194 protein-coding genes and 1 pseudogene are annotated in these 223,881 nt (G+C 62.2%); 88 read left to right on the forward strand and 107 right to left on the reverse strand.

The features are described 5' to 3' along the window. Positions 1 to 205, forward strand: a 205-nt coding sequence (locus tag QD408_RS07495; protein WP_414138858.1) for an aminotransferase class I/II-fold pyridoxal phosphate-dependent enzyme, incomplete at its 5' end; no start/stop codon positions are given. 35 nt (positions 206 to 240) lie between these two features. Here the strand turns inward: QD408_RS07495 and QD408_RS07500 are convergent. Further along, a complete protein-coding gene (locus QD408_RS07500) occupies positions 241 to 459 on the reverse strand; it encodes a hypothetical protein (RefSeq protein WP_414138859.1) in 219 nt (72 codons plus the stop codon). A gap of 91 nt (positions 460 to 550) precedes the next feature. Between QD408_RS07500 and QD408_RS07505 the strand changes: the two genes are divergently transcribed. Then, on the forward strand, positions 551 to 1,108 hold the full coding sequence (locus QD408_RS07505) for a threonine transporter RhtB (RefSeq protein WP_088684273.1): 558 nt from the start codon (positions 551 to 553) through the stop codon (positions 1,106 to 1,108). Between the two features lie 37 nt (positions 1,109 to 1,145). On the opposite strand, the gene QD408_RS07510 is transcribed toward QD408_RS07505, so the two are convergent. Further along, complete coding sequence (locus QD408_RS07510; RefSeq protein WP_414139011.1) at positions 1,146 to 2,039, reverse strand: LysR substrate-binding domain-containing protein; 894 nt, start codon at positions 2,037 to 2,039, stop codon at positions 1,146 to 1,148. A 393-nt stretch (positions 2,040 to 2,432) separates the two neighbouring features. Here QD408_RS07510 and QD408_RS07515 point away from each other — a divergent pair, with 393 nt between their 5' ends. From QD408_RS07515 to QD408_RS07540, 6 genes are all read left to right on the forward strand, one after another. Then, positions 2,433 to 3,482, forward strand: a complete 1,050-nt coding sequence (locus QD408_RS07515) for an ABC transporter substrate-binding protein (RefSeq protein ID WP_414138860.1) — start codon at positions 2,433 to 2,435, stop codon at positions 3,480 to 3,482. Positions 3,483 to 3,574: 92 nt separating this feature from the next. Continuing rightward, positions 3,575 to 4,648 carry an ABC transporter ATP-binding protein gene (locus QD408_RS07520; protein ID WP_414138861.1) on the forward strand — a complete coding sequence of 358 codons (1,074 nt, stop codon included), beginning with the start codon at positions 3,575 to 3,577 and terminating at the stop codon, positions 4,646 to 4,648. After that, positions 4,645 to 5,814 (forward strand): ABC transporter permease, encoded by a 1,170-nt coding sequence (locus QD408_RS07525; RefSeq protein ID WP_414138862.1) that lies wholly within the window; start codon positions 4,645 to 4,647, stop codon positions 5,812 to 5,814. The genes QD408_RS07520 and QD408_RS07525 overlap by 4 nt, the downstream gene beginning before the upstream one ends. A 4-nt stretch (positions 5,815 to 5,818) precedes the next feature. Next, positions 5,819 to 6,601: an ABC transporter permease gene (locus QD408_RS07530; RefSeq protein ID WP_210191812.1), complete on the forward strand. Its 783-nt coding sequence runs from the start codon at positions 5,819 to 5,821 to the stop codon at positions 6,599 to 6,601. Between the two features lie 78 nt (positions 6,602 to 6,679). After that, complete coding sequence (locus QD408_RS07535) at positions 6,680 to 7,960, forward strand: 4-aminobutyrate--2-oxoglutarate transaminase (protein ID WP_414138863.1); 1,281 nt, start codon at positions 6,680 to 6,682, stop codon at positions 7,958 to 7,960. Between the two features lie 65 nt (positions 7,961 to 8,025). Next, entirely contained in the window at positions 8,026 to 9,507 is a 1,482-nt protein-coding gene (locus tag QD408_RS07540; RefSeq protein WP_414138864.1) for an NAD-dependent succinate-semialdehyde dehydrogenase, read from the forward strand. 419 nt (positions 9,508 to 9,926) lie between these two features. Here the strand turns inward: QD408_RS07540 and QD408_RS07545 are convergent, their stop codons facing one another. Then, complete coding sequence (locus tag QD408_RS07545; RefSeq protein WP_088684265.1) at positions 9,927 to 10,337, reverse strand: DUF5086 family protein; 411 nt, start codon at positions 10,335 to 10,337, stop codon at positions 9,927 to 9,929. Between the two features lie 421 nt (positions 10,338 to 10,758). On the opposite strand from QD408_RS07545, the gene QD408_RS07550 reads away from it, so the two are divergent. After that, the gene (locus QD408_RS07550) at positions 10,759 to 11,946 is read left to right on the forward strand and encodes a hypothetical protein (protein WP_414138865.1); all 1,188 of its coding nucleotides are present in this window, start codon (positions 10,759 to 10,761) and stop codon (positions 11,944 to 11,946) included. Positions 11,947 to 12,101: 155 nt separating this feature from the next. Here QD408_RS07550 and QD408_RS07555 read toward each other — a convergent pair whose 3' ends face one another. From QD408_RS07555 to QD408_RS07570, 4 genes are all read right to left on the reverse strand, one after another. Beyond that, the gene (locus QD408_RS07555; protein WP_210191811.1) at positions 12,102 to 12,365 is read right to left on the reverse strand and encodes a hypothetical protein; all 264 of its coding nucleotides are present in this window, start codon (positions 12,363 to 12,365) and stop codon (positions 12,102 to 12,104) included. 56 nt (positions 12,366 to 12,421) lie between these two features. Continuing rightward, positions 12,422 to 12,784 (reverse strand): hypothetical protein, encoded by a 363-nt coding sequence (locus QD408_RS07560; RefSeq protein WP_414138866.1) that lies wholly within the window; start codon positions 12,782 to 12,784, stop codon positions 12,422 to 12,424. 105 nt (positions 12,785 to 12,889) lie between these two features. Beyond that, a complete protein-coding gene (locus QD408_RS07565; protein WP_414138867.1) occupies positions 12,890 to 15,073 on the reverse strand; it encodes a DUF1217 domain-containing protein in 2,184 nt (727 codons plus the stop codon). Positions 15,074 to 15,344: 271 nt separating this feature from the next. After that, positions 15,345 to 15,992: a TetR/AcrR family transcriptional regulator gene (locus QD408_RS07570; protein WP_414138868.1), complete on the reverse strand. Its 648-nt coding sequence runs from the start codon at positions 15,990 to 15,992 to the stop codon at positions 15,345 to 15,347. 162 nt (positions 15,993 to 16,154) lie between these two features. On the opposite strand from QD408_RS07570, the gene QD408_RS07575 reads away from it, so the two are divergent. From QD408_RS07575 to QD408_RS07625, 11 genes are all read left to right on the forward strand, one after another. Beyond that, positions 16,155 to 17,015 (forward strand): EF-hand domain-containing protein, encoded by an 861-nt coding sequence (locus tag QD408_RS07575; protein ID WP_414138869.1) that lies wholly within the window; start codon positions 16,155 to 16,157, stop codon positions 17,013 to 17,015. Positions 17,016 to 17,334: 319 nt separating this feature from the next. Further along, the gene (locus tag QD408_RS07580; protein WP_414138870.1) at positions 17,335 to 18,627 is read left to right on the forward strand and encodes a flagellar hook protein FlgE; all 1,293 of its coding nucleotides are present in this window, start codon (positions 17,335 to 17,337) and stop codon (positions 18,625 to 18,627) included. 13 nt (positions 18,628 to 18,640) lie between these two features. Beyond that, a complete protein-coding gene (flgK, locus tag QD408_RS07585; protein WP_414138871.1) occupies positions 18,641 to 20,101 on the forward strand; it encodes a flagellar hook-associated protein FlgK in 1,461 nt (486 codons plus the stop codon). A gap of 2 nt (positions 20,102 to 20,103) precedes the next feature. After that, positions 20,104 to 21,150 carry a flagellar hook-associated family protein gene (locus tag QD408_RS07590; RefSeq protein ID WP_414138872.1) on the forward strand — a complete coding sequence of 349 codons (1,047 nt, stop codon included), beginning with the start codon at positions 20,104 to 20,106 and terminating at the stop codon, positions 21,148 to 21,150. A 10-nt stretch (positions 21,151 to 21,160) separates the two neighbouring features. Continuing rightward, positions 21,161 to 21,535 carry a hypothetical protein gene (locus QD408_RS07595; RefSeq protein ID WP_414138873.1) on the forward strand — a complete coding sequence of 125 codons (375 nt, stop codon included), beginning with the start codon at positions 21,161 to 21,163 and terminating at the stop codon, positions 21,533 to 21,535. 153 nt (positions 21,536 to 21,688) lie between these two features. Then, the gene (locus QD408_RS07600) at positions 21,689 to 22,582 is read left to right on the forward strand and encodes a DUF6502 family protein (protein WP_414138874.1); all 894 of its coding nucleotides are present in this window, start codon (positions 21,689 to 21,691) and stop codon (positions 22,580 to 22,582) included. Then, on the forward strand, positions 22,579 to 23,679 hold the full coding sequence (locus QD408_RS07605; RefSeq protein WP_414138875.1) for a DUF5666 domain-containing protein: 1,101 nt from the start codon (positions 22,579 to 22,581) through the stop codon (positions 23,677 to 23,679). The genes QD408_RS07600 and QD408_RS07605 overlap by 4 nt, the downstream gene beginning before the upstream one ends. 255 nt (positions 23,680 to 23,934) lie before the next feature. Beyond that, positions 23,935 to 24,183, forward strand: coding sequence for a hypothetical protein (locus QD408_RS07610; protein ID WP_088684300.1), 249 nt, complete (start codon positions 23,935 to 23,937; stop codon positions 24,181 to 24,183). Positions 24,184 to 24,284: 101 nt separating this feature from the next. After that, a complete protein-coding gene (locus QD408_RS07615) occupies positions 24,285 to 24,443 on the forward strand; it encodes a hypothetical protein (RefSeq protein ID WP_414139016.1) in 159 nt (52 codons plus the stop codon). A 345-nt stretch (positions 24,444 to 24,788) separates the two neighbouring features. Then, entirely contained in the window at positions 24,789 to 26,606 is a 1,818-nt protein-coding gene (locus QD408_RS07620; protein ID WP_414138876.1) for a methyl-accepting chemotaxis protein, read from the forward strand. Positions 26,607 to 26,753: 147 nt separating this feature from the next. Continuing rightward, on the forward strand, positions 26,754 to 27,164 hold the full coding sequence (locus tag QD408_RS07625; RefSeq protein WP_088684253.1) for a DUF4112 domain-containing protein: 411 nt from the start codon (positions 26,754 to 26,756) through the stop codon (positions 27,162 to 27,164). Here the strand turns inward: QD408_RS07625 and QD408_RS07630 are convergent. From QD408_RS07630 to QD408_RS07655, 6 genes are all read right to left on the reverse strand, one after another. Then, positions 27,161 to 28,198: a Gfo/Idh/MocA family protein gene (locus QD408_RS07630; protein WP_414138877.1), complete on the reverse strand. Its 1,038-nt coding sequence runs from the start codon at positions 28,196 to 28,198 to the stop codon at positions 27,161 to 27,163. The two genes, QD408_RS07625 and QD408_RS07630, sit on opposite strands and share 4 nt — an antisense overlap. A 27-nt stretch (positions 28,199 to 28,225) precedes the next feature. Further along, positions 28,226 to 29,011, reverse strand: a complete 786-nt coding sequence (locus QD408_RS07635; protein WP_414138878.1) for a ThuA domain-containing protein — start codon at positions 29,009 to 29,011, stop codon at positions 28,226 to 28,228. 61 nt (positions 29,012 to 29,072) lie between these two features. After that, positions 29,073 to 30,098 carry an ABC transporter ATP-binding protein gene (locus tag QD408_RS07640; protein WP_414138879.1) on the reverse strand — a complete coding sequence of 342 codons (1,026 nt, stop codon included), beginning with the start codon at positions 30,096 to 30,098 and terminating at the stop codon, positions 29,073 to 29,075. A gap of 11 nt (positions 30,099 to 30,109) precedes the next feature. Beyond that, positions 30,110 to 30,940: a carbohydrate ABC transporter permease gene (locus QD408_RS07645; RefSeq protein ID WP_414138880.1), complete on the reverse strand. Its 831-nt coding sequence runs from the start codon at positions 30,938 to 30,940 to the stop codon at positions 30,110 to 30,112. Then, a complete protein-coding gene (locus QD408_RS07650; protein ID WP_414138881.1) occupies positions 30,940 to 31,926 on the reverse strand; it encodes a carbohydrate ABC transporter permease in 987 nt (328 codons plus the stop codon). Before QD408_RS07650 ends, QD408_RS07645 begins: the two co-directional genes overlap by 1 nt. Before the next feature lie 68 nt (positions 31,927 to 31,994). Then, entirely contained in the window at positions 31,995 to 33,257 is a 1,263-nt protein-coding gene (locus QD408_RS07655; RefSeq protein ID WP_414138882.1) for an ABC transporter substrate-binding protein, read from the reverse strand. A 268-nt stretch (positions 33,258 to 33,525) separates the two neighbouring features. Between QD408_RS07655 and QD408_RS07660 the strand changes: the two genes are divergently transcribed. Next, positions 33,526 to 34,539: a substrate-binding domain-containing protein gene (locus QD408_RS07660; RefSeq protein ID WP_414139012.1), complete on the forward strand. Its 1,014-nt coding sequence runs from the start codon at positions 33,526 to 33,528 to the stop codon at positions 34,537 to 34,539. A gap of 45 nt (positions 34,540 to 34,584) precedes the next feature. Here QD408_RS07660 and repC read toward each other — a convergent pair whose 3' ends face one another. From repC to QD408_RS07690, 6 genes are all read right to left on the reverse strand, one after another. Further along, positions 34,585 to 35,877, reverse strand: a complete 1,293-nt coding sequence (repC, locus tag QD408_RS07665) for a plasmid replication protein RepC (RefSeq protein WP_414138883.1) — start codon at positions 35,875 to 35,877, stop codon at positions 34,585 to 34,587. Between the two features lie 154 nt (positions 35,878 to 36,031). Beyond that, the gene (repB, locus tag QD408_RS07670; RefSeq protein ID WP_414138884.1) at positions 36,032 to 37,033 is read right to left on the reverse strand and encodes a plasmid partitioning protein RepB; all 1,002 of its coding nucleotides are present in this window, start codon (positions 37,031 to 37,033) and stop codon (positions 36,032 to 36,034) included. Between the two features lies 1 nt (position 37,034). Continuing rightward, positions 37,035 to 38,228: a plasmid partitioning protein RepA gene (gene repA / locus QD408_RS07675; protein ID WP_414138885.1), complete on the reverse strand. Its 1,194-nt coding sequence runs from the start codon at positions 38,226 to 38,228 to the stop codon at positions 37,035 to 37,037. Positions 38,229 to 38,555: 327 nt separating this feature from the next. Then, positions 38,556 to 39,581, reverse strand: a complete 1,026-nt coding sequence (locus QD408_RS07680) for an ABC transporter permease (RefSeq protein WP_414138886.1) — start codon at positions 39,579 to 39,581, stop codon at positions 38,556 to 38,558. A gap of 43 nt (positions 39,582 to 39,624) precedes the next feature. Further along, on the reverse strand, positions 39,625 to 41,166 hold the full coding sequence (locus tag QD408_RS07685) for a sugar ABC transporter ATP-binding protein (protein WP_414138887.1): 1,542 nt from the start codon (positions 41,164 to 41,166) through the stop codon (positions 39,625 to 39,627). A 75-nt stretch (positions 41,167 to 41,241) separates the two neighbouring features. Beyond that, on the reverse strand, positions 41,242 to 42,204 hold the full coding sequence (locus tag QD408_RS07690; protein WP_414138888.1) for a sugar-binding protein: 963 nt from the start codon (positions 42,202 to 42,204) through the stop codon (positions 41,242 to 41,244). A gap of 325 nt (positions 42,205 to 42,529) precedes the next feature. Here QD408_RS07690 and QD408_RS07695 point away from each other — a divergent pair, with 325 nt between their 5' ends. Continuing rightward, on the forward strand, positions 42,530 to 43,633 hold the full coding sequence (locus tag QD408_RS07695; protein ID WP_414138889.1) for a LacI family DNA-binding transcriptional regulator: 1,104 nt from the start codon (positions 42,530 to 42,532) through the stop codon (positions 43,631 to 43,633). A 120-nt stretch (positions 43,634 to 43,753) separates the two neighbouring features. Here QD408_RS07695 and QD408_RS07700 read toward each other — a convergent pair whose 3' ends face one another. Next, a complete protein-coding gene (locus tag QD408_RS07700) occupies positions 43,754 to 44,506 on the reverse strand; it encodes an SDR family oxidoreductase (protein ID WP_414138890.1) in 753 nt (250 codons plus the stop codon). Positions 44,507 to 44,842: 336 nt separating this feature from the next. Here QD408_RS07700 and QD408_RS07705 point away from each other — a divergent pair, with 336 nt between their 5' ends. From QD408_RS07705 to QD408_RS07735, 7 genes are all read left to right on the forward strand, one after another. Beyond that, the gene (locus tag QD408_RS07705) at positions 44,843 to 47,680 is read left to right on the forward strand and encodes an MASE1 domain-containing protein (RefSeq protein ID WP_414139013.1); all 2,838 of its coding nucleotides are present in this window, start codon (positions 44,843 to 44,845) and stop codon (positions 47,678 to 47,680) included. Then, entirely contained in the window at positions 47,677 to 48,318 is a 642-nt protein-coding gene (locus QD408_RS07710; RefSeq protein ID WP_414138891.1) for a response regulator transcription factor, read from the forward strand. The genes QD408_RS07705 and QD408_RS07710 overlap by 4 nt, the downstream gene beginning before the upstream one ends. Positions 48,319 to 48,320: 2 nt before the next feature. Continuing rightward, on the forward strand, positions 48,321 to 48,698 hold the full coding sequence (locus tag QD408_RS07715) for a response regulator (protein ID WP_088684236.1): 378 nt from the start codon (positions 48,321 to 48,323) through the stop codon (positions 48,696 to 48,698). A gap of 1 nt (position 48,699) precedes the next feature. Then, a complete protein-coding gene (locus QD408_RS07720; protein WP_414138892.1) occupies positions 48,700 to 49,380 on the forward strand; it encodes a response regulator transcription factor in 681 nt (226 codons plus the stop codon). Positions 49,381 to 49,586: 206 nt separating this feature from the next. Beyond that, positions 49,587 to 49,940: an ArsR/SmtB family transcription factor gene (locus QD408_RS07725; protein ID WP_414138893.1), complete on the forward strand. Its 354-nt coding sequence runs from the start codon at positions 49,587 to 49,589 to the stop codon at positions 49,938 to 49,940. Positions 49,941 to 50,254: 314 nt separating this feature from the next. Continuing rightward, a complete protein-coding gene (locus QD408_RS07730) occupies positions 50,255 to 50,920 on the forward strand; it encodes a nitroreductase (protein ID WP_088684297.1) in 666 nt (221 codons plus the stop codon). A gap of 27 nt (positions 50,921 to 50,947) precedes the next feature. Beyond that, positions 50,948 to 51,520: an NADPH-dependent FMN reductase gene (locus QD408_RS07735; RefSeq protein WP_414138894.1), complete on the forward strand. Its 573-nt coding sequence runs from the start codon at positions 50,948 to 50,950 to the stop codon at positions 51,518 to 51,520. Between the two features lie 57 nt (positions 51,521 to 51,577). On the opposite strand, the gene QD408_RS07740 is transcribed toward QD408_RS07735, so the two are convergent. From QD408_RS07740 to QD408_RS07765, 6 genes are all read right to left on the reverse strand, one after another. Further along, complete coding sequence (locus QD408_RS07740; RefSeq protein WP_088684296.1) at positions 51,578 to 52,765, reverse strand: galactarate dehydratase; 1,188 nt, start codon at positions 52,763 to 52,765, stop codon at positions 51,578 to 51,580. Between the two features lie 12 nt (positions 52,766 to 52,777). Then, the gene (locus QD408_RS07745) at positions 52,778 to 53,989 is read right to left on the reverse strand and encodes a mandelate racemase/muconate lactonizing enzyme family protein (protein ID WP_414138895.1); all 1,212 of its coding nucleotides are present in this window, start codon (positions 53,987 to 53,989) and stop codon (positions 52,778 to 52,780) included. Further along, positions 53,986 to 55,707 carry an ABC transporter ATP-binding protein gene (locus QD408_RS07750; protein ID WP_414138896.1) on the reverse strand — a complete coding sequence of 574 codons (1,722 nt, stop codon included), beginning with the start codon at positions 55,705 to 55,707 and terminating at the stop codon, positions 53,986 to 53,988. The genes QD408_RS07745 and QD408_RS07750 overlap by 4 nt, the downstream gene beginning before the upstream one ends. Positions 55,708 to 55,714: 7 nt before the next feature. Continuing rightward, a complete protein-coding gene (locus QD408_RS07755) occupies positions 55,715 to 56,836 on the reverse strand; it encodes an ABC transporter permease (RefSeq protein ID WP_414138897.1) in 1,122 nt (373 codons plus the stop codon). A gap of 9 nt (positions 56,837 to 56,845) precedes the next feature. After that, positions 56,846 to 57,832, reverse strand: a complete 987-nt coding sequence (locus QD408_RS07760) for an ABC transporter permease (RefSeq protein WP_088684229.1) — start codon at positions 57,830 to 57,832, stop codon at positions 56,846 to 56,848. Between the two features lie 118 nt (positions 57,833 to 57,950). Further along, positions 57,951 to 59,888 carry an ABC transporter substrate-binding protein gene (locus QD408_RS07765; protein ID WP_414138898.1) on the reverse strand — a complete coding sequence of 646 codons (1,938 nt, stop codon included), beginning with the start codon at positions 59,886 to 59,888 and terminating at the stop codon, positions 57,951 to 57,953. Between the two features lie 360 nt (positions 59,889 to 60,248). Here QD408_RS07765 and QD408_RS07770 point away from each other — a divergent pair, with 360 nt between their 5' ends. From QD408_RS07770 to QD408_RS07810, 9 genes are all read left to right on the forward strand, one after another. Next, positions 60,249 to 60,962 carry a FadR/GntR family transcriptional regulator gene (locus QD408_RS07770; protein WP_088684227.1) on the forward strand — a complete coding sequence of 238 codons (714 nt, stop codon included), beginning with the start codon at positions 60,249 to 60,251 and terminating at the stop codon, positions 60,960 to 60,962. A 21-nt stretch (positions 60,963 to 60,983) separates the two neighbouring features. Continuing rightward, complete coding sequence (locus QD408_RS07775) at positions 60,984 to 61,814, forward strand: NAD-dependent epimerase/dehydratase family protein (protein WP_414139014.1); 831 nt, start codon at positions 60,984 to 60,986, stop codon at positions 61,812 to 61,814. Beyond that, on the forward strand, positions 61,811 to 62,686 hold the full coding sequence (locus QD408_RS07780; RefSeq protein WP_414138899.1) for an SMP-30/gluconolactonase/LRE family protein: 876 nt from the start codon (positions 61,811 to 61,813) through the stop codon (positions 62,684 to 62,686). Before QD408_RS07775 ends, QD408_RS07780 begins: the two co-directional genes overlap by 4 nt. 35 nt (positions 62,687 to 62,721) lie before the next feature. Further along, a complete protein-coding gene (locus tag QD408_RS07785; RefSeq protein WP_414138900.1) occupies positions 62,722 to 63,675 on the forward strand; it encodes a dihydrodipicolinate synthase family protein in 954 nt (317 codons plus the stop codon). A 70-nt stretch (positions 63,676 to 63,745) separates the two neighbouring features. Further along, positions 63,746 to 65,332, forward strand: a complete 1,587-nt coding sequence (locus QD408_RS07790; protein ID WP_414138901.1) for an ABC transporter substrate-binding protein — start codon at positions 63,746 to 63,748, stop codon at positions 65,330 to 65,332. A gap of 5 nt (positions 65,333 to 65,337) precedes the next feature. Continuing rightward, positions 65,338 to 66,435, forward strand: coding sequence for an ABC transporter permease (locus QD408_RS07795; RefSeq protein WP_414138902.1), 1,098 nt, complete (start codon positions 65,338 to 65,340; stop codon positions 66,433 to 66,435). A 4-nt stretch (positions 66,436 to 66,439) separates the two neighbouring features. Further along, complete coding sequence (locus tag QD408_RS07800) at positions 66,440 to 67,375, forward strand: ABC transporter permease (protein ID WP_414138903.1); 936 nt, start codon at positions 66,440 to 66,442, stop codon at positions 67,373 to 67,375. Continuing rightward, positions 67,372 to 68,226: an ABC transporter ATP-binding protein gene (locus QD408_RS07805; RefSeq protein ID WP_414138904.1), complete on the forward strand. Its 855-nt coding sequence runs from the start codon at positions 67,372 to 67,374 to the stop codon at positions 68,224 to 68,226. The genes QD408_RS07800 and QD408_RS07805 overlap by 4 nt, the downstream gene beginning before the upstream one ends. Next, complete coding sequence (locus QD408_RS07810) at positions 68,223 to 68,966, forward strand: ABC transporter ATP-binding protein (protein ID WP_414138905.1); 744 nt, start codon at positions 68,223 to 68,225, stop codon at positions 68,964 to 68,966. Before QD408_RS07805 ends, QD408_RS07810 begins: the two co-directional genes overlap by 4 nt. A gap of 67 nt (positions 68,967 to 69,033) precedes the next feature. Here the strand turns inward: QD408_RS07810 and QD408_RS07815 are convergent, their stop codons facing one another. Next, positions 69,034 to 70,362: an alkyl sulfatase dimerization domain-containing protein gene (locus QD408_RS07815; RefSeq protein ID WP_414138906.1), complete on the reverse strand. Its 1,329-nt coding sequence runs from the start codon at positions 70,360 to 70,362 to the stop codon at positions 69,034 to 69,036. A gap of 148 nt (positions 70,363 to 70,510) precedes the next feature. Between QD408_RS07815 and QD408_RS07820 the strand changes: the two genes are divergently transcribed. From QD408_RS07820 to QD408_RS07830, 3 genes are all read left to right on the forward strand, one after another. Further along, a complete protein-coding gene (locus tag QD408_RS07820) occupies positions 70,511 to 71,410 on the forward strand; it encodes a LysR family transcriptional regulator (RefSeq protein WP_414138907.1) in 900 nt (299 codons plus the stop codon). Between the two features lie 177 nt (positions 71,411 to 71,587). Beyond that, positions 71,588 to 72,505 (forward strand): DMT family transporter, encoded by a 918-nt coding sequence (locus QD408_RS07825; protein ID WP_414138908.1) that lies wholly within the window; start codon positions 71,588 to 71,590, stop codon positions 72,503 to 72,505. Positions 72,506 to 72,821: 316 nt separating this feature from the next. Next, positions 72,822 to 73,814, forward strand: coding sequence for a DUF4105 domain-containing protein (locus QD408_RS07830; RefSeq protein ID WP_414138909.1), 993 nt, complete (start codon positions 72,822 to 72,824; stop codon positions 73,812 to 73,814). A gap of 69 nt (positions 73,815 to 73,883) precedes the next feature. On the opposite strand, the gene QD408_RS07835 is transcribed toward QD408_RS07830, so the two are convergent. Next, positions 73,884 to 75,131 (reverse strand): DUF763 domain-containing protein, encoded by a 1,248-nt coding sequence (locus tag QD408_RS07835; RefSeq protein ID WP_414138910.1) that lies wholly within the window; start codon positions 75,129 to 75,131, stop codon positions 73,884 to 73,886. A 100-nt stretch (positions 75,132 to 75,231) separates the two neighbouring features. Between QD408_RS07835 and QD408_RS07840 the strand changes: the two genes are divergently transcribed. Then, positions 75,232 to 76,752, forward strand: coding sequence for a phospholipase D-like domain-containing protein (locus tag QD408_RS07840; RefSeq protein ID WP_414138911.1), 1,521 nt, complete (start codon positions 75,232 to 75,234; stop codon positions 76,750 to 76,752). Here the strand turns inward: QD408_RS07840 and QD408_RS07845 are convergent. Next, complete coding sequence (locus QD408_RS07845) at positions 76,699 to 77,658, reverse strand: lysylphosphatidylglycerol synthase domain-containing protein (RefSeq protein WP_414138912.1); 960 nt, start codon at positions 77,656 to 77,658, stop codon at positions 76,699 to 76,701. The two genes, QD408_RS07840 and QD408_RS07845, sit on opposite strands and share 54 nt — an antisense overlap. 135 nt (positions 77,659 to 77,793) lie before the next feature. Between QD408_RS07845 and QD408_RS07850 the strand changes: the two genes are divergently transcribed. Then, positions 77,794 to 78,522: an endonuclease/exonuclease/phosphatase family protein gene (locus tag QD408_RS07850; RefSeq protein WP_414138913.1), complete on the forward strand. Its 729-nt coding sequence runs from the start codon at positions 77,794 to 77,796 to the stop codon at positions 78,520 to 78,522. A 109-nt stretch (positions 78,523 to 78,631) separates the two neighbouring features. Here the strand turns inward: QD408_RS07850 and QD408_RS07855 are convergent, their stop codons facing one another. Next, positions 78,632 to 79,378, reverse strand: coding sequence for an SDR family oxidoreductase (locus QD408_RS07855; RefSeq protein ID WP_414138914.1), 747 nt, complete (start codon positions 79,376 to 79,378; stop codon positions 78,632 to 78,634). A gap of 63 nt (positions 79,379 to 79,441) precedes the next feature. Between QD408_RS07855 and QD408_RS07860 the strand changes: the two genes are divergently transcribed. The 3 genes and pseudogenes from QD408_RS07860 to QD408_RS07870 all read left to right on the forward strand — a co-directional run bounded on the left by QD408_RS07860 (position 79,442) and on the right by QD408_RS07870 (position 83,282). Continuing rightward, positions 79,442 to 80,425, forward strand: coding sequence for a LysR substrate-binding domain-containing protein (locus QD408_RS07860; RefSeq protein ID WP_414138915.1), 984 nt, complete (start codon positions 79,442 to 79,444; stop codon positions 80,423 to 80,425). 35 nt (positions 80,426 to 80,460) lie between these two features. Beyond that, positions 80,461 to 80,625: pseudogene (locus tag QD408_RS07865) on the forward strand (EEP domain-containing protein); the annotation flags it as partial. Between the two features lie 149 nt (positions 80,626 to 80,774). Continuing rightward, entirely contained in the window at positions 80,775 to 83,282 is a 2,508-nt protein-coding gene (locus QD408_RS07870) for a methyl-accepting chemotaxis protein (RefSeq protein ID WP_414138916.1), read from the forward strand. Positions 83,283 to 83,307: 25 nt separating this feature from the next. Here QD408_RS07870 and QD408_RS07875 read toward each other — a convergent pair whose 3' ends face one another. From QD408_RS07875 to QD408_RS07900, 6 genes are all read right to left on the reverse strand, one after another. Then, entirely contained in the window at positions 83,308 to 83,559 is a 252-nt protein-coding gene (locus tag QD408_RS07875) for a hypothetical protein (RefSeq protein ID WP_414138917.1), read from the reverse strand. 61 nt (positions 83,560 to 83,620) lie between these two features. Continuing rightward, positions 83,621 to 85,519, reverse strand: coding sequence for a potassium transporter Kup (locus QD408_RS07880; RefSeq protein ID WP_414138918.1), 1,899 nt, complete (start codon positions 85,517 to 85,519; stop codon positions 83,621 to 83,623). A 190-nt stretch (positions 85,520 to 85,709) separates the two neighbouring features. Continuing rightward, entirely contained in the window at positions 85,710 to 86,216 is a 507-nt protein-coding gene (locus QD408_RS07885; RefSeq protein WP_414138919.1) for a hypothetical protein, read from the reverse strand. Positions 86,217 to 86,305: 89 nt separating this feature from the next. Beyond that, entirely contained in the window at positions 86,306 to 87,442 is a 1,137-nt protein-coding gene (locus QD408_RS07890) for an NAD(P)/FAD-dependent oxidoreductase (protein WP_414138920.1), read from the reverse strand. A 61-nt stretch (positions 87,443 to 87,503) separates the two neighbouring features. Further along, positions 87,504 to 89,024, reverse strand: a complete 1,521-nt coding sequence (locus tag QD408_RS07895; protein WP_414138921.1) for an amino acid ABC transporter permease/ATP-binding protein — start codon at positions 89,022 to 89,024, stop codon at positions 87,504 to 87,506. Between the two features lie 80 nt (positions 89,025 to 89,104). Then, positions 89,105 to 89,932, reverse strand: coding sequence for an ABC transporter substrate-binding protein (locus QD408_RS07900; protein WP_414138922.1), 828 nt, complete (start codon positions 89,930 to 89,932; stop codon positions 89,105 to 89,107). Between the two features lie 175 nt (positions 89,933 to 90,107). On the opposite strand from QD408_RS07900, the gene QD408_RS07905 reads away from it, so the two are divergent. Both QD408_RS07905 and QD408_RS07910 read left to right on the forward strand, forming a co-directional pair. Then, on the forward strand, positions 90,108 to 91,214 hold the full coding sequence (locus QD408_RS07905) for a LacI family DNA-binding transcriptional regulator (RefSeq protein ID WP_414138923.1): 1,107 nt from the start codon (positions 90,108 to 90,110) through the stop codon (positions 91,212 to 91,214). A gap of 214 nt (positions 91,215 to 91,428) precedes the next feature. Further along, the gene (locus QD408_RS07910; RefSeq protein WP_414138924.1) at positions 91,429 to 92,367 is read left to right on the forward strand and encodes a sialate O-acetylesterase; all 939 of its coding nucleotides are present in this window, start codon (positions 91,429 to 91,431) and stop codon (positions 92,365 to 92,367) included. 60 nt (positions 92,368 to 92,427) lie between these two features. On the opposite strand, the gene QD408_RS07915 is transcribed toward QD408_RS07910, so the two are convergent. The 9 genes from QD408_RS07915 to treZ form a co-directional block, all read right to left on the reverse strand. Beyond that, entirely contained in the window at positions 92,428 to 92,688 is a 261-nt protein-coding gene (locus QD408_RS07915; protein WP_414138925.1) for a hypothetical protein, read from the reverse strand. Between the two features lie 101 nt (positions 92,689 to 92,789). Beyond that, positions 92,790 to 93,020, reverse strand: coding sequence for a hypothetical protein (locus QD408_RS07920; protein ID WP_088684291.1), 231 nt, complete (start codon positions 93,018 to 93,020; stop codon positions 92,790 to 92,792). Between the two features lie 273 nt (positions 93,021 to 93,293). Further along, positions 93,294 to 93,542, reverse strand: a complete 249-nt coding sequence (locus QD408_RS07925) for a hypothetical protein (RefSeq protein ID WP_088684202.1) — start codon at positions 93,540 to 93,542, stop codon at positions 93,294 to 93,296. 67 nt (positions 93,543 to 93,609) lie between these two features. Beyond that, positions 93,610 to 94,017, reverse strand: a complete 408-nt coding sequence (locus QD408_RS07930) for a hypothetical protein (RefSeq protein ID WP_414138926.1) — start codon at positions 94,015 to 94,017, stop codon at positions 93,610 to 93,612. Positions 94,018 to 94,051: 34 nt separating this feature from the next. Next, positions 94,052 to 94,336 carry a hypothetical protein gene (locus QD408_RS07935; protein ID WP_414138927.1) on the reverse strand — a complete coding sequence of 95 codons (285 nt, stop codon included), beginning with the start codon at positions 94,334 to 94,336 and terminating at the stop codon, positions 94,052 to 94,054. Between the two features lie 184 nt (positions 94,337 to 94,520). Then, positions 94,521 to 94,682, reverse strand: a complete 162-nt coding sequence (locus QD408_RS07940) for a hypothetical protein (protein ID WP_414138928.1) — start codon at positions 94,680 to 94,682, stop codon at positions 94,521 to 94,523. Between the two features lie 162 nt (positions 94,683 to 94,844). Further along, the gene (locus tag QD408_RS07945) at positions 94,845 to 95,045 is read right to left on the reverse strand and encodes a hypothetical protein (protein ID WP_414138929.1); all 201 of its coding nucleotides are present in this window, start codon (positions 95,043 to 95,045) and stop codon (positions 94,845 to 94,847) included. 17 nt (positions 95,046 to 95,062) lie between these two features. Continuing rightward, positions 95,063 to 96,964: a 4-alpha-glucanotransferase gene (gene malQ, locus QD408_RS07950; RefSeq protein WP_414138930.1), complete on the reverse strand. Its 1,902-nt coding sequence runs from the start codon at positions 96,962 to 96,964 to the stop codon at positions 95,063 to 95,065. A gap of 14 nt (positions 96,965 to 96,978) precedes the next feature. Continuing rightward, positions 96,979 to 98,754: a malto-oligosyltrehalose trehalohydrolase gene (gene treZ / locus QD408_RS07955; RefSeq protein ID WP_414138931.1), complete on the reverse strand. Its 1,776-nt coding sequence runs from the start codon at positions 98,752 to 98,754 to the stop codon at positions 96,979 to 96,981. Positions 98,755 to 98,916: 162 nt separating this feature from the next. Here treZ and QD408_RS07960 point away from each other — a divergent pair, with 162 nt between their 5' ends. Then, complete coding sequence (locus QD408_RS07960) at positions 98,917 to 99,144, forward strand: hypothetical protein (RefSeq protein ID WP_414138932.1); 228 nt, start codon at positions 98,917 to 98,919, stop codon at positions 99,142 to 99,144. A 73-nt stretch (positions 99,145 to 99,217) separates the two neighbouring features. Here the strand turns inward: QD408_RS07960 and QD408_RS07965 are convergent, their stop codons facing one another. Together QD408_RS07965 and QD408_RS07970 are read right to left on the reverse strand one after the other, a co-directional pair. Next, the gene (locus QD408_RS07965; RefSeq protein WP_414138933.1) at positions 99,218 to 100,894 is read right to left on the reverse strand and encodes a response regulator; all 1,677 of its coding nucleotides are present in this window, start codon (positions 100,892 to 100,894) and stop codon (positions 99,218 to 99,220) included. A gap of 10 nt (positions 100,895 to 100,904) precedes the next feature. After that, positions 100,905 to 107,207: a HAMP domain-containing protein gene (locus QD408_RS07970; protein WP_414138934.1), complete on the reverse strand. Its 6,303-nt coding sequence runs from the start codon at positions 107,205 to 107,207 to the stop codon at positions 100,905 to 100,907. A gap of 169 nt (positions 107,208 to 107,376) precedes the next feature. Here QD408_RS07970 and QD408_RS07975 point away from each other — a divergent pair, with 169 nt between their 5' ends. The 5 genes from QD408_RS07975 (at position 107,377) to QD408_RS07995 (ending at position 111,120) form a co-directional block, all read left to right on the forward strand. After that, a complete protein-coding gene (locus QD408_RS07975) occupies positions 107,377 to 107,829 on the forward strand; it encodes a hypothetical protein (RefSeq protein ID WP_414138935.1) in 453 nt (150 codons plus the stop codon). A 27-nt stretch (positions 107,830 to 107,856) separates the two neighbouring features. Then, entirely contained in the window at positions 107,857 to 108,138 is a 282-nt protein-coding gene (locus QD408_RS07980) for a hypothetical protein (protein WP_414138936.1), read from the forward strand. A gap of 161 nt (positions 108,139 to 108,299) precedes the next feature. Continuing rightward, positions 108,300 to 109,325 (forward strand): ABC transporter substrate-binding protein, encoded by a 1,026-nt coding sequence (locus tag QD408_RS07985; RefSeq protein WP_414138937.1) that lies wholly within the window; start codon positions 108,300 to 108,302, stop codon positions 109,323 to 109,325. Beyond that, positions 109,322 to 110,362: a FecCD family ABC transporter permease gene (locus QD408_RS07990; protein ID WP_414138938.1), complete on the forward strand. Its 1,041-nt coding sequence runs from the start codon at positions 109,322 to 109,324 to the stop codon at positions 110,360 to 110,362. The genes QD408_RS07985 and QD408_RS07990 overlap by 4 nt, the downstream gene beginning before the upstream one ends. Continuing rightward, on the forward strand, positions 110,359 to 111,120 hold the full coding sequence (locus tag QD408_RS07995) for an ABC transporter ATP-binding protein (protein ID WP_414138939.1): 762 nt from the start codon (positions 110,359 to 110,361) through the stop codon (positions 111,118 to 111,120). Before QD408_RS07990 ends, QD408_RS07995 begins: the two co-directional genes overlap by 4 nt. A 119-nt stretch (positions 111,121 to 111,239) precedes the next feature. Here QD408_RS07995 and QD408_RS08000 read toward each other — a convergent pair whose 3' ends face one another. After that, on the reverse strand, positions 111,240 to 112,031 hold the full coding sequence (locus QD408_RS08000; RefSeq protein ID WP_414138940.1) for a hypothetical protein: 792 nt from the start codon (positions 112,029 to 112,031) through the stop codon (positions 111,240 to 111,242). Positions 112,032 to 112,158: 127 nt separating this feature from the next. Continuing rightward, on the reverse strand, positions 112,159 to 112,626 hold the full coding sequence (locus tag QD408_RS08005; protein WP_088684289.1) for an Lrp/AsnC family transcriptional regulator: 468 nt from the start codon (positions 112,624 to 112,626) through the stop codon (positions 112,159 to 112,161). Between the two features lie 155 nt (positions 112,627 to 112,781). On the opposite strand from QD408_RS08005, the gene QD408_RS08010 reads away from it, so the two are divergent. After that, the gene (locus QD408_RS08010; RefSeq protein ID WP_414138941.1) at positions 112,782 to 113,960 is read left to right on the forward strand and encodes an amino acid aminotransferase; all 1,179 of its coding nucleotides are present in this window, start codon (positions 112,782 to 112,784) and stop codon (positions 113,958 to 113,960) included. 25 nt (positions 113,961 to 113,985) lie between these two features. After that, the gene (locus QD408_RS08015; RefSeq protein ID WP_414138942.1) at positions 113,986 to 115,614 is read left to right on the forward strand and encodes a thiamine pyrophosphate-dependent enzyme; all 1,629 of its coding nucleotides are present in this window, start codon (positions 113,986 to 113,988) and stop codon (positions 115,612 to 115,614) included. Between the two features lie 22 nt (positions 115,615 to 115,636). On the opposite strand, the gene glgB is transcribed toward QD408_RS08015, so the two are convergent. From glgB to QD408_RS08030, 3 genes are read right to left on the reverse strand one after another with little or no spacing between them, the layout of a single operon-like run. Beyond that, positions 115,637 to 117,835: a 1,4-alpha-glucan branching protein GlgB gene (glgB, locus tag QD408_RS08020; protein WP_414138943.1), complete on the reverse strand. Its 2,199-nt coding sequence runs from the start codon at positions 117,833 to 117,835 to the stop codon at positions 115,637 to 115,639. After that, the gene (gene treS, locus QD408_RS08025) at positions 117,832 to 121,113 is read right to left on the reverse strand and encodes a maltose alpha-D-glucosyltransferase (protein WP_414138944.1); all 3,282 of its coding nucleotides are present in this window, start codon (positions 121,111 to 121,113) and stop codon (positions 117,832 to 117,834) included. Before treS ends, glgB begins: the two co-directional genes overlap by 4 nt. Continuing rightward, positions 121,114 to 124,341 carry an alpha-1,4-glucan--maltose-1-phosphate maltosyltransferase gene (locus QD408_RS08030; protein ID WP_414138945.1) on the reverse strand — a complete coding sequence of 1,076 codons (3,228 nt, stop codon included), beginning with the start codon at positions 124,339 to 124,341 and terminating at the stop codon, positions 121,114 to 121,116. It lies immediately after the preceding gene. A 248-nt stretch (positions 124,342 to 124,589) separates the two neighbouring features. On the opposite strand from QD408_RS08030, the gene QD408_RS08035 reads away from it, so the two are divergent. The 3 genes from QD408_RS08035 to QD408_RS08045 all read left to right on the forward strand — a co-directional run bounded on the left by QD408_RS08035 (position 124,590) and on the right by QD408_RS08045 (position 126,688). Beyond that, the gene (locus QD408_RS08035; protein ID WP_088684183.1) at positions 124,590 to 124,952 is read left to right on the forward strand and encodes a hypothetical protein; all 363 of its coding nucleotides are present in this window, start codon (positions 124,590 to 124,592) and stop codon (positions 124,950 to 124,952) included. Positions 124,953 to 125,022: 70 nt separating this feature from the next. Then, positions 125,023 to 125,904 (forward strand): MBL fold metallo-hydrolase, encoded by an 882-nt coding sequence (locus QD408_RS08040; RefSeq protein ID WP_414138946.1) that lies wholly within the window; start codon positions 125,023 to 125,025, stop codon positions 125,902 to 125,904. Positions 125,905 to 125,914: 10 nt separating this feature from the next. Further along, on the forward strand, positions 125,915 to 126,688 hold the full coding sequence (locus QD408_RS08045; RefSeq protein WP_414138947.1) for a phosphotransferase enzyme family protein: 774 nt from the start codon (positions 125,915 to 125,917) through the stop codon (positions 126,686 to 126,688). 104 nt (positions 126,689 to 126,792) lie between these two features. Here the strand turns inward: QD408_RS08045 and QD408_RS08050 are convergent, their stop codons facing one another. From QD408_RS08050 to QD408_RS08060, 3 genes are all read right to left on the reverse strand, one after another. Beyond that, positions 126,793 to 127,839, reverse strand: a complete 1,047-nt coding sequence (locus QD408_RS08050; RefSeq protein ID WP_088684180.1) for a magnesium and cobalt transport protein CorA — start codon at positions 127,837 to 127,839, stop codon at positions 126,793 to 126,795. A 114-nt stretch (positions 127,840 to 127,953) separates the two neighbouring features. Further along, the gene (locus QD408_RS08055) at positions 127,954 to 128,142 is read right to left on the reverse strand and encodes a DUF1778 domain-containing protein (protein WP_414138948.1); all 189 of its coding nucleotides are present in this window, start codon (positions 128,140 to 128,142) and stop codon (positions 127,954 to 127,956) included. A 133-nt stretch (positions 128,143 to 128,275) separates the two neighbouring features. Next, positions 128,276 to 128,983: a DUF4272 domain-containing protein gene (locus QD408_RS08060; RefSeq protein WP_088684178.1), complete on the reverse strand. Its 708-nt coding sequence runs from the start codon at positions 128,981 to 128,983 to the stop codon at positions 128,276 to 128,278. Between the two features lie 201 nt (positions 128,984 to 129,184). Between QD408_RS08060 and QD408_RS08065 the strand changes: the two genes are divergently transcribed. Then, positions 129,185 to 131,065, forward strand: a complete 1,881-nt coding sequence (locus QD408_RS08065) for a methyl-accepting chemotaxis protein (RefSeq protein WP_414138949.1) — start codon at positions 129,185 to 129,187, stop codon at positions 131,063 to 131,065. 60 nt (positions 131,066 to 131,125) lie between these two features. Here QD408_RS08065 and QD408_RS08070 read toward each other — a convergent pair whose 3' ends face one another. The 5 genes from QD408_RS08070 to QD408_RS08090 form a co-directional block, all read right to left on the reverse strand. Next, a complete protein-coding gene (locus QD408_RS08070; protein ID WP_414138950.1) occupies positions 131,126 to 132,577 on the reverse strand; it encodes an NCS1 family nucleobase:cation symporter-1 in 1,452 nt (483 codons plus the stop codon). Positions 132,578 to 132,718: 141 nt separating this feature from the next. Beyond that, entirely contained in the window at positions 132,719 to 133,873 is a 1,155-nt protein-coding gene (locus tag QD408_RS08075) for an alpha/beta hydrolase (protein ID WP_414138951.1), read from the reverse strand. 181 nt (positions 133,874 to 134,054) lie between these two features. Then, positions 134,055 to 137,126, reverse strand: coding sequence for an efflux RND transporter permease subunit (locus QD408_RS08080; RefSeq protein WP_414138952.1), 3,072 nt, complete (start codon positions 137,124 to 137,126; stop codon positions 134,055 to 134,057). Continuing rightward, on the reverse strand, positions 137,123 to 138,208 hold the full coding sequence (locus tag QD408_RS08085) for an efflux RND transporter periplasmic adaptor subunit (protein WP_414138953.1): 1,086 nt from the start codon (positions 138,206 to 138,208) through the stop codon (positions 137,123 to 137,125). The genes QD408_RS08080 and QD408_RS08085 overlap by 4 nt, the downstream gene beginning before the upstream one ends. Further along, positions 138,205 to 139,278, reverse strand: a complete 1,074-nt coding sequence (locus tag QD408_RS08090; protein ID WP_414138954.1) for an efflux RND transporter periplasmic adaptor subunit — start codon at positions 139,276 to 139,278, stop codon at positions 138,205 to 138,207. Before QD408_RS08090 ends, QD408_RS08085 begins: the two co-directional genes overlap by 4 nt. Positions 139,279 to 139,389: 111 nt before the next feature. On the opposite strand from QD408_RS08090, the gene QD408_RS08095 reads away from it, so the two are divergent. Then, on the forward strand, positions 139,390 to 140,022 hold the full coding sequence (locus QD408_RS08095) for a TetR/AcrR family transcriptional regulator (protein WP_414138955.1): 633 nt from the start codon (positions 139,390 to 139,392) through the stop codon (positions 140,020 to 140,022). A gap of 266 nt (positions 140,023 to 140,288) precedes the next feature. Beyond that, positions 140,289 to 141,329 carry a LacI family DNA-binding transcriptional regulator gene (locus QD408_RS08100; protein WP_414138956.1) on the forward strand — a complete coding sequence of 347 codons (1,041 nt, stop codon included), beginning with the start codon at positions 140,289 to 140,291 and terminating at the stop codon, positions 141,327 to 141,329. A 23-nt stretch (positions 141,330 to 141,352) separates the two neighbouring features. Here the strand turns inward: QD408_RS08100 and QD408_RS08105 are convergent, their stop codons facing one another. Beyond that, the gene (locus QD408_RS08105) at positions 141,353 to 141,739 is read right to left on the reverse strand and encodes an ectoine synthase (protein WP_414138957.1); all 387 of its coding nucleotides are present in this window, start codon (positions 141,737 to 141,739) and stop codon (positions 141,353 to 141,355) included. Positions 141,740 to 141,899: 160 nt separating this feature from the next. On the opposite strand from QD408_RS08105, the gene QD408_RS08110 reads away from it, so the two are divergent. Beyond that, positions 141,900 to 142,778 carry a LysR substrate-binding domain-containing protein gene (locus QD408_RS08110; protein ID WP_414138958.1) on the forward strand — a complete coding sequence of 293 codons (879 nt, stop codon included), beginning with the start codon at positions 141,900 to 141,902 and terminating at the stop codon, positions 142,776 to 142,778. 100 nt (positions 142,779 to 142,878) lie between these two features. On the opposite strand, the gene QD408_RS08115 is transcribed toward QD408_RS08110, so the two are convergent. The 7 genes from QD408_RS08115 to QD408_RS08145 all read right to left on the reverse strand — a co-directional run bounded on the left by QD408_RS08115 (position 142,879) and on the right by QD408_RS08145 (position 153,501). Further along, complete coding sequence (locus tag QD408_RS08115; protein ID WP_414138959.1) at positions 142,879 to 144,801, reverse strand: methyl-accepting chemotaxis protein; 1,923 nt, start codon at positions 144,799 to 144,801, stop codon at positions 142,879 to 142,881. Between the two features lie 574 nt (positions 144,802 to 145,375). After that, entirely contained in the window at positions 145,376 to 146,422 is a 1,047-nt protein-coding gene (locus QD408_RS08120) for a carbohydrate ABC transporter permease (protein ID WP_088684166.1), read from the reverse strand. Position 146,423: 1 nt separating this feature from the next. Then, positions 146,424 to 147,410 carry a carbohydrate ABC transporter permease gene (locus QD408_RS08125; protein ID WP_414138960.1) on the reverse strand — a complete coding sequence of 329 codons (987 nt, stop codon included), beginning with the start codon at positions 147,408 to 147,410 and terminating at the stop codon, positions 146,424 to 146,426. Between the two features lie 2 nt (positions 147,411 to 147,412). Further along, on the reverse strand, positions 147,413 to 148,519 hold the full coding sequence (locus tag QD408_RS08130; protein WP_414138961.1) for an ABC transporter ATP-binding protein: 1,107 nt from the start codon (positions 148,517 to 148,519) through the stop codon (positions 147,413 to 147,415). Further along, on the reverse strand, positions 148,507 to 149,871 hold the full coding sequence (locus tag QD408_RS08135; RefSeq protein WP_414138962.1) for a glycoside hydrolase family 28 protein: 1,365 nt from the start codon (positions 149,869 to 149,871) through the stop codon (positions 148,507 to 148,509). Before QD408_RS08135 ends, QD408_RS08130 begins: the two co-directional genes overlap by 13 nt. Further along, entirely contained in the window at positions 149,868 to 150,962 is a 1,095-nt protein-coding gene (locus QD408_RS08140; RefSeq protein ID WP_414138963.1) for a glycoside hydrolase family 88/105 protein, read from the reverse strand. The genes QD408_RS08135 and QD408_RS08140 overlap by 4 nt, the downstream gene beginning before the upstream one ends. A 16-nt stretch (positions 150,963 to 150,978) precedes the next feature. After that, positions 150,979 to 153,501: a hypothetical protein gene (locus tag QD408_RS08145; protein ID WP_414138964.1), complete on the reverse strand. Its 2,523-nt coding sequence runs from the start codon at positions 153,499 to 153,501 to the stop codon at positions 150,979 to 150,981. A gap of 191 nt (positions 153,502 to 153,692) precedes the next feature. Between QD408_RS08145 and QD408_RS08150 the strand changes: the two genes are divergently transcribed. After that, complete coding sequence (locus QD408_RS08150; RefSeq protein WP_414138965.1) at positions 153,693 to 154,979, forward strand: ABC transporter substrate-binding protein; 1,287 nt, start codon at positions 153,693 to 153,695, stop codon at positions 154,977 to 154,979. A gap of 171 nt (positions 154,980 to 155,150) precedes the next feature. Further along, complete coding sequence (locus QD408_RS08155) at positions 155,151 to 156,512, forward strand: MFS transporter (protein WP_414138966.1); 1,362 nt, start codon at positions 155,151 to 155,153, stop codon at positions 156,510 to 156,512. Positions 156,513 to 156,643: 131 nt separating this feature from the next. Here the strand turns inward: QD408_RS08155 and QD408_RS08160 are convergent, their stop codons facing one another. The 6 genes from QD408_RS08160 to QD408_RS08185 form a co-directional block, all read right to left on the reverse strand. Further along, positions 156,644 to 158,788, reverse strand: coding sequence for a methyl-accepting chemotaxis protein (locus QD408_RS08160; RefSeq protein WP_414138967.1), 2,145 nt, complete (start codon positions 158,786 to 158,788; stop codon positions 156,644 to 156,646). 16 nt (positions 158,789 to 158,804) lie between these two features. Next, positions 158,805 to 159,734: a substrate-binding domain-containing protein gene (locus QD408_RS08165; protein WP_414138968.1), complete on the reverse strand. Its 930-nt coding sequence runs from the start codon at positions 159,732 to 159,734 to the stop codon at positions 158,805 to 158,807. Positions 159,735 to 159,934: 200 nt separating this feature from the next. After that, positions 159,935 to 160,819, reverse strand: a complete 885-nt coding sequence (locus QD408_RS08170; RefSeq protein ID WP_414138969.1) for a carbohydrate ABC transporter permease — start codon at positions 160,817 to 160,819, stop codon at positions 159,935 to 159,937. Beyond that, complete coding sequence (locus QD408_RS08175; RefSeq protein ID WP_414138970.1) at positions 160,809 to 161,735, reverse strand: carbohydrate ABC transporter permease; 927 nt, start codon at positions 161,733 to 161,735, stop codon at positions 160,809 to 160,811. The genes QD408_RS08170 and QD408_RS08175 overlap by 11 nt, the downstream gene beginning before the upstream one ends. Before the next feature lie 69 nt (positions 161,736 to 161,804). Continuing rightward, a complete protein-coding gene (locus QD408_RS08180; RefSeq protein WP_414138971.1) occupies positions 161,805 to 163,025 on the reverse strand; it encodes an ABC transporter substrate-binding protein in 1,221 nt (406 codons plus the stop codon). 48 nt (positions 163,026 to 163,073) lie between these two features. Beyond that, positions 163,074 to 164,393, reverse strand: coding sequence for an alpha-L-fucosidase (locus QD408_RS08185; protein WP_414138972.1), 1,320 nt, complete (start codon positions 164,391 to 164,393; stop codon positions 163,074 to 163,076). A gap of 206 nt (positions 164,394 to 164,599) precedes the next feature. Here QD408_RS08185 and QD408_RS08190 point away from each other — a divergent pair, with 206 nt between their 5' ends. Then, positions 164,600 to 165,607 (forward strand): LacI family DNA-binding transcriptional regulator, encoded by a 1,008-nt coding sequence (locus tag QD408_RS08190; RefSeq protein ID WP_414138973.1) that lies wholly within the window; start codon positions 164,600 to 164,602, stop codon positions 165,605 to 165,607. A gap of 10 nt (positions 165,608 to 165,617) precedes the next feature. Here QD408_RS08190 and QD408_RS08195 read toward each other — a convergent pair whose 3' ends face one another. Next, positions 165,618 to 165,803, reverse strand: a complete 186-nt coding sequence (locus QD408_RS08195; protein WP_414138974.1) for a hypothetical protein — start codon at positions 165,801 to 165,803, stop codon at positions 165,618 to 165,620. Positions 165,804 to 166,019: 216 nt separating this feature from the next. Here QD408_RS08195 and QD408_RS08200 point away from each other — a divergent pair, with 216 nt between their 5' ends. From QD408_RS08200 to QD408_RS08215, 4 genes are all read left to right on the forward strand, one after another. Continuing rightward, positions 166,020 to 166,748, forward strand: coding sequence for a FadR/GntR family transcriptional regulator (locus QD408_RS08200; protein WP_088684287.1), 729 nt, complete (start codon positions 166,020 to 166,022; stop codon positions 166,746 to 166,748). A 274-nt stretch (positions 166,749 to 167,022) separates the two neighbouring features. Next, positions 167,023 to 168,036, forward strand: coding sequence for an ABC transporter substrate-binding protein (locus tag QD408_RS08205; RefSeq protein WP_414138975.1), 1,014 nt, complete (start codon positions 167,023 to 167,025; stop codon positions 168,034 to 168,036). A gap of 94 nt (positions 168,037 to 168,130) precedes the next feature. Continuing rightward, entirely contained in the window at positions 168,131 to 168,949 is an 819-nt protein-coding gene (locus QD408_RS08210; RefSeq protein ID WP_414138976.1) for an ABC transporter ATP-binding protein, read from the forward strand. Positions 168,950 to 168,961: 12 nt separating this feature from the next. Beyond that, positions 168,962 to 169,843, forward strand: coding sequence for an ABC transporter permease (locus tag QD408_RS08215; RefSeq protein ID WP_414138977.1), 882 nt, complete (start codon positions 168,962 to 168,964; stop codon positions 169,841 to 169,843). A gap of 192 nt (positions 169,844 to 170,035) precedes the next feature. Here the strand turns inward: QD408_RS08215 and QD408_RS08220 are convergent, their stop codons facing one another. Beyond that, entirely contained in the window at positions 170,036 to 171,436 is a 1,401-nt protein-coding gene (locus tag QD408_RS08220) for a sensor histidine kinase (protein WP_414138978.1), read from the reverse strand. Further along, on the reverse strand, positions 171,426 to 172,094 hold the full coding sequence (locus QD408_RS08225; protein ID WP_088684148.1) for a response regulator: 669 nt from the start codon (positions 172,092 to 172,094) through the stop codon (positions 171,426 to 171,428). The genes QD408_RS08220 and QD408_RS08225 overlap by 11 nt, the downstream gene beginning before the upstream one ends. Positions 172,095 to 172,275: 181 nt before the next feature. On the opposite strand from QD408_RS08225, the gene QD408_RS08230 reads away from it, so the two are divergent. Both QD408_RS08230 and QD408_RS08235 read left to right on the forward strand, forming a co-directional pair. After that, a complete protein-coding gene (locus tag QD408_RS08230; RefSeq protein ID WP_414138979.1) occupies positions 172,276 to 172,854 on the forward strand; it encodes an isochorismatase family protein in 579 nt (192 codons plus the stop codon). Continuing rightward, the gene (locus QD408_RS08235) at positions 172,851 to 173,861 is read left to right on the forward strand and encodes a GlxA family transcriptional regulator (protein WP_414138980.1); all 1,011 of its coding nucleotides are present in this window, start codon (positions 172,851 to 172,853) and stop codon (positions 173,859 to 173,861) included. The genes QD408_RS08230 and QD408_RS08235 overlap by 4 nt, the downstream gene beginning before the upstream one ends. Here QD408_RS08235 and QD408_RS08240 read toward each other — a convergent pair. Both QD408_RS08240 and QD408_RS08245 read right to left on the reverse strand, forming a co-directional pair. Continuing rightward, the gene (locus tag QD408_RS08240) at positions 173,856 to 174,698 is read right to left on the reverse strand and encodes a carbohydrate-binding protein (RefSeq protein WP_414138981.1); all 843 of its coding nucleotides are present in this window, start codon (positions 174,696 to 174,698) and stop codon (positions 173,856 to 173,858) included. The genes QD408_RS08235 and QD408_RS08240 overlap by 6 nt on opposite strands. A gap of 11 nt (positions 174,699 to 174,709) precedes the next feature. Then, on the reverse strand, positions 174,710 to 176,500 hold the full coding sequence (locus tag QD408_RS08245) for a heparinase II/III family protein (RefSeq protein WP_414138982.1): 1,791 nt from the start codon (positions 176,498 to 176,500) through the stop codon (positions 174,710 to 174,712). 224 nt (positions 176,501 to 176,724) lie between these two features. Here QD408_RS08245 and QD408_RS08250 point away from each other — a divergent pair, with 224 nt between their 5' ends. The 7 genes from QD408_RS08250 to QD408_RS08280 all read left to right on the forward strand — a co-directional run bounded on the left by QD408_RS08250 (position 176,725) and on the right by QD408_RS08280 (position 184,815). Next, positions 176,725 to 177,705, forward strand: coding sequence for a carbohydrate ABC transporter permease (locus tag QD408_RS08250; RefSeq protein WP_184467648.1), 981 nt, complete (start codon positions 176,725 to 176,727; stop codon positions 177,703 to 177,705). Next, positions 177,702 to 178,538, forward strand: a complete 837-nt coding sequence (locus tag QD408_RS08255) for a carbohydrate ABC transporter permease (protein WP_088684143.1) — start codon at positions 177,702 to 177,704, stop codon at positions 178,536 to 178,538. The genes QD408_RS08250 and QD408_RS08255 overlap by 4 nt, the downstream gene beginning before the upstream one ends. A gap of 4 nt (positions 178,539 to 178,542) precedes the next feature. Next, positions 178,543 to 179,715, forward strand: coding sequence for a glycoside hydrolase family 88 protein (locus tag QD408_RS08260; RefSeq protein ID WP_414138983.1), 1,173 nt, complete (start codon positions 178,543 to 178,545; stop codon positions 179,713 to 179,715). Positions 179,716 to 179,730: 15 nt separating this feature from the next. Further along, positions 179,731 to 180,840 (forward strand): ABC transporter ATP-binding protein, encoded by a 1,110-nt coding sequence (locus QD408_RS08265; protein WP_088684141.1) that lies wholly within the window; start codon positions 179,731 to 179,733, stop codon positions 180,838 to 180,840. A gap of 20 nt (positions 180,841 to 180,860) precedes the next feature. Further along, on the forward strand, positions 180,861 to 181,574 hold the full coding sequence (locus tag QD408_RS08270) for a DUF624 domain-containing protein (protein WP_414138984.1): 714 nt from the start codon (positions 180,861 to 180,863) through the stop codon (positions 181,572 to 181,574). Positions 181,575 to 181,614: 40 nt separating this feature from the next. After that, a complete protein-coding gene (locus QD408_RS08275) occupies positions 181,615 to 182,889 on the forward strand; it encodes an ABC transporter substrate-binding protein (RefSeq protein ID WP_414138985.1) in 1,275 nt (424 codons plus the stop codon). Positions 182,890 to 182,964: 75 nt separating this feature from the next. Then, complete coding sequence (locus tag QD408_RS08280; protein WP_414138986.1) at positions 182,965 to 184,815, forward strand: DUF2264 domain-containing protein; 1,851 nt, start codon at positions 182,965 to 182,967, stop codon at positions 184,813 to 184,815. Between the two features lie 38 nt (positions 184,816 to 184,853). Here QD408_RS08280 and QD408_RS08285 read toward each other — a convergent pair whose 3' ends face one another. The 8 genes from QD408_RS08285 to QD408_RS08320 all read right to left on the reverse strand — a co-directional run bounded on the left by QD408_RS08285 (position 184,854) and on the right by QD408_RS08320 (position 190,146). Then, positions 184,854 to 185,285: a plasmid maintenance toxin (PemK-like) gene (locus tag QD408_RS08285; RefSeq protein WP_414138987.1), complete on the reverse strand. Its 432-nt coding sequence runs from the start codon at positions 185,283 to 185,285 to the stop codon at positions 184,854 to 184,856. Then, a complete protein-coding gene (locus QD408_RS08290) occupies positions 185,272 to 185,550 on the reverse strand; it encodes a type II toxin-antitoxin system Phd/YefM family antitoxin (protein WP_414138988.1) in 279 nt (92 codons plus the stop codon). Before QD408_RS08290 ends, QD408_RS08285 begins: the two co-directional genes overlap by 14 nt. A 104-nt stretch (positions 185,551 to 185,654) precedes the next feature. Beyond that, entirely contained in the window at positions 185,655 to 188,033 is a 2,379-nt protein-coding gene (locus QD408_RS08295; RefSeq protein WP_414138989.1) for a PAS-domain containing protein, read from the reverse strand. 158 nt (positions 188,034 to 188,191) lie between these two features. Further along, positions 188,192 to 188,611 (reverse strand): metal-dependent phosphohydrolase, encoded by a 420-nt coding sequence (locus QD408_RS08300; protein WP_414138990.1) that lies wholly within the window; start codon positions 188,609 to 188,611, stop codon positions 188,192 to 188,194. Positions 188,612 to 188,616: 5 nt separating this feature from the next. Next, a complete protein-coding gene (locus QD408_RS08305) occupies positions 188,617 to 188,943 on the reverse strand; it encodes a DUF2934 domain-containing protein (RefSeq protein WP_414138991.1) in 327 nt (108 codons plus the stop codon). A gap of 12 nt (positions 188,944 to 188,955) precedes the next feature. After that, positions 188,956 to 189,288, reverse strand: coding sequence for a four-helix bundle copper-binding protein (locus QD408_RS08310; RefSeq protein ID WP_414138992.1), 333 nt, complete (start codon positions 189,286 to 189,288; stop codon positions 188,956 to 188,958). Between the two features lie 15 nt (positions 189,289 to 189,303). Next, a complete protein-coding gene (locus tag QD408_RS08315) occupies positions 189,304 to 189,657 on the reverse strand; it encodes a hypothetical protein (protein WP_414138993.1) in 354 nt (117 codons plus the stop codon). A 198-nt stretch (positions 189,658 to 189,855) separates the two neighbouring features. Next, positions 189,856 to 190,146 carry a hypothetical protein gene (locus QD408_RS08320; RefSeq protein ID WP_088684132.1) on the reverse strand — a complete coding sequence of 97 codons (291 nt, stop codon included), beginning with the start codon at positions 190,144 to 190,146 and terminating at the stop codon, positions 189,856 to 189,858. Positions 190,147 to 190,515: 369 nt separating this feature from the next. Between QD408_RS08320 and groL the strand changes: the two genes are divergently transcribed. Then, positions 190,516 to 192,144, forward strand: coding sequence for a chaperonin GroEL (gene groL / locus QD408_RS08325; RefSeq protein WP_088684131.1), 1,629 nt, complete (start codon positions 190,516 to 190,518; stop codon positions 192,142 to 192,144). 159 nt (positions 192,145 to 192,303) lie between these two features. On the opposite strand, the gene QD408_RS08330 is transcribed toward groL, so the two are convergent. From QD408_RS08330 to QD408_RS08340, 3 genes are read right to left on the reverse strand one after another with little or no spacing between them, the layout of a single operon-like run. After that, positions 192,304 to 192,582, reverse strand: coding sequence for a DUF6522 family protein (locus tag QD408_RS08330; protein WP_414139015.1), 279 nt, complete (start codon positions 192,580 to 192,582; stop codon positions 192,304 to 192,306). 17 nt (positions 192,583 to 192,599) lie between these two features. Then, positions 192,600 to 193,730: an HPP family protein gene (locus QD408_RS08335; protein WP_414138994.1), complete on the reverse strand. Its 1,131-nt coding sequence runs from the start codon at positions 193,728 to 193,730 to the stop codon at positions 192,600 to 192,602. 55 nt (positions 193,731 to 193,785) lie between these two features. Next, the gene (locus tag QD408_RS08340; RefSeq protein WP_088684129.1) at positions 193,786 to 194,691 is read right to left on the reverse strand and encodes a LysR substrate-binding domain-containing protein; all 906 of its coding nucleotides are present in this window, start codon (positions 194,689 to 194,691) and stop codon (positions 193,786 to 193,788) included. A gap of 256 nt (positions 194,692 to 194,947) precedes the next feature. Here QD408_RS08340 and QD408_RS08345 point away from each other — a divergent pair, with 256 nt between their 5' ends. Continuing rightward, positions 194,948 to 195,259, forward strand: coding sequence for a hypothetical protein (locus QD408_RS08345; RefSeq protein ID WP_414138995.1), 312 nt, complete (start codon positions 194,948 to 194,950; stop codon positions 195,257 to 195,259). Positions 195,260 to 195,484: 225 nt separating this feature from the next. Beyond that, the gene (locus QD408_RS08350) at positions 195,485 to 195,685 is read left to right on the forward strand and encodes a hypothetical protein (protein ID WP_088684127.1); all 201 of its coding nucleotides are present in this window, start codon (positions 195,485 to 195,487) and stop codon (positions 195,683 to 195,685) included. Positions 195,686 to 195,713: 28 nt separating this feature from the next. On the opposite strand, the gene QD408_RS08355 is transcribed toward QD408_RS08350, so the two are convergent. The 3 genes from QD408_RS08355 to QD408_RS08365 all read right to left on the reverse strand — a co-directional run bounded on the left by QD408_RS08355 (position 195,714) and on the right by QD408_RS08365 (position 202,497). Beyond that, complete coding sequence (locus tag QD408_RS08355) at positions 195,714 to 198,242, reverse strand: methyl-accepting chemotaxis protein (protein ID WP_414138996.1); 2,529 nt, start codon at positions 198,240 to 198,242, stop codon at positions 195,714 to 195,716. A gap of 312 nt (positions 198,243 to 198,554) precedes the next feature. After that, positions 198,555 to 202,262, reverse strand: coding sequence for a trifunctional transcriptional regulator/proline dehydrogenase/L-glutamate gamma-semialdehyde dehydrogenase (gene putA, locus QD408_RS08360; RefSeq protein ID WP_414138997.1), 3,708 nt, complete (start codon positions 202,260 to 202,262; stop codon positions 198,555 to 198,557). A gap of 28 nt (positions 202,263 to 202,290) precedes the next feature. Beyond that, a complete protein-coding gene (locus QD408_RS08365; protein ID WP_088684123.1) occupies positions 202,291 to 202,497 on the reverse strand; it encodes a hypothetical protein in 207 nt (68 codons plus the stop codon). Between the two features lie 171 nt (positions 202,498 to 202,668). Between QD408_RS08365 and QD408_RS08370 the strand changes: the two genes are divergently transcribed. The 3 genes from QD408_RS08370 (at position 202,669) to QD408_RS08380 (ending at position 206,637) form a co-directional block, all read left to right on the forward strand. After that, positions 202,669 to 203,163: an Lrp/AsnC family transcriptional regulator gene (locus tag QD408_RS08370; protein WP_414138998.1), complete on the forward strand. Its 495-nt coding sequence runs from the start codon at positions 202,669 to 202,671 to the stop codon at positions 203,161 to 203,163. Positions 203,164 to 203,331: 168 nt separating this feature from the next. Beyond that, on the forward strand, positions 203,332 to 204,255 hold the full coding sequence (locus QD408_RS08375; RefSeq protein ID WP_414138999.1) for a DMT family transporter: 924 nt from the start codon (positions 203,332 to 203,334) through the stop codon (positions 204,253 to 204,255). Between the two features lie 729 nt (positions 204,256 to 204,984). Then, positions 204,985 to 206,637 (forward strand): acyltransferase, encoded by a 1,653-nt coding sequence (locus QD408_RS08380; RefSeq protein ID WP_414139000.1) that lies wholly within the window; start codon positions 204,985 to 204,987, stop codon positions 206,635 to 206,637. Here QD408_RS08380 and QD408_RS08385 read toward each other — a convergent pair whose 3' ends face one another. Beyond that, the gene (locus tag QD408_RS08385; RefSeq protein ID WP_414139001.1) at positions 206,638 to 207,525 is read right to left on the reverse strand and encodes a LysR substrate-binding domain-containing protein; all 888 of its coding nucleotides are present in this window, start codon (positions 207,523 to 207,525) and stop codon (positions 206,638 to 206,640) included. Positions 207,526 to 207,636: 111 nt separating this feature from the next. Here QD408_RS08385 and QD408_RS08390 point away from each other — a divergent pair, with 111 nt between their 5' ends. The 3 genes from QD408_RS08390 to QD408_RS08400 are packed head-to-tail and all read left to right on the forward strand — an operon-like array spanning position 207,637 to position 211,290. Continuing rightward, a complete protein-coding gene (locus QD408_RS08390; protein WP_414139002.1) occupies positions 207,637 to 208,890 on the forward strand; it encodes an aromatic ring-hydroxylating oxygenase subunit alpha in 1,254 nt (417 codons plus the stop codon). After that, complete coding sequence (locus QD408_RS08395; protein ID WP_414139003.1) at positions 208,880 to 209,968, forward strand: FAD-binding oxidoreductase; 1,089 nt, start codon at positions 208,880 to 208,882, stop codon at positions 209,966 to 209,968. Before QD408_RS08390 ends, QD408_RS08395 begins: the two co-directional genes overlap by 11 nt. A gap of 41 nt (positions 209,969 to 210,009) precedes the next feature. Beyond that, a complete protein-coding gene (locus QD408_RS08400; RefSeq protein ID WP_414139004.1) occupies positions 210,010 to 211,290 on the forward strand; it encodes a M24 family metallopeptidase in 1,281 nt (426 codons plus the stop codon). Between the two features lie 12 nt (positions 211,291 to 211,302). On the opposite strand, the gene QD408_RS08405 is transcribed toward QD408_RS08400, so the two are convergent. The 13 genes from QD408_RS08405 to QD408_RS08465 form a co-directional block, all read right to left on the reverse strand. After that, entirely contained in the window at positions 211,303 to 212,316 is a 1,014-nt protein-coding gene (locus QD408_RS08405) for a GlxA family transcriptional regulator (protein ID WP_088684110.1), read from the reverse strand. Between the two features lie 29 nt (positions 212,317 to 212,345). Then, entirely contained in the window at positions 212,346 to 213,344 is a 999-nt protein-coding gene (locus QD408_RS08410; protein WP_088684109.1) for a 4-hydroxyproline epimerase, read from the reverse strand. A gap of 15 nt (positions 213,345 to 213,359) precedes the next feature. Beyond that, entirely contained in the window at positions 213,360 to 214,211 is an 852-nt protein-coding gene (locus tag QD408_RS08415) for an ABC transporter permease (RefSeq protein ID WP_088684108.1), read from the reverse strand. Continuing rightward, positions 214,208 to 215,056, reverse strand: a complete 849-nt coding sequence (locus QD408_RS08420) for an ABC transporter permease (RefSeq protein ID WP_088684107.1) — start codon at positions 215,054 to 215,056, stop codon at positions 214,208 to 214,210. Before QD408_RS08420 ends, QD408_RS08415 begins: the two co-directional genes overlap by 4 nt. A 20-nt stretch (positions 215,057 to 215,076) precedes the next feature. Beyond that, positions 215,077 to 216,168 (reverse strand): quaternary amine ABC transporter ATP-binding protein, encoded by a 1,092-nt coding sequence (locus tag QD408_RS08425; protein ID WP_088684106.1) that lies wholly within the window; start codon positions 216,166 to 216,168, stop codon positions 215,077 to 215,079. Between the two features lie 87 nt (positions 216,169 to 216,255). Beyond that, a complete protein-coding gene (locus tag QD408_RS08430) occupies positions 216,256 to 217,107 on the reverse strand; it encodes a glycine betaine ABC transporter substrate-binding protein (RefSeq protein WP_414139005.1) in 852 nt (283 codons plus the stop codon). A 72-nt stretch (positions 217,108 to 217,179) separates the two neighbouring features. Beyond that, complete coding sequence (locus QD408_RS08435; protein ID WP_414139006.1) at positions 217,180 to 218,526, reverse strand: NAD(P)/FAD-dependent oxidoreductase; 1,347 nt, start codon at positions 218,524 to 218,526, stop codon at positions 217,180 to 217,182. Continuing rightward, positions 218,523 to 220,040 (reverse strand): aldehyde dehydrogenase, encoded by a 1,518-nt coding sequence (locus tag QD408_RS08440; RefSeq protein ID WP_088684103.1) that lies wholly within the window; start codon positions 220,038 to 220,040, stop codon positions 218,523 to 218,525. The genes QD408_RS08435 and QD408_RS08440 overlap by 4 nt, the downstream gene beginning before the upstream one ends. After that, positions 220,033 to 220,944 (reverse strand): dihydrodipicolinate synthase family protein, encoded by a 912-nt coding sequence (locus tag QD408_RS08445; RefSeq protein WP_414139007.1) that lies wholly within the window; start codon positions 220,942 to 220,944, stop codon positions 220,033 to 220,035. Before QD408_RS08445 ends, QD408_RS08440 begins: the two co-directional genes overlap by 8 nt. After that, on the reverse strand, positions 220,941 to 221,657 hold the full coding sequence (locus QD408_RS08450) for a GntR family transcriptional regulator (RefSeq protein ID WP_088684101.1): 717 nt from the start codon (positions 221,655 to 221,657) through the stop codon (positions 220,941 to 220,943). Before QD408_RS08450 ends, QD408_RS08445 begins: the two co-directional genes overlap by 4 nt. Before the next feature lie 287 nt (positions 221,658 to 221,944). After that, on the reverse strand, positions 221,945 to 222,517 hold the full coding sequence (gfa, locus tag QD408_RS08455; protein ID WP_414139008.1) for an S-(hydroxymethyl)glutathione synthase: 573 nt from the start codon (positions 222,515 to 222,517) through the stop codon (positions 221,945 to 221,947). A 55-nt stretch (positions 222,518 to 222,572) separates the two neighbouring features. After that, complete coding sequence (fghA, locus tag QD408_RS08460) at positions 222,573 to 223,409, reverse strand: S-formylglutathione hydrolase (protein ID WP_414139009.1); 837 nt, start codon at positions 223,407 to 223,409, stop codon at positions 222,573 to 222,575. A gap of 2 nt (positions 223,410 to 223,411) precedes the next feature. Further along, positions 223,412 to 223,881, reverse strand: a 470-nt coding sequence (locus tag QD408_RS08465; RefSeq protein ID WP_414139010.1) for a zinc-binding dehydrogenase, incomplete at its 5' end; no start/stop codon positions are given.

Raw genomic sequence — 223,881 nt, forward strand, 5'->3', positions numbered from 1 at the left:
CAAGTGCAAGTGGTGGATCTCCGATCTGCTGCTCGACAATTGCGGCGTCTACGTCCAGCCGATCAACTATCCCACCGTGCCGAAGAAGACCGAGCGGCTGCGCATCACCCCGACGCCGCTGCATTCCGACGCCGATATCGCCCATCTCGTCGACGCCCTGCATTCGCTCTGGTCGCGCTGCGCGCTGGCAAGGATGGTGGCCTGAGAATACGTGCCGCGACCTTGATGAAAATAACCGGACTACTCCGCTTCCAGCAGAAGAGCCGTGGCGAGATAGCCCATGCTTATCGTGCTCGCGAAGAGATAGATGAACAGGCCCTGAGCGATATAGTTCTGAAACTCCCCAGGCACGGAGCCGAAGGGTAAAAAGCCGTTCTGCCAAATCAGAAAACCCACGGCGCATCCAATTGCAAAGCCCGTGGCCAATCGAGTGAGCATGAAGCTGATCATGCGAGGCATTGGGAAACCTCAAGTTTGACTGAGGTAAACGGCAAGCAACCGAGAATGTTCCGGCCGCAAATGATCTTTATCGACCGAAGGATTTAGAACGGTGCATCTTCTCCCTTTTGCAGCGAGTGTTTTCACGCTTCTCATTTTGCCGGGACCAACCAATGCGATACTGGCGATCGCATCTCAGGGGCTGACCTCCAGGCGGGCGATCATGCTTCTTGCAACGGTCGTCTTCGCCTATCTTGCGATTGTTCTTTCGGTCTCAGGTCTGGCCGCTCCCATTCTCCGTGATCATCCCGCGGTTTCGCAGGCCGTCAAACTTGCTTCGGCGACTTGGGTTTTCTACCTCGCGCTCCGGCTCTGGGGTGTCGGAGCGAGCCCTGTCGTGGTCGTAAGAGTACGACAGCTGGCCGTGACCACCCTGTTGAATCCCAAGGGGTTCATAATCGGGCTGACGATAATCCCTCCCGCGCAGCAGGCATCGTCGATAGCCATTGTCGCCGTTCTCGCATCCATGGTGCTTCTGGCCTCCTCCATCTGGCTGTCGATGGGCAGGATCGTGCTGGGAGGTGGAAAGCAGTTACCCTTGTTTGCCCGGCGCTGCAGCTCCGCAACTCTCTTCATATTCTCCGCCGCGCTAACCGTCAGCGCATTTTGACGGGATGAAACGCGCGAGGGGCTGCCCTGTGCCTGGCTTATCCCGCAGCACCTCCACTCGGCGAATGGCCGCCCGTCGTTGCGGTTATCGCCTGCTGTATCCACGTTCGGAAGCGCGCCTGTGTCACCTCGTTCCAGCGTTCACGCGCTCCGACGAAATAATAGCCGCCGAGGCGGACGTCGGTTTCGAGCAGTTCGACGAGCCGGCCGGCGCGAAGATCGTCTGCGGCGATCAGGCGTGTGGCCAGCGCGACCCCCTGGCCCGTGACGGCCGCGTCCACAGTGAGATTGGCTGACCACAATCGCGGTCCGTTCAAGACGACTTCATGTTGGAAGCCAGCCTTGCGGAACCACTGTCGCCATTGATCGCGGCTTTCCTCGTGAATGAGCGGCTGGCGGACCAAATCGTCAAGGGTGCGGATGGGCGCATTCCTGCTGATCCAATCGGGGCTCGCGACGGGGAACATCCGGGGCCTTTCCAGCAGGATCCAGCGGACATTTCCTCTTGGTTCCTCCGAATAGCGGATGTCGACATCGGCCTCATAGCGGCTGAAATCCGGCTCGAGGTCGGTGGCGCGCATGACGAAGTCGATGCCGGGCAAGGCGAGCTGGAGCTGGTTGAAGCGCGGGGTCAGCCAGCGTGTTGCGAGGCCGGGGACGCACCAGACGCGCAGGACGGTACGGCTGATGGCGGGCCGCAGTTCGGCGGTCGATTTGGCGATGAGGTCGAAGGCCGTCCCCACAGTCTCGGCAAAAAGCCTGCCTTCCACCGTCAGCCTGATGCCGCGCGGGCCGGCATCGACAAGCCGCGTGCCGAGCCAGGCTTCGAGATTTCGGACATGCCGGGATATGACCGTATGGCTGAGATTGAGATCGTCGGCGGCCTTGCGCATCGAGCCCAATCGGCTGACCGCTTCGAAGGCGCGGACCATGGACAAGGGCGGCAAACGCCCACGCGGCGGATCGCCATCCAGCTCGGTTGCTTCTGATTTCCCTCTGCGCAAGCGTATCCCCCACTGAAATGGGCTGTGATCGAACCAAAGTCAGACTGCTGTGCACAGTCCGTTATGCCACAGAACGCGAACGGCCTGTGTAATGAAGAGTGGCGCACCGTGGTGCATATAATGCACCACTCATTCCTCGAATGGAATCCGGATTTTTCGATCATAAGCAGGTGGATTCCGGGCAGGGCCGGTTTGAAGACCGGCGGCGGCTGGTCTGGAGTGGTGCATCCACGGTCCCACCGCGGTCAAGAAAAAGCGCCTTCTCGCCTGCCGGGACATAGGACAGCATTGCCGCATCACTAAACAAACAGGGGAAGAAGAATGAACCTCAACAAAACCTCGACGATTGCAGCCTTGGGCCTGTTGTCGCTGACGCTTGCGGCCGCGCCGGGCGCGGCCAGGGATCTCACCGTGGCGTCCTGGGGCGGGAATTTTCAGGATGCCCAGCGGGAGATCTACTTCAAGCCTTTCTCCCAACAGGCCGGCAAGCCGCTCCTGGATGAAGGATGGGATGGCGGCATCGGTGTTCTCCAGGCGAAGGTCAAGGCAGGCAGCCCTTCCTGGGATGTCGTGGAGGTCGAAGCGGATGAACTGGCGCTCGGCTGCGCCGACGGGCTTTTCGAAAAGGTGGACTGGAACAAGCTTGGCGGCAAGGATGCATTCCTGCCTTCGGCCGTCAGTGATTGCGGCGTGGGCGCCATCGTCTGGTCGACGGCGATCGCCTATGACGGCGCCAAGATTGCCGATGGTCCCAAGTCGTGGGCCGATTTTTGGGACGTGACGAAATTTCCCGGCAAGCGCGCCCTTCGCAAGGGGCCGAAATACACGCTCGAATTCGCGCTGATGGCCGATGGCGTTCCGGCCGACAAGGTTTACGACGTCCTGGCGACGCCGGAGGGCGTCGATCGTGCCTTCGCTAAACTCGATGCCCTCAAGCCGAACCTCGTCTGGTGGACATCGGGCGCTCAGCCGCTGCAACTGCTTGCTTCCGGCGAAGTCGCCATGACCAGCGCCTATAACGGCCGCATCACCGGCATCAACCGCTCCGAAGGCAGGGCGTTCAAGGTCGTCTGGCCCGGCAGCATCTACGCGGTGGACAGCTGGGTCGTGCTGAAGGGTGCTGAAAACAAGGACGCGGCCTTCGACTTCGTGGCCTTCGCCAGCAAGCCGGAAAACCAGGCGAAACTGCCGCAATATATTGCCTACGGCCTCACGAACAAGGCAGCGGACAAGGACCTGCCACCGGAACAGCTTGCGGACCTGCCGACCGCGGCCGCCAATATGGAGGGAGCGCTCAGCCTCGATACGGACTTCTGGATCGACAATTCGGAAGCCCTGACGAAGAGGTTCGATGCGTGGCTGGCTCAGTAGCAACGCTATCTTCTCCCCACGGATCGCTCCAAGGAGCCATTCGTGGGGTTCCCGCATCCCTTGAGAACCGACGACCCGAACGGAGGGCCATCGTGGCTACGCCGCGCATACGCTTTGACAGAATCTCCAAATCCTTTGGCACATTTCAGGTCGTCAAGGACCTGTCGCTCGATATCGACAAGGGCGAATTCGTCAGCCTGCTGGGACCCTCGGGCTCGGGCAAGACGACTTTGCTGATGATGCTTGCGGGATTTGAAAATCCGACCAGCGGCGGCATCTTTCTCGATGATCGCCGTATCGACCACCTGCCGCCGCACCGGCGCGAAATGGGCGTCGTCTTCCAGAACTACGCCCTCTTTCCCCACATGTCGATCGCCGACAACATCGCCTTTCCGCTGAAGATGCGCGGCATCGGACGCAGCGAGATCGAGGAGCGGGTGATGCGCGCGCTCGACATGGTGCAACTGTCGGCAATGAGCGGCCGAAAGCCGGCCCAGCTTTCCGGCGGTCAGCAGCAGCGTGTGGCGCTTGCCCGTGCGCTGGTATTCGAGCCCACCGTGGTGCTGATGGACGAACCGCTCGGGGCGCTCGACAAACACCTGCGCGAACAGATGCAGCTCGACATCCGCGACCTTCACAAACGCCTGGAACTGACCGTGGTGTTCGTAACCCACGATCAGTCAGAGGCGCTGACCATGTCGGACCGGATTGCGGTCTTCAACCATGGCAAAATCGAACAGATCGGCTCGCCGCGCGAGATTTACGACCGCCCGCGAACGCGCGTCGTCGCCGAATTCATAGGGGAAACCAATCTCATAGAAGGAACGGTCAAGGCGACCGACCCGACGGGGACGGCAGTCGAGATCGTTGACGGGCGGCACGTGGTCGTATCGGGCGGCCGCTCCCTCTCTGTCGGAAGCCGCGTCCACATTTCTGTCCGTCCCGAGCGTATTTCTCTGGCGGCACGGGGACAAGGCTCGCCAGCCAATGCCCTGCCGACAAAGATACTCGACAGCGTATACCAGGGCGATCACCTCAGGGTGCAGCTCGACGAGAATGCCTTCCGCTTCGTGGTTCGAACCGACAGGCGATCGGCGGAGTGGCCGCCGGGAGCCGACGTGGTGGCGCATTTCTCGCCGGACGACTGCTGGGTGATTGCCGCATGAGCGCTTTCCGTCAACGTCTCGGCACCTTTGCCCTCGTGCTTCCGCTCGCCTTGTTTTTGAGCGTCTTCTTTATCTGGCCGCTCCTGACCGTGCTGGGCCAAGCAGTGTCAGATCCGGTCGTCAGCCAGAACCTGCCGCGCACGACAGCCGCTGTTTCCAGCTGGGACCGTATCTCCGCGCCTTCGGACACCATGCAGGCCGCGCTTGTCGACGATCTGAAACTGATCGAGGACGACCAGAGCCTCGGCGAGGTGGTGAGACGGTTGAACAGTGCCCAGCCGGGCTTCCGCACGCTGATGAGGAAGACCGTAACGGCCGTGAGAGACGGCACGCAGCCGCTCGTCCTTGGAGAGGTCGATCCGCGATGGAACGACACAGCGTTCTGGCGGGCCATTGCCGACGCCATCAGCCCTTATACAGATCGCAATCTTCTTGCCGCCGTCGATCTTCAACATGATGCCGCAGGGGCGATCGTGGCGATGCCGGCCGAGGAGTCGGCCAATCAGGCTATACTTCTGAGAACCTTCGCCGTGGCTGCCGTCGTGACCTTGGCGACCGGCCTCATCGGGCTGCCATACGCGATGCTGGCCGCCGCCTCGAACGGCTGGCGACGCCAGCTTCTCCTGGCCGCGGTGCTGCTGCCGCTGTGGACGTCGCTTCTGGTGCGCACCGCGGCCTGGTATATTCTTCTTCAGGACAAGGGCCTCATCAACTCGGTGCTGATGTCGCTCGGCCTCGTCAGCGGCCCCTTGCCGTTGCTCTTCAACAGGACGGGGGTCATCATCGCCATGACGCACGTATTGCTGCCTTTCATGGTTCTGCCGATCTACAGCGTTCTCATCGCCATCCCGCGAAATCTCATGCCGGCGGCCGCTTCCCTCGGCGCGAGGCCGATCAGAGCCTTCCTGCATATTCTGCTGCCTTTGACGCTGCGCGGCATCGCCTCCGGCAGCCTGCTCGTTTTCATGGCCGCGCTCGGCTACTACATCACGCCCGCGCTCATCGGCGGACCGAAGGACCAAATGATCAGTTCGGTCATTGCCTTCTACGCCACCGGCTCCGCCAATTGGGGCATGGCAGGGGCGCTCGGCATCGTGCTGCTCGCCGTCACGATCGTGCTTTACGGCATCTATGGGCGGCTTTCCATGAAGACGACGGGGGCATGAGATGATGGCGCGCTTATTCAAATTCGCGTTCGGCGCGGCAGCGGTCGTTTTTCTGCTGGCTCCGCTTTTGGCGATCCTTCCGATCGCATTTACGTCAAGCAGTTTCCTCGCCTATCCCATTCCGGCCTTCTCGACCCGCTGGTTTGCGGAGCTTGCAAATACCGAGGCCTGGCGGCGATCGATCGTCAACAGCTTGCTGATCGGCACGGGAACCACGCTGCTGTCGACGGTGCTCGGCATGTTGGCGGCGCTCGCATTACGCAGGCGCATCGTCTTCGGTTCGGCATTGCGAACGATCTTCCTCCTGCCCATGGTCGTTCCGGCGGTCGTACTCGGCGTCGGCCTCCAGATCCTGTTTGCCCGGCTCGGATTTGCGAATACCTTTGCAGCCGTCATCGTGGCCCACACCGTTGTCGCCGTGCCCTTCGTGCTGGTGAGCATCACCGCATCGCTCGAAGGCATCGATTATCGGGTCGAGCGCGCAGCGGCGAGCCTCGGCGCGTCGCCCCGGCGGGTTTTCTGGAAAATAACGCTGCCGCTTGCCGTGCCGGGCGTGCTGTCGGGCGCGGTGCTCGCCTTTGCCACATCGCTGGACGAGGTCGTGCTGACGCTTTTCGTTGCCGGACCGAACCAGTTGACACTCGCGCGTCAGATGTTCTCCTCTATCCGCGAGAACATCAGCCCGGCCATCGTCGCCGCCGCATTCCTGTTCATCGTGGGAACGGTCCTTCTTGGCGGCCTGCTGGCCGCCGTACACAAGCGGGCCCGCCTCGTGGCCGCAGGCTGAGATCCCGATCCCCTTTGGGGACGACCGCACAAGCAACCAAGACAAAACACGTCAGAAAATGAACATCAGGAGGATATCGTGAGCTCCACCTCGCTTACCGATCGTAAGAATACAGCCATCGCTCGTGGGGTTGGCATGACAACCCAGATCTATGCAGAGCGCGCCGAGAATGCCGAAATCTGGGACAAGGAGGGCCGCCGCTACATCGATTTCGCCGCCGGTATCGCCGTTCTCAACACCGGGCACCGCCATCCCCGCGTCATCGCGGCGGTCAAGGAGCAGCTCGAGCATTTCACCCATACCTGCCATCAGGTCGTGCCCTACGAGAGCTATGTGCATCTCGCCGAACGGCTGAACGCGCTGGTGCCGGGCGATTTCCAGAAGAAGACGGTCTTCATCACCACGGGCGCCGAAGCGGTCGAGAACGCCGTCAAGATCGCGCGTGCGGCGACCGGCCGCTCGGCCGTCATCGCCTTCGGCGGCGGCTTCCATGGCCGCACCTTCATGGGCATGGCGCTGACCGGCAAGGTCGTGCCCTACAAGGTCGGCTTCGGCGCGATGCCCGGCGATGTGTTCCATGTTCCTTTCCCGGTCGAGCTGCACGGCGTCTCCGTCGATCAGTCGCTTGCGGCGCTGAAGAAACTCTTCGCCGCCGATGTCGACCCACAGCGCGTCGCAGCCATCATCCTCGAACCGGTGCAGGGCGAAGGTGGCTTCTACCCGGCGCCTGCCGCCTTCATGAAGGCGCTGCGCGAACTTTGCGACCAGCACGGCATCCTCTTGATCGCCGACGAGGTGCAGACCGGTTTTGCCCGTACCGGCAGAATGTTCGCGATGGATCACCATGAGATCGCCGCCGACCTGACGACGATGGCGAAAAGCCTTGCCGGCGGCTTCCCGCTCGCCGCCGTCACCGGCCGCGCCGAAATCATGGACGCGCCGGGAGCGGGCGGGCTCGGCGGCACATATGGCGGCAACCCGCTCGGCATCGCCGCCGCCCATGCCGTCCTCGACGTCATCGCGGACGAAGATCTCTGCAACCGCGCCAACCAGCTCGGGGCACGATTGAAGCAGCAGCTGGAATCCCTGCGTGAGAAGGTGCCGGAGATTGCCGATATCCGTGGGCCGGGATTCATGAACGCCGTCGAGTTCAACGACCGGACGACCGGATTGCCGAGTGCGGAATTCGCCAACCGGGTGCGGCTGACGGCGCTCGACAAGGGCCTGATCCTGCTCACCTGCGGCATCCACGGCAACGTCATCCGCTTCCTCGCGCCGATCACCATTCAGGACGAGGTCCTCGGCGAAGCGCTCGACATTCTCGAAGCCTCGATGCTGGAAGCAAGCGCCGCGCGCTAAGGCGCAGCGGAACCGCATTTCAATGGCTGCCGCCAGCCGGCAGCCACACTCCCAGGAGATATGACATGGCTTTCACCGCCGCACTGACCAGGCACGTTCCCTTTTCCTCGCCCTTGCTGCGCGATGCCGGCTATATCGACGGCGTCTGGACATCGGGCGATGCCGAAAAGACCTTCGACGTGCTGAACCCCGCAACCGGCGAGCTGCTCGCCTCGCTGCCGGATATGGGCGCTGCCGAGACGAAGAGGGCAATCGATGCGGCTTATGCCGCCCAGCCGGCCTGGGCTGCCCGCCCGGCCAAGGAGCGCAGCGTCATCCTGCGCAAATGGTTCGACCTGATGGTCGCCAACTCAGACGAGCTCGCCGCCATCCTGACGGCCGAAATGGGCAAGCCGTTCCCGGAAGCGCGCGGCGAGATCCTTTATGCCGCCGCCTATATCGAATGGTATGCGGAAGAGGCCAAGCGCATCTACGGCGAGACGATCCCCGCGCCGTCCAACGACAAACGCATGATCGTCATCAAGCAGCCGGTCGGCGTCGTCGGCACGATTACGCCGTGGAATTTCCCGGCGGCGATGATCGCCCGCAAGATCGCTCCCGCACTTGCCGTCGGCTGCACCGTGGTATCGAAGCCCGCCGAACAGACGCCGCTGACGGCGATCGCGCTTGCCGTGCTCGCCGAGGAGGCAGGCGTTCCCGCCGGCGTCTTTAACATCATCGTCGGCGTCGACGGCCCGGCGATCGGCCGCGAGCTCTGCGGCAACGAAAAGGTGCGCAAGATCAGCTTCACCGGCTCGACCGAGGTCGGCCGCATCCTGATGCGGCAATGCGCCGACCAGATCAAGAAAGTGAGCCTGGAGCTCGGCGGCAACGCGCCATTCATTGTCTTCGACGATGCCGATCTCGACGCCGCCGTCGAGGGCGCGATCGCTTCGAAATATCGCAATGCCGGCCAGACCTGCGTCTGCGCCAACCGGCTCTATGTCCAGTCGAACGTCTATGACGCCTTCGCGGCCAAGCTTGCCGCAAAGGTCGCCGAGATGCTGGTCGGCGACGGCTTCGAGGCCGGCGTCGTGATCGGGCCGCTGATCGACGAGCAGGGCCTTGCCAAGGTGGAAGACCATGTCAGCGACGCGCTCGCCAAGGGCGCCAAGGTGCTGACCGGCGGCAAGCGCCTCGACGGCGCCGGCACCTTCTTTGCGCCGACGGTTCTGACCGGGGTTGCCCCCGGCATGAAGGTGGCGCGCGAGGAAACCTTCGGGCCGGTGGCCCCTCTCTTCCGTTTCGAAACGGTGGAGGATGTCGTCGCCCAGGCCAACGACACGGAATTCGGCCTCGCCGCCTATTTCTTTGCCGGCGACCTGAAGAAGGTCTGGCGGGTGGCGGAAGCGCTCGAATACGGCATGATCGGCATCAATACCGGCCTGATGTCGTCCGAGACGGCGCCCTTCGGCGGCATCAAGCAATCCGGCCTCGGCCGCGAGGGCTCGCGCCACGGAGCCGACGATTATCTGGAACTGAAATATCTCTGCATCGGCGGTGTATGAACGGGGCGTGATCGTCGGACGCCCCACGACGCGCGGAGCCGTCTGATGTCGGCTGTTCATCTTGGAGTGGTGACGCGAGGGCACCACTGAATGGGAAATAAAACGCCTGCACACATCCAAATGAACAGGGCAGCATTTAACGGCATCACCAAGGAGGAAAGTGATGTCCGACACCAATGATCATGCTGCCGGCTTTATGCGAAAATCGGCTCGTGAGGGAATTCGAAGCCTGATCGAGCGTGAAAGGCCAGAAACGATCGCTGCCTTTATCGGGGAACTAATCATGGCTGCGGGCGATGTTATTGTATCCAATGAGAAATCGTCAAATTCGGCCCAGGAGAATCACTGGAGTTCCATAAGCTATCTTATGCCATTTTTGCACCAAAAGATTGTATTTCGCTACCCAAAGGCGTTGCCTCTCACTGGGAGCCGCCTCTCTTCACGCAACTCAAAATATCCGTGCCGCAAATCGGCGTTGCGGCGCGGATTGCCGGATCGTCGAGCCATCGACGATAGCTTCCAAGAAACTCCACGTCCTTATAGGCGTAGGTCTTCGCCTTCCGTTTGATCCGGCTGGCGTCCAAGGCTTGCGGCGTAACGACCAAATGATGGGCCAGTTCCTTGAAGACCCAAGGCTCTGTGCCCTTTTCCTTCTCGATAACACGCACGTGAAAATACGGATCGTCGGGCCGCCCGGTGGTTTTGTACACATCCGCCCATCGCACCGTTTTTGCCGACACCGACAGGATAATCGTCTCCGTTTGCTGTTGGGCATGCACCGGGGCACCCATCAGCGCGGCAACCAGGGTCAAGCTGCTGAACATACGCATAGATCTTTCCCTGCTCCTGCTGCGTACCGATTGCGAAGAACATGGACGCATCTTGTTTCTTCCAGCGCGACATAAGCGCGACCTGCTTCGATTTTCAATCCTCAGGCGAAAGGTTATTAACGCCGCTTAAACCAGATCCATGGGGAAGAGCGGCCCGGCACAGTCCAAACGGATGCGGGGTGATTGATTCCGAATTGGAATTCTATATGCAAAAGGTTGCAAGATTCGCGGAGATATACGAATGAGATGCCGCCCTCCCCGCGGCCGTATGATCACACTTCTTCAGCCCGAACTTTCCCCCGCAATCAAGCCAACAGATGATGCCGCAGCACACGGTCCTTGAACGTGTCGCCTCGCAGCCTCTTCGACCGGAGAGCGACAGACCTGCCTCTCCATTCATTTTCTCCATAAGGACCTTTCGATGAAACATATACGCAATCTCCACCTGATGACGGCAAGCGCTGCTTTCCTGACGCTTGCCGGCCCGGCCTTCGCCCTTGACGGCGCCGACATGATGAAGAAGTTCAATGCGGCCACCAGCGCCGGCGGCACGGTCATCACCTTCGAGAAGGCCGAAGTCGACGGCGACACGGTCAAGGCATCGGGCGTCAAGGTCGGATTTGCAAGTGTGCCCGGCAACACGCTCGATATCGGCGACGTCACCTTCGAGGGCGTGAAGGAGACCGACGGCGGCGGCTACTACGCCAAATCGGTCGCCTTCCCCGACGTCGACATGAAGCAGGAAGAGGGGCATTTTACCGCGAAGGACATCCTGATCCAGGGTCTCACCATCCCCGCCAATGCCGGCGGCGCGACGCTGGACGACATGATGCTCTATGAGGTCGTCAGCACCGGCCCGATCGCTCTTAACGTCAAGGGCAAGGACATCGTCTCGATCGAAAGCACCGAGTCCGACCTCGGCCGCGAGGATAGCGGCTTCACCTATGACGCCAACGTCACTGGCCTGAAGATCGATCTCTCGCAGGTCGAGGATGCCGCTTCGAAAGACGCGATCGAGAAGCTGGGCCTGACGACGCTCGACGGCGCCGTCACGATGAAGGGCAGCTGGGAAGTCGAAAGCGGCAAGATCGCGGTCGACGAATATGCCTTCGATTTCGAGAATGTCGGCCGGCTGAACATCGCCGTCGATTTCTCCGGCTACACGCTCGAATTCATCAAGGCGCTGCAGGAAGCGGTGAAGACCGCCGAAGCCAACCCGAACAAGGAAGAGGCAAACCAGGCGATGGGCCTCGCCATGATGGGCATGATGCAGCAGCTGACGTTCAACAGCGCCGAGCTGCGCTTCGACGACGCCTCCATCACCAAGAAGGCGCTCGACTATGCCGGTTCGCAGCAGGGCGCGACGGGAGACGAGCTGGCGCAGTCGCTGAAGGGCCTCGTGCCTGTCATGCTGGCCCAGCTCAAAATGCCGGAACTGCAGAACCAGATCTCGGCCGCCGTCAACACCTATCTCGACGGCCCGAAGAGCCTGACGATCAGCGCCGCGCCTGAAAAGCCGGTGCCCTTCCCGATGATCGTGGGCGCGGCCATGGGTGCGCCGAATACCATTCCGTCCGTGCTCGGCGTCAAGGTGACGGCGAACGACTGAGAAAGCTGCTTTTACAGCGCCGCGTGTCTTTCGGACGCGCGGCGCTCAGTTTTTGGACAAGATCTCCTCCGTCATGCTTGGCCTTGTGCCGAGCATCTGCCTAGGCAATTCCTTGACTGAAAAGCATTGGCTCGACCACGGACTGAACGTCGCTTCTATCGCGCGTTGGGAAGCCGCGTCTCTCCGGCAACGAGCAGGTCGCCGCAGGCGGTGCAATAGAGCTCGTCATGCCAGCCATAATGGGGATCGGTGCAAATCCGGTGTTCCAGCTCCGGAACGCTTTCATAGCCGCGCGTGCGCAGCGCGTGGACGAGCGCTGCGAAGACCGACCCGGCCTCAGGCCAGTCGGCAATGTGCGGCGAGGAGGAATAACGGTTGCCCGCTTGTAACTCCGCCTCGAAAACGGGCTGAAGGTGCATGCAAAAATGCGCTGTCTTCATCTCTTACGACCCGTCACTGCGTCGAAGCCGTCGCCTCAGCGGAAGCGCAGGACGCCATAGTCCTTTTCATCGACGTCGAAAGTTGCCCCGCTCGCCTCGCAGGTCTTCTCGAGGCCATATAGCTGAACGAGACCTTTTATGGCGTCATGCTGCTCGCGGTAGTCCTCGGATGCGCGCAATTCCTCGAGCGTTCGGCCGCTCCAGGCAATGACTTTTTTCACCGCCTCCTCGTCGACCTTCCAATGGGCGCATGGATTGCCGCGATGATAATCGGCTTCCGCCATCGCCGATGCCGCCCAGAGAGCGCGCGATTCCATGTCTGAGCCGAATGCCGTCGCAAGACCGGTAGTCGTCAGGAAGAATAGGGCAAGCAGGGCTTTACCTGTGTCAATGCTCATGCGCCCTCACCTCCGATGCATCGAGGGTGCTATGGCACGACTCCGGAGTTCATACAACTCAATGCGCCTGCCACTACCTTAGGCGGTACGCCGTCAATCAGCCCCTCACCCGCTTTTCAATTGCGCCACGGCCAGCAGCGTGTCGGCGCTGATCGAGGCCGAGCCGGTCAGGATGGAAAGCGCCGTCGAGGTGGTGCCGGTGCCGTTCGCCACATCGTACATGGCGGTAAAGCGCTTGATCAGATCCTCGACCTTGTCAGGGTCGGAAAGATCCTTGATGTCGATGAAATTCTCGATCATCTCGGCCTGCTTGTCGACGTCCATGTTCGAGACGTAGCTGGAGAGATTGAAGCTCGTGGTGAAGAACTCGAAGAGCGCGCTGTCGCCCAGAATGTCGTAGGCGCTCGAAATCTCGGGTGCCTTGCGTCCGAAGTAGAGCGCCAGGCGCACGCCGGTATTGCTGTCGCCCTGGTCGTCTTCGAGCGTCAGGCGGACATAGGCGTCGATCGTCTCCAGCACGTCGCCGCGCTGCTGCACCGCCCCGGTGGGATCGGCCGAGATATTGCCGTCCTGATCAAAATTGAACGCGCCCACGAGCTCCGCGTAGCGATTGTCGTCAAGCTTGTTGACATAGCTGTCCTCGTCGTCGAGATCGGAGGAAAACATCTTCTCCAACTGGTCCGACGTGACGTCCTCAGGATCCAGGCCCTTGGCTTCAAGCGCAAAGGCGACCAGCCGGTCGTCGGCGAGAAATTCGCTGACAGAGGTGATCGTCGCCATCTGATCGCGGAAATAGGTGATCTCCTCGTCCGCGGCGTCGGTCGCCTCGGTCAGTTCCTCGCCTTCGAGATATCGGATCTTGTTCTGCTTGTAATAGGCGGCATAGTCGTCGACGACGGATTCCGACATGGCCTGCAGGGGAACGGTCACGTCGCCTTCGCTGTCGAAATTGAATGCCTTGCGAAAGGCGACGAGCCGATCATCATCGAGGCTGTTGACATAGCTTTTCGAGTCCAAGGGATCGCTTTCGAGAATTTTCCGGACTTCGCTTTTCGAAACCTCGCCGGAGTCTATGCCAAAGGCGCGCAGCGCCATTTCCCACATTTCCGGAAGATCGTCGTTGTCGTCATCGTCGTCATCGGCGTTCGACACCAGGAAATCGTCGATCGAGGTGACGCTGGCGATGCGCGTCGTATAGTTGTCGACCGCATCTTCCGTGTCGGTGTTGGCGATCAGCGCCTGGTAGTTTTCATCGAAGGCCGCCGTGGTCGCGGCCGTCTGCTCCGACGTCTGGGCCGTGTCGCCGTCGGCAAGCGCGCCGTCCTCGTCGAAATTGAAGGCGTCGTGCAGGTCGGACAAGCCGATCGCCTCGGCGAGGTCGGCGCTTTTCAGGGCCGCGGAGATGAAGTTATCGGTTTCGCTGTCGGAAAGACCGTAAGCCGTTCTGAGATAGGACACCAGCTTGTCGTCGCTCATCAACTGGTCGACGGAGGTGATGTTTCCGATCTCAGCAGCGAAATAAGTGTCATAAGCCTCCCCGGTCTCGGTGGAAGCGATCGTCGACGAGGCCACCGCATAGGCGCTCGTCACCAGCGAGAGCTGGTCTTCCGACATCACCTCGCCGTCGACCGAGCCGTCCTCGCTGAAATTGAAGGCCTTCGCCAGGCTGAGATAGACATCGTCGTCGAGCTGGCTGACGAAGCTGTCGGCATCGTCGAGATCGCTCGTCAGAACATCCTTCAGAAAGCTGGTCGACGTGTATTCGGTGCTGAGGCCGAAGGCCGTCAGCACATAGTTCTTCAGCCGCGAACTCGACAGAAGATCGTCGACCGAGGTGATCGACGAGATATTCTCCTCGAAGTAGTCGGTCTCATCCTCGATATTCTCGGCCTCGGTATCGAAGGACTCCTCGTAAGCGTCGAGCAGGCTGTCGCGCTGCACGTCCGATTGCGCCGTCTTCGTTTCGCCGGAGAATTTGAAGGCTGCGGCGAACTCGGCATAGCGGCCGTCGCTCAAGCTGTTGGCAAAGCTCGATGAATCGCTGAGGTCACTCTCCAGCACCTTCTTCATGAAGGCCTTGGCATAGGTCATGTCCTCAAGGCCATAGGCCTTCATCGCGTAGGAATAAAGCTTGTAATCACCCATGAACTCATCGACGGTCGTGACCTTGCCGATGTTTTCCTTGTAATAGGCACTGTCGCGGGCAACCGTGGCCTGGGACGCGACGCTGGCGAGACTGGCATTCAGATTCCGCGCGACCGCGAGATAGCTTACATAGGTGGAAACCAACGTCTGTCCCTTCCAATAGGCACGGCAGTACCGCGCGAAAGCCTGCCGGCAGCCACGGGTGAGCTTCTGATCTTTGCTGGGATATCGTCGCCGGTAATGGCGAAGCACAGCCACGTACATGCGGCCGAATCGACTTAATGGAACTCTATGGTTCTATAAATCATTCAATCGCGAATTGGAAGCTTGAAATGGAGGGTTGCCCCTCACCCTAGCCTTTGCCGGGTCGAGCAGCGGGATGACGCGGCAATTGCTGCCGCACCGCTTGACCGTTTCAAGCGGCCCCCACGCCGGCGGCGAAGATCGCGATACAGTGGCGAAGGTGGGCAAGCATCAGGGCCCGGTAGGGCCAGGCCTGCACGCGGCCTTCCGGCGGGCCCATGCCGCCGAAGATCATGTCCATCAGCATGCGCGCGCCGCTTTCCGGATCATCCAGCGACACCCTGCCTTCCGCCCGGCGATCGCTCAGCCAGTCGGCCAGATGCTGCCGGCTGGCGAGTATGCCTTCGCGCTGGAGAATGTCGATAAGCTCGGGAAACTGCGCGGCTTCGCGAAAGACGAGCTGCAGGAAACCGGCGCGTTCCGCATCCATCTCCTCGTCCATGTCGATCATGAAGATCCGTTCGAGGCTCTCGGCGATCGAGATCTCTTCGGCGGGCCTCGGCAGGTCGAGCATCAGCCGCCGATGCGCGCCGACGACGGCGGCAAACAGCTCTTCCTTGCTCTGAAACAGCTTGTAGAGCGTCTGCTTGGAAACACCCGCCTCCGAAGCGACGACCGCGGTCGTGCTTCCGGCATAACCGTATTTTACGAAAACGCGGCGGGCGACTTCGACGATATGGGTACGCTTGTCTTCATCGCTGGAGACTTTCGGCCGGCCTCTTTTGCGCGGCTCATCTGCGGGCTCGTCGACGATACCCATGACGATCAGACCGCTTTGCCGAAGCGCATGCCGACGATCCTGAAAAGCAGCCTGTTATTTCTGAGGGATGATTTTTTCGGTTGTGGCATTAGCGATTTCGATTTAGAGAACTCATAAGTTCTGTAATGCGTTGCATCCCCACCCTCTAGCGATGGAGCGCTTATGACGACCATTTCGGCCGCCGCGTCAGTCTCTTCCTATTCCTATAGCAAGAGCTCGACATCCGCATCCCAGGACATGCTATCCTGTAGTACGGTTTCAGCGAAAAAATCAACCACAAGCGGGCAGCTCGACGAAGACACGTCCAGCAGCGCCGACAAACTGATGGCTCAGCTGATGACGCTGGCGATGAACCGCTTCGACCAATCCGGCTCCGCCGGCGAAGGGGATGGCGGCGAAGGCATGGACGTCTCCGAGCTGGACACCGACGGCGACGGCTATGTGAGCAAGGCCGAGTTCGTCGCGGCCCGGGCGTCCGATGTCAGCGAGGATCAGGCCGGAACGCTGTTCGACAGCTTCGACAGCGAAGGCGCGGGATCATTGTCGGTCGATGAACTCGCCGAGGCCATGTCCGCCCAGCGGCCGGAGCGCCCCGATGGGCCGCCGCCGGGCGACGATGACCAGCTGGCATCCATGCTTTCCGAGCTCGATACCGACGGCGACGGGCTCGTCAGCAAGGCCGAATTCGTCGCAGGCAGGCCGACCGACGTCAGCGAGGACCAGGCCGGAACGCTGTTCGACGGCTTCGACAGCGAGGGCGCCGGTTCGCTGTCGGTCGATGCGCTTGTTGAGGCCATGTCCGCCCAGCAGTCGGAACGTCCCCACGGGCCGCCGCCGTCCGAGGACGAAGACCAGTTCACCTCCCTGCTTTCCGATCTCGATACGAATGGAGATGGAGTGGTGAGCCTGGAGGAATTCATGGCCGGCAAGCCTGACGATGTCAGCGAAAGCCAGGCGAGCCAGCTCTTCGATCTGCTCGACACCTCAGGCACCGGCTCATTGTCCACGCAGTCCGCGGCCTGACGCCGGCAAGACATCGTCGCCGTTGCGGTTTCTGGAGGAACTGCAATGGCGACGGTCTGAAGCGGCCCGGCAGTTGCGCCGGCAGAGCCTTCGGCCGGGCCGCTTCTTATGATTCGAATGGTGCGCGGTATCGGGCGCACGATGTCACACGCTCGGATGAACCGACGCGCCGAGAGCCATCACGGGGTCAGTCCAGACAATCAGATCATCGACCGGTGCCGGCCTTCGCCCGGCGCCCGGCGATGTCTTGCGCCCGCAATCCGGGCCCTGGAAGCCTGTCGTCACATGGCATGTTCCCAAACCTTTGAAGGATCGAGCCATGAGCATTTTTGGAAGCATGAAAACCGCCGTCTCCGGCATGAGCGCGCAGGCAAACCGGCTGAGCACGGTGTCCGACAACATCGCCAATGCCAACACCACCGGCTACAAGGCCGTTTCCACCTCCTTTTCGTCGCTGGTCCTGCCCTCTTCCTCCGGCAATTACAATTCCGGCGGCGTCCAGACATCCGTGCGCCAGGCGATTTCTGAGCAGGGCGACATTTCCTATACGACCTCGGCCTATGATCTCGCGATCTCCGGAGACGGGTTCTTCATCGTCGAAAGCGCCGACGGCACGCCGGTGCTCACCCGGGCCGGCGATTTCTCGGTCGATAGCGACGGCAACCTCGTCAACAGCGCCGGCTACACGCTGATGGGATATTCCTATGATTCAGGCGTGCCGGCGGTCGTCGTCAACGGCTTCGACGGGCTGGTGCCGGTCAACGTATCCCAATCGGGCCTGAGCGCGATTGCTTCGACCAACGCCTATTTCAGCGGCAACCTGAATTCCGAGGCGACCGTCGTCACCGATACGACGACGCTGCCGAGCGCCAACACGTCAGGCGTCACCGACGATACGCAGAAGATGTCGCTGGTCGCCTATGACAGCCTCGGCGCCACCGTCCAGTACGACTATTACTTCACCAAGACTGATGTCACGACCGATGCGAGCGGCGCGGTCACCGGCAGCACCTGGGAAGTCGCGGTCTATCGCAATGCCGATGCCGCGACCGGCGGCACGACCTCCTTCCCCTACTCCTCCAGCGCGGTCAGCGTCGCCACACTCTCCTTCGACGCCGACGGCCAGCTGACGTCCGCGACCGACACCGACATCGTCGATCCGGTCACGGCAAAGACGATCACCATGGACTATTCCGAATTCACCCAGCTCGCCTCCGATTTCTCGGCGACGGGCTCGGCCGACGGCCAGGCTGCAAGCGCGGTGAGCTCGGTCTCGATCGGCACGGACGGCGTGGTGTCGGTCTCCTATGCCAACGGCACGACGAAGGCGCTCTACCAGATCCCTCTCGCGACGGTCGCAAGCCCCGACAATCTGACCCTGCTCAGCGGCAATGTCTACACCGCCAACGGCATGTCCGGCGTCACCGTCACCGGCTTTCCGCAGACGAACGGGCTCGGCTCCATCCAGTCCGGCGCGCTCGAAAGCTCGAATGTCGATCTCGCCGGCGAATTGACGGAGATGATCGAGGCGCAGCGCAGCTACACCGCCAATTCGAAGGTGTTCCAGACCGGCTCCGACATCATGGATGTCCTCGTCAATCTGAAGCGATAGAAGGAACGCCCGGATGTCGCTCACGTCAGCCTTGAACAGCGTGCAGAGTATTTTCAACAATACCGGCCAGCAGAGCAGCGTCGTCTCGACCAACATCGCCAATGTCGGAAACTCCGACTATGTCAGGCGGGAGGCGTCGATCACGACGTCTCTTTCCGGCGCCCAGGTCGTCAGCATCAGCCGGGCGCAGGAAACTGCGCTGCTCGCCCAGTACCTGCAATCCAACGCCAAGGACAGCGCCCAGCAGACGCTGGTGACCGGCCTCGAAAGCCTGCAGTCGCTGATGGGCGGCAATGACTACGAGACGTCGCCGAGCACCTATCTCGCGGCTTTCCAGGAGGCGCTCCAAACCTACGCGACGTCGCCGAGCAATACGACTGCGGCGCAATCGGCCGTCACCGCCGCGCAGGATCTCGCCAATTCGCTGAATACGGCCAGCGACGGCGTCCAGTCGATCAGGGCCGAGGCCGATGCGGAGATCGCCACACAGGTCTCCTCGCTGAATACGCTGCTGTCGCAGTTCGAGACGGCGAACAATGCCGTCAAGCTCGCGACAGCGACCGGCGCCGATACGTCCTCGGCGCTCGACGAACGGGAGAAGCTCCTGAAGCAGATCTCCTCGATCATCGGCGTCACCTCCGTCGTGCGCAATAATAACGACATGGCGCTCTACACCTCGGATGGCACCGTGCTGTTCGAGACCGTGCCCCGCACCGTCACCTTCTCCGCGACGACGACTTACGTCGCGGGAACCGAGGGGAATTCCATCTATATCGACGGCGTGGCTCTCGACACCGGCGAGGGATCGACGACGAGCGCCTCCGGCAGCCTGCAGGCGCTGCTGCAGCTGCGCGACGAGATCGCCCCGACCTTCCAGAACCAGCTCGACGAGATTGCCAAATCGCTCGTCCAGGTGTTCTCGGAAAGCGACGGCAGCACGAGCGCGCCGGGGCTCTTCGTCTGGACGACGGCGTCGGGGACGACAGGCGGAACCCCTGCCGCTTCCGACGACGTAACAGGGATCGCCGGCAGCATTTCCGTCAATACAACAGTCGTCACCAGCGAAGGCGGCGACGCGACGAAGCTGCGCGACGGAACGATCAGCGGCATTGCCGATCTCAACACCTCGGGCGACAGCGGCTTCTCGGACAATCTCGACGCCCTCTATCAGGCATTGACGGAGCAGCGTTCCTTCTCCGCCGACGCCGGCCTCTCCACGACGCAGAGCCTGACGGACTATGCCAGCGCCTCGATCGGCTGGCTCGAACAATATCGCAGCGATGCGACATCGGCTTCCGAAAACACGGCCGCGGCGCTGTCGCGTTCCGACGAAGCCTATTCCAACGAAACGGGCGTCAACCTCGACGAGGAGCTGACGCTGCTTCTCGACATCGAACAATCCTACAAGGCGGCGACAAAGATCCTGAACGTCATCGACGAGATGTTCCAGTCGCTCCTCGACATAGCGAGCTAATCATGAAAGCCTCTTTTGTCTCATCATCGGCGATGCAGAGCGTTCTCAGGCTCACCATCAGCCAGTCGCAAAACAAGCTGCAGCAGGCTTCGACCGAAGCGACGACGGGAACCTACGCCGATATCGGCGTCTCCCTCGGCGCCGGCGCCGCAAAGTCGATCAATCTCACCAGCGCCATCGCCCAGGCGGACTCGTTCAAGACGAGCAATTCCGTCGTCGCGCTGCGCATGGAAGCATCGCAGACCGCTCTTTCGAACCTCAAGGATGCCGGCGACAGCCTTGTCACCAACCTGACCGCGCTCCAGGCAAGCCAGGATACGACGAGCATCGCCGTTGCCCTGCAATCGGCCGGCTCCACCATTTCGCAGCTGATCTCGACGGCAAACACATCGGTCAATGGCGAATACCTGTTCGGCGGAACGAACCTCGACAGCCAGCCCCTGACCGATCAATCCACGGCGGTCTCGGATACGATCGTCTCAGCGCTCAACGATTACGCGACCGGCCTCGGCAAGGACGTCAGCGAACTGACGGGCGAGGAAATCGGCAGCTTCATCACCGATACGGTCGAGCCGATGTTCTCCGAAAGCAGCTGGACGGACGCTTCGAGCGGCTGGTCGACCGCATCGAGCACCGACATGACGAGCCGGATCAGCGGATCGGAAACCATCACTTCGTCGACCAATGCCAATTCCGAAGGCATGCGTTACCTCGCACTTGCCTCCGTCGTCGTCTCCGCCCTGTTCGGCCAGGATCTCAGCTCAGACGCGCAGAGCACCGTCGCCTCCAAGGCGATCGGCTATGCCGCGCAGGCGACCTCCGGCATCGTGACGCAGCAAAGCCAGCTCGGCCTTTCGCAGGAGCGGCTCGAAAAGGCGAACGACGCCCTCGACGCTCAATCGACCCTGCTCCAGGGAAAGCTCGTCGATCTCCAGGGCGTGGATACCTACGAGGCTTCGACCCTCGTCAACCAGCTGCAGACGCAGTTGGAAACGGCTTACACGCTCGTCTCGAAACTCCAGAGCCTCAGCCTGGTCAACTATCTCTGAGGGATTGAAAATGCGCGAACTCAAGCGGTTGCAGATACCGGCCCTGACGCGGGACCCCGGCACGACCTGTTCCGAAATCGTGGCGGAGGCGGCCTTTGCGCTCGCCTCCGGCATCATCGATACGATCCCCTTCATCGGCAGCAAACTCGATGACGGGCAGACGCGGGCCTGGCCGCGATCCGGCGTCTTTACGGATGACGGCGTCGAAATGACGGGCACCCCTCCTGAAATATTCGAGCTTTGCGAGCTCCTGGCAGGCCATATCGAGCGGGGCGCGGCATTCGACGTCTTCGAGGTTTTCCACAAGATTGCGCGGATCGACCGGCTGATCGACTGGAGCCAGGGGGCGGTGCTGTCGCCCGAGCCGCATCCGGTAACGCATTGACAGACGGGGCGAAATAACTTTCCAATGGCGGCACGATCGCGGCAGCGCCGTGAGGGATTAGGGCATAGGCTGGTCTCGCATATGGCTTGTCCGTTGCGGCATTCCGGACTTTGCCATAGGGAGAATGAGGGCGGCTATCGAAGTCTGCCGGCAATGGTCTTTGAGAGACCGAGTGTGTTCTTGATGTCGAAGCCGCGCGCGAAGCTACCCTTCTCCGAAGAGACCCTGCAGGCCATGCTCATCCGCGTGCTGCGCCCGCTGGTCAAGCTCGCGCTTGCCTCCGGCTTCAACTTCACCGCCTTTTCGGCCATTCTTCGCCGTCTCTATATCGAGGTCGCCGAGAAGGAATTCGCGCTGCCGAACAAGCAACAGACGGACAGCCGCATCTCGCTTCTGACTGGCGTCCACCGCAAGGACGTCAACCGGCTGCGCGGGCAGGAGATTTCGGAATCGCTGCTGACCGTCGGTGTTTCGCAGACGAGCCGCATCCTTGCCCGATGGCTGGCCGACCCGCTCTATTGCGATGCCGAGGACAGGCCGAGCGCCCTGCCCCGCACGACAAGCGACGGCAGCCCGTCCTTCGAGAGCCTGGTGAGCGACATTACCAAGGACGTCCATTCCCGCTCCATCCTGGACGACTGGCTGGACCGAGGCATCGTCGTTCTCGATGAGGAGGGCCGGGTCCGGCTCGACCTCTCATCGATCGTCCCGAATGCCGGCGACGATGCCCGCCGGCATTATTTCACCCGCAACCTTCGCGACCACGTGCAGGCGGCCGTCACCAATCTGATGAACGACCCTCCGCCATATTTCGAGCGCGCGGTTCATTATGACGGCATATCTCCGGCGCTCGCCGCCCGGCTCGACGCGCTCGCGCGCGAGGAAAGCATGGCGCTGCTCCTGAAGCTCAACAAGGTCGCCCATCAGGCGATCAAGGACGATCCCGGCGGCAACAGCCGCTGGATCGCCGGGCTCTATGTCATGACCGAAGAGGTTGAGACGGATTCCCAAGCAGACGCTGCTTCCAAGACGGAGGCGGAGGAATGAACCCGCCGATGATCTCGAGAAGGCAGTTTCTGCTGGCCGGCATAGCGCTTCAGATCCTGAAGCCGGGATCTGCCGCCGCGCAGTCGACCGGCGCTTACGACCATGGGATCGGCGGGTCCGGCACCTCCATCCAGGGCGGCGGGGAGAATGAAGACCACGGTATCGGCGGCACCGGCATCGTCGGCACCATCCAGGGCTTTGGCAGCATCATCGTCAACGGCATCCACATACCGTTCAGCGCGACGACGCCGGTCGAGATCGACGGGCGTCGTGTTCCCGCAAGCGCGATGAAGGTCGGCCATGTCGCCCGCGTGCTGCTGACAGGAAAGCGCGCCGCCCGCATCACGATCGTCAGCGAGGTCCAGGGCCGCATCGACAGGGTGGGCAAGACCAGCTTGACCATATTGGCGCAGACGATCGACACGACCGGCGTCGCGACAAAGGGGCTCAGAAAGGGCAAGCACGTCGCCGTCTTCGGCATCCGCAAACCTGACGGCACGATCGTCGCTCGGCGCATCGAGCCCCGCTCCGTTTCCGATGGCGCCCATGTCCGCGGCGTCCCGGTGAAGAGCGGCAAGAGCCTGATGATCGGCCGGCTTTCCTTTGGAAGCACCCATGGATATCTCGCCAACAAACAGACGCTGGTGCGTCTGAAGGCGGTTGCCGACCGACTGATCATTACGCGCATCGAGGCCGAAGCCGTGGTGCCGGGCCTCAAATACGGCGTCGTCAACGTCGAGACCTTCCGGCCCACGGACAGGAGCGGGCAAGGCTCTGGAACCGGAGGCGCCTCGCCTTCCGGCTCGATGCCGCCGTCTCCCGATGGTCATGGCTTCTTCGATGTCTCGGTCCGCGATTCAAGCAGGATGACGGGTTTTCAGGGCGGACGCGTTCCTGATGGATTTGGTTCGCGACCGCCGCGAGGACTGCCGGACCGGCCGACGCCGAATGGTTCGCCCTTCGGTCGAGGTGGACCGGGTGGACCGGAGGGCAGCTTTCCGCCTCCGGACGGGGCTAGCCCGCCACCACCGCCGAGCGCCCCGCCTCCCGGATCACCGTCTCCCGGGTCACCGCCGCCGGCTCCGCCTCCGCGCTGAAACCGCGATCACAAGCGTTGACAAATGGGAAAATTTCCCATTTATTGCTCCTGCGACCCCTGCTTCGGGTGATTCCAGGAAGGGTTTGCCGATTGGCTAACGGGTTCCGCCCCATACCCGCTAGCCAATCGTTTGATTTTCAATCGTTCTGAGACCGTCAAACCCATGTTCCTGAGTAATTACAGCAATGGCCCGTCCCTCAGCTTCGATGGCGCCATCCAAACCAAGCCGTCATCGCGCAAAAGGAAGCAGGAATTGTTTTTGCTGGAACGTGAAACCGACATGCCGGTGGAAATGGACGAACCGGTCGTCGTCGCAACCTGGGAAAACCGCGCCCAGATCATCGACATCATGGGCAGCGCACGCACCATGAGCCAGGAATTTCAGGATCTCTGGAACACCAGCGGCGGAACGGGCCGGCTCAGCCAGGGCGATACCGACAGGCTGGTCGAACTGCTGCGGGAGATCGGCAATCTCAACGACATGCTGCTGCGATTGGCCTGATAGGCGCCGTCGGCAATTTACAAACCCCGTCCGCCCGGATTTAGGTTCCTGCTTCCAATGCGCCGTGGATTAAAACTCCTCGGCAAAGCCAATTCAGCGTCATGACGAACGAGCCACGCGATCACCGCTTCATCGGCGATTTGCTCAAAATCTCCGAAACAATGTTGGTATCGAAAAAATCAAAGCTCGACGCCCTCATGCGCCTGCCGGCCCTCCTTGAGGACGGCCTCAAGGTCAATATCCGCCCCGCTTTGCTGTGAAAGCCTGGCGTAGAAAGATGATGCCGGCTCATGACCGGCCTCGCGTAGATCACGCACCCTTGCGCTTCGGACCGAAAGCTGAGGTTCAGCCATACTCATCTCCTTTGCAATCAGATATAGCGCCCTCGCCGCATGCCATACGATGGCAATTGGTGGCTTGATACCACAAACGGCTTCGAGAATTCACCAACCACCCCAATTTTGGACGATTATCCGCAAGCTGGGAAAACCTGCCGAGCTCTGACATCAGAAGAATTAACCATATCTCAGCGTTCTTCCGAAATAATGCTCTACGTAAATCAGGCCTCTCAACACGCAGGCGCCACAAATTATTTGGAGTCGACCTTGTCTTTTACTATTGCCCGTAGCCTGGTGGCGTTCGGCGTCGCCGTTTCAGCAGGTCTTTTCATCTCGATCGGATTGCAGCAATCGGCGCTCGAACGGCTGAAGGTCAACGGCCCGGTCTACGAGCAGGTCGTCTACGGCAAGGATCTCATCGCCGATATTCTGCCGCCGCCGCTCTTCGTGGTCGAATCCTACATGCTCTCCTTCGAAGCCAGCAAGTTTCCCGAACTCAGCGAAACCAACCTGGCGAAGATCGCAAATCTGAAGGCCGCTTACGACGACCGTCGCGCCTATTGGAAAACCACCCGGCTGCCGCAGGCTTTGAAGGACGAACTCGAAAACGACGTGCTGGCCAAGGGTGACGCATTCTGGGACGTGATGAACCGCGAGATCATCCCGGCGCTGAATGCAAAGGATGAAGACAAGGCGCACGGTGCAATCGAGCAATTGCGCGTCGCCTTCCATGCGCACCAGGATGCCGTGGAGAAACTCGTCGCCAATTCCGACGCCTTCCTGAAGGGCGAGGAAAAGAACGCAGCCTCGGAAATCGTGACTTGGACGATCTATGCGGGTGCGGCCGGCTTCGGCTCCTTCGCGCTGCTGCTGGTGGGGCTCCATCTCCTGCGCCGCCGCGCAATCGTGCCGCTCGACGGTATGAAGGCCTATATGGGCAATCTCGCCGAGGGCGATTTTTCGACCGAAGTTCCCTATGCCAACCGTTCCGACGAAATCGGCGCCATGTCCAAGGCGGTCGCGGTCTTCCGCCGCAATGCGCTGGAACGCCAGGACGCGCAGAAGCGTGAAACGGCGCTTCGCAATGCCGAATTCGAGCGCGAGCGCAGCCAGATGGCCGAAAAGGCGGCCGAGGAGCAGACACGCGAAACCGTTATCGACGAGCTGACATACGGCCTGGACCAGCTGTCGCACGGCAATCTCGATTGCCGGATCACGACACCCTTTGCCACCGCCTACGAGACCCTGCGCGCGAAGTTCAACGACAGCATGAACGCGCTTTCCGCCTCGATGGCCGAGATCGCCAATACCTCCCGGCAGGTCGGCAGTTCCTCGACCGGCATCACCAATGCGGCCGATAGCCTCGCCTCGCGCACCGAGCAGCAGGCAGCGATGCTCGAAGAGGCCACCGCTGCGCTGAAGGAGATGAACGCCAAGACCAAGGACGCCTCGCGCCATGCCGGCAGGGCGACCGGAATGATGGCCGAGACCCGTAGCAGCGCCGAACATTCGGCCGCCGTCGTTCGCGATGCGATCGCCGCCATGGAGAGGATCGAAGGCTCGTCCGCCCAGATCGGCGAAATCGTCAACGTCATCGATGAAATCGCCTTCCAGACCAATCTCCTGGCACTGAATGCCGGTGTTGAAGCCGCCCGCGCCGGCGAGGCCGGCAAGGGTTTTGCAGTCGTCGCACAGGAAGTCCGCGAACTCGCCCTGCGCTCGGCCAATGCCGCCAAGGAAATCCGGGCGCTGATATCAACCTCCTCGACCCAGGTGTCCACCGGGGTGGAGCTCGTCAACCGCACCGGCAAGGCGCTTCTGGAGATCGAAGGCCAGGTCGAACAGGTGTCCAGCCTCATCGCCCGCATCGTTTCCGTCTCCTCCGAGCAGGCCGTAGCGATCGGCGAGATCAATGCCTCCGTCAGCGCGCTCGATGAGGTCACCCAACGCAACGCCGCCATGGCCGTGGAAACCGTCTCCGCCTGCCGCGCGCTCGGCGGTCAGACGCAGACGCTGGAAGGGGTGGTCGGCCGTTTTCAGATCGATGCGCCGGTCAGCGGATCAAAATCGCAAAGAGCTGCCTGATGGCGGTTGCGGCGTGACGGATTCACGCCGCGGACGAACCTTATCGGGCTTGCGGCGTTTCACGGCAATGGAAATCATGATCGTGACACCCGCACCATCGCTGCACCAGCCTCTCGCGGCAATGATCTCCGAAGCCGCGGGGATTTGATGCCGACTTCCGCCAACACGAAACGCCTCACGTCGATCGAGCGCGAAAGAATCCAGCGCGCCGTCCGCATCGCCCGGCTGATGGACACGGCGGTCAGGCTGCCCGTCGTCGGCGTGCGGATCGGCGCGGATTCCGTGCTCGGCCTCCTTCCCGCCGTCGGCGACGTCGCCACCTCGCTCATCGGTCTCTACATCCTCAATGAAGCGCGGCGTCTCGGCGTTCCCAACCACAAGCTCGCGCGCATGGCGGTCAATCTCGGCATCGATGCGGCCGGCGGGACGGTTCCGCTGATCGGCGATGTCTTCGACGTCTATTTCAAGTCCCATCGCCGCAACGTCGGCATCATCCTCGAACACTTCGGCATCAGCGAAGACGAATTGGACCGGCGCGCAGCTAGAGGCTCCGTCTAGAGCTCGGTCAAGGCGCCGGCCGTCTTTACCGCGTGATCAAGAACGAATTGCAGCTTGGCGGCGTGGCCGAAACCCGGCTCATCCGGCTGCCTTGCTCGCACGGCGTTTGCAAATCGCTGGAAATTGGTGATGACCGGTTCGACCTCGATCTTGCGCCAGATTGCCTTGTCGGCGTCGGCGCCTTCGCAGGTCCTGAGTGTCGAACCTTCAGGCGTATGCACCACCTCCAGCGCGCCCTTATCTCCATGCAGGCGCAGGCGCAATTCGTTCAGATGGCCGGTCGCCCAGCGCGTGGCATGGATGACGCCAGCCGCACCGTTTTCGAGCTCGGCCATCATCAGGAAACTGTCATTCGCATCGAGCTCGTATTCCCCGATCCGGTTCCCAGGGCTTTTGTCGAAAACCTTGAGATGCGACGCCGCCGCCTTGACGTCGCTGCCGGCGGCAAAGACCGCGAAGTCGAGAATGTGGATACCGACATCGCCCAGCACGCCATTGGAACCGTGCTTCGTCGACAGGCGCCAAAGCCATTGCGACTCTTTGGTCCAATCGCCCCAGGCCTTGGAGACCAGCCAGCTTTGCAGATACGAGGCTTCGAAATGGCGGATCGCACCGAGACGGCCGTCCAGCACCATTTTTCGCGCGGCCTGAAGCGGTGCCACGTTGCGATAGGTCAGGTTCACCATCGTGACCTTGCCGGATGCCGCCGCGGCGTCGGCCATCTCCTTGGCCTCGCGATAGTTGACCGCAAGCGGCTTCTCGCAGAGGACATGCTTGCCGGCGCCGAGTATCTTCATCGTTGTGGAATAGTGCGCGCGATCCGGCGTGACATTGGTCACGGCGTCAAACTCCCCCCACGCAAGGGCGTCATCGAGCGATGTGAAGGTGAGCGGGATGCCATGCCTGAGCGCGAAGGCCCGCAGCCGGACCTCGTCCGTATCGACGGCGGCAACAATTTTGACGCCGGCGATTTCCGAGAAATTCATGGCATGGGTATTTGCCCATCCTCCGGTTCCGAGAATGATCAAGCGCATTTCTGTCCTCATGGTCGTTTATCGAATTCAGCGGTAACCGGCTTCGCCGGCCTGGTGCAGTTTCGGGCCGCGTTCGACGATCGGCTCCAATGCCTTTTCTACCGGCACATTTGGAGCGTCGGTAATACCAGTCAACGATCCCTCGGGGTTATAGGCCCACTTGACGCCGTTGATCAGCACCTTCTGCACCGTGGCGTCGTGATAGGTCGGATAGGTCTCGTGGCCGGGGCGGAAATAGAAGATGTTGCCGGCGCCGCGCCGCCACGTCAGGCCCGAACGGAACACTTCCCCGCCCTGGAACCAGGAGATGAACACCGTTTCGAGCGGCTCCGGCACCGAAAACTGCTCGCCATACATTTCCTCGTTCTCAAGCTCGAAATGTTCGCCGATGCCGGCGGCGATCGGATGGCGTGGGTTGATGGTCCACAGCCGCTCGCGCTCGCCCGCCTCGCGCCATTTCAGCGCGCAGGGTGTACCCATCAGCCGCTTGAAGATCTTCGAGAAATGGCCGGAATGCAAAACGAGAAGGCCCATGCCCTCCCAGACGCGCTTGGCGACGCGCTCGACGACGACATCGGACACGGCGCCGTGATCCTTATGGCCCCACCAGGTCAAGACGTCGGTTTCGGCAAGGCGGGCCTCGCTCAGCCCATGCTCCGGCTCCTGCAGCGTCGCGGTGGTCGCGGAGATGGCGGGATCGCCATTCAGCGCCTTGGCGATCGTCGTGTGCATGCCTTCGGGATAGATGCCCCGGACGATCTCATTGATATTTTCGTGGATGTTTTCACCCCAGACGATGGTGCGAATGGTCACGTCGTTCACTCCTGGCAGTTGGATGGATCGGGTCTTGTGAGGAATATCGATCTTGGGAAGATCAGGCGGCCTGCATCGTTGTCCGCTCCAGCGCCCGGCCGGACCCGTCGAAACGGTGGACATGGCCGGCAAGCGGCGCAAGGCCAAGCGCCTGCCCCGGCTCGTGACGGGAGACGCCCGTCTCCCGCACGATGAGCGGCTCATCCGCCCCGATGTCCACATAGACGAAGCTGTCGGAGCCGAGGATTTCCGAATGGATGACCGTGCCGCTCCAAACCGGCGCTTCGGCCGTGATGCGAACATGCTCCGCGCGCACGCCGATCGTATGGCTGTCATAGGGCTGCGCCAGCCCGCCGGACAGGAAATTCATTTTCGGCGAACCGATGAAGCCGGCGACGAAGACCGAATTCGGGCTTTCGTAAAGTTCCAGCGGCGTGCCGATCTGCTCGACGACGCCGTCTCTCAGCACGCAGATCCGATCGGCCAGCGTCATGGCCTCGACCTGATCATGCGTCACATAGATCATCGTCGTGCCGTGCATGCTGCGATGAAGCTTCGCGATCTCAAGCCGCGTCGCGACGCGAAGCGCCGCATCGAGGTTGGAAAGCGGCTCGTCGAAGAGAAAGACCTTGGGATCGCGCACGATCGCCCGGCCGATGGCGACGCGCTGACGCTGACCGCCGGAAAGCTGTCGTGGCAGACGGTCCAGGTAGGGCGAGAGCTGCAGCATGCCGGCAGCCTGTTCGACGCGCCGGCGGCATTCGTCTCTGTTGCTCCCGGAAAGCTTCATGCCGAAAGCCATGTTGTCGAACACCGTCATGTGCGGGTAGAGCGCATAGGACTGGAACACCATGGCGATCCCTCTCTTGGACGGGGCATGCCGGTTTACCATCTCATTGTCGAAAGAGAGGGTTCCCGAGGTGATGTCCTCGAGCCCGGAGATGAGCCGCAGCAGCGTGGACTTGCCGCATCCCGAAGGCCCGACGAACACCATGAACTCGCCTCGGCGGATGTCCATCGTTACGCCCTTGATCACCTCGAAGGCGCCGAAGCTCTTGCGGATATTTTCCAATCGGATTTCAGCCATGTCCTACTCCCTCAACCCTTGACGCCGCCGGCGGTCAGCCCCGAAATGATCCGGCGCTGGAATATCAAAACAAGCACAACGACCGGCACGGTGACGATCACCGACGCCGCCATGATGTTGCCCCAGGGGATTTCGAATTCGCTGTTGCCTGACAGCAGGGCGATGGCGACCGGGACGGTTCGCTGCGTATCGGACGATGTGAACGTCAGCGCGAAAAGGAACTCGTTCCAGGCGGTGATGAAGGCGAGCAGCCCGGTCGTCACCAGCGCCGGCCACATCAGCGGCATGAACACCTGGGTGACGATGACCCATGGCGAGGCGCCGTCGACGATCGCCGCCTCCTCGATCTCGATCGGCAATTCCCGCATGAAGGTGGTCAGCACCCAGACGGTGAAGGGGAGCGTGAAGATCATGTAGGAGAAGATCAGCGCGAAGGGCGTGTTGAAGATGCCGATCCAGCGGATGAGTTCGAAGAGGCCGGCAAGAACGGCAATCTGCGGGAACATCGACACCGAGAGGATCGTCAGCATCAACAGCGCCCGTCCGCGAAAGTGCACCCGAGCCAAAGCGAACGAAGCGGTGATCGAAAGCAGTAGCGATGCCGATACCACGACGCAGGCGATCATCGCGGAATTCGCAAGACTGCGGACGAAACCGCCCTGCCCCATCACCGAGGCATAGTTGCCGAAGGAGATCGAGGTCGGCCAATAATCGACTTTGAAAAGGGCCGTGCCAGTCTTCAGGCTGGTGAGGATCGCATAGTAGAATGGAAACACCGCAATGATGACGATGATCGTGACGAGCAGGTAGAAGAGCGTATTCTTGGTGATCGAAAGCAGCATCAGCGTTCCTCCCCGCCGAGCCTGACGCGGCCGAGCCAGATATAAAGGACGGTGACGGAAGCGATGATGAGGAAAAGCACCGTCGAGGCGGTAGCGCCGTAGGCGAACTTGTCGAAGTCGAACAGGTTTTCCCGCGCCATCACCGACATGGTCTTCGTCTGCGCATTGTTGGGCGTCAGAACATAGATCAGGTCGAAGATGCGCATCGCATCCAGCATCCGGAAGATCACGGCAACCATGATGGCAGGCCGGATCAGCGGCAGCGTCAGGCGCCAGAAAACCTTGACCGGATTGACGCCGTCGATCCTGGCCGCTTCATAAATATCTCCCGGCACCATCTGAAGTCCGGCAAGGATCAGAAGCGCCATGAAGGGCGTCGTCTTCCAGACGTCGACGATCAGCACGGCGATCATCGCCGTTTCCGGATTGGCGGTCCAGGCGATCTTCTCGCTGATCAGGCCAAGGCCGAGCAGGACATCATTCAGAATGCCGAACTGGTCGTTGAGCATCCAGGCCCACATCTTGGCCGAGACGATGGTCGGGATCGCCCAGGGAATGAGGATTGCCGCCCGGACGATGCCACGCCCGACGAATTGGGCGTTCAGCACCAACGCGACGATCAAGCCGAGCACAGTCTCGATCGTGACCGAAAGGAGAGTGAATTTGGCCGTGTTCCAGACGGCATTCCACCAGACCGGATCGGCCAGCAGGCCGCGATAGACGGTCTTTCCGCTCTTCAGCGTCACCCACGACAGATAATTGGCAAAGCCGACGAACTCAGCATTGCCAAGGTCGTTGAGCGACGCATTCGTAAAGCTGAAATAGATCGTTCTGAACAGCGGCCAGCCGGCGACGATAGCCAGGATCAACAGCGTCGGCGCCAGGAACACCCAGGCCGATCGGATGCGCTCGGATCGCAGCTCCGTAGAGGCCCTGAAACGGGAAACCCTAGGTTCAACTGCTTGTGGAACTGCGATTTCAGTCATGAAAGCCTAGCCCCTGTTTAGCCCTCCGGAGACTGGACCGACGACCTCCCGGCCGCCGGTCCCGTTCATCACCAGGCGTCGCCCTTGAGGGTCGTCAGGTCGGCTTCGAGGAGCTCGAGGTTCTCGGCGGCCAAGCCGCTGCCGGACAGCGTATTGTGCACTGCCGTCCAGAACTTCGAGGACACTTCGTTGTATTTCACCTTGGCGGTTGCCGAAGGACGCGGCACCGCATCCTGGAAAATGGGTTTCCAGTTGGGCATGAAGGGCTGCGCGGCGGCGACATCCTTGTCGTCATAAAGGTCCGTCAGTGTCGGCAGATTGGACAGCTCGATGGCGCGGGCCTTTTGAACGTCCTTCGACGCCAGGAATTTTACGAGCGCGATGGCTGCTTCCTGCTTTTCCGAATATTTCGACACCGCCAGGTTCCAGCCGCCGAGCGTCGAGGACGGCTTGTCGCCGGCGGCCGCGACCGGCAGCGTCATCACGTCGAACTTGCCCTTCACGGCGCTGTCGGCGCCGTTGCCGAGGGAATAGGCATAGGGCCAGTTGCGCATGAAGACGGCGTTTCCGGTCTGCCAGACGCCGCGCGATTCTTCTTCCTGATAGGCGAGCACGCCGGGCGGGGAGATCGTGCCGATCCAGCCTTTGGCGCGTTCAAGCGCTGCCGCCGCCTTTTCGTTGTTGATCGAGATCGTCCCGTCCGGCTCGACGATTTGGCCGCCGCCCGACGACTTCACCCATTCCAGTGCGTTGCAGGTCAGCCCCTCGTAGGAATTGCCCTGGAAGACGTAGCCCCAAAGGTCCTTCTGGCCGGCCTGGCGTTCCTTATCCTGGACCTCCTTGGCGGTTGCAGCCATCTCGTCCCAGGTCTTCGGCGGCTGCTTGCCGTATTTCTCGAGTAGGTCCTTTCGATAAAACAGCGCCGGAGCATCGGTAAACAACGGCAGCGCCACGAGCCGGCCGTTGACGGTCTGCGAGGCGATGATCGACGGGAAGAACTGGCCGGCCACGTCCTTGGTGGCTTCCTTCAGATCAATGAACTGGTCGGCGAGCTGCGGCGCCCAGATGACATCGGTCTGATAAACGTCGATGTCCTTGTTTCCTGCGGCAAGCCACAAGCGATATTGCGAGAACTGCTCGCTGCTCGATGACGGCATGGTGACGAGCTTCACCTGATTGCCGGTCTCCTTCTCGAAAATTGCGAGCTGCTTGTTCAGGAATTCGACGTTTTTCCCCGTGGTGTTCGCAGCAAACGAAATTTCGGCGGCATGGATGGGGCCAGCGGCGATAGCGAGGCCAAGCGCGGACAAGGCCAGAGCAAACTTTTTCATAATCTCCTCCCAGAAATTGAAATCGATTTGGCACACGGACCATTGCAGAAGGCTTCGGCGACGTCAAGATACCAAAACGGCTTCCGATGGTTGTACTTGCATGATAAAAATGCCTGAAATGCACGGTTAAAGGCATAAATTCCGGAGCAACAAATGATATTTCAAAGCCACACAATTGAAAACGTTTTCAATTTTCGCCGAATTGGCACTTGGCCGTTGCGCATCGCCAACGCATCGTCCATTGATTTCCGGGACAAAGAAGACACCGATGAAACTTCGTGAATTTGCAAAGCAGCTTGGGCTTTCTCCGACCACGGTCAGCCGCGCGCTCAGCGGCTATCCGGAGGTGAGCGAAACCACGCGTGCCCGGGTTGCAAGCGAAGCAATGCGGCTCGGCTATCGCCCCGATATCAATGCCGTGCGGCTAAAGACCGGGCGGGCCGGAGCGATAGGCGTCATGATGGGGCGCTCGGGAGAAATTCATTTCGCTGAATTCGTGTCGGGCATGGCGCAACGCCTGGAAACGACCGATACGGATATTCTCATCACACCGATTACCGCGCACAATGACGACGACGAGATACAGGCCTACCGGCGCCTAGTCGAAAGCCGCCGGGTGGACGCCGTGATCATTCATTCGCCTCGCCCCAGAGACCCGCGGATCGAGATGCTGAATGGCTTGGGCGTGCCTTTTCTGGTCCACGGCCGCTCGGAGACCGAGCATGTGCATGCGTGGCTCGATATCGACAATGAAAATGCCGTGCGCCGAACCACCGAGCACCTGCTCGATCTCGGGCACCGGCGCATTGCGATGATCAATGGCCTGCGAGGCAAGACCTATTCGATCCATCGCGAACAGGGTTTTCGGCTAGCCCATCAGGAGCGCGGGCTCACCGCAGATCCCAACCTCATGGCCTGCGACAAATTCTCCGACGAGAGCGGCTTTCGCCATGCCCGCTCTTTTCTGGAGAGCACCAATGCGCCGACCGCCATCGTTGCCGGTTCGACGATGACAGCGCTTGGTGTCTACCGCGCCGTCCGTTCGCTCGGAATGACGGTGGGGCAGGATGTTTCCGTCATCGCCCATGACGACGTCTTTCCCTATCTGACGGCCGAGAATATGGTCCCGTCGCTCTCGACCACGCGATCCTCCATGCGCGCCGCGGGCACACGCTGCGCCGAACTGACACTACAGCTCATCGCCGGCCGCCCCGCAGACGAGATCCACGAATTATGGCCGGTCGAACTGATCCTGCGGGAAAGTACCGCGCCGCCGCGCTGATGAGAGCAACCTCCCGATGCACGACTGTGTAGCCGCTGAAGTCCATCAGCCGGCATCGCGCCGCACTCCGCCATTTGCACGCACCAGCGCCATCAGCATCGGACCGATGGCAAATTCGCCTCTCTCGGTCCTTCGGGTGAGATCGCGGAGATAACCGCCGGGCGAATTGATGTGTCCGCCCCTTTCCAGAATGCAGGCGATCACCGTCGCCGCGTTTTCCGGCCCCATGCCGGCGCAGGCTTCCTCATAGGCCGAGGGGCTGACGCCGAGCATAGAGCGGACGACGACCGCAGCCGACATCAGGTCGCGCCAATTGCCGATCGTTCCGCCTGGCCCATAATCGAGAATTTGCGGGCAGGCCTGGAGAACGAGGCCGAGCGGGAAGGATTTCAGCGTATGACCCGCCATCGCATCTGCCGCGCCGGATTTCCTGCCGGTCGATGCCGGATGTTTCAATCTTTGCTCGTCCTGCGGCCCGGCGATCGGGTCGTTATCGGCCGCCGGCTTCGCGCCCTGCTTCGGTTCGAAGCTTGGTTCAAGTTCAGATGTGGAGTTGGGGTTTGAATTCTGTTTGTGGCGCTCAGTTTGAGACTCATTGGCGTCTATTTTTCTTAATTTTATATGTCTTTCCAGCAGGTTGACGGCTTCGTCGCGCAGCAGGCCCATCTCGTCGAGCAGTGAAGCCAATTCCTCGGCCCCTGCCACACGCGGAATCCTGCGCACGAGATCGCGAAACATCAGCGACATCTGCTCCCAGTCGCCCGGTACGGTTTCATCGAGCGCTGCCGAGATCAGCTTGGAGATATCCCGCCGGCAGAGAGTGAGACGTTCCCTGGTCGCCCGGATGAGCTCCCGGTCGGCAACCACCTCGGCGGCCAGACCTTCAATCTCGACCGCGCGGGCGAGCAGTGGCGCGACGCTGAAGCCGAAAGCCTCACCAATCTCCCCTGCCCTGTCTCGGCGCGCATAGCGCTTTCCGTTCGGGCTGTCCTTGCGCAGGATCAGACCGGCCTCGACCAGCACGGCAAGATGCCGCCGCAGTGTCGCCGGCGTCATTCCCCGGGCACGAAGCGAAAGCTGCGCGTTCGAAGGAAAGACGATCAGGCCCTTCTCCTCGGAAATCTCGTCATCGGGATAGAAGGTCAAAAGCGCATCGAGCACCGTCAACGCCCGATCGGTCACGCCGAGCACCGGGCGCGCCTCGCAGATCGCCCTGAACAGCTTCCACTTGCTGCGTCTCATTCCCGGCTCGATGGTCTCGGCCAGTTGCTGGCTTGCCAGCATGCCAAGCGACATCGGCCGCCGCCCAAAGGGCGTCGTCACATATCCACTCTCCATTGCCTTCACCTTCGTTCAGGCAAAAGAAAACCGTCCACCACTTTGGTGCCTAAGAACGCTTGACTGTGATTCGTGGAAATGCGATTCTCGATGTGCTTAAGATCTGAGAAGGGCTTCCACGACGGCGTCGTTGGGGGCCTTTTTCTTTTGCGCGCTACGCTCCTCTGTGCTTTTTGAACTCCTGGAACAGGCCCTGCAGCCGCTCCTGGACGAATTGATCGAAACCGGGCGCGGTCTTGCTGTCGAAGACGAAGGTGGCGCCGGACGCTGTTTTCTTGACTGTCACCGGCACGCCGCTGACCTCGGATTTGACCGCGGCCGGCTTTGGTGCCGCAGCCTTCTTCGCTGCCAGAACGAATGCCCGGTGAAACCGCTCGTCGCTCGAAATCCTGCGCGCGTCGTCCGCGGACAACTCCGCGGTGATCTTGTCGGCATCGGCATTTTCCAGCCGCTCGCCCAGTTCCAGCCATCGCCGCCGGCCGATATCAGGCGCAGCACCGATGGCATTGATGAGCGCCAAGGGCACCTGCCGTATCACGATCAGCATCCTCGACAGCGCCGCCTTGTCGACGCTCAGCGCCGCCATGATGACGTCGCGGCCGAAGCCGCGTTCCTCTAGCCGCGACGCGAAGAGGGCGCGCTCGACATAGGAGAGATTGGTCCGGGCGCTGTTTTCCTGGCCCTGGCTGACGACCAGCTGGCCATCTGTCAGATCGCGGACGACCGCGCGCACCCTGATGCCGATCTCTCTCGTGGCCGCCAGGCGACGATGGCCATAGGCGACCTGATAGCGGCCCTTGGCTTCCGGATGCGGACGCACGAGGATCGGGACCTGCTGCCCATGCTCGCGGATCTGCTCGACCAGCTCGGCGAGTTCAGCCGCGTCGATCGCCAGGCGGTCGCTGACGAAAGAACCGTCGATCAGGCCGGGATCGAGTTCGACGATCATCTGGCCGGCGGCAAGCTGCCGTTCCAGCTCGCTGGCGCGTTCCATCTTTTCGGTGATGTTGCCGAGCGTCTTGGTGATGCCGCCGACCGGCCCGCCGCTGCGCTCCTGCGGCACGAAGCCGGCAATCGGACGATTGTCGCGTGGCGCGACCGCTTCGGCCCTTGCCGGGTTCGGTGCGGAAATTTCGATGAGGTTCTTGCGCGCCATCCTATCTCCTTCCCCAGGTGGAGCGAATATGCGCTTCGATCTCACCATTCACGAGGTTCAGCGACTCCAGCGCCCGATCATAGGTTCCGCGCGTAAACTGCGACCGCTCGACCTCGTAGAGGGTCTGCTTGGTGACGCCAGCGTCGGAGACGGCCGTCGATTTCACCATGGCGTTGTGGAGCATGCGATTGCCGAAGATCGCCCGCATGAAGCCGGTCATCTGGCTTTGCGGCCCGTCATTCGGTTCGAACCGCGTCACGAGATAGCGCATCCAGTCATAGCTGGTGCGCCCGCCGGCCTTCTCGACGACGGACATGAGTTCGCTCGTCATCGTCAGGAACTGCGACATCGACATGACGTCGAGCATCTGCGGATGGACTGTGATCAGCACCGAGGTCGCCGCGCAGAGCGCCGACATCGTCAGGAAGCCGAGCTGGGGCGGGCAGTCGATGACGACGACGTCGTAGAGGCTTTCGATATCGGTCAGCACCTCGCCGATGCGGGCGAAGAACATGGTCTCCGCCGTGCCCGACGTCATGGCCTTCGGCGTCTCATGCTCGAATTCCATCAGTTCGAGATTGCCGGGGATGAGATGCAGGTTCGGCGTATAGGTGGCGCGCACGATATCGGCGATCGGGCGCGGATTGTCATAGCGGATTGCGCCGTAGATCGTTTCGCCCTCGCCGACGTCGAATTCCGGCTGATGGCCGAACAGCGCGGACAAGGAGGCCTGCGGGTCGAGGTCGACGGCAAGCACGCGGTAGCCCCGCAGCGCCATGAATTGCGCAAAATGGGCCGCGGTCGTGGTCTTGCCCGAGCCGCCCTTGAAATTCATCACGGAGACGATCTGGAGCTTTTCGCCCGGCCTGCGGAACGGAACATATTTCGGCGTTCCGTTCCGTTCGTCGAGGACGCGGCGGATCCGGTCCATGTCCATTGCGCTGTAGAGCCTGCGGCCATTCGGCAGCGGATCGGGCCCATGGCCGTCGGCCGCAACCTGCCTGAGATAACCTTCGCCGATGCCGATGAAAGCCGCGGCCTCCGCCGGAGAAAATGTCCTGATCGTCTTTTGCGACAGCGGGGGAAAGATTTTGGCCTGATGCTGCTGAAGCTGATAGGACAACTCCTTCGCATCCGTTGCCAGAAGCGACGGAAGGTGCTCTTGATCATCTTGAAGAGCAAGACTCGGCTGCATGATCTCTTTCCCACGTAACTGCGCAATTTTGAACGAAAGCGCTTCAGTTGCGCAGTTACTATATGCCGCGATTCGTGACTGAATTACAAATGCTTAACCAGAACCACGCATCAAGCCCCGGCAAAGGGGGCCGAAACCAAGCGATTTGGCCACTGGACGGGGCTGATTCGCATTGCCCGAAATGCCGAACAGGCAAGGGCCCTCATTTTGTTATACATATGAAATTCATTGGATTTTGCGACGCCGCTCGGCTGAGCAGCCAGCCCGAGCAATTCTCGCTATACCCGTCTAACCTCGACGAGCAGCCGCAAATAGCCACCGGCTGTCCTAGTCGCGGTTTGCAACCATCGGCAAGCTTCCCTCGTTTGGAAGACGGGAATCGACCTGTCGGGCGGCGGACACAAGGCGTCTCTTTGCACGGATCGCATGCCATTGTTGATCTATCAGGACGCCGATGAGGATCACGCCGCCCATGACCGCGAAGTTCAGCGACGACGGAATGCCGAGCAGGTTCACAAGATTTTGCAGCTCTTGCAACAGGACTGTGCCGAGCACGACGCCGACGAGCGACCCCTCACCGCCACGTAGCGAAAATCCACCGAGCACGGCGGCGGCAATCGCATAGAGTTCGTAGAATTGACCATGGCTCGCGGGCGAGATCGAGCGCGTGTACATGGCGAAATAGATCGCCGAGAGCGCCGTAAGCAATCCGCAGATGACATAGGCGCTCATAACCAATCGATCGGTCCGAATACCGGAATAGCGAGCAGCCTCTTCGTTTTTTCCGACCGCGTAGAGATAACGCCCGAAGACGGAACGATGCAGCACCAGCCACATGGCGACGGCAATAATGATCAAAGCAATGAAGGTGACGGGAATGCCATAGAACCGCCCGGCTGTTAGAAATTCGAGTTCTGGGAAACTCTGCCCGAAGGCAAACCCCGCCGTTCCGTCGGCAGTATAGAAGCGCGCTGCCCCCCGATAGATCAAGAGGCCGCAGAGGGTCACGACAAAGGGCTGCAAGTTGAGCCGGGTGATAAGCCAGCCGTGCACGGCGCCTATGACTGCGCCAAGCAGGAGAATGAGCGGCAGCGCCAGCGCCCAGGGCATATATTGTACCGCAACGAAATCGACGAACAACACGCCGAGAAGCGCCACGAGCGAGCCCACCGAAAGCTCGATACCGCCGGTAATGATGACAAAGGCCTGCCCCATCGACAGGATGCCAAACAGCCCGATCAGGTTGGCGGTGTTCGCAAGGTTGATCGGCAGCAAGAAGCGCGGATTGATGATGGCAACGACGATGCCGACGACGACGATCAAAAGCAGCAGTCCAAGATCTTTTTTGATCATTCGAGATTCCATCCCCGATATCGGTTTCTCATGGCCGCAGCCGCTATTTTACGCTTTTGCCGACAGCAAGCAAAAGGACACTTTCCTGACTGAATTCGTCCTCTTTCAGAATGCCGGCGATCTGGCCCTCGTGCATGACGGCAATGCGGTCAGAAACGCCAATCACCTCCTCCATGTCGCTGGAGATCATCAGGATGGCGACATCGGCATCGGCAAGCGCTCGCATCAGGCCGTAGATTTCATTTTTCGCGCCGACATCGATGCCGCGCGTCGGCTCGTCGAAGATCATCACCCTCGGACTCATCGACAACCATTTGGCCAAAACCACCTTCTGTTGGTTGCCACCGGACAGGGTGCCGGTTCGCGTCGACACGGAAGGCGCCTTGATACCGAGGCGAACACGCTGCTTTTCAGCGGCTGCAGTCTCCCGCTCAGCCGAAAGCATGAAACCGCGGGAAATCCTCGGAAGATCGGCGAGAGTTATATTCTGAGCGATGGGGAGGTCAAGAATGATGCCATTGCGCTTGCGATCCTCCGGCACCAGGAAGATGCCGCGAGCGACGGCGTCCCGAGCAGAACTGATGTCGATTCGGCGTCCGTCCTGCAGAATGGCTCCGCCGTAACTCCGGTCGATTCCGAAGAGTATCCTTGCAAGCTCGGTGCGGCCTGACCCAACGAGGCCTGCAAGCCCCAGGATTTCTCCGTATCTGATTTCCAGCTCAACCGGACGGCCGGGATAAGCACCGGTGCGCACGCCGCTGACCTTCAATGCGACCGCGCCCGGTGAGCGCTGCGGTTTTGCGGTCCGGGCCGCGAGCAGCCGGCCGATCATCAGCTTGACCATCTGGTCGTGGCCGATGTCTTTCCTGGCGAGCGTGCCCACAAGCGTGCCATCGCGCAATACGACCACCCGGTCCGCAACCCGCTCGACCTCGTGGAGACGGTGCGAGATGAAGATTACACTGATACCATCCGCCTTCAGCAACTTGATGATGTTCAGGAGCCGCTCGGTTTCGGCCAGCGGCAGGCTGGAGGTGGGTTCGTCGAAAATGACAAGCCTCGCCTTGATGGACAGCGCCTTGGCAATTTCCACCATCTGCTGCTCGGCAAGGGAAAGTGAGGCTACAGGTGTGTCTGCGGAAAAATTTGCCCCTACGCGCTTTAGGAGTGGGGTCACCAACTCTCGAAGTCGAGCGCGATCGACAAACTTGAAAGGTCCCGCCTTCAACGGCTCACGGCCTAGGAGGATATTGGCGGCAACGTCGAGATTGTCAAAAAGGTTGAGTTCTTGATGCACAAAGGCGATGCCCGATGCAATGCTCGATTCCACAGTGAGATGGCGATGTTCTGCGCCGTCGAGCAGGATCACGCCCCGATCCGGAGCGATCACGCCGCCGAGGATTTTCATCAGCGTCGACTTTCCGGCTCCGTTCTCGCCGACCAAGCCGATGACCTCTCCCGGCGCGATGTCGAGCGACAACCCCTCAAGCGCTACGACGCCTGGATAAGTCTTGCCAACGCCGGAAAGCGAAAGGAACGGCGTTGCAGGCGGGTTCGGTGACGGGATGTCTGAGTTCTGGTTCATCGCCTGTCCATGACTGCTGGTGCTGCGGCATGAAACGTCTTTTGCGGCGGGGAGCACTCCCGCCGCAAAAGAGGATTACTTTCCAGCCATGGCCTTCAGGTTCGCGGCATATTTATCAACGTCATCCTTGCCGATGACTACTGTCGGAATGATGATCAAGCCGTTGCTGGGAACGCCTGATTTGTCGCCCTTGAGGTAGGCGGCCATCAACTTCATCCCCTGATATGCCCATTCGAACGGCTGCTGCACCACGGTTGCCGCGACCGTGCCTTCCTTGACGCCGCCGAGCGTGATCGGATCGTCGTCAAAGCCGACGACCGTGATCTGCCCAAGCTTTCCGGCGTCGCGCAGTGCCTCATAGATGCGTGGCGTGTTATAAGAATAGAAGCCGACCATGCAGGTCACGTCCGGGCTGGCCACCAGTGCATCTTCGACATTCTTTTTTGCGCGCGTCTGATCGATATCGTCGCCGCGCACATCTGTCAGCTCGATCTTCGTGCCCTTAAGCCCGTCCTTCATGCCCTGGATGCGTTCCTTGGCATTATCGGCGCCGAGGAGCCCAACAAAACCGATGCACTTGCCGCCATCCGGCATTGCCTTCTTCGCGATTTCGGCCGCCTGCAGACCCGCGTCGATGTTGGATGAACCAATATAGGCGACACGGTTGGTCTGCGGCGCATCGCTATCGGTCGTGAAGAGAGCTGTCTGTGAGCCGATCTTGTTCAAGCCCTCAGTCTGAGTCTTGGGATCGACCGCGGAAACCATGATTCCCTTGACGCCAGCACTAACCAGGTCTTCCATCAGGCGCTGCTGGATGGCTACCGACGCCTGTTCAGGGTATTTCAGCTCCAGTTGGTAGTCAGGCAATTCGGTCTGGGCCTTCTTCACGCCCGCTTCCGCGGCTTTCCAGAAGTCAGACGCTCCGTTGACAACGAAGGCAAGAGTCGGCTTGTCGGCGGCATCGGCTACTGCAATTGGCGCCGCAGTCAGTATCAGCCCGGCAAGGAACAAGGCTGCATTCCGTTTCAGCTGTTTCATGGCATACCTCCCGAGGGGCCGCACTCGCGCGAACCCGTTTGCGATACACGGCCGGCCGAATGCGCGCCCCCTCCTAGGGCCGTCGCAACGCGACAAGTGGCATTGGTTCCGATCGCCCCCTGACGGTATACAAGAATCTTAATTAGTAAATAGTATTATCAATACGCATCAAAACATTTCATCACGGAGCTGTCAGAGTGAAGTTTTCCGCCGCCATTTGTCTTTCAATGTAGGCATTAACGCGATTGCCAGCACTTTCGGACGAATGCTAATATTAATTAGCTAAGAAGCTGTTTCTGCCAAAAAACTGAGATTGTTCCCGCGAATGCGAAAGACTAAGACCCAAACGAAGCCTGCAATGGACAAGCCCGCCCGCGTGACGATGATGGACATCGCCGCGGCGGCCGGCTGCTCACAGGCGGCTGTCTCCTTCGTGCTCAACGACACGCCCGGCACCCGCATCTCACAGCAGACTCGTGACCGAGTGTTGGAGGCCGCTCGAGCGCTGGGTTACATGGGAACAAGCTATACCATGAAGGCCTCTTATTCGGGACTCGACAACGTCATCGGTTTCGCCGTGGATCAACTCGCCACCAGCCCGGAAGCAATCGTCGCAATCGAGGGGGCCCGGCAAGCTTCTTGGAACACGGGCAACGTGTTGCTGGTTACCCAGACGCTGGGTGATCCAGTCATGGAGCCCAAAGCAATCAGAGCTTTGACGAGCGGGGGCATATCCGCGCTCATATACATGACAATCTATACCAGGGAGATCCAGCTCCCTTCTTATGTCTGTGAGCTTAAGATCCCGATAGTATTGTTGAATTGCTACACAGCTGATCATGCCTTTCCAGCCGTGGTGCCAAGTGAAATCGCGGGGGGGCAGAGCTCCACCCGGCATCTGATCATGCACGGCCACCATCGCATCGGCACGATCACCGGTGAGATTTGGATGCAGGCTGCGCAAGACCGCCTGACGGGATATCGCCGTGCACTTGCGACCGCCGATATACCCTTCGATCCGGAATTAGTCATCGAAGGCGACTGGTCGGCCGGCGCCGGCTACGCCGCGACGATGAAATTGCTTGCGCTGAAAGAACCGCCGACCGCCATCTTCTGCCAGAACGACCGCACTGCCGTGGGATGCTACGAAGCGCTCAAAGATGCTGGGCTCCGCATTCCCCAGGACATGTCGGTCGTCGGTTACGACGACGAGGAAATTTCGCGACATCTCGTACCGGCGCTGACCACTTCGGTCCTTCCGCACCTCGCCATGGGTCAGTGGGCGATTGAACATCTCAACCTGCAGACCATTCCCGGCAAGCGCTATCCAATTACGAAGCTGGAATGCTCGCTCGTCGATCGTCATTCCGTCGCTGCGCCGAGAACCAAGGCGCGGCACATCTTCAATGGCGCGCACGCGCCGCGATAGGGACGAGACGCCCGGAGTGCGCGGCACGGGCTGGATGCCTGTCATGGACGACATCATGCTCCGCCATCAGAACCGAAAGTTTGGTACAACCAAGCCAATCACCAAGTTTCAAGGAGGCCGCTAAGCCGCCATCGATCGATAGAGCCAATCGGAGAGCGTCTGGCCCGCCACGCGCGCCCCGAAATGCGGCAGCAATACGTCGCCGGTCAGTTCGACCCCGAAATACGGGGTGAAGGGATCGGTTATCACCTGTCGCTGGTCTTCGTTCGCCGCGAGGTAGATCCGGGCGATTTCGTCGATGCCGAACTGTTCGGGGCCGCCGATCTCGATGATATTGCCCAAGGGATCTCCGGCTGCCAGTTCCGCCAGGAATGTCGCGACTTCCCGAGCTGCGACCGGCCTCATCGAGGCCGGGGGCAAGCGGAAGACGTTACCTTCGGCGCCGATGTCGATCACGCCGTTGATGAATTCGTAGAACTGCGTCGAGCGGAGGATCGTGTAAGGCCGGCTCGAAGCCCGGATGAGATTTTCCTGCACTGCTTTGGCGCGGAAATAATCGCTTTCCACGAGGCGCGGCGTGCCGACGACGGAGAGCGCGAGGTAGTGCCGGACGCCAGCCTGCGCCGCAGCCGCGAGCAGGTTCTTCGTCGAAGCCTTGAAAAAATCGAGCGCCGAATTGTCGCCGAAGGATGCGGCATTGGTCACGTCGACGACGGCTTCAGCGCCTGTCATTGCCGCTTCGAGGCCCTTGCCGGTCATCGTATCGACGCCGAGCGACAGAGATGCGGCCGTGACGTCGTGGCCCGAGCGCCGCAGATCCGCAGTCAGTTGCGTTCCGATGAGGCCGCTTGCTCCCGCTACCGTGATTTTCATCTCAGTCTCCTCTGTTGCATCGTCCGCATACCCGCGCGGACAGAGAATGACCGGAACGCCGGACGCCTTCCATCATGCTTGGGGTCGGAGGTCCGAGACGCAGGGCATAGCGGAGCCAGCCCAAGGTCTAGGATGCCTGATCGGAAAGACGGAAGAGCCCGCCAGCGGCCGAGAAATCCGGCTACATCCCGCGCAATGCATGGGTTTCCATGAGTTGCGGTTGTGGTGCGCCAGGATTACGGTTCCAACATGAGCGCGCCGGCCCCAAAATGGAAAACAACTGCTGCAGGAAACACTGACGATCCCCCGGCTTTGCCCGCCCGGCCGGAGCGGTTGATAGAGAGGGTCTGGTCGCACCGCCCGCCATTCCTGCGTCTGGCGCTTTTCTTCCTCGCCTATGTGCTCGCCTGCGGCTTCGCCCAGTCGCTCGCGATCGTGCCGGGAACCGGCATTTCCATCTGGCCTCCGGGCGGGCTGTTCATCGCGACCCTCGTCCTCGCTTCCCGGCCCAGCTGGCCATGGTGGATACTGGCGGGCTGCCTAGGCGAGATGTTCAGCAATGTCCTGTGGTTCCACAGCCCGCAAGCCGCGGCCTTCCTGATCTATGTCGGCAACGCTCTCGAAGCGATGGTCGCGGCGTGGCTCGTCAACCGGACTTTGAAGCCCCCGGTTCGGCTCGAAACACTGCAGGAAGTGACCGCATTCATCGTCATCAGCGCCGGAGTTGCGCCGGCCGTCAGCGCGACCATCGGAAGCGCCACGCTTGCCTGGTTCAGCATCCAGTCGCAATCCTTCCTGACGGCCTGGCCCTTATGGTGGATCGGAGACGCGACCGGTGTGCTGATCGTGGCGCCGCTGGCGCTGGTCCTCTTCCACAGCTGGCGCGGCAAGACCCAGCTTTCGACCGGGCAATGGGTGGAGGCGGCCGTCCTGGCGCTGATCTTCCTCGGCGTCGCAGCCCTTTCGCTGAGCGGCTACCTTCCCTTCGCCTATATCATCATGCCGCCTCTTCTCTGGGCCGCGGTCCGCTTCGAATTCAAGGGAGCGGCGGTGTCGCTCGCTCTCCTCGCCCTGATCACCGCGGTCTTCACGATAACCGGCGCCAGCCAATTCGCCGGCGATCCGGAGGCCCAGAAACACAATCAGGTCATGCTGCAGCTTTTCCTGGCGATCTCGGCCTTCTCAGCGCTGATCGTCGCCGCCATATCGCGTCAGCATCAACTGGCGGTGCTTTCCCTGCGCCAGAGCGTGGAAGCGCTCAGCGAAAGGGAACGCGAACTCTCGCAGCTCGTGGACATGGTCCCGGTTCAGATCAGGCGCCTGACGCCGAAAGGCGAGCCGGTCTTCTTCAACAAGCGCCTGATCGACTTTTTCGGTCTCGACGTCGGCGATATGGATCAGCCGGGCACGAGCCGGCTCTCATCGGTCATTCACACGCTCGTTCATCCCGACGACGCGCCGCGGCTGCTCGAGACGGTCCACCGCGCACTCGCCAGCGGCGATCCCTTCTCGATCAAATACCGCATGCGCCGTTTCGACGGAGCCTATCGCTGGGTCGACGGCCGCGCCGAGCCGCTGCAGGATCAAAACGGCGCGATCGTGCAATGGTACGTGATATCGGTCGACATCGATGACGAGATGCGCGCGCAGGAGGCGTTGCGCAACCGGGAACACGAGCTCTCCCAACTGGTGGACATGGTCCCGAGCCTGCTCTGGCGGCTCAGTCCGGACGGCGCTCCAACCTTCTTCAACAAGCGCCTGATCGATTTTCTCGGCCTCGACGTCGCCGAGATGGAGAAACCGGGCATGAGTCGGCTGTCGGCCCTGATCGACGTCGCCGTTCATCCCGACGACGCGCGGAGCCTTGCCGAGGCGCTCAACCATTCCCTCGTCACCGGCGAACGTTTCTCGAAGCAATATCGCCTGCGGCGCGCCGATGGCGTCTACCGCTGGGTGAAGGGCAGCGCCGAGCCGCTGCGTGACGAAAACGGTGAGATCGTCCAGTGGTACGGCCTCTCGCATGACATAGACGACCAACTGCGCGTCGAGGAAGCGCTGCGAGAGCGGGAACGCTCTCTCTGGCAGATCGTCGAAACGCTGCCTGTCATGATCGATTGTGCGGCCCCGGACGGGGAGCCGGTCTATCGCAATCCCCAGCTTCGCGACTTTCTCGGATACAAACTCGAAGAGCTTGACGGAACCGGCAAGTCGCGGCTGGCCGGCACGCTCGACGCCGGCGTTCATCCCGACGATCTCGCCGACGTCAAGGAGAAATACGCCCATTCGCTCGCCACCGGCGAACCCTATGCGCGCAGGCATCGCCTGCGGCGGTTCGACGGCGACTATCGCTGGGTCGAGACGCGGGCCGCACCGATGCGCGATGGCGAGGGCGCGATCGTGCAATGGAACGTCATATGTCTCGATATCGACGGCGAGGTTCAGGCGCAGGAAGAGCTGCGCCTGACGCAGGAGGGGCTTGCCCGGGCGGGCCAGGCGGCGAGCCTCGCCGAACTTTCCGCTTCCATCGCGCATGAGGTGAACCAACCCCTGGCCGCCGTCGTGGCGAATTCCCATGCCTGCCAGCGCTGGCTGATGGCCGATCCGCCGAACATGGAGCGGGCGCAGAGAACGGTCGAGCGCATCATCCGGGACGCCAATTCGGCCGCCGAGGTCGTCAGCCGCATTCGCGCCTTGTTCAAACAATCCGCCGACAGGAGGGTTCAGACGACGCTTTCCAGCATCATCGACGAAGTGCGCAGCCTGATGGCCGACGAGGCCTGGCGGCGGCGCGTTCGCATCGACGTCGAAATCGACGGCAGCCTGCCGTCCGTCGCGATCGATCGTATCCAGATCCAGCAGGTTTTGATCAATCTCATCCGCAACGGCATCGAGGCCCTGGACGCCGCGGCAAGCGACAGGGTGGTCGCGATACGCTCGCACCATGTCGGCAATGCCGTCCAGACCGAGGTCCGCGATTTGGGCCAGGGTATCGAACTTCCCGAGAAGATGTTCGATCCCTTCTTCAGCACGAAGGAAAACGGCATGGGCATGGGGCTTGCGATCTGCCGCTCCATCGTCGAACTGCACGGCGGAAGATTATGGGCGGAGAAGAACGAACCGCGCGGGGCGGCGTTGATCTTTACATTGCCCATTGAAACGAAGGCGGCACCATGACGGCCGACGACCATATCGTCTTCATCGTCGACGACGATGAACGTATCCGCGAAGCGCTCGGCGAGCTGCTGGCCTCGCACGGCATACGCGCCATCGCCTTCGAGTCCGCCTGCGACTATGTGAAAGCAGACAAGCCGGATCAGCCTGCCTGCCTCATCCTCGATATCGAGCTGCCCGATATCAACGGCCTCGAATTGCAGAGGCAGATCGCCGACGCCGATCATCCGCCGATCGTCTTCATCACCGGACATGGCGATATCCCCTCTTCCGTGCGCGCCATCAAGCGCGGCGCAGTGGATTTCCTGACGAAGCCGTTCAACGACGCGGATCTCATGGCAGCGATCCATGCGGCGATCGCCCAGGATCGGGAAAAGAGAGCCGGGCGCGCCGAACTCGACATGCTGAGACAACATTATCTCGACCTGACGCCGCGCGAGCGCGAGGTGCTGCCGCTCGTCGTCAGCGGCCTTCTCAACAAGCAGGCGGCAGCGGAACTGGGGATCAGCGAAGTCACGCTGCAGATCCACAGAAGAAACGTGATGCAGAAGATGGCGGCGGCATCGCTCGCCGATCTCGTGCGCATCGCGGAGAAACTGGAAATACCGATAACCCACTCGCGCCGGGTGGGAGGGAATTGAACATGAACGAAACAAGACATGTCGTGGCAATTGTCGATGACGATCCAAGGCTCCTCGAATCGATGGGCGACCTTCTGGAATCGGCGGGCTATGTCGCCCGCAGCTTCTCGTCGGCGGGCTCGCTGCTCGTCGCCGGGCTGTCCGATCTGGACCTGCTCATCACCGATATCGGAATGCCCGGCATCGACGGCTTCGAACTTCGCGATCTCGTCAGGAAATCACGTCCGGAGCTGCCGGTCTTCCTGATCACGGGCCGCCACGAGATCGCCGATCAGGGCCGCGCTCAGGGCGCCGGCGGATTTTTCCGCAAGCCATTCGATGCCCAGGCCCTGCTGGCAGCCATCGCCAATGCCTTGCACAAATCGAGAGATGGAGGGTGACATGAGAGTTGACCAGCCGTTCGTTCGTAGATCGGCGCAACACGGATATGAAGAGGATCAGCCGCTCGTCATGATCGTGGACGACGACGCATCCATTCGCGAGGCCCTGTCGGAACTGATCCTGTCGGCGGGTTTCCAGCCGGTCAGCTTTGCCTCGACCCGCGAACTGCTCGACGCGGATATATTGGACAGGCCCGGCTGCCTGATCCTCGATGTGCGCATGCCGGGAGCAAGCGGTCTCCACCTGCAGAGCCATCTGGCCGAAAACGGCATCGCCAAGCCGATCATCTTCCTCACCGGGCATGGCGATATCCCGATGACCGTCCAGGCGATGAAAGCCGGCGCCGTGGACTTCCTCACGAAGCCGGCGCGGGACCAGACCCTGCTCGATGCCGTGACAGCAGCCATCGCCATGGACGGCGAACGGCGGGCGGAAGCGGCAATCGCCAATCGCAATATCGAACGGCTGGAGACGCTGACGCAGCGCGAGCGCGAGGTTCTCCATGAAGTGGCGCGTGGGCGCCTCAACAAGCAGATCGCCTTCGATCTCGGCATCAGCGAGGTGACGGTCAAGCTGCATCGCAGCAACGTCATGCACAAGATGGAGGCCGGCTCCATCGGCGAATTGATCCGGGCATGGGAAACCCTGCCCGCACAAATGCGCCAAATCGGCTCGCGCTAGCGCCAGCCGGGGCCTTTCAGAGGCGGGATAGCCGCCGCGAACATGCCCATTGCTGTCCACATTTTGCGCGTCCTATCCGATTCGCGCCAAAAACGACCGTGCGGCGCCGTCAATGGGTTTCGGCCTCGCCCGCATGCGGTATCTCTAAATTAAAGCCCGGGGATATGACTGTTGCCCGGCTTTGGTTCCCTAAAGGAGATCTCGCCTTGAACAATCTGTCCCCACCCGCGCCTTCCCCTGGTGCCAACGCCTTCGACAGCGAAGCAAATCTCTTGTCCGCCATGGGCAATGCCAAGCGGCTTCACATTCTGCATCTGCTGGCCGAAGGGGAAATGTCCGTGTCCATCCTGGCCGACGAGGTGGGATTGAGCCAATCTTCGACGTCCCAGCATCTGGCCATTCTTCGAGAACAGGAACTCGTGCAGACGCGAAGGGCCGCCCAGACGATCTACTATTCACTGCAATCCGATGCGGCCAAGGCTATTCTCGATACGCTCGCCGGTATCTTCGGACCGCAGCGTTATACCGCAGCAGAACGTTTCCGCGCCGTCGCCACCTGACGAAATCAGAAGAAGCCGATCCGGCCCTGCTGAGGATGACCTTGCAGGCAATCAGGATCGGCGCCGCGACGGCGAAGCGCAGGGCTATGGCGAAGAACGACGCCATTTCGAACGAGATGACCGCCGCCTGAGCGGCAAGCGCCAGGCCGAGGCCATGGCGCGGCAATCCCTTCGCCCACAGGCCCCTCGGATGTGTCGATCCCTGATGTACGTTTGATGTACGCCTCCTAGACCAGCGTGTGATTACGCCTCCATTGCGAATGGAGATAATGAACCGCATCGGGAACGGAACACCCGGCGGCATGGAGGCGATCATGGACGTATATGAGGCAGTGACAAGCCGGCGATCGGTGCGCGGATTCAAAGACAAGCCTGTGGCGATAGACGTGCTTGAGCGCGTGCTGTCCGCCGCTGCCTGGTCGCCGTCAGGATCGAACATCCAGCCGTGGAATACTTACGTGATGACCGGCGCGCCGCTGGCGGAGCTCAAGACATCAGCCGTCGAGCGCGTCGCCCATGGCGACGCCTGGGACAAGCGGCAGTACGAAATGTACCCGCCCGCTCTGAAGGCCCCCTACGGGGAGCGCCGGTCCGCCTTCGGCAAGGAGCGCTACAGCGCACTCGGCATTGCGCGCGAGGACTGGGAGGCACGCCAGCGGGCAGCGATCGCCAACTGGAACTGCTTCGGCGCGCCCGCCGCCCTGTTTTGCTACATCGACCGCGACCTGGGCCTGCCCCAATGGGCCGATGTCGGCATGTATCTGCAGACCGTCATGCTGCTGCTGCGCGCCGAAGGCCTGCACAGTTGCCCGCAGATGGCGTGGTCGCAAGTTCGCGAGACGGTCGCCGAGGCCCTGTCGCCGCCGGACGGGCTCATCCTCTTCTGCGGCATGTCTATCGGCTACGAGGACCCCGCGGTAAGCTATGCCCGTACAGGCCGTGCCCCGCTCGCCGAGACGGTCACGTTCCTCGGCGATTAATCAAGAGACCCGACACTGGAGAACGCCATGACCACGCATAAAGTAGGCTATCTCATCGGCAGCCTCGCCAAGGACTCGATCAACCGCAAGCTCGCCAAGGCGTTGGTGCGGCTCGCTCCGCCCGAACTTGAAATGTCGGAAATATCCTTCAAGGACCTGCCGCTCTACAGCTACGACTATGACGCCGACTACCCTCCGGCCGGCAAGGCATTCAAGGCGGCGATCGCGGCCGTCGACGCCGTGCTGTTCGTCACGCCCGAATACAACCGATCCATACCCGGCGGGCTGAAAAACGCGATCGACTGGGCAAGCCGCCCTTACGGCACCAACTCGTTCACGCGCAAGCCCTCGGCGGTGATCGGCACGTCGCCGGGGGCGATCGGCACCGCCGTCGCCCAGCAGAATTTGCGCAGCGTGCTCAGTTTCTGCAACTCTCCGCAGATGAACGCCCCGGAAGCCTACATCCAGTTCACACCGGGGCTGATCACCGATGACGGCGAGGTCACGAAAGACACCACCGCCGATTTCCTTCGCACGTTCATGCGGGACTTTTATGTCTTCATCACGAGGGTTCGCTCAGTGCTGCCGAAAGATGCATAGAAGGAACTGGCCGCTCCCATACGGCGGCGGCCAGGTCCCGTTTTTCGAGGTCACTCTCTAAGCGAAGGCGTAAGAGCCGTCCGGCCGCTTCGGCACGCGCCGCTGCCAGTGGATGTAGCCTTCCTCCTGCATTGCCTTCTCGTCCATTTCGACACCCCAGCCCGGCCGGTCGGGACGCAGTTCGAGATAGCCGTCCTTCGGCAGATAGGGATCGACGACGTAGCGGGTTTCTCCCTCCCGCTTTTCGATATCGAGGCCGCCATAGACATAGGCCTGCCCCTTCGGCAGCCGGTATTCGAGAATACGGAAATTCTGCGCGGCGGCCGAGAAATGAACGTTGACCGCGGTCGCAAGCGGCCCCATCGGGTTGTGCGGCGCCACGCCGACGAAGTAGGCTTCGGCGAGCGTCGCGATGCGGCGCATTTCGCTGATGCCGCCGACAACGCAGATGTCCGGCTGGATGAGGTCGGCGCCCTTCACCTGCAGCAGCCGCAGGAACTCGTTCCTGTTGTAGAGCGACTCGCCGGTGGCAAGCGTGCAGTTCAGTCCCTGCTTCAGGTCGCCCCAGGCCTCGATATTTTCCGGCCGCAACGGCTCTTCGAAGAACAGGGGATCGTAAGGCGCCAGCGCATTGCCGAGCTGGCGCGCGGCGATCGGCTCGAAAATCTTGGCATGGGCGTCGAAGGCGATCTCGTATTCGTCGCTCACCGTCTCGCGCAGCGAGCGGAAATAATCCGCCGACGCCTTGACGACGTTGCCCCAGCGGTTGGAGTGCATGTCGATCCGCCAGGGGCTGAGCTTGAAGGCGGTGAAGCCCCACCCTTCCTTCAGGCGGTCGAATTCGTCGCGGGCGGCCGGCGCATCGGGCGCGGTATAGACGCCGGCATAGACCTTGATGCGGTCGCGCACCTCGCCGCCGAGCAGCTTGTAGACGGGGACGTTCGCCGCCTTGGCTGCAAGATCCCACAGGCAATGGTCGAGCGCGGAGATTGCGGCGAGGCCGAGCGCGCCGGGCGGGAAGCGGCTCTGCTGGATCAGCAGGTTGACGAGATATTCGACGCGCGTCGGGTCCTGGCCCGATATAAATCCGTAGAGATAATCGAGCAGCGGCGGCAGCGCCTTGTCGGGGCCGTGATTGTAGCATTCGCCCCAGCCGGTTAGCCCGTCATCCGTATCGAGCGCGACGATCACACGGGGGCGGTCCTTGTCGCGGGTCATGAAAACCCGCATACGGTCGATCTTCATCATCCTGTCCTTCTAGCGATTGAAATAGCTGCGGCGCGCCACGCGCGTCTGCACGTAGACGTGCTCTTTGTCTGTTCCGGGGTTGTAGGCGCCGGCGGCCTGCGGCACCGACACATTGCCGCCGCTCGGGAAGCGCGCCACGAAAGCCTCGTCGATATCGCAGCCCAGTCCCGGACCGTCGGGAACGGCGATCAAGCCATCGACCTGTTGTGGATGCGGCACGATCGTCTGGCGACGGCCGTCCCAATCGTCGTCGAGGCGCTCGAGAATGAGCGCGTTCGGGATCGCCGCCAGCAGATGCAAGGCCGCATATTCCGCCACCGGCCCGAGCGAACCGGAATGCGGCGCCATCTGGATATGATGCGCCTCGGCCATGGCCGCGATCTTCTTCATCTGCGTGATGCCGCCCGCCCGGCCGGTATCCGGCTGGATCACGTCGACGAGCTCCCGTTCGATGAGTTCGCGCTCGCCGAAGATGGTGGCCGAGCGCTCGCCGGCAGCCAGCGGCACATGGGCGGCGTCGCGAATGCGCTTGTAGCCTTCGAGATTATCAGGCGCGATCGGGTCTTCCACCCACATCAGTTCATAGGGTTCGAGCGCCCGCACCAGCCGGCAGGCATCCGCCGGCGTCAGCCACGGCGGCCCATGCAGGTCGATGGCGATATCCATGTCATCACCGACGGCATCGCGGAGTGCTGCGACCTTGCGAACGGGATCGGCCACGCCGCCGCATTTGATCGCCTTGATGCCGCGTTCCTTGAGCGCAAGCGCGCGCTCGGGCGTGTTCGCATGCGAATAGATCGGAATCCTGTCGCGCACCTTGCCGCCGAGCAGCATCCAGACGGGCACGCCGAGCGCCTTGCCCTTGATGTCCCAGAGCGCCATGTCGATGCCGGTCATCGCGCCGCCGCCGACCGTGCCGAGCATGCCGTGCCCCATCATGGCGATATGCATCTTCTGCCACAGGCGCTCGGTATAGGCGGGATCTTCGCCGATGAGCAGCGGCGCAAGGTCATGGATCGCCGTCTGCACGACACGCGGCCAGCCCGAGCATTCGCCGATGCCGGTAATGCCCTCATCGGTATCGATCTTCAGAAACAGCCAGTTTCTGGTGCCTCCGAATTGCTTGGAGGCACCATCACCGGAGCGTTGGTCGGCCGCCCAATTCGAAGGATCTGGTTGGCCGACATGCATCAGAAAGGTGCGAATTCCGGTGATTTTCATCTCTGAGAGCTTCCGTTCTTCAAGTGCTCCGGCTCGACGTAGCGGAAGCGCCTGGAATGATCCCGGTCGCGCGGATCGGGGCGCGGGATCGCCGAAAGCAGCGCCTGGGTATAGGCGTGCTCGGGCGTGCTGCAAACCTTCTCCGCATCGCCGATTTCGACCAGCTGACCCTTGTACATGACGCCGACGCGGTCGCACATGTAGCGGATGACGCCGATGTCGTGGCTGATGAAGATATAGGCGAGACCGAGCTGATCCTGCAGGCGCATCAGAAGGTCGAGCACCTGCGAGCGCACGGAGACGTCGAGCGCCGAGGTCGCCTCGTCGGCAACGATGACGCGCGGATTGAGGGTGATGGCGCGTGCGATGCCGATGCGCTGGCGCTGGCCGCCGGAGAAAGCGTGCGGATAACGCTCGCGCGCCCTCGGATCGAGGCCGACCTGCTCCATCAGATGGCAGACCCGCTCGTCCAGGGCCTTCCCCTTGGCGATGCCGTTGACGAGCAACGGTTCGCCGATGATCTGGGAGACGGTCATGCGCGGGTTGAGCGAGCCGAAGGGGTCCTGGAACACCATGCGCAATTCGCGGCGCGCGGCGGCGAGCGTTTGACCTTTCGCCGTTGCGAGGTCGATGATGTCGCCGCCGGCGTTGCGATAGAGGATTTCGCCGGCGGAGGGATCGATCAGCCGCATGATCGAGCGGCCCATGGTCGTCTTGCCCGAGCCGCTCTCGCCGACGATGCCGAGCGTTTCACCCGGCAGAAGCGAGATCGACACGTCGTTCAGCGCTTTCACCTCGCCGAAATCCATTGAGACGTTGCGCAGTTCGAGGATCGGCGCTTTCGTCCTGTCGAGCGGCGGGCGCGCCAGGCGGATCTCGGCCTTCTGCTCCAGCTTCAGCACCGAGCCGATCAACATGCGGGTATAATCGTCCTGCGGCGCATGGAAGATCTGCTCGACCGGCCCGTATTCCTTCGCCACGCCATTGTGCATGACGAGCACATCGTCGGCGATCTGCGCCACCACGCCCATGTCATGGGTGATGAAGAGAACCGCCATGCCGTTGGCTTTCTGCAGCCGGGCGATCAGGTCGAGGATTTCGGCCTGCGTCGTGACGTCGAGCGCCGTCGTCGGCTCGTCGGCGATCAGCAACTGCGGCTTGCAGGCGAGCGCCATGGCGATCATCGCGCGCTGGCGCATGCCGCCCGAATATTGGAAGGCATAGCGATCCAGCGCCTTCTCCGGCGAGGGAATCTCGACCTGCTTCAGCAGCGAGATGGCTTCAGCGCGCGCTTCCGCCTTGCTCATCCTGGTGTGCAGGCGAAGCGCCTCGACAATCTGGTTGCCGACCGTGTGGATCGGCGACAGCGACGACATCGGCTCCTGGAAGATCATGGCGATGTCGCGGCCGCGGATCGCCCGGATCTGGCGCCCGCGCGGATTGAGGCTGGTGAGATCGGTCGAGCCGCCATTCGGAGTGTTGAGGACAATCGATCCGCCGGCGATGCGGCCGGGCGCATCGACGATCTGCAGGATCGAGCGTGCCGTCACCGATTTGCCCGAGCCGCTTTCGCCGACGACACAGAGCGTCTTGCCCGGTTCGATCGAGAAGGACAGGTCGCGGACCGCGCGGAAGACGCCGGTGCGCAGAGGGAATTCCACCGTGAGGTTCTTCACCTCGAGCAGCGGCTTGCCGGCAATGGGAATGATATCGGTCATGCCGGCCTCATTTGTTGTAGGGGTCGGCCGCATCGCGCAGGCCGTCGCCGAGAAGGTTGAGCGCCATGACGGCGACCACGACGGCGCAGCCCGGCATGAAGAGCCATGGCGCGGTCGCGATCGAGCGGATGTTCTGGGCCTCGCGCAGAAGCACGCCCCAGGAGATCGTCGGCGGCTGCAGCCCGAGCCCGAGGAAGGAGAGCGAGGTTTCGGCCAGGATCATCGCCGGCACCGCAAGGGTGATCGAGGCGATGATGTGGCTGGCGAAGCTCGGCAGCATGTGGCGGAAGATGATGCGTCTTTCACGAACGCCGTCGAGCCTCGCGGCTGCGACGAATTCCTCGGTGCGCAGCGACAGGAAGCGGCCGCGCACGACGCGGGCAAGCTGCGCCCAGCCAGTTAGCGACAGGATGATCGTGATCATCATATATTGCAGCGTCGCCGGCCAGTCCTGCGGCAGGGCCGCGGCCATGGCGAGCCAGATCGGGATCGTCGGCAGCGACAGCACGAAATCGATCAGCCGCTGCATGAAGAAATCGATGCGGCCGCCGTAATATCCCGAAATGCCGCCGAGCACGATGCCGAGCATCAGCGAGAAGAAGACACCGACGAGGCCGATCGACAGCGAGACCTGCGAGCCCTGCACCGTTCGGCTGAAGACATCGCGCCCGAGCCTGTCGGCCCCGAACAGCAGCAACGGCGTGCTCTTGTCAGGTGAAGCGAGGAGATGGATGTTCGTATTGAAGAGGCCAAGCACGGAATATTCATAGCCGCGCCCAAAGAGCTGCACGTCGATCCGCTTCGTGGTGTCTTCCTTGAAGATGGCGGCGAGCGTTTCCGGATCGCGGGTCAGCTTCATCGGATAATAATGCAGGCCGAAGGAAAAGCCGTTCTCGGTATCGATCAGATGCACTTTCTGCGGCGGGTGAAAGGTCGCCCGCGCATTCTGCAGGTTCGGATCGTTGATGGCGAAGAAGCCCGGAACCAGGGCGACGATGTACATCATCACGGTGACGACAAGCGCCACCATGGCCAGCCGGTGCCGGCGGAAAGCCCACCAGATGAGCTGCCATTGCGATGCGACGGCGGTGCGATCCGGCTGAACATTCGTCATGGTGATATCGGCCATGTCAGCCTCCTATTCCAGCCGGATGCGGGGATCGACCAGCGCCAGAAGAATGTCGCTGATCAGGGAGCCGATCAGCGTCAGCGCGCAGATCAGCAGGACGAAGGCGCCGGCGAGATACATGTCCTGCGCCATCAGCGCCTGCAGCAGCAGGGGTGCGGCCGTCGGCAGGTTGAGGACGATGGCGACGACGACCGAGCCGGAAATCAGGTTCGGAAGCAGCCAGGCGATCGTCGAGATGAACGGGTTGAGCGCGATCATCAAAGGATATTTCATCAGCAGGCGGAATTCCGAGAGCCCCTTCGCCCGTGCGGTGACCACGTAAGGCTTCGGCAATTCGTCCAGCATGTTCGCGCGCATGACGCGGATGAGGCTCGCTGTCGAGGAGACGGCGAGGATGATGACGGGAAGCCAGAGATGCGTGAGGAGATCGAGCGTCTTGGCAATACTCCAGGATGCCGTCTCATATTCCGGGGAAAAGAGCCCGCCGACATCCTGGCCGAACTCGACCGCCGCCACGTACATCAGCACCAGCGCCAGCAGGAAAGACGGAATGGACAGGCCGAAGAAGGTGAAAGCGGTGAAGAAGTAGTCGCCGATCGAATATTTCTTCACGGCGGAAAACACGCCGATCGGCAGCGCGATCGCCCAGGTGGCGATCAACGTCGAAAGGGCGAGAACCAGCGTCAGCGCCATGCGTTCCCAGATCAGGTCCGAGACCGGCTGCTGCCATTCGAAGGAAATGCCGAAATCGCCGCGCGAGAGAATGCCCCACATCCATTTGAAATATTGGACGAGCATCGGATCATCGAGACCGAAGCGCTCGCGCAATTGCGCCGCGGTGTTCTGGTCGACGATCTCGTTGGATGCGGCGAGCGTCGCGATATAGGTGGTGACATAATCGCCAGGCGGCAGCTGGATCAGCACGAAAGCCAGGAAGCTGACGGCAAAAAGCGATGGAATCATCCATAAAAAGCGTTTGGCGATGAACACCAGCATGAGGCGTCTCCCGACTTGGACGCCGCCCTCCGGCCCCTTCGGCTTTCACGGCCGGCAAGAGGGAGGGCGAACCTGAATGAAAGCGCCGTGCCATCAGGCACGGCGCTCGAGATCGAAATCAGCTCGTGAAGGTGAATTGCTGCGGCAGCGCAGGTCCGGGATTGGGCCAGGACCAGCTGTCCGGCTCCTTCTCGGGAACATTGCGCAGATTGTTGCGAATGATGCCGAAGCCGCCGACCGCAAGGCAAAGACCCACCGTCTCGAATTCCTCCGCCGCGATATCGAAGATCTGCTTCATGATCGCGCCGCGCTTGTCGAGATCGGCCGTCGAACGCGCCTCGTCGAACAGCTTCATCCGCTTCTTCTGGCTTTCCGGCGGCTCTTCGCCGCGCGCACCGTTGGAGGTGTACCAGAGCGTCCACGGAATGGCGTAACGCGATCCCTGCGGATGGAAGGCGAAGAAGTCGCGCGGGTCGAGCATCGGGTCGAGGCCGCCGGGGCCCGGCCACACCTGCGCATCATGGGCATTGTCGTCGCCGCGGGTATAATAGAGCGCCCGCTCGATCGTGTTGACCTTCATGTCGATGCCGATCTGGGCCCAATGCGTCTTGACCAGTTCCAGGGCATCGACGAGGTCGGGGTTGAGCGTCGGAATGACGTCGATCGAGAAGAACACTTTCTGGCCGTCCGGCCGAAGGCGGAAGCCGTCACCACCCTTCTTGTAGCCGGCCTCATCGAGCATCGCGCTCGCCTTGTCGGCGTCATATTCGGTGAATTGACGCGCATACTTCTCGTGATACCAGGGATGGGTCGGACGCGGCCCGGCCTGGTAGGGCTCGCTCTGCCCGAAATAGACGATATCGATGAGCTCCGGGCGATTGATGCCGATCGACAGCGCCTGCCGGAACGACTTGTCCGCAAACATCTTGCGCATGGCAGGATCTTTGTGGGTGATGTTGAAGTAGATCTGGCACTGTTGCGAGGCCGAAGGCACGAGCGTCAGCAGGCGATAATCGCCCTTCTGCATGTTCTGGGAGAGCGTCGGCTTGTTGGCGAGCACGCTGATGTGACGTTCCTGGATGTCGATCTTTCCGGAGATGACGTTCAGCATCAGCGATTCGACGTCCTGCGAGATGCTGAAGTTGATCTCATCGATGTAGGGAAGCTGATTGCCTGAGGTATCGACCTGCCAGAAATAGGGGTTCCGGGCCATGACGACGCGCGTCGCGCCACCGGCATAGGGCTCCTTGACGACCCATGGATCGAGCGTCGGCTTGTCGACATTGCCCCAGCGCGTCGGGATCTCGATGTCGCCGCAGCGGCTGCGGAACAGCTCCGTCCAGCTGGTGACGCCGGCCTTCTTCGCATCGTCGGCGATGTTGGGATTGTACTTCGGCAGGAACTGGCTGCAATAATGTTTCGGGAACAGCGTCGGATGCTGGCCGAGCGGCGTTGCGAGGTTTTCCAGGTAAAGCGCATTCGCCGCCGCGAAGGTGAACTTTACCGTATAATCGTCGATCTTTTCGACGGTCACGGGCTTGCCGGCAACGGCAAGCTGCGCCGGCGTCGCGCTGTAAAGCTCGGTGTTCTTGACGCAGTCCTCGATCGCGAAAACGACGTCGTCGGCCGTGAAGGGATGGCCGTCGGACCAGCGCACGCCTTCGATCAGATGGAAGGTGAACTGCGTCGCGTCGTCACTGACCTCCCAGCTCTCGGCGAGGTTCGGTTCCACGGCGGTAAATTCCAGGTTCCAGCGCACGAGGCTCTGATTGCCGACCATGCGCAGAATGCCGTTATGGTCGGATGAACCGCGCAGGCCGCGGCGCAACGTGCCGCCATAGGTGCCGACCTTCTCGAACGGCGTCACGACCATCGGCTTCTTCGGCAGACGCTCGGCAAGCGGCGGCAGCTTGCCGTCCTTGACGAGCTGCGCCAGCGCAGGCGCTTCGCTGCCGGCGGCAAAGGCGCGACCGGCGATGGACAGCGCTGCGGCGCCGGCCATGCCACCGAGAACGGCGCGGCGCGTGATACCGCGAGACAGAATTTCATTGGGCATCGATTCCTCCCCTTTTATGCCGGGACAGGCTTGTCCCGGCTGGTACGGCGGGCTTCCCGACCTGCCGTTTTCGCGCCCTCCTCGGCGCTGGACGAAACCATAGACACGTTCTCAAATGATTACAAGAGTTGACAGATAATTACAGATTCTATAGCCATGCATCATCGGGCAGGGCGCCAAGCCATTGGCAAGCCTGCCTTGGATAGGGAATGAAGACCAATCTGTCAGAAGCTGTATACAGGCCGCATCGCGCCTGGTGATGGCTCGGCGCACGGTCGCGAAGGCATATCCGGCTTCTGCTCGCCGGGCGAAGAGCCGATGGGGTGAATTTGCCACGTGGCGGCGGAGAAAAGGGCGATAATGACGTTTGCAGTCGATGCCGTTTCGAACCGGGGCGCAACGCGCTTCAGCGATATCATCTACGAGAAGATCGTAGGGATGATCGCCGACGGCAAGTTTCCCGTGAACGAGCGACTGCCATCGGAAACGAAGCTCGCCACCGATTTCGGCGCGTCGAGGCCCGTGGTCCGCGAGGCGCTGGAGCGGCTCAGAACCGACGGGCTCATCGTCTCGCGCAAGGGGTCGGGCTCCTATGTCCGGCAGCAGCCGGATTCGTCGATGCTGAAAATGGTTCCGGTCGGCTCGCTCGCCGATGTCCAGCGGTTCTTCGAATTCCGCGCCGGTCTCGAGGCCGAAGCTGCGGAGCTTGCCGCGCGAAACTGGCAGCCGGCCGACAAGGAGCGGATCGAGGCCGCACTTCTTGCGATCGAGCAATGTCTGCGTGACGGCGAACTCGGCGCCGAGGAAGACCAGGTGCTGCACGACGCGATTGCGATGGCGACGGGCAATCAGTTTCACATCACCGTGCGCGAGTGGTTCCGGCCGCATTTCGCCATCGGCCATTCGGTGACGCGAAGCCTGAGCCTGAAGCGCACGCCGGAGCAGATCCGCAGCGTCCAGGACGAGCATGCGGTGATCGTGGAAGCGATCTTCGCACGGCGGGAAACCGAAGCGCACGACGCGATGAAGAGACACATACTGAATGCGCGCGCCCGTATGTTCCAGGGTGTTTGAGCGATGATCGGAGGAAAGATGATGAGACGAGTTGCCGTGACGGGTGCTGCCGGACGTGTCGGGACGCTGCTGCGCCCGCTTCTTCGCCAGCATTTCGAGCATCTCAGCCTCATCGACATTCATGAGCCTGCGGAACTGGCCGAAAACGAAAGCTTCGTCCACGCCGATCTCTCGAAGCTCGACGAGGCAACGGCCGCTTTGCGTGGTGTCGACGGTGTCGTTCATCTTGCCGGCATCGCCAGCGGCGTGGACATGAATGCCATTTTGCAGGCCAATGTCCTCGGGACCTACAATCTCTACGAGGCCGCCCGGATCAACAGGGTGGAGAGGATGGTCTACGCCTCCAGCAACCATGCGACGGGTTTTTACCCGCGCGGCGAGGTCATATCGCCGCTCGATCCCATGCGGCCGGACAGCCCGTACGGGCTTTCCAAATGCTGGGGCGAGCTGGTGGCGGGACTTTATTACGACACGTCGGGCATCCGCTCCCTTTCCATCCGCATCGGCAATGCCGGCACCTATCCCAACAGCGAGCGCTCGATTGCCATCTGGATCAGCGCCCGGGATCTGGCGCAACTGGTGCGGATCGGCCTCACCCATCCGCAGATCGCCGCAACCGTCGTTTACGGCGTTTCCGATACCGACACGAAATGGTGGGACAACGATCTGGCGACGCGGCTCGGCTACCAGCCGCAGGACCGGCCGCGTGATCACGCCCGCATCGAGAACGGCGCGGAAGGACGGGTCGCCCTTGCATTCCAGGGCGGTGGCTTCTGCGAATTCAACCACGACGGCAGCATCCGCATGCGCGATGCCGAGGGCCTCGTCAAAGATCCGGAGACAGTCTCGTGACGGCACCCCGCATCATCGAACCGAAGATCCGGTCGGTCCTGCAGCAACCGCTGACGGTCGGTGAATCGCCGATATGGGACGAGACGACCGGCGCTCTCTGGCTCGTCGACATCCTGGCGCCGGCGCTCGTCCGGCTCTCGGCCGACGGCAAGATCGAGCGCTTCGACATGCCTTCGGCCATCGGCAGCGCCGGGCTTTGCCGCGACGGCCGGATCGTAGTGGCCCTCCAGACGGGCGTCCATCTCTTCGATCCCGTCTCCCGCCATCTCGAATTTTTGTGCGATCCTGTGGGACGCGAGATGATCGGCCGTCTCAATGACGGCAAGGTCGGGCCGGACGGCCACTTCTGGGTCGGATCGATCAGCGAGGCCAAGCCGCAGCTGAACGATGCGGCGCTCTACCGCATCGGCGCCGATGGCAGCACGCGCACGGTCGCGACTGGACTGACGAGTTCCAACGGCCTTGCCTGGTCGCCGGACGGCCGGCGGATGTATCACTCCGACAGCCGGCAATGCTTTCTGCAGGCCTTCGATTTCGATCCGGAGACAGGCGAGCTCGGCCAGGGACGCCGCCTGCGCAGCTTCACCGAGGAACAAGGGCGCCCGGACGGAGCGGCCACCGATCGCGACGGATTCTACTGGAGCGCCGGCGTCTCCGCAGGCCGCCTCAATCGGATATCGCCCGAAGGCGAAATCGTCGAAATCTACATTCTGCCGGTCGCAGCACCGACAATGCCGTGTTTCGGAGGGCCGGATTTCAGCACGCTCTACGTCACGAGCCTGTCGAGCGACCGCACCGGACGTTTCGAGGCGGGCACGGTCATCGCCTTCGATGTCGATGCGGAGGGGCTGCCGCCCTTCCGTTTCGGCTGACGATCAACTGGAAGAAAAGCGAACGGGGGAGAAAAATGAGCATCGCGATCATGCGCAAGGCGCTCACCGGCGTGTCGGGCGTTCCCGTCACGGCCTATGATGCCGGGGGCGAAGTCGAGCCCCGGATTACCGCTAGGGTTTATGAACGAGTGGCTGCGGCCGGCATTCACAACATCGTCGCGGCCGGCAATACCGGGGAATTCTATGCCCTGACGCCGCAGGAGATCCGGATCGTCCACGAGGCGGCAGTATCGGGTGTGGATGGCCGGGCGCCGGTGACGGCGGCGATCGGCCGGTCGCTGCGCGAGGCAATCGGCATGGCAAGGGATGCGGCCGCGATCGGCGCCTCCGCCGTCATGTCGCATCAGCCCGTCGATCCCTTCGCGGCACCTTCGGCCCAGATCGATTATTTCTGCAATCTCGCCGATGCATCCACCCTGCCGCTCGTCGCCTATGTCAGGGCCGAGGGTTTTGCCGTCGCCGAGATCGTCCGCCTCGCCAACCATGGCAATATAGCCGGCATCAAGTTCGCCACGACGGACCTGATGCTGCTGTCGAGGGCGATCCCGGCCGCCGATCCCAATGGCGCGCTCTTCGTCTGCGGCCTGGCGGAGAGCTGGGCACCGACATTCACCGCGGCCGGCGCGCGCGGCTTCACCTCGGGCCTCGTCAACGTCGCGCCGAAGCTTTCGCTTGCCGTCCACGCAGCGCTTGAAAAAGGCGATTTCGCTGCGGCGAGAGCCATCGTCGACAAGCTCGAACCCTTCGAGCGGATGCGCACCAAATTCCGCAACGGCGCGAACGTGACCGTCGTCAAAGAGGCCGTCACCTATTCCGGCCTCGATGTAGGCCCGGTGCGCGTGCCGGGATTGCCGCGGCTCGATCAGCAGGATCGCGAGGAGCTGCATGGTCTGCTTCGCGGCTGGAATGCCGAAGGCAATACCCAGGTCGATGCCGGCCGGGAGGAGTCCGTCAAGGCGGCCAGCTGAGCCGCATTCATTTCCACAGGCAACGAACAGGCGCGGGGATGGCCGCGCCACAGGATTGGGAGGTCTTGAGATGCTGAAACAGCTACTGACGACGATCGCAATGACAGGCGCGCTGATGGCGGCGCAGCCGAGCCTGGCGGCCTCGCCGCCCAACATGCTTGTCATCGGCACGAATCTGACCGGTATCCGGACGCTCGATCCGGCCCAGAACAATGCCCGCACGGTCTCCGAGCTGATCTCCAACATCTATGACAACCTCGTGCAGCTGTCGCCGGACGATCTCAAGACGCTGAAACCGATGCTTGCGACGAAATGGGAGGTCTCGCCCGATGGCAAGGTCATCACGCTGACCCTGCGCGACGACGCGGTCTTCCAGAGCGGCAACAAGGTGACCGCCGAGGATGCGGCCTGGTCGATCCAGCGCGTCATCAAGATGGGCCAGGTCGGCTCCACCGACGTCGCGCTCTGGGGCTTTACGGCCGACAACGTCGAAAAGCTCGTGCGCGCCAAGGACGAACACACGCTGGAGATCGAGCTGCCGCAGGCGGTCAATACCGACCTGGTGCTCTATTCGCTGGCGGGCTCCTCGATCGGCATCGTCGACAAGAGGACGGTGCTGTCGCATGAGGCGAACGGTGATTTCGGCGGCGCCTGGCTCTCGGCCAATTCCGCCGGCAGCGGCCCGTTCAGCCTCGCACAGTGGCGGCCGAACGATGTGGCGATCTTCAACGCGCAGCCGAAATATTGGGGCGGCAAGCCGGCCATGGCCCGCGTCGTCGCCCGCCATATCCCGGAATCCGGCAATCTCAGGCTCCAGCTCGAAGCAGGCGATGTCGATGTCGGCCAGTATGTCGCAAGCGGCGATCTCGATGCGCTCTCCGGCAACAAGGATATGGTGATCGAGAACGTGCCGGGTCTCGGCTTCTACTATATCGCCCTCAACCAGAAAGATCCGGACCTGCAGAAGCCGAAGGTCCGCGAGGCCTTCCAGCACGCCTTCGACTGGAAGGCGATCTCCGGCAATATCATGCGCTATACCGGTTTCCCCTGGCAGTCGATGATCCCGCGCGGCATGATCGGCGCGCCCGGTGAAACCGCCGTCCGCTACGATTACGATCCCGCCAAGGCCAAGCAGTTGCTGGCGGAGGCCGGATATCCGAACGGCCTGAAGAAGGTGCTCAACCCCTCGGGAGCCCCAACCCTGCCCTTTGCGGAAGCGCTGCAGGCGAGTGCACGCGCCGCCGGTTTCGATCTTGATCTCGTGCCCGGCGAATTCACGCCCGCCTTCCGCGAGCGCAAGTTCGAAGTGCTGCTCGGCAATTCCGGCGCCCGCCTGCCCGACCCCTTCGCCGTCGCCACGCAATATGCCTTCAACCCAGACAATAGCGACGAGGCACGCCTCGGCAGCTATTATCTCTGGCGCACCGGCATGAAGGTGGACGAGCTCAACACGCTCATCGACCAGTCGATGCGGGAGCGCGACACGGAAAAGCGCGCCGACATCTTCAAGAAGATGGACGGCATCTATGCCGGCATGGCTTCGCCGCTCGTCATCTTCTTCCAGCGAACCGACCCCTATGTCATGCGCGCCAACGTGAAGAATTATCACGGCCACACGACATGGTCGACACGCTGGCATGACGTGACCAAGGAGTAGAGCGCGTGGCGAGCGCCGATCTGACATCGAAGCAGGAGGCAAGCCGCCAGCCGGCGGGAAGCGGGTTCGCCGAGGCGGCCCCGCACCCGCTGCTGAGCCTGCTGCGGCGGCTGGCGGGACGTGCAGTGGCGGTCGTCACCACGCTGCTCGGCCTGCTCTTCCTGACCTTCTCGATGGGCCGGCTGCTGCCTGCCGACCCGGTGCTCGCAATCACCGGGGCGGAGGTTAGCAAGGAGGTTTACGACCGCGTCTATAACGAGCTGGGGCTCGGCCAGCCCATCTGGATGCAGTTCCTCTCCTATGTCGGGAAGATCGCCACGGGCGACCTCGGCATGTCGGCGACGACAGGCCAGCCGATCCTGACCGACCTGATGACGATTTTTCCGGCGACCATCGAGCTTGCCATCATCGCCATGATCATCGGGGCGATCGTCGGCATCCCCCTGGGGATCACCGCTGCGGTCAAGCGCGGGACGATCATCGACCACATCGCCCGCATCGTCGCGCTTGCCGGCCATTCCATTCCGATCTTCTGGACCGGCCTGATGGCGCTCTTCATCTTCTACGCCAAGCTGAAGCTCGTCGGCGCGTCGGGCCGGGTCGACGTCTTCTACGAAGGCCTCGTCACGCCGATGACCGGCTTTCTCTTGATCGATGCGGCGATCCAGGGCCAATGGGACGTGTTTCACAACGCGCTCGGCCACATCCTCCTGCCGGCGGCGATCCTCGGCTATTATTCCGTCGCCTATATCAGCCGCATGTCGCGAAGCTTCATGCTGGAGCAGCTCAGCCAGGAATACATCATCACCGCGCGGGCAAAGGGCCTCGGCACCCGCAAGGTCGTCTGGCGCCATGCCTTCAGGAACATCCGCGTGCAGCTCCTGACGATCCTGGCGCTGACCTTCGGCGGGCTGCTCGAAGGCGCGGTGCTGATCGAGACGGTTTTCGGCTGGCCGGGGCTCGGCCAATACCTCACTCGCGGGCTGCAGATGAACGACATGAACGTCGTGATGGGTTCGGTGCTGACGATCGGCGCCGTCTTCCTGACGATCAACATCCTGTCCGACGTCCTCTATCGCATCCTTGATCCGAGAACACGGTGACGCCATGACGATCTCCACCGAAGACGCAGACAGCACCCATGCCGCCGGCTTTCGCGGATGGCTGCTGGCGCCGGAGCCTCAGGGCTGGTTTCAATCCTCGGCGCAGCAGATCCATCAAGGCTGGCAGAAGTTCAGCCTGCACCCGCTCGGTCTTGCCGGCCTCGTCATCATCGTGCTGCTGATCGTGGTAGCAACCGCGGCCCCCTTGCTGACGAGCTACGACCCGATCGTCCAGGATATGGCCGGGCGGCTTGCGCCGCCTTCGGCGGAGCATTGGCTCGGCACCGATAATTTCGGCCGCGACGTCTTTGCGCGGGTGATCTACGGCGCGCGCACGACGCTCTATATCATCATGCTGGTGACGATCATCGTCGCGCCGCTCGGCCTGCTGATCGGCACCTTCTCCGGCTATTTCGGCGGCATCGTCGACGAAATCCTGATGCGCATCACCGATATCTTCCTCTCCTTCCCCGGGCTGGTGCTGGCGCTCGGTTTTGCCGCCGCCCTCGGCCCCGGCATCACCAATGCGATCATCGCCATTTCGCTGACGGCCTGGCCGCCGATCGCGCGGCTGGCGCGCGCCGAAACGCTCAGCCTGCGCAAGGCGGATTACATCGCCGCCGTGCGCCTGCAGGGCGCGACCTCGATCGCGATCATCACCCGCCACATCCTGCCGATGTGCATTCCCTCGGTGATCGTCCGCGTCACCCTCAACATGGCCGGCATCATCATCACCGCCGCCGGTCTGGGCTTCCTCGGCCTCGGCGCGCAGCCGCCATGGCCGGAATGGGGATCGATGGCAGCCAGCGGGCGCGAATTCATGCTCGACAGCCCATGGGTGATCGCCGCCCCCGGCATCGCCATCGCGCTGGTCAGCCTCGCTTTCAACCTCGTCGGCGATGCGCTTCGCGATGTCCTCGATCCCAGGGGGGCGGAATGACCGGGCTGATCGATATCCGCAACCTCGAAATCGCCTATGGCGGCGGCCACATGCGCGCGGTGCGCGGCGTGAGTTTTACGCTCGGGCAGGAAAAACTCGGGATCGTCGGCGAATCCGGATCGGGCAAATCCACCGTCGGCCGCGCCATCATGAAGCTCCTGCCGCCGAGGGCGCATGTCAGCGCCGAGCGGATGCGCTTTGGCGACCTCGACCTGCTCAAGGCGGACGAGAGAACGATGATGACGGTCCGGGGACGGCGGATCGGGCTCATCCTGCAGGATCCGAAATATTCGCTCAATCCGGTGATGCGGATCGGCGAACAGATCGCCGAAACCTATAGTCTCCACCATCCCAGGGAGAGCGCGAGGAAGGCTCATGGCCAGGCGCTCGAAATGCTCGAGGCGGTCAAGATCCGCGATCCCGAGCGTGTCGCCCGTCTCTATCCGCATGAAATATCGGGCGGGATGGGCCAGCGCGTGATGATCGCCATGATGCTGATCGCCGAACCCGAAGTGCTGATCGCCGACGAGCCGACATCGGCGCTCGACGTAACGGTGAGGCTCGAAATCCTGGCCCTGCTCGATGAACTGGTCCTGCGCCGCAATCTTGGCCTGATCTTCATCAGCCACGATCTGAACCTCATCCGCAATTTCTGCGACCGCGTCCTCATCATGTATGCCGGCCGCGTCGTGGAAGTGCTCGAGGCCCGCGATCTCGACAGGGCGAAACACCCTTATACGCAGGGGCTGCTGGCTTCCCTGCCGAAGATCGAAGATCCGCCAGCCCGGTTGCCGATCCTGAAGCGCGATCCCGCCTGGCTTGACGATTTTGCAGTGGAGCCGCCGCGATGATCAGGATCGACAATCTCACCATCCGTTTCGGACATGGGCAAAGGCCTGTCGTCAGAGACGTCAATCTCGCCGTCGAAAGCGGCACGGCCTTCGGTCTGGTCGGCGAATCCGGCTGCGGCAAATCAACGGTTCTACGGGCGCTTTCCGGCCTCAACGCCAGTTACGACGGCCGGATCGCGCTCAACGGCGATACGCTGGACCGGCAGCGCGGCCGGCCGTTCTTCCGCCGGGTGCAGATGGTGTTCCAGGACCCTTACGGATCGCTCCATCCCCGCAAGACCATCCGCTCGCAGCTGCAGGAGCCGCTGCGCAACCAGGGGCTGGACAGGAATTCCGTCGATGTGAACGCGGTGCTGAGATCGGTCGGCCTCGACCCGGCGCTGAGCTACCGGTTTCCGCATCAGCTCTCCGGCGGGCAGCGCCAGCGCGTGGCGATCGCCCGCGCCCTGATGCTGAACCCCGACGTCCTACTTCTCGACGAGCCGACATCGGCGCTCGATGTCTCGGTCCAGGCCGAGATCCTCAATCTGCTGCAGGACCTGCGCAAGGAGCGCGGCCTCACCTATCTCCTCGTCAGCCACGACCTCGCCGTCGTCTCCCACATGTGCAGCCGCGTCGCCATCATGGAAGCAGGGGAAATCGTCGAAGAGGTCGATATCGAGGCCCTGCGAAGAGGCGCGGTGGAGCATCCCTATTCGCAGCGCCTGCTGCGCGCGAGTCGGATGTATGGTCGGGCGTAGCTCTCCTGCGCTTCCCGCTGACAGAAAGCAGTTCGCAGTCCCGAACGTCGGCATCGCGGGCGCGCCGCTACTTGGAGCGGCTGGCTTCCACCCGGTTCTCCAGGCTTTGAGCCACGGTCAGATAGTAATTGCGGGACGTAGCATTCATCTGCCGTTCCCCAAGGCCTCTAAGCGCCTGTACCTTTAAATTTATGGCCTCGCTATTCTGCGGCTGCATCGCGAGGATGTAATCAGCCTGCTCGGCAGCCCACTGGAATTCCCCAGCCGAGAGCGATGCTTGCGCGCCTTCCAGCATTTTCTCCTTGCCGCCTGCGAGCGCGACGAGCTTTTCGGCCCGTTCCCTGTCGGTCAGCGGGAAGATATGCGTTGGGTTGCCGTCGAACCAACCCGCGTTTTGTGAGTAAATGCCGCGAACAGCCCAGGCTACGGTGCCATAGTATTCCTGCAGATATGGGTGTTGCGCGAGTCGCGCAGGCAATTTTACTTCCTGAACCAACTCGTCAGGGGTCTTGCCCTTGCTGATCCCCTCCATGGTTTTGTCATAGACGAACTTGATGCCGTCCCGATAAGCCGTGAGCGCATCCTTGACTTCCTCCACGCCGGCGAGCGTGCTCATGTGGCCGGGAACAATATATTCGGCATTCAGAGCGATCAGCTTGTCCAGACTCGCGATCCATTTGTCCGCCGGACGGGTAGGCAGCCCGCGAAGGGGCGCGATATTGGGGAATGCCTTCAGCAAGACGTCGCCGGCGATCAGCACCTTGCGGTCCGGCAGCCAGACCGAGATGTTTTCGTCAGCCTCACCAGGGATGAGGATCATTTCGATCGACACACCGGCGATTATCAGGCGTTCGTCTTCTCCGCTGAACGTTCGCGTGGGCGCCAAAAATCCCTCCCGTGTATGAGGCGTCGTCCTGCCATATTCCAGCTGTGTGCCGGCGTTGATGAACTGGGCGTCGGGCAGAGCGGTGCCGAATACATCGCCACCGTCACGTCGTCCACGCCCCATGTCTTGCGAGGCCGTGACCAGAAGCTTGTGGCTGTAGATTTCCGGGTTGTCGTCAGCTGCGAATATTGTTGCGCCTCCCGTGTGGTCGGGATGATTGTGAGTGTAGATGATCGCACGAACCGGATGAGCCATGCGGTCGCCGAAAGCCTCGACGATCGCCTTAGCGTCGACAGGATTGGCGGAAGTATCGACGATGATCGAGCCGCCGTCCACCTGGATCAGGGTGACGTTGCTGGCGGAATAACCGATGGCGGTATAGATGCCCTCGGCAACTTCTACGATACGCGCGTGGAATTCCTCAGAGTGTGCCGTCAGCTTTTCGCGTCCTGAGAAATCGTCGCCAGCGAAAGCTGGAGCCGTCATGCCAAAAATTGAGACAATAGCCATGACTGCTCCTACTTTACGTTTCCTTGCACTGGGCATCTTGCCTCCGAAGGGGCAGCGGCTCCGCCTCCCTCATGCTAAGTAGGCTCTCCGTTTTCGGTAGGATAGGCCACAATTTGACAAAGGGTCTTTCATAAACGATAGGCCTCTTATGGATTACAACGCTGTCAGCATGTTTGTCGCAGTCGCTCAGGTGGGCAGTCTTTCTGCCGCCGCCAAGCGGCTGAGTGTTCCTCTCCCAACGCTGAGCCGGAGAATTACGGAGCTTGAAAGTGACCTCAAGGTCCAGCTTCTAGAGCGCACCGCCCGCGGCTGTCGTGTCACCGAAGCAGGGTCTCGATTGTTTGAGCACGCAAGCGGCGGGATCGAGGCGCTACGGGAAGCTGAACGCTCTGTCATGAGCGATCAGGCTCGTTTGGTAGGGCGTCTTCGCCTGTCGCTTCCGCAGTCTTTCGAACCGTGGTGGGAACTGCTCGGTCTGTTCCAGCGCGCTCATCCGGACATTCAGATCAGCGTCTATTCAACAGAAAGACGTGTCGATCTCTTCGCCGATGGCGTTGACGTTGGGCTTCGGGTTGGCGCGATCGCCGACGACACCGTCGTTGCCCGGAAAATGCTCTCATTCCGCCATATCCTCGTTGCCAGCCCGCGACTTGTCGAAAGGCACGGCGCGTTGCGCCATCCGGCCGACCTCAGCAAATATCCTTGTGCCGCATGGGGTTCTACCCTCGATGCCCGCCCCGTCTGGACGCTCGGCGGCCACGCGCATAAGGTAGCGGCAACATTCACTGCGAACGACTATCTCCACTTGAGGACAAGAGCCCTCGCAGGGGACATCGCAACGGAACTGCCCTCCTTCCTTGCCGTCGAATATCTCAAAAGGGGCGACCTAGTGGAATTGCTCACTGAGCATCCGTTTGCCGATAGTCCTCTGAATCTCGTCTACAGACGGCAGCGACATCCATCCACGATCGTACGCGCCTACCTCGACTTCTGCTCGGCTCACCTGCGCGTCATCGAAGACAAATGCAAAGTCCCGTTCGCCTGTTGAATGCGATCACTCCTTTTCCGAGCCTCGGCGCTCTGCACAAAGCGCTGCTGACCGGCTGCCGCACCAAGCCGGACACTCGTGGCGTCTGTACACAAGTGAACACTTGACATCGACTGCTTTAAGGCCGAAGCCGCAGTCGGCCGCGCACGCGCGGCCATTTTCGCGAGGATTCGAGAAATGAAGACGAATGCGGCCGTCGGCAATGCCGGAAACCTGATTCTGACCGGCGTCGTGCTGATGCTGCTCGGCGATCTGCTGTTTGCGCTGAACGATGCGATGGGCAAGTGGCTGGTGGCGAGCTTTGCCGTCGGCCAGGTGTTGGTGATCCGCTCGATCGGCGCTTTCATCGTGCTCGGGCCAATGATCCTGCGGCAAGGGCCGATGGCCCTGTTCCGTGTCGAGCAGAAAGGTCTCCAGTTCATGCGGGTCGCCATGGCGACCGGCGATGTCGCCCTCTTCTACGCGGCCGTCGCCTATCTGCCGCTCGCCGACGTCATGACATTCTACATGGCCGGGCCGATCTACATTGCAGCGCTCTCGCATTTCTTCCTCGGCGAAAAGATCGGCTGGCGTCGCTGGCTCGCCGTTCTGGTCGGTTTCGCCGGCGTCGTCATCGCGCTGCGCCCGTCCACCGCGATGCTGTCGCTTCCCTCATTCTTCGGCCTTGCCGGCAGCTTCGCCTTCGCGCTGTCGCTTGTCATGAGCCGTTATCTCCGTTCGACCAGCGACACGACGCTCGTAACCTGGCAGACGATCGCCGCGCTTATCACCGGCATCGTGCTCAGCATCGGCCACTGGCAGTCGGCAACGCCTATCGATTGGTCCGGTATGCTGCTCCTTGGCGTCGTCGCCACCTGCGCGCATCTGCTCATCACCCGCTCGCTAAAGCTCGCGCCGGCCTCGCTGCTCGCCCCGCTGCAATATACCCTGCTGCTCTGGGCGATCGTGCTCGGCTACATCTTCTTCAACGATATCCCCGACACGCAGATCGTCGTCGGCGCCGCCATCATCGTCTTCGCCGGCCTCTTCATCTTCCACCGGAAGAATTTGAAGGAAACGGTTCCGGCGGAAGCCATCCCGCCGGACGGGCATTGAGAGACGAGCCGAGCCGGCATTCGACTGTCGTCCGCTCGTAAGATTCTTCTTGTTTTGTCCGATGCGGACCTGGACAAGCGTCCACAGTTCAAGACAGATTGTTCGCCATCTCGTCACGGGAGCCAGACCATCCCGAGCATCGATAATGCGCCTCCGGATAGGACGCCTTCTCGGTCCTCGCCAAATGTCTGGAACATCGAAATCATCGATTGACCTTCACCAAGGATAGGAAGGCGTCATGAATTTCAACAACAGCCAAAGTGCGTCAAGATCTGCGAGCCCCGGGCGGCGGCAAGCGCCCCTCCCCGTTCGGATAATGTTTCGGGCTGCAAGGGCCGTTTTCGGCGTAGCGTTTCTGCTGGCGACCATCTGGACCTCTCTCGCGCTATTCTACCGTCTGCCGGAATCCCCGCCGATCCGAGCGGTCGCGGCCGGCGTCCTCGCACTGGTCGGTGTTGCCGCGGTAATTTCCATGATCTGGAAGCCGCGCCTCGTCGTCATCCTTCCCTTCATCCTATGTTTTGCAGGCATCGCAGTGTGGTGGAACTCGATCAAGCCCCCGGTGACGGCCAACTGGGCGGGAGACGTCGCCAGGCAGGTGACAGGCACGGTCGACGGCAACATGCTCACGCTGACCAATGTCAGAAATTTTGCCTGGAAAACAGATGGCGGTTTTGTGGAAAAATGGGAGTCGCGAACCTACGACCTGAGCAAGCTCAGGGGCCTCGATTTGTTCATGTCCTATTGGGCAGGACCGGAGATGGCGCACATGATCCTGAGTTTTGGGTTCGATGACGGTCAATACCTGGCATGGTCGATCGAGGTGCGGAGAACGGCCGGGGGTAAATTCTCTCCGATCGGCGATCTCTTCAAAAGCAATCCCCTCGTCATCATCGCGGCCACCGAAAGCGACGTCATTCGTGTCCGATCCAACATACGCGGCGAGGACGTTCAGCTCTTTCGCATGCGCGTTCCGCCGGCCAACGCCGCACGGCTTCTCCTGCAATATGTGAGCGATGCGAACACGCTCGCCGAACACCCGCGCTTCTACAACTCCCTCACGACCAACTGCACTACGACTGCCGCCAAAATGATGCGGGCCGTTGGCGCTACATTTCCGTTCGATTGGCGGCTGATCGTGAACGGCTACCTTCCGGAATTCGCCTATGACCGGAAAGCGCTCGACATGAATCTGCCTTTTGAGGAACTGAAAGCGGCGGCGCATATCGCCGTGCGGGCAAAAGGTGCCGGCGCTTCCGAGGATTTTTCCAAAGCGATCCGTGAGGGTGTGCCTTCACCGCTCGATTGAACGGCACATCGGCCACGAAAGTTGGAATCGACGGCGCTCGAAAATCGCTGACACTTTCGCCACCATGGCCTAATCCTCACCCATCGGCGGCTCCCAGCCGAAGACGCTGCGGCCGCCGAAATCGGCGGATTGGCGGAATTCTCCGGCGATGATTTCCTTGAGGTCGGGGCCGGTGACGTAGCGTTCCATCTGGCGGGATTGTTCGTCCAGGCGCTTCAGCGCCTGCAGCTCTTCCTCGCGTCCGAGCCTGCCCTTCAGCACCGCCGATTTCATCACGCCGATCGTTTCGTCATAGACCTTGAGCGGCACCGGGAAGGGATGGCGGTCCTTGCCGCCGTGGGCGATCGAGAAGCGCGCCGGGTCGGAGAAACGGCAGGGCGCGCCGTGCACGACCTCCGCCACCATCGCCAGCGCCTTCACCGTGCGGGCGCCGACGCCGGGAACGAGCAGCAGTTCCTGGAAATCCGCCGGCCCGCGATCGGCGGCCGCAGCCAGGTTTCCGTGCAGGCGCCGCATGTTGACGTCGCTCTCGCGCACATCATGATGGGCGGGCATGATCAGATGCGGCAGCATCGGCTGTGCGGCAGGTTCCGGCGCCGGCTCTTCGGCGCGCAACAGCGCCGAAGCCTCGCGCACGATCCTATCGGGGCCGAGTGTGGCCAGAAGGTCGAGCTGGCCGCGCCGCGAACGCTCGGCGCGTTTGTCGGCAAGATTGACGATCTCGCCCTGGCTCCGGCCTTCGATTGCCGCATGCGGCGAGTCGACGAAACTTTCCAGCCCTTCGGAGAGCCAGTGATAGCGCCGGGCCTGCCGCCGGTCGCCGTTCATGCCCTGCTGCACCACCACCCAATGGCCGTCGTCGGCGACGATGAAGCCGTGGAGATAAAGGTCGAAACCATCTTGCAGGGCGGCGCTGTCGACCTTGGCGATGAGGCGGCTCGTCGTCGCCAGCCCCTCGCCGTCGAGGCCGACACGCTCGCCGATCGAGACGAGCTCCTGCGGGGTCTTGCGTGAATGCGTGCCGCGGCCGCCACAGACATGCAGGCCGAGTTCGCCGGCGCGCGGCTTCAGCCCGCGTTTCAGCGCACCGAGAACGCTGGTTGTAATGCCGGAGGAATGCCAGTCCATGCCCATGACCGCACCGAAGGACTGGAACCAGAAAGGATGGGCGAGCCTGCGCAGGAATTCGTCGCGGCCGTAGTGATGGACAATCGCCTCGGTAATCAGTGTTCCCAGCCGCGTCATCCGGTCGCCGAGCCAATGCGGCACGCGTCCCCCGTGAAGAGGAAGATCGGCGCTGCCTGCCCGCTGTGACATCTCGTTTCCTTATATCCTGCACCACGGGGCCGCTCGTCATGCCATCGGGAACCCTGTGAAATTCCAGGCGTTTGCTTTCAGTCAAACGACCGAGGCAAACATGACCGCATTTGAAACCATATCCAGTCAACCGTACCTGACCCGAACAAAAGCGCAACATCCAAGCGGCGAAAAAGAGGGAAGCACGGCATTGCGCCTCCAGGGACGCGCTGACAAAGCCGCCTTTCTGATCAACGGCAATAAATATTTCGCCGAAGTCTCGCGGGCGCTGCGGCAGGCGCAACATACCATCTGGATCGTCGGGTGGGATTTCAATCCCGACATTCTGCTGGAACCGGAAAAATCCGAAGAAACATTGGCCGACCTGCTACACGACCTGGCAGTTGCAAATCCTCAGCTCGAAATTCGCATCCTCATCTGGACGCTCGGGCCGATCTATTCGGAAAAATCCCTGCAGGTGCTTCGCAAGAAGAACTTCCCCAAGAACACCAGGATCGATCTGCGCTTCGATCTCCAGGTCGCCCTTCGTGGCTGCCACCACCAGAAACTCGTCTGCATCGACGACGCGGTCTCCTTCATCGGGGGCATAGACCTGACGTCGCGGCGATGGGATACGCGGCGCCACCGCGCCAGGGACAGGCTGCGGCGCGATCCCGAGGGCGTGTCCTACGATCCGCTGCATGACGTGCAGGCAATGGTCACGGGTGGCGCCGCCCGGCTGATCGGCGATATCGCCAGACGGCGCTGGGAAGCCGCCACCGGCGAAAAGCATCTGCCGCTTGCCGGGAGCATGCCCTTCGCCTGGCCGGACGACCTTTCGGTTTCGCTGCACGACATCCCAGTCGGTTTCGCCCTGACCGAGCCGGCGACCACCTGGCGCAGCGGCATCAGCGACGGCATCGCCTCGACCCTGGAGATCATTTCCCGCGCCCGGCGCCATCTCTATATCGAGGCGCAATATCTCGCCTCCTTTCGCGTCGCGGACGCCATTGCCGCACGATTGCAGGAGAAGGACGGGCCTGAGATCGTCGTCATCTGCACGCGCCGCTCTCACGGGCTGATCGAAAAGCTCGTCATGGGCAGCAACCGCGACCGAGTCATCCGCCGCCTCAAGCGCGCCGATCGCGCCAACCGCCTGCGGGTCTACTATCCCGTCGTGCCCGGGCCCAAAAAGGCCGAGCTGTCAGTACAGACGGACAGCGAGGTCGAGGTGCTCATCCATTCCAAATTGATGATCGCCGATGACGAGCTGGCGCGGATCGGTTCTTCCAATCTCAACAATCGCTCGGAAGGGCTTGATTCCGAATGCGATCTGCTGTTCGAGGCTGAAAACGGCGAGCATCGCCGCGCGATCGCGGAACTGCGCAATCGCCTGCTGGCCGAATATCTCGGAACGGCTCCCGAGACTTTTGCCGCCGCCTGTGCGCAAAGCGGCTCGATGATCGAGGCGATCGACGCGCTGAACGAGGGCGCTCGCGGCCTCAGGGAATTTACCGTCGAACTGTCGGGTAAAATCTCGCCGATCACGGGCACCGCGATCTTCGATCCGGCCCGGCCCTTCCTGCTCCTACACCGACTGGGCCTCGGCGCGCTCGCCCGCCTCTTCGCCCGCGCCGCGTGACCATCGGAAGATGAGCTCGCTGATGAGGAGAAGTGTCGCGCCGAGCGCCAGCGGGATGAAGAAATAGGCGCAGCGGAAGGCGATCAGCGCGCCGATCGACGCCTGCTGCGGCACGGCATAGGAGACGGTCGCTTCCAGCACGCCGAGACCGCCCGGAACATGCGTCGCGAGGATCGCCGAATTGGCGAGCACGTAAGCCGTGACCGAGCGGAAGAAGGCGACGTTGCCGAAGGTCGAGAGCATCTGGTGCAGGCAGGCCGACACCAGCATGAAATTGATCGTCCCGACGCCCACCTGCGCGACCGCGATCGGAAAGCGCGGCAGCTGAAACGACCAGCGCCACAGCCGCAGCTTGCCGCGGACGAAGAACGCCAAACCCGCATAGACGACCGGCACGATCAGCGCCAGCAGGCCGAAGATGCGGGCGCTTGCCGCATCGACGCGCAGCAAGCGCGCTGCATCGCCAGGATTGACGATCAGGGCAAGGCCGCCGAGCGTGACGAGCCCAAGCCCCACGGTGACGCCGCAAAACAGGATGATCTTCGCCACATCCTCCGTCGTCAGCCCCCAGCGTGAATAGTATCGATAGCGGAAGGCGCCGCTGCTCAGGCCCGCAAAGCCGATATTGTGGCCGAGCGAAAGGCTGATGAACGAGGCGAGCACGATCTTGCGATAGGGCAAGGATTTGCCGAGCGACCGGATTGCGAGCAGATCGAAACAGCTGAGGCAGAGATAGGATGCGGCTGCGAAGGCAAGCGCCGTGAAGAAGGTCGAAAGCGGGATGCTTCGAACCGATTGGACGATCTCATCCAGGCTATATTGCTGGAATATCCGGTAAAGAAGAAAGACCGCGAGACAAAGGGCGGCTACCAGCAATCCATTCAAGATTATCTTTTTCAGGCTCATCGATCATCCATTTCCGAAGTGCGAGCGGCAGGCTCGTCTTCTGGAACGATCAAACGAGTTCTGTGTTCCCAGGAGAGCCGCACCTTCGCGGCTCTCCTTTTCCATTCCCGGGGGAAACGTGCTTTCAGCGGACCTATGCGCAATAAACCGATTAAACTCCTGACCTATAACGTGCACAGCTGCATCGGCAGCGACCGGAAGCTCGATCCCGGCCGCATCGCTTCCGTCATCGCCGAAACGGAGGCCGATATCATCGCGCTTCAGGAGGTCGATGTCGGCAGGCGCAGGACCGGCGGCATCGACCAGGCCCATGTGATCGCCTCACTCCTGAAGATGCAGGCGCATTTCCATCCGGCGCTGTCGGTTGCCGAGGAGCAGTATGGCGATGCGATCATCACCGCCCTGCCGACCGGCGCGGTCAAATCAGGCCCCCTGCCCTCGATCGGCGAGACCCGGGGCGCGCTTTCCGTCGAAATTGCGGTCGGCGACAGAAAGCTCCTCGTCGTCAACACCCATCTCGGCCTTCGCGGGCGCGAGCGGATCAAGCAGATGACGACGCTGCTGAATTCCGGCTGGCTGCACGGCACGGCGGAAGCGCCCCTGCCGACCGTTCTCTGCGGCGATTTCAACGCCATTCCTTCGTCCGCGACCTACCGGCTCGTCGCGCGAACATTGAAAGATGCGCAGCTCGCCGGGCCGGGCGCGCCGAGAGCGACCTTTCCCTCCCGCTATCCACTGATGCGCCTCGACCACATCTTCGTCACCGACGATCTCGTCGTCGGCAGGGCAGCCGTGCTCCAAAACCGGCTGACACGCGTCGCCTCGGACCATCTTCCGCTGCTTGCGGAAATCGGCTTCGCCTGATCGCTCCGTCGCGCCGTATTCAACGAGAAAACGGACAATCCCCGCCAACATCTGGCTGCCGGGGTCAATGTTCGTGAGACGCGGACCGAAGGTGAGCTCAGATCCTCCGCTATACCCAGCGGCCGCCGCCATCCACATGCAATGCTTCTCCTGTCACGAAGCGGTTGGCCATCAGGAAGAGGATGGCCTGCGCGATATCGTCCGGCGCGCCGATGTTGCGGCTGGGCAGGATCGATGCGGTTTGTTCCAGCACCTGCCGCTTCGCGTCGCCCATCAGGCCATCGAGCAACGGAGTATCCACCCATCCCGGAGAAACCGCATTGACGCGCGTCGGCGACAACTCGATGGCGAGCGCACGCGCCGCGCTTTCGACAGCAGCAACGGCGGCGGCCACTACCGCGCCGCCGGCTGCGGGGCGCGAGGCGAACTGCCGGGAGGTCAAGGTAATCGAGCTTGCGGCATGCAAAAGGGGAAGAGCAATCTTGATCGCGAGCAGCGGCCCGATCAGGCGTTCATTCATGACCTGCAAGAGATCGGCCTCGGACTGATCCTTGAGCGGTTGCAGCTGCACCGTCCCGGCCGTGATCAGCAGGTGATCGATCCGATCGATGCCCGCAAATATATCCGGCCGCGGCGCGGCAATGTCCGAGACAATCTGGGTCGCGCCGCCGATCGCTTTAGCAGCCTCTCCGAGACGCTGCGAATTGCGGGATATCAGAAACAGGTTGGCGCCGGCATCTTTGGCTCGCCTGGCGGTCGCCAGACCGATGCCCGACGAGCCGCCGATGATGATGACATTTTGGCCCTGGAACGACTGAGGCTGGTTCTTGCCGGCTTGAATGACGTTAATTTGCAAGACTAGTTCTCCGGTTGGATTGTTGGCCAACCCAAATTCGCCGATCGGTATATTCTTCAGAAGATGGCAAACTTCGATATTATTTATCGTAAAAGACGATATAATGTGGATATGGATATGCTTTCAGCTATGCGCATCTTCACTCGTGTCGTCGAACGCGGCGGCCTCTCGACTGCCGCGCGGGATCTCGGCCTTGGCCAACCCACCGTCAGCGAACGTATCGAGAAACTGGAAAAGCATCTGGGCGCACGGTTGCTCTACCGGACGACCCGCTCGGTACAGACGACCGATGCCGGCGCGCGCTTCTACGACTATGCCAAGCGCGCCATCGAAGCCGCCGAGGAGGCAGAGGCTTCGGTCGCCGCGGCGGAGACATCGCTGACCGGAACGTTTCGGATCGCAGCCCCACATGGGCTTGGCGAGATGACATTGTCGAAGCTGCTCGTCGAATTCCAGACACGGCATCCGGCTCTGGCGATCGATGTGACCTTAAATGATCGTTTTGTCGATCCGACGACCGAAGGTGTGGATCTCTCCATCCGCATCGGTGAGATCGGCAGCGGCAATTTCATCGCTCGCCGACTGGGAACAATCCAGCGACTTCTACTGGCCTCTCCCGGCTATATCGAGCGGCAAGGGGCGCCGCGAAAACCTGCAGAGCTTGCGGCGCACCCTTTCATCCGCTTCGCCGGCTTTGCGGCGGATGAGCGGCTGCATCTGATCGGTCCGGATGGCGGGCGGATAGAAGTGCCCATCCGCACGACATGGCGCGTCAATCATTGGAGGCCGCTCATGGAGGCGGTGCTGGCGGACAGGGGAATAGGCGCATTGTTTGCCCCCGTATGCGGCCGGGAAATCGCGGAAGGAAGGCTGGTGCCGATCCTGCCATCCTATGAATTCAGGCAGATGGAAGTTCATGCCATCTATCCACCGGCGCCGCGCCCGGCTGCCAGAACGAAAGCGTTCCTCACATTACTCGATGAACAAGCAGTCGTGCTTCTGGGACAGGACGCAAGGCTGCTGTCATCCTCCATCAAACAAGAGTAAGTCCCGCATACGCTCCCAGATGGCGGATGGATTCATCTTCCGCGACCTATCGGCTCGCCGGGCCATGGACGCCGCGAGCGACCTTTCCCTCCCGCGATCCGCTGATGCGCCTCGACCACATCTTCGTCACCGACGATCTCGTCGTCGGCAGGGCAGCCGTGCTCCAAAACCGGCTGACACGGGTCGCCTCGGTGCGTCTGGACAGTTCGCCTCTCAGTAACCGGTGGAAAAACGACGTTGAGCCCCCATCAGAGCGACATTTGAAACGGATATTTCACGAATTTCATGCTACGAAATATTCATTCCATTGATGCTCGAGTGTTTGCGGAATCCAGGAGAGGAGGGGCTCATGTTCGGAAGGCTGTTATCGCGGGTTCGTATCCAGACGCAGGTGATGGTGTTCATTACCCCGTTCGTCTTGAGCATCATCGCCGTGGGCGCGACGGGTTTTTATGCATCGAGCCTGCTTCAGGGGCGGATGGATATTTCCAATTCCGTCCTGCAATCGCTCAGCGGCTTCCGCAACCTGTCGGCCGCAATGGCCGAATTTCTAGCCAATGCCACTCGGGAAAACCGGGATGGCGTCGCCCAAAAGCTTGCCGATCAACGGACCCTTCTGAAATCCGGCCTCGACAGGCTTGCTTCCGACCGCAGCGGCCAGCAGGAGCTGGAACAGGCGCTGTCCTCCATCGACGGAATTTCGGCCCGCATGGATACGCTGTGGCAGCTTCAGCAGAGCCGGGCAGCGTTGTTCGCCGATCTCCAGAAGGCGCAAAGCGCCGTCGTGTCGGCCCAGACGGATATCGTCGAGGGCACCAAGGTTCTCCAGCGCGCCGCCGACAGTCAGGAAGACGAAGCTCGCAATACACTCGGCGATGCACAGCGCATTTCCGAGTTCGCCTCCCTCGCCCAATCGTTGAACGACAAGGCGCAAGCCGCCGGCGCGATCACAGGCACCGATATGGAGGAGCTCGCCCGGCAGCAGCGCATCCTGGCCATGGCGCTTGCCGGCGAGGTGCCGGAAGCCAAGAAGACGATCGGCGATGCCATTGCCGCCTTGAAGCCGCTTGCCGAGGCCACCGATCAGACCGAAGAGCGCGCAGCCGGCCTCAAAAACGCGACGGGCCAGATGGTCGGCACATTGCCGGAATTGCAGGCGGTCGCGACGCGGCGGGTGAAGGCGGTGACGGACAAGGCGGCCGAGACCGCCAAGACGGTCGATCGCGCCAAGACCGGCCAGAGGGACGGCCAGAAGCTCACGACCTCGGCTTACGTGATCCAGATCGTCATGGCGAAGCTGACGCTCGCGCCCACCGACGCCAATCTCCAGAGGCTCTCGCAGGAAATCACCGCCGTCAGGAAGGGCCTGGACATGCTGGTTTCGAATGCGGGGGGCGTTGCGCAGTTCGACAACCTCAAGAAGAAACTTCTGCCGGCGCTGGACAAGATGCAAACATCGGCCGCCGATCTCGTCCGCATCAGCGCACAGCGCCAGGACGAATTCCGCGCCGCCGCCGCCGATGTGGACCGCATGTGGGCTCAATTGACGGCTTTCGCCGAAATGCAGCGGCAGAACGCGGCCGAGGAGCGGGCCGACGCCAATTCCATGTCCATGGGAACGACGATCCTCGGCGTCGTGATCGCAATTCTCGCCGGGATCGGGCTGACCGTCACGCTCAAGGGGCCGATCAACCAGATCACCTCGGCCATGCGGCGGCTCGCCGACGGCAAGCTCGAAACGGCGATCGTCGGCGAGAGCCGCGCCGATGAAATCGGCGACATGGCCCGTGCGCTCGGCGTCTTCAAGAACAATGCCATTGCCAAGGTCGAGATCGAGGAGCGCAGCGAGATCGAACGGACGAGGGCCGAGGAGGAAAGGCATCGCAACGACGAGGAGAAACGCTCAGTCGAACAGCAGATCGATTTTGCGGTGACGGCGCTGGCCGAGGGGCTCGGACGCCTGGCGCATGGCGATATTTCGCAGACGATCGCAACGCCCTTCTTCGGCCGTCTGGAGCAGCTCCGCAACGACTTCAACTCGTCCCTGCTGCGCCTCCAGGAAACGATCGACCAGATCCGCACCAACACCCGGATGATCGAGGGCAATGCCGGGCAGATGGACATTTCCGCCGGCAACCTTGCGAAGCGCACCGAACAACAGGCCGTCGCGCTCGAAGAGATCGCCGCAGCCATCGAGGAGATCACCACGACGGTCCGTTCGTCGGCGGCCTGCGCCGACGATGCCCGCCAGATCATCACGGACACGAAGCAGACGGCCGATTCCTCATCCGAGGTCGTCGCCAGCGCCATCAATGCAATGAGCAAGATCGAGGCGGCCTCCAACGAGATCGTGCAGATCATCGACGTCATCGACGATATCGCATTCCAGACGAACCTGCTCGCGCTCAATGCCGGCATCGAGGCCGCCCGCGCCGGCGAGGCCGGCAAAGGCTTTGCGGTCGTGGCTCAGGAAGTCCGCGATCTCGCCCAGCGCTCGGCAGACGCCGGCCAGCGGATCAAGCAGCTCATCGGCCGCTCGCGGGCGGAGATCACCAACGGCGCGCGCGTCGTGCGCGAAACGAGCGACGTCCTCGAAAGCATCTCCTCAAAGGTGGTCAGCGCATCCGAACAGATGGACGTCATCGCCCGCTCGAGCCGGGAACAGTACAACGCGCTGCATGAAGTGAACTCCTCCGTCAACCGGATGGACCAGATGACGCAGCAGAACGCGGCCATGGTCGAGGAAACGAGCGCGGCGACGAAGGAACTCGCAGACGAGACGAGGACGCTCCTGCAATTGATCGACCAGTTCCAGCTGGGTGAAACGGGCGCCTCTCGGCGCGCCAGCGCGGCATAAACGGCCGCCCGCGCTCGTGGCGGCGTCAGTGGCGGCTGTAAAGCGGCGGCGTCACGTCTTCGTCCGCAAGCTCGGGATAGAGCTGCCGGCGCGTGCGGGCGAGCACTTCGGCTTCCCGGCGGTTGCGCTCGAGGAGAACAGCCGTCACGTCCTTGTAGGACGCACCCTCCGCCGGGGCGATGCGAACGGTTCCGCCCTGCGAGAGGAAATCGCAAAACGACTGCACCGAGCGAAGGCGCGTCGTGATCTCGACGTAGCGGTCGTCATATGCAGCCATGCCTGCCTCCTTCTGGGAAAGGAAGAGTTCACGCACAGTTCGGCAACAAGATGGCGGCCGCTCAGATCACCATCTGTTCGCCGAGCTCGACGACGCGATTGCTCGGCAGCTGGAAATAATCGGACGGATCGATGGCGAAGCCGGCCATGGCGATGAACAGGCGATCCTGCCAGCGTGGAAGACCGGTATTGGGATCGCCGACCAGCTTGCGCCGCCCGACATAGAACGAGGTCGACATGATCTCGAACTGGAATCCAGCCTGCCGGCAGAGCGGCATGGCCGCCGACACGTTCTGATCCTCCATGAAGCCGAAATCCAGCTGGATCTTGCTGAAGCGGGGCGAGAGCCTCTCGATCGTCACGCGCTGCGTGTCGGGCACATAGGGCCGCGAGGCCGTCCTGATGTTCAAGATGACGTTCTGTTCGTGAAGGACCCTGTTGTGCTTGATGTTGTGCAGGAGGACGCCCGGCGCCATGTCGGGAACGCTCGACAGGAAGATCGCCGTTCCCGGGACATCGACGGGGCTGTGTTCCGACTTGCGTTCGATCGAGCGGATAAACTGGGTGAGCGGAATGTCGTTGCGTGCAGACTTATCCCGCACGAGAAGCGTTCCCTTCTTCCATGTCCACATCATGGCGATCAGCGCCGCGGCGATCAGTACCGGAACATAGCCGCCGTCATGGATCTTCAGGAGATTGGCGCTGAGGAAGATGCTCTCCAGCAGAAAGAGCGGAAGCAGCACGGCGAGGGCCGAGAGCACCGTCCAGCCCCAGACGGCGCGCAGGAACTGGAACGACAGGATGGTCGTCACCACCATCGCGCCTGTGACCGAGATGCCGTAGGCCGTTGCCAGCGATTCCGAGCTGCCGAACGAGAAGATCAGGGCGAGCACACCGATCAGCAGAACCATGTTGACCGCGGGAACATAGATCTGGCCGGTGTTCGAGGCGGAGGTGAAGCAGATTTCCAGCCGCGGCAGGAAGCCGAGATGGATGGCCTGGCGCGCCAGCGAGAAGGCGCCCGTGATCACCGCCTGGCTCGCAATGATGGTCGCGGCCGTCGCCAGAAGCACGGCGGGCAGCATCGCCCATTCCGGGAAGAGCAGGAAGAACGGATCGGATGCGGCAGCCGGGTTCTTGAGGACGAGAGCGCCCTGCCCGAGGTAGTTGAGGGCAAGCGATGGGAAGACCACCGCAAACCAGGCGACCTGGATCGGTTTGCGCCCGAAATGCCCGAGATCGGCATAGAGCGCCTCCGCGCCGGTAACGGTCAGGAACACCGCGCCGAGGATGACGAGGCCGACGAAGCCTGCGTGGGTGATGAAATCGAAGGCGTAGTAGGGATTGAGCGCGGCGAAAATGGACATGTCGTCGGCGATGTGAAGCAGGCCGGCTATGCCGATGACGACGAACCAGGCGAGCGTGATCGGCCCGAACAGCTTGGAAACGGCGGCGGTCCCCACCGATTGCACCAGAAATACCACGAGCATGATCGCTACTGCGATCGGAAGGACGTAGGGCGTGAATACGGGCGTCACCAGCTTCAGCCCTTCGAGCGCAGAAAGGACCGAAAGCGCCGGCGTGATCATCGCATCGCCGATGAAAAGGGCAGCGCCGATGATGCCCGCGAAGAAAAAGATCGTCGCGTGCCTTTTCGTCTTCTTCATGAGCAGAGCAAGCAGCGACAGCGTGCCACCCTCGCCGTCATTGTCGGCTCGGAGAAGGAAGAGCACGTATTTGAACGTGACGATGATCGTCAGCGTCCAGATCATCAGCGAGATCAGCCCGATCACCTCATGCGGCGCCGCGCCGTCATGGGCGAAGGGCCGAAGCGCCTCGCGGAAGGCGTAGAGCGGGCTGGTGCCGATATCGCCGTATACGACCCCGATCGCGCCGATCAGCAGGCCCGCGAATTGTCGCGACCCATTGTGGCTGCTGGCTTCGTGGGCTGTTGCACTCATCAGGCATCCTTCGGCTGTTGACCCAGACCAAGGATATGGTGCGGCCATCGCGATTTGAAACGGCATTTTAGCCTAATCGAGTTTCACCGGGATCCCCAGATTTTAGGCCTGACCGGCCTTAAATCCGAATCCCGGTTCAAATCAAGGGAAACAGAACATGATGTCGCTCGAAACCTCACACGTCGCGACATCACGCCTTCGCAAGCTTCCGGTTCAGGGCGGCGGCGACCAGGGGCAGCGCGGTGGTCGTCACGGTTCCCAGAGGCAGCCGCCTGACGCCGCGCGCGAGGACGAATGCCGCGGCCATTGCGCCCGCCAGCTTGAGCCATGGCCGATCGCCAAGCTGCGCATGAGCACTGGCATCGGCCCATCGGACGTTTTCCGAAACGACGGTCGCGGCCTGATCCCTGATCACATGCAGCCGAGCCCGAAGATTTTCGAGTTCTTCCCGCAACTCCCGCAGGCGGGCTTCCAGAACCGGTCCTTCGGAGACCTCGACGGTTTCCACGACATAGGCTTCGAACGGAATATCCCGGCCGAGCGTGGCGAGATAGGCGAGGTATTCGGCCTCGCTCGCAAAACCTTCGCGCCTGAGGAGATCAGGATTGATGTCGGCCTCTTCCCTGTTTGCCAGGGGAAGGCCGGCGTCGTCGAGTCGCTTGTCCGTGCCGCTGCCGGCGGGTTCGTCCTTGAACATGATGCGTCTCCCGTTGTTTCCTGTCGGCAGAACGTTCCATGGCTCTAATTGATCCACCCGCTCGGCGAACCACGCCGCCCGAAGTCGATTTATCCTTCCGGCGGGCTGAAGCGCTCGGGCCGAAAATCCGCCAGCAGCGGATGCCGGCGTCCGGTGGCGATCTCGTCGGCCAGCAGTTCGCCGGCAATCAGGCCGAGGGTGGCGCCGCTATGGCTGAAGGCGACGAAATAACCCCAGATCGACGGCAATTCGCCGAAAACGGGCTCGCCATCGCCCGGGATCGGCTTCGGGCCGACGCCATAATCTTCGATCTCGAGCACGGGGTTGCCTTCGAGAACTTTTGAAGCCTCGCGGAGCAGCCCGTCCAGCGTCGATTGCCTGACATCATAGCTGCCGTCCGGCTTGAACCCGACCTCTTCCTCGGACCAGGCGGAATCGAGCGCGAAACCGCCATTGGGTGTGGGCCGGATGGCGACGCGCGGCGTGTTGAGCACAGCTTTCAGCGGGTGGCGGACCGGCTTGGTCCTGACGAGAAGGGCGACGGGCGTCGCATCCTTGATCTCCTGGCCGGTCTCGGCCACGATTGCGGGAACGGCGGCGCCGGCGGCAAGCAGTATGGATTCGGCATCCCAGCGCCTGCCGTCCGCCGCGGTTACGCCGCAGACACGCGCGCCTTCGACCTCGACCGTTGCGCTCCCGGCATCGGTGACGATCTCGCCGCCGAGCGAGGTGAATTCCCTGGCAAGCACGTCGATCAGCGAGGGAAGATCGACCCAGCCTTCGCCAGGATTAAAGATCGCGCCTTGCGGCGTCACGGCGTCCGCGTCGATGCCCGGCGTCACCCCGGCAACATCCTCCGGCGCGAACCATTGCGCGTGATAACCGAGCGCGCACTCATGGTCGAACATCTCGGCGATCTCGTTGCCGGCGTCGTCCGCATCCCAGGTCAGGCCGCCGTCGAAGCGCAGCCAGGATGCATCGGGATATCTGGCGGCGAGCGTGCGGTAGCGGTCGATGCCGGCAAGACGCAGCCGGTGATAGGCGTCCGACCGTTTTCGCGCCGAATTGAGCCAGGCGAGCGACCGGCCGGAGGCGCCGTTGGCAAGCGGCCCGTCATTGACGAGCACCGTCGAAATCCCGAGCCGGGCGAGATGGACGGATGTCGAGACGCCGAAGATGCCGCCGCCGATGACGACGACCTTCGAAGGTTTGGGGGAAGCATTCATGTCGATAACCTTGTCTTCTACTCTTGCTTCATTCGGAAAAACCGGGCGGATACGTCACGCGTCAGAGGACTTCCGCGAGGAAGCGCCGCAGCCGCTCGCTTTTCGGATTGTCGAAAATCTCTCGCGGGGAGCCCGCTTCGACGATCCGGCCCTCGTCCATGAAGACGACCTGGTCGGCCACCCTGCGGGCAAATCCCATCTCGTGCGTTACGACGGCCATCGTCATGCCCTGGCGGCCGAGCGCGGCCATCAGGTCGAGAACGCCCTTCACCAGTTCGGGATCGAGCGCGCTCGTCACTTCGTCGAACAGGATGATCTCGGGATCCATGGCGAGAGCCCGGGCGATCGCGACACGCTGCTGCTGGCCGCCCGACAGGCCTGCCGGGCGATGATCCCGGCGCGCGGCGAGACCGACTTCGGCGAGGCGCGCCTCGGCGATGCGCCGCGCCTCCTGCCTCGGCATCTTCTTGATCTTCGTCAGCGACAGCATGACATTTTCGAGCGCGGTATGGTCCGGAAACAGGTTGAAGTGCTGGAACACCATGCCGACGCGCCGGCGCAGCTTCTCCGGCTTCATGGCGAGAATACTGTCGCCATCGAGCAAGATGTCGCCGCCCTTCGGCTCGACGAGCCTGTTCAGGCAGCGCAGCAGCGTCGACTTGCCCGAACCGGAAGGGCCGATGATGCAGGTGACGCTGCCCGAAGCGATATCGAGATCGATGCCTTTCAGCACGTCGAGTTCGCCATAAGCCATGCTGAGATTGCGGATGCCGAGCGCACCGCCCTTGAAACGCGGCGTATCGCCGGCAGCAGGGCCGGCGGCCGCCTGCAACTCGCCCACTTCGACCAATCCGCTCGCAGCCCCCGAGCCGCGTCCCTGTTTTCCGAGCCGCAGTCTCGTATCGATGAAATTGACGAGATGGGTCAGCGGCACGGTGATGACGAGGTAGAAGACACCCGCCAGCAGCAGCGGCGACAGATTGCCGGTCACGACGGCCTGGTCCTGCCCGACCCGGAAGATCTCCCGCTCGGAGGCGAGCAATCCCAGGAAATAGACCAGGCTCGAATCCTTGACGTTGCCAATGAACTGGTTGACCAGCGCCGGCAGGACGCGCCTGACGCCCTGCGGGATGACGATCAGGCGCATACCCTGCCCGTAACTCATGCTGAGCGCCCGGCAGGCCTCCATCTGGCCGCGCTCGACGCTCTGGATGCCCGAGCGGAAGATTTCGCCGATATAGGCGCCGGCAATCAGGCTGAGCGCGAGGATGCCGAGCGGGAACGGCGAAGGGCCGAAGATGTCGCGCCCGATCCGGGCAAAGCCCTGGCCGATGATCAGGATGGTGACGATTGCCGGCAAGCCGCGGAAAATATCGGTATAGATGCGCGCCGGCAGCCGCAGCCAGCGGGATTGTGAAATGCCCATTACGGCAAGCACCATGCCGATGACGACGCCGAGCACGGTCGAAGCGGCGGCGAGGATCAGCGTGTTCTTCAAACCGACGCTGATCATGCTCGGCAGCACTTCCGCCATCGCCTCCCAGTCCAGGAAGCTGCGGCGCAGATTTTCAAGCCAGTTCATCGAAATCCCCATCGAAGCCCTTGCCGGGCACGCCGGCGCGCAGCGTCAGCCGTCCGTTTCCAAGCGGACGGCCTGCCGCCTCACTTCTTGGGAAGATACTGGTCCGGCATCGGCGAACCGGGGAACCATTTTTCATAGAGCGTCTTCCAGGTGCCGTCCTGCATCGCGTCGTGCAGGGCGCCGTTCAGGACCGTGCGGAAGGCCTCATTGCCCTTCCTGATCACGAAGCCCGCCGGCGCGTCGAAGGACGGGATGTTGACGGCGACCTTCAGCGCGGGATAGCGCTCGCCATATTGCTTGGCCGCCTCGTAATCGAGGAAATGCGCGTCGATCGTTCCGTTGTTGAGCGCGGCGACGGCGGAATTGTTGTCGGGGAATTTCACCAGATCGGTCTCGGTGAAATTCTTCGCCGCATAGACTTCCTGCAGCGTTCCCTGCACGACGCCGAGACGCTTGCCCTTCAGCCCGTCCGCATCCTTGATCGCGGCATCCGACGTCAACACCGAGAGGTAGCCGGCGAGATAACCGTCGGAAAAATCGACCGTCTTCTTGCGGGCTTCGGTGGTGCCGATCGCCGCAACGGCAACGTCGAAGCGTCCGTTGGCGACCGATGGCAGCAGCGCCGAGAACTCCTGGCCCGTGAACGTCACCTTGTCCTTGGGGAAGCCGATGCGCGAGACGACATTGAGAAAGAACTCGATATCGAAACCGGTGAACTGGCCGTCCGCCGTCGCGAAGGTATAGGGCTTGGCGTCGCCCATCGTGCCGACGCTGATCGTCCCGGGCTCGATCAAATTGTAAGGGTTGTCGGCTGCAGCCGCAGACCCGGCTCCCATCGCCAGAAGACATATCAGAAGGCCGGCCCGCAAGGGAGCGGCGATGGCCGCGAAAGATTCAAAAGGCTTCATGTTCGTTCTCCGCTCTGAAGGGATGCTCTTGTCGGCATTCGGTGCGCCCTGCGCTGTCGCCAACGCGACAGAACTATGGACAAGATACCGGTCTCCTATAGAAAGAGACCGGTCTCACATCATATTTGATATCGGTCAATTGACCTGTCGTCAACGACTCTTGTACTGCTGCCCCATGGAAGATTCCGCTGCTCCGAAACGTTCCGTCACGGTCGCCGATGTCGCAAAGGCCGCGAAGGTGTCGAAGGCGACGGCCGCCCGCGTGCTCGGCGGCTATGGCGCCGTCAGCGATGCGATCAAGGAGCAGGTGATGGCGGCCGCGGCCGCACTCGAATACCGCCCGAACGAACTGGCCCGGAGCATGAGCACCGGAAGATCCGGCATCATCGGGGTCGTCGTCGGCGATATCGAGAACGCCTTTTTCAGCCTTGCCGTGCGCGGCATCAGCGATGCGGCCAAGCTCGCGGGCTTCAACGTCATCATCGCCAACTCGGGCGAACAGCTCGACGCGGAGAAATCGGCCGTAGACCTGCTGATCGGCAAACGCGTCGACGGGTTGATCGTCACGCCCGCCCGCTGCGATAGCATGGAACATCTCCAGCATGTCCGCCGCGCCGGCGTGCCGCTCGTGCTGTTCGACCGCAGCATTCCGGAACTCGACGTCGACGCTGTGACCGGAGACGATCGCGATGCAGCAATCACCGCGACCCGCCACCTCATAGGCCAGGGGCATCGCCGCCTCGCCTATGTCTCCGCCATGGAGGCCTTGGATGGCGGGCTCACCGATATCGCTCAGATCTCCAATTCCGCCGTGCGCGAACGCGTGGAAGGCTTCGTCAGCGTCCTGAGGGAAACGGCCCTGCCAAACCCGCTTCATTATGTCAGGCTCGGCGCCACCGACCAGCAGCAGACGGACGAGTTGACCAGACGCCTGCTCCAGGACGCGCCGCCGCCGATCGCGCTGCTGGCATCGGACAGCCTCGTCGGCCTGCGCATCTTCAAGTCGCTGCAATCGCTTGGGCTTTCGGTCCCGAACGACGTCTCGATGATTTCCTTCCTGGATGCCGACTGGACCAGCGTCACGGTTCCCCCGATCACCATCGTCGACCAGCGCGTCTACGAGATGGGCAAGCTCGCCGGCGAGCGCCTGGTCGCCCGGATCGAGCGAAAACCTCTCGCCGTCGAGCGTCTGCAGGTCGCGACGAGCCTGGTGATACGCAGCTCGGTCGCGACGATCGACCCTAACCCACATAGCAGTAGTATTTCTCACCCAACCGGATGATTGTAATCACTGGTCCGGACTATAGTTTAGAGCAGGTTTGCGGCGGCTCTGCATGAAATAGTCGCCGATTGGGGCGCGATCTTCGCGGCGAACTCTTTTTAGAGATCATGCCCGAGCAAGCAGATGTGGCTGATGTGAAGGACCTTCATGGCTGGAGCAGCCTTGATCGCCCGACAGGCTCGATGTCATCGGATGATGTTAAAAAGGTAACGACATGCGCTCAACAATAGCAGTTGGCCTGGCCGCCTTGATCGCCATCTACTTTCTCGGCGGCATGAGCGCGAGACATGAGATCTTTCCCTGGCCACAACTTTCCGCACTGAAGAAAATGGTCGGCGGAGAGAAGGCAGCGGCTCCAAGCCGTTATACGTTCGACGACAAGGAACGCCTCATCGGCGATGAGACGAAAACCGCTGTGACCTGCCCGGCTCAAACGGATCGAACTGCCGTCTTGCTCATTCTTGGCCAATCGAACGCGGCCAACTACGGTGGACAACGGCACCGGTCGGATTATGGCGCTCGCGTTGTAAACGCCTTCGACAAACGGTGCTTCATCGCGGCGTCGCCACTTCTTGGATCGACCAATACCAGGGGCGAGTACTGGACGCTTCTTGGGAACAAATTGATCGCATCGGGACGAAATGACAGCGTCATCCTCGCGCCTCTCGCATATTCCGGATCTGAGGTCGCACGATGGGCGGCAGGCGGCGATTTCAATCCTGTGCTGGTCGATACGATCAAACAGCTTCGGGATTCCGGTTATCGGATAACGAACGTCCTCTGGGTGCAAGGAGAGGCGGACCTCGTTATGGGCACCACTGCGGAGGCCTATCAGCAACGTTTCATGTCGATGGTCGACACATTGCGGCAGAACGGCGTCGAAGCACCCGTTTACATTTCGATCGCATCGAAATGCCTCGAACCGAGCAACGGCGGCTTCAAGGAGCATATTCCGGACAATGCGATAGTACGGGCGCAACTGGCCCTGTCAAAAGGCGGCCACGGCATCCGGGAGGGGGTAAATTCCGACGCGTTACTCGATGGAGACGACCGCTACGACGATTGCCATTTCGGGGGCACGGCCGGGGAGAAAGTGTCGCAGGCCTGGCTGAACCTTCTGCGTAGCGACAGCCGCCTGGAGACCTCGCGATAGTCTTGTCTCAAAAGGCTTTCACGCCTTCGCTCGCGAAGGAAGGCGCAACCTTGTCCCGCTCTAATCGTAGAGTTCGCCGTGGCCGATCTGCTCCTTTGCGGGCACATCTGCGATAGCGGGATCATCGGCCGGATCAGGGTCTTTCTTGTTGGCGTCATGTAGAGACCGCGCGGCCTCGACGAGCGCCAGCGAAATTTCCTCGGTTCCCCATCCGGCTTCATTCGCTTCTGCGATCAGTTGTCCCAAAGCATCGCGCGCTGCTGCGGCCGCCTCCTTGAAGCGCTGCGCGGGGGCTTCGGCTTTCGGCGCTGGAAAGATCATAGGCGTTCCCTCCATGGATCTGACTGTCATGGATGAACGCGGCGCGCCGGAAATGGATGCACCGTGCCTGCTGATTTAATATTCGGAAAGGCTCCAGAGCGTCAGATGACCGTCTGCAGCAGAAAGGGAGAGCGTTCCAGCGGCTGCTGGGCGAGAATCCTCAGCATCGCCGGGCCTTGTATGCCCGATGTCTTGCACGAGCGGCCATCGTGATAGACCACCGTCATCACCTGGCTGCGAATGTCGTAGCGAATCTGCGCGATCGTCCGGGTATGGACGGGAAAGATGAATTCGCTGGGCTGAGATTTCCGCCCTGATCTCTTCGTGCTCATCGCGATTGCCCCAACGAAACAATGACCGGCAAGAGGACCGGTGCTATACCCCGGCAGCGCGTCCTTCTCGACCGTCGTCCCACTTAATCGGTCAACTGCCGGAACGGCAGGTTCGGGCAATCGGCCAGATGGCCCCTCAGCCTGATCCGACAGTGCCTATGAAGCACATATTGCTGCTACGGTCGCGTGACATCAGCGTGACATGCAGATCGGGCATGAAAGCCTTTCCGAACCGGCCTCGTGAAACCCGGCCGGCGACGGCGGCGACAGCCTTTAATGCAATGTGCTCCTCAGCCCGTGCGTCCAGACGGTTTCCGGTAGGCATTTAGCCGTCTGTGCCAGCGATCGGATGGCCTCGTCCGCAGCGTAGACCATATCCTTCAGCCGTTCGATCTCATAATCGAGTTCGTAGAGTTCGGCCTCGTCGAGCTTTCCGCTCTGCAGCAGCAGCCTCGCCGTCTCGACCAGGCGTTCCGTGCGTCCAACGATATCAAGACCGCTTCGTATGATGATGTCCTGCATGGTTTTCCCCTCGCTTGGATGATGAAGCGTCGGGCATAATCGACAGGCTGACAATCCCAAAATCTTATCAGACGCGCTCCCGAAGCGCACTGTAAAGATCCCTCAACTCGTCCAGCGGCGAGGAGTAGCGCTGACGCGGCGCGAAAGCGCGGCGTCCCGCAAGGGCAAGCGCACCGGCGACGGCCACGGCGAGGAGGACCGTCGAAACCGGATAGAGCTTCACCGTCGCTTCGGTCTGACGCACGGCTTTACCGGCGCCCTCCTTGGCCGTGCGGGCGGCCTCCAGAACCTGCTGCTGGAGCGCGTCGATCTGTTTTCGCAGCGCGCTCAGTTCTTCGCGAGGGTCGTAATCCGGCTGCCTGGGAATGCCGACGGAGGCAGTGTTCGTATCGATAATGGCCTTCGGCACCGGCTCGCCGATCTTAGCTCCCTTGATGTCGAGGGTCGCGGTTTCAGTGCTCTTACGGCGCGGCATGATCGTTTCTCCTCTGTGCGGCGGGCGGGCAAGGTTAGTCGTCGTCGAGCGAAAAGACCGGCCGGTAATGACGCGCGGCGATCAGCAAAGTCCGGTCGGGCCGGATGATGTAGATCTCCTCGACCTCCCGTCCCCATTGATCGGTGAAGCTGTGCGGGAAGGAAGAACCCACCGGCGATTTCGTCAACTTGGTGCGCGGCTGGCCGTTATAGGTGATGCTGCCGGGAATGGGTTCGAGACCGGCCGAGGAATAGCTGCCTAAGCTCGCCGTACAGCTCGCCAGCGCAACGGCGAGGATCAATCCCATGCTCCGCTTCATCGAACCCTCCAACTGCTCCGGTGTCGCCAGCTTTTCGCCAATGTAACAAGCGGCGAGGGATATTTGTTCCGGAATCGAGCGGCGGCAAGCGAGACGCCGGGATGGACCGGAACAACCGGGCCGGCGGCCGAGGGCGTCGGCATCCAAGCGTGAAGATGATCCTGGCCCCGATCGTTCGCCGGGGCTAAAGCTCGTCGCTGCGACGCCTTACGGCGTGTTTTACCGCCAGCAAATGCCTGCGCCGCTCCAGCATATAGTCGGCATAGCCGACGCAGATATAGAGCATGGTCGGGCCGGCGAAGGTGACGATGAGGGTCAGTGCAACGAGAATGAATGCGGTCGTCATGGTCTGTTTTCCATCATGTTGGTCATATCAAGCGGACGGACCTGAAGCCTCCGGCTGATCGGATTTTCTCCTTCGGTTTGTCGAGTCAAACCATCCAAAGGCGCGGAAGTTCCGCCTCGGGGGTAAATCCGCAACAGTGGAAGCGACCCAGGCAAATCGCTCCTAAGATTTATCCAGATGCCGGCGCAGCTCGTCTTTCTGGATGAAATGATCGGTGTTGCCCGGCTCATGATCAGGATGGGATACTTCCACATCGAGATCGTCAGGAAGCGCCAGCGCCTGCTTGGCGTTCATGATGCCGAGCGGCACCCGTCCCTCCTCGGTTGCGACGGCGACTTCGACCAGTGGTTTCTTCGATTTCATTTCGGCGATCCTTACTCTTACCTATTCAGAATCCGCCGCCTCTCTATTCGTTCCCTCCCCGTTCGATTTTGCGGCCGTTCTTCCCGCATCGCCTGCGTCACGCGCGCGAGCAGCGGGCTCGATCTCAGATTTTCGAGGGAGACCGAGAGTTTCGGCTTCCAGTTGGGGTAGCTGTCGCTGGTGCCTGGAATATTGGTCGGCTTTTTCTCGTCGGTGAGATCGGCAAGCCGGACCGCCACGAGCAGCGACGGCGTTCTGGCGATGAAGCGATGGGCGCTGACTGTGAGTTGCCTCAGCGTCTCCTGGCTTGCCCTTGCGGTCAGGCGGACCGGCAGATCGAGGCCCGCCGCCTTGAGCGCCGCCTTCAGGTGTCTGCGCTCCCGTTTGCGGTTTTCGAGATGTTTTTCGGTGAGATCGGGCGGCACGATACCGTGCTGACACCGATCCCGAATGTCGGCGCCGCGCCACCAGCCGGCAAGCGTCTGGTGGTCATGCGTCGAAATGCAGGCCAAAGCGAGGGCGGGATAGGCGTCGGCCGGCTTGAGGCCCTTTTCGTCCTGCTCGTAGGAAAGGATGCGGTAGGAAAGGATCTGTGCCGCTTCGAGATCGTCCGGCAGGTCTTCCGGGATCATTCCGAGCGCCTCGCCGATGACGAGGCATCGATGCTCGGCGGACGTCTCGGCGAGGATCTGCATGAGCTGATGCTGGGGATAGCGGACATAGGCGCCCTCCTCCGGCCGGCTGCCGAGCGGCACGAGGAAGAGGCGGCGAAGCGCCGGTGCGTGGTCGATGCGGATCGCGCCGGCATAGCGCATGGCAGCGCTCACCATGCGCCGGTAAGGCGACATATCTCCTGCGGTGATCTTGGAGGGCAGGAAGCCGGCTAAGTGCCAGTCCTGTCCATCGATGGCGAAGGGATCGGGAGGACTGCCGATGGTGGCCTCGGAAATATAGATTTCGGGCTCGCTCCATGTCGCCGAGCCGTCGACGGCCTCGCCCACCGCAAGATCGAGATAGAGCCCGAGCCGCAGGCCGGCCTTGCGCGCCCGCTCCGCCGCCTGCAGCAGCTGCCGATGGGCGAGCCATTGCAGCCATATGTGGAAACGGATGTCGTCGGCATGTTCGCGCTCGAACGCGGCGACGGTGGGACTGTCGACACGCTGGAACTCCACCGGCCATGCCTGCCAGCCGGCGCCCGCGCCGCGCTCGACCATGGAAAGCGACAGGCAGTCGAAAAGCGCGTGTCGCCGCAAGCTGTGCCCGCCCTGCGCCACGAAGGCGGCGAAATCATCGGGATTGTAGCTCTCGTCCATCTCCGCTTGCACCTTCCACACCGGCCAGAGGTCGCGCAGGGCTTGAAGCTTGAGGCGTGCGACGCCGGCATAGTCGACGAGAACGGTTCGGCGAAGCTCCTTCAATTGCCGTTCGAGTTCGGCATTGCCGGCGAATCCCGGCACCCGGTCGACGGCGATATAGAGCGGGTTCAGATGCTGGCGGTTCGAAGGTTCGTAAGGGCTGCAGCGCTCGGGATCGGCAAGGAGCGGCGCGTGAAGCGGGTTGAGGCCGATGAAATCCGCGCCGAGCGACGCCGCGAGATCCGTCATATCGCCAAGATCCTCGAAGTCCCCGATCCCCCAGTTGCGCACAGAGCGAAGTTCATAAAGCTGCAGCGCTATTCCCCAGATCCGCGTACCGGCAAGGAACTCAGGCAGAAACGATACCGGGATCTTCCCATCCGCCGGCTCCGGTTGCGCCACGTCTGTCTCGCGGCCCGCGGCTGCGGACAATTCGACGTTCAACGCCAAGAGTACCTTGCGCTTGACCGCATTGGAGATCGCCACCTCCCGATTGTCGGGGCTCGGCCTCGTCGGACTGATGCCGTGCCGGCGGGCGAGCTTGTCGAGCTCAGCGGATTTCATCACTTGCCTTCCTCTCAGCGCGCGGCCTCGCTGATGCTCCAGATCACCGTCCAGGGCGCAAGCTCGCCGTCATCGCTGCGGCCGAGGCGGAAGATCGTCTCGCCGCCCTCACGCTGGAGGCCGAGCCGCACTGCCTCGTTACCGATATTGGCGCGCAGATGAAGACGCCTGTTGCCGGCCAACGTCCAATCCACCGCAACGGCGGTTCCTTCCGCGCGGTAAACCGCATTTCCGGCGCCCGTTCCCTTCAGCAAGGGAATGATCCTTCGACGCCTGATGTCGAGAAGCGTCCGGTGGAAATCGAGAACCTCAGAGGAAGCGCATTTCGACCAATCCAGCTTGCCGGCCGAAAAGGTCGTGGGCGCAGTCGGGTCGAGAAGGTCTTCGGCATCGAAGCCCGGCAGGCGCGAAAGCTCCTCGCGGCGGCCTTTCCTCACCTTCTCGTTCAACTCCTCGTCGAAATCGCAGAAAAATGGAAAGGGCTCCCGCGCACCCCATTCCTCGCCCATGAACAGCATCGGTATCTCGGGCGCCAGCAGATAGATCACGGTGACGGCCCTGACGGCATCGGCCGGGCTCGTGGCCATGACGCGGTCGCCGAGCGCGCGGTTGCCGATCTGATCGTGGTTCTGGATGAAGGAGACGAAGGCCGTCGGCGGCAGGTGGCCGCTCGGCCTGCCACGGCTTCCCCCGCGATAGGGCATATGTTCGCCCTGGAACACGAAGCCTTCCGCCAGCGCCCGGCCGAGCCTGCCTGCGTCACCGGCGTAGTCGGCATAATAGCCGAAGGTCTCGCCGGTGGCGGCGATGTGCAGCACATGATGCATATCGTCGTTCCACTGGGCGGTGAAGAGCCGCGCCTCGCCCCTTTCGTCGCGCTTCAGGAGATCGCTGTCATTCTCCTCGTTTTCGACGATCAGGTGAATGTGCCGCCCACCGGCAGCGGCCCTGACGCGCCGGGCAAGCGCGTGGAGAAGATGCTCGTCGCTGTCGTCCCTGATGGCATGGACGGCATCGAAACGGAAACCGTCGAGCCTGAATTCGGTGAGCCAGTAGAGGGCATTCTCGATGATGAACTCGCGGATCATCTGCGATCCGTCGCTGTCGTAATTGATGCCGTGGCCCCAGGGCGTCTTGTGGTGATCGGTAAAAAGCGGCGCGTAGGAAGGGATGTAATTCCCATCAGGCCCGAAGTGATTGTAGACCACGTCGAGGAAAACGCTGATGCCACGCGCATGCGCCGCATCCACCAAAGCCATGAAATCCTCCGGCCGCCCGTAGCTGCTGTCGGGCGCATAGGGGAGCACGCCGTCATAACCCCAGCTGTAACGGCCCGGAAAGTCGCTGAGCGGCATGATCTGCAGAGCCGTAACGCCCAACTCGCGCAGATGGTCGAGACGCTCGATCGCGGCTTTGAACGTGCCCTCCGGCGTAAAGCAGCCGATATGCATCTCGTAAATAACCATCTCCTCCCAGGGCCGGCCTGTCCAATCGCCCGTCCTCCAGCGATAGGCGGAAAGGTCGATAACCTCGCTCGGACCATGCACGTCCTGCGGCTGGAACCGCGAGGCGGGATCAGGAATTTCGAGACCGTCGGGCAGGATGAAACGGTAGCGCGCGCCGGCACGAGCGCCGGAGACGAGGCAGTGGTGCCATCCATCTTCTGCCGCCTGCATCGGCAGCAGACCGGCACTTTCGATTTTCAGCGACACGCTTTCATGCAGCGGCGCCCAGAGGCGAAACAGAATGCCCTCTTCGGTGAATGCCGGGCCGAACGTCATTTTGGTCAAGGGAAAACCTTCGATGAAATCAGGACGGGATTTGGGTAACTTTTCCGGGAGCAAAAAGTTTCGTCCGCGCGCGGATTGCTCTATCGGCCAGCTGTCGAGAGCAGTAGGATTCTATTCTGTCGCAGGGTTGTTGTATGCCTTTGAAAGAATAGGAGTGCATCGATGCATTCGACGCAAGAGACGAACATTACAATGCCCTCGGAGATGGAACGCGAAAATGCCATCGAGCATTGGTTGCGGACGGACGTTGCGGCCACTTACGATGCCTATAAGACCGACCCTAGCAAGGCCAAGCCACTCGATGAGACCTGGCAGCGCCTCGAAGCGCGCATGAACCAAATCGATCGGGAAAAGATCGATGAAGCGCCGCAGCGAAGCAATGATAGGTAGAAACGATCCATTTCCACCGGCACCAGATCAACCTCATCCCGATATTTTAAAGACGCCGGCCGTGTGTTTCGGCTCAAGCCGCCGCGACCTTGCCTGACAGCGCCTGATCCATGGCCGTCTGTAGCTGCTCCTGCGTGAAGGGCTTCGTCATTCTCAGCATCCGGCCGAGCGCATTGTCTTCGGAAAGTTCGGCATAACCCGAGGCGAGGATGACGGGCAGGCCGGGGAAGGCGGAGCGAAGGTGGCGCGCGAGCTCGGCGCCCGTCATGCCGGGCATGGCATGATCGGTGATGACGAGGTCGCAGCCCTGGCCGCCGGCGAGGAATTCCAGCGCCTGTGAAGCCGAAGAGGCTTCGCGCGGCAGGTGGCCGAGATCCTCCAGCATCGCCACGGTTCCGGTCCGGACCAGGGCGTCGTCATCGACGACGAGAATGGCAAGCGGCCTCGACACCGGTTTCAAGGGTTCGGCCGCCGGAGGCTCTGCGACCGGCTGCGTCCTGGCGAAGGCCTCGGCAACGGGCAGCCATAAAGAGACGGTCGTGCCCTTTCCCCGCATGCTCGATATCTGGATCGAACCGCCGGATTGGGCCGCCAGACCATGCACCATCGACAGACCGAGGCCGGTGCCCTTGCCGACCCCTTTGGTGGTGAAGAAGGGCTCGGCAGCGCGCGACACCGTCGCCTCATCCATGCCTTCGCCATCGTCCGACACCGATATCCTGATGTAATTGCCGCCCGCAAGGCCGGGCAATGTCGGCTCTTCGGCCTCGGCCGCAGCAACGGTTACGGCGCCGCCGCTTTCCAGCGCATCCCGGGCATTGACGAAGAGATTGAGCAGCGCCAGTTCCAGCTGGTTGCTGTCGACCAGCAGCGGTGACAGATCCGCCGGAATGCTTTTGCGGATTTCGACGCGCGGCCCCACCGCCTTGGCAAGAAGATCCTCGACGTTTTCGAACAGCCGGAGGAAATCGACCGCCTGCGGTTTCAGCTCCTGGCGGCGGGCGAAGGCGAGCAGGCGCTGGGTGAGCGCCGTTCCGCGCTCGGCCGCCTGGATCGCGTTCGTCACCAACCGTTCGCTGCGCTCGTCGGCCGGAAGCCGTTTCTTCAGGAGGCTCAGGCTGCCGAGAACCGCCATCAGGAGATTGTTGAAATCATGCGCCACTCCGCCCGTGAGGTGGCCGATCGTATCGAGCTTCTGCGCCTCGAAGAGCTGGGCCAGCGCCTCCTCGCGCTCGCGCGTCCTTTGGTCGATCCGGTGTTCCAGCTCCTCGTTCAGCTCACGCAGTTGCGCTGCCGAGGTTTCGAGTTCGGCGGTGCGCTGGCGAACGCGGGCCTCCAGATCGGCATTCAGCCGTTCGAGCTCCCGCGTCTTCCGGTAGAGATCGGCAAAGACCCTGACCTTGGCTCTCAGCACCTCGGGCACGATCGGGACCGAGACATAGTCGACCGCACCCACAGCATAACCGCGCAGCCGGTCGGGTTCGGCCAGCATGACGGCGGAGACGAAGATGATCGGCGTGTTCTGGTAGCGCGGGTGCTGCCGGATCATGCCGACGAGTTCGAAACCGTCCTGCTCGGGCATGCAGACATCAACGAGGATCACGGCGATTTCAGTTCGCAGCAGGTGCTCGAAGGCTTCGCGGGCCGATTGCGCCTTGATGAGGTTTTCCTCGAGTTCTTCGAGAATGACCTCATAGCTCAGGAGCTTGGCGGGCTGGTCGTCGACGAGGAGGATGTTGACGGGGTTCATGACCGGGTCCTCAGCGGTGCAGCCACATGCGCAGCGCCGACAGAAGCTGCTCGGTGTTGACGGGCTTCGCCAGGTAATCCGATGCGCCCGCCTCCAGGCATTTCTCGCGGTCGCCCTTCATCGCCTTGGCCGTCAGCGCCAGGATCGGCAGCCGCCGGAAGCGCGGCTCGGAGCGGATGACCTGCATCGTCTCGTAGCCGTCCATGCCGGGCATCATGATGTCCATCAGCACGATCGCCACCGAGGGCTCGGTGTTGATGACGTCGATCGCCTCGCTGCCTGTGGTGGCAGTCAGCACCTTCATGCCCCGGCGCTCCAGCACGCTGCTCAGCGCGAAGATGTTGCGGGCGTCGTCGTCGACGAGCAGTACGGTCTCGCCGACCAGATCCTCGTCGGAACTGTGCAGCTCCTGCAGCGTCGCCTGTTTTGCGGCCGGCAGGTCGGCGACGACGCGGTGCAGGAAGAGCGCCGTCTCGTCGAGCAGGCGCTCGGGCGACTCCACACCCTTCACCACGACGCTGCGCGCCATGCTGTGCAGCGTGGCGTCCTCCTCGGGCGAAAGCTCGCGGCCGGTGAAGACGACCACCGGCACCTCGGCGATCCCGTCATCGTCGCGGATCTGCTCCAGCACGTCGAAACCGGACATGTCGGGCAGCGTGAGGTCGAGCACGACGCAATCGGCCGAGCCCTGCCGGAGAACGGCGAGCGCCTCCGATCCGGAGCCGACGCTTGTTATGTCGATATCGTCGTGCCCGAGAAGGGCGGTGACGCTCATGCGCTCGGCTTCGTTGTCTTCCACCAGCAGCAATTGCTTCCGCCGCGGTTCGGCATAGGCCTTCAGCCGCGACAAGGCCTTGCCGAGGCCTTCCGGCGTCGTCGGCTTGCTCATGAAGGCGAAGGCGCCGCGGGTCAGCCCGTGCTGGCGGTCTTCGTCGAGGCTGATGATCTGCACCGGAATGTGCCGCGTCTGCGAATTCTGCTTGAGCTGGCTCAGCACCGTCCAGCCGAGCATGTCGGGCAGGAAAATATCGAGCGAAATCGCCGACGGCTTGTATTCCTGCGCCAGAACGAGCGCATCGCTGCCGCGCATCGCCACCAGCACCTTGAAACCGTTGTCGTGGGCGAGATCGACCAGAACGCGGGCGTAGTGCGCATCGTCCTCGACGATGAGCAGCACGGAGTCGCCGGCCTCGATCCGGTGACGGTCGTCCTGGACATGTTCGGCGGGCTTTTCGGCCCGGCGCAGCGCGGCGGCTTCCGCGAATTCCACGACATTTGCCGGCGCCTGGGCGGGCTTCGGCGCGACCGCACCGGCGCCGACATAGGTGAGCGGCAGGTAGAGCACGAAGGTGCTGCCGACGCCGGGCGTGCTGCGCAGCTGGATCTCGCCGCCGAGCAGGTTCGCCAGTTCGCGGCTGATCGCCAGGCCAAGTCCGGTGCCGCCATATTTGCGGCTGGTCGAAGCATCCGCCTGCTGGAACGCTTCGAAGATGATGCGCTGCTTCTCGGGCGGTATGCCGATGCCGGTATCGACCACCTCGAAGGCGATGACCGAAGGCGCGTGCCGCAGTGAAGGATGCTCCAGCGACCAGCCGCTCGTCGCCGATGCGACGCGCAGCGTGACCCCGCCCTGCGCGGTGAACTTGAAGGCGTTCGACAACAGATTCTTGAGGATCTGCTGCAGGCGCTTCGAATCCGTGATGATGCTCTTCGTCACATCGGCGCCGACCTCGACCGCGAAGGAGAGGTTGCGGTTTTCGGCCTCGTGCCGGAACGGCCGCGCCATCACTTCGAGCAGGTTGGTCACGAAGATTTCCTCGGCATCGACCGAGACGGTGCCCGACTCGATCTTCGAGAGGTCGAGGATGTCGCTGATGAGGTTGAGAAGATCGGTGCCCGCGCCGTGGATGGTCTTTGCGAACTCGACCTGCTTGCCCGAAAGATTGCCGTCAGGGTTTTCCCCGAGCTGCTGGCCGAGAATGAGGATCGAATTCAAGGGCGTGCGCAGCTCGTGCGACATATTGGCGAGGAATTCCGATTTGTATTTCGATGTCAGCGCAAGCTCGGTCGCCTTTTCCTCCAGCGCGCGGCGCGCCTGCTCGATTTCCTGGTTCTTCGCCTCGACTTCGACGTTGCGTTCCTCCAGCTGCTGCGCCTTCTGGCCGAGCTGCTCGTTGGTCTGCTGCAACTCGCGCTGCTGCGTCTGCAGCTCGGCAGCGAGCTGCTGGGATTGCTTGAGCAGGCCTTCGGTCTGCATGGTCGCTTCGATCGAGTTGAGAACGATGCCGATCGAGGTCGTCAGCTGATCGAGGAAGGAGAGCTGCAGCTCGGTGAATTCGCCGGCCGAGGCAAGCTCGATCACCGCCTTTACCTGGCCCTCGAAGTGAACGGGCAGCACGATCGCGCTTCGCGGCAGCGTCGTGAAAACGCCGGAGCTGATCGGGACGACATTATCGGGAAGATCGGTGACGAGGATGCGGCGGGCATCGCTGGCGCATTGGCCGACGAGGCCCTGGCCGAAATCGAGCCGCAGCGGGTGCGCCGCCTCGACACCCTGCGCATAGACCGACAGCAGCGACAGGAACGGCTGCTCTTCGTCGGCATCCACTTGGTAGATGACGCCCTGATGCGCGCCGACCAGCGGCGCCAGCTCCGAGAGCATCATCTTGCCGACCAGCGTCAGGTCGCGCTGGCCCTGCAGCATGTTGGTGAAGCGCGCCAGGTTGGTCTTCAGCCAGTCCTGCTCGGTGTTGCGCTCCGTCGTCAGGCGCAGGTTGTCGATCATCGTGTTGATGTTGTCCTTGAGCTCGGCCACTTCGCCGCGCGCATCGACCTTGATCGAGCGCGTCAGGTCGCCCTTGGTGACGGCGGTCGCCACCTCGGCGATGGCGCGCACCTGGGTCGTGAGGTTCGCGGCCAGCAGGTTGACGTTGCCGGTCAGGTCTTTCCACGTTCCCGCGGTGCCGGGAACATTCGCCTGGCCGCCGAGGCGGCCCTCGACACCAACTTCGCGCGCCACCGTAGTCACCTGATCGGCGAAGGTCGCGAGCGTGTTGGTCATGTTGTTGATGGTTTCGGCAAGGGCGGCCACCTCGCCCTTGGAGGCGACGGTGAGGTTCTGCTTGAGGTCGCCGTTCGCGACCGCCGTCACCACCTTGACGATGCCGCGCACCTGTTCGGTGAGGTTTGCGGCCATGACGTTGACGGTGTCGGTCAAGTCCTTCCAGGTACCGGCCACACCCGGCACCTGCGCCTGCCCGCCGAGCTTGCCTTCGGTGCCGACTTCGCGCGCCACGCGCGTCACTTCGCCGGCAAAGGCGTTGAGCTGGTCCACCATAGTGTTGATGGTGTTCTTCAGTTCGAGGATTTCGCCCTTCACGTCGACGGTGATCTTGCGCGAGAGGTCGCCGCGCGCCACAGCGGTCGTGACTTCGGCGATGTTGCGCACCTGGGTCGTCAGGTTGGCGGCGAGCAGGTTGACGTTGTCGGTCAGGTCCTTCCAGGTGCCGGCCACACCGGGAACGACGGCCTGGCCGCCGAGGCGGCCATCGGTGCCGACTTCACGGGCGACACGCGTCACTTCGCCGGCGAAGGAGCGAAGTTGGTCGACCATGGTATTCAGCGTGTCCTTCAGCAGCAGGATTTCGCCGCGCACGTCGACGGTAATCTTGCGCGACAGGTCGCCATTGGCGATTGCGGTCGCCACTTCGGCGATGTTGCGCACCTGCGCCGTCAGGTTGCCGGCCATGGAATTGACGCTGTCGGTCAGGTCTTTCCAGGTGCCGGCGACGCCCGAGACCTGCGCCTGGCCGCCGAGTTTGCCTTCGGTGCCGACTTCGCGCGCCACGCGCGTGACTTCACCGGCGAAGGCGTTGAGCTGGTCCACCATCGTGTTGATGGTGTTCTTCAGTTCGAGGATTTCGCCCTTCACGTCGACGGTGATCTTGCGCGAGAGGTCGCCGCGCGCGACAGCGGTCGTGACTTCGGCGATGTTGCGCACCTGGCCCGTCAGGTTCGAGGCCATGGAGTTGACGTTTTCGGTGAGGTCCTTCCAGGTGCCGGCGACACCCGGCACCTGCGCCTGGCCGCCAAGCTTGCCTTCGGTGCCGACTTCGCGCGCCACGCGCGTCACTTCCGAGGCGAAGCGGTTCAGCTGGTCCACCATGGTGTTCAGCGTTTCCTTGAGCTCCAGGATTTCGCCAGAGACCGAAACGGTGATCTTCTTGGACAGGTCGCCATTGGCAATCGCCGTGGAGACTTCGGCGATATTGCGCACCTGCGCCGTCAGGTTGCCGGCCATGGAATTGACGCTGTCGGTCAGGTCCTTCCAGGTGCCGGCGACACCGAGCACGTTCGCCTGGCCGCCGAGCCGGCCTTCGGTGCCGACCTCGCGCGCCACGCGCGTGACTTCGCCGGCAAAACCGTTCAACTGGTCGACCATCGTATTGATGGTCTCCTTCAGTTCGAGGATTTCGCCCGACACGGGAACGGTGATCTTCTTGGAAAGGTCGCCTTGTGCAACGGCAGTCGCGACTTCGGCAATGTTGCGCACCTGGCCTGTGAGGTTGGAGGCCATGGAATTGACGCTGTCGGTCAGGTCCTTCCAGGTGCCGGCCACGCCGCGCACGTTCGCCTGACCGCCGAGCCGGCCTTCCGTGCCGACTTCACGGGCCACGCGCGTCACTTCCGAGGCGAAGGCGTTCAGCTGGTCCACCATCGTATTGATGGTTTCCTTCAGTTCGAGGATCTCGCCCTTCACGTCGACGGTGATCTTCTTTGACAGGTCGCCATTGGCGATCGCGGTGGAGACCTCGGCGATATTGCGCACCTGCGCCGTCAGGTTGCCGCCCATTGAGTTGACGTTCTCGGTCAGGTCCTTCCAGGTGCCGGCCACGCCGCGCACGTTCGCTTGGCCGCCGAGCCGGCCTTCCGTGCCGACTTCACGCGCCACGCGCGTCACTTCCGAGGCGAAGGCGTTCAACTGGTCGACCATCGTGTTGATGGTCTCCTTCAGTTCGAGGATTTCGCCCGACACCGTCACCGTGATTTTCTTCGACAGGTCGCCATTGGCGATCGCGGTCGAAACCTCCGCGATGTTGCGCACCTGCGCCGTCAGGTTCGAGGCCATGGAGTTGACGTTGTCGGTCAGGTCCTTCCAGGTGCCGGCGACACCTGGCACCTGCGCCTGGCCGCCGAGGCGCCCCTCCGTGCCGACCTCGCGCGCCACGCGCGTGACTTCGCCGGCAAAGCCGTTCAACTGATCCACCATCGTATTGATGGTTTCCTTGAGTTCGAGGATTTCGCCCGACACGTCGACGGTGATCTTGCGCGAGAGGTCGCCGCGCGCCACCGCCGTGGTCACCTGGGCGATGTTGCGCACCTGCGCCGTCAGGTTGCCGCACATGGCGTTGACCGAGTCGGTCAGGTCCTTCCAGGTGCCGGCGACGCCGGGCACCAGCGCCTGCCCGCCGAGCTTGCCCTCGGTGCCGACTTCGCGGGCGACGCGCGTCACTTCGGAGGCGAAGGAGCGCAGCTGGTCGACCATGGTGTTGATCGCTTCCTTCAACTGCAGGATTTCACCGCGCACGTCGACGGTGATCTTCTTGGAGAGGTCGCCGTTGGCGACCGCGATCGTCACCTCGGCGATGTTGCGCACCTGCGCCGTCAGGTTCGACGCCATCGAATTGACGCTTTCGGTCAGGTCCTTCCAGACGCCCGTCACCTCGGGCACCTGCGCCTGCCCGCCGAGCTTGCCGTCGGTGCCGACTTCGCGGGCGACACGCGTCACTTCGGAGGTGAAGACGCTGAGCTGCTTGATCATCGTGTTGACGATATCGGCCGAGCGCAGGAATTCGCCCTTGAGCGCCCGCCCGTCGACATCGAGCGGCACGGTCTGCAGCAGATCGCCCTTGGCGACCGCGGTGATCGTGCGCGTGACGGCCGTCGTCGGCCAGAGGAGATCGTCGATCAGGCCGTTGATCGAGCCTTCCATTTCCGACCACGAACCGTCCGAGAGGCCGAAGCGCACGCGCGTGCTCGTCCGCCCGTCGCGGCCGACGACCTGGCCGACATGTTCGAGCTGCTTGGCCATGCGCTGGTTGGCGGCGATGATGTCGTTCAGCGCATCGGCGACCTTGCCGGTAAGACCGGTCAGGTCGGAGCGCATCCGCACGGAAAAATCGCCGCGCCTGACCGCGACCAGCACCTCGAGAAGGGCGCTGGCATCGTCGAACGCCATGTTTTTGTGGTCGTGCCCATTGAGGCTTTCGGCCGCAGCGTCGTCGCGCGAAAATTCACTGGTTTGCTTGCTCACGAAATCCCCCCTGTTCGAACAGAGGTAATTAGTGCTCCGCTCGAAAAAGGGTATGGGTGTGCCGCAGGGTTGCAGAGATAGGCCTAACCCAACGTCAACGGCCAAACTTTGCCTGCGCGGGAACAGTTTCCCGCCGGCCGTCGTTTCCGTCCTGACAAGGAGAACGACCATGTCGAACGTCTCAAGGACAGGGAAAGACGAGATCAACAATGCGACCAGCGCGACCACCTTCGGGCGCTCGGTCGAAAGCCAGGCGCAGATGCAGGATGCCGCCGCGGAGGCATCGCCCGAAACCGGCGGCGAGATGCTCAGCATCTACCGGCTGGAGCCGATCGCCAAACCAGACGATCCCAGATGGGGCAATGCCCCCAATCACGGCGCCGTCGTCGTCGCCGCCCGGACGCCCGGCGATGCCAGGATCGTCGCTGCGGCGCGCGAACTCGATTTCATGGAAGTCGATGCGGCGCCCGCCGAGGATGTGACGACGACCAATGCCAGCGCCTTTCGTGACGACAAACTCTACACCGTGATCGAGATCGATCGGAACAGACGTGATATAAAGCGCGGTATCCTCGACGGCACGGTCTCGGTCGACACGATCCGGCCGGTCGAGGCAGACTAGAAATCCTTTCGTCACCTGGGAGTTTTCATGAATACCGCCAATCTGCAGCTCAAAGGCCTGATCATGGCGATGGCCTCGATATGCGACGCGATCGTCGAAAAGGAATTGCTCACGCGCGGGGAACTCGATACCGCGCTCTCGAAGGCCAAAAGGGCGATCGAGCAGGATGACGACCATGAGCTCTCCGGCGCCAACCTCGCGGCGATCCTACTTCCGATCCGCGTGCTGCAGCTTGCCGGCGAAGCCGGCAGCAAAGGCGAAGGGGCGACGTTTTCGGACTATGCCAAGCTTGTCGGTAGGCTTAGCTGACCGTGTTCGAAGGCTTTTCTTTCGACGCTGGCGAACATTGTTCCGGCGGCAATGTTCAGTGCCGTCGATTTTTGCAATAAGTTGATCCTTTTGGTCTTGTTTTCCGGTCGTTCCTGCGGCTATACCCCGGCCGCATATACTCACGCACCGGGATTTTCATCGTGACCAGCCTCAAATCACTTCTGGCCGCCTGCGGCCTCTCCGCCCTGATCGGCCTTGCCGCAGCCCCGTCATTCGCCGGTTCGACGACCTACCCGCTGACGCTCGAAAACTGCGGCGCTGAAGTGACCTTCAAGAAGGCGCCCGAGCGGGCGATCGGCCTTGGCCAGAACAGCGCGGAAATCCTGCTGCTGCTCGGCCTCCAGGACAAGATGGTCGGCACGGCCTTCTGGCCGAGCAAGGTGCTGCCGCAGCTTGCCGAAGCCAACGCCAAGGTCAAGCTCCTGACTGTGGAGATGCCGACCTTCGAATCCATGCTCGCCGAAAATCCCGATTTCGTGGCCGTGGCTTTGCCGAGCCTCGTCGGCCCGAACAGCAAGATCGCCAAGCGCGAGGATTTCGACAAGGTTGGCGTTTCCACCTATCTCTCGCCGAGCACCTGCCTCAGCACCAAGGATGTCAAGGACCAGTACGGCAGCCGCGGCGAGCTGTGGAACATGGATCTCCTCTACAGGGAGATCGACGAACTCTCGCAGATTTTCGACGTCGCAGATCGCGGCCAGGCGCTGATTGCCGACTTCAAGGCGCGTGAAGCCAAGCTTCGCGGCAGCGTTGCCAAGGACGGCCAGAACCTCTCCTACGTCTTCTGGTTCTCCAGCCCCAGCCCGTCGGCCGACGCTTATGTCGGCGGCAAGAACAGCGCCTCCGGCTTCATCGCCGACCTGCTTGGCGGACACAATGCGATCACCGCGGATGCGGAATGGCCGACCGTCGGCTGGGAAGGCATCATCGCCTCCAACCCCGACGTCATCGTCGTCGCCAGCCTCGACCGCAACCGCTGGGAGCTCGACAAGCCCGAGGCCAAGATCAACTTCCTGAACACCGATCCGGCCGTCAGCCAGATCCCGGCCGTCAAGAACAAGGCGCTCGTCGTGATGGACGGCCAGGCGATGAACCCGACCATCCGCACGATCTACGGCGCCGAGCAGGTTGCCGAGCAGCTGAAGGCCCTCGGTCTGCTGAAGTGACCGACACAGGCCGTCTCTTCCGGCAGCTGGGAGCCGTCACCGCACTGCTTCTGGCTTCCCTCTGCCTCATCGCTGTCGCCATCGGCGTCAGCGTCGGGATCGGCGACCTGCCGATTCCGCTCGCAACCACGTTTTCGGCCGTCACCAACCGGCTGGGCTGGACCGCGGTCGAGCTCAACCGCATCCACGAGACTGTCATCTGGGATTATCGCCTCAGCCGCGCGCTCGTCGCCGCCTTCTGCGGCGCGGGGCTGGCGCTGTCGGGCGCCGTCATGCAGTCGCTGCTGCGCAACCCGCTGGCCGAGCCCTATGTGCTCGGCATCTCGGCCGGCGCCTCCACCGGTGCCGTCGCGATCGTCATCCTGGGCCTCGGCGCCGGCGCGGTGTCGCTATCGGCAGGCGCCTTTGCCGGCGCCTTCGCGGCCTTCTTCTTCGTGGCGCTGCTGTCGAACGGCACCCGTGGCGGCGCGGACCGCACCATCCTTGCCGGTGTCGCCGCATCGCAGCTCTTCAACGCCTCGACCTCCTATATCGTCACCACCTCTGCCAATGCGCAGCAGGCGCGCGACGTCATGTTCTGGCTGCTCGGCAGCTTCAGCGGCGTGCGCTGGCCGGAATTCGCGCTGGTCTCGATCGTCGTCGGCTTCGGCCTCGCCGCCTGTCTGCTCTATGCCCGCGTGCTCGACGCCTTCGCGTTCGGCGACGAGGCGGCCTCCTCGCTCGGCGTGAATGTCGGGCGCGCCCGCATGGCGCTCTTTGCGCTGACCGCCATGATGACGGCCACCATCGTCAGCATGGTCGGCTCGATCGGCTTCGTCGGCCTCGTCGTGCCGCATGTCGCCCGCTTCGTCGTCGGGCCGCTCCATATCCGTCTGCTGCCGGCCTGCGCCATCGCAGGCGCCATCTTCATGGTGCTCGCCGACATCGCCGCGCGCGCCCTCATTCCCGGCCAGATCCTACCGATCGGCGTCGTCACGGCGCTGGTCGGCGTTCCCTTCTTCTCGATCATCCTCTACCGGTTCCAGCGCGCGTCATGAGCATCAAGGCCGACAACCTCACCTGGAAAATTGGCAGGAAGACCATTCTGGACGGCGTTTCCATGGAGGCGCAGCCCGGCCGGATGCTCGGCCTGCTCGGGCCGAACGGCTCGGGCAAGACGTCGCTGCTCAGGCTTCTCGCCGGCCTCAAGCGGCCGCATTCCGGCCGCGTGACGCTCGACAGGAGCGATATCGGCACGATCAGCCGCCGCTCAATCGCCCGGCGCATCGCCTTCGTCGAGCAGCACGCGACGACCAACGCCAATCTCAAGGTCGTCGACGTCGTCAAGCTCGGCCGCTTCCCGCACCGGTCGATGTTCTCCGGCTGGACGAGAGCCGACGAAGAGGCGGTCGAGGCCGCACTGGCGCGCGCCGGCATGGCGGAAAAGCGCGACGAGCGCTGGCAGAGCCTGTCGGGCGGCGAAAAACAGCGCACCCACATCGCCAGGGCGCTCGCCCAGTCGCCGCAGGAGCTGATCCTCGACGAACCGACAAATCATCTCGACATTCAGCACCAGATCGGCCTGATGCGGCTCGTCTCCGGCCTGCCGATCACCAGCATCGTCGCCCTGCACGATCTCAACCATGCCGCCATGTTCTGCGATGAGTTGATCATCATGCAGCGGGGCAGGATCGTCGCGTCCGGCGCGCCTGAGGACGTGCTGAGCGAGAAGCTGCTGCGCGAGGTCTTCTCGATCGAGGCGCGCGTCGAAGCCTCGCCCTATCACTCCCGCCCGCACATCCACTATCTCAAGTGAGAGCGGCTAGAACAGGATGATTTTAGGCCCGATTGGCCTAAAATCTGAATCCTGTTCTAAATTAAAGAGTTAGAGCATGATGTCGTCCGAAAACCGCTCACACTTTTCGGCATCATGCTCTAGTCCACGCAGGTCGACTTTGCCGCGTCCAGGCGAACGTTCTGCACGAATGCCTGGAGTGCTGGCCACATTTCCCAATAGTAACGATTCAGCGCTGGATCAACATGGTCGAGAACGGGGCGAGGCTGGCCCAGAATCGCGGCCATATCGATTTCAAAAGCGCTCATGTCGCCGAACGGTCGCTTGAAATTGACCACGGGCGCGGGATAGCCTTCACCGGCGACGGTCGAGATGATCCGACTGTCCGGCCACTCGATGCTCAGGTGGTGCAGGAGTTGGAGATGCTGGCGGGTGAATTGAAAAAAGCCATCTGGCTCAAGGCGCGGCATTTCTGCCAGATATGAATTAATCCGTGCGCCCGGCAATCCAGCGAGATCGTTCCGAAGCCGGCGTTGCATCGTCGCATTATCGAGATGGTCGAGGTGATATTGTCCGTCCGCTAGCCCGCAATTCGCAAGAGCCCAAGTCAGCAGTGTCGAGACCTCGCGGTGAAATCGGGCGATGGCAATTCGATCGCTCGTGCCGATGATCGGGCCGAGGTCAGCGGCCAGATCGTCGCTGCCATATGGAGCGAGTGGATTGACAACAGGCCCCCCGCTTTCGATCGAGGTGCTCCACGCAAACTGCAGTTTCCGCAATGCCTCGATGTGCTGAGGTGTGATGGTCAGCGCGGGGTCTTCCGGATCGGCGTAGATCTGATGCTCGGCGTGCCATTGCCAAGCAATCCAGGCCGGCCAGGAAAGCACAGCCACGATCAGAGCGAGCCCAAAAAGCCGCCACCCGAATACCATTTGAGAATTCTCCCGGTATCAATACGCAGAGATCATGATTTCTTGGCTATCGGGTCTTGGTAGGCTTTGGCAAGTTCAGTATGCGTGTCGCTCTGTTTGCGACGGCAACTTCCATGCGCTGACACGCTCACGTCACGATTTGCAGCGGCAGAGCGGTGGTCTTCTTGATCGTCTTGAGCACGATGCTCGATTTGATCGAGGCCAGATTGTCGGTGACGCGGATCATTCTTTCGAGAAACTGGCTGAGATGGTCGAGGTCGCGCGTCATGACCTTCATCAGAAAGTCGGCGTCGCCGGTCTGCGAATAGCACTCCAGGATCTCCGGCGCGGTCTCGATGAAGCGATGCAGCCGCTCGTTTCCGCCCTCGGTATGCGCTCGGAGGCTGACGAGCGTATGCGCGACGACGGTAAAGCCCAGTTTCACCGGGTTGAGGATGGCGACGACGCTCTGGATATATTGCTCTTTGCGCAGCCTTTCCAAACGGCGGGCGCATTGGGTCGCCGAGAGATTGACCTTCTGAGAGAGTTCGCTCTGCGTCAGTTCGCTGTTCTGCTGGAGGGCGGCAAGCAATTTGATATCGAACTGGTCGAGCATTGACGCCCTCTCATATAAGGGGAATTTCTGCGCAATATAGCCTTTGCGCGCCGATTGTCTGCATCGATTCACCTCCGAAAGGAGATAATCGCAGAAATTCGTCATGAAAGTTCCGTTAATCTCCGGCCAATGACACAAAAGCGGAGGTGGAGCTCGTGTTTGAGGAACTGAAGAACCGGCCGGCCGACAGCCTGCTTGCACTCATCAAGGCCTTTCAGGCCGACGAGCGCTCCGGAAAGATCGACCTCGGCGTCGGCGTCTATCGCGACGCCATGGGACGCACGCCCGTCATGCGTGCCGTCAAGGCGGCGGAGCAGCTTCTTCTCGAAACCCAGGACAGCAAGAAATATCTCGGCCCCGAAGGCGATCTGCAATTCGTCCGCCTGCTTGAGCCGATTATCTTCGGAAACTCGCCGAAATTCGCCCAACGCCTCGTCGGCATCCAGACACCGGGCGGAAGCGGCGCGCTCCGCCTCGGCGCGGAGCTCATCCAAACGGCAAACCCATCGGCGAAGGTTCTCCTGGGGACGCCGAGCTGGCCCAACCATGCGCCGATCTTCTCTTCGGCGCGCCTGACCGTGAAGGAATATGCCTTCGTCGACCTTGCGTTACAGCAGGTGAAATTCGAAAGCGTGGTGGAAGCCTTGTCTTCCGCCAACGAGGGCGACGTCGTGCTGCTTCACGGTTGCTGCCACAATCCCACGGGCATCGATTTCACCATGGAGCAGTGGCGAGAGATTGCCGATCTCCTCGTTGCGCACAGGCTGGTGCCCTTCATCGATCTTGCCTATCAGGGGCTGGGCGACGGTCTCGAACAGGATGCCGCGCCGGCACGCATGATCCTCGATGCGGTCGACGAGGCGCTGATCGCCTATTCCTGCGACAAGAATTTCGGCCTCTATCGCGAGCGCGTTGGCGCGCTCTACGTCGTGGCCCGCAATGCCGATGACGTCACGAAGGCCGAAAGCAACATGGCGGCGCTTGCCCGCGTCAACTGGTCCATGCCGCCGGACCATGGGGCGGCCGTCGTCAGGGTCATTCTCGAAAGCCCCGAAATGACGGCAATGTGGCGTGCGGAGCTCGAAGAAATGTGCGAGCGCGTCAACGGCAATCGCGCGGCGCTGGCCGCCGCCTCTCCCGATCTCGCCTTCATCAGCCGGCAACGCGGCCTGTTTTCCAATCTCTCCATGCGTAGGGAAACGGCGGTCGCGCTCAGGGCAAACCACGGCATCTACATGGCCGATTCCGGCCGCATGAACCTTGCCGGCATGCAGCCCGCCGATGCCGGCGCCATCGTCGCGGCGCTCCGGGCCGAAGGCTGCCTGAAATCATAACCAATCGCATTCTTGGAGCTTTCGAATGAGCAGGAAAGAAACGACCGGCCAGGCGATCACCCGTTCGCTTGTCGCCCATGGGATCGACACGGTCTTCGGCATCCCCGGCGCCCATATGTATGATTTCAACGACGCCCTTTATGACGCCGGCGACAAGATCCGGTTCATTCACACCCGGCATGAACAGGGTGCGGGCTACATGGCCTATGGCTATGCCAAATCCACCGGCCGGATCGGCGCCTATACCGTCGTGCCAGGTCCCGGTGTCCTCAACTCGGGTGCGGCCCTCTGCACCGCTTACGGCGCCAATGCGCCGGTGCTCTGCGTCACCGGCAACATCATGTCGCACCTGATCGGGCGCGGCAGAGGGCAATTGCACGAACTGCCGGATCAGCTCGCGACGATGCGCGGGATTACCAAGACGGCGGAGCGCATCGACCATCAATCCGAGGCCGGTCCCGTCATGGCCGAGGTCGTCGCCAAGATGCTCTCCGGCCGCCAAGGCCCGGGAGCGGTCGAAGCGCCGTGGGACGTGTTCGGACAAGCCGGCCCTGAAATCGACGTTCCCGTAGCAACGCGCGCGCCTCATCCGGCGGTCAATCCCGATCAGATCGCCGCCGCGGCGGCGCTGATATCAGGCGCCAGCAATCCGATGATCATGGTCGGCGGCGGCGCGGCGGATGCCGGTGCGGAGATTGCCGCGCTGGCGGAACTGCTGCAGGCGCCGGTCACCTCCCACCGCTCCGGCAAGGGCATCGTCCCCGACGATCATCCGAACTACCTGAATTTCGTCGCCGCCTATGAATATTGGAAGAAGGTCGACGTGCTGATCGGGGTCGGCAGCCGGCTCGAATTGCAGTTCATGCGCTGGAAATGGCTACCAAAAGGGCTGAAGATCATCCGCATCGATATCGACCCCACCGAGATGGTGCGTCTCAAGCCTGATATCGGTATCGTCGCGGATGCAAGCGATGGGACGCAAGCTCTGATCGATGCCCTCACGGGCACGCGTCGCGAGGACCGCACGAGCGAATTTGCCGAGTTCAACAGGGAGGCCAAGGCGCGCTTCTCGGCCGTGCAGCCGCAGCTCGCCTATCTCGATGCCATTCGCGAAGCCCTGCCGAGAGATGGCTTCTTCGTCGAGGAGGTCAGCCAGATGGGCTTTACGGCGCGCTTTGCATTCCCGACCTACGGTCCTCGCCAATATGTGACATGCGGTTACCAGGATAATCTCGGTTTCGGCTTCAACACCGCCCTGGGTGTGAAAGTCGCCCATCCTGATAAAGCCGTTATCTCGGTTTCAGGGGATGGCGGCTTCATGTTCGGTGTTCAAGAACTTGCCACCGCCGTCCAGCACAAGATCAATGTCGTCGCCATCGTCTTCAACAATTCCGCCTACGGCAATGTGCTGCGCGATCAGAAGCAGACCTATAAAGGCCGTTATCTCGGCTCGGATCTCACCAATCCCGATTTCGTCGCCCTGGGCGAGAGCTTCGGCATCCGCTCCTTCAAGGCGACGAGCCCCGGCGAATTGAGGGATGTATTGGAGAAAGTGCTTGCTCTCGATGAACCTGTCCTCATCGAGGTTCCCGTCGAAAAGGGCTCGGAGGCGAGCCCCTGGCCTTTCATTCATCCGGCTCCGCACGCGGAATGACCGGAAGGAACGTGAAGCTCTATCAAGGTGACTTGAGAAAAACCGTCGCCAGCGGCGGCAGCGTCAGCGAGAGCGAATGCGGCCTGCCGTGGGCGGGTACGGGTTCGCTCGGCACTGCGCCGTTGACGAGACCGGAGCCGCCATATTCGCGCGCATCCGTCGTCATCCGCTCGATCCACACGCCGTCCCGCGGCACGCCGATCCGGTAGCCGTAACGCGGCACCGGCGTGAAGTTCGAGACGACGAGGATGGAGGAAGAGCGCTCCGGAGCATAACGCAGCATGCCGAGAACGGAATTGACGCTGTCGTTCGCCGCCGCCCATTCGAAGCCTTCGGAATGGAAATCGCCGAACTGCAAGGCCGGCTCTTCTCCGTAAAAACCGTTCAAATCCTTGACCAGCCGCTGAAGCCCGGCATGTGCCGGCCGGTCCAGCACGTCCCAGCTGATTGAGGCGTCATGGTTCCACTCGCCGGGCTGGGCGATCTCGCCGCCCATGAACATCAGCTTCTTGCCGGGATGGCCCCACATGAAGGCGAGGTAGCTGCGCAGATTGGCGAATTTCTGCCACTCGTCGCCCGGCATCTTGCCGAGCAGCGAGCCCTTTCCGTAAACGACCTCGTCATGCGAAATCGGCAGGATGAAGCGTTCGGAATAGGCATAGATCATCCCGAAGGTCATCGTGCCGTGGTGGTAGCTCCGGTAGACGGGATCTTTCTCGATGTAGCTCAGGCTGTCATGCATCCAGCCCATGTTCCACTTCATGTCGAAGCCGAGCCCGCCCTCTTCCGGCGGCTTCGTCACCCCGGGCCAGGCCGTCGATTCCTCGGCGATCGTCATGGCATGCGGGCAGCGCTCGTGAATGATGCTGTTCAGGTGCTTGAAGAATTCCACCGCTTCGAGATTTTCGCGCCCGCCATATTGATTGGGAATCCATTCCCCCTCGTTGCGGCTGTAGTCGCGGTAGAGCATCGAGGCGACGGCGTCGACGCGCAATCCGTCGATGTGGTAGCGTTCGAGCCATTCGAGCGCGCTGGCGATCAGGAAGCCCTTTACCTCGTTGCGGCCGAGATTATAGATCAGCGTGTTCCAATCGCGGTGAAAGCCCTCGCGCGGATCCTCATGCTCGTAAAGCGCCGTGCCGTCGAAGCGGGCGAGCCCCCAGACATCCGTGGGGAAATGGGCCGGCACCCAGTCGAGAATGACGCCGATCCCGGCGCCGTGGCAGCGGTCGATGAAATAGGCGAAATCCTCAGGCGTGCCGTAACGGCCGGTCGGAGCGAAGAGGCCGAGCGGCTGATAGCCCCAGGAGCCGCCGAAGGGATGCTCCATGATCGGCAGCAGCTCGATATGGGTGAACCCCATCTCACGAACATAAGGAACGAGCCGCTGGCTGAGCTCGGCCCAGTCGAGCGACCGCCCGCCATTCTCCCGCAGCCAGGAACCGGCATGCACCTCGTAGACGGAGATCGGACCCGCCAGTCTTTCCTGTCGCGAGCGCCCCTTCATCCAATTGTCATCAGTCCATCGAAACCGCGTCGACGATGCGACGATCGATGCGGTGGACGGGGCGGCTTCGCTCGCTCTCGCCACCGGGTCGGCCTTCTGCGGCAGGCAATTGCCATGCGCGTCGATGATTTCGAATTTGTATCTCTCGCCGGGCGCGAGCCGAGGCACGAACAGTTCCCAGACGCCGGCCGACTGCCGCAGCCGCATCGGGTTTCGCCGTCCGTCCCAGGCGTTGAAATCGCCGACGACAGAGACGCGGCGGGCATTCGGCGCCCAGACGGCGAAACGAACCCCAGCCACCTCGTCGACCGACATCTCCACCGCGCCGAGCGTCCGGCTCAGGCTGTAGTGGGTGCCCTCGGATATCAGGTGGAGATCGAGTTCCCCGAGCAGAAGCCCGAAACTATAGGGGTCCTCGGTGATCTGTTCGCCGTCCGGCCATGTGATCCGCAACCGGTAGGGCATCCTCGAACCCACCGCCGCCGCAAACAGGCCGGAGGGATGAGCGATGCTGAAAGGCGCCACCACCCTGCCGCTCGCCGCCTCGATGAGGTCGACGCCTTCGGCGCCCGGCAAATAGACGCGCACGATCGTCATGCCGCCGCTCTCATGCGGGCCGAGGATCGAGAAGGGATCGCCGTGGCGGCCTTCGATCAGGGCCCAGAGCGCATCGTGCCCGATGCCTGCGAGAAGTTCCGAGCGTTCGACATTCATGCCGTTACCCCCGCCAAGCGCGATACGATTTCGGTTAGGCCGGCAAGCGGGATCGGCAGCCACTTCGGCCTGATGCGGGCTTCATAGGCGACTTCGTAGGCTGCCTTTTCGAGAAGAAAGGCATCGAGAACCCTCCGCCGTTGTTCCGCCGGCATGGCGAGCGCCTTCGATGCGGAGGCCGCTTGCCAATAGGCATCGAGAAAGGCCTTCTCGGCATGGCGCCCGAAACGGGCGATGGCGTCGCGGCGCACCTCGTTTTCGTGTTCGGTGACCGCGTCATTGTCGAGCTGGGCGGTGGCGACGAGGTAGCTGAGCGACCTCAGAAGCCCGGCGACATCTCGCAGCGGAACCGTCTTCGCCCGGCGTTCGGCGAGATTTTTCGCGGGCTCGCCTTCGAAGTCGATGATGACGGCATCGCCCTCGCTGACCAGGATCTGGCCGAGATGGAAGTCGCCATGCGTGCGCGTCATCAGCGTGCCGCGGGCGCTCTCCGCCAGCCTCGCGCCAAGTTCGACGAGCTCGGAACGGCGCTCCAGAAGCGGGCGGGCGAGAAGATCGATCGCGGGATCGGCATTTTCCTCGCGTTCCGCCAGTTTCGACATGGCATAGGCGACTTCGCCCGCCACCGCCTTCCTGATCGCCTCCACCTCGTCGTCGCCGGCGACGACGGGACTGAAAGCCTCGTCGGCATTTTCCCCGGAAAGCACGACATGCAATTCGCCGAGCCTCATGCCGACCATGGCGACGAAGCTGATCAGCGGCTGGAAGACGTCGTCGCCGGGCTCGACCGCCGGGTCGTTCAGCACGAGTTCGTCGGCGCCGCGGCGCAGATTGTTGAGCATCCAGTTCCAGGCGTCGCCCTGGTTGCGGATCGCGCCCTGGACGATGATCAGTGTCGAGCGCCGCCCGCTGGAATCGGTGTGCGCGACCTCGCCGAGCAGCGGAGCGGTGTGATCATAACCCGCGCAGGTCAGAAACCGCGTCATCTCGACCTCTGGATGGACACCCGGGAAAATGTGCCGGATCAGCTTGATCATGGCGGTATCGCCGACGATGAGCGAACTGTTGGATTGCTCGGCCGAAAGCCAATGAACCGGCATGTCGTCGGCGACATCAAGACGGTCGAGCCGCTCGGTGCCGAGAAATTCGAGGGTGCCGGTGCGTCCGGTGATGCGTGAGCGGTCGGCCAGCCCGCGCAGGATGCCGCGCGCCATCGCCTCCACAGCGAACCCATCCGTGAGGAAACCGACCCGCCTGCCCTGGCGAACCCGCCCGAGCGCAAGCTGCTGTGTCAGAGCGGAGGGCTGCGCATCGTCCCAGGCGACAGCCAGCGGCAGCTGGTAGGCTTCGCTGTGATCCGGCAGTTCCACCTCCAGTTCGCCGAGAACGATCCCGTCGGCATAGGGGATAGGCGTCGCCGAGATCAGCCGCGCCGCCTGAAGCGGCTGGTCCTTCGCGCCGAACCAGCGCCGCTTGGCGAGGTAAGCAGGTAGAATTTCGTTGCTGAGGACGCGTCCGAGCCGCGGCTCGTCGACGAGATCGAGCAGGCCGCGGCGGATCACCATCGTCACGAGATCGGGCAATTGTTCGGGCGGCGCGGTGCGCCATGCCGGCGGATCGGCATCGGCCTCCAGCTGGAACCAGAAGAAGCCGTAGGGCGGCAGCGTCAGCAGATAGGTCAGCTGGCCGATCGGCGGAAAGGGCGACATGCCCGTCAGTTCGATCGGCACGCGGCCCTCGAAGGCCGAGAGGTCGAGTTCGACCGCTTGCGGCAGCCGCGAGAGGTTCGCGACGCACATCAGCGTCTCGCCCTCATATTCCCGGAGATAGGCAAGGATTTTCCGGTTCTCTGGCGAGAGAAACCGCAGCGAGCCGCGCCCGAAAGCCGGATGCCGCCCACGCAGCGCCAGCATCTTGCGCGTCCAGTTGAGCAGCGAATGCGCGTCGGTGCTCTGCGCCTCGACGTTGACGGCCTCGAAACCATAGAGCGGATCGCCGATCAGCGGCAGGACGAGACGCGCCGGGTCCGTCCGGGAAAAGCCGCCATTGCGGTCGGGCGACCATTGCATCGGCGTCCTCACCCCGTCGCGGTCGCCGAGATAGATGTTGTCGCCCATGCCGATCTCGTCGCCGTAATAGATCACAGGCGTGCCCGGCATCGACAGCAGAAGCGCGTTCATCAACTCGATGCGCCGGCGGTCGCGCTCCATCAGCGGCGCGAGACGCCGCCTGATGCCGAGATTGATGCGGGCGCGCTTGTCGGAGGCATAGGTCTCCCAGAGATAGTCGCGCTCGGCATCCGTCACCATTTCGAGCGTCAGTTCGTCATGATTGCGCAGGAAGATCGCCCATTGGCAATTCTCGGGGATTTCCGGCGTCTGGCGCAGGATATCGGTGATCGGGAACCGGTCTTCCTTGGCGATCGCCATATACATGCGCGGCATCAGCGGGAAGTGGAAAGCCATATGGCACTCGTCACCCTCGCCGAAATATTCGCGCGTATCCTCCGGCCATTGATTGGCCTCGGCCAGCAGCATGACGCCGGGGTGTGTGGCGTCTAGCGCGGCGCGGATGCGCTTGAGGATCGCATGGGTTTCCGGCAGGTTCTCGTTGATCGTGCCCTCGCGCTCGACGAGGTAAGGGATCGCGTCGAGGCGGAAGCCGTCAATGCCGGTTTCCAGCCAAAAGCGCATCACCTTCAGCAATTCCTCCATGACGAGCGGGCTGTCGAAATTGAGATCCGGCTGGTGGGAATAGAAGCGGTGCCAGTAATAGGCGCCGGCGACGGCATCCCATGTCCAGTTGGATTTTTCCGTATCGAGGAAGATGATGCGGGTTTCCGGGAATTTCTGATCGCTGTCCGACCAGACATAGAAATCGCGCTCGGGCGATCCCGCGGGCGCCTGGCGCGCGCGCTGGAACCAGGGATGCTGGTCTGAGGTGTGGTTGATGACGAGCTCGATGATGACCCGGATATTGCGCTGGTGGGCTGCGTCGACGAAAGCGCGGAAATCCTCCACCGTCCCGTAATCCGGGCTGACATTGCCGTAATCGGCGATGTCGTAGCCATCGTCGCGGCGCGGTGAGGGAAAGAACGGCAAAAGCCAGATGGCGTTGACGCCGAGTGCGGCGATGTGATCGAGCTTGTCGTGCAGGCCGGCAAAATCGCCGACGCCGTCACCATTGGCGTCGTAGAACGACTTGATGTGCAGCTGGTAGATGATCGCATCCTTGTACCAGAGCGGCTGCTCGGTGTTGCCGGGATTCATCGTGTCCATTCATGCCTCCGCTGCGCGAACGCGCCAGATCGCAAAGGGCAGGATCTGAGGATTGAAGCTCACTCTCTGCCGTTTGCCGTTCCACCTGAACCGATGCCCCGTGACCAAATCCTCGGCGTCGAGCCCGCCGCCGTCGCCGAGCGACCACTTCCAGAGCGGCAGCTCGACATCGCTTTCCTGAAAATTATGCGGGTCGAGGCTGATCGCGATCAGCAAAACATTGTCGCGGGCGCGGCTCGCCTTCTCGAAGAACAGGATGTTGTCATTCCAGGCATTCAGCAGCGTCAGCCCGAGATGCGAATGCAGCGCCGGGTTTTCGTTGCGAATGCGGTTCAGCATCCTGATTTCAGCGATGATGTTGCCCGGCCGGTCGTAATCCCAGGCGCGGATCTCGTATTTCTCGCTGTCGGCATATTCCTTGCGCTTGGCATCGGGGCGCCCCTCGCAAAGTTCGAAACCGTTATAGACGCCCCAAAGGCCCGACAAGGTGGCGGCCAAAGCCGCGCGGATCAGGAAGGCCGGGCGCGGCGCGTTCTGGAGAAAATCCGGATTGATGTCATGGGTGTTTACGAAGAAATGCGGGCGGAAGAATTCCTTCGGCGCCGTCTGCGTCAGCTCCCGCATATATTGCTCGAGTTCCCACTTGGCATTGCGCCAGGTGAAGTAGGTATAGGACTGGGAGAAGCCGATCTTCGCCAGCCGGTACATGACCTTCGGCTTGGTGAAGGCTTCCGACAGGAAGACGACGTCGGGATGGCGCGCCCGGATATCGCCGATCAGCCATTCCCAGAATGGGAAAGGCTTGGTGTGCGGATTGTCGACGCGAAACAGCTTGACGCCCTGGTCGACCCAGAGCTGGACGATATCCCGGAGCTCCACCCATAGAGAGGGCAGCGCGTCCTTCGTGTAGAAATCGACATTGACGATGTCCTCGTATTTCTTCGGCGGGTTCTCGGCATATTTGATCGTGCCGTCGGGCCTCCAGTCGAACCAGCCCGGATGCTCCGTCAGCCAGGGATGGTCCGGCGAAGCCTGGATCGCAAGGTCGAGCGCGATCTCCAACCCGTGCCGGCCCGCCTCCTCGACCAGCCGGCTGAAATCCTCGAAATCGCCGAGCTCGGGATGGATGGCATCATGGCCGCCCTCCTCGGAGCCGATGGCATAGGGGCTTCCGGGATCGTCAGGCGCGGCCTTCAGGCTGTTGTTGCGCCCCTTCCGGTTGGTCGTTCCAATCGGGTGGATGGGCGGGAAATAGAGCACGTCGAAACCCATGTCGCGGATGGCGGGCAGTCGCGGGATGACATCATCGAAGGTGCCGTGCCGGTTCGGGTCGCCGCTCTGCGAGCGCGGGAAGATCTGGTACCAGCTCGCAAAGGCTGCCGACTTACGTTCTGAATCGACGGCGCTCGTCGTGGAGCGAAGCCGGAACGGCCGCCTGTCGGTCCGGTTCATCAGCTCGGAAGTCTGGGGATCGAGCAGGATCGCCGTGCGCTCGGAATCGGAGGCGTTTTCGAGACTGCCGATGAGAGCCTGCAAATCGGCGCCGAGCGCCGCCGGCGCTTCAGCCTTCGCGGCGCGAACGAGGTTCAAGCCCTCCTGAAGCTCCAGCTTCAGGTCCAGCCTCGCATCGTTCTTCTTGGTCAGCTCGTAACGGAAGATCGCAAAGGCGTTCTTCCACGCCTCGACCGCGAATTCGTAGCGCCCGACGCGTTCCAGCAGGAATTCAGCGCGCCAGCGGTCGTTCTCGACCAGTTGCATCTCAGTCTCGTTCCACTCCGCCATGGCATCGTGCGGCTTCGAGAGCAGGACGGCGGCGATCGGATCGTGGCCGTCGGCGAATATGTCGGCCTCGACGGTGACGGTCTCTCCGACGACGCGCTTGACGGGAAAGCGCCCGTCATCGACCCGCGGCGTGATGTTTTCGATGGCGAGCCGCGGCGAGGCTGTCGCCTGTTCGACGTCAAGGGCGGGCCTGGATGTGATCGGCTCCGGCGCCTGGCCTTCGATGATCCGCATCTCCCCTGCCCGCAGGCGCAGGACCGCGCCATCGGCCGTGACAGGGAGATAACCGGAAACAGCCTCGCGAAGCGCCGTCACCGGCGCGGGCGCACTTCGCCGGAGGTCCCTGTTGATCAGGACGAACCGCACATTCGACGCGCTGCGAAGATCCTGCTCCTCGGACTGCACCAGCGTTGAAACCGGCCCGCTGGCGTTTCGGATCAGGCGAAGCGATGGAGCGCGCGCACGGCCGGCCTTGGCGATCTCGGTATTGGCGAGGCGTATCTCGGAGGAAATATCGAAGGCGAGATCATGGCGGAGCTTGCGCAAGCCAGAGCCGTCCCCATGCGTGGGATCGAGCGGGGTGGCCGCACCGTATTCGAAACCCATGGGAACCATGAGGCCGCCGCCAAGCGAGGCGGCGAGCCGCAGCGCCCTGACGGCGCGCCGCTCGAGGATTTCGCGGCTCTCGGTCCCGTGCGCGATCCGCCTCGCAAAGGGCGGCTCGGGAAAGGCGACCTGCCAGCCGAGCGGCTCCTGAACGTTATGCTCCTCGACGAACCATCTCTCGTCGAGATCCCACCAGGCCATCGACGAAAAACATCCTGTAAAACCCGCATCCGCGATCGCTCGCCTCACCGCAAAATCGGTGCCGGGCGTCCACGCGAGGAATTGCGTGTCAGCCTTCTCACGGACCGCCGTGATCAGCGATTTGAAAAGTGCCGGCGCTGCGCGATCGATCCCGAGCACCCGATAGCCGGAGAGGCCGAAACCGGAGAACCGCCGCAGCCGTTCAGTCCATTCCGCCAGCAACTGCGATTGCCACTCCGCTCCCATCATGGTCATCGGCTCCGCCGGGTCGAGCGGCGAGCGCCGGGGATCGACGGGACGAAAGCCCGCTTGCGGGTCTCGGGCCTTCCCGTCGAGCATCAGGTCCATCATCAAGCCGACGCCGCTCGTGCCGGCAGCCTCCACGAGGCGCGACAGCCCCTCCTCGACCGCGCTTCCCAGTTGCAGTTCAGGGTCGAGGCGATCGAAATCCCGGGAGGTAAAAATGCTGCAATCCCCACCCCGGTCGAAGAGCGGCGCCGTCAGCACATGGTCGAAGCCGGTATCCGCCGCATGATCGAAAACCTCGCGCCATGCATCGATGCCTTGGAGAAGTAGCGGATTGACATAATAGATCCGGGGTGGGGTGCTGAACGCACCCTGCTTCGCAGAGAGTAACATCGGCCGCCGCCTCGAGTTGCTTTTCAGGCAAACTTCCTTTGGCGGAGGTTGTTCCACTCAACCCGTCAATTCACGGCTGCATGAGGCATCGTAAGGCGAGATGGGAGACGACATCATCAGACGGGTCGGCCCCGCTCAACGAGAGAAGGAAGGCCTCACATTTGCCGATAGAGATATTGCCGCCATGCGTTAAAAGACCCTCTGACTGTTTCCGATCCGGAAATTATCGAGCGGTTGAAAGCCCATCAATGCTTCGATCAATAATTTTCATCACCGCCCTCACGGCTTGCATACCGTGCCTCGCCTCCTGGAGCATCGAGACCGACCGCTCGACACCGGATAAACATGGCCTGTTCGAAATCCGCGAGGAGGCCAGGCGCTTCATCGCGCAGGAGAACGCCAAGGGGCGCGAGCGCTGGGACGTGCTGGAGCCCAATGCGAAAGTGTTCGTCCCCCGATGCGCTGTCCCGCTCCAGGCAGAATGGACGCCGAAGAGCCTCGGCCGCTCGAAGCCCAGCGTGATGGTGATCTGCCCGGCAGCCGTACCGAATACGGTGATGAAGCGGTGGGATGTGTTCGTGCCGGTAAAGCAGAAATCGGGCAGCCCGTAAAAGGCAGGTATCCGAACGAAACCTGATGTAGTGGATGAAGTCGCTGCGAGTGCAATGGAGGCAACCGGACATGAACCCAGCGGTAGAATTGTGCTCCTATCCCGGGCTCGACGAGCGCATCGTCATCGTCCGGGCGGGAGACGAAGTGGACGCCATGTTTGTCCGGACCGAGAGGTTCAACGTCCTGATCGATACGCTCGGTACCCCCGAATTATGCCGGATGGCGCTCGATCTGCTTGAGGAAAGAGCCGAGGCCCGTCCGCTGATCGTCGTCAATTCGCATATGGATTGGGATCACTTCTGGGGAAATGCAGCCATTGCAGGGCGTGCTCCCATTATCGCGCATGCCGCCGCACTCGACCGCCTGCGCAATGCCTCCACGCAACAGGTCCTGAAGGACAAGGCGAGCCAGGAAGCGCGGTTTCGCAATGTCGAACTCATCGGCCCGGACATCACCTTCTCCGGCTCGATGGTTCTGAATGGCGGCGATCTGACGCTCGAACTCATTCATACGCCGGGACATACGCCCGATCATATCGCCGTCTGGATTCCAGAACTCCGCATTTGCCTCGCCGTCGATGCAGTGGAGTCGCCCATTCCCGAAGTCTGGAGCAGGAGTGCCGGTGATCTTCGCCTGATCCGCTCCTCGCTCACGCGGATTCGTGACCTCGATGCGAGACTGGTCATCCCCGCGCACGGCAGGACGTCTTCGCCTTCCGCAGTGGACGGGAACCTCACCTACTTCGAAGCCCTGGCCGATCGCGTCGGTACGTTGAGCGATCGCCGGCTGGCCGACCCGCAACTCGGCGATATAGAGGGTTTCCGGCTCGAAGACTTCGTCGCCATTCCCGTGGGGATGCCTTCGGACACGGCGGCGTTCTACCGCAGCTGCCATGAAACGAACCTCGGCGCTACGGTTCAGGCGCATATCGAAAAACTGAAATCCGCGTAGGAGACCAAGGGTGAAACAGTTGGAGGGCGGGCGAACCGGGCAGATCTGGCGCGACGGCGAAACCGTCATCAGACCATCAGGCGCATGGACGCCGACCACGCACCGGTTCCTGCGCCATCTCAGAAGCAAGGGCTTTCTGGCGGCGCCGGAGCCCATTCAAATTACCGATGAAGGTCGGGAGGTCGTCAGCTACGTCACTGGCCGCGTCTGCGAAGAGCTCAGTGACCCTCTTGCCGGATCGGAGCGCATGCTGATTTCAGCAGCAAGGCTTCTCAGCGCTTTTCATACCGCATCTCAAGGCTTTCTGGAATCGGATGGCGAGGCCCAGATATGGATGCTGCCGGCGCAGGAGCCGCGCGAAATCGTCTGCCACGGAGACTACGCGCCCTACAACCTCGCCGCCGCCGATCATGAGGCTGTCGGGATCATCGATTTCGACACCGCCCATCCCGCCCCGCGGCTGTGGGATCTCGCCTATGCGGTCTATCGCTGGGCGCCTCTCTCCGATCCCGCCAATCCCTCTGTGGCATTCGGCCTCGACGAGCAGTTGCGGCGGACTGATATCTTCTGCACCGCCTATGGCGCGACGTTGGAGGAACGGCGCCAGCTTCCCGCGATGATCTGCAGGCGGCTCCAGGCCCTCGTCGATTTCATGTTGGCAAGCGCCGCAGTTGGAGACGAGACTTTCGCGGAGGACGTCGATGCGGGAGATGCCCGGCTCTATCTCCACGACATCGACTATATCGGCAAACATCAGGACCGGCTGCTGGAGGTTCTGTGCTGACTAAAGCGCGTCGCGATCTTTCAGATTCGCTCGTCGCGCTTTAGGTCTTTGTTGTTACGCATGTCGTTCTCGCAAAACCGCTGCACACTTTTGCGCGACATGCTTTAGAGCCACTTTCTCCGGCGGAAGAAGCCGAAAAGACCGAGGCACAAGACCGCGATGACGCCAAGCACGACGAAATAACCGTACTGGAATTTCAGTTCCGGCATATCGCTGAAATTCATCCCGTAAATGCCGGCGATCGCAGTGGGAACGGCAAGGATCGCCGCCCAGGCGGCGAGCTTGCGGGCGATCGCCGTCTGCTCTGTCTGGCCGATCATCACGCTGGCTTCAAAGGCGAAGGCAAGCACCTCGCGCAGCGCGTCGATATCCTCCTGAACCCGGCGCACGTGATCGGTCACATCGCGGAACAGCGACTGGAGCGTCGGGTCCATGCCGGGAAGATCGATATGCTCGTATCGCCGGCAGACGTCGACGAGCGGCACCACGGCGTTGCGCAGCCGCAGGAGCTTGCGCCGTAAGAGGTAAAGCCGCTCGATGTCGGATTTTCCCAGCTGTTCGCGCAGCACGAGATCCTCGAGCATCTCGACCTCTTCCTGCACCACCTCGATGACAGGCATGTAGTTGTCGACGATGAAATCGAGGATGGAATAGAGAATGTAGTTCTCACCATGGGCAAGCGCCGCTGGCGTCGCCTCGCATCGTTGCCTGACGGCGAGATAGGAGGAGGATTCTCCGTGGCGAACCGAGACGACATAACCGCGGCCGACGAAGAGATGCGTTTCGCCGAAGACGATTTCGCCGTCCTTCATATGGGCGGTGCGGGCGACGATGAACATCGCCTCCCCGTAAATCTCGAGTTTCGGGCGCTGGTGCGGCTGCGCCGCATCCTCGATCGCCAGCGGGTGGAGATTGAACTCGGCCTGGATCTGGTGCAGCAGCACCTCATCCGGCTCGTGCAGGCCGATCCAGACGATGGCATTCTCCCGGCTTCGCCACTCGCCGGCTTCCTCTATCCTGATGTCGCGAATGCGCTGCCCATGCTCGTAAACGGCAGCGGCCACGACGCCGGGCCGCTGTTCATGCCGAGGCGACGCCGAACCGCTGCTCTCCCGCGCTGGAGAACTCTCCAGATCCTTCAACCGTTCCAATCCTGCCGTCCTCCCCGTCCGGCGGATCACGCATCCGCCACCAACGCCGGTCAGGCGTTGCGCCGATCATAATGCCATTTCGAAAAACATGCATCCGCTTCGGAGCAGCTACGGTCACGCCTCCCACGGCGCCTTGCGCTGCAAGCGCTCTGCGACCTTCGGTGACGCGGCTGAGGGCGGACCCTCGATGGCCGCGACAAAGGCAGCGAAAGCATCCGGAGACAGACGAAAGGCGCTTTCCCTCAGGATCGCCATCTGCGCCTCCTCCTTGGCGGCACGCTGCACGGACTCTGTATTGGTCATGTTTTTCCTCATGCGGGAAACTACAAGCCAATATGCCATGGAACGCAATATGTGAAAAATCCCGCGGGCAGTCGAAGACAGCATGTCAGTTCGGACACACCGAACGCGTGGGCCTCGGCAGGCAGCCCGCGCATCACGTATCCGTGGAAATATCGTCCCAATCCTGATCCATATAACCGATCAGCCAGTTTAGCGCATAATGGCGCTCGTAGACCACGCCCTTGTCCAACCCGGCGGGCGCCTCTTCGCCTTTCAGCCTGGCATTCACAGCGGCCCAATCATAGCGGTAGATCAGATCGGCGGCGTCGAGCAGCTCTTTCTGCGGACGCAGCTTGGCGCGGCGCATCAGCCCGTCCGTTCCCAGTTCGCGAAGCGTGTTCGCGATGAAGGGGACATCGCAGATATGATCGGGGCGTTCGAGCTCCGGCGCGATGCCGAGCGCCCACAGCATGACGTGCACGCCTTCGTAGCGCCAGGCGAAATTCGTCCGGTCCTGATCCGAGGGATCTGGATCGTCCATGAAAGCCTGTTCCTTCGGCGTGAAAAAACCTGCCGCGTCGAACTGCTTGATCAGGGCCTGCCCCATCGCGTGGTCGCCGGTCTCGCCCTTCACGGCGACGATAACAAGCGCGATGGCGCGCTGAACCACCAGCTTGGTATTGCGTCGGGTACTCGCGCTCTCGGGCTCGATCGTCGGCAGATGATCGATTGTGGGAACACCTTCCGATTGCAGCTGAGCGACGGACCGGGCCTTGCGCGTCTGCGCCTCGTCAGCGGGTTGCGAGACGGCCGCCTGCACCGGAATGATCAGTGCGAGAAGAGTGGAAAGTATGCGCTTCATCGTGTCTGGCTCCCGTCATCGCGGCAAATTGAGCAATAGGCATTTTTCGTATCAGCGGGATTGCGAGCCTGAAAACAAGCGCGGCTTTCCGCAGAATTGGTAAACGCGTCTTTACCTAAAGAACCAATCGTTAAATTCTTTTCGGTACAAAAGATCCTGGCCAGCCCGGTCTGACGCCGGCGCTCGATTGAGGACTTTTCAATGCACCGTCCAAACATCAAGTCCAGTTTGCTGTTGATTTTCAGCGGCATAGCCGTTCTTTTCGGCCTTGTCGCTTATCTCGCGGTCGACGGGCTGCAAAAGACGAACGGCTCGACAGAGGAAATTGCAAACCGCTGGCTGCCAAGCGTGCAGGCTTCGCAGGCGATCAATCTCGATATGACGAATTTGCGCCTTGCCTACCGCGATCACATCATCGCGCAGTCGGAGGCGGAAAAGAAAACACGTGAAGAAGCCATAGCAGCCGCCGAGGACGCGGTTCGCAAATCGGTCGATGCCTATCTTTCGCAAGCCACGTCCGACCACGAGCGCGACCTGATCAAATCGATCAAGGAGAGCGTCGGGGGTTACATCGCCAGCAGTTCCCAACTGCTCGCTCTTTCGCGCGCCAACAAGACCGAGGAAGCCGGGCAATATCTGGGCGGGGAGATGCGCTCCTATTCCGACAAGCTCAAAGGGGCCACGACGGCTCTGGTCGCATTGGACATAGACGGCAGCAAGAATGCCGCCGAGCTTAGCAAGGAGACCTTCGCCTCCATCGAATTCTACCTGCTTGCCGCAATCGGCTTTGCAGGTCTGCTCGTTTTCGGCGCCGTCATCTTCGTGCTGAAGGGCATCGCCAATCCGATTACCGGCATCACCGGCGCGATGCGGCGCCTCGCCGAGGGAGATACCGGTTCGGAGATTCCGTTCTCCGATCGTGCCGACGAAATCGGCTCGATGGCCGGCGCGGTGGAAATCTTCCGCCAGGCCGCGATCACGAACAAGCGCATGGCGATGGAAGCCGAAGAAAATCGCAATCGTGCGGAGGCCGATCGCCTTGCCGCCCAGGCCCAGGCGGAAGCCGAGGCTTCGGAGCGGCTGCGCGTCGCCACCTCGGGTCTTGCCGGCGGCTTGAAGCGGCTCGCCGCAGGCGACCTCGCCTTCCAGCTCAACGAGGCCTTCGCCCCGGATTTCGAGGCGCTGCGGCATGACTTCAACCAGTCCGTCACCCAGCTCGGCGCGACACTGAGAGCGATTTCCGACAGTATCGGCACGATCGACGAGGGCACGCGGGAAATCTCCTCGGGCGCCGGCGATCTGTCCAAGCGCACCGAGCAGCAGGCCGCCTCGCTCGAGGAAACGGCGGCAGCGCTGGAGGAGATCACCGCCAACGTGTCGAACTCCACCAAACGCACCGAGGAGACACGCAAGGTCGCCACGGAGGCAAATCGCAACGCCGTCATGTCAGCCGATGTCGTTTCCCACGCCGAAGAGGCAATGGAGCGCATCGAGACCTCGTCGCAGCAGATTTCCAACATCATCAGCGTCATCGATGAAATCGCCTTCCAGACCAATCTCCTGGCACTCAATGCCGGCGTGGAAGCGGCCAGAGCCGGCGAGGCCGGCAAGGGCTTTGCCGTCGTCGCCCAGGAGGTGCGCGAACTCGCCCAACGGTCGGCAAGCGCCGCCAAGGAAATCAAGAGCTTGATCCAGAATTCTTCGAAAGAAGTGGAAAGCGGCGTCAAGCTGGTGCGCGATACCGGCCAGGCGCTCAAGACCATCGGCGGCTTCATCACCGAGATCAATCAGCACATGGATTCGATCGCGACATCGGCGAAGGAGCAGTCGATCGGCCTCGGTGAAGTCAACGGCGCCGTCAACCGGATGGATCAGACCACCCAGCAGAACGCCCACATGGTTCAGCAATCGACGGCCGCATCCGACTCGCTGGCGCAGGAAGCCCAGAAGCTTCGCGAGCTCGTCACCCAATTCAGGCTGGACGCTGTGTCCGGCCAATCGGCGGCCCTTCGCTCGACGGCGAGATCAATGGCGCAACCGGCAGCCCGCGCCGCCATCCATGCGGTTGCCGCGCGCCGGTGAGACGGGCGGCGTGAGCCTCGATGATCAAGGCGCCCGGCATTGCCGGGCGCCTCTCGTTTGTCAGGACGCAAAGGCCGGCTTGTGGCGAGCGCCCATTCTCAGCACGAAATAGATCGCCCCGCCGATGCCGACGCCGAAAAACCAGCCGTAAGTGCCCCACCATTCCGGCAGGATCGAGGTGAAGGTCGGCAGGATCGATGAGAACAGCGCACCCACCGCAAATGCGATGAAGGCATTGCCGTGCCATCCGTTCTGGAAGCGGAACTCGCCGTTCTCGTGATAGAGCGCCTCGACGTTCAACTGGCTCTTCCGGATGAGATAATAGTCCACCATCATGATGCCGAAGATCGGGCCCATCGTCGAACCGATGAAGTTGACGAAATGCGCCGCACCCGTTTCCCAGGGAGCAAACGGATAGAGCACGAGGGCGATCAAAGCGGCGATATATCCGCCGCGCTTGAAGTTGATCTGGCGCGGGAAGACATTGGCGAAGTCGAAGGCCGGCGAAACGAAGTTCGCCACGACGTTGATGCCGAGTGTAGCGACCGCGAATGTCAGCGCCGCAAGCAGCGCCAGGAACCAGCTGTCGAATTTCGCCGAGATCATTTCCGGATGCAGCAGGACCTCACCATACACGGTGAAGGCGGCCGTGGTCGTGACACCTGCGACGAGGCAGAACGCCAGGAGGTTGATCGGCAGGCCCCAGAGGTTGCCCTTTCGCAGCGCCTTCTCGCTCGTCGCGTAGCGCGAGAAATCGCAGAAGTTCAGATAGAGTGCTGCGAAATAGGTGATCCAGGTGGCGGCCACCGCGGCGAGTGCGGCAATGGAGCCGGGCTCGCCCGGCACGCCGGCATCCTTGGTCTTTTCGATCAGCACGTCACGCGGGATTTCGGAGCCGAACGAGAAGGTGCCCGACTTGACGACCAGATAGACCGCGAGGATCAGCATCATGATCCAGACGGCCGGACCTGCCCAATCCTGGAACTTGCGCACCGTTTCCATGCCGCGCTGAATGATCAGCAGCTGCAGCGCCCAGACGATGACGTAGCAGATGAGTTCGAGCGTCGAATGGCCGAGCATGTGGCTGCTCTGGTGGAAGGCGAGCAGGCTCTCGTTGCGGATCAATAGGGCGACGATCGCGCCGGATGCGGCCGCCGTCTGCGCGCCGTACCAGAAGCAGGCGACGACCGCCCGGACGAGTGCGGGAACGTTGGCCCCGAAGGTGCCGAAGGAGGCACGCGCCAGAACCGGAAAGGGCACGCCCGTGCGCACGCCGGCATTTCCGACCAGGCTCATCAGGAAGAAGATGACGAGGGAGCCGATGCCGATGGCGATGACGAAATTCACGAAGCTGCCGCAGAGCAGAAACAGGCTCGCGGCCAGATAATAGCCCCAAAGGCTGTGAACGTCAGATGTCCAGACGTTAAAGATGCTGAATGCACCCCATTTGCGCTCCTCGGCGGGTGCAAGATCCTCGTTATACAACGAGGGAGACGGATTTTTTACGCTCATGAATGCCCTCCCATATCCCCTGAGGCCGACTCGGCCACGGACGGAAGTCTGCTCTTCATTTATGCATCTGACAATTTAATAGTCACATTGTACACAATGTTGACGGCCTGGATGTACAGAAACTCTTGAGCGTGCTCGGGGTCACTGGGCGCCGACGACCCGTCCGGCCAGGCGAAACGGGCTCGCGACCGCGGCGCCGGCAGCATCGAAGACGAAGGCGCCGACATCGCCGGCGGTCGACCGCCTGCCGCTCTCGAAGGAGGTAAGCTGGGCGCCGAACTTGGCGAGTGACGCGTATCGGTCGTGGCCCAACCCATCGGAGGTCTTGATCGACGTGATGTCGATGACCCGAAGCCTCGCCTTCAAGGCGGCCTCCTCGATGACGGGATCGTCGATATCGAGGCGCCCGACGCGCGGCCGCTCTCCGGCGATGAAGCTCGAAGCCACGAGCGCCCGGTCGTCCTTGGAAACCAGAAGGGAGATAGGCATCGGCATCGGACCGATATCCCTAAGCTGCGAGCGGAAAACATCGACGTCGATGTCTGGGGCGGCGAGCACCACCGCCAGCTTGCCGATGACGGCGTCGCGATGCTGCAGCTTGAGCTCCCGCACCGTTTCCATCACCAGGAACCCGCCCATGCTGTGCCCGAACAGGATGATGCGCTTCACCTTGGCCGATGCCGAGAGCGACGTGACGAGGGAATCGAGTTCGCTGCGCGAGGAAAGCGCGGCGTCGCGGTCGGCGACATATCCGGCAACGGATGCCGCCGAAGGCCAGGAAAACAGGATTGGAGCGCCCGGGAGCTTCGCATCGGCAGCGATCTGGGCGGTGCGGTAAAGCGCCTCCTGGTAACTGTAGTTATAGCCATGGACGAAGATGCCGACGGTGCCGTCGGGCTGCACGGAGGCGAGCGCCTGCTGCACGAAAGCATCCTTAGGCAGTTGCTTGCGCTCGACGACGGCAAATTGCCGCTCCGGATCCGGCTTCGCCTTGGGATAGGTGATCACGGTATCCTTCCTGCCGGGAGGAACCGAAATCGCGTATTGCTCATAGGTCAGTTTCTCGGCCCATGTGCTGCCGAAGCCGCCCCGCACGCTATCGGGGGTTCTGTTGGTCGCGACGAGCACGCTCACTTTGTCCGGCGCCGCCTCCGAACGCGCCGGCTCGCTCAGATGAACGGGCGTCAAGACCTCCGGCGATGGCCGCGTGGCGCAGCCGGCAAGCATCGCCAGGCCGATGGTGACGATGATCGCCGGCATTGCCCTTGGCAGGCCTCGGAAATGTCGCTGCATCATCGGTCCGTTTCCCTCAAGCCCAGACGCTCTCCGGCGTGTGGTTCTGTCCGCGTCATCATTCGCCATGCCGTTCCCGCTCCGGTGTGGGACGGCATCGCCTGCGCCATCCCACCCATTTCGTCGCGGCCCGTGTTGCAGCGGCCGCCGCGGCGGCCGTAGGCGATGGCCGTCGAAGACTGCATCATGCCTCTGCCGCGGCTTCGGCCGGAGCGCCCTCATCCCTCGGGATTCTGAACCATGCGACGTAGAGCGCCGGCAGGAACAGCAGGGTGAGCGCGGTGCCGATGACGATGCCGCCCATCATGGCGTAGGCCATCGGACCCCAGAAGATCTCGCGCGAGATCGGGATCAGCGCCAGGGTTGCCGCCGCCGCCGTCAGCATGATCGGCCGCATGCGGTGCTCGGTCGCCTCGATGACCGCCTGCCATGGCGCGACACCTTCGGCGCGCAAATGCTCGATCTGCACCACCAGGATGACGGAGTTGCGGATCAGGATGCCGATCAGCGCCAGAATGCCGAGGATGGCGACGAAGCCCATGGGCGCATTGCTCAGCAAGAGCGCCGCCACCACGCCGATCAGGGCGGTCGGCGCCACCGCGAAGACCAGGAACAGGCGGCTGAAGCTCTGCAGCTGGATCATCAGGATCGTCGCCATCGTGAACAGCATCAGCGGAGCCACGGCGGCGATCGGCCCCTGCGCCTCGGCGCTGGATTCGACGGCGCCGCCGATTTCCACCTTGTATCCGACGGGAAGGGTCTTCTCGAACTCCTCGACCTTCGGCTTCAGCTGATCGACGATCGTCGCCGGCTGCGTCGAACCGATGACGGCCGCCTTGAGCGTAATGGTGGGCTGCCGGTCACGACGCCAGATCGTCGGCTGCTCGAGTTCGTAGCGGAAATTCGCCACGGCCGAGAGAGGCACGACCTTGCCGTTGGAGGTGGAGAGCTGCAGGTTCTCGAGCGTCTGGACGGAATCGCGCTCGGATGCCCTGGCCCGGCCGATGACATTGACCAGGTAGATATCGTCGCGGATCTGCGTTGCCGTCGAACCTTCGACGATGCCGTTAAGCGCGGTCGCAATGTCCTCGGAGGAAACGCCGAGCTGGCGCGCCTTGTCCTGCAGCACGTCGACCTTCACCACGCGGGAGGGTTCGTTCCAGTCCAGCACCATGTTCGACAGCAGCGGGTGAGTACCGACGACGCCTGCAAATTGCTGGGAGATGTCGCGCACCTTTTGGATATCCGGGCCGGTGATCCGGTACTGGACCGGCTTGCCCACCGGAGGGCCGATATCGAGAAGCTTCACGAAGGCGTCGGTGCCGGGGAAGGTCTTCGTCAGATAGTCCTGCAGCTCCGTCCGTACCTTGTCGCGCACGTCGAGGCCCTTGGTGACGATGATGGTCTGTCCGAAGGTGACATCGGGCGTCTGCACGTCGAAGGACAGGATGAAGCGCGGTGCGCCCTGGCCGACATAGGTCGTCCAATGGTCGATATCCTTGTTATCGGCCAGCATCTCCTTTTCGAACCGGGCCATCTGCCTGTTGGTCTCGGCAATCGAGCTGTTGTGCGGCAGGTTCCAGTCGATCACGAGCTCGGTTCTGTCCGAATTCGGGAAGAACTGCTGCTGCACCAGCCCCATGCCGCCGACCGAAAGGGCGAAGACGCCGACCGTCAGCACGATCGTGACCCAGCGCCAGCGCATCGCGAGCTTCAGCAGCCAGGAGAAGATGGCGGCGAAGCGGCCCTTCTTCTCGTGATGCGACTTCATCGTCTTCGGCAGGATGGTGACGCCGAGAAGCGGTGTGAAGAGCACGGCGACGATCCAGGACACCACCAGCGAAACGGCGATGACGACGAAGAGCGTGAAGGTGAATTCGCCGGCCGCACTGCTGTTGAGGCCGACCGGGATGAAGCCCGCGACGGTCACCAGCGTTCCCGTGAGCATCGGAAAGGCCGTCGAGGTATAGACGTGGGTGGCGGCCTTCCTGAGATCATCGCCCGCCTCCAGGCGGGCCACCATCATCTCGACGGCGATCATGGCGTCGTCGACGAGCAGGCCGAGCGCGATGATGAGCGCGCCGAGCGAGATGCGCTGAAGCGAAATGCCGGAATATTCCATCACCACGAAGGTGATGGCGAGCACGAGCGGAATGGAGATCGCCACCACCATGCCTGCGCGCAGGCCGAGGCTGATGAAGCTGATGACGAGCACGATGACGATCGCTTCGAAGAGCGCCCGGGTAAAGCCCGAGACGGCCTCGTCGACGACATGCGGCTGGTCGGAAACGCGGTGGACATCCACGCCGATCGGAAGATCGGCGACGACCTGTTTCATCCGCGCGTCGAGCGCCTCGCCGAATTCGAGCAGGTTGGCGCCCTGCTTCATGCCGATGGCAAGCCCGATTGCGGGCTCGCCGTTGAAGCGGAACAGCGCCGAGGGCGGATCGACGTAACCGCGCTTGATCGTGGCGACATCGGTCAGCGGGAAGAAGCGGTCGTTGATGCGAAGGTTGATCGACCGCAAGCTCTCCTCGGAGGTGAACTGGCCGCTCACCCGCAAGGCGATGCGCTCCGGCCCGGCGTCGACGAAGCCGGACTGGGTGACGGCATTCTGCGCCTGCAGGGTCTGGATGACCGACTGCTGGTCGATGCCGAGTGCTGCGATCTGGCGCGTGGAGAATTCGAGATAGATCGCCTCGTCCTGGGCGCCGATCACATCGACCTTGCCGACATTCGGCACCGTCAGAACTTCGGAGCGGGCATTTTCCACGAGATCGCGAAGCTGGCGCTGGGTCAGCCCGTCGCTGGTGAAGGCGTAGATGTTGCCGAACACGTCGCCGAAGCGGTCGTTGAAGAAGGGACCGACCACGCCGCTCGGGAAATCGCCCTTGATGTCGGCGATCATGTTGCGGATGCGCAGCCAGGTCGGCGCGACATCCCTGGCCTTCGTCGTCGGCAGCAACTCGACGAATACCGTCGTCTGGCCGGCGACGGTCTGGCTCTTGGTGTAATCGAGCGATTCCAGTTCCTGGAGCTTCTTCTCGATCCTGTCGGTCACCTGCCGCGTCACTTCCTCCGCGGAAGCGCCGGGCCACTGGGCAGTGATGACCATGGTCTTGATGGTAAAGTTCGGGTCTTCCTCGCGGCCGAGGTTCAGATAGGAGAAGGCGCCGGCGAGAATGAAGACGATCATGAAGTACCAGACGAGCGAACGGTGCTCGAGCGCCCAGTCGGAAAGATTGAAGGACTTCACTGGCTGATCTCCTGGTCGATCCTGATGGCCTGGCCATCCTCGAGTTTATGCACGCCTGCCACGACCACCCGCTCTCCTGGAGCGAGCCCTTCGGTGACGCGGACGGTGCCGCCGTCGACGGCGTCGCCGTCAATCTTCACGCGGCGGAGCGCCACCTTCTTGCCCGGCACGTCGACGATCCAGACGCTGGCGCCGTCAGTGCCGGCAAGGATCGCCGAGGAAGGCAGCACGATCTCGGGATCGGCGGCAATGGTTGCGGAGGCTGTGATGACCGCGCCGAGCCTGAAGGCTTCAGGCGGATCGGCGAGCGCGATCTTGGTCCTGCTCGTGCGGGTGGCGGTCTCGGCCTCCGGCGCGATCTCGCGCACGACGCCGGTCGTGCGGATCGACGGTTCGAGCTGCAGCGTCACCTCGAAGGGCGCGCCGATCTTCAGTTTCTGGGCGGCGGCCTGCGGCACGTCGACCACCGCATCGCGCTTGTCCGGCCGCGCTATCGTGACGACCGTCTGGCCGGCAGAGACGACCTGGCCGACCTCGGCCGAGGTTGCCGTCACGACACCATCGAATTCCGCCTGAAGCTGCGCGTAACCAAGCTGCTCCTTGGCCTTGTCGAGATTGGCCTGCGCCTTGGCGACGGCGGCTGTGGCCGTCCGTCTCGCCTGCTCGGCCTCTTCGAGCGAGGCTTCGGTGCCCGAGCGCGATTCCACCAGCGCGCGCTGGCGCTGTTCCGTCGTCACCGCGTTTCGAAGCTGGGCATCGCTGTTCTCCACGTCGGACTGGGCGCTGCGCACGGCAAGTTCCAGCGCCAGCGGGTCGATGGCGGCAACGACATCACCCTTCTTGACGACATCGCCGACATTGACGTTGCGGGCGATCATCCGCCCGAGGATCCGAAAGCCGAGATCGGTCTCGATCGTCGGCTGGATCGTGCCGGTCAGGCCGAGGCTCGTCGCCGGCGTCTGCCTGACCGTCACCGACAGCACCGGACGGGGCGCTTCAGCAGTGCTTTCCTCCTGCTTGGTGCAGGAGGAGATCAGGGCCGTACCCATCATCAGTGCGATTATCTTGGGACGAATGCTCACTTGGATGCTTCCTTGACATAAGACACGATTTCGCCGGGCCTGAGGAATTTGGTGCCGTCGGTCACGACGATATCTCCCGCCGACACGCCCGACTTGACGACGAAGCTGCCGGTCTCGTAGCCGGCGACGTCGATCGCCCTCACCGAGACCGCGGAGGATGCGGGATCGACGGTCCAGACGGCCGGCTTGCCGCCCTTGGAGGTCATTGCCGACCAGGGCAGCTGGATGACGTCCTGCGGGACGTAACGGAACTTTCCGACGACGGGAGCGCCGAGTGGAATGGGCGCGTCGCTCGTAATCGCGACCTTGACCCGGATGGTGCCGGTGGACGAATCGATCGTCGGCGAAATCTCGCGCACCTTCGCCGTGATCTTCTGCGAGGGGTCCGACAGAAGGGCCACGGTACCGTCGCCGTCGATCGGGCGCAGGAATGCGCTCTCCACCACTTCGAAGACGGCATCCCGATCGCCGTCATGGGCAAGGGTGAAGACGACCTGCGCGGCCTGCGCCACCTGCCCGACCTCGGCGTTGCGGGCGGTGATCACCCCGTCGGCATCGGCCTTCAACTCCGTATAGGAGAGGGTGTCCTGCGCTGTTTCGAAGAGCGCCTGCGCCGATTTCGTCGATGCCTGCGCGGTCAGCAGCGCTTCCTGCGCCTGATCGAGCGCGGCGCGTGTCGTTACCTGGGTTCGAAACAGGCTCTGCTGGCGGTCGAAGGCAAGCTGCGCCTGGGTCTGCTGCGCCTCGGCGGACTGAAGATTGGCCGCCGCCACATCCAGGTCGGCCTTCTGCTCTTCCGGATCGATGCGCGCCAGAAGCTGCCCCGCCTTCACGGATTGCCCGACTTCCACCAGCCGCTCGATGATCTTGCCGCTGACGCGAAAGGACAGATCGGTCTGGACGCGTGCCCGGACTTCTCCCGTGATCGCGCCGCCCTGAGCCAGCGGCTCGGACTTGGCGACGACGACGCCGACCTGCCGCGGGGTCGGCTCGGTCGGCCCGCCCGCATCGCTGCATGATCCGAGACCGATGGCGCATACGATCGCTGTGGCGACCAGAATGGTTCTCATAGTTGACCTCTTGCTCTCAACTGCCGCTGCTATATAATTGACTGACGCATTAGTCAATGAAACTTTTGCCGCAGGGATGAGGGCGGGCAACTAAAGGGAGGCGAGGCACGAATGGCAGATCAGAAGAAACTCACACGCGCGGAGCAAAAGGCGCTGCGGCCCATCCAGATTCTGGATGCCGCCTTCGAGGAATTCGTCCGAAGCGGCTTCGCCGGCACGCGCGTCGAAGACATCGCCGACAGGGTCGGCGTCACCAAGGGCACGGTCTACGTTTACTTCGAGACGAAGGAAAAGCTTTTCGAAGCCATGATCAATCACTTTTCCGTGCCGTTTCAGGAACTGCTTGCGATGACCGACGGGCTCAGCGGCAGCACGACCGACAGGCTCCTTTCGATTCTCCGCCTGCTCTACGAACAGGTCGCCGAGGATCGCACGACCCGCGAGCTGATGCGGTTCGTCATTGCGGAGGGACACAGATTCCCCGACCTGATCGACCGCCACCACGATCAGTTCATCGCGCCTGTGATCGCCAAGCTCGACGCCCTCATTCTGGAGGGCGTGGCATCCGGCGAGTTTCGCCAAGTTCCGGTGGAGTTCTCCGACATCGTGGCCGCGCCCATCCTCACGACGACGGTGCTGCGGCTGATATTCGACAACCGCCGCGTGCCCACTCCCGACAAGGAGGCTTTTCTCAGGACCTATTTCGACCTGCTGCTCAACGGCCTGCTCGCCAAGCCTCAGTGATCGCCTCCCCGGCCGATTTTCCTGCACCAAGATTGGCAAGGAGGTTTGGAAGGACGTTTTTAAGGAGGCCCAACATTTTTAAAAATGCGCAGGAGATCGGCTGCGGATCTTGGCTGCACCCATTTTTTAAAATGTTGACCTCTCTTAAAAACCTCTTTGTCAATCCTAGGCATTTGAATCTATTAACATTCTGTGGCAAAGGGGTTTTTAAGGCAGCGATTTTCCGGAAACTCCTCAAGGCACGACCTCAATCGTGACGGAATAAAGTGGAACGCAAAGTCAATCTCAAGGATGTCGCGCGCGATGCCGATGTGTCGCTGAGCACGGCCTCGCACGCGCTGAACGGAACCGCGCCGCTGACGATCGAAGTGCGCGAAAGGGTTCTGGATTCGGCCAAACGCCTGGGTTATCTCGACCGCCGCCGGAAAAAGGCGACGATCGCCACGCTGCGCGTCCTGCTGCTCGCCATTCCCGACGACGCCGCGCCCGAGAGCGATCTCAACCTGGTGAGCTGGACGATCCTCAACGGTCTGCGCAGGGAGTGCGAGCGCCGCGGCATCCGCATCGTGCCTTATGTCAGCACCGGCCGGCGCATCGACGGCGCCGAGGTCCGGCAGATCGCAATGTCCGAGCGTGCGGACGGCATCGTGGTCTTGAACGACGATCAGCCGGAACTCATCCGCAGCCTCGCCTCCCCCGACATGCCTGTCGTCATCGTCAATGGCGAGGACCCGGCCATGCTGGTCGATACGGTGACGCCTGAAAACCGCTTCGGTGCGCGGCTCGGCATCGAGCATCTGCTGGCGCTCGGCCATCGCCGCATCCTGCATCTGACCTGGAAGGGCCGCACGACGATCCAGCGCCGGTATGACGGCTTTTCCGATGCCTATTTGGCCGCCCATCTTCCTATGCCCAAAGATATGATCCTGGAAGCCGAGGGATACGAGCCGAGGCACGGCGAGGCCGCCATCAATGCTTTGCTCGAGCGCGACCCGACGATGAAAGGCGCCACCGCCGTCTTCTGCGCCGCCGACAACCTGGCGCTCGGCTGCCTGAAAGCGCTCGCCGACCGCGACATACGCGTGCCCGAAGCAATATCGGTCCTCGGCTTCGACGACATCGTCCCCGGCGAATTCAGCCGCCCGCCGCTTTCGACGGTCAGCGTCCCCACCGACAAACTCGGCGCCGCGGCTTTGGCGCTCATCGAACAACGCCTGATCGCCAACGACCCGCAACGCCCGGCCCACCGCCTGGAACTCGGCTGCCACCTGGTTTTGCGCGGCAGCGTGGCACCGCCGCGTTCTTAACTCACTGTGGCGATTGCAACTGGTCAATATTCGGAGCCGTTGCGGTTGTTCAGGTCGTGGCGTTCCGTTCCCTTCAGCGGCGGGTTGAAGATGCTGACGAGGATGAGATCCTTGTCCTTGCCGCCGCGCAGGTAATGCCGGTCATGCTTGTCGAGCACGTAGATGTCGCCGACCCCGATCGGAAAGACGTTTCCATCCATATCCTCGACTTCGCCTTCACCCTCGACACAGTAGCAGGCTTCCAGATGGTTGCGGTATTGCAGCAGCGCTTCGGTATTGGCGCGCACCACCGTATGGCAGACGGTAAAGCCCATGCCGTCGTCCAGGGTCAGAAGGCGATGGCTCGTACCGTTGCCCCAGTCGACGAAACGCTCCGTCTGCTCCACTTCTTTCAGATTTCTGACAAACATGACAATTTTCCTGACATATCTCTTGAGGTTCGGCGATGATCCTGATCCGCACGAGGCCAACTAACTATCGAAATCACCTATTTTTCAAATGATCTTATTTGGATAATATGTTAGGAAAACTTACGTATTATTCGGTGCCATCTGTAAGGAACATGCAAGCATGCATCTGCCGCCGCTGAATGCGCTGAGAGCCTTTGAAGCGACCGCACGGCTGATGAGCCTCTCCAAGGCTGGCGACGAGCTGCACGTGACCCATGCCGCCATCAGCCACCAGATCAAGCACTTGGAAACCTGGCTGGGGCGCAAGCTGCTTCAGAAATCCGGACGTGGCGTCGCACTGACCACCGCCGGCTCGGAATATTACCTGGCGATCTCGGGTTCGCTGGCGGCGATCGCGCATGCGACGGGCAATATGCGCCGGGACCACGACATGCGCTCGATCACTGTCGGATGCATTCCCTCGATCGCCTCGCGATGGCTCGTTCCCGCACTTCCGTCTTTCCAGGAAAACGATCCCGCTCTCGATGTCAGGATAGTCTATGCGAGAGCGGAAGAGCGGTTCGACGACGAGAGCCTCGACGTCCTGATCACAATGGGCGAGGATTTGAGCGGCGGACGGGAAAGCCGCCTTCTCTTCTCACGGCGCAACCAGCCGGTGGCGAGCATCCATTATCTGGCGAAGCGGAACTGGGGCGTCGACGACGTTCCGCTTGCCGCAGCGGATCTGCTGCACGATGAATCCGTCGAAGGCTGGAAGGAATGGTTTCGCAAGGCCGGCCTGTCAGCGCCCGAACATATTCGCGGGCCGATATTTCAGGACTTCAACATGCTTGCAACGGCTGTGATCGCGGGGCATGGCATCGCCCTATGTCCGGTCGAGGTGTTTCGGCGGGAGATCGATCGCGGCGACCTCGTCATTCTGTCGGACGTGGCGACGGCAGAAAACCAGGGCTACTACGTGATTACGAATTCATGGGCCAAGAAACCGGTGCGCCGTTTCATCGACTGGTTCACGAACGAATGCCGGTCGCCCGGCTGACTATGCCCTTAAATAAATCAAGCGGCTCAGGGGATAGGGCCTGAACCGCTCTTGTTTGAAGCGAGAAGGCCGCACCTCCCCGCAGCACTGCCATCCGATTTCAGAACTCAGACCATTCTTCCTGCTTCACGGCCAGATTGCCGCGTGCGACGGGGCGGCCGGCGCTTGCGGTGCGCGCCGGCGCTGCCATGGCGGTGGCAGTCTTGCGGAGCGCCGCAGCCTGGGAAGCGCCCCTGTCGCCGAGCTGGAAGCGGTTGATCAGGTCGCGAAGGCGGCCGGCCTCGCCGGCGAGCGTGGCGCTTGCGGCGTTGCTTTCCTCGACCATCGCCGCGTTCTGCTGCGTCACCTGGTCCATCTGGTTGACGGCGGTATTGACCTCCGAAAGGCCGATGGACTGTTCCTTCGCCGAGGTGGCGATCGCGTCCATGTGCTGGTTGACGGTGACGATATACTCCTCGATCGTTTTCAGCGCCTCGCCGGTTTCGCTGACGAGCCGCACGCCGCTCTCCACTTCGACGGAGGAATTGCGGATGAGATCCTTGATCTCCTTGGCGGCCTGCGCGGAGCGTTGGGCGAGCTCGCGCACTTCCTGCGCGACGACGGCAAAACCCTTGCCGGCGTCGCCGGCGCGGGCGGCTTCCACGCCGGCGTTGAGCGCCAGCAGGTTGGTCTGGAAGGCGATCTCGTCGATCACGCCGATGATGTTGGACACCTGGCTCGACGACTGTTCGATCTTCTGCATGGCATGGACCGCGTCGGCGACGACCTTGCCCGACTGAACGGCGCTGGCATTGGCCTGCACCGCCACCGTGCGGGCCTCGTCGGCGCGCTTCGAGGAATTCGAAACATTCGCGGTGATCTGGTCAAGGGCGGCTGCGGTCTCTTCAAGAGAGGAAGCCTGCTGTTCGGTTCGCTTGGCGAGATCCTGGGCGCTGATGCTGATCTCGCGGGTGCCGCTGTCGATCTGGCCGGTCGATTGCGCGACGGCCCGCAGCGTCTGCTGAAGCTGGTTGACGGCAGCGTTGAAATCGGCCCGGAGGCTTTCGAAATCCGGCGCGAAGGACTGCGTCAGCTGGAAGCCGAGATCGCCGCCGGCAAGATGCTTCAAACCGTCGGCAAGGCCCGACGTCGCCTGCGCCATCTGCTCGGCGCGCAGCCTGTCGGCTTCCGCCTTCTGGCGGCGCTCTTCCTCGGTCATGTTGCGGTTGGCGGCCGCCTCTTCCTCCAGCCGCTTGTTGGCAAGCGCATTGGCGCGGAACACCTCGACGGCGGCGGACATCTCGCCGATTTCGTCGCGGCGGTCGGCTCCGGGAATATCGAGGGCAAGGTTGCCGCCGGCGATGGCGCCCATGGTTTCGGTGAGGCGGCGGATCGGCCGCACGATCTGTCCGAGGCTGACAGCGGTCGCGACGGCCAGGGAGACGAGGGCGGCGATCACGAGCACGATGTAGCTCGTGGAGATCGTCTGGTTGGTCACGGCGCTCGCGGCATCGTTCTTCCGCTTCAGTTCCGTCTTTGCCCAGTCGTAAAGCTCGGTCGCGTCGGCGTCGAACTTCATTCTCGCAGGCTTGAAACTGTCGGTGTTCAGGCGCAGAGCGGTGGCATCGTCACCTGCCAGGGATGCCGCCACGATGGGCGGTGTCGTTGCCTGCAAGGCGCGCAGATCGGATTTGAGCCCCTCGAACCGTGCCTTTTCGCTTGGATAGTGGCTTGCCGCATCATCGATGAAGCCGGCGGTTTCATCAAACACCTGCGCCAACTCGCCTTCCGACTTCTTGACGCTCTCCTGATCCGGCTCGGCAATGAGGCGGAAGACAACGCGGCCGATCGAGTCGGAATTGCCGGTGATTTCCGCAAGCTTGTTCGTCCCGCTTGCGTCCACGTTCAGGAGCGCGCTGTAGGTGTCGTCGATCGACCGCAGCTTCGAAGAGACATAGACGCTGACGCTGACCCCGATGATGACGGTGACAGCCGTCAATCCCAGCAGTTTCGGGCCTATTTTGAGAGACTTCAGAGAGATCATGTGTTGTTCCAGCCTAATGCGCCTTAAAACTTGAATGAAACCCAGAATCGCATCTGCTTCTCATCCTGACGTTCAGGAACAGCCAAACGGAGGAACCTATTCATTCCGCCAAATAATATTTTGGCACATTTATGAAATATCAGAATAATAGTCCCCGAAATTGATAATATAACGGCTAAATGCCCAATAATCCGGGAACATATCTTTACGACTTCAGGAAATGACAGGATTATTTCGGCCCTTCATGGCCGTATTTATTGCTGTTTCTGCCTGACGCAAAAAATTGCACGCGAAAATTAAGATGGTGTAAACGATACAAAAGGGTTGCCTGCAGCGCTCACTATTTTGCGCATATCGGATAGTCATGTCCAATCTGTATAGTCAGAGCCGAGGAATGCGCCCGAAAAACAGGCATCAGCCTCGCAAGCTATGCGCAAACGTTAAAGCGCGCCGCATCGACGCTGATCGATGCGGCGCGCTTCATTGGGCGCAGTGAGACGGAAATGCGGTTTGCAACGCTCGGGAGGGTTTCCACGTCTTGACCCCGGGTGGCGGGATCATGCGCCAGCTTCGGTCACTTCATCCCCGTTCCGGCAATGCCTGTCGTGATGTATTTCTGCAGGAACAGGAACACGACGGTCACCGGCAGCAGGCTGAGGAAGGTCATCGCCAGGATATAGTGCCACTGCACCGAGAATTCGCCCTGGAATGCGTTGAGACCAACCTGCAAAGTGAAGTTCTCGCGGCTGTTGAGGACGATGAGCGGCCACAGGAAGTCGTTCCACCGCCAGAGCACCGAGAAGATCGCCAAAACCGCAAGCGCCGGCGCCGTCAGCGGCAGGATGATGCGCCAGAAGATGCAGAATTCGCTCGCCGCATCGACGCGCGCCGCCTCGATCAGTTCGTCGGGGATGGTCAGCATATATTGCCGCAGCAGGAAGACGGCGGTCGGAGAGGCGATCGTCGGCAGGATGACGCCCCAGAGATTGTCCGCAAGCCCGACCCCGACAATGACGAGATAGGCCGGCACCATGACGACGGCGAGTGGGATCATCAGCGTCGAAATGATGATGACGAAAACCGTCGTATCGCCGCGAAACTTGTATTTCGACAGCGCAAAGGCCGCCATGGCGTTTACGATCAGCGTCAGAAGCGTCGCGACCACGGTGACGAACACCGAGTTCTTGAGGAAGGTCAGGAAGTTGAAGCGCGTCAGCGGGTCGGTGTAGTTTTCGGTGGCGACGGTCATGTGCTGCACCGGCGTGATCCCCTTCACGTCGACGCTGACCGGCGGTCCGGGATTTGCCGGATCGACCATCTGCGCCTTGAGGCCGATGCGCCTGACCATGGCCATTTCGCGCGACTGACCGTCGACAGTCACCTGCCAGAGGCTGAGCGGCTTGTCGAAGCCCGGCACCGTCTGTTCCACGGCGGCGCGGGGAAGCAGCGTCGGCGGGAAGCGGGTGATCTCGGCCGCCGGCTTCAGCGAGGAGAGACCGGCCCAGACGACAGGAACGAGCACGGCGAGCGTGCCGCCGATCAGCCAGACCCATGACAATATGTCGGTTATGTCGATGCGTCCGGCCCGGCGCGTGCGCGAGAGAAAGCTGATCGGGTTCATCTCAGGACTCCATTCGCTTGCCCAAGCGCAGCTGTATGAGGGTGAGAACCAGAAGCACCAGCCCCATGAGAACCGATGCGGCGGAAGCGAGGCCGAAGAGGCGCAGATCGCTGCTGAACGCCATCTGGTAAATATATTGAACGATGAAGCTGTTGGCCGTGCCCGGACCGCCGCCGTTGGTCAAAACCCAAGCTTCGTCAAAGATCTGCACGGACTTGATCATCAGAAGGATGAATACGACGAGCAGGTTCGGAGCCAGCAGGGGCAGCGTGATCCGGAAAAGCGTGCGGCGCGGCGAAGCGGCGTCGATGGAGGCGGCTTCGTAGAGTTCCTTCGGGATCGCCTGAAGGCCGGCAAGCAGGATGAGGGTGTAAAAGCCCATGTGGAACCAGACCGACACCACGACCACGAAGAAACGCGACCAGCCGACATCGAGCAGGAAAATTTCAGGCGGCACCCCGAGCATCTGGAAGAAGGCGTTCAAGAGCCCGTTGCGGTCGAGGAACCATTTCCAGATCAGGCCGATGACGACGGGCGACAGGAGAACGGGATAGAAGAACATCGCGCGGAAGAAGCCGCGCGCGAAGATCGCCCGATTGAGGATCAGCGCCGTGATCAGCGCCACCAGCAACGTGGCGACGACATTGCACGCCACGAACCAGAGCGTGTTCCAGACGGCCGTCCAGAACAGCGATTCCTGGCAGGTTCCCGGCTGCAGGTAATTGCCGCAGGAAAGCAGGGCGCGGAAATTGTCGAAACCGACGAAGGGCCGCTCCGAGACGAAAAGATTGGTGCCGCCGGTGAAGGCGTAACCGACCGCGATCGCAATCGGAAGGAAGGTGAAGATGGCGAAGAGAACGAGGTTCGGCGCCAGGAACATCCAGGGCATGCGCTTGCGGCCGAAGACGCGCTCGAACGCATTCATCGGAGCCTCGACCACCCTCATCGCCGTTTCGCCCGCTTGGGAGAGCAATGCACCAGCCGCCATGGTCAGCGCCTCCCCTGTCCCGACCGACGGGCAAAAGCAAGTTCGCTTTTGGGATCGAACAGATGAACCCGTGCCGGATCGGCATCGATCACCAGCCGGTCGCCCTGAACGGGCGCGAAATGGCCGGCCTCATGGATGATGATCTGCTCGTCCTGTCCCTCGAGATTGCCGTAGACATAGGTCTCGGTGCCCAGGCCTTCGTGATACTGCACGACGAACGGCAGGCCCTGACCGCTGGAGCGCGAGAAATGCGCGGGCCTTATGCCGGCGAGAACCTCCTGCCCCACGGCAATGCCGGCGGGATCGACATCGCTGACGATCCTGCCGCCGTTGGCGACGTCGACGGCGACGCCGCTTTCCGTGATCGCTGCGACCTTGCCCTTGATGATGTTCATGCGCGGCGAGCCGAGGAAGCCGGCGACGAAGAGATTGCGCGGGTGATCGAAGAGTTCGAGCGGTGCACCGACCTGCTCGACCCGCCCGGCGCGCAGCACGACGATCTTGTCGGCCATGGTCATCGCCTCGACCTGGTCGTGCGTGACATAGATCATCGTCGTCTTGATTTCGCGATGGAGCTTGGTGATCTCGGCGCGGGTCTGGACGCGCAGCGCCGCGTCGAGGTTCGACAGCGGCTCGTCGAAGAGGAAGATGTCCGGTTCGCGCACGATCGCCCGGCCGATCGCCACGCGCTGGCGTTGGCCGCCCGAAAGCTGTTTCGGACGACGGTCGAGATAGGGCTCGATCGCCAGCATCCGGGCGGCTTCGGCGATCCGCCCCTCGATCTCGGCGCGCTTGAACTTCAGGTTTTCAAGGCCGAAGGCGAGGTTCTTGCGCACGCTCATATGCGGATAGAGCGCATAGGACTGGAAGACCATGGCGATCTTGCGCTCGGCCGGAGAAAGCGCGCTGACGTCGCGCCCGCCGATCGCGATCTTACCCTCCGTCACCTCTTCGAGGCCGGCGATGACGCGCAGCAGGGTCGACTTGCCGCATCCGGACGGGCCGACGAAAACGACGAATTCGCCGTCCTTGATGTCGAGTTCGACGTCATGCAGGACCTTGACCGTGCCGTACGCCTTGTTGACGGTGGAAAGTTTCAGTTCTGCCATGCCTCACTCCCATCAGATGCCGCCGCTTCGAAGACGGTGTCGTTTTTGTTCCAGCCTTGCGGCAGCGGTGTCGGCCTGGTCATCCGCACCTCGTTCATCAGTATCCCCTTGACGCCGGCCACGTAGATGGCCGGCATTCCTCCGGGATAGCGCTCGAGACCGATCACCCGCCCGTCCGAGCCACGGGTCCAGGCATTGGCGCGCCCGCCGCCCTCAGCTTTCGGGGCGAGGTCGGCATTCGTCGGGCGCAGGTCGTAGGATTGCCCGGTGCCGAGTTCGCCGGGCTGCTGGTCGATGGCGACGCGCCTCAGCCATATGTTGCGGATTCCCGACGGTGCGGCGGCGATGACGGTGATCGCCCCCTCCATGCGCCCGGTTATATCCTCGACGATGAGATTTTCGATCGCGCCCGCGGGCCGTTCGGCGACCCGGTCGACGACGTTGACGGTCAGCGCCTCCCCCGAGCCCCAGAAGCCATCCAGCGTTTCGCGGCACTCGACCGCAATCCTCGAAAACCTGACGTTCGAGATCCGGCCGCCGTCGCGGGAAAAGATGCCGAGCGCCCGGTTGGAGGAGGAAACGTTGCAATCCTCGAACACGATGTTGGTGACGTCGCCATGCGTTTCCGTGCCGATCTTCAGCGCACAGCTCAAGCTCTGGACGGAGCATCGGCGCACGAGAATGTTCTCGCACCGGCCGATGGCGACGCCTTGAGGACCGATGCTGGTCTTCAGGCAGATGCCGTCGTCGGCCGTCGAGATGTTGCAATCCTCGATGACGGCGCCGCGGCAGGCATCGAGCACGATGCCGTCCGTATTGGGAAGGCGGCGGTCGTTCTCGATGGTGACGTTCCGAACGACGACATCGGTGCAGTCGACGAAATGCAGCGTCCACATCGGCGAGCGGCTGACATGGATGGAACTGATCTCGACCTCGTCGCAGCCTTCGAAGACGACGACACGGGGACGAAACTCGGCCGGGATGAAGGTTCCCACCGTCTCGTCGTCGCCAATGATGAAACTCTCGCAGCCGGCTTCGATGCGCCCTTCCCCCGTCAGGCTGATCCGCCGCGCGTCCCTGGCGACGATCATGCCGCGGTCCGATTTCTCGGCGATCACCGACACCGTCGTATTGAGATAAGCGGCATAATCGGGAACGGGACGCAGGATCGCGCCGGCGGCCAGATGCAGATCGACGCCGGATCGCAGCCGGAGCCCCCGGCAGAGGTGGATGCCCGCCAGGAGCTCCAGGCGCCCGCCGCCGGAAGCCGAAAGGCTGTCGATCTCGGCTTGCAGACGGTCGGTATTGTCGCCGTCGAACGCCTCGATCGTGGCGAGGGAGGTGGCGTTCATTGGCGGCGGCCGCCTTCGATCAGGACTTCGGTCAAAAGCAGCATGGTCAGCGCCTGGCCGTAAGGCGTCGGCAGGTTCGGGATTTGCCGGTAGAAATCGAGGTCATGACCCATCGGCGTGCCGTCCGAGACGCCGTGGACGACGCCTTCGTCGTCAATCTCAGCCATCACGGCCTTGAGCGCGCGCTCCGCATGAACCCTGTCGCTCTCGTCGAGAATGCCGGCATCGATGGCGCGCAGCATGCCATAGGCGATGCCGGCGGTTGCCGAGGTTTCGAGCGGCGAGGACGGATCGTCCAGAAGCGTCGTGAACATGCCGTCCGGCCGCTGATACGCCTTCAAGGAGCGCACCTGGCTGACGAGGACGTTCGACAGGAAGCGCCGGTCCTTCTCGCCGAGCGTCGGGACGAGATCGAAGAGTTCGGGGATGGCGACCGTGATCCAGGCATTGCCGCGCGCCCAGAAGGCGTTGGCGAAATTGTGCCGGCCGTTGAAGGTCCAGCCGTGATACCAGAGGCCGCTCACCGGATCGGAGAGATAGCGGGTGTGAAGCACGAACTGATAGACGGCCTCGTCGATCCAGTCTTGGCGCTCGCAGAGCACGCCGGCCTGGGCGAGGAAGAGGCAGGCCATGAACAGCGTGTCGTCCCACAATTCGCCGTCGTTGACGCGCTCCTTGCAGACGTGCTGGAAGCCGCCGTCCTCGGTCTTCGGCAATTCCTTGATGAGCCAGTCGGCCCAGTCCTCGACGAGGGCGCGAAAATCGGGACGGTCGACATGCTGGACGAGGATGGCGAGCGGCAGCATCGGCGCCGTGCTGTTGATCTGGCGCGGCGGAATACCGCGCTCGATCTGGGCGCTGTACCAGGCGACGAGCTCCTGCAGCGCCTTCTGGTCGTTGGCGGAAATCGCGCGGCGCAGGAATCCGTAAAGGCCGACGCCGACTTCCCAGTCCCATTCGTCGAACTGGATGCCGGAGGCGGCATTGTCCGTCACGAGACCTTCCTTGATGCCCCTGAGCCGGCTGAAAGCCGTCGCCACGCGATCGATCGTCGTCAGGAGAGCGGCGTTGTCGACAGATGCTGTGTTCATGCTGGAGACCTATGTTTTAGGAGTAGAACGGCTCGTCAGCGCCGGCTTGGGACGCGGCGCTGTCGTGGGTGAGGATCGGGTGCGGCTGATCATGCGTGAACGGCCGGGGCTGACCCGCGATCGAAAGACCGTCGGCATAGGAAAGAGCGACCGCCGGACCGCCCGGCGGCGTCAGGGAAAGACGCCGAAGCGCGGGATCGAAGGACACCGCCGTCTGGCACAGGCGCTCGATGAAGGCCTTGAAAGCATCGTCATTGCCGCAGCCTGCAATGGCCGCCCAGCCGCAGAGCGCCCCATGCGAGCGCGCCTCGCGGCCGGCGGTCGGCCCGTCGGCGATCAGCTCCAGGCCGTTCGAGGCCCAGAGGGCGGCAAATCCCCGGCCCGACCGGGCGATCAGCCATTTGTCCTCGACGATCAGATCGTCGAGACCGTCGCGGCCGATATAGGCGTGCGTCCAGGCATGCCGTGCATCACCCGTGTCCTCGATCAAAAGGGCGACGTCGCGATGCTGGGCGACACGCGGCAGGATGCCGTTGCCGGCCCAATAGGACGGCCGCTGATTGCCCCACGGATCGTCTTCGCCGGGATGGTTGACCCAGAGCCTCGCCATCGGATGGCCGGCGAGCCGGATATCCAGAACGTGCTGCTGATGCCCCTTCCGGCCGGTCTTGTGATCGACGACGGTCGAAAGCTGCGCGGCCTCGTTCTTGAAGAGCACGAGCTTGCCGCTCTCCAGCCCCTGGCTGTAGCGCGCCTCGACGCTTCTTCCCCGCGAGAGCGAAGCAAGCTCGGCGAGATCGGCCGGCGGCTCATAATCGCCGGCGCAGAACATGGTCAGCGCCGCGACGCCGTTGTTGAGCCAGCCCGTGCCGAAGGCGACCTGGGCGAAGGGCGCAAGCTCGGTCAGCGGGCCGGCGCGCAGTTCCTTGTCATAGGCACGGCCCTGCGATCCGGCCGGAACGCCGGCAAGCGTATGAAGGGCGATCATACGGAAGATGAGATCGATCTGGCCGCGGGCGCGATCGGCGATGCCGCTCTCCGCCCAGCGCTCCAGCGCCAGCAGGCCGATAAAATCGATCGGGTAGTAGGCGGCCGAGTTCCACTCCGCCAGGCCATGGGCCTCGACGCTGTCGAACCAGCGCCCGAGGCGCTCGACGGCGAGTTCCGCCTGCTGCCTTCCCGTGCGCCCCGAAGCCGAAAACAGCTCGTCGGGCAGCAGAAGTCCGGCCAGGAGCTGGCTGGTATGGAAGCAGAGCACATGGTTCTCGCTCCAGAACCACATCGCGTCGTTGCCCGGCTCGTCGACCCAGTAGCGGTAGGAAAGAACGGAATGGCGGATGCGGTCGACCGTGGCCTTGGGCATGCGGTCGCCATAGGCGCCGAGCAGCCACAGGAGCGGCACCATGATGAAATCCGAGCAATCCTCTCGCGCATCGATGGAAGCGAGCGTCGCATCGACGATGCGGTCGAAGCTCTCCCGGTCGTCGTAGCCGGTTTCCATCATCGCGATCAGGCGGCCGGCGCGGTTGGCGCCGAAGCGGGCGCTGTATTCCAGCGCCTGCCGCTTGCGGGCGGCAAGCGATGCCTCTGCCGGCAATGGTGAGATGCTGCTCATGAAGGCGGCATCGATGACGCGGGTGACCGAGCCCGTCCCGGAGCCGATCGTCATATGGATGCCGTGATAACCGTCGGCAATGGCGCAGACATCGTCGGCCGTCAGCCGGTTCTGGCCGGCGCGGAGGGTCAGTTTCGCATGGGCGAGAACCGGCCGCTCGTGACCATGGCCGACCACCTCGAGCTCCACCGGCAGGTCGCGCTCGGGCGCCGTATCGAAGATGATCTCCAGCGGCTCTTTGACGAAGACGTCGCGGGCCGGGCGCACGCCGCGCGAAAGCGCTTCCAGCTCCCGCACCTCATCCTGATCCAGCGATACCGGCAGCAGCACGCAGAGCGGCTCCTCGTCCAGCATTTCGAGCTCGAAGAACCAGGTCGTGTCGCGCTCGGCAAGATCCTCGGTATGCACGAGAATCTCGTTGTCGCCTGCTTCGAGCGCCAAAGCTATCTCGGTTGCGCTCTCGACATTGCGCTTGAAGGGCTCGAAGCGCACCGCCTCCTGCCCGTTGACCCATATGCGAACGCCGCCGCAGGTCTTGAGCGCGAGATTGAGCGTGCGCGGCGCTTCCGTCCTGAACGTACCCTTCAGCCATTTCCTGACATGTGTCGGCACATGCCAGAAGCTGGTGAACTCGACGCGGCGGTTCGAGCCGGGAAGATAGAGGCTTTCGGTTTGCCAGGATGTATCGGGCGCCAGCTCGCGGCCGACCATGGTGGACCAGAAGGCCTTGCGGCACGGCAGGTCGCCGACATCGACGAAACCGTTGATGAAACGGTAGTTCACACGGTCTTCGGCCGGCGCCGGCTCGCCTGGAAAATAACGCGCGATGAGGGCGGACACGGCCCATGCCGTGATCGTCTGCCCCCGGCCCACGCCATAGGCTGGCGCCATGTCGTCCGGCTGCTTGATGCTTTCCGTTTTCACAGATCGCCTCCTCCGCAATCAAATGAAAATATTTTCATTAGGTTATTTTGGTGCGTGATTTTTGAAAATTGCTCAAAAACATCGCTATTCGCGTAGAAAATAGCTTGACGGACCGAATGTCAAGTATATGAAATTCACTTATCGATGGCTGAGGCCGCGATTGATGAAAATGTTTTCATGGGAGGATGAAAATGAAAACGTATCTATCAGGGGCTTTCGCACTGGCGCTTGCCACCGTTTCTTTCGCATGGTCCAGCGCGGCCATGGCGGAAACCCAGACGATCACCTTTCTCTTTACCGACGACGACCAGGCTTACGTCGAGCGGATGGAAGCGCTCAGCAAGGAATTCGAGACGGCACATCCCGATATCAAGGTGAATTTCGTTTCGTCGGGCTATGATGCCGTCGCCAAGCAGCTACCGGTGCAGCTTGCCATCGGCGAAGGCCCTGACGTTGCCAAGATCACCGACTGGCAGCTGGCGCCTTATTATCTCGACATGCGCCCGCTGATGAAGGATCCGGATGGTTTCGCCAAGCTGCACGGCGACAGCCTGAACACGCTTCGCTTCCCCGGCGTCAACGATCCGAACTCGATCAACGGCTATGTCGCGTCGCAGACCTTCAACCTGCCCTTCGTCAACAAGACGCTCTTCGAGCAGGCCAAGGAACCGCTTCCGCAGCCCACAGCCACGCTGAAGGACATCGTCGAAGCCTCCGCCCGCGTCGCCAAGGCGACCGGCGCGCAGATCCCCTTCACGATGGACCGCTCGGGCCATCGCTTCTCGGGCGCCGCCTTCTCCTACGGTTCGAACTACGTCAAGGACGGCAAGTTCTCGTTCCCCGACGATGCCGCCAAGCGCTACATTACCGATCTCTACAACTGGACCAAGGACGGCTCTTTCCCCAAGGAAATGTGGGGTGCTGCCGGCGGAACCCAGTACAAGAACATGGGTGACGAGTTCGTCAACGGCAATGTCGTGACCTATCTTGCCGGCAACTGGATGGTCAATCCGTTCCAGAAGAAGATCGCCGACGCCTTCGACTGGACCGCGATCAGCGCGCCCTGCGGCGACGCCGGCTGCTATGCGATGCCGGGCGGCACCGCGATCGTCGGCTTCAAGCGCACCAAGCATCCGGAAGCAGTCGCTGCTTTCATCGAGTTCCTCGGCTCTGAAAAGATCCAGCGTGAAATCGCCGAAAACTACGTCATCCTGACCGGCGCCGACATCAAGGATCCGCAGTACAAGCTCGAGAGCAAGAACGCCAAGGATGCCATGGCCGTCTTCCTCGCTGCCCGCAACAGCGCCCCGAAGGCAGCCCGTGACCTGGAACGCCTCAAGGGATCGTCCGCCATCTATCAGCTCATCGTCCAGCGGATGAGCCAGCTGATCGTCGGCGAGCTTTCCCTCGAAGACACCTTCAAGGCCATGAGCGCCGACGTCGAAAAGGTCAACGTGGCGCTCGCCGCCAACAAGTAACCGGCCGCGCCTGTCTCCCACAGATTGCGCGCTGCATCAGCCACGACCTCGCAACGGGCCGTGGCTGATCGTTTTTTGGGCGATGCTCAAACCGCCGCTTCCGACACTTCGACCCGTTTCGAATTGTCGATGACCTGAAGACGCTACATTCCGCCGAGGAAAGGTAGCGTCATGAATATCATCGAACGAAACACCAGTTCCCGCCCGGACCTGAACCCTGCCGCCCTCGCCATTCTCTGCCTCGGCGTGATCGTGGCGCAGGTCGACACGTCTGTCGTCAATCTGGCGGTTCAGCCCATAGGCCTCGACCTCAAGGCTTCCGTCGCCGAACTGCAATGGGTGGTGGATGCCTATAACCTGATCTACGCCTCGTTTCTCATCAGCGGCGGCCTGTTCGCCGATCTCTGCGGCCGGCGCCGGCTCTTCGTCGTCGGCTGCATGCTCTTCACGCTCGCGAGCCTCGGCTGCGCCTTCGCTCCGACGACGGCGTTTCTCATTGGAGCAAGGGCATTGACCGGCTTCGGCTCCGCACTTCTCCTGCCGGCCTCGCTTTCGCTGATCCGCGTCATCTATCCGGTGGAAAAGATCCGTGCGCGGGCGCTCGGGATCTGGGCCGGCTGCAATGGCGTCTCGCTAGCGATCGGCCCGAGCCTCGGCGGCTTCCTCATCCACGATTTCGGCTGGAGATCCGTCTTCTTCGTCGTCATCCCCATCGCATTGGCCGCAGCGGCCGGAGCGCGGCTCTTCGTTCCCGAGAGCGCCGATCGGCATGACCGGTCCTTCGACTTGCCTGGCCAACTGCTGGGGATCGCCGCCCTCATGGTGATCACGCTCGCCGCGATCGAATCCTCGCTTCTGCCGCCCCTCCGGACGTCTTTGCTGGCGATTGCGGGCGCAGCCCTGTTCTGGCTCTTCGTCAGGGTCGAGCGGCGGCTGAAACAGACCGCGCTGGTTCCGATCTCGATGTTCTCCGGCAGCCAGTTCCGCGGCGCGATGGCGGGAACGGCGGCCATGACCTTCGGCATGTACGGAACGCTCTTTCTCTTCCCGCTCGCCTCTCTCGCCCTCGGCCGGCTGGCTTCGATCGAGGTCGGGCTATCGCTGCTCCCGATGGCACTGAGTTTCATCGCGATCTCTCCCTTCTCCGGCTCGATCTCGGAACGCCTGGGAAAGAAGAGCACAATATCCGCAGGGCTCGCCGCGATGGGCCTCGGCAACCTCCTGCTGGGCGTCGCCTTTGTCGCGCAGGCGTTCGTCGCCGAAGAGATTGGACTGCTGCTGACCGGCATCGGCATGGGCATGGCCACCGGCCCGCTGACGGCGATCGCCGTGTCCGCCGTGACGGCCGATCGCGCCGGCACGGCGAGCGCGCTGATCAACGTCGCCCGCATGGTCGGCGCGACGATCGGGGTCGCGATCCTGGGCGCCGTCTTCGCCTTCCTCGGCGAAACCGAAACCGCCTTCCTCATCGCGATGTCCGCCGGCGGCGGTATCCAGTTGCTCGGCGGCTCTGCCGCCTGGCGCTTGTTGTGAGGGGCGACGAGGGACAGGCGTCGCACCTTTGTCTGCCAAAAATGCCTGAGGCGCGCAGCATGGCGGCGCGCCTCAGATCTCTGTTTCATATCCCGTGCCCAAAACCGCAATTCAGTTTTGGGTGATAGACGTCACGACGCCATCGCGTAATGGCGCTGCTCCGAGGCGCGGCGGCTGCCCGTCTTGAAGCGGCGCAGCAGTTCGGCGAGGCTTTCGGTTTCCTGCGTCAGGCTCTGGGCGGCGGCCGTGGTCTCTTCGACCATCGCGGCGTTCTGCTGCGTCACCTTGTCCATCTGGTCGCCGGCGGCCGAGACCTCGCGCAGGCTGGTCGCCTGCTCGCGGGCGGCTACCGCGATCTCGGCGACGGTCGCGTTCATCGCGGTGACGTGCTCGACGATCTGTTCGAGCGAGACGCCGGATTCGCCGACCAGTTCGACGCCCGTCTTGACCTGCATCGAGGAGGTGGAAATCAGTTGCTTGATCTCCCGCGCCGCATTGGCCGAGCGCTGGGCAAGCTCGCGGACTTCCTGGGCGACGACGGCGAAGCCCTTGCCCGCCTCGCCGGCACGCGCGGCTTCGACGCCGGCATTCAGCGCCAGCAGGTTGGTCTGGAAAGCGATTTCGTCGATGACGCTGATGATGTTGCCGATCTTCGACGACGAATTCTGGATTTCCGTCATCGCCGCGATGGCGCGCGAAACGATCTCGCCGCCCTTTTCGGCATTGGTGCGGGCCGTCGCCACGACGGCCTGGGCGCGGCTGGCGCCCTCCGCCGTGCCGTTGACGCCGCGGGTGACGTCGCCGAGTGCCGCGACGGTTTCCTCCAGCGAAGCGGCCTGCTGCTCGGTGCGGCGGGCAAGATCGTTGGAAGCGGTGGAGATTTCCGCAAGGCCGGAGCGGATGGTGGTGACCGCGCGGATGACCGAGTCGATCGCTTCCTCAAGGCTTGCGACCGAGCTGTTGAAGTGATCCCGGATCCGGACATAGCGATGGTCGACGTCGCCGACGCGGACCGAGAGATCGCCCTTCGAGAGCGCATCGAGACCAAGCGAAATCTGGTGGAAGGCATGCTCCATCACCTGCGCATCGCTGAGGCGCTCGGCCTCCTGGCGCAGCCGCTCTTCTTCGGCGGCCAGACGCGCCCGTTCGGCATTGGCTTCGGCGATCAGCTTGGCGCGGCCGGTCTCCTGGAAGACCTTCAGCGAACGCGCCATGGCGCCGAGCTCATGACGGTGTTCGACGCCGGTGATTACGATCGACTCCTCGCCGCGGGCAAGCCGCTCCATGGACTGCGCCATGCCGCGAACTGCGGAGGAAATCAGCCGGCCGACGAAATAGGAGAGCACGAGGCCGATGACGATCAGCAGGCCGCTGATGACGAGCGTCGTGCTGGTCGCGGAAGCGACCGTTGCTTCGACCGAACCATCGAGGTTTTTCTGCGCGCCGGTCACGGTCGCCTGCAGATCCTTGAACTCGCCTGCGATCTTCGGCGCCAAGACGTTGAGCTGCGTCTGGCGGATATTGCCGGAGGTCTGCAACACGTCCTTCATATCGCCGAGGCGCGCGGTGTAATTCTGCATGAGCTGGCCGGCGCCCATCAGGCGCTTCTTCTGCAACTCGTTCTTGGCAGCCTTGGCGGCGGCGTCGTTTAGCGCCACGGCCTGGGCAAGCGCTGCCTGCGCCGTGTCATAGGCGGCAAAATCGTCCGAATGCACGAAGCGCTCGGAGAAATAAAGGCTGCGGTTCAGGGCCTCCAGCGTTTCCGCCGTCGTGTGCAGCAGGGCCACGTCGTTCTGGCGCCAGGCGCTGCGCATGACGTCGTTGAGTGCGATGCTGGTCCAGGGGCCGAATTCAGTGACCTTGGAGATCAGCAGGTCGCGCCGCCCCTGAAGGGTGACGATCTGTTCGAAGGCCTTGCCGTAGGCGGCGATATCCTGGCGGATCATCGCAAGGCCGGCCTGCAGTTCCTTGTTGTCGGCAAAACGCGGATCGTCCGCCTCGAAGGCCTTCACGCCGGCGCGGAAACCGTCGACGACAGCCTGCGTCGGCGTGGAGCGGAAGGCTTCCGCCGACATCTGGATCTCGTGCAGCTGGTCGCTGTAATCGGAGATGGCGAGGCTCTGGCCCGCCGTGGCGCGATAGGAGGCGAAGATGGCGGCAAGCCCGTTCATGCCGGAGATCGCGCTGACGGTGAGCAGGCTCATCAGCAGGATCAGCGGCACGAAGCCCGAGGTGATCTGCGCGCGAATGCCGAATTTATTCCAGAAATGCAACATTATAGGCCTCTTATGCTCACTGGCTCTTCGGCAGATATTTGGAAAGGTTCTCAGGCGTCACGAGTTCGAAGGGAACGTTGTTTTCGCGCGGCACCTTCTCCTTGTTGATCAGCTTGACGGCGGCTTCGACAGCGGCTGCACCCTGCCCCACTGCGCTCTGGAGAATGGTCACGTCGAGATCGCCCGCCACCATTGCGGCAAGCGCATCGTCGGTCGCATCGACGCCGGCGACGACGACGTCCTTCATCGGGATATTGGCTTTCTTCATGGCGCGGATCGCACCGAGCGCCATCTCGTCGTTGTTGGCGATGACGGCGTCGAACTTGACGCCGGCCGCCAGCCATTCCTGCATCTGCTGATCCGCATAATCGCGCGACCAATAGGCCGCTTGCTGCTCGACGATCTCAAGACCTTTGCATTCCGGCGTCGCGATGACATCCAATATGTCCTGGGTGCGGGTGCGGGCGGCCACATGGAAGACCTCCCCCATCAGCACGACGACGCGGCCCTTGCCCTTGAGGAGAGAGCATACTTGCTTCGTCTCCAGCGTACCGGAGTCTTTCTCATCGGAGGCGACGACAACCTGATTGTCCGGCAAGTCCAGGAGATTGGAGGGCGTCGTGTTGATGTAAACAAGCGGAATGCCGGCATCCGCTGCGATCTTGGTCATTTGCGGCCCGAGATCGCCATCAGACAGCATCATGATAATGGCATCGACCTTGTCGGCGACGAACTGCTGAACCTGCTTCTTCTGCAGCTCATTGTCGCCATTGGCATTCTCGGTGACGAGCTTGAGCCCTGATATCGTCTTCCCGTGCGAGACGACGCCGTTCACCAGCATCTCTCTGAACTTGTCGAGATTGGTCATCGAAACCCCGATCGTCTGCGCATGGGCAACAGAGACCGATATCGCCAGAGCGATGGATGCAAGCGTGGCCGTTTTCATGAATTCCCCTGCGCAATTCGAATATGAACGCGTTATTTCAAATCTTGGTTAAATTTTACTTTTCGGCGGGACACGAAAGTTAAGCGCGGGGATATGATCTCGCAGCGGCACGACCGCCTCTTTGAAGCCCTTCCGGCGAGACTTGAAGGGCATCGCATTCGACTTGATGCAACGGGCTTAGGTCTTTGTTTTGATAAGAATTAACGCCCGCCGAAACCGGAGCCGACGCTGATGCCCTTGTAGATCACCCTCTGCAGCACGATGGCGAGAATGACGCCCGGCACCATGGAGATGGTGGCGCCCGCCATGATGTAATTCCAGGCGGTGCCCTGCTGCGTCTGAAACAGGGTGAGACCGAGCGGCAGCGTGGCCTTATCGAGCCCGCTGGTGGCGATCAGCGGCCAGAGGAAGCTCTTCCACTGCGCTATGAAGGTGAAGAGCGCGAGCAGGCCGATCGCCGGCATGGCGAGCGGAACGATGACCCTGACCAGGATGCGCAGGCGCGAGGCCCCGTCCATCATCGCCGCTTCGTCGAGATCCTTGGGAATGCCGAGGATGAACTGGCGCAGCAGGAAGGTGCCGAAGGACGAGAAGGCGACCGGCAGGATCATGCCGTGATAGGTGTTGATCCAGCCGAGCTTGCTGACGACGAGGAAGAGCGGGATGACCAGCATCACCTGCGGGATCATCAGCGTGCTGAGATAGGTGAGCAGCAGTCCTTCACGGCCGGGGAACCTCAGACGAGCGAAAGCATAGGCCGACAGGCAGGAGACCACGATGACGATCGCGGTCACGCCGCAGGCGACGACGAGGGAGTTCAGCAGGAAGATGCCGAAGGGCAGAGACACCAGCGCCTCGACGAAATTGCCCCACTGATATTCCTCGGGCAGGATGCGGACCGGCACGGCCATCACCTCGGTATTGGAGCGCACCGCGTTCGACACCATCCAGAAGAAGGGAAAGAGGAAGAGCAGCGCGACCAGCGAAAGCCCGGCATAGCTGACGAAGGCGCCGATCCGCCGCAGGATGCGATACCGGTTCCGAGACTGGGAATGCGGATGCCGTGAGTCCGGCTTATTCGTCATAATGCACCCATTTGCGCTGCATGTGGAACTGCAGGATGGTGAGCCCCATGATCATGACGAACATCACCCAGGCAAGCGCCGAGGCATAGCCCATCTGAAAATTGGTGAAGCCCTTCTGGTAGATGGCGAAGCCGAGGGTCGCCGTCGCCGAGCCGGGGCCGCCGCGCGTCATGGCGAAGATCTCGTCGAAAACCTGCAGCGAGGTGATGGCCGTCATGACGGTGGCGAAGAAGACCGTCGGCGAAATCAGCGGCAGACGGATGCGCCAGAAGCGCCGCCAGGGACCGGCGCCGTCGATCATCGCCGCTTCGAGATAATGCTTCGGCACCAGGTCGAGCGCGGCGTTGAACATCACCACGTTGTAGCCGACATTGGCCCAGAGCGTGACGAGCACGACCGCCTGCATGGCCCAGCTCGAACTCAGCAGGAAGTTCGGCAGGCCGAGGCCGAGCGAACGGATGACGCTGTCGGCGAGCCCGTCCGGCGTGAAGATCAGCAGCCACACCACGGAGGCTGCAATCGTCGGGGTAAAGGTCGGCAGAAAGAAGATCACCCGGAAGATCGCCTTGCCGCGCTTGAGGCTCGATATCCAAACCGCGAGCGTCAGCGAAACGATGATATTCACGGCCAGATACTCGACCGCGAAGAACAGCGTATTGTTCAATATCGTATAGAAGGCCGGATCGACGGTGAAGAGCTTGATGTAATTCTGAAAGCCGACGAAAGACGGCGTCGAGATCAGCTGCCAGTTGGTGAAGGAGAGCGCCAGCGACGCAACGATCGGCAGGGCCATGAAGATCATGAAGCCGAGGAAACTCGGCAGCAGGAACAGCATGGCCGTCTGCGTCTCCGGCTTCAGGAAGCGCCGCGGCTGATCGGGCTGAATGGCGATTTCGGCAACGGCGCCTTCCGACATGTCTTCCTCCGTGCGCGGCAACTCCTGCCGCGGCGAAAGCGAGCGCGCCCTGCCGGACGCGCAGGCGCTCTATTGCTGCGCGAGGCTCTGGATGGACTCCATCGTCTGCTTGGCGTCGGCGCTGCCGCCGAAGGCGGGCGGGAAATACTGGTTGAAGAGATTTTCCACCGCCGCCCAGTTGTTGGTGATGACATACGGCACCGAATGCGCCAGCGAATAATCCAGCGCCTCGCCGCCATTGGTGATGTCCTTGGCCGCCACCTTGTACCAGGAGGATTGCGAGGCCGTGCGCGCCGGGAGCGCCCGGCCCTGTTCGGCGAGATATTGCAGCGCCTCGGGGCTGGTCAGCACCTGGATCGCCTTCCAGGCCGCATCCTTGTTCTTGCTCGTCGTGGCGATGCCGAAACCGGAGCCCGCCGTGACGGCCGTCAGCTCTCCCTCCCCGCGCGGCAGGGTGGTGGAACCGACTTTGAACTTGACCTTGTCCTTCATGCCGATGATCGACCACGGACCATCGACATACATGGCGACATTGCCAGAATAGAAGCGGCCCTGGATGACCGTCCCGGCATCGGCGCTCGACGGCACCAGCGGCGCGACCTTGTCCTTGGCGGCAAAGCCGATCACCGTCTCGGCAGCGGCAATGGCGCTGGGATTGGTAAGGTCGAGCTCGCCGGCATCATTGACGTATTTGTCGCCCCAGGCCGAGGCCAGGACCGAATAGTTCTGCGGGGTGATGCCGAAGCCGTACTGGCCGTCTTTCGTCAGCTTCTTGGCGGCATCGGTAAATTCGGCGAGCGTCCAGCCCGGTTTCGGCAGCGGAATGCCGGCGGCTTCGAGCGCGTCCTGGTTATAGTAGATGACCCACGGACCGACGTCATAAGGCAGGCCGTAGAGCTGCTTGTCGACAGACATGCCGCCGATGATCGAGGGCGTGAAGGCGCCGACGTCGAACTTGTCTGCCGCGATCCGGTCGTTCAGCGGTTCGAGCAGCGAATAGAAATTCGGCATGCGCAGCGACTGCATGGACACGATGTCGGCAAGCTGGCCCGAGGCCGCCAGCACCGGCAGCCGCGTCCAGTAATCGACCCAGCCCGTCGTCGTCAGCGTCACCTTGATATCGGGATATTTGGCGGTCACCATGTCGGCCAGGTGCTGCCAGCCTTTGGTATCGGCGTCGGAACCGGTCCACATCTGCCAGGTCAGGTTGACCTGTTCGGCCGATGCGGCTGTGGCAAAAAGGCTGCCGCTCATTGCGGCAAGCATAAGCGTCTTCTGCAGAACCTTCATGGGTTTCTCCTCCCTCCATGAACGCAATGGACACGCAGGTGCGATCGACTACGCCTTGAGGACGATCTCGATCACCGGGACGGTAACGTCGGGTCGCCGGACCGGCAGTTCGAGCGTGATCATGCCTTCCGGCACCATCACGCCGATATTGGAATCCACATCCCCGGTATGGCCGAGCCAGCGAACTTCGCTCGCGTCATGCAGGAATTGCGCATAGGCGATCCTGTCGGCGAGTCCTTCGATATGGATGTGGCGATAGGGCCAGTTATAGACATGCAGGTAGAGGCGGTTGCCGCGCTGGGTGTAGCGGCAACCGGCCGGCGCGGGAAGTTGGGATGGGCCGGCGCCGTAGATCGAGCGTGCATTGACCTCCATCCAGTTCTGGTAGACCTCGAGCGCGGCGATGGCGCGTTTATCGAAGGTGCCGCGGCCGGTCGGGCCGACATTCATCAGCAGGTTGCCGCCGAGCGCGACGGAATCGATGAGCAGCTGAATGATCTGTTCCGGGCTCTTCCAGCTCTCCTCGTCGCGATGATAGCCCCAGGAGCCGCTGAAGGTGTGGCAGGCTTCCCAGAGCACGCCCTGGCTCGCAAGAGCCGGCGCCACGCGCGGCGTATATTGCTCCGGCGTCGTCACGTCGGGCAGTGTGCCGGGCGGCAGGTCGAGGCGGTTGTTGACGATGATTTCGGGCTGCAACTCGCGCACCAGCGCAAGCAGCCGTTCGCTTTCCCAATCGGCGCGCCCTTTGCCGGGCAGACCGCGATATTCGCGGCGGGGATAGCTGAAATCGAACCAGATGATGTCGATGCGGCCGAAGCCGGTCAGAAGCTCGCGCACCTGTTCGCGCATATAGGCGGCGTAATTGGCGATGTTGCGGCCGGCATTCAGCGCCTCGGCTTGCGGATGGTTGCGCAAGGGATGGTGGACGTCGATCGGGAAATCGGGATGGTGCCAGTCGAGCAGCGAATAATAGAAGCCGATCTTCAGCCCCTCGGCCCGGAAGGCTTCGACGAGCGGCGTCAGCAGGTCCTTGCCGCAGGGCGTGTTCGGCGCCTTGTAATCGGTGACCTTGCTGTCCCAGAGGCAGAAGCCCTCGTGATGCTTGGTCGTCACCACGACATATTTCATGCCGGCAAGACGCGCACGGCGCGCCCACTCCTTGGGATTGTAGAGATCGGGATCAAAATTCTCGAAATAGCGCTGATAGTGGTCGTCAGTCAGCTCTTCGCGGTTCTTCAACCACTCGTGCCGGGCTCCAAGCGCATAGAGGCCCCAATGGATGAACATGCCGAGGCGATCATGGCTGAACCAGGCGTGTTTGCCCGCTCCCGATACCGGATTTTCCGGCAGGCGTTCCGAACTCGTCACAGGTTTCTCCTCCCTGTTTTCCGGCTTAACGTCATGTCGAACCGGTTCGGTAAGCGAACATCCTCCTTGAGCCATCCCCTGTCAAGCCGAAATTCGCAATTCGAAAACTTCGAAATAGTCGGCTCAGAAGTAGGCATTTAGCCAAGTTCTGTTGCAACGGCGAATAAAATCTGACAAAAGAAAGCTTTAGAACCGGTTCGATAGACATGACGACCATACGAGATGTCGCGCGCCTGGCGGGGGTTTCGATCTCGACCGTCTCGCTCGCGCTCAACAGCCCGAAGCGGGTCGGCGCCGAGACGCTCGACCGCATCCAGCAGGCGATACAATCGACCGGCTACCGTATCGATCCGGTAGCCCAGACGCTGGCGCGCGGGCGCAGCTCGCTGATCGGCTTCGTCTCGGCCAATCTCGGCAACATGTTCTTCGGCGACATCCGCCGCGAGATCGAGCACCAGGCGCTCGACCACGGCTATTTCGTGCTGATCGCCGACTCCTCCGGGCGCGCCGATCTCGAACGGGCGCTCCTGGAGCGGCTGCAGGCGCAGAAGATCGCCGGCATCGCCTTGGCGGCAAACGGGCGCGGCGCGGAATACGCAACCTTCCTGCGCGAGTTCAAGACGCCGATCGTCATGTTCGACCAGAAGGTAGAGGGCGCCGAGCGCGATTTCGTCGGCTCCGACAATCCGCTGACGACGACGATCCTGACCGAGCACCTGCTGCAACTCGGCCACCGGCGCATCGCCTTCATATCAGGCCCGAGCGGCCTGCACACCGCCGACGAGCGCCTGAAAGGTTTCATGGACACGATGGCCGGCGCCGGCGTCGACGTCGATCCTTCGCTGGTGGTCGAGGGCGGCTACACCAGGAGCGGCGGCCATACGCAGGCGATGCGCCTGCTCACCCGCCGCGACCGGCCGACCGCCATCATCGGCGCCAACAATATGACGGGACTGGCAACCCTGCAGGTGATGCAGGAAATGGGCTTCCGCTGTCCCGACGACGTATCGCTGGCAATGGTCGACGACGTACCCTGGAGCAACGTCATCACGCCGCGCATCACCATGGTCGTGCAGGATGCGCAGAAGCTCGGCGAACTGGCCGCACAGCGCCTGCTCGCCAGGATCGCAACCCCCGAGGCCGCCGCCGAGCCGCCGCGGGATTTCATCCTGACGCCGAGATTCGTGCGTGGAGAGTCGACAAGGCGGCTGTAAAGGCGCTTGCCTAAATTTCCTCACGAGGCAAGGGAAGAGGCCGATCATCATCGAGGCTATCAGCCCATGCTCGCATCAACCCGTGATCGACAGTCCTGCCCTCGTCCACATCAACCAGTGCCTCAAGGGTCAAACTCCGACGCTTCTCCTGAGCAAGCGGCAGCGGAACATGTTCAGTCGGGATTCTGGTTTCCATCGAAGCTCTCTTATCGACCATCGCAATCATAGCGAATAACTTACATTCATATATGACGGCGCCGCCCTACCGCCAAAATCGGCAAGCGCCGCAACCGCGCATCCATTGAAAGACCGCAAGATTTGTCATACATGTGTGATGAATCGTAAATTCCGGGATGCCGCTGGTTCGAACGGCGTCCAGATCGAAGCCGATGCGGGGGGTCGAGGCGTGGCTATTCAGGGGAAGGATCGCAGCAGGGGTTCGGGGTCGCTGGTTTCACAGGTCGGCGAAAGCCTTCGCCAAGCGATCCTCAGCGGCCAGTACGCCGCCGGTGACAAGCTTCCGAGCGAGCATGAACTGACCGAGACGCACAGCGTCAGCCGGACCGTGGTGCGCGAAGCCGTGGCAGCCCTTCGCTCCGATGGGCTGGTCGAGGTGCGCCAGGGAGCGGGCATTTTCGTGATCAGCCCCGACCCGGCGCTGTCGGGCCGGAAAGTCGACAAGGCCCGCGTCGCCTCCGATCTGGAGGTGCTGGAGATCCGCACCCCTGTCGAAATCGAGGCGGCGGGGCTCGCCGCGCTGCGCCGCTCGCCGGCGCAGGAGGAAGCGATCTTCGAATGCCACCGGAAAATCCTCCGTTGCATCGAGACCGATCAGTCCATCCGCGAAGCCGATCTCGAGCTCCATGTCGCCATCGCCGAAGCGACGAACAATCCGTTGTTCAAGCACTTCCTCGAGGCCCAGGGCTCGGCGATCATCCCGCAATCGCGGGTCGTCCCGGAAACGAGGACGGCCGAACAGACCGCCTACCGCAAGCTCATTCACCGGGAACATGAAGCGATCATCGTGGCGATCTCCGACAGGGACGATCAGGCGGCCCGCAACGCCATGCGTGAGCATCTGGTGGGCAGCCAGGCCAGGTATCGCAACCTGCTGAAGGATCTGCGAAGCTTCACGAGCTGAGGCTAGCGCAAAGCGCTGCAGCTTTTCAGACATCACCAGACCAACAGTTATCCCGGCCGCCGCGAGCAAATCTGCTGGCCGATTGCGCAGCCGCGTCTATTGTAAGGGACGTGCGCAGCCCATATCGGCGTGATGCATGGACGGGCTGTTAACCTGTCTGCGGCTGAAAGCTAGTTGAAAGCTTCGGCGTCTTAGGAAAGGGCAGCATCGTGGAGGAGACACGGGTCAAGGTGACGAGACGACGATGCGGGTAAACCATCAGGAGGAGATATCAATGCGTTCTTCACGCAGCCTTTTTCACACCGTCGCTCTTTCCGCGCTTTTCGCTGCAGCATCATTCACGGCGAGCGCCGCCAGCGCGGCCGACAAGATCACCATCATGGTCGGCGGCTATGAGAAGCAGATCTATCTGCCGGCCAAGCTCGCCGAATCCCTGGGCTACTTCAAAGAGGAAGGTCTCGATGTCGAGTTGCTCAACGAAGCGGCTGGCGTCGATGCCGAAAACCAGCTTCTGGCAGGCGCCGTGCAGGGTGTCGTCGGCTTCTATGACCACTGTGTAGACCTGCAGGCCAAGGGCAAGTTCGTCGAATCCGTCGTTCAGTTCAGCCAGGCGCCGGGCGAGGTCGAGATGGTTTCCAGCAAGCATCCCGAGATCAAGTCGCCCGCCGACTTCAAGGGCAAGAGCCTCGGCGTCACCGGTCTCGGCTCCTCCACGAACTTCCTCACCCTCTTCATGGCCTCAAAGGCCGGCCTCAAGCCCGGCGACGTCGTCACCATTCCGGTCGGCGCGGGCGGCACCTTCATCGCCGCCATGCAGCAGGATCAGATTCAGGCCGGCATGACGACGGAGCCGACGATCTCGCGCATGATCAAAACAGGCGAAGCGAGCGTCCTCGTCGACATGCGCACCGTCGAAGCGACCCGCAAGGCGCTCGGGGGCACCTATCCGGCGGCCTCGCTCTACATGGAAACGTCCTGGGTGGAGGAACATAAGGACGAGGCACAGAAACTCGCCAACGCCTTCGTCAAGACGCTGAAATACATCAATACGCATTCCGCCGCCGAGATTGCCGACAAGATGCCGAAGGATTTCTACGTCGGCGACAAGGACGGCTACGTCAAGGCGCTCGAAGAGGGCAAGGGCATGTTCACGCCTGACGGCGTGATGCCGGAAGACGGTCCGCAGACCGTGCTTGCCGTGCTCTCGGAGTTCTCCAAGAACGTCAAGGGCAAGCAGATCGACCTTTCCAAGACCTACACGACCGAGTTCGTCAAGAACGTCAAGTGAGGCCGCCACGCCGCTTCCGGCTCCCGAGCGGAAGCGGCGTCCGTTCGATCACGGGCATCGCGTGCGCGCCCTTAAGCACGCCTCAGGTATCACCATGCAACAGGACAACAAACAGACCCCGGCGATCGAGCTGATCAATGTCAGCCGGCGCTTCGTCTCGCCGACCGGAAAGTCGCTCACTGCGCTGCGCGATTTCAACATGACGGTCGCCCGCGGCGAGTTCGTCGCCGTCGTCGGCCCGACCGGCTGCGGCAAGTCGACGACGCTCAACCTCGTGACGGGGCTCGCACGCCCGAGCGCCGGCGAAGTCCGCCTGATGGGCGGGCCGATCACCGGCATCGACCCGCGTGTCGGCTTCGCCTTCCAGACCGACGCGCTCTTCCCGTGGAAGAACGTGATCGACAATGTCATGGCCGGCCCGCTGTTTCGCGGCAAATCGCGCGCCGAGGCGGAACAGAGCGCGCGCGACTGGCTGGCGCGCGTCGGCCTGTCGAAGTTTCTGCACCATTACCCCCATCAGCTTTCCGGCGGCATGCGCAAGCGCGTCTCGCTGGCGCAGACCTTCATCAACGAACCTGAAATCCTGCTGATGGACGAGCCCTTCTCGGCGCTCGACGTCCAGACCCGCACGGTCATGCACGAAGAACTCCTGAAGCTCTGGGCCGAGCGCAAGGCCTCCGTGGTGTTCGTCACCCACGATCTCGAAGAGGCCGTGGCGCTTGCCGACAAGGTCTATGTGCTCACTGCCGGCCCGGCGACGGTGAAATCGGTCTATCCGATCGAGCTTCCCCGCCCGCGCGTCGTGTCGGCGATCCGCTACGAGCAAAGCTTCATCGACTATTGCAAGACCATCTGGGAGGACCTGCGCGAAGAGGTCGAAACCAGTTACCGCCGCGCAAGCGAAGCGGCCTGACGGGAGGATATCATGGCAAACACGACTTTCGAGGCCGCTTCGGCCACCCTGTTTCGTCCGGGCACGTCGGATGCCGAGATCGAAGCCTCCGCGCTGAAGGCGATACGCCGGCGCAACACGCTGGTGCGCTTCTGGCAGGTCGCCATCCTGGTCTTCGTAATCGGCATGTGGGAGCTCTCCTCCAACATGAACTGGATCGACCCCTTCTTCTATTCGAGCCCGAGCGGCGTGCTCGAGCGGCTCTACGAATGGGCAACCGAAGGCACCACCGAGGGGTCGCTCTGGTATAATCTCTGGGTGACGATGGAGGAGGCGCTGATCGGCTTCTTCGCAGGCTCGATCACCGGCGTCTTCGTCGGCATCGGGCTTGGCCGCAACCGTTTCCTCTCCGACATTTTCTCCGTCTACATCAAGGCGATCAATTCGATCCCGCGCGTGGTGCTGGCCCCGATCTTCATCATGATCATGGGCCTCGGCCTGCCGTCCAAGGTGGCGCTCGCCTTCATCATGGTGTTCTTCGTCGTCTTCGCCAACGCCTTCCAGGGTGTGCGCGAAGCCGACCGCAACATGATCGCCAACGCCCGCATCCTCGGCGCTTCCGACTGGCAGGTAACGCGCACGGTGGTCATTCCCTCGGCGATAAGCTGGATTTTCGCGAGCCTGCATGTCTCCTTCGGCTTTGCGATCATCGGCGCCATCGTCGGTGAATTCGTCGGCGCCCGCTTCGGCATCGGCCAGTTGATCTCGATCGCCAAGGGCACCTTCGACGCCGCCGGCATGTTCGCGGCCATCCTCCTCGTCATGGTCGTCACGCTTTTTGCCGAATACATCATGACGCTGATCGAGAACCGCCTGGCGAAATGGCGCCCGCAGCAGCACCTCGATACGCAATAAATCCGCCTCCTCCCAAGGCAGATCGAAGCGAAGGCCGGGCGCCACGCCCGGCCTTCTGTTTGTTAAGCAAGTCGGCCAACTTCTCTTTCGTCATGCTCGGCCGAGGATGACGCCGGGTAGAGAGCGAGGAGTGTCATTAAACTCCGGCCGGGCATCATACCCCGGCCTTTGTTCATTTGATGCGTCGCCGGTTCAAGCAAGCGGAAGTCTCACGGTCACGATAAGACCGCCCTCCTCCGCATCACCGAGCGAAACCGAACCTCCAGCCCCTTCGACGACCTCACGGACAATCGCAAGCCCGAGGCCGCTCCCTTCGCTTTCCGTCCCCATGATCCGGTAGAACCGTTCGAAAACCTGCTCGCGCTCGCCTTCTGGAATGCCCGGCCCATTGTCTTCGACGGTGACGACGGCGTGACCGTCCGCCTGGCCGACGGCGACGGTCACGCGCCCATCGGCTTTGCTGTAGCGGATCGCGTTGTCGATGAGGTTGACCAGCATTTCGCGCAGCATCGTCCCGTCACCCTCGACGATGACGGAGCGGTCCGCCTCCAGACCGAGATCGATGTTGCGCCTGAGCGCCTCTTCGGCATGCGCTTCCAGGATCTCACGGGCCGCCTTGCTGAGGTCCGTCGCATCGCTGCGCGGGCGGCGGCTGCCGGGTTCGGCCCGTGACAAGGTGAGAAGCTGGCTGGCGAGGCGCGAAATCTGCCGGGTGCTGGTGCGCAGCGCAGCAAGCGCCTCGTCGCGGCGGGCGGCATCGTCTTCGCGGGATGCCACGCTTGCCTGCGTCGAAATCAGCGCCAGCGGCGTCCTCAATTGATGCGCCGCGTTCGATACGAACCGCCGCTGCGCGGCCATCTGGTTCTGGACGCGCTCCATGTAATCGTTCAGCGCATGAACGAGCGGGCGCAGCTCACTCTGGACCATCTCCGGCGGCAGCGGATCGAGACGGTTGCGCCCGCGCCGGCGCACGGCGTCCCGCAGCCTCAGAGCAGGCGCGAGGCCGCGCTGGAGTCCGAGGATGGTCACCAGGCTTGCAAGGAAGACGAGCACGAACTGCTTCGAAAAATCCGAAAGCCACAACTGCCTTCGCATCGCATATTGGCTGTTATGCGTCACGGCGACGGTCACGGAGATCGTGCCGTCATTGGGAAGACCGACGACCGGATGATCGAGCATCAGGACGCGCACATCGGCGCCGTGGAAGGCGCGATCCTCACCGACGCGCTGGACGGCCGGCAGCGGCAGATCGGGAAAGCCGCTCACCAGATTGCCCCAGACGGTGATGACCTTGTAAAAGACCCGGTCGCCGAAGCCGGTATCGAACATCTCGAGCGCGGCCGGCGGCACATCCACCTGAACATTGCCGCCCTCATCGACGCGCACCGCCTCGGCGATGACTCGGGCCGAGGCAAGCAGCGTTCGATCCGTCACCAGCTTTGCCGTCGCGTCGGCCGACCAGAAGCTGTCGTAGAGATTGAAGGCGATCGCGCCGAAGAGCGTCAGCAGCACCCAGCAGAGCAGTTGTACTCTCAGGCTCTGGCTGAGCCGCGCGATCGTTCCCCCAGCCTTGGTCACGATGCTATTGGACATGTCTGAGGAGATAGCCGAGCCCGCGCAGCGTCGCGATCTGAACCGAACTGTTTTCGAGCTTCTTGCGCAGCCTGTGGACGTAGATTTCGATGGCGCTCGGATCGGCCTCGTCGTCGAAACCGAAGACGCTTTCGGAGAGGGCGGCTTTCGAGACCGTGGTGCCGAGCTTCATGACGAGCTGTTCGAGAACGGCATATTCCCGCGGCGTCAGCTGCAGCGGCTCGCCTTCGACGAAGAACTGCCGCGTGCCGCCGGAAAAGCGCAGGTTCCCGACTGTGATCTCCGAGGATGCCCGATCCTGGCCGCGGCGGACGACCGCGCGGATTCTCGCTTCGAGTTCGGCGATTTCGAAGGGCTTGGCGAGATAGTCATCGGCGCCGCTGTCGAGCCCGGCCACACGGCCGTCGAGGCTCGCATTGGCGGTCAGGATGATGACCGGCAGCTTGTTTCCCGATTGCCTCAGCCGCTTCAAAAGCGTCAGCCCGTCAAGCTTGGGCAGCGAAAGGTCGAGGATCATCGCCGAATATTCCGCCACCTTGAGCAGATGTTCGGCATCCTCGCCGTCATAGGCAAGGTCGATAGTGTACTGCGCCTGCCGCAGGGCTTTGCCCAGCCAGGCCGCCAGATCCTTGTTGTCCTCCACCACAAGCAGTCTCATCCATCCCCCTTAGCACGTGCGGAGGGTTCGGCGGAAGCGTATCCATGGAGTTGCATCTCGCCCATTGCTGCCGGCCGATGCTGCCTTAAACAGGCATTGGCGCGAATTGTCCGCTATTTGTCCGGCACATGCATTTTCCTCTGTCTTCATGTCGTCGAATATGGCTTCATGATCAACCGCCATGGAGCAGAAAATGTCCGGCCATGAAACCATTCTTCTCGTCATAGACGCCCAGGAGTCCTTCCGGCAGCGCGATTATTGGCATGAAGACCTCGCCTCCGCCTATATCGAACGCCAGCAGGCTCTGATCGACGGCGCCGAGGCTCGCGGGATACCCGTCGTCCAGATCTTCCATGTCGATGGAGGCGGGCCGTTCTCGGAGGCCTCCGGCTTCGTCAAAACCCTCGCCCCGCTCAGGATCGCACCTGAAGCGATCTTCAAGAAGAGCCGCCACAGCGCGCTCGTCGGCTCCGGGCTCGACGTATGGCTGACCGAAAATGGCGTTCGCCGTATCATCGTCTCCGGCATCCGCACCGAACAGTGCTGCGAGACCACGACGCGCCACGCCTCCGATCTCGGCTATCAGGTCGACTATGCCGGTGAAGCGACCCTGACCTTCCCGATGACCGACGCGGCAGGCCGCACCTGGAGCGCCGGAGAAATCCGGGGCCGGACGGAACTGGTCCTGTCCGGCCGTTTTGCCCGGGTCGCCACTGTCGAACAGGCGCTGGCCGGGCGCGCAGAGCAACTCGCGGCATGACTGATACAGCGCAGCCCTTCGATATTCCCGTCTACGTCGTCGTGCCGCCGCGCGTGCTGCTGCTCGATGTCGCCGGCCCGATCGAAGTGCTGCGCAAGGCAAACCTCGAACAGACGGCGGTCCGCTTCGGCGTCACCTATATCGGTCCGTCGGCAACGGCCGGCAGCTCGATCGGCCTTGCCGTGACGGGTGTCGCCGCCTTGCCGGAGCGTTTGCCCGATCAGGCGCTTGTCGTCATCGCCGGCAGCGCCGACGCGCCGATCGAGAACAATCGTCCGTGGGACGAAGAGGAGCGCGTCGACCAGGCCGCGATCGTCGCTTGGCTGAAGCGGGCCATTCGTCCCGGGGTTCGGCTGGCCTCGATCTGCTCGGGAGCTTTGCTCGCCGCAGAGGCCGGAATGCTCGACGGCCGCGAATGCACCACCCATCACGGCTGCATGGAGGACCTGGCGCGGCTTGCGCCCACCGCGCGCATCCGGGACAACCGGCTTTATGTCGAGGATGGAGAACGCCTGACGAGCGCCGGCATCACCGCCGGCATAGACCTCATGCTGCACATCGTTGCCGAAGCGGCGGGACATGCCTGCGCGCTTGCGGTGGCGCGCTATCTCGTCGTCTATCTCAGGCGCGGTGGCTCGGACCCGCAGCTTTCGCCCTGGCTCGAAGGCCGCAACCATATCCACCCGGCCATCCATCGCGCCCAGGATGCCGTCGCCGCCGATCCCTCCCGCGACTGGTCGGTCGCCTCGCTCGCGCGCCTCAGCGGCGCCAGCCCGCGAAACCTCTCGCGGCTGTTCAACGAACATACCGGCATGAGCGTCACGGATTTCGTCAACCGCATGCGCGTGGCGCTCGCCCGCGAGATGCTCGCCGGCTCGAGGCTGGATATGGAAGCCGTGGCGATGCGCGCCGGTTTCGGCTCGGCCAGGCAGTTGCGCCGCGCCTGGAACCGCCTGCATGACAGCCCGCCGAGCGCGGCGCGGCCCAAGCTGGCCATCGGTTCATAAAGGAAGAGGAAGGGCGGCGTGCCCGGCCTCGTCTTCGACAGCGACGGCGGCAGCCACTTCCGTCCCCCAGATTTCGATCTGCGTCAGCGCCGGAAAGGGCGAACTGTCCTCGGCCTTCACAAGGCCGTGCAGTTCCACCCATTCGATGATGCACGGATCTATCGCAAAGCTCTGCGCGGCGCCCGATTTCACCAGCGGGAATGAAAAACTCCTGCCATTTGAGAAGGTGAGACTTGCCTTTTCCCACCAGGAATCATGCGGGAAATCCGCCCTGATGTAGATGACGATCTCATCGATCCGCACCGGCCGGCCGAACTCCACCGTCAGCGCGGCTTGAGGATCGCGATTGATGCCCCAGCTCGTATAGGGCCAGAAACCGTGATTGTCGTTGGCCTTTTCGCCGTCGATGGCGTTGCGCGCGGCGAAGGCGGCCTCGCCGCGGGTTTCCACATTGGCATATGCATGTGGAAAAAGCGTGCGGTTGGCGTGATCGTCCCAGGGGTTCAGGGCGAGATTGCGCCTTTGAGCGATCTCGTCGGGCCGCGCGCGTCTTGCTGAAAGCCGGTGGATCTCGCCCTTGAAGGCGTTCGGCGAGTAAGACTTGCGCTTGTCGCCGAAGGGCACGGCAAGCGAATAGGCGCCTTCCCTCATGTAAACCAGGGCGGGATGGACCGCACTGTCCAGCGCGAGGAAGACATGCCCCGGCTCGGGAGCCTCGACGATGACGCAGTCGCCCTCGCCATAGCTCTGGCGATAGACCAGAAACGTCTCGTCCTGACCTGTCGAGCTTGCCAGCACGAAGCCATCGGCATCCACGATCTTCAGCGTCAATTCCATGCTCGCCCTCCTCAGACGATCCGCAGTCTCAGGCGCTTGCCGGCAAACGGCAGGCGCAGACGGAAGAGTTTTTCGGGCCAGGCCGATCTCAGCCTGAGATCATCCACCTCGATCTCGTCGATTTCGATCGTACCGGCGCCCTCGACGAAAATGCTGCCGAGATCGGCAAGATCGATTTTCTCGGGGGTGACGGTCGGCGCGAGGCACATCATCAGCGACAGGACCGCCGGCTTATCTCCGTCATGAGCGTCGACGATCTCGACATGTCGGCCCCGCATCAGGGAAACGGTGCGCCGATAGCTGCGCAGATCCGCTTCCGGGGGATAGGCGCCTGATATGTCGAGCGATATGCGCGCACGATCATCGCCGAATTCGACCTCGACATCCCTAGCGCCGAAAGCTTCGCCGGCGGACTGCATGGCGCCTTCGAAAGTCGGCAGGTTGTGATAGGCCGATTGCATCGTCCATATTTCGTAGCGGCGCGGCGAGAAGGTCTTGGCGGTATAGGTCTCGACGCCGACATCGATCAGGAATGGGCGTCCGTTCTTGTAGAGCGTGACGCTGCCGACATCATTGTGATTATGGCCTTCGCCATTGTTGCCGCCCTTGACCGCGAGCGAAAACGCTCCGTCGCGGGCGACGAAGAGGCCGATGCCGGGATAGAAGATATCGCGCGGGGGGTCCGGACGCGGCTCGGCTGCGGGCAGCGTTCCCACCAGCAATTCCTGCACGCGATACCAGAGGTTCCATTCCCCGGGCAGGTGCGGATTATCCGCCGTGGCCCTGTCGGCTGCGGCGAAATCCGTCAGCATCTCGGAACCAACAGCCTTTCCGAACAGATATTCCCGCGCGCTGCAGGGCTCGACGACGGCGGAGGAATCCGCGAAGTTGAAACAATAACGGCCGGCCACATGCATGTTGGCGATATATTCGGCCATGTTGCGGATCTTCGGCTGCCGCCAGATCTTGTCGAACAGGCCGGGTGCCGCGCTATCGAGAACAGTCAGCGCGCCGTGGAGGCAGAGCGCGGCATGGCGGTAATAGAGCACGCCCTCCTCGCAGGCGCCGTCCTCGGCATAATCCTTCAGGAAGGCATCGAGACTGCCAAGCGCCTTTTCGACGACGGCGCGGCGCGTCGGTTGATCGGTGTTCAGCGAGAAGGCGGTCAGCAGGACGTTCTGGCTGATCCAGGCCGTCCAATTGTTCATCCGCTCGTCGCCGCGGCCCATCCACCAGAAATGCCGGCCGAGATAGGGCGTCAGGATGCGGATTTCGATCTCGCGTTTCACACGCGCCGCAATCTCCGGGCTGATGCCGTCGAGCTCATCGCCCAGCAAGGCGACGATCGTTGCAAGCAGGGCCGCGGTTTCAGCGGCGAAGAGATCGACGACCGGCTGCGAATTGTCAGGCAACGGCAGGCGCGGGCCGCCGCGTTCATAGGCATTATGCGCCGGCAGCTGCCAGCCGCTCTCCTCCGTTATCAGGAAGATGCCGTCGACGATGCCAGGCAGGAACCGGCCGCCGCCTTCGACGAGTTCGCCGAGCACCAGATCGTTGAGCATCCGCCGCCGCGTGAAATAGAGCTCCTCGAAGCGCGAGCGGTTGCCCGTCTCCGTGTATTCCCGGTAATCGGAGGCCGTGATGAGAGGCCAGCTGCGCGCAAGCGTGGTTTCGGCATCGCGAAGGACGGCATCCCGCATGGTCTGCGGCACGGCGTTCCAGATGGCGCGATCCGCAGCGATCGCGCCGGGAGTGAAATCGCCCAAACTGTCCGGCAATTCCCCTGAAATCTCGCTGAACATGTCCCTCCCCGCATTCGAATAGCCTCGACGCGCAACCGGTCTTCATGCTCACCTATCATATGTTTCCGGCGCCCGCCATAAAATTTGTATGATCTATTCAGAACTTGTTTGACCAATACCGGATATGTGCTATGTCGATGGCAGGAGGAAGAACTGGCGGCATTCGGCCGCCCGGATGTTCCGGATCGAGGATTCGGAAATCTCCGCGAGCCGTCAGCTGCAGAATGTCCGCCCAGGAGGAAGCATCGGTGTCCATATCGAATTCGGCCATCGCAACGGATGGCGTTCCGGCAACGCCCCGCCGGAAGGTCGCCGTCCTGTCCAAGCGCCAGCGCAAGCTGCGCAATGCGCTCGTCGCCTATTCCTTCATCGCGCCGAATTTCCTCGGTTTCGCCGTGTTCACGCTCGGCCCGATCCTCTTCGCCTTCGCGCTCGCCTTCATGCATTGGGACGGCTCGAATGCGATCACATTCGCAGGCCTCGACAATTTCTGGCGTCTCTTCGAGGACAAGGCCTTCATCGCCGCCTTCTGGAATACGGTGATCTATACGGTCGCCTCGGTGCCGGCGACGCTGCTCTGCGCGCTCGGCCTCGCCGTTCTCCTCAACCAGAAGATCGTGGGGCGGAATTTCTTCCGCACTGCGATGTTCTTCCCCTATGTCGCCTCGCTGGTCGCCGTCGCGGTCGTCTGGAACATGATCTTCAATCCCGAGATGGGACCGGTGAACATGATCCTCTACACGCTCGGCCTCGATCCGAAGAACATGCCGGGATGGGCGGCCGACCGCCATTGGGCGATGGTCACGGTGATCCTCTTCGGCATCTGGAAGAACATGGGCTATTACATGGTCATCTATCTGGCCGGCCTGCAGGGCATCAACGCCGAGCTTTATGAGGCCGCCGATCTCGACGGCGCCAATTCCTGGCAAAAGTTCATCCACGTCACCGTGCCGCAGCTCGGGCCGACGACCTTCTTCGTCACCGTCATGCTGACGATCCAGTCCTTCAAGGTGTTCGACCAGATCTTCATGATCACCCAGGGCGGCCCCGGCACCTCGACGCTCGTCCTCGTCTATCACATCTACAACGAGGCCTTCATCTCCTGGGATCTCGGCTATTCCAGCATGGTGTCGCTGGTGCTGTTCTTCCTCGTGCTCGCCGTCACGGTCTTCCAGTTCCGGCGCCAGCGGGAGGACGAGGCATGAGGATCGCGGGACGCAAGATCACCCTCAAGACGGTCCTTCTCTACGCCATCGTGATCACGGTGACGCTGGTCATGCTGATGCCCTTCGCCTGGATGCTCTCGGCCTCCCTGAAGCTCAGCCGCGACGTCTTCGCCTTCCCGATCGAGTGGATACCCTCGCAGCCTCAATGGCAGAACTATGTGGATATCTGGACGAAGATCCCGCTCGCCCTTTTCATCTACAACACTTCGAAGCTGACGATCATCGTCACACTGCTGCAATTGCTTACCTCCAGCTTCGCGGCCTACGCCTTCGCCAAGCTGAATTTCCCCTACAAGAACACGCTGTTCCTCGGCTATATCGCCACCATCGCCATGCCCTGGCAGGTCTATATGGTGCCGCAATTCCTGCTGATGCGCGAATTCGGCCTCAACAACACGCATCTGGCGCTGATCTGCCTGCAGGCCTTCACCGCCTTCGGCGTCTTTCTGATGCGGCAGTTCTATATGTCGATCCCGACCGAGCTCTGCGAGGCGGCGCGCATCGACGGCATGAACGAGTACCAGATCTGGGCGCGCATCATGCTGCCGCTGTCGAAGCCCGCGCTCTCGACGCTGACGATCTTCACCTTCGTCACCACCTGGAACGATTTCCTCGGGCCGATGATCTATCTCACCAAGACGGAGCTCAAGACCGTCCAGATTGGTCTGCGCATGTTCATCTCGCAATATTCGGCCGAATACGGGCTGATCATGGCGGCCTCCGTCGTCGCCCTCATCCCGGTTCTCGTCGTCTTCCTCTCTCTCCAGCGCTTCTTCGTCGAAGGCATCGCCTCGACGGGACTGAAGGGTTAAATCCATGAACGCCGTTTCCTCTGTCGCCCCACAGCCGATCACCGACGAAGAGGTCAAAGCTGCGCTCGATCTCGCCGTCGCGCAGATCCGCCGCAACCTTCCCGAATTCACCTACGCCTCGCAGAATCATTCGAGTGTCGGAAACTTCTTTCCCGCCGTAGCGAACACCCAATGGACGGCCGGCTTTTGGCCGGGCGAACTGTGGCTCGCCTTCGAGCATAGCGGCGACCCGGTCTTCCGCCATGCCGCGCAAATCCAGGTCCAGTCCTTCCTGCACCGGATCGAAAATCGTATCGAGACCGACCACCACGACATGGGCTTTCTCTATTCGCCCTCCTGCATCGCCGCCTGGAAGCTCGTCGGAGACGAAGACGGACGCAAGGCTGCGATCCTTGCGGCCGACCAGTTGATCGAGCGCTTCCAGCCGATCGGCCAGTTCATCCAGGCCTGGGGCCACAAGGGCAAAGCGGAGGAATACCGCTACATCATCGACTGCCTCTTGAACCTGCCGCTTCTCTATTGGGCAAGCCGCGAGACCGGCGACCCGAAATATCGCGAGATCGCGCTCATTCACGCCCGCACCACGCTCGCCAATTCGGTCCGCCCTGACGATTCCACCTATCACACCTTCTACATGGACCCGCTCACCGGAGCGCCGGTGCGTGGCGCCACCAAGCAGGGCTACCGGGACGACAGCGCCTGGGCGCGCGGCCAGGCCTGGGGCATTGCGGGCATGGCGGTCTCCTATCGCTATGAGCGGATCAATGAATATCAAGAAACCTTCGACCGGCTGCTCGCCTTCTATCTCAATCGGCTGCCGGCCGACATGGTGCCCTATTGGGATCTCGTCTTTTCCGATGGCGACGGCGAGCCGCGCGACAGCTCTTCGGCGTCGATCACCGCCTGCGGCCTGCTTGAAATGGCCGACCTCGTCGAGGCGCAAGCCGCCGAACGCTATCGCACACTGGCGCGGCGGATGATGAAGAGCCTCGCCGACCACTATGCGGTTAAGGACCCCACCGTTTCCAACGGCCTAGTGCTGCACGCCACCTATTCGAAAAAGTCGCCCTTCAACACCTGCCGCGGCGAGGGCGTCGATGAATGCGTCTCCTGGGGAGATTATTATTACATGGAAGCTTTGACGCGCCTTTCGCGCCGCTGGTCTTCCTATTGGTGACGTCAGGAGAACCCGATGGCCAGCATTTCGCTTAAAGAGCTGAACAAATCCTACGGCGCGCTCACCGTCGTCCACGATATCGATCTGGAAATCGCCGATAAGGAATTCATCATCCTGGTCGGTCCTTCCGGCTGCGGCAAATCGACGACGCTCAGGATGATCGCCGGCCTCGAGGAGATTTCGGGCGGCGAGCTCCGGATCGGCGGCGACGTGATGAACGACGTCCCCTCCAAGGACCGGGATATCGCCATGGTCTTCCAGAACTATGCGCTCTACCCGCATATGACCGTCTACAAGAACATGGCCTTCGGCCTGCAACTCCGAAAGGTATCGCGCGATTTCATCGATGCCCAGGTACAGGACGCTGCGAAAATCCTAGACATCACCCATCTTCTGAACCGCAAGCCGAAGGCGCTTTCGGGCGGGCAGCGCCAGCGCGTGGCGCTCGGCCGCGCCATGGTGCGCAATCCGGCCGTCTTCCTGCTCGACGAGCCGCTTTCCAACCTCGACGCCAAGCTGCGCGGCACGATGCGCAGCGAAATCACCAAGCTGCACAAGCGCCTCAACGCCACCTTCATCTACGTCACCCATGACCAGGTGGAGGCCATGACCATGGCCGACCGCATCGTCGTCATGAAGGACGGGCACATCCAGCAGGTCGATACGCCGCAGAACCTCTACGACCGTCCCGTCAACATGTTCGTCGCCGGCTTCATCGGCGCGCCGCAAATGAACATGCTGCCCTCGACCATCCTTCGCCGAGGCGACGGCTACGTCGCGGTCTTCGACGGCCGGGAACTGCCGCTGCCAGCCCATTTCGACAAGGGCAGGATCGCGCCCTATGAGGGCCGCGACGTGGTGCTCGGCATCCGTCCGGAGAATTTCCACGAACTGCCGCCGGCCGATATTCCAGCCGAGAATCTGGCGCCACTCAAGGCGGTGGTGGAGCTAGCCGAACCCATGGGCTCTGAAGTGCACCTGAACATGGTGGCGGGTGGGCGCAACCTCATCGCCCGTGTCTCGCCGCGCTTCCGGCCTGGCATCGGCGAAGAGGCGACGCTCGTCGCCGACATGAGCAATGCGCAGCTGTTCGACAAGGAAACGGAACGCTCGATTCTTTACTGAGGCGCCTGCGGGAGACGGCCATGCAGTGGTTGCGGGACATGTGGACGAAGGAGGGGCCGGGCATTCCGAAGGATGCGCCTGCAAAGACCGGCCTTGCGCTCTTCGCCGACATCCTCGCCCGCGAATGGTGGGAGATGGTCAAGCTGAACATCCTGTTCCTGCTGGCCTCGCTCCTCGTGGTGACGCTGCCAGCAGCACTCGCCGCCATGGCCCGCGTCTGCGTAGCCTTCGCGGAGGATCGCAATACCTATCTGCTCAGGGACTTCACCGAAGCATTCCGGCGATACTTCCTGCGCGCCACCGCCTGGGGCCTCGCCTTGGCAGGCGCGCTTGCAATCGGCGTCCATGCGATCGTCACCTATGCCGCCGGCGCGCGTGATAATCTGATGCTGGCTGCACCGCTCGCGATCGCCCTCGTCGCGACCGCCTTCCTCGCCGTCACCGCCTGCCATCTCATCGTGCTGATGGTGATGCGCGATCTGCCGGCGCTGCGGCTGCTGCGCCTCGCCGCGCTCGCCTCCGTCGTCCGTCCGCTTCCGGCGCTTACAGCACTCGCCTTCAATGCCGCCCTGTGGCTCGCGCATATCCTCTTCTATCCGGTTTCCGTCTTCATGCCGGCAACCTTCAATTTTTCACTCGGAATGTTCGCCGTCGCATTCGGCGTCCATCGGACGGCGGTGATGGTTCTGGACTTGCCCCCGCACCGTAAACCGCATGCACCAAACGCTTCATAAAACAACTGATCCAGAGACGATCCAGGGAAGGAGAACAGGAATGTATATGGATAAATTCGGGAGGACGATGAAACTCGCCGTGGCGGGTTTCACCTTGGCCGCAACGACGGCAGGTGCTGCACTTGCCGAGGACGCCGTAACGCTCAAATGGGCTTTGTGGGACTGGGACAAGACAGCCTATTACAAGCCGCTGATCGAGGCCTATCAGGCCAAGCATCCCAACGTGAAGTTCGAGCCGATGGATCTCGGCTCGCAGGACTATCAGCAGATGATCTCGACGCAGCTGACCGGCGGCTCGAAAGACATCGACATCGTCACCGTCAAGGACGTGCCGGGCTACACCAACCTGGTCCGCGCCGGCAACATCGCCGATCTCAGCGGCTTCGTGAAGGACCAGAAGATCGATCCGGCGCCCTATGGCGGCCTGATCGAAGAACTGACCATCGACGGCAAGATCTATTCGATACCGTTCCGCTCCGACTTCTGGGTCGTCTATTACAACAAGGACATTTTCGACAAAGCCGGCGTGCCCTATCCGACGAACGACATGACCTGGGCGCAGTTCGACGAGACCGCCGAGAAGCTTGCCGGCGGCATGGGCACCAACAAGACCTATGGCGCGCTGCTGCATACCTGGCGCTCCACCGTCCAGCTGCCCGGCATCCTCGACGGAAAACACACGCTGGTCGATGGCGACTACGCCTTCCTGAAGCCCTGGTACGAACGGGCACTCACCCTGCAGAAGGACGGCGCGATCCCCTCCTACGCCTTCCTGAAAACGTCGAACACGCATTATTCGGCGCTCTTCTTCAACGGCACGATCGGTATGCTGCCGATGGGAACCTGGTTCGTCGGCACCCAGATCACCAAGGTGAAGTCGGGTGAATCGAAGAGCAAGAACTGGGGCATCGTGAAGTTCCCGCATCCGGACGGCGTTGCGGCCGGCACGACGGCGGCGCAGATCTCGGGTCTCGCGGTCAACGCCAATTCCGAGCACAAGGAAGCCGCGCTCGATTTCATCAAGTTCGTCACCGGCCCCGAGGGCGCGGCCGTCATCGCCTCGACCGGCACCTTCCCCGCGCTCAAGACCGCTGACGTCAGCGCCAAGATCGCGGCAACGCCCGGCTTCCCCGAGGACGCGGCCAGCAAGGAAGCGCTGATACCCTCGAAAGCCTATCTGGAAATGGCGGTCAACCCGAACGCCGCCAAGATCGAAGTGGTGCTCAACCGGGCGCATGACGCGATCATGACCGACAACACCTCCATCGACGATGGGCTGAAGGAAATGACCGAAGGCGTGAAGGCCATCAAGTAAGCCTCACGCGATATCGACGGCCGCGGGCCAGCATCCGGCCCGCGGCCGATCCTGTTTTTAAGTATCGAGCTGACGATGATTTATGATCCCGCCAGGGCCAACCCGCTTTTCGGCAACCCCCTGAAGACCCGTGACGACCTCGCAAAGGCCGTCAACGATCTCTTCGGGCCGCTCCTGCCCTACTTTTCCGAAGGCGGCGCCCGTGTGCGCCTGGGTGCAGCCGGCGCGATCTTCGACCGGGCGGCGGCTGACCTGGAAGGGTTTGCCCGGCCGCTCTGGGGCATCGTTGCCCTTGCTGCCGGCGGCGGACATTTTCCGCATTGGGATCTCTATCGGCGCGGTCTCGCGAACGGGACCAACCCCGCACATCCCGAATATTGGGGTGATCTCGCCGACCGCAACCAGCGGCTGGTCGAGCTCGCAGCCGTCGGCTTCGCGCTGGCGCTCGTGCCCGAACACATCTGGGAACCGCTTGACGACAGTCAGAAGAAAACGGTCGCCGCCTATCTGCTTGCAGCGCGCGAACTGGAATTCATCGACAACAACTGGAAATTCTTCCGCGTCCTCATCGATCTCGGGCTGGAGCGCGTCGGCGTGGCGTTCGACCACGGCAAAACCGTCGCCTATCTCGACGAGTTGGAAGCCTTCGACCTCGGCGACGGCTGGTATCGCGACGGGCCGGTCAGGCGGGTCGACCACTACATTCCCTTCGCCATGCATTTCTACGGCCTGATCTACACCGTGCTGGCGCGGGGCGACGAAGCCCGCAAGAAGCGCTTCCGCGATCGCGCCGAAATCTTCGCCGGGGATATCCGCCACTGGTTCGGCCCCGATGGCGCAGCCCTCGCCTTCGGCCGCAGCCAGGCCTATCGCTTCGCGGCCGGCGGCTTCTGGGGCGCCCTCGCCTTTGCCGGCGTCGAGGCGCTGCCCTGGGCTGAGATCAAGGGCTATTACATGCGCCATATCCGCTGGTGGTCGGCCATGCCCATTGCCGATCGCGACGGCGTGCTCTCCGTCGGCTACGGCTATCCGAACCTGTTGATGAGCGAGAGCTACAATTCGCCCGGCTCGCCCTATTGGGCGCTGAAATTCTTCCTGCCGCTCGCCCTTGCCGCCGATCATCCGTTCTGGACCGCTGCGGAGGCACCACAGCCTGTTTTCCCCGAGCCTATTGCGCTGAAGCAAGCCGGAATGGTCGCCATGCACACGCGCGGAAACGTCGTCGTGCTCTCCTCCGGCCAGCAGCACGACAAGATGCGCGGCGCCAACGAGAAATATTCGAAATTCGTCTATTCCACCCGCTACGCCTTCAACATCGAAGCCGACGACCGGAATTTTGCCGCCGCAAGCTTCGACGGCATGCTCGGCCTCTCCGATGACGGCGTGCATTTCCGCATGCGGGAAACCCTCGAAGAGGCGCTGATCGCAGGCGACCGGCTCTATTCCCGCTGGCGCCCCTGGAACGACGTCACCATCGAAACCTGGCTGCTTCCCGCCAACCCCTGGCACATCCGCATCCACCGCATCGCGACGCCGCGTGCACTCAGCACCATCGAGGGCGGCTTTGCGATCGAACGCGCCGATTTCAACGCCGACCGCTCCGAGCAGGCGGAAGGCCGTGCCGTCTGGCACGGTCAGACCGACATCAGCGCCATCGTCGACCTCTCGCCTCATCCGAGAACCGGCCACGCGATGAGCCCGATCCCCAACACCAACCTCATCCACGCCAAGACCCTGCTGCCGCAACTGCGCGGCGACATCGCCCCGGGAACAACCGTGCTGGTCACCGCGGCGATGGCGCTGCCTGTTCAGGAGAATTGGGCACAGGCGCTGGAGAATCCGCCGGCCTGCCCGGATCTTGGTGAGTTGGAGCGGCACTTCCGTGAGAACGGCGTGCGGGTGCCGGCATTCGCTTTGCAACTGTAGCCGTCACTCGGCTGGTGGCTCATTGTTGCAGGAAACAATCATTCGCTGCGGACTGTGGCGCGATGGCGTTGTCCACGCACCAGTTCGACAAAACGGCGCTTGACCTCATTAAACAATGCCGGCGGCAGCGGGCCGAGATAACCGCTCTCATCCTCAACAGGACGAATGTCCGGCCCCGGCCACACAAAGCGGTTGCTCTCGGTCAAAACGATCCAGGATCGCTCGTCATCCAGATCGAGACGTCGTTTGGTGGCAGCCGGGATTTCGACCGCATCGCCTGGATCAGGTGGCGGCGAATGGGTCACCGGCAAAACTCGGACGATCGGCGTTTTGTCGTCCAGCATGGCGACGAGCGCCAACACCAAGACCGGGCGGTCCTTGTCGCCCTCCTCCCGGCCTTCGAGATGCTGCCGATGCCAGAGGTAGGAATAGCGGAGCAGCCAGCCGACTTTCGGTTCAGTCGGCAGCATGCTTGTCTTTCAACAGCTCCGAATCGAGATGATCAAGCCCCGGCTCCATCTGCGACGATTCAACCGCCGCAAGCTCCTCATCGCTAAGGGTCGTCGTCAGGTCGACACGACGATCGCGTTTTGTGAGGCGGATATAATCCTCATAGGCTATCAAGACCGTTCGCGGTCGGCCATTCTTGGTAATGATCACCGGTTCGCGAACGGCAGCGTCCTGATATGTTCCAAAGTTCTTGGACACGGCTGCGGCCGTTACAGTGGATGTCATTTGAGATCTCCGATTTTCCGTAAAATACGGGATTTCCGGATTTCCTACAAGTCAAAAACCTCTATTATGTCCGCAGGAAGCCGTGGGGAGAGGTCGCCTACAACCTAACGGCCAGCAGCAACGCGCAGTTCATCCGACATCTCCGCCCCGATCGGAAGCCTGAGCGTAAACGTCGTGCCGTTCCCGCGGCTGCTCGTCACCTCGATTGTTCCGCCGTGAAGCTCGATGATCTGTTTGACGAGATTGAGGCCGATGCCGGTGCCGGCGATGCCTGTGGAGCTTCTGGCGCGGAAATAGCGCTGGAACATCTTCGGAAGGTCGTCGGCATCGATGCCGATGCCTTCGTCGCGCACCTTGATGCAGACGCTATCCCCTTCCTGCCAGCCGGTGACGTGGACGTTCGGAGCGTCCGGCGCGTATTTCACGGCATTCGAGAAGAGGTTGCTGAAGACCTGGTCGAGAGCGGGTTGATCGCCGAAGATGGTCGGGGGAAGCCTATCCAGTTCGAGCAGGAAACGGTGGGAGCGCCGGATGCTTTCCTGGCGGGCGCTGCAGGTTTCGATGATCTCGGTAATCGAGCAGGGCTTATGGACGATGGCGATCCGGCCGTGATCCAGCCGGCCCGCGGCAAGAATGCTTTCCATCAGTTCGAGCATACGGGACACAGAACTGCGGATCTGCTCCGCCTTTTCGGCGAGGAATTCCGGCGTCGCCGCCTCCTTGCGGCGGATGAGCCGCTGCGCCGCGCCGTCGATCACCGCGAGCGGAGTGCGGAATTCATGAGATGCCATCGAGACGAACTGGCGCTGCAATTCGTTGATCTGCTTTTCCTGTTCGAGCATCCGTTCGAGTTCTTCGGTCTGCCGCGCCAGTTCGACGGTGCGCGAGCGCACCATCTCTTCCAGCGTGTCGCGGTGGTGCAGCAGCGCCTTTTCGGCGCGCTTGGCTTCGGTGACGTCGACGACGGCCATCAGCGATGCCGCACTGCCCTTGTAGTTCAGGCAGGTGGAATAGACCGTGACGTCGATGGCCGCGCCGTCTCCCTTGAGATGCCGGGAAGCGCTGGTCGAGGCAACCTGATCCTCCGCATCGAAGACGGCTTTCGGCTGGGCCACGTTCTCCGGCACCTGGATGTCGAGCAGCGTCATGGTCAGGAATTGGTCCAGGCTATAGCCGTAATGGTCAATGGCGGCCTGGTTGACGTGGAGAAATTTCAGCGTTTCCCGATCATAGACCCACATCGGCATCGGGTTGCCTTCGAACAGCAGCCTGAACGAGGCCTCCTGCATCTTGAGATCGGTGATATCGACGCGGATACCGACGCTGCCGCCATCGGAAATGCGCCGTTCTTCGATCCGTATCCATCGGTTTCCGGGCAGGCGCTGCTCGTGCTTGCTGCTGGGCCGGGTATGATATGCCAGCCGCTCGGCGAGCCATTCCTCCTCGCGTCCGATCGCTTCCGGATATTGGCCGCATTCGATACCCGCGCGCAGACGATCCTCGAAACGCATTCCTTTCAGAAGCTTGTCGCCGCTTTCCTCATAAAGCTGTTCATATCGGCGGTTCCACAGGACGAAGCGGTCCTCGGCGTCGAACAGGACGAGCCCTTCCGGAACGACCTCGAAAGCGGCGAGAAGCCGGGCATGCGCGGCGCGCGCTTCCTGTTCGGCGTGCTCTGCCTGAAGATGCGCCTTGGCAAGGGCTTTCTCGGCGAGCCAGGCCTGGGTGATATCCTCGTGGGTCGATACCCAGCCGCCGTCGCGCGTGCGCTGGTGATAACCGCGGATGATCTGGCCCGACTTGAGTTCCTTGACCCAATCCTGGGGCGTATCGCCCGTATTGGTCGCCTCGGCCCAGACGAGATATTCGGAGGTCGACGTGAAGGGAACGGCGCCTACTTCGTGGCGCAGGTTCAGGATGTCCTCGAGCGATTGCCCCGGATGGATGACGGAGGGATCGAGGCCGTAGACTTCCGCGTAACGGCTGTTGGAAAGCAGCAGCCGGCCGCCCTCATCGAACAGACATACGCCCTGCCCCATGCTGGCAAGCGCCGTATCGAGCTGTTCATTCCGTCCCTGCAGCCGCGCGTGAACCGCGCCGAGCGCGATATGTCTCTTGATGCGGGCGACGAGCTCCGTGGCGGAGACGAGGCTGGAAACACAATCCACCGCCCCGGCGGCAAGCCCTGCAACCGTGCTTTCCTCATCCTGCGGCGAGACGAGGATGATCACCGGAATATCGCGGGTGCCAACGTCTTCCTTGAGACGGCGGCAGTCTTCCAGACCGCGCCCCTCCGGCGATGCGGCGTCCAGCACGATCAGCTCCGGCAGGGGGCGACTGCCTGCACGCCGGTGAAATTCATTCCGGTCGTGGTGAACATCGATCACGATACCCTGTTGCGCAAGGCGATCGCCGATGCCGGGCAGGCTCGACAAAGTGCCGCCCATTGCAATGATCGTGTGCAGCTCGTCGGACAAGACCATCCCCCAGTTTGTTCATGTGAACGCGACTATAGGTCGTGCCGGTTAACATGCGCCTCACCTGAGGTCGGCATCACATCGTTTCCGCGTTCTATGGTTGAAAAATAGTTTGCTCGCAGATCGATTTGCAACAACCGCGGCAGAAACAACGGCGGAGGAGCCTATCCACCGCTCTCTATCTCCCGCAGGAGATCCAGCCCGCGCTGGTATTTTTCCGGGTTTTTGCCGGCTAGCTCGGCTTGATGAAGATTGTCTTCGAGGTCTGCCCGCTTGATGGGCAAAGCGAGCGGGTTTGCCGCCGCGCGCCTGACGAATTCGTCGTTCGGCTCGTCGAGCCGCCGTGTCAGCGCATCCACGGCGGAGATGATCACAGGCGGAAAACCTTCTTCCCGCAGCCTGTCGAGCGTCCAGCCGCTGCCTTTCTCGGCGACGTCATGAAGGTAGGCGACGGTTCGCGCTTCTTCGCCGGAGACGAGAAGGGCAACCCGCTGGCAGTGCTCGAAGAAAGGCCGGCCGGTCTTGTCCGTTTGCCCGTCATGCGCTTCGAGCGCGATCTGGATGGCGTGGTCGAGATGCTGCATTGAAATCACGGCCCCTCGGTCTGCCTGACCTTCCCAAGGGAAGGCTTTTCGCCCGTCGTGATCTCGACATCTGACACTTTTGTCTCGGCAACTCGGGCAGGCGCCGCCCGCGGCGGATCGAAATCGCCGCTCTCACCTGCCCCCTGGAGCAGAGCTGCGTCGTCCCGGTCGTCTTCGTCGATCAGATCCTGCAGCGTCTCATGCTCGTTCTCGCCGGCCAGTTCGTCGCAGGCCTGCTGCCAATGGCGCAGGTCCGCGCCCATGGGACGGCCTTCGGCCTCCCAGATCTCATAGGCGCGCCGGCGGATCTGCTCGTGCTTGTCTATGGCCATGATCTCCTCCAGCTAGGCTGCCATGTCGCGGCAGCTTTCGGCGCAGCGTCGGCAGGCATCGACGCACGCCTGCATGTCGCCCACCCTTTCGCAATCGGCCGCGCATTCCGAGCAGATTTCCGCGCATTCGCGGCAGGTATGTTTGTGGTGATCCGTGCCGATCAGCATGAAGTGCGCTGACGTGCGGCAGATCTCGGCGCAGGCCATCATCAGCCTGAAATGCGCGGGTTCGGTATGCTTGCCGCCGGCTTCGAGACAATGGTTCATCGCCGTCTGGAGACAAATGCTGTAGCAGAGTAGGCAATTGTCGATGCATGCCTGCATTCTCGCGTCGAGCTGATGCATTTTCCATCCTCCTCGTCAGGGCGTGTTGATGGTCGGCAGAAAATCCTCCACCTGCTTGCGGTCGGCCTTCGAAAGCGTCTCCACCCGCTCCTGCCAGAACCGTTCGGCCTCCGGCGGATCCTCCTCCCATTGGCGAACGGTGGTGATGTTGTCGTCGATCTTGGAGCGGCGGCGGCCGCCGAGGCGAAGATACTCCCTCGCAAGTCTCAGGCTTGGAGTTTCGGTGCCGGTATCGCGATCGGCCGCGGACCCTGCGTTGCGTCGCGCATTTTCCAATGCCTTCTTGCGATCGTTCTCGGCCTCCGCCGTATCGGCGGATCGCGCGTCATCAGTGCCGCTCTCGGGCGGCACAATCGAATTGGAAGTCATGCCTAATCCTCCTTCCATCATGCAAAAGCATGTTCACGCCTGACAGCCGACCCGGCGGCATTATGGACAAGGCGTGTAAACCCCGGACCGCCACGGATCACCTTCGATGCTGTGATCCAATAACCGTCCAAGGCAGCGAGAGTTCCGGAAGGAGCGATTGATTTGGAAGGACGGCCGCCCGAGCGGGTGGCCCGGCGCTCAATGAACGGCCATGCTCACCATGCGATAGGGATGCACCGCTTCGAACTGCAATATCATCGCCGTCGCCTCCTGCAAGACGAGTTCGGCATTTTCGGGATCATCGCGGGCAAGCTCGTCGGCATTGACGCGGATCGCTTCGGCCATGTTGGTGGAAAGGGCGGCAAAGTGGCTGTTGCCCTCCACCAGCGCCTCGCGGGCCGTATCCTCCAGCGTACGGGCAATATCGACGAAGACTTCTTCGCGTTCCTCGATGCTGAGGTCTTTGATTATATTGGTTCTTTCTTCCATTTCAGCCACTCCGAAAAGACGTGGGACATAACCGAGCTCATCAAGCCTCGATCACCGAAGAGCTGGGGATGCCGAAATCCGAATTCAAGCCTTGGTGCGGCTGGAACTCGCCCGAAATCCGAGCGCGACGACCATCGTCTTTATGTCGAACGCAGGATCCGATTTTCTGTTCCCTCAGGCGTCGGTAATCGTTGACCGAGAGCGCCAATTTTTCGCCACCCTCTTGAAATCGAACAACGTCAAACCAGTTCAATCGCGCAGGCGCGCGCGCGATTTAGCGACCCGCTCGGGCTGATCACCTGGCCTGTCGGGCTGCCTGAAATCCACTGCGAAGATCCGTCAATTAGCTGCCTATGAAGGAGTGAGGACATGGCTGCTAAAGAAGTCAAATTCAGCACCGAAGCCCGTGACAAGATGCTGCGCGGCGTCGACATTCTCGCCGATGCGGTCAAGGTCACGCTCGGCCCGAAGGGCCGTAACGTCGTGATCGACAAGTCCTTCGGCGCTCCGCGCATCACCAAGGACGGCGTCTCGGTCGCCAAGGAAATCGAACTCGAGGACAAGTTCGAAAACATGGGCGCCCAGATGGTCCGCGAAGTCGCTTCGAAGACCAGCGACATCGCCGGCGACGGCACCACGACCGCAACCGTTCTCGCCCAGGCGATCGTCCGCGAAGGCGCCAAGGCCGTTGCAGCCGGCATGAACCCGATGGACCTGAAGCGCGGCATCGATCTTGCCGTCAGCGCCATCGTCGCGGAATTGAAGACCAATGCCCGCAAGATCTCCAACAATTCCGAGATCGCCCAGGTCGCCACGATCTCGGCCAATGGCGATGCGGAAATCGGCCACTATCTGGCAAAGGCCATGGAAAAGGTCGGCAATGACGGCGTCATCACCGTTGAAGAAGCCAAGACCGCCGAAACCGAACTCGAAGTCGTCGAAGGCATGCAGTTCGACCGCGGCTATTTGAGCCCTTATTTCGTCACCAACGCCGACAAGATGCGGACCGAGTTCGAAGATCCCTACATTCTCATCCATGAGAAGAAGCTCTCGAACCTGCAGTCGATGCTCCCGGTTCTCGAAGCCGTGGTTCAATCCAGCAAGCCGCTCCTCATCATCGCCGAGGATGTCGAAGGCGAAGCGCTCGCGACGCTCGTCGTCAACAAGCTGCGCGGCGGCCTCAAGATCGCCGCCGTGAAGGCTCCCGGCTTCGGCGACCGCCGCAAGGCCATGTTGGAAGACATCGCCATCCTGACCGCCGGCACCGTCATCTCCGAAGACCTCGGCATCAAGCTCGAGACCGTCACGCTCGACATGCTCGGCCGGGCAAAGAAGGTCTCGGTCGAGAAGGAGAACACCACCATCGTCGATGGCGCCGGCTCCAAGTCCGACATTTCGGGCCGCATCGCCCAGATCAAGGCCCAGATCGAGGAAACCACTTCCGACTACGACCGCGAGAAGCTGCAGGAACGCCTTGCCAAGCTCGCCGGCGGCGTTGCCGTCATCCGCGTCGGCGGCTCGACTGAAGTCGAGGTGAAGGAGAAGAAGGATCGCGTCGACGACGCGCTTCATGCCACCCGTGCGGCGGTCGAGGAAGGCATTCTGCCGGGCGGCGGCGTGGCGCTGCTGCGCGCCGTCAAGGCGCTTGACGCCGTCAAAGCAGCCAATGACGAGCAGCGCGTCGGTGTCGACATCGTCCGCCGCGCCCTCGAGGCGCCGGCCCGCCAGATCGCCGAAAATGCCGGAGCGGAAGGCTCGGTCATCGTCGGCAAGCTGCGCGAGAAGAGCGAGTTCTCCCATGGCTGGAACGCCCAGACCGGCGAATATGGCGATCTCTATGCGCAGGGCGTGATCGATCCGGCCAAGGTGGTGCGCACCGCGCTACAGGATGCCTCCTCCATCGCCGGCCTTCTCGTCACGACCGAAGCGATGATCGCCGAGCGGCCGAAGAAGGACGCTTCTCCGGCAATGCCTCCGGGCGGCGGGATGGATTTCTAAAGCATGTCGCGCAAAAGTGTGCGGCGGTTTTGCGCTCACGACATCCGCAAACCCAAAACCTAAAGTGCGGCAAGCGAATCTGAAAGATCGCGACGCACTTGAGAGCATCGGCTCGATTATCAGATGGCCAAGGAAGGTGTTCGCGGATGGGCAGCGATGTCAGCGCGGCGGCTGCCCGGGCGCATTTCGCCTGAGAATGGTCATCTCCTCATGCTGAACTTCGTTCTCGTCGTTCAGCACGGCGCGCCACAGCCTGTTGCCGAGGCGGAGCGACACCCGCTTCGTGCCCGCATGTTCGGCCGTGCCGATTTCGACGGAGCTGACGATGGAGCCATGCCGCATGTGGCGGCGAAGATCGGCCTGCGACAGGCCGAACCGCTCCGCGAGTTCGGTTGAATCCAGTATGAAATCCCCGTTCGGGTCGCGTTCGATCAGCATCGGTTCATCCTTCACCATCAGGCCACCGCCGGGATTGGGGCGCTGTCGTTCGGCAGCAGCCGCGCCACGGCGCTCAGGAGATCCGTCTGCGAGATCAGGCCGAGGATTCGGTGGTCCTCGTCGACGACGATGACGGCATGTGTGTGCCCGTCGGTCAGCACGGGCAGCAAAGACAGGGCCGCATCCGCTGGCCTTGCCACTGCCGGCCTCGATATCGCGCCCGCGATGGTCTCGGTGCTCGCCGACAATTCCCGCAAGCCGACGGTGCCGATGAGGCGGCCTTCGGGATCTTTCACCGGCAGCGTGCGTATATTGTGTTTCAGGAGAAGCTGGCGTGCGGCCGCCGGTTCGGCCGCCTCGCCAACGGCGATCACATCTCGCGACATGATATCGGCGCAGCTGATCCTGGCGTTCGACCGGATGGTCGCCTGCAGCTCGACCTGATGCAGCAGCCGGCTGAGGTCGGCGCGATCGATATCGAAGGTTTCGTCAAGCGTTTCGAGAGCCGCATCGATATCCTCTTCGCGGAAGCCCACCCGCACGGCGGACGGCAGGTCGATCGTCTGATGCGTATTCTCGGCGGGCTTCGGGACGACATGCGGATAGTTCCGCCGGGAAAGCTTGTGGAACAGCAGGCCGAGACCGACGAGGATACAGGAATTCAGGGCGACCGGCACGAAGGGAAAGAGAAAACCCCATCCGGCAACGACAGGCCCGCCGAGAACGGCGGTCAGCGCCGCAGCCCCGCCCGGCGGATGCAGGCAGCGCGTGAAGGACATCGCGCCGATGGCGAGCGACACGCCGACGCCGGTCGCGATGATCGGATCACGGATGAAATAGGCGGCGACGATGCCCATCATGGCGGAGATGGTGTTGCCGCCGATGATCGACCATGGCTGCGCCAGCGGGCTTGCCGGCACCGCGAAAAGCAGCACGGCGGAGGCTCCCATCGGCGCCACGATCAGCGGAAGGTGCGGCCCTTGCCCGAAGAAATAGCCGCTGATGACGCCGGTGAGGCCGATCGCCAGCAAAGCGCCGAGGCAGGCGATCAATCGCTCGCGCAAGGTCGCACCCGCCAGGATCGGCGAGAACAGGCGGAAGCGACGGAAGCGGCTCGGTCCCACCTTCGGGGAAACGGGATACTGCATGACAAGACCAATATTGAGCGAGGATGATCGGGCGGCTGAAGGAAAGACGTTCGGGCTAGTTCATCGCCAGCCTGATATCTCTTCCCTTGGTCGCGCTGAGAACTTCGTGGAAGGCATTGAACGCGCTGGGGCGGTCATTCCTACGCGAGACGAGCAGCGTTTCCACAGGCCCCAGCGGGTGGGTCTGGAGCGACGTCGGCCAGTGCATCAGGTCGAGAACCGATTTCGGCATGACGCCGGCCGTGTTGCCGGCCGCAACGCTTGCCAGGATCGCATGGTAGGAGCCGAGCTCGCTGGTCGGCAGGGCGCTCGATTTGCGCGCCCAGTTCTCGGCGATCCTGCGATAGGTGCAGCCGGGCTCCAAGGCGGCAAGCGCGCCGACGCGAAGGTCGGCCGCGGATTTGATCGGGGAATGGCCTGACGGCAGAACGATCAACAGATCCTCGACGAAGACCGGCTCCATCGCCAGCGTCTTCAGCTCGGCATCGAAATCCGAATCCTCCTCGCGCATCGCCCTAGGCGGACGGGCGATCAGCGCGCAATCCAGGGCTTCGGTGAGCACCGCGCGGGCAAGATCGCGGGAGGCACCCATCGTCAGCTGCAGCGAGACGTCAGGCCACATCTGGTTGAACTGGGTCAGCGCAGCCGGCAGCCTGCTTGCCGCCGTGCTCTCCATCGTGCCGACCCGCAGCGTTCCCGAGGGGGCGAGCGGCCGCACGGCCTGGCGCGCTTCGAGCGCAAGCGCCATCAGCCTGTTGGCGTATGCGAGGAAGGTCTCCCCTTCGCGTGTCAAAGTCATCTTCTTGCCGTCACGGCTGAAGAGGGAAGCGCCGAGATCTTCTTCCAATTGCTGGATGCGCGTCGTCACGTTCGAGGGCACCCGCCCGACGGCCCTGGCGGCTTTCGTAACACTGCGGTCGCTGGCGACGGCGAGGAATATCTCGATCGACGAAAGGTCCAATGAAAATCTCGTTTTCGAAATTATGGAGACAGATAATTCTCTATATAAAAACCATCGCCCCGGCTCAAGTCGTATTGCGATATAGTTTTCCTACCCAAGCGAAAGCGGAAACGGTTGCCGAAAAAAGAAACGCGACGCCGAGGAAATAGCCAGACAGGCCCGGACATTGCCGCTGCCGGACCGATGGCACGAGGGTTTCGGGCTGGCACGAGGTTTGCATCTGCAATTCCATCTGCAGATCGACCGACGAAGACCCATGTTGCACCTTGTCCTGACCTGTCTTCTCCTGAGCGTTGCTTCCGGCTTGAGCATGCGGCGTTTTCTTCTGCCCTATTTTTCGGCCGGCGATATCGCCGAGAAGTCCGCTCCGGTCACGATCGTCGCAAGCGCCGTCTTTCTGGCGGCAATCGCTTTCACCGTTTCCGACCAGGACCTCTGGGCAAAATCCGTCATCCTGATGCTCGGCCTCCTGCTGGCCGCCATGCTCGACGACGCAAGGCCCAAGCTGACGATCGCACTCTCCGCCGTCAGCCTTGCCGCCTATCTCGGGCTGCGCTCGATCGCCTGAGCGCGGATAAAGCCATTCCGCCCAAGCCTTCACGGCTTCCATTCCATCGCGTCGATGCACTTGCGCAACCGGAAACGCTCCGGTGGCAGCCGGAGAATATTTCAAGCGACGCGTGAAAATGATTTCAAATCAAGAATGATATTGAATCATACTTCTCTAATATAGAATATGAGGGAGCCAGGTCAGAGACCGGCGACACAGAAACTCATTCGATGAGCGACGATCATGGAGAGCGATCCCGCAAGAAAGATCTGGTCGGAATGGTATGCATGGCATCCGGTCCTGCCGATCGACGACACAGTGTTCTGGCTCGAAACCGTCTACCGGCGGGAAAGCCCAGACGGTTTCTGGCAATATCGCTCGTTCCGCACCGAATGCGAACGCCGGCAGGCGTCAGCTGACATACCCCTCTGTCCCGGCGCTTGACGCATAACGCGCGGAAGCGCCTGCGCCGTCAGGAGGCGAGCGCGATCGACGGCCTGCGGCCCTCGGCGACCGCGGTCTGGAAGTGGGAAATTCTTTCGTTCAGCACCTCCACCTGATGCCGGAGCCGGTGAATCTCGGCGGTGTTTTCCTCCACCATGGCGGCATTGTGCTGGGTGATGTGCTCGACATCGCGCACGGCGTTGTTCACCTCGTCGATGCCCTTGTATTGCGTGGTCGTGGCAGAGGAGATGACCTGCACCAGCCCGTTGATCGAGGTGAAGTGCTGCATGATTTCCGAAAGCGCCTTGCCGGTTTCCTCGACGAGCTGGACGCCCGCGCCGACCTGGGTCGCGCTGTTGGAGATGAGCTGCTTGATCTCGCGGGCGGCCGTGGCGCAGCGCTGCGCAAGCTCGCGAACCTCCTGCGCCACCACGGCAAAACCTCTGCCGGCCTCTCCCGCGCGTGCGGCTTCGACACCCGCGTTGAGCGCCAGAAGATTGGTCTGGAAGGCGATCTCGTCGATCACGCCGATGATGCTGGTGACCTTCTCGGACGACCGGTTGATGGCGCCCATCGCGTCGATGGCCTTGGCGACGACGGCTGCGGAGTGTTCCGCCTGGCGGTGGGCCTCGGCGACGGAGCGCGACGTCTGGCTCGCATTTTCAGCCGTCTCCCGCACGCTGGCGGTCAGTTCCCCAAGCACTCGCGAACTGTCTTCGAGGGCTGCGGCCTGCTGTTCCGTGCGGCGGGCCAGATCGTCGGCGGCGCCCGAAAGATTGGTGCTGCCCTCGGCGATCTCATAGGTCGTGTTGCGAACCTCGGCGAGCGTAAGGCGCAGCGCATCGATGGCGTGATTGTAGGTGCGGGCCATCGCGACATAATCCGCGGCGAGATCCTCGCTCATTTCGGCGGCGAGATTGCCGTTGGCGAGCTTGCCGAGCATATCGGAGAGCGCATTCAGAGCTTCGCTCTGTTCCGCCTCGATCCGAGCCTGCTCGGCCGCCCGGCGGGCCTGTTCCAGTTCGTCGCGCGCCCTGTTGGCTTCCGCGACCTCTTCCAGCCTGGTCTTCTCCAGCGCCTGGTCGCGGAAGACGGTGACGGAGCGGATCATGTCGCCGATCTCGTCGGCGCGCTTGCCGTCGCCGATCGGGACGTTGAGATCGCCGTTGGCAAGCCTCATCATGGTCTGGGTGATGCGCTTCAGCGGGCCACGCAGCGTTTCGATCAGCATGAGGCCGCCGATGATCGCAAGCACCGTGCCCGCAATCATCGCCGCGAGCGACATCGTGGCCGAACGCTGGCTGATCTCCTTGCCGCTTTCCTGCGCGGTGCTGACGAATTGCTCGAGTGTGCTGCTTGCCGCAGCGACGAGCTCGGTCGCCGCTTCCCTGTTCTTCTGCCACCGGTCGGCGATCGATATCAGAAGCGAGCTGTCCTTTTCGATCGAGGCAAGGGACGGCTCGATCTTCTTCGCAAGCTCCTGCAAGGCGGCGTTTTTCCCGCTTAAGGGGACGAGCTCGGCAGCGCTTTCGCGCAACGCCTTGAGATCGGCGAGAACGGCATCGCGTGCCTCTGCATCGACCCGCCTGTTCAATTCACTCAGGTGCAGGCGCAGATCGTCGATCGATTTGAAAGCGGTATTGACGATCGCCACCATCGAGCGAAGCGTGGCGATATTCGCATCCATGCCGACAAAACGCTCGATAGCGGTATCGGCATTGCCGGAGGCGAGCTTTCCGAATTTCTCCTCGAAGCCCTGCAGATCCTGGTCGACGGCAGCATAGCCCTCGAGCGTAAGATTGGCGCTGTCCTTGGCCATCGCGGCGAGCTTGTCCAATACCGGCTTCAGCGCTGCAATCTGGCTTTGGGCCTTGTCGGAGGCGACTGCGGCGCTCCCGCCGACCTCCTTGACGAGCGGCGGCAGGAGATTGCCGAGAGCGCCGGCGATATCCGCCGGGGCAGTAGCCTGCGCGGCCGCCTTGCGCAATTTTGCAATGCGCTGCGCGAGATTCTTATAGACAGAGGCATCGAGGAGCAGCGCCCGGACGAAGGCCTCTTTTCCGTTCGCCTGATCCTGGAGAACGTCGAGCTGCTTACGGGCGGTCTGGCTTTCCTTGAAAAGCTGCGCCACAGCCTGATCGATCGCCTGTTCGGTATTCGTGCGCTCTTGTGCCACGGCCCAAAGCGCGTCGGCGCCGCCCTGCATCTTGCCGCCGAGTTCGCGCACCGCCGAGATCTGCTGCTTCTGCGAGGGATCAACCAGCATGGCGTCGAGCGTCGCAGCACCCTTCTCCTGATCGGAGATGCCGGCGATCAACCGGTCGCGCGTGGCCGCCGTCGGAAGATCGGTAAAGGCGGTCAGCGAGGATCTGAGTTGCTGGAAACTGGAAAGCGTATCGATCGTCTGCCGCGTCAGGGTCATCTGGCCCTTGAGCGTTCCAGCGGTGAAATAACCGAAAAGGCCGATACCGGCGATGAGGACGATCAGAGGCACCACGAAGAAGAGAACCTTCGTCACGATCCGCATGCGCTGCAACAGTCGATCAATCAACGCCATAAAATAGTCCCCGTCCCAGGAATGGTCCCGCCTGATCGTGCCACCGTAGCCGCAACTGCTAAAAAAATGGTCAATGGTGTCGAGTTTGTTCGGAGCCGCCAAATGCGTACCCAAGGCCCCATTTTCCGCATCCCGAGATTCGCTGATAAACCCCGCCGTCTACTCGACGTCATCCTCGGCCTTGTGCCGAGGATCTGCTGCCCTATCGACCGGAGGCAGATGCTCGGGACAAGCCCGAGCATGACGATGGAGAGGTTGACAGCCTGGGTCAGGGGCATCGAGGGCGTATTTCGCGCCCTCGTCCTGATTCATTCAGCCGATCGCCATCAGGCTCGCATTGCCGCCGGCAGCGGCCGTGTTGATCGAGGTCGACACTTCCTCCAGCAGCCAGTTGAGGCAATAGGCTTCGGGATCGCTCGCCAGTTCCTCGCTGGTCGCGGCCTGGACTAGGAGAAGCGGACCGGGCAGCGCGGCGATCTTCCGGTTGACGGCGAGAACCCTGTCGCGATCGCCTTCGACGAGCGCACCGGAGAAAGGCCCATCCTTTTCCCAATCCGACGCCCAGGAAATCCGGCCGGCGAGAGCCGCCGGCAGATCCGCCAGGACCGACTTCGATATGGAGCCCGCGTCGACGGCGATATGGTTGCCCGTGGAAAGAGCGGCGGCGATCTGGCGATGCAGCCCGCCTTCGGTCTGCGGCACGAGAAGAATTCGACCGCGCGGATGGAGCGCGTAGAGATTGCGCTCGCCGACGGGACCGGCGAGTTCGCGTTCGAGCCCGAGCGCCGAACGGCTCGCATAACCGCGCGCCGCTTCCCCTTCCGCCGTCAGGCCCTTCTTGTCGAGCCAGACGATATAATCGCGAAGGGCGAGATCGGTATGCACGGAATCCTGCTGCGGCGGCACGGGCGCGCGCTGCACCAGCCGGCCGATATAGAGCGGACCGCCGGCTTTCGGGCCGGTTCCCGACAGGCCGCGGCCGCCGAAAGGCTGCACGCCGACGACCGCGCCGATGATGTTGCGGTTGACGTAGAGATTACCGGCTTTGATGCGGCTCGTCACATGCGCGATCGTTTCGTCGAGCCGGGTGTGGAGCCCGAATGTGAGGCCGTAGCCCGATGCGTTGATGTCGTCGATCAGGCGATCGAGACCGTTTCTCTTGAAGCGGACGACATGCAGCACCGGACCGAAGATCTCCCTCGTCAGGTCCGACAGCGACTTGATCTCGATGATCGTCGGCGGAACGAAGGTGCCCGCCGCAGCACTTTGCGGCAGCGGCAGCTGCTCCACCTTGCGGCCGGCGGCGCGCATCGCTTCGATATGCTTGTCGATCTCCGTCTTGGCGCCGTCGTTGATGACAGGCCCGACATCGATGCTCAAGCGATCGGTACGGCCGATCGACAATTCACGGAAGGCGCCCTTCAGCATGGCGAGCGTCCTGTCGGCCACGTCGTCCTGCAGGCAGAGGACGCGCAGCGCCGAGCAGCGCTGGCCGGCGCTGTCGAAGGCCGATGTCACGACGTCGGCCACGACCTGTTCGGCCAGGGCGGAGGAATCGACGATCATGCCGTTCTGGCCGCCGGTTTCGGCAATCAGCGGGATCGGCTTGCCGGTTGCCGACAGGCGTTCGGCAAGCTGCGCTTGGATCATGCGCGCGACCTCGGTCGAGCCGGTGAACATGACGCCGGCCGTTTCCTGAGCGCCGACCATGCCCGCGCCGAGGCGGCCGCTGCCGGGCACGAATTGCAGCGCGCCGACCGGCACACCTGCTTCGTGGAGGATCTTCACGCTCTCCGAGGCGATGATCGGCGTCACGCCGGCCGGCTTCGCCAGCACGGGATTGCCAGCGACGAGGGCTGCGGCAACCTGGCCGGTGAAAATCGCCAGCGGGAAATTCCACGGGCTGATGCAGACGATCGGGCCGAGCGGCAGATGCGACGGACCGAGGGTCTTGCGGGCCTGATCGGCATAATAGCGCAGGAAGTCGACCGCCTCGCGCACTTCGCCGACCGCGTTGGCGGCCGATTTGCCGGCCTCGCGCATGATGATGCCCATCAGCACCTTGATGCGGGCCTGCATGATATCGGCCGCCCGATCGAGGCAGGCGGCGCGCTCCGCCGGCGGCACCGCCGCCCATTGCGGCGCATACTCGGCCGCCATCGCAACCACACGGGCGGCCTCCTCGACTTTCAGCTCTGTCACCGTGCCGACGACGTCGCCGTGATCGGCGGGATTGGGGACATCGCGTGTCACGCCATCCGTGGAGCCATCGGCGAGAATCGGAAGCGCATGCCAGGGCGTGACAGCCGTGGAGGCGAGCGTCTCCGCCAGGTCCGAAAGCGTGGTTTCGCTCGAGAGATCAAGGCCGCTCGAATTGGCGCGCGCGCTGCCGTAAAGGGCCTTGGGTGCCGCGATCTGCACATGCGGGGCGCCGACGACGGGCATGGCCGCGACGGTCTCGGCCGGATCGGCGATCAGCGCCTCGACCGAGACGTTCGGATCGGAGATGCGGTGCACGAAGGAGGAGTTGGCGCCGTTTTCGAGCAGGCGGCGGACGAGATAGGCGAGCAGCGTCTCATGCGTTCCGACGGGCGCATAGATGCGGCAGGGCCGGTCGAGCTTTTCCTTGCCGACGACCTCGTCATAGAGCGGTTCGCCCATCCCGTGCAGGCACTGGAATTCGTATTTGCCGACCGCGAAATCAGGCCCTGCCAGATGATAAATCGCAGCCAGCGTTTGCGCATTGTGGGTGGCGAACTGCGGAAAGACGGCATCGGCGGCGGCCAGCAGCTTGCGTGCGCAGGCGATATAGGCGACGTCGGTGTAGATCTTGCGGGTATAGACCGGATAGTCGTCGAGACCGTCCAACTGAGCGCGCTTGATCTCCGCATCCCAATAAGCGCCCTTGACGAGACGGACCATCATCCGGCGCCCGGAGCGGCGGGCGAGATCGATGATGTAATCGAGCACGAAGGGGCAGCGCTTGCCGTAGGCCTGCACGACGAAGCCGAGCCCGTTCCATCCGCCGAGCTCCGGGGCAAAGCAGAGTTCTTCGAGGAGATCGAGCGAAAGCTCCAGCCGGTCGGCTTCCTCGGCATCGATATTGAGGCCGATATCGTAACCCTTGGCGATAACCGCGAGCGCCTTGACCTTCGGCAGCAGCTCGCCCATCACTCGGCCGGCCTGCGCTCTGACATAACGGGGGTGAAGGGCCGACAACTTGATCGAGATACCGGGACCGTCATAGATACCCCGGCCATCCGCCGCCTTGCCGATGGCGTGGATCGCCTTCTCGTAATCCTTGAAATAACGCTCGGCGTCGGCGGCGGTCGTCGCGGCCTCGCCCAGCATGTCGTAGGAATAGCGGAAGCCGCGCGCTTCGAGCGGCCGGGCGCGCTTCAGCGCTTCCTCGATCGTTTCGCCGGTGACGAACTGCTCGCCCATCATGCGCATCGCCATATCGACGCCGCGGCGGATCACCGGCTCGCCGGCACGCGCGATCAGCCGCGTCAGCGCCGCCGACAGGCTGCGGTCGTTGACCGTCGAAGTCAGCTTGCCGGTGACGACGAGACCCCAGGTGGCCGCGTTGACGAACATGGATTTGCCGCCGCCGATATGCGAGGTCCAGTTGCCCTCGGCGATCTTGTCGCGGATCAGCGCGTCGCGGGTGTCCGTGTCGGGAATGCGCAGCAGCGCTTCGGCAAGGCACATGAGCGCGACACCTTCCTGGCTGGAAAGCGAATATTCCTGCACCAGCCCTTCGACGCCGGTGCCCTTGTGCTTGGCGCGCAGCGCCTCGATCAGTGTGCGGGCCGTGCTGCGGATGTCATAACGCTTGGCCTCGGAAACGCGCGCGGCCGCAACGAGCGGCGGCAGGCATTCGGTTTCCGGACGGCGATAGGCTGATGTGATCGCCTGGCGGAGCTCGGATTGCGGCCGGATCGGCGGCGCAAAAGCGGCGAACGGCGCGCTGCCGGCGGGATCATTGGAGGATGCGGGGTCGATCGCTGCGTTCAACATGGGAGTCCCTGATCAAAGAATGTTTCGTCTAACGGATAAATGGAACACCGGGCTCGTCATCCCAGAGCGCATCATCCAGAAAAGCGGGGCCGGAATATTCCGTCTCGCAAAGCGGGCGCGCATCCGGCTTGTCGCGCTTGAGGGTGAATGCTGCCGCAACCGCTCTTATCGCCACCGGCCTGTAGTGAGCGAGCAAGTCGGGCTTCCGCTCGTCATCCGCTTGTTTCTCGTGCATCCGTGATCCCCTCCTGGTGCGGCGCCGCTGCCGATCCCGGCAATGCGCCAGGCGCTCACGCCTTCCTCCCACTGCCGACGCATAATCTACCATAGCCGCAAATCGCGATCTCACTTGATTTTAGCGGTTTTCAAGCTGTATGAACTTATAAAACGATCACCGAGAGTTCAAATGGCCACAGAAGCCGACATCTTTAGTGAATTGGACCAATTCGACAGAAAGATCCTCGCGGCTCTCGCCGAGGACGGGAGACTGTCGATCACCGATCTCGCCGCGCGCGTCGGGCTTTCCAAGACGCCCTGCCAGATCCGCTTCAAGCGGCTGATCAACGACGGCTACATCGAAGGCTTCAAGGCCGTCCTCAACCCCGCGAAAATGCAGCTCGACCACATCGCTTTCGTCGAGGTGAAGCTCTCCGACACCCGCGAGGCGGCGCTGAAAAGCTTCAACGAGGCCATCAAGAAGATCCGGGAAGTCGAGGAGTGCCACATGATCGCCGGCCGGTTCGACTATCTCCTGAAAATCCGCACCCGCGACATCGGCCGCTACCGCCGCGTGCTGAGCGAGCGCATCTCGACGCTGCCGCACGTTGCCAACACCTCGACGAATGTCGCGATGGAGACGATCAAGGAAGGCTGGGACAAGTTCGGGGCGAGTCTTTCGTGACTGTGATCCGCGGGAGATGATGGCCACCTCCCGGTGAATGGCCACGGAATATCAAACCACAACAAACCGGGCAGCGACTTTGCGATCGCTGCCGGCTCCAAGCGCCTCTCCAATCACATTGACAGAATATCGGCGGCGTTACATTGCTGCCGACCAAGGGGACCGTTGATGTTTGTGTCGGAAGCGTTTGCACTGAGTTCAGCCGTATGCATTGCGCTGAGTTCCATGTTCATAAGCGAGCTCAATGGCCGTGTGCCCTTGATGCGGCTCGCTCGCTGGCAGCTCACGGCGGGCTTCGTGATCACGGCCGGCGCGGCAACGGCCCTCGGAGGCTGGACCACCCTTGGAATGTGGCAGATAGGAAATCTGGCCGCATCGGGTGCCTTTGGAATTGCGCTTGCCAGCACGACCTATTTTGCTGCGATCTATACGGCCGGGCCGCGTCTCACGGCCCTGCTCTTCTCACTGACCTCCCCATTCGCGCTCATCATGGGATACTTCGCTTTCGGTGAGACGATCAGCGCCACCCAGGGCGTGGGCGTTGGATTGATCCTTGCCGGTATCGTTATCGCAATTGGCGTTCGTCGCCGTCGGCCACCGGCCATGATACCTCTTGCAGACGCAGAACCCATCGAATCCGTCCCGATCAGCGGATCGTCGCCATCCCTCCTCGGCATATCGCTTGGCATCCTCACGGCATTCGGTCAGGCTGTGGGAAGCCTTCTTGCCCGTCCCGCGATGGCTTCAGGGGTCGAGCCTTTCGCAGCCATGGCGGTGCGCTCCGGCCTGGCAGTTCTTTTCTTCTGGGCGTTGCTGGCATTGCCGAAAGTCCGGCAAGAAGTAGCGGATTTCCGCAAAACCGATTTCGGCATCGCCGTCATAGCGGCGTTCTTCGGCACCGCGCTCGGCATGTCCTTGTTGATGGCTGCGCTTAGAACGGGAAACGTCGGCATCGTTTCGACGCTCTCCTCCATGACGCCCGTCGTCATCCTGCCGATGGTATGGCTGCGAAGCGGTCAAATGCCGTGCATCCATGCCTGGTGCGGAGCAGGACTTGCCATCATCGGGACGGCTTTGATCAGCGTCAGATAAAACGAAATGACGGCTATCGGCTCGAAGCGGACATTCGGCTTCTTTGAAAACTTGAACTGACGGCCAGTCAACAACATGATTGGAATAACGAAATCGGAAACTGACCAAACATGATGGATTTAGAGGAAAAAGCATCGCCAGCAAAACGCGTGGCCCTTTTCGCGTTCGTGCTGACCTGGGCTGCTCTATGGTTCGCGTGGGTCTGCGTTGCAATCGCTCGGTCATACATCCATTACGGCAACGTGGTTTATGGCACCCAAATGTGGGTCCTCCCGCTCACCATGCTGCCGTTGGTTTTGGCAGCGCCTGCTATCCTCACATTGGGGTTAGAGCGATTCGGACCCCTTCGCGGGGCTTTCTTGATCACGTTGGTCGGGGCCTGCACGAGCGCCTTGCAAGCTTTTCTGGTCCTGGGGGCATCTGGCGATGACCCATTATTCGCTGGCTACAGTAGGCCGCTGCTGGTGATAACCAACCTCGTCCCTGGCGCTGCTTGGGGTCTTGTCTATTCTTGGCTAGCCAGCCAGAGGCAAAAATAGCTCGTCGCATGCTTCAACTCGATTCCGCGTTGGTAGGTGAATGACTTCATCCGCTTGTGGCGCAATACTGCCGAACGCCCGATCCTCTACGTCTTGCTTTCGAACCGGTCACGGCGTCTGATGCCGCCAAGAGATGGATCGCTTGACATAAACGAGTCTTCGCCGATCGAATCCGGGAATGAGGAACAGGATGGATCACGCCAACAGCCCGCAGGCACCGGTGAGCGAGGATAAGGAAGTGCGCCGGCTGCAATATCTTCCCTGGGAGCGTATCGCGTCGGATCTCGATCATCCCGCTCATCTCGCCCGCAAAGCCGCACTCAGGCGATCATGCGCGGCCGCGCTGGCCGAGACGTCCTATATCGCCGAGAATGCCGCGATCTTCACCGAAAGCCTGACGATGGGCGAGCGGTCGTGGATTGCGGGGCACGCGCTCGTGCGCGGCGATGTCGTGCTCGGTGACGATTGCTCCGTCAATCCCTATGCCTGCGTTTCCGGCAGGGTGACATGCGGCAATGGGGTCAGGATTGCTTCGCATGCGTCGATCGTGGGCTTCAATCATGGCTTCGACGATCCTGATCTGCCCATACACCGACAGGGTGTCGTCAGCATCGGCATAACCATCGGCGACGATGTCTGGATCGGCGCCAATTGCGTGATCCTCGATGGCATCACGATTGGAAATGGCGCCGTCATTGCTGCCGGGGCGGTCGTCACCGGGGACATTCCCGCCATGGCGATTGCCGGCGGCGTGCCTGCCCGGGTGCTGCGCAGCCGAGGCTCGGCGGCCAGGAAATCCAGCACGGGAGATACCGAAGACCAATTGGTCAGGCTCGGGCAGAAGGCGAAGGAGCAATGGCCGGATATTCTTGCACGGTGGAGAACGCAGGGCCGTTATGAATCGCTGGAAGCGGACGGCGTCAGACGGCCGGCGATCCGGCACCTGTGTGATGCGATCGAGATCGCAGCCGGCTTCGGCCAGTTGCCGTCCGGACTCGATCCGTCAGAGACCGTGGAGCGCCTGCAAGGTCTGCAGGACCGGGAAACCGGCCTTTTTCCGGAGGAACATGCGCGTGCACACGGCGGCGTATTGAGGGATGATCCGAAGGCTCTCTATAACGTTCTATCGGTCGGCTATGCGCTTGAACTGCTCGACTCGAATCCGCGGCATCCTGTCCAGGCGGTCGAGCTCGACGCCGAAGAGCTTGACGCATGGCTGCGCGCGCTGCCCTGGCAAAGCCGGGCGTGGCATGCCGGCAGTGTGGTCGATGCCATCGGCACCGCCATGTACTTCAACGCCCGGTATTTCGGCATCCGGCAATCGCGGCAGGCGCTGTTCGAATGGCTGAGCCGCCATGCCGACAGCGTCTCCGGCCTATGGGGCGAGCCGACGGCGCTGGAGGGATGGCTCCAGCCGGTGAACGGCTTTTATCGCCTGACACGCGGCACTTATGCCCAGTTCGGCGCGGCACTTCCCCATCCGCACGCGGCGCTCGAAACGGTTCACTTGAACTATCGCAACCACAAGGGCTTCGCCGGGGCGAAGTACAATGCCTGCAACCTGCTCGATACGATCCATCCCCTGCTGCTGATTGCCCGGCAGACCGATTACCGCCGGGCCGATGGCGAGGCGATCGCCCGCAGCCTCATCTCGCGGGCGCTCAACAGATGGCGAGATGGCGAAGGCTTCCCGTTCGCCGACGGCGGCGAAGCGAGCCTGCAGGGAACGGAGATGTGGCTTTCGGTCATTCACCTGGCGGCCGATTTCCTCGGCCTCGCGGACCAGTTCGCCTTCGTCCCCAAGGGCGTGCACCGGACGGCAACGCCTGGGCTTGGCTTCTGATCAGCCGTGCAGCGAGGCCGTCAGCCAGGCGGCGGCGAGATCGCGCACATGGCTGCGCTTGGCCTTGATCGGCACGATCACGTTATAGCGGCCTTCGGCGGCAAGCTCGGTTTGCGAGGCGGGCACCAGGGTTCCGTCCTCCAGGAAGGTGCCGATCAGCATGCGCCATCCCAGTGCAATCCCCTGCCCGGCACGCGCGGCCGCGATGCTTTCGGTGTAATGGTTGAAGCGAAGCGACGGCTTGATCTCGATATTGCCGCCGGTCAGCGACACCCATTGCGCCCAGCCATACCAGGAACGATCGAGCACATCCGTTTCGATGAATTCGTCGGTGGAGCCGAGCGGGCCATCTCCCCGGCGCCTGAGGTGGTCGGGAGAGCAGACGGGGCAGACGACGTCGCCGCGCGAGGCGATCACGGTTCCATCGCTGAAGGGCGGCATGCCGTAGCGGATGGCCACGTCGATCTCTCCATCGTCGAGAGCGATCGGGCTGTCCTGGGAGATCACCCGTACCAATATGCCCGGATTCGCTCGGCGGAACTCCGCCAGCCGCGGCAACAGCCAGAAGGAAGAGAAGGCGACGGTCGCCCCGATCGTCACCACGTCCTGGCTGCGCGACTGCATCGCTTCCACGCTCTCTGCGATATCGGCGAAGCTCTTGGCGAGCGTCGCGCCGAGACTGATGCAGGCCGCCGTCGGCTCGATTGCCCTGTGCTTGCGCACGAACAGGGGCTGGCCCAACTCCTCCTCCAGCAAGGCGATCTGCCGGCTGACCGCCGCCTGGGTGACGCCGAGCTCGGTCGCGGCCGTCGTGAAGCTTTTCCGTCTGAGCACAGCCTCCAGCGTCACCAGGGCCGTCAGCGACGGGAGCCGTTTTCGGAATTGCATCTTCAATCCTCTTTTCACATAATAAAAACTTATGCGAGCGTGATTTTTTATGCCGTTGAAACCCCGTAACTGCAAGGGCAATCTAGGGAAACTCTCACATAAGAGGTTCTCATGCTAAACAAGCTTCCATCTTCGATTTCGGCCCTTCTCGAAGCCCGCGCCGATGGCCATTCCCTGCCGGCCGGCCTCTACACCAGGGAAGATGTGTTCGAAGCTGATATCGACGTCTTCTTCCACAAGCACTGGATCTGCGTCGGCCTCGACTGCGACGTTCCCGAGCCGGGCGACGCCACGGTGATCGATATCGGCAAGACGAGCCTCATCCTCCTGCGTGACGACGACGGCGAACTCCGCGTGCTGCACAATGTCTGCCGCCATCGCGGCTCCCGGCTTCTCAATGCGGGCAAGACAATCGTTTCGAAGCTCGTCTGCCCCTATCACACCTGGACCTATGAACTGACAGGCGAGCTGAGCTACGCTCCCCACATGGGCAAGGATTTCGACAAGGACTGTCGCGGCCTGAAGCCGGTCACTTTCAAGTCCATCGGCGGGTTGATCTATGTCTGTCTCTCCGACAATCCGCCGGAAGACATCGCGCTCCTCGAGCAGACCATGGTCGAGCGCCTCGCCCCCTACGATATCCGCAATGCCAAGATCGCCCACCAGACCGACGTCATCGAAGACGGCAACTGGAAGCTGACGATGGAGAACAATCGCGAGTGCTACCATTGCTCCGCGAACCATCCGGAACTCTGCGTCTCCTTCGTCGATCTCGACTTCGGCTTCGACCCGGAAACGCTGAGCCCCGAGGATCGCGAACAGGCGGAAGAGCATTTCCGGCTCTATGAGGAACGCACGCAGGCCTGGGAGGCCGACGGTTTTCCCTCGGCCGCCGTCGAGCAGCTCACCGACTGCGCCACCAACTTCCGCACGCAGCGGCTGATCATATCAGGTGCCGGCGAATCCCAGACCCATGACGCCACCGCCGCATCTTCCAAGCTGCTCGGCCACATGACCCGCAAGGATCTCGGCGATACCCATCTCTGGGGTCACAACAGCTGGAACCATTTCATGGGCGACCATGCGGTGGTGGCGACCGTCATTCCGCTTTCGGCGGGCAAGACGCTGGTGCGCACCAAATGGCTGGTCCACAAGGATGCCGTCGAAGGCGTGGATTACGATCTCGACAAGCTGACGGATGTCTGGATCGCGACCACCGACCAGGACGCCGATCTCGTTGCCCGCTCGCATGCCGGCACGCTCGATCCCGCCTATCAGCCCGGCCCCTATTCCCGCTTCTCCGAGACGAACCTCGACAAGTTCGCCGCCTGGTACATCGACCGGATGCGCGCCCATGGGTATTGACCTCACATCCATGCGTCTAGGTCAGAGCGCGCAGCAGGTCTGGGATTCGGAGACCGACGAGACCCTCGTCTGTCTCGACGTCCATCAGGAGACGCATGACGTGAAAAGCTTCACGTTCGCGTCGCCCGAAGGCAAGCATTTCCACTTCGATGCCGGCCAGTATTTTCTGTTCGACTTCCCCAGCGGTTCGGATGGCGAGGCGCGATGCTACAGCATCTCGTCGTCGCCCCATCGAAGCAACGCCTTTACGGTGACGGTCAAGCGCGTGCCCGGCGGCCGGATATCGAACTGGCTCCACGACCACATGGCTCCAGGCATGACCGTCAAGGGTCAAGGACCGCTTGGTCATTTCATCCGACCCAAGGGCGAGAAGATCAAGCTTCTGCTGCTCTCCGGAGGTTCGGGCATCACGCCCGTCATGTCGATCACACGTGATCTGGCAGACCGCTACGAAGCGTCGGACATCGTCTTCCTGCACGCGGCGAGAACGCCTGCCGATCTGATCTTTCGCCATGACCTTTCGGGGCTCGCAGCGAGGATGAAGGGACTGCGTCTCCAGTTTCTTCCCGAGACGGTCGCCGGCGAATTAGCATGGCCAGGGCTGACCGGCCGGATCTCGCCGGAATTCCTCAAGCTTGCCGTTCCCGACATTGCCGAACGCGTCGTCATGTGCTGCGGTCCCGCGCCGTTCATGGCGGCGGCGCGTTCGATCACGGCGGCTCTCGGCGTCCCGGTAGAAAACTATATCGAAGAGAGCTTCGACGCCGCCGTCATCGACGAGCCGGGCCTCGACGTCGAAGTACAGCCGGCGACGAGGACTTTCCAGGTCGAATTCTCGAAACAGAACAAGACGTTGGAAGTCCCGTCAGACCAGACCGTGCTTTCAGCGGCAAAGAAAGGCAGCGTCCGCCTGCCCTCCTCCTGCTCGAACGGGGTCTGCGGGACCTGCAAGTCGAAGCTTGTCTCCGGCTCGGTGGAGATGAGCCACAATGGCGGAATCCGGCAGCGCGAAATCGACGCCGGTTTCTTCCTGCCCTGCTGCTCCAAGCCGCTCAGCGATCTCGTCATCGAGCGCTGAGCACCGCCCACCCACCTCACGAACCGGAAGGATTGCCTCGGATGCTGCGAGACGAAAGCTGTTCCACCGAGCCATCCGGCTCGACCATCTTCAAGGACGAGAGAAAGCAGGCTTATCTCAACCCCGAGGGAGCCGACCGGCCCCTCATGAGTCCCGTGCCGGCCGAAACGCTCGACAGGGCGCGCCGCTACCGTCTGGAACGGTTGCGCCTGAAGATGCGCGAATGGGATTGCGGCGCCCTGCTGCTCTACGATCCCGTCAACATCCGATACGCTTTCGATTCCTCGAACATGAGCATCTGGACGATGCACAATCCGTCGCGCTACGCCCTGATCCTCGCCGACGGTCCGGCGATCCTCTTCGAATTCGAAGGCGCCGAGCACGTCAATGACGGACTGCCCGGCATCGACGAGATCCGGACGGCGAAGTCGTGGATATTCTTCACCGCCGGGAACCTGATGGAGCCTCGGCTGAAAGCCTGGGCGGACGAGGTCACGGATCTCATGAAGACCAGCGGCGGCAACAGGCGCCTGGCGGTGGACAGGCTCGAACCGTCAGGCGCATTCGAACTCCGGGAACGCGGATTTACGCTGCTCGACGGCCAGGAACTGGCCGAGCGGGCGCGGTCGATCAAAAGCGCCGAGGAGATCGAACTGATGCGATGGACGATCCGCGTCTGCGAAGCCGGCATGGCGCGGATGTACGAAGTTTCCGAGCCCGGCCGCACCGAACGCGAGATCTGGGCCGAGTTGCACTTCGAAAATGCGCGCAGCGGCGGCGAGTGGCTCGAAACCAAGCTTCTGACCGCGGGTCCGAGAACCAATCCCTGGTATCAGGAATGTTCGGACTACGTCATCAAGCGCGGCGAGATGATTTCCTTCGATACCGACATGATCGGTCCCTACGGCTATTGCGCGGATCTCTCGCGCTCATGGACGGCGGGCCATGTCGCCATGAACGCCAAGCAGAAGGAGCTTTACGCCGCAGCCAGGGATCAGATCGAGTACAATCTTTCCATCATCAGGCCTGGCATGACATTCGGCGAATTCAACGAACACTCATGGCAGATTCCGGAGAAATACCAGCCCTATCGATACACCCTCGCCCTGCACGGAACCGGCATGGCGGATGAGTGGCCCGGCGTCCTGCTGCATCCGGATTTCGATCCCGATTTCAGCGGCATCATCGAGGAAGGCATGGTGCTCAATGTCGAAAGCCTGATCGCCGAGGCCGGCTCCGAAAGCATCAAGCTGGAGACCCAGGCCCTGATCACGGCCAAGGGCGCGGAACGGCTGGACAGCTTTCCCTGGGAAGAGATCTGAAACTCTCTGCGTTCAGTGCGCTCTCGCAGCGGCCGCGCGGTGCTGGGAGGGCGTCTGCCCGAATGTGCGCTTGAACGTCCTCGTGAATTGCGAGGCGTTTTCGAAGCCGACATCCAGCGCGATCTCGATCAGCGGCGCCTTCGACTGGGCAAGGATCGATTTTGCCCGCTCCATGCGGACACGGTTATAGGCCTTGGCGGGAGACATTCCCGTCTTCTCGATGAAGATTCTCTCCAGCTGCCGCCGGGAAAGCCCGACCATGGCGGCGAGCTTCTCGATCGGCATGCTGCCGTCGACGAACTGCTCCATGGTGATCATCGCCGCCTTGACGCGGGCATCGTCGTAATCGTCGTAGAGCGGACGCCGGGGCTGAATGTCGGCCGGAGCACGGGCCTTCTCGATCTGCAGCACTTCAAGCGCGTTTCGTTCGGCATCACGGCTGATGTATTTCCGGACCAGCAACGCCGCCATGTCGGCAGCACTGCTGCCGCCGGCGCAGGACCCGCGCTGGCGATCGAGATTGAAGAGCCGGTCGGAGCGAACGCTGAGTTCTGGGAACCGCTCGCGGAACTCCCTGTAATGCAGCCAGCTCACGCAGGACTCGTGCCGCTTCATCAGCCCCGCCGCGGCAAGGATGAACGAACCGGTGCACACGCCGATCAGCGGCACCTTCTTGGCATCCGCCTGCTTGAGGAAGGTGATGGTCTGCTGGTCGACGGGGTTTTCCACGCTGAGAAGGCCGCCGACGACGGCGATGTAGTCGAACCGCGCGGGATCGACGAAATCGGACGTCGGCGCAACCTGGACGCCGCAGCTCGAGGTGATCAGATGACGCGTGCTGCCGATCACCTGCCAGTCGGCAAGCACCCTTCCGGAACGGTCCTGCTCATCGCTGGCAAGCCGCAGCGTATCCACGAACAGCGCAAAGGCGGACAGCGTGAACGACCGCGACAGAACGAACCCAACCTTGAGCCGGGCGGCGGGTTTCGCGGCTCCGTCTGCCTGCCGATGCTGCCCGGGTCGCATAGTCATCTCATCACCGTCCCTGAATGCGCTCATCTAATCTGGAAACCGTGCGCTAGCGGATCACGATCGTCAACAAAAATGGTGTTATGCCCGATGACCCGCGCCCAGCCTCCGATGCTCGGGAGAATGCCGCGATAAGGCCCGATCTTTGCCTCGGCTTCCACCCGGCCCTCGAAGATGGTTCCGATCAGGCTTTCATGACGATAGCGCGACCCGACGGTAAGCCGTCCCTTCCCATGGAGCTGCGCCATGCGCGCCGAAGTGCCGGTGCCGCCCGGCGAGCGATCGATGGCCTTCTCGCCGTAGAAGACCGCACAGCGCCCGTCCGAAACATCGTTCACCGGGCGGTCGCACCAGATCGCGTGGTGCACGCCCGATATCCTGGCATCGTCGGGATGAACGGGATTGCAGACATCGGCAAGTGCTGCCCGGAGCTTCTGGCTGCAGCCGACGATGTCGGATGCGCTCATGCCGTCAAGCCCGCTCCAGTTCTCCTGCGGCTCGACGACCGCATAATAATTGCCGCCATAGGAAATATCGACGCGCAGGCGGCCCATTCCTGGCACATCCACCGCGACATCGGCCTCATGGAGATAGCTCGCGACATTGTGGAGACGAACGGAATCGACATATCCATCCTTCACCTCATAGGTGACGTCGACCCTGCCCGCCGGCGTTTCGATGGCGACCCTTCCGGGCTCACGCGGCTTGACCAATCCTTCTTCGATCGCGGCGGTCACGGTGCCGATGGTGCCGGCGCCGCACATCGGCAGGCAGCCGCTCACCTCGATGAAAAGAACGGCGAAATCGCAATCCTGGCGATAGGCCGGATAGATGATCGATCCCGACATGATGTCGTGCCCGCGCGGCTCGAACATCAGCGCCTTGCGCACCCAGTCATGGTCGCGGACGAAGATCTCCCGTCGTTCGCCCATGGGCAAGTGCGGCAGCAGTGGACCGCCGCCGGCAACGAGGCGGACCGGGTTGCCGCAGGTATGGGCGTCGATGCAGAAGAAGCTGTTTCTCATCCCGTCAATCCTTGCTCATCTCGCCTTCGGCAGACTGCCGCGGTCGAGCAGGCCGCGCGACAGCCGGTCGAGCAGCAGGGCGACCGCGACGATCGCAAGGCCCGCCCGCAGGCCAAGCCCCATCTCCATGCGCGTCAGGCCGCGCGTCACTTCCGCGCCGAGACCGCCGGCGCCGACGAGGCCGGCGAGCACGACCATCGCCAGCGACAGAAGGATGCACTGGTTGAGCCCGACGAGCAGCGTCTGCTTGGCGAGCGGGATCTCGATCTTCCAGAGGATCGAGCGCGGCGGCGCGCCGATGGCGCTGCCGAGCTCGATGAACACCTTCGGCACCTGGTTGAAGGCGAGTGTCGTCAGGCGCAGCATCGGCGGAATGCCGTAGACGATGGTGGCGATGATGGCCGGCACGCGCCCGAGGCTGAAGATCATCACCGCCGGAATGAGATAGACCCATGGCGGCACGGTCTGCATCACGTCGAGGATCGGGCGAACCACGGCCTCCAGCGTCTTGTAGCGCGAGCAGAGCACGCCGATCGGGAAAGCGATCAGCACGGAGATCATGACGGCGACGGTGACCAGCGCGAGCGTCTGCATCGATGCCGTCCACAGCCCGACGAGAAGGCAGAAGCCGAGGCAAAGGCCGGCAAGGATGGCGGCGCGCAGGCTGACGGCGAAGAACGCCAGGACGACGACGATCGCGATCAGCGCAAAGGGGGGCACGAAGAGAAGCGCCGCCTCGATTGCCGAAAGGACCGCTTCGACGACAGCGCTGATCGCCGCAAAGAGCGGGTGAAGGTTGGTGTTGAGCCAATCGACCGCAGGCGCGAGGAAAGCGCCGGGCGAAAACTGCAGGTTCGCAGGATTCATGACTTCCTCCCTGTTCCCAGGCGGGCAGCGCTCTGGGTTATCCGGTCAATCACCATGGTCAATACCACGATGGCGATCGCGCCATTGATCGAGGTCGCGATGTCCAGCGTTCTGATCGCGCCATAGATCGTCTCTCCGAGCCCGCCGGAGCCGACGATGCCGGCGATGACCACCATGCCGAAGGCCATCATCAGGCTCTGGTTGATGCCTGCCATGATGCTCGGCAGCGCAAAGGGAAGGCGGATCTTGAAGAACATCTTCGCCGGCGTCATTCCGAGCGCCTCTCCGAGTTCGATGAACTCCTTGGGCGTCATCCGGATGCCGAGAGAAGTCAGGCGGATGGCCGGAGGCACGGCGACGATCACCGTCGCGATCATCGCGGTGGCAGGGCCGTAGCCGAGCACGGCGATCGCCGGCAGCAGGTAGATATAAGGAGGCAGCGTCTGGATCAGGTCGAGGCCCGGTTCCATGAAGCGGTCGAGGCCGGTAAAGAAACCAGCGGCAATGCCGATCGGGATGCCGATCGCCAAAGCGAGCGAGGTCGCGGTCAGCACCAGACCCAGCGTGCTCATCGTTTCCGGCCAGAGACCCATGGAAAAGCAGAGCGCCAATGCGACGCCGGCGAGAGCGCCGAACCAGACATTGACCAGCCGCCAGCCGATGAGCGCCACGATGAGGGCGATCACGTAAAAGGGTGGAAGCTGCAGGAGCCACAGGATCCCGTCATAGAGCCCTTCGAGCACCTGCCTGATATAGTCGAACAGGAACTCGCCATTGTCGCTCACCCATTCGAGCGCCGAGTCCGTCCATTCGTCGAAAAGATCGGTGAAGGCTGAAGTATCCATCTCAATACCTCCAGTTGGGATCACGCCGCCGTCAGATCGTGGGCGGAGGTTCCCTTGACGCCCATCAGCAGGCTGCGCGGCGTGACGACGCCGACGACCTGATCGTTGTCGACGACGGCGATGGCGTCGCGCTCCGACTGCATCGTCAAGGTGATGAGCTCGTCGATGTCGGCGTCCGGCGTCGTGCGCGCCAGCGACGCGATATCGGAATTCGGCGCGCCCTGCTGGAACTCGGAAACGCTGCGCATGACGGAATGCGCCTTGATCAGGTGAAGGCGGGAAATGCCCGCGACGAATTCGGCCACATAGGCGTCGGCCGGATTGAGGATGATTTCCTCGGCCGTGCCGGTCTGGATGATGACGCCGTCCTTCATGATGGCGATGCGGTCGCCGATGCGGATCGCCTCGTCGAGGTCATGCGTGATGAAGACGGCCGATTTGCCGAGGGCTTTGGTCAACTGGCGGAATTCATCCTGCAGCTGGCGGCGGATCAGCGGGTCGAGGGCGCTGAACGGCTCGTCCATCAGGATGATCTCGGGATCGGAAGCCAGCGCGCGCGCAAGCCCGACGCGCTGCTGCATGCCGCCGGAAAGCTCGCCCGGATACCGGCTCACCCAATCGGCGAGGCCGACCTTCTCGAGTGCTGCGGCGGCAGTCTTGTTTCGCTGCGGTTTCGCGATCCCCTGGACTTCCAGTCCGAAGGCCGCATTTTCCAATACCGTGCGATGCGGCAGGAGGGCGACGCTTTGAAACACCATGCCGATGTTCTTGGCCCGCATCTGCCTGAGATCGGCCGGCGACAGGCTGGCGATGTCCCGTCCCTTGACGAGGACCTTGCCGGAGCTCGGCGTGATCAGCTTGTTGAGAAGGCGGATGAGCGTCGATTTTCCGCTTCCCGACAGGCCCATGATGCAGAAGATTTCGCCGCGGCGGACCTGGAGGCTCGCCTCGGATACACCGACGACGCAGTTGAATTCCTGCAGGACTTCCTTCTTGCCGAGGCCGCGTTCCCTGATCGATTTCATCGCAGCGGCGGACTTGGCGCCGAAGACTTTCCACAGGGACTGACAGTCGATCAGGACATCATTGAAATCGGTGTTTACGGTTTTCATGGCGATCCCCTTTGAGCCAATTGGCGCCGGCTTCTTTCATTGGGCTTCACGGTGGCCGCCCGGTGGAGCGGACGGCCACGAGGCGTCTTAGTTCTTCTTGATGTTTTCCCAGCGCTTGATCAGGTCGGCATGGGCGCCGATCCAATCCTGCACGGCCTGGTCCATGGTCTTGCCGTCCTTGACCGCACCGTTGATGGTGGTGATGTCGGCGATCGGCACGTAGACGCTGGCCATGACCTCGCGAGCATGCGGATATTCTTCGGAGAAGCCCTTATGGCCAATCCAGTAGTAGCTCTGCGGCGGCGGGAATACGCCCTTCGGGTCTTTGAGGTACTTGACTTCGTACTTCTGGACCATCCACGACGGCTCCCAGATCGTGACCGCGATCCACTCCTGGCGGTCATAGGCGGATTTCAGCGCCGCCGTCATCGCGGCCGTGCTGCCCTCGACGAGCTGGAGCTTCAGGCCGTAGTCCTTGACGGCATTCGCCGTATCGCGCATCAGGCCGGCGCCCGGCTCGATACCGATGATCTTGCCGCCGAACTTGTCGGCGTTTTCATTGAGCTGTTCCAGCGAGTCGATCGGAACATATTTCGGAACGGCAACGCCCTGGTAGAGGCCGTGCGAAACCGGCGAAATCTTTTCGAGACGGTTCTTGTTCTTGTCCCAGTAATCCTGCGCGACATAATCCGTCTGCGAGGTGAGAGCCTGGATATCGCCCTTGGCGAGAGCGGCATAGGCGATGCCCCATTCGGAGAACTCGGTCACCTTCACCGTGTAGCCGGCGTCTTCGAGAACCTTCTTGGTGATGCCGGTGATCGGCGTCAGGTCTTCCCACGCCATCGTGCCCAGATTGATCGTCTTTTCTTCCGCGCGAGCGGGAAGGATGCTGATCCCCACCATCGCAGCGGCGCAAAGCGCCTTCCACAAATTTTTCATTGTTGTTACTCCTGTTTTACGTTCCCTTTGAAGTCTGCTGACGGGCAGCTTCATATTGCGTGACCCGAGGGATCATCCCTCGCGGCCTGCACGCAATTCCTGAAAGCGGATGACCGAGTTGACGCCGAGCCACGCGATGGGCTCGGGCGGCAGTCTGGTCGGTTCCGGCTGGTTCTTGAATTTGTCGAGCTCCGGACTGCCGGCGCCCGATGCCAGGTCGGCCGCCATCATTCCCGCAAGCGTGCTCTTGACAGTGCCGAGACCGTTTTCGCAGCAGGCGGAAAACAGCCCTTCTTCGACCTCGCCGAAGGCCGGCACATGGTTGCGGCTGAGGCAGAGCGCGCCCGCCCAGCTATATTCCATCGGCAGGCGCTCCATCCCGGGAAACCGGGCGTCGAAGGACCGGCGCTGCTCGGCGGCGATACCGGCGACGCGCTTTTCCGACACTTTGAGGCTCGGGTCGTAGGTGAACCGTGTCCTAACGACGATCCTCGAACGGCCGTCGGTGGTGATCTTGCGCACCGTCGCACCCATCGGATCGGCCGGCAGCAGCGCCCAGCGATCGACGCCGGTGACATCGCCGCCGAATTCGTTCTGGGAAAAAGCCGCCGTCATCGAGGCGTAGGTGAAGATATGCATCAGCCGGCCGCGGAAATGGCCGAAGCTTTGAATATGGCCGTTCACGCCCAGAATGACCTTCGGTGCGGAAACCGAGCCGCGGGCGGTCTTCGCCTTCCAGCTCCGGCCTTCGCGCGAAAGCTCCAGCACCGGCGAGTGTTCGTGGATGGCGACCTTCGAGGAAAGGCCGCGCGCCAGGCCGCGAATATAGTCGGCGGGCTGGATCATCACCGCGCCCGGCGTATAGAGCCCGCCGCGATAATAGTGCGATCCCGTCATCTCCCGCATCTGTTCGGCGTCGAGAACGCGATGTTCCTCGCCGATCTTCTCCAGCGACTTCCTGTAGTTGTCGTTGAGCCCGAGCCCGCGCTCGGAGGCGGCCGCATTCACCTTGCCCGAGGGGTCGAAGGTTTCCCTGGACAGGCCGTATTCGGCCGCGACATCCGATGCGAAGGAAATCGCCATGCGGTTCTGCCGGATCTCCTCCTTGGTCGCCTCTTCGTCGGATACCGAATACTCGCCCGAGGACAGGTTGTGCGGCACGTCGATCATGAAGCCGGAATTCCTGCCGGCCGGTCCCTTGGCGAGTTCGCGCGCCTCCAGGATGACGATCTTGTCCTGAGGGCGCGACTGCGAGAGGCGGCGTGCCGCCGACAGGCCGGCAAATCCGCCGCCGATGATCAGCCAGTCGGCGGTTATGTCGTGTTCAAGCGCCGTCACGGGAAAGGCGCGTTCGCTCATCGCCTCCCATCCCGAGACACCGGTATCGGTCGGCAGGTGCTTGATCACATGTCGGCTCATCGGATCGTCTCGTCGACAGACCGTTCGGATACGTCGATCCAGATGGTCTTCAGTTCGCAGTAATTGTCGTGGGCGAAGATCGACTTGTCGCGGCCGCCGAAGCCGGACTCCTTGTAGCCGCCGAACGGCGTGCTCGCATCGCCCTCGCCGAAGCAGTTGACGGTGACCAGACCCGCACGAATATCCCTCGACACCCGGATCGCATTGCGCAGGCTGCCCGTGTAGACCGACGCGGTCAGGCCGTAATTGGTGTCATTGGCCAGAGCCACGGCTTCGGAGAGGGTCTCGAATGTCGTTACCGACAGGATCGGCCCGAAAATCTCCTCCTTGAACAGGCGGCTGGCAGGTGTGACGCCGTCAACGACCGTGGGCTCGATGTAGACGCCGTCCTGGGTTTGCCCGCCGAAGGCCAGCGAAAGCTTCTCGCTCTTCACGTCGTCGAGGAACGACCTCACCTTTTCGAAATGGCTCTTGCTGACGAGCGCACCGATGCGGTTTTCCGGATCGAGCGGATCGCCGGTCTTCCACTCGCGCATATAGGCGCCGATCCGCTTGAGGAGTTCGTCCTTGATGCTGGCGTGAACGATGAGGCGCGAGGATGCGCTGCAGTTTTCGCCCATGTTCCAGAAGGCGCCGTTGACCACCTGCTCGGCGACGAGATCGAGGTCTTCAGCGTCTTCAAGCACCACGGCCGGGTTCTTGCCGCCGCATTCCAGCACCACCTTCTTGAGGTTGGAATCGGCGGAGTAATGGAGGAAACGACGGCCGGTGGGAGTCGATCCGGTAAAGGCGACCATGTCGACGTCCATATGCAGGCCGAGCGGTTCGCCGACATCCTTGCCGCTGCCGGTGACGACGTTGAAAACGCCTGCCGGGATGCCGGCCTCGAGCGCCAGTTCGGCGACACGCAGCGTCGTCAGCGTGGTTTCCTGGGCGGGCTTGACGATCACCGAGCAGCCGGCGGCGAGCGCCGGCGCGATTTTCCAGGCGAGCATCAGCAGCGGGAAGTTCCATGGCAGGACGCAGGCGACCACGCCGATAGGTTCACGAACGACCATCGCCAGCGCATTGGGGCCGACGGAATTGGTGTTGTCGTACAGCTTGTCGATCAGCTCCGCATGCCAGCGGATCGTGTGGATCGTGTCGGGGACATCCACGGTCTGGCACTCGCGGACCGGCTTGCCGCTGTCGAGGCTTTCCATGACGGCAAGCTCGTGACGGTTCCGCTCCAGCAGCTTTGCGAACTCGATCAGCGTTTCCTTGCGCGCGCCAGGCGTCAGCTGACGCCAGCGGCCATCGTCGAAGGCTTCGCGGGCCTTGGCGACGGCATAGTCGACGTCGCCTGCATCACAGGCAGCGATCTCGGCGAGGAGTTCGCCGGTTGCGGGATTGGTTGATTTGAAGGTCTTGCCCGACTTCGCCGGACGGTACGCGCCGTCGATGAAGGCATTGGTGGGCAGAGTGAGGTCTTTGGCGAGTGCCTTGTATTCGGCGGCGGTCAAAGGTTCATGCATGGTTGGCTCCCGACGTGATCTGGGCGACCGTGCGCTTCAAAGTGGCGACGACAGTCTCAAGGGTTCTTTTCTCTTCGGAGGTCATGCCGCGCAGCGGCGCGCGCACCGGGCCCGCCTTCAGGCCGATGATCTCGCAGCCGTGCTTGATCGACTGGACGAACTTGCCGCATTCGAGGAAATCCATCAGCGGCAGCATCGCGCTCATGATCGCCCGGCCCTTGTCGAAGTTCTTTTCGACGACGCAGGCTTCGTAGAGGGCGACATGCTCGCGCGGCAGGAAGTTGGAGCCGGCGCAGACCCAGCTCTTCGCGCCCCAGGCGAAGAATTCGAGCGCCTGGTCGTCCCAGCCGCAGGACAGCGCGATATGCGGAAACTTCCGGGCGAGCAGGTGAAGATTGCCCATGTCGCCGGAGCTTTCCTTGATGGCGACGACGTTCTTCGACTTGCCGACGCGTGAGAAATACTCCTCGCCCATCACCACGCCCATGCGGGCGGGATAGTTATAGAGCATGATCGGCAGGTTCGCGGCGCGGTCGACCGTCAGGGCATGAACCGCGTTTTCGCGCTCGGTCGGCAGCGCATAGGGCGGCGACGACACCAGGATCGCATCCGCGCGGATTTCCTTCGCCGCCTTTGCATATTCGACCGAATCCTCGGTGCGCGTGGCGCCGGTGCCGATGATGAGCGGCAACCGAGTTCCGATGACCTCTTTCGCGTAAGCCGCAAGCTCGAAACGCTCCTGGCCGCTCTGGGCGTAATATTCGCCCGTCGAGCCGCCGACGATGATGCCGTGGACGCCGGCCTCGATCAGCGATTCGAGCACGGCGGCAAATGCCGGCCGGTCGATCTGACCAGTCCGGTCGAGCGGCGTGATCGCCGGCGTATAGATCCCCTCAAATTTCACGATGACTTCTCCAATAATTGCGTGGCCGGACCGCCGACGAAGGCGTCCGCCTTGAGGCCTTGCGGAGCGATGAACATTTCCATGTTCTCGCGGGACAATTCCCAGTGTTCGAAAACGAGGTCGACGACGGCGTCCTCATCGTGAGCGCCAAGCGCTGCGATGAAGCTGTCGTGATGCTCGACGGCCAGCCGAAGCCGCCGCCGCATGTCCTCGTTCCTCGGCCGGAAGAACGTGTGGCCGATGCGCGCGTGGTCGATCAGCAGCCGGCCGAGGCTCGGCTGCATGTAGACGTTGCCCGACATCTCGCCGAAAATTTCGTGAAAGCGGTTGTTCTCCAGAACCATCGCCAGCGGGTCCATGGTCTCGCTGGCGGCGCGGAAGCGCTCCTGCGTCTGCCTCAGGTCGGACAATTGCGCAGGCTTGAAATTCTGCACCGCGAGACGGCCGATCGCCGCATAGATCATCGGCGCGACGAGGAAGAAATTCCGCAGCGTGGAGTGGTTCATCGGGATGACCCGCGCACCCCTGTTCTCGCGGATATCGATATAGCCCTCACCGGCCAGACGGCGGAATATGTCCCGCACCGGGGTCCGCGACAGGCCATACCTCTCGCTCAGGCTGACCTCGTCCAGATCGGCGTCCGGATCCAGCTCCATCGTCAGAATCTGGCGTTTCAGATCTTCGTAGAGATTGCTCTTGGGTGTCTTCGCCATCGTCGATCTCCGACCGCTCGTTGCCCTACGCTTGTGAAGATGACACGCCTCCCGGACGGAGTCAACAATTGTGTACTCTATGTACACATTCATTATTCAATAAATACACAATAAGCAAAAGGCATAGGGTTGAATGAGGGGAGGCGACGGGCATGACGAAAAACCCCGCGGCGGAAACCGTCGCGGGGTTCGTCTCGTGGGCTATTGTGGCAGGTCGGCGAGATTGTCTCTGGCCGAGGTCGATCGCCGGCCTTCAAAGGAGCGCCTGTTTGGCGCTGCCCGAAGAATTATGCGGCGAGAGCGCCGCTCTTCTTGGCGGTCCAGGTGGCGATATAGTCCATCAGGCCGGGCGAGAGGCAATCATAGGGTTCGAGGCCCGATGCCTTGAGCTGCGCCCTGACGGCGTCCATCTTCGAAGGGTCGAAGCCGCTTTCGATGATCGACGAGACGAAGGCCGCGAAGCCGGGCTTCGCCCAGCCGCTTTCCTGGAAGCGCTCGGGATGAACGAACGACAGCCCCTGGAAGGGATGTTCGCGCTCGACCGGGCCGTACATATGCACGCCGCACTCCTTGCAGGCATGGCGCTGGATCAAGGCCGCGGGATCGACGACAGCGAGCTTGTCGCCGTTTTCGAGCACTTCGACATTTTCGGTCGGCGCCACCGCCACCACCGAGAAGGCCGCTCCCTCTGGCTTCCAGCATTTGGTGCAGCCGCAGGCGTGGTTGTGGGCGATGTCGCCCTTGATCCTGACCTTGACGGGATTGCTCGCGCATTTGCACACGAGCGTCCCGCCCGCAAAGGCGGCGTCAGTCGCTCGAAAGCCTGAATCCACTGCCGGATGAATGGCTATGCTGCTCATTGATTTTCTCCTTCCCTCCCTGGCCGTTTGCGTTATGCCCGGCCGAGCTCTGCAATCAATTTCCCAGCCTCTGCGCGTGCCAGCGCAGATGGTCTTCCATGAATGTCGAAATGAAGAAGTAGGAATGGCCGTAGCCTTCCTGCATGCGGAGCTTGAGGTTGATATCAGCCGCCTCGCAGGCTTGTCTCAACTCGTCGGGGCGCAGCCCATCCTCCAGGAAGCTGTCCGCCGTTCCCTGGTCGACGAAGAGTTCGGGGAAACGATGCCCGTCCTCGATCAGCGAGCAGGCGTCATAGGCCCGCCAGGTCTTTTCGTCGGCTCCGAGATATTTCCGGAAGGCCGGCTTCGACCAGCCGGAGACCGAGGGATGGCTGATCGGCGCGAAGGCCGAGCAGCTGCGGAAGCGATCCGGGTTCTTGAGCGCGATCGTGATCGCGCCGTGTCCGCCCATCGAGTGGCCGAAGATCCCCTGGCGGTCCATGTCGACCGGAAACTCAGCTGCAACAAGCTTCGGCAATTCGTCGGCGATATAGCTGTACATGCGATAATTCGCCGAATAAGGCGGCTCGGTGGCGTCGACATAAAAGCCGGCGCCCTTGCCGAACTGCCAGTTGTCGGCCTCATCGGGAACATGGTCTCCGCGAGGGCTGGTATCCGGGCAGACGACGATCAGGCCGAGTTCGGCGGCAAGCCGCCGATACTCGCCCTTGTCCATGACATTGGCATGCGTGCACGTCAGGCCGGACAGATACCACAGAACCGGCAGCTTGCCCTTGGCGGCCTGCGGCGGCACGAACACCGCGAAGGTCATGTCGCAATCGCAGGCCTCGGAGCGTTCGACGTAAACGCCCTGCGTGCCGCCGTAAGACTTGTCGGTCGAGATCGTCTTCATGCTCAATAGACCACCACGCCGCGGATCGATTCACCCTTATGCATCAGGTCGAAGCCCTTGTTGATGTCTTCGAGCGGCATGGTGTGGGTGATCATCGGATCGATCTGGATCTTGCCCTGCATGTACCAGTCGACGATCTTCGGAACGTCGGTGCGGCCACGTGCGCCGCCGAAGGCCGTACCCATCCAGTTGCGCCCGGTGACGAGCTGGAACGGACGCGTCGAGATTTCCTGGCCGGCGCCGGCAACGCCGATGATGACCGATTTGCCCCAGCCGCGATGCGAAGCTTCGAGCGCCTGGCGCATCACCTTGGTATTGCCGGTGCAGTCGAAGGTGTAGTCGGCGCCGCCGATCAGGTCGCCGTTGCGCTTGGTCATGTTGACCAGATAGGGCACGATGTCGTCGCCGACCTCCTTCGGATTGACGAAATGCGTCATGCCGAACTTCTCGCCCCAGGCCTTGCGATCCGGGT

This window comes from Rhizobium sp. BR 249 (genome assembly GCF_047445895.1).
Lineage (GTDB): Bacteria > Pseudomonadota > Alphaproteobacteria > Rhizobiales > Rhizobiaceae > Rhizobium.

What these genes read in the sequence shown, in the direction of transcription:
- QD408_RS07500 (WP_414138859.1), bottom strand. Translation starts at nt 459, where the DNA reads ATGCCTCGCATGATCAGCTTCATGCTCACTCGATTGGCCACGGGCTTT.
- QD408_RS07510 (WP_414139011.1), bottom strand. Translation starts at nt 2,039, where the DNA reads ATGGTCCGCGCCTTCGAAGCGGTCAGCCGATTGGGCTCGATGCGCAAG.
- QD408_RS07515 (WP_414138860.1), top strand. Translation starts at nt 2,433, where the DNA reads ATGAACCTCAACAAAACCTCGACGATTGCAGCCTTGGGCCTGTTGTCG.
- QD408_RS07525 (WP_414138862.1), top strand. Translation starts at nt 4,645, where the DNA reads ATGAGCGCTTTCCGTCAACGTCTCGGCACCTTTGCCCTCGTGCTTCCG.
- QD408_RS07530 (WP_210191812.1), top strand. Translation starts at nt 5,819, where the DNA reads ATGGCGCGCTTATTCAAATTCGCGTTCGGCGCGGCAGCGGTCGTTTTT.
- QD408_RS07540 (WP_414138864.1), top strand. Translation starts at nt 8,026, where the DNA reads ATGGCTTTCACCGCCGCACTGACCAGGCACGTTCCCTTTTCCTCGCCC.
- QD408_RS07545 (WP_088684265.1), bottom strand. Translation starts at nt 10,337, where the DNA reads ATGCGTATGTTCAGCAGCTTGACCCTGGTTGCCGCGCTGATGGGTGCC.
- QD408_RS07550 (WP_414138865.1), top strand. Translation starts at nt 10,759, where the DNA reads ATGAAACATATACGCAATCTCCACCTGATGACGGCAAGCGCTGCTTTC.
- QD408_RS07555 (WP_210191811.1), bottom strand. Translation starts at nt 12,365, where the DNA reads ATGCACCTTCAGCCCGTTTTCGAGGCGGAGTTACAAGCGGGCAACCGT.
- QD408_RS07560 (WP_414138866.1), bottom strand. Translation starts at nt 12,784, where the DNA reads ATGAGCATTGACACAGGTAAAGCCCTGCTTGCCCTATTCTTCCTGACG.
- QD408_RS07570 (WP_414138868.1), bottom strand. Translation starts at nt 15,992, where the DNA reads ATGGGTATCGTCGACGAGCCCGCAGATGAGCCGCGCAAAAGAGGCCGG.
- QD408_RS07575 (WP_414138869.1), top strand. Translation starts at nt 16,155, where the DNA reads ATGACGACCATTTCGGCCGCCGCGTCAGTCTCTTCCTATTCCTATAGC.
- QD408_RS07580 (WP_414138870.1), top strand. Translation starts at nt 17,335, where the DNA reads ATGAGCATTTTTGGAAGCATGAAAACCGCCGTCTCCGGCATGAGCGCG.
- flgK (WP_414138871.1), top strand. Translation starts at nt 18,641, where the DNA reads ATGTCGCTCACGTCAGCCTTGAACAGCGTGCAGAGTATTTTCAACAAT.
- QD408_RS07590 (WP_414138872.1), top strand. Translation starts at nt 20,104, where the DNA reads ATGAAAGCCTCTTTTGTCTCATCATCGGCGATGCAGAGCGTTCTCAGG.
- QD408_RS07595 (WP_414138873.1), top strand. Translation starts at nt 21,161, where the DNA reads ATGCGCGAACTCAAGCGGTTGCAGATACCGGCCCTGACGCGGGACCCC.
- QD408_RS07600 (WP_414138874.1), top strand. Translation starts at nt 21,689, where the DNA reads ATGGTCTTTGAGAGACCGAGTGTGTTCTTGATGTCGAAGCCGCGCGCG.
- QD408_RS07605 (WP_414138875.1), top strand. Translation starts at nt 22,579, where the DNA reads ATGAACCCGCCGATGATCTCGAGAAGGCAGTTTCTGCTGGCCGGCATA.
- QD408_RS07615 (WP_414139016.1), top strand. Translation starts at nt 24,285, where the DNA reads ATGACGAACGAGCCACGCGATCACCGCTTCATCGGCGATTTGCTCAAA.
- QD408_RS07625 (WP_088684253.1), top strand. Translation starts at nt 26,754, where the DNA reads ATGCCGACTTCCGCCAACACGAAACGCCTCACGTCGATCGAGCGCGAA.
- QD408_RS07630 (WP_414138877.1), bottom strand. Translation starts at nt 28,198, where the DNA reads ATGCGCTTGATCATTCTCGGAACCGGAGGATGGGCAAATACCCATGCC.
- QD408_RS07640 (WP_414138879.1), bottom strand. Translation starts at nt 30,098, where the DNA reads ATGGCTGAAATCCGATTGGAAAATATCCGCAAGAGCTTCGGCGCCTTC.
- QD408_RS07645 (WP_414138880.1), bottom strand. Translation starts at nt 30,940, where the DNA reads ATGCTGCTTTCGATCACCAAGAATACGCTCTTCTACCTGCTCGTCACG.
- QD408_RS07650 (WP_414138881.1), bottom strand. Translation starts at nt 31,926, where the DNA reads ATGACTGAAATCGCAGTTCCACAAGCAGTTGAACCTAGGGTTTCCCGT.
- QD408_RS07655 (WP_414138882.1), bottom strand. Translation starts at nt 33,257, where the DNA reads ATGAAAAAGTTTGCTCTGGCCTTGTCCGCGCTTGGCCTCGCTATCGCC.
- QD408_RS07660 (WP_414139012.1), top strand. Translation starts at nt 33,526, where the DNA reads ATGAAACTTCGTGAATTTGCAAAGCAGCTTGGGCTTTCTCCGACCACG.
- repC (WP_414138883.1), bottom strand. Translation starts at nt 35,877, where the DNA reads ATGGAGAGTGGATATGTGACGACGCCCTTTGGGCGGCGGCCGATGTCG.
- repB (WP_414138884.1), bottom strand. Translation starts at nt 37,033, where the DNA reads ATGGCGCGCAAGAACCTCATCGAAATTTCCGCACCGAACCCGGCAAGG.
- repA (WP_414138885.1), bottom strand. Translation starts at nt 38,228, where the DNA reads ATGCAGCCGAGTCTTGCTCTTCAAGATGATCAAGAGCACCTTCCGTCG.
- QD408_RS07680 (WP_414138886.1), bottom strand. Translation starts at nt 39,581, where the DNA reads ATGATCAAAAAAGATCTTGGACTGCTGCTTTTGATCGTCGTCGTCGGC.
- QD408_RS07685 (WP_414138887.1), bottom strand. Translation starts at nt 41,166, where the DNA reads ATGAACCAGAACTCAGACATCCCGTCACCGAACCCGCCTGCAACGCCG.
- QD408_RS07690 (WP_414138888.1), bottom strand. Translation starts at nt 42,204, where the DNA reads ATGAAACAGCTGAAACGGAATGCAGCCTTGTTCCTTGCCGGGCTGATA.
- QD408_RS07695 (WP_414138889.1), top strand. Translation starts at nt 42,530, where the DNA reads ATGCGAAAGACTAAGACCCAAACGAAGCCTGCAATGGACAAGCCCGCC.
- QD408_RS07700 (WP_414138890.1), bottom strand. Translation starts at nt 44,506, where the DNA reads ATGAAAATCACGGTAGCGGGAGCAAGCGGCCTCATCGGAACGCAACTG.
- QD408_RS07710 (WP_414138891.1), top strand. Translation starts at nt 47,677, where the DNA reads ATGACGGCCGACGACCATATCGTCTTCATCGTCGACGACGATGAACGT.
- QD408_RS07715 (WP_088684236.1), top strand. Translation starts at nt 48,321, where the DNA reads ATGAACGAAACAAGACATGTCGTGGCAATTGTCGATGACGATCCAAGG.
- QD408_RS07720 (WP_414138892.1), top strand. Translation starts at nt 48,700, where the DNA reads ATGAGAGTTGACCAGCCGTTCGTTCGTAGATCGGCGCAACACGGATAT.
- QD408_RS07730 (WP_088684297.1), top strand. Translation starts at nt 50,255, where the DNA reads ATGGACGTATATGAGGCAGTGACAAGCCGGCGATCGGTGCGCGGATTC.
- QD408_RS07735 (WP_414138894.1), top strand. Translation starts at nt 50,948, where the DNA reads ATGACCACGCATAAAGTAGGCTATCTCATCGGCAGCCTCGCCAAGGAC.
- QD408_RS07740 (WP_088684296.1), bottom strand. Translation starts at nt 52,765, where the DNA reads ATGAAGATCGACCGTATGCGGGTTTTCATGACCCGCGACAAGGACCGC.
- QD408_RS07745 (WP_414138895.1), bottom strand. Translation starts at nt 53,989, where the DNA reads ATGAAAATCACCGGAATTCGCACCTTTCTGATGCATGTCGGCCAACCA.
- QD408_RS07750 (WP_414138896.1), bottom strand. Translation starts at nt 55,707, where the DNA reads ATGACCGATATCATTCCCATTGCCGGCAAGCCGCTGCTCGAGGTGAAG.
- QD408_RS07755 (WP_414138897.1), bottom strand. Translation starts at nt 56,836, where the DNA reads ATGGCCGATATCACCATGACGAATGTTCAGCCGGATCGCACCGCCGTC.
- QD408_RS07760 (WP_088684229.1), bottom strand. Translation starts at nt 57,832, where the DNA reads ATGCTGGTGTTCATCGCCAAACGCTTTTTATGGATGATTCCATCGCTT.
- QD408_RS07765 (WP_414138898.1), bottom strand. Translation starts at nt 59,888, where the DNA reads ATGCCCAATGAAATTCTGTCTCGCGGTATCACGCGCCGCGCCGTTCTC.
- QD408_RS07770 (WP_088684227.1), top strand. Translation starts at nt 60,249, where the DNA reads ATGACGTTTGCAGTCGATGCCGTTTCGAACCGGGGCGCAACGCGCTTC.
- QD408_RS07775 (WP_414139014.1), top strand. Translation starts at nt 60,984, where the DNA reads ATGAGACGAGTTGCCGTGACGGGTGCTGCCGGACGTGTCGGGACGCTG.
- QD408_RS07785 (WP_414138900.1), top strand. Translation starts at nt 62,722, where the DNA reads ATGAGCATCGCGATCATGCGCAAGGCGCTCACCGGCGTGTCGGGCGTT.
- QD408_RS07790 (WP_414138901.1), top strand. Translation starts at nt 63,746, where the DNA reads ATGCTGAAACAGCTACTGACGACGATCGCAATGACAGGCGCGCTGATG.
- QD408_RS07800 (WP_414138903.1), top strand. Translation starts at nt 66,440, where the DNA reads ATGACGATCTCCACCGAAGACGCAGACAGCACCCATGCCGCCGGCTTT.
- QD408_RS07805 (WP_414138904.1), top strand. Translation starts at nt 67,372, where the DNA reads ATGACCGGGCTGATCGATATCCGCAACCTCGAAATCGCCTATGGCGGC.
- QD408_RS07810 (WP_414138905.1), top strand. Translation starts at nt 68,223, where the DNA reads ATGATCAGGATCGACAATCTCACCATCCGTTTCGGACATGGGCAAAGG.
- QD408_RS07815 (WP_414138906.1), bottom strand. Translation starts at nt 70,362, where the DNA reads ATGGCTATTGTCTCAATTTTTGGCATGACGGCTCCAGCTTTCGCTGGC.
- QD408_RS07820 (WP_414138907.1), top strand. Translation starts at nt 70,511, where the DNA reads ATGGATTACAACGCTGTCAGCATGTTTGTCGCAGTCGCTCAGGTGGGC.
- QD408_RS07825 (WP_414138908.1), top strand. Translation starts at nt 71,588, where the DNA reads ATGAAGACGAATGCGGCCGTCGGCAATGCCGGAAACCTGATTCTGACC.
- QD408_RS07830 (WP_414138909.1), top strand. Translation starts at nt 72,822, where the DNA reads ATGTTTCGGGCTGCAAGGGCCGTTTTCGGCGTAGCGTTTCTGCTGGCG.
- QD408_RS07835 (WP_414138910.1), bottom strand. Translation starts at nt 75,131, where the DNA reads ATGTCACAGCGGGCAGGCAGCGCCGATCTTCCTCTTCACGGGGGACGC.
- QD408_RS07840 (WP_414138911.1), top strand. Translation starts at nt 75,232, where the DNA reads ATGACCGCATTTGAAACCATATCCAGTCAACCGTACCTGACCCGAACA.
- QD408_RS07845 (WP_414138912.1), bottom strand. Translation starts at nt 77,658, where the DNA reads ATGAGCCTGAAAAAGATAATCTTGAATGGATTGCTGGTAGCCGCCCTT.
- QD408_RS07850 (WP_414138913.1), top strand. Translation starts at nt 77,794, where the DNA reads ATGCGCAATAAACCGATTAAACTCCTGACCTATAACGTGCACAGCTGC.
- QD408_RS07860 (WP_414138915.1), top strand. Translation starts at nt 79,442, where the DNA reads ATGGCAAACTTCGATATTATTTATCGTAAAAGACGATATAATGTGGAT.
- QD408_RS07870 (WP_414138916.1), top strand. Translation starts at nt 80,775, where the DNA reads ATGTTCGGAAGGCTGTTATCGCGGGTTCGTATCCAGACGCAGGTGATG.
- QD408_RS07875 (WP_414138917.1), bottom strand. Translation starts at nt 83,559, where the DNA reads ATGGCTGCATATGACGACCGCTACGTCGAGATCACGACGCGCCTTCGC.
- QD408_RS07880 (WP_414138918.1), bottom strand. Translation starts at nt 85,519, where the DNA reads ATGAGTGCAACAGCCCACGAAGCCAGCAGCCACAATGGGTCGCGACAA.
- QD408_RS07885 (WP_414138919.1), bottom strand. Translation starts at nt 86,216, where the DNA reads ATGTTCAAGGACGAACCCGCCGGCAGCGGCACGGACAAGCGACTCGAC.
- QD408_RS07890 (WP_414138920.1), bottom strand. Translation starts at nt 87,442, where the DNA reads ATGAATGCTTCCCCCAAACCTTCGAAGGTCGTCGTCATCGGCGGCGGC.
- QD408_RS07895 (WP_414138921.1), bottom strand. Translation starts at nt 89,024, where the DNA reads ATGAACTGGCTTGAAAATCTGCGCCGCAGCTTCCTGGACTGGGAGGCG.
- QD408_RS07900 (WP_414138922.1), bottom strand. Translation starts at nt 89,932, where the DNA reads ATGAAGCCTTTTGAATCTTTCGCGGCCATCGCCGCTCCCTTGCGGGCC.
- QD408_RS07905 (WP_414138923.1), top strand. Translation starts at nt 90,108, where the DNA reads ATGGAAGATTCCGCTGCTCCGAAACGTTCCGTCACGGTCGCCGATGTC.
- QD408_RS07910 (WP_414138924.1), top strand. Translation starts at nt 91,429, where the DNA reads ATGCGCTCAACAATAGCAGTTGGCCTGGCCGCCTTGATCGCCATCTAC.
- QD408_RS07915 (WP_414138925.1), bottom strand. Translation starts at nt 92,688, where the DNA reads ATGATCTTTCCAGCGCCGAAAGCCGAAGCCCCCGCGCAGCGCTTCAAG.
- QD408_RS07920 (WP_088684291.1), bottom strand. Translation starts at nt 93,020, where the DNA reads ATGAGCACGAAGAGATCAGGGCGGAAATCTCAGCCCAGCGAATTCATC.
- QD408_RS07925 (WP_088684202.1), bottom strand. Translation starts at nt 93,542, where the DNA reads ATGCAGGACATCATCATACGAAGCGGTCTTGATATCGTTGGACGCACG.
- QD408_RS07930 (WP_414138926.1), bottom strand. Translation starts at nt 94,017, where the DNA reads ATGCCGCGCCGTAAGAGCACTGAAACCGCGACCCTCGACATCAAGGGA.
- QD408_RS07935 (WP_414138927.1), bottom strand. Translation starts at nt 94,336, where the DNA reads ATGAAGCGGAGCATGGGATTGATCCTCGCCGTTGCGCTGGCGAGCTGT.
- QD408_RS07940 (WP_414138928.1), bottom strand. Translation starts at nt 94,682, where the DNA reads ATGACGACCGCATTCATTCTCGTTGCACTGACCCTCATCGTCACCTTC.
- QD408_RS07945 (WP_414138929.1), bottom strand. Translation starts at nt 95,045, where the DNA reads ATGAAATCGAAGAAACCACTGGTCGAAGTCGCCGTCGCAACCGAGGAG.
- malQ (WP_414138930.1), bottom strand. Translation starts at nt 96,964, where the DNA reads ATGAAATCCGCTGAGCTCGACAAGCTCGCCCGCCGGCACGGCATCAGT.
- QD408_RS07960 (WP_414138932.1), top strand. Translation starts at nt 98,917, where the DNA reads ATGCATTCGACGCAAGAGACGAACATTACAATGCCCTCGGAGATGGAA.
- QD408_RS07965 (WP_414138933.1), bottom strand. Translation starts at nt 100,894, where the DNA reads ATGAACCCCGTCAACATCCTCCTCGTCGACGACCAGCCCGCCAAGCTC.
- QD408_RS07975 (WP_414138935.1), top strand. Translation starts at nt 107,377, where the DNA reads ATGTCGAACGTCTCAAGGACAGGGAAAGACGAGATCAACAATGCGACC.
- QD408_RS07980 (WP_414138936.1), top strand. Translation starts at nt 107,857, where the DNA reads ATGAATACCGCCAATCTGCAGCTCAAAGGCCTGATCATGGCGATGGCC.
- QD408_RS07995 (WP_414138939.1), top strand. Translation starts at nt 110,359, where the DNA reads ATGAGCATCAAGGCCGACAACCTCACCTGGAAAATTGGCAGGAAGACC.
- QD408_RS08000 (WP_414138940.1), bottom strand. Translation starts at nt 112,031, where the DNA reads ATGGTATTCGGGTGGCGGCTTTTTGGGCTCGCTCTGATCGTGGCTGTG.
- QD408_RS08005 (WP_088684289.1), bottom strand. Translation starts at nt 112,626, where the DNA reads ATGCTCGACCAGTTCGATATCAAATTGCTTGCCGCCCTCCAGCAGAAC.
- QD408_RS08015 (WP_414138942.1), top strand. Translation starts at nt 113,986, where the DNA reads ATGAGCAGGAAAGAAACGACCGGCCAGGCGATCACCCGTTCGCTTGTC.
- glgB (WP_414138943.1), bottom strand. Translation starts at nt 117,835, where the DNA reads ATGAATGTCGAACGCTCGGAACTTCTCGCAGGCATCGGGCACGATGCG.
- treS (WP_414138944.1), bottom strand. Translation starts at nt 121,113, where the DNA reads ATGGACACGATGAATCCCGGCAACACCGAGCAGCCGCTCTGGTACAAG.
- QD408_RS08030 (WP_414138945.1), bottom strand. Translation starts at nt 124,341, where the DNA reads ATGTTACTCTCTGCGAAGCAGGGTGCGTTCAGCACCCCACCCCGGATC.
- QD408_RS08035 (WP_088684183.1), top strand. Translation starts at nt 124,590, where the DNA reads ATGCTTCGATCAATAATTTTCATCACCGCCCTCACGGCTTGCATACCG.
- QD408_RS08040 (WP_414138946.1), top strand. Translation starts at nt 125,023, where the DNA reads ATGAACCCAGCGGTAGAATTGTGCTCCTATCCCGGGCTCGACGAGCGC.
- QD408_RS08055 (WP_414138948.1), bottom strand. Translation starts at nt 128,142, where the DNA reads ATGACCAATACAGAGTCCGTGCAGCGTGCCGCCAAGGAGGAGGCGCAG.
- QD408_RS08060 (WP_088684178.1), bottom strand. Translation starts at nt 128,983, where the DNA reads ATGAAGCGCATACTTTCCACTCTTCTCGCACTGATCATTCCGGTGCAG.
- QD408_RS08065 (WP_414138949.1), top strand. Translation starts at nt 129,185, where the DNA reads ATGCACCGTCCAAACATCAAGTCCAGTTTGCTGTTGATTTTCAGCGGC.
- QD408_RS08070 (WP_414138950.1), bottom strand. Translation starts at nt 132,577, where the DNA reads ATGAGCGTAAAAAATCCGTCTCCCTCGTTGTATAACGAGGATCTTGCA.
- QD408_RS08075 (WP_414138951.1), bottom strand. Translation starts at nt 133,873, where the DNA reads ATGATGCAGCGACATTTCCGAGGCCTGCCAAGGGCAATGCCGGCGATC.
- QD408_RS08090 (WP_414138954.1), bottom strand. Translation starts at nt 139,278, where the DNA reads ATGAGAACCATTCTGGTCGCCACAGCGATCGTATGCGCCATCGGTCTC.
- QD408_RS08095 (WP_414138955.1), top strand. Translation starts at nt 139,390, where the DNA reads ATGGCAGATCAGAAGAAACTCACACGCGCGGAGCAAAAGGCGCTGCGG.
- QD408_RS08105 (WP_414138957.1), bottom strand. Translation starts at nt 141,739, where the DNA reads ATGTTTGTCAGAAATCTGAAAGAAGTGGAGCAGACGGAGCGTTTCGTC.
- QD408_RS08110 (WP_414138958.1), top strand. Translation starts at nt 141,900, where the DNA reads ATGCATCTGCCGCCGCTGAATGCGCTGAGAGCCTTTGAAGCGACCGCA.
- QD408_RS08115 (WP_414138959.1), bottom strand. Translation starts at nt 144,801, where the DNA reads ATGATCTCTCTGAAGTCTCTCAAAATAGGCCCGAAACTGCTGGGATTG.
- QD408_RS08120 (WP_088684166.1), bottom strand. Translation starts at nt 146,422, where the DNA reads ATGAACCCGATCAGCTTTCTCTCGCGCACGCGCCGGGCCGGACGCATC.
- QD408_RS08125 (WP_414138960.1), bottom strand. Translation starts at nt 147,410, where the DNA reads ATGGCGGCTGGTGCATTGCTCTCCCAAGCGGGCGAAACGGCGATGAGG.
- QD408_RS08130 (WP_414138961.1), bottom strand. Translation starts at nt 148,519, where the DNA reads ATGGCAGAACTGAAACTTTCCACCGTCAACAAGGCGTACGGCACGGTC.
- QD408_RS08135 (WP_414138962.1), bottom strand. Translation starts at nt 149,871, where the DNA reads ATGAACGCCACCTCCCTCGCCACGATCGAGGCGTTCGACGGCGACAAT.
- QD408_RS08140 (WP_414138963.1), bottom strand. Translation starts at nt 150,962, where the DNA reads ATGAACACAGCATCTGTCGACAACGCCGCTCTCCTGACGACGATCGAT.
- QD408_RS08150 (WP_414138965.1), top strand. Translation starts at nt 153,693, where the DNA reads ATGAAAACGTATCTATCAGGGGCTTTCGCACTGGCGCTTGCCACCGTT.
- QD408_RS08155 (WP_414138966.1), top strand. Translation starts at nt 155,151, where the DNA reads ATGAATATCATCGAACGAAACACCAGTTCCCGCCCGGACCTGAACCCT.
- QD408_RS08160 (WP_414138967.1), bottom strand. Translation starts at nt 158,788, where the DNA reads ATGTTGCATTTCTGGAATAAATTCGGCATTCGCGCGCAGATCACCTCG.
- QD408_RS08165 (WP_414138968.1), bottom strand. Translation starts at nt 159,734, where the DNA reads ATGAAAACGGCCACGCTTGCATCCATCGCTCTGGCGATATCGGTCTCT.
- QD408_RS08170 (WP_414138969.1), bottom strand. Translation starts at nt 160,819, where the DNA reads ATGACGAATAAGCCGGACTCACGGCATCCGCATTCCCAGTCTCGGAAC.
- QD408_RS08175 (WP_414138970.1), bottom strand. Translation starts at nt 161,735, where the DNA reads ATGTCGGAAGGCGCCGTTGCCGAAATCGCCATTCAGCCCGATCAGCCG.
- QD408_RS08180 (WP_414138971.1), bottom strand. Translation starts at nt 163,025, where the DNA reads ATGAAGGTTCTGCAGAAGACGCTTATGCTTGCCGCAATGAGCGGCAGC.
- QD408_RS08190 (WP_414138973.1), top strand. Translation starts at nt 164,600, where the DNA reads ATGACGACCATACGAGATGTCGCGCGCCTGGCGGGGGTTTCGATCTCG.
- QD408_RS08195 (WP_414138974.1), bottom strand. Translation starts at nt 165,803, where the DNA reads ATGGAAACCAGAATCCCGACTGAACATGTTCCGCTGCCGCTTGCTCAG.
- QD408_RS08205 (WP_414138975.1), top strand. Translation starts at nt 167,023, where the DNA reads ATGCGTTCTTCACGCAGCCTTTTTCACACCGTCGCTCTTTCCGCGCTT.
- QD408_RS08210 (WP_414138976.1), top strand. Translation starts at nt 168,131, where the DNA reads ATGCAACAGGACAACAAACAGACCCCGGCGATCGAGCTGATCAATGTC.
- QD408_RS08215 (WP_414138977.1), top strand. Translation starts at nt 168,962, where the DNA reads ATGGCAAACACGACTTTCGAGGCCGCTTCGGCCACCCTGTTTCGTCCG.
- QD408_RS08220 (WP_414138978.1), bottom strand. Translation starts at nt 171,436, where the DNA reads ATGTCCAATAGCATCGTGACCAAGGCTGGGGGAACGATCGCGCGGCTC.
- QD408_RS08225 (WP_088684148.1), bottom strand. Translation starts at nt 172,094, where the DNA reads ATGAGACTGCTTGTGGTGGAGGACAACAAGGATCTGGCGGCCTGGCTG.
- QD408_RS08230 (WP_414138979.1), top strand. Translation starts at nt 172,276, where the DNA reads ATGGAGCAGAAAATGTCCGGCCATGAAACCATTCTTCTCGTCATAGAC.
- QD408_RS08235 (WP_414138980.1), top strand. Translation starts at nt 172,851, where the DNA reads ATGACTGATACAGCGCAGCCCTTCGATATTCCCGTCTACGTCGTCGTG.
- QD408_RS08240 (WP_414138981.1), bottom strand. Translation starts at nt 174,698, where the DNA reads ATGGAATTGACGCTGAAGATCGTGGATGCCGATGGCTTCGTGCTGGCA.
- QD408_RS08245 (WP_414138982.1), bottom strand. Translation starts at nt 176,500, where the DNA reads ATGTTCAGCGAGATTTCAGGGGAATTGCCGGACAGTTTGGGCGATTTC.
- QD408_RS08250 (WP_184467648.1), top strand. Translation starts at nt 176,725, where the DNA reads ATGTCCGCCCAGGAGGAAGCATCGGTGTCCATATCGAATTCGGCCATC.
- QD408_RS08255 (WP_088684143.1), top strand. Translation starts at nt 177,702, where the DNA reads ATGAGGATCGCGGGACGCAAGATCACCCTCAAGACGGTCCTTCTCTAC.
- QD408_RS08260 (WP_414138983.1), top strand. Translation starts at nt 178,543, where the DNA reads ATGAACGCCGTTTCCTCTGTCGCCCCACAGCCGATCACCGACGAAGAG.
- QD408_RS08265 (WP_088684141.1), top strand. Translation starts at nt 179,731, where the DNA reads ATGGCCAGCATTTCGCTTAAAGAGCTGAACAAATCCTACGGCGCGCTC.
- QD408_RS08270 (WP_414138984.1), top strand. Translation starts at nt 180,861, where the DNA reads ATGCAGTGGTTGCGGGACATGTGGACGAAGGAGGGGCCGGGCATTCCG.
- QD408_RS08275 (WP_414138985.1), top strand. Translation starts at nt 181,615, where the DNA reads ATGTATATGGATAAATTCGGGAGGACGATGAAACTCGCCGTGGCGGGT.
- QD408_RS08280 (WP_414138986.1), top strand. Translation starts at nt 182,965, where the DNA reads ATGATTTATGATCCCGCCAGGGCCAACCCGCTTTTCGGCAACCCCCTG.
- QD408_RS08285 (WP_414138987.1), bottom strand. Translation starts at nt 185,285, where the DNA reads ATGCTGCCGACTGAACCGAAAGTCGGCTGGCTGCTCCGCTATTCCTAC.
- QD408_RS08290 (WP_414138988.1), bottom strand. Translation starts at nt 185,550, where the DNA reads ATGACATCCACTGTAACGGCCGCAGCCGTGTCCAAGAACTTTGGAACA.
- QD408_RS08295 (WP_414138989.1), bottom strand. Translation starts at nt 188,033, where the DNA reads ATGGTCTTGTCCGACGAGCTGCACACGATCATTGCAATGGGCGGCACT.
- QD408_RS08300 (WP_414138990.1), bottom strand. Translation starts at nt 188,611, where the DNA reads ATGCAGCATCTCGACCACGCCATCCAGATCGCGCTCGAAGCGCATGAC.
- QD408_RS08305 (WP_414138991.1), bottom strand. Translation starts at nt 188,943, where the DNA reads ATGGCCATAGACAAGCACGAGCAGATCCGCCGGCGCGCCTATGAGATC.
- QD408_RS08310 (WP_414138992.1), bottom strand. Translation starts at nt 189,288, where the DNA reads ATGCATCAGCTCGACGCGAGAATGCAGGCATGCATCGACAATTGCCTA.
- QD408_RS08315 (WP_414138993.1), bottom strand. Translation starts at nt 189,657, where the DNA reads ATGACTTCCAATTCGATTGTGCCGCCCGAGAGCGGCACTGATGACGCG.
- QD408_RS08320 (WP_088684132.1), bottom strand. Translation starts at nt 190,146, where the DNA reads ATGGAAGAAAGAACCAATATAATCAAAGACCTCAGCATCGAGGAACGC.
- groL (WP_088684131.1), top strand. Translation starts at nt 190,516, where the DNA reads ATGGCTGCTAAAGAAGTCAAATTCAGCACCGAAGCCCGTGACAAGATG.
- QD408_RS08330 (WP_414139015.1), bottom strand. Translation starts at nt 192,582, where the DNA reads ATGCTGATCGAACGCGACCCGAACGGGGATTTCATACTGGATTCAACC.
- QD408_RS08335 (WP_414138994.1), bottom strand. Translation starts at nt 193,730, where the DNA reads ATGCAGTATCCCGTTTCCCCGAAGGTGGGACCGAGCCGCTTCCGTCGC.
- QD408_RS08345 (WP_414138995.1), top strand. Translation starts at nt 194,948, where the DNA reads ATGTTGCACCTTGTCCTGACCTGTCTTCTCCTGAGCGTTGCTTCCGGC.
- QD408_RS08350 (WP_088684127.1), top strand. Translation starts at nt 195,485, where the DNA reads ATGGAGAGCGATCCCGCAAGAAAGATCTGGTCGGAATGGTATGCATGG.
- QD408_RS08355 (WP_414138996.1), bottom strand. Translation starts at nt 198,242, where the DNA reads ATGGCGTTGATTGATCGACTGTTGCAGCGCATGCGGATCGTGACGAAG.
- putA (WP_414138997.1), bottom strand. Translation starts at nt 202,262, where the DNA reads ATGTTGAACGCAGCGATCGACCCCGCATCCTCCAATGATCCCGCCGGC.
- QD408_RS08365 (WP_088684123.1), bottom strand. Translation starts at nt 202,497, where the DNA reads ATGCACGAGAAACAAGCGGATGACGAGCGGAAGCCCGACTTGCTCGCT.
- QD408_RS08370 (WP_414138998.1), top strand. Translation starts at nt 202,669, where the DNA reads ATGGCCACAGAAGCCGACATCTTTAGTGAATTGGACCAATTCGACAGA.
- QD408_RS08375 (WP_414138999.1), top strand. Translation starts at nt 203,332, where the DNA reads ATGTTTGTGTCGGAAGCGTTTGCACTGAGTTCAGCCGTATGCATTGCG.
- QD408_RS08380 (WP_414139000.1), top strand. Translation starts at nt 204,985, where the DNA reads ATGGATCACGCCAACAGCCCGCAGGCACCGGTGAGCGAGGATAAGGAA.
- QD408_RS08385 (WP_414139001.1), bottom strand. Translation starts at nt 207,525, where the DNA reads ATGCAATTCCGAAAACGGCTCCCGTCGCTGACGGCCCTGGTGACGCTG.
- QD408_RS08390 (WP_414139002.1), top strand. Translation starts at nt 207,637, where the DNA reads ATGCTAAACAAGCTTCCATCTTCGATTTCGGCCCTTCTCGAAGCCCGC.
- QD408_RS08395 (WP_414139003.1), top strand. Translation starts at nt 208,880, where the DNA reads ATGGGTATTGACCTCACATCCATGCGTCTAGGTCAGAGCGCGCAGCAG.
- QD408_RS08400 (WP_414139004.1), top strand. Translation starts at nt 210,010, where the DNA reads ATGCTGCGAGACGAAAGCTGTTCCACCGAGCCATCCGGCTCGACCATC.
- QD408_RS08405 (WP_088684110.1), bottom strand. Translation starts at nt 212,316, where the DNA reads ATGCGACCCGGGCAGCATCGGCAGGCAGACGGAGCCGCGAAACCCGCC.
- QD408_RS08410 (WP_088684109.1), bottom strand. Translation starts at nt 213,344, where the DNA reads ATGAGAAACAGCTTCTTCTGCATCGACGCCCATACCTGCGGCAACCCG.
- QD408_RS08415 (WP_088684108.1), bottom strand. Translation starts at nt 214,211, where the DNA reads ATGAATCCTGCGAACCTGCAGTTTTCGCCCGGCGCTTTCCTCGCGCCT.
- QD408_RS08420 (WP_088684107.1), bottom strand. Translation starts at nt 215,056, where the DNA reads ATGGATACTTCAGCCTTCACCGATCTTTTCGACGAATGGACGGACTCG.
- QD408_RS08425 (WP_088684106.1), bottom strand. Translation starts at nt 216,168, where the DNA reads ATGAAAACCGTAAACACCGATTTCAATGATGTCCTGATCGACTGTCAG.
- QD408_RS08430 (WP_414139005.1), bottom strand. Translation starts at nt 217,107, where the DNA reads ATGAAAAATTTGTGGAAGGCGCTTTGCGCCGCTGCGATGGTGGGGATC.
- QD408_RS08435 (WP_414139006.1), bottom strand. Translation starts at nt 218,526, where the DNA reads ATGAGCCGACATGTGATCAAGCACCTGCCGACCGATACCGGTGTCTCG.
- QD408_RS08440 (WP_088684103.1), bottom strand. Translation starts at nt 220,040, where the DNA reads ATGCATGAACCTTTGACCGCCGCCGAATACAAGGCACTCGCCAAAGAC.
- QD408_RS08450 (WP_088684101.1), bottom strand. Translation starts at nt 221,657, where the DNA reads ATGGCGAAGACACCCAAGAGCAATCTCTACGAAGATCTGAAACGCCAG.
- gfa (WP_414139008.1), bottom strand. Translation starts at nt 222,517, where the DNA reads ATGAGCAGCATAGCCATTCATCCGGCAGTGGATTCAGGCTTTCGAGCG.
- fghA (WP_414139009.1), bottom strand. Translation starts at nt 223,409, where the DNA reads ATGAAGACGATCTCGACCGACAAGTCTTACGGCGGCACGCAGGGCGTT.